General features: G+C 52.0%; 201 protein-coding genes, 4 tRNA genes, 3 pseudogenes and 2 riboswitches (2 of these 210 only partly in view). Of the genes and pseudogenes, 166 read left to right on the forward strand and 42 right to left on the reverse strand.

Annotated features, from left to right (window positions below; translation table 11 throughout):
* Positions 1-360, forward strand: partial view of a YitT family protein gene (locus tag EDM56_RS15790; RefSeq protein ID WP_122918846.1) — the final stretch only. 513 nt of this gene lie to the left of the window's left edge; the window shows 360 of its 873 coding nt (coding positions 514-873); its start codon lies off the left edge, out of view; its stop codon occupies positions 358-360.
* A gap of 107 nt (positions 361-467) precedes the next feature.
* Complete coding sequence (hemQ, locus tag EDM56_RS15795) at positions 468-1,220, forward strand: hydrogen peroxide-dependent heme synthase (protein ID WP_122918847.1); 753 nt, start codon at positions 468-470, stop codon at positions 1,218-1,220.
* Positions 1,221-1,273: 53 nt separating this feature from the next.
* Here hemQ and EDM56_RS15800 read toward each other — a convergent pair whose 3' ends face one another.
* Entirely contained in the window at positions 1,274-1,711 is a 438-nt protein-coding gene (locus EDM56_RS15800) for an Lrp/AsnC family transcriptional regulator (RefSeq protein ID WP_122918848.1), read from the reverse strand.
* A 155-nt stretch (positions 1,712-1,866) separates the two neighbouring features.
* Between EDM56_RS15800 and EDM56_RS15805 the strand changes: the two genes are divergently transcribed.
* From EDM56_RS15805 to EDM56_RS15815, 3 genes and pseudogenes are all read left to right on the forward strand, one after another.
* A complete protein-coding gene (locus EDM56_RS15805; RefSeq protein ID WP_122918849.1) occupies positions 1,867-2,916 on the forward strand; it encodes an NADH:flavin oxidoreductase/NADH oxidase in 1,050 nt (349 codons plus the stop codon).
* A gap of 213 nt (positions 2,917-3,129) precedes the next feature.
* Positions 3,130-3,666 (forward strand): annotated as a pseudogene (locus tag EDM56_RS15810) (GNAT family N-acetyltransferase).
* A gap of 115 nt (positions 3,667-3,781) precedes the next feature.
* Positions 3,782-4,702, forward strand: a complete 921-nt coding sequence (locus tag EDM56_RS15815; protein WP_122918850.1) for an aldo/keto reductase — start codon at positions 3,782-3,784, stop codon at positions 4,700-4,702.
* 58 nt (positions 4,703-4,760) lie between these two features.
* Here EDM56_RS15815 and EDM56_RS15820 read toward each other — a convergent pair whose 3' ends face one another.
* Positions 4,761-5,630, reverse strand: a complete 870-nt coding sequence (locus EDM56_RS15820; protein WP_122918851.1) for an urea transporter — start codon at positions 5,628-5,630, stop codon at positions 4,761-4,763.
* Positions 5,631-5,935: 305 nt separating this feature from the next.
* Here EDM56_RS15820 and EDM56_RS15825 point away from each other — a divergent pair, with 305 nt between their 5' ends.
* The 3 genes from EDM56_RS15825 to crcB (EDM56_RS15835) all read left to right on the forward strand — a co-directional run bounded on the left by EDM56_RS15825 (position 5,936) and on the right by crcB (EDM56_RS15835) (position 8,533).
* Positions 5,936-7,630 (forward strand): methyl-accepting chemotaxis protein, encoded by a 1,695-nt coding sequence (locus tag EDM56_RS15825; protein WP_122918852.1) that lies wholly within the window; start codon positions 5,936-5,938, stop codon positions 7,628-7,630.
* Between the two features lie 31 nt (positions 7,631-7,661).
* Positions 7,662-7,722, forward strand: a riboswitch (Fluoride riboswitch).
* A gap of 62 nt (positions 7,723-7,784) precedes the next feature.
* On the forward strand, positions 7,785-8,177 hold the full coding sequence (crcB, locus tag EDM56_RS15830) for a fluoride efflux transporter CrcB (protein WP_122919198.1): 393 nt from the start codon (positions 7,785-7,787) through the stop codon (positions 8,175-8,177).
* Positions 8,174-8,533 carry a fluoride efflux transporter CrcB gene (gene crcB, locus EDM56_RS15835; protein WP_122918853.1) on the forward strand — a complete coding sequence of 120 codons (360 nt, stop codon included), beginning with the start codon at positions 8,174-8,176 and terminating at the stop codon, positions 8,531-8,533. Before crcB (EDM56_RS15830) ends, crcB (EDM56_RS15835) begins: the two co-directional genes overlap by 4 nt.
* 165 nt (positions 8,534-8,698) lie before the next feature.
* On the opposite strand, the gene dacB is transcribed toward crcB (EDM56_RS15835), so the two are convergent.
* Positions 8,699-11,584, reverse strand: coding sequence for a D-alanyl-D-alanine carboxypeptidase/D-alanyl-D-alanine endopeptidase (dacB, locus tag EDM56_RS15840; RefSeq protein WP_122918854.1), 2,886 nt, complete (start codon positions 11,582-11,584; stop codon positions 8,699-8,701).
* A gap of 198 nt (positions 11,585-11,782) precedes the next feature.
* Between dacB and EDM56_RS15845 the strand changes: the two genes are divergently transcribed.
* The 3 genes from EDM56_RS15845 to EDM56_RS15855 all read left to right on the forward strand — a co-directional run bounded on the left by EDM56_RS15845 (position 11,783) and on the right by EDM56_RS15855 (position 16,716).
* On the forward strand, positions 11,783-13,885 hold the full coding sequence (locus EDM56_RS15845; RefSeq protein WP_183192461.1) for a methyl-accepting chemotaxis protein: 2,103 nt from the start codon (positions 11,783-11,785) through the stop codon (positions 13,883-13,885).
* Positions 13,886-13,942: 57 nt separating this feature from the next.
* Positions 13,943-15,601, forward strand: a complete 1,659-nt coding sequence (locus tag EDM56_RS15850) for a CocE/NonD family hydrolase (protein ID WP_122918856.1) — start codon at positions 13,943-13,945, stop codon at positions 15,599-15,601.
* 131 nt (positions 15,602-15,732) lie between these two features.
* On the forward strand, positions 15,733-16,716 hold the full coding sequence (locus EDM56_RS15855) for a 2-hydroxyacid dehydrogenase (RefSeq protein WP_122918857.1): 984 nt from the start codon (positions 15,733-15,735) through the stop codon (positions 16,714-16,716).
* A gap of 134 nt (positions 16,717-16,850) precedes the next feature.
* Here EDM56_RS15855 and EDM56_RS15860 read toward each other — a convergent pair whose 3' ends face one another.
* A complete protein-coding gene (locus EDM56_RS15860) occupies positions 16,851-17,363 on the reverse strand; it encodes a MarR family winged helix-turn-helix transcriptional regulator (RefSeq protein WP_122918858.1) in 513 nt (170 codons plus the stop codon).
* Between the two features lie 166 nt (positions 17,364-17,529).
* On the opposite strand from EDM56_RS15860, the gene EDM56_RS15865 reads away from it, so the two are divergent.
* The 15 genes from EDM56_RS15865 to EDM56_RS15935 all read left to right on the forward strand — a co-directional run bounded on the left by EDM56_RS15865 (position 17,530) and on the right by EDM56_RS15935 (position 34,898).
* A complete protein-coding gene (locus EDM56_RS15865; RefSeq protein WP_122918859.1) occupies positions 17,530-18,528 on the forward strand; it encodes a beta-ketoacyl-ACP synthase III in 999 nt (332 codons plus the stop codon).
* The gene (locus EDM56_RS15870; protein WP_183192462.1) at positions 18,518-19,699 is read left to right on the forward strand and encodes an ATP-grasp domain-containing protein; all 1,182 of its coding nucleotides are present in this window, start codon (positions 18,518-18,520) and stop codon (positions 19,697-19,699) included. Before EDM56_RS15865 ends, EDM56_RS15870 begins: the two co-directional genes overlap by 11 nt.
* A complete protein-coding gene (locus tag EDM56_RS15875) occupies positions 19,696-20,700 on the forward strand; it encodes an NAD-dependent epimerase/dehydratase family protein (protein ID WP_122918861.1) in 1,005 nt (334 codons plus the stop codon). The genes EDM56_RS15870 and EDM56_RS15875 overlap by 4 nt, the downstream gene beginning before the upstream one ends.
* Positions 20,657-21,526, forward strand: coding sequence for an MBL fold metallo-hydrolase (locus EDM56_RS15880; RefSeq protein ID WP_122918862.1), 870 nt, complete (start codon positions 20,657-20,659; stop codon positions 21,524-21,526). Before EDM56_RS15875 ends, EDM56_RS15880 begins: the two co-directional genes overlap by 44 nt.
* Complete coding sequence (locus EDM56_RS15885; RefSeq protein WP_122918863.1) at positions 21,517-22,854, forward strand: F390 synthetase-related protein; 1,338 nt, start codon at positions 21,517-21,519, stop codon at positions 22,852-22,854. Before EDM56_RS15880 ends, EDM56_RS15885 begins: the two co-directional genes overlap by 10 nt.
* Positions 22,847-24,037 carry a GNAT family N-acetyltransferase gene (locus EDM56_RS15890; protein ID WP_122918864.1) on the forward strand — a complete coding sequence of 397 codons (1,191 nt, stop codon included), beginning with the start codon at positions 22,847-22,849 and terminating at the stop codon, positions 24,035-24,037. The genes EDM56_RS15885 and EDM56_RS15890 overlap by 8 nt, the downstream gene beginning before the upstream one ends.
* Positions 24,038-24,160: 123 nt before the next feature.
* On the forward strand, positions 24,161-26,359 hold the full coding sequence (locus EDM56_RS15895; RefSeq protein WP_122919199.1) for a DNA topoisomerase III: 2,199 nt from the start codon (positions 24,161-24,163) through the stop codon (positions 26,357-26,359).
* 976 nt (positions 26,360-27,335) lie between these two features.
* The gene (locus tag EDM56_RS15900; RefSeq protein ID WP_246009403.1) at positions 27,336-28,079 is read left to right on the forward strand and encodes a GntR family transcriptional regulator; all 744 of its coding nucleotides are present in this window, start codon (positions 27,336-27,338) and stop codon (positions 28,077-28,079) included.
* Positions 27,988-29,118, forward strand: coding sequence for a PfkB family carbohydrate kinase (locus tag EDM56_RS15905; RefSeq protein ID WP_246009404.1), 1,131 nt, complete (start codon positions 27,988-27,990; stop codon positions 29,116-29,118). The genes EDM56_RS15900 and EDM56_RS15905 overlap by 92 nt, the downstream gene beginning before the upstream one ends.
* A gap of 64 nt (positions 29,119-29,182) precedes the next feature.
* Positions 29,183-30,499 (forward strand): ABC transporter substrate-binding protein, encoded by a 1,317-nt coding sequence (locus EDM56_RS15910; protein WP_122918865.1) that lies wholly within the window; start codon positions 29,183-29,185, stop codon positions 30,497-30,499.
* A gap of 13 nt (positions 30,500-30,512) precedes the next feature.
* Positions 30,513-31,397: a carbohydrate ABC transporter permease gene (locus EDM56_RS15915; protein WP_122918866.1), complete on the forward strand. Its 885-nt coding sequence runs from the start codon at positions 30,513-30,515 to the stop codon at positions 31,395-31,397.
* A gap of 14 nt (positions 31,398-31,411) precedes the next feature.
* Positions 31,412-32,248, forward strand: a complete 837-nt coding sequence (locus EDM56_RS15920; protein WP_246009405.1) for a carbohydrate ABC transporter permease — start codon at positions 31,412-31,414, stop codon at positions 32,246-32,248.
* 87 nt (positions 32,249-32,335) lie between these two features.
* Complete coding sequence (locus EDM56_RS15925) at positions 32,336-33,334, forward strand: SIS domain-containing protein (protein WP_122918867.1); 999 nt, start codon at positions 32,336-32,338, stop codon at positions 33,332-33,334.
* A 43-nt stretch (positions 33,335-33,377) separates the two neighbouring features.
* Positions 33,378-34,211 carry a TIM barrel protein gene (locus tag EDM56_RS15930; RefSeq protein WP_122918868.1) on the forward strand — a complete coding sequence of 278 codons (834 nt, stop codon included), beginning with the start codon at positions 33,378-33,380 and terminating at the stop codon, positions 34,209-34,211.
* Between the two features lie 18 nt (positions 34,212-34,229).
* Positions 34,230-34,898, forward strand: coding sequence for an HAD family hydrolase (locus EDM56_RS15935; RefSeq protein ID WP_122918869.1), 669 nt, complete (start codon positions 34,230-34,232; stop codon positions 34,896-34,898).
* 73 nt (positions 34,899-34,971) lie between these two features.
* Here EDM56_RS15935 and EDM56_RS15940 read toward each other — a convergent pair whose 3' ends face one another.
* Entirely contained in the window at positions 34,972-35,211 is a 240-nt protein-coding gene (locus EDM56_RS15940) for an NAD(P)-binding domain-containing protein (protein ID WP_122918870.1), read from the reverse strand.
* Positions 35,212-35,440: 229 nt separating this feature from the next.
* On the opposite strand from EDM56_RS15940, the gene EDM56_RS15945 reads away from it, so the two are divergent.
* From EDM56_RS15945 to EDM56_RS16045, 21 genes are all read left to right on the forward strand, one after another.
* Positions 35,441-36,778 (forward strand): ABC transporter substrate-binding protein, encoded by a 1,338-nt coding sequence (locus EDM56_RS15945; RefSeq protein WP_122918871.1) that lies wholly within the window; start codon positions 35,441-35,443, stop codon positions 36,776-36,778.
* A 126-nt stretch (positions 36,779-36,904) separates the two neighbouring features.
* Positions 36,905-37,759 (forward strand): carbohydrate ABC transporter permease, encoded by an 855-nt coding sequence (locus EDM56_RS15950; RefSeq protein WP_122919203.1) that lies wholly within the window; start codon positions 36,905-36,907, stop codon positions 37,757-37,759.
* Positions 37,756-38,565 carry a carbohydrate ABC transporter permease gene (locus EDM56_RS15955; RefSeq protein WP_122918872.1) on the forward strand — a complete coding sequence of 270 codons (810 nt, stop codon included), beginning with the start codon at positions 37,756-37,758 and terminating at the stop codon, positions 38,563-38,565. Before EDM56_RS15950 ends, EDM56_RS15955 begins: the two co-directional genes overlap by 4 nt.
* An 18-nt stretch (positions 38,566-38,583) precedes the next feature.
* Positions 38,584-39,345 carry a DeoR/GlpR family DNA-binding transcription regulator gene (locus tag EDM56_RS15960; protein WP_122918873.1) on the forward strand — a complete coding sequence of 254 codons (762 nt, stop codon included), beginning with the start codon at positions 38,584-38,586 and terminating at the stop codon, positions 39,343-39,345.
* Between the two features lie 37 nt (positions 39,346-39,382).
* Positions 39,383-40,240: a class II fructose-bisphosphate aldolase gene (locus tag EDM56_RS15965; protein ID WP_122918874.1), complete on the forward strand. Its 858-nt coding sequence runs from the start codon at positions 39,383-39,385 to the stop codon at positions 40,238-40,240.
* A gap of 26 nt (positions 40,241-40,266) precedes the next feature.
* Positions 40,267-41,361, forward strand: coding sequence for a bifunctional phosphoglucose/phosphomannose isomerase (locus EDM56_RS15970; protein WP_122918875.1), 1,095 nt, complete (start codon positions 40,267-40,269; stop codon positions 41,359-41,361).
* Positions 41,358-42,293, forward strand: a complete 936-nt coding sequence (locus EDM56_RS15975) for a 1-phosphofructokinase family hexose kinase (protein ID WP_122918876.1) — start codon at positions 41,358-41,360, stop codon at positions 42,291-42,293. Before EDM56_RS15970 ends, EDM56_RS15975 begins: the two co-directional genes overlap by 4 nt.
* A 25-nt stretch (positions 42,294-42,318) precedes the next feature.
* Positions 42,319-43,323 carry an ROK family protein gene (locus EDM56_RS15980; RefSeq protein WP_122918877.1) on the forward strand — a complete coding sequence of 335 codons (1,005 nt, stop codon included), beginning with the start codon at positions 42,319-42,321 and terminating at the stop codon, positions 43,321-43,323.
* Positions 43,320-46,418, forward strand: a complete 3,099-nt coding sequence (gene ebgA, locus EDM56_RS15985; RefSeq protein WP_122918878.1) for a beta-galactosidase subunit alpha — start codon at positions 43,320-43,322, stop codon at positions 46,416-46,418. Before EDM56_RS15980 ends, ebgA begins: the two co-directional genes overlap by 4 nt.
* A gap of 290 nt (positions 46,419-46,708) precedes the next feature.
* Positions 46,709-47,707, forward strand: coding sequence for a histidinol phosphate phosphatase domain-containing protein (locus EDM56_RS15990; RefSeq protein ID WP_122918879.1), 999 nt, complete (start codon positions 46,709-46,711; stop codon positions 47,705-47,707).
* Between the two features lie 157 nt (positions 47,708-47,864).
* Positions 47,865-49,859 (forward strand): transporter substrate-binding domain-containing protein, encoded by a 1,995-nt coding sequence (locus tag EDM56_RS15995; RefSeq protein ID WP_122918880.1) that lies wholly within the window; start codon positions 47,865-47,867, stop codon positions 49,857-49,859.
* 2 nt (positions 49,860-49,861) lie between these two features.
* The gene (locus EDM56_RS16000; protein ID WP_122919204.1) at positions 49,862-51,235 is read left to right on the forward strand and encodes a sigma-54-dependent transcriptional regulator; all 1,374 of its coding nucleotides are present in this window, start codon (positions 49,862-49,864) and stop codon (positions 51,233-51,235) included.
* Positions 51,236-51,402: 167 nt separating this feature from the next.
* Positions 51,403-52,254 (forward strand): transporter substrate-binding domain-containing protein, encoded by an 852-nt coding sequence (locus EDM56_RS16005; protein ID WP_122918881.1) that lies wholly within the window; start codon positions 51,403-51,405, stop codon positions 52,252-52,254.
* Between the two features lie 115 nt (positions 52,255-52,369).
* Positions 52,370-53,044 (forward strand): amino acid ABC transporter permease, encoded by a 675-nt coding sequence (locus EDM56_RS16010; protein ID WP_122918882.1) that lies wholly within the window; start codon positions 52,370-52,372, stop codon positions 53,042-53,044.
* Positions 53,041-53,802, forward strand: coding sequence for an amino acid ABC transporter ATP-binding protein (locus EDM56_RS16015; RefSeq protein WP_122918883.1), 762 nt, complete (start codon positions 53,041-53,043; stop codon positions 53,800-53,802). Before EDM56_RS16010 ends, EDM56_RS16015 begins: the two co-directional genes overlap by 4 nt.
* Before the next feature lie 19 nt (positions 53,803-53,821).
* Positions 53,822-54,790: an agmatinase family protein gene (locus EDM56_RS16020; RefSeq protein ID WP_122918884.1), complete on the forward strand. Its 969-nt coding sequence runs from the start codon at positions 53,822-53,824 to the stop codon at positions 54,788-54,790.
* Positions 54,791-54,939: 149 nt separating this feature from the next.
* Complete coding sequence (locus tag EDM56_RS16025; protein ID WP_122918885.1) at positions 54,940-56,283, forward strand: acetyl-CoA carboxylase biotin carboxylase subunit; 1,344 nt, start codon at positions 54,940-54,942, stop codon at positions 56,281-56,283.
* 425 nt (positions 56,284-56,708) lie between these two features.
* The gene (nrdI, locus tag EDM56_RS16030; RefSeq protein WP_122918886.1) at positions 56,709-57,068 is read left to right on the forward strand and encodes a class Ib ribonucleoside-diphosphate reductase assembly flavoprotein NrdI; all 360 of its coding nucleotides are present in this window, start codon (positions 56,709-56,711) and stop codon (positions 57,066-57,068) included.
* The gene (gene nrdE, locus EDM56_RS16035; RefSeq protein WP_122918887.1) at positions 57,055-59,139 is read left to right on the forward strand and encodes a class 1b ribonucleoside-diphosphate reductase subunit alpha; all 2,085 of its coding nucleotides are present in this window, start codon (positions 57,055-57,057) and stop codon (positions 59,137-59,139) included. The genes nrdI and nrdE overlap by 14 nt, the downstream gene beginning before the upstream one ends.
* A 45-nt stretch (positions 59,140-59,184) precedes the next feature.
* Entirely contained in the window at positions 59,185-60,141 is a 957-nt protein-coding gene (gene nrdF / locus EDM56_RS16040; RefSeq protein WP_122919205.1) for a class 1b ribonucleoside-diphosphate reductase subunit beta, read from the forward strand.
* A 204-nt stretch (positions 60,142-60,345) separates the two neighbouring features.
* A complete protein-coding gene (locus tag EDM56_RS16045) occupies positions 60,346-60,888 on the forward strand; it encodes a DUF1697 domain-containing protein (RefSeq protein WP_122918888.1) in 543 nt (180 codons plus the stop codon).
* 63 nt (positions 60,889-60,951) lie between these two features.
* Here EDM56_RS16045 and EDM56_RS16050 read toward each other — a convergent pair whose 3' ends face one another.
* Positions 60,952-61,413, reverse strand: a complete 462-nt coding sequence (locus tag EDM56_RS16050) for a MarR family transcriptional regulator (RefSeq protein WP_122918889.1) — start codon at positions 61,411-61,413, stop codon at positions 60,952-60,954.
* A gap of 188 nt (positions 61,414-61,601) precedes the next feature.
* On the opposite strand from EDM56_RS16050, the gene EDM56_RS16055 reads away from it, so the two are divergent.
* From EDM56_RS16055 to EDM56_RS16090, 9 genes and pseudogenes are all read left to right on the forward strand, one after another.
* On the forward strand, positions 61,602-62,708 hold the full coding sequence (locus EDM56_RS16055) for a putative 2-aminoethylphosphonate ABC transporter substrate-binding protein (protein ID WP_122918890.1): 1,107 nt from the start codon (positions 61,602-61,604) through the stop codon (positions 62,706-62,708).
* Positions 62,709-62,769: 61 nt separating this feature from the next.
* Positions 62,770-63,816 (forward strand): putative 2-aminoethylphosphonate ABC transporter ATP-binding protein, encoded by a 1,047-nt coding sequence (locus EDM56_RS16060; RefSeq protein ID WP_122918891.1) that lies wholly within the window; start codon positions 62,770-62,772, stop codon positions 63,814-63,816.
* Between the two features lie 16 nt (positions 63,817-63,832).
* On the forward strand, positions 63,833-65,506 hold the full coding sequence (locus tag EDM56_RS16065) for a putative 2-aminoethylphosphonate ABC transporter permease subunit (RefSeq protein ID WP_122918892.1): 1,674 nt from the start codon (positions 63,833-63,835) through the stop codon (positions 65,504-65,506).
* A 20-nt stretch (positions 65,507-65,526) separates the two neighbouring features.
* Positions 65,527-66,300 (forward strand): annotated as a pseudogene (phnX, locus tag EDM56_RS31690) (phosphonoacetaldehyde hydrolase); the annotation flags it as partial.
* A gap of 24 nt (positions 66,301-66,324) precedes the next feature.
* A complete protein-coding gene (gene phnW, locus EDM56_RS31695; RefSeq protein WP_221175989.1) occupies positions 66,325-67,428 on the forward strand; it encodes a 2-aminoethylphosphonate--pyruvate transaminase in 1,104 nt (367 codons plus the stop codon).
* 22 nt (positions 67,429-67,450) lie between these two features.
* On the forward strand, positions 67,451-68,611 hold the full coding sequence (locus tag EDM56_RS16075) for a saccharopine dehydrogenase family protein (protein WP_122918894.1): 1,161 nt from the start codon (positions 67,451-67,453) through the stop codon (positions 68,609-68,611).
* A 28-nt stretch (positions 68,612-68,639) separates the two neighbouring features.
* Positions 68,640-69,425 (forward strand): DeoR/GlpR family DNA-binding transcription regulator, encoded by a 786-nt coding sequence (locus EDM56_RS16080; protein ID WP_122918895.1) that lies wholly within the window; start codon positions 68,640-68,642, stop codon positions 69,423-69,425.
* A 152-nt stretch (positions 69,426-69,577) separates the two neighbouring features.
* Positions 69,578-71,932: an Ig-like domain-containing protein gene (locus EDM56_RS16085; protein ID WP_122918896.1), complete on the forward strand. Its 2,355-nt coding sequence runs from the start codon at positions 69,578-69,580 to the stop codon at positions 71,930-71,932.
* Positions 71,933-71,998: 66 nt separating this feature from the next.
* Complete coding sequence (locus EDM56_RS16090; protein ID WP_122918897.1) at positions 71,999-72,583, forward strand: YitT family protein; 585 nt, start codon at positions 71,999-72,001, stop codon at positions 72,581-72,583.
* Here EDM56_RS16090 and EDM56_RS16095 read toward each other — a convergent pair.
* Together EDM56_RS16095 and EDM56_RS16100 are read right to left on the reverse strand one after the other, a co-directional pair.
* A complete protein-coding gene (locus EDM56_RS16095; protein ID WP_425456321.1) occupies positions 72,549-73,646 on the reverse strand; it encodes a tetratricopeptide repeat-containing glycosyltransferase in 1,098 nt (365 codons plus the stop codon). The genes EDM56_RS16090 and EDM56_RS16095 overlap by 35 nt on opposite strands.
* Positions 73,639-75,195 carry a hypothetical protein gene (locus EDM56_RS16100; RefSeq protein WP_122918899.1) on the reverse strand — a complete coding sequence of 519 codons (1,557 nt, stop codon included), beginning with the start codon at positions 75,193-75,195 and terminating at the stop codon, positions 73,639-73,641. Before EDM56_RS16100 ends, EDM56_RS16095 begins: the two co-directional genes overlap by 8 nt.
* A 201-nt stretch (positions 75,196-75,396) precedes the next feature.
* On the opposite strand from EDM56_RS16100, the gene EDM56_RS16105 reads away from it, so the two are divergent.
* The 5 genes from EDM56_RS16105 (at position 75,397) to EDM56_RS16125 (ending at position 80,429) form a co-directional block, all read left to right on the forward strand.
* A complete protein-coding gene (locus EDM56_RS16105; protein ID WP_183192463.1) occupies positions 75,397-77,544 on the forward strand; it encodes an ATP-binding protein in 2,148 nt (715 codons plus the stop codon).
* A complete protein-coding gene (locus tag EDM56_RS31500) occupies positions 77,545-78,183 on the forward strand; it encodes a response regulator transcription factor (RefSeq protein ID WP_183192464.1) in 639 nt (212 codons plus the stop codon). It begins immediately after the preceding gene.
* 368 nt (positions 78,184-78,551) lie between these two features.
* A complete protein-coding gene (locus EDM56_RS16115) occupies positions 78,552-78,845 on the forward strand; it encodes an SAV0927 family protein (protein WP_183192465.1) in 294 nt (97 codons plus the stop codon).
* A gap of 69 nt (positions 78,846-78,914) precedes the next feature.
* Positions 78,915-79,172 (forward strand): biotin/lipoyl-containing protein, encoded by a 258-nt coding sequence (locus tag EDM56_RS16120; RefSeq protein WP_122918902.1) that lies wholly within the window; start codon positions 78,915-78,917, stop codon positions 79,170-79,172.
* Positions 79,173-79,349: 177 nt separating this feature from the next.
* On the forward strand, positions 79,350-80,429 hold the full coding sequence (locus EDM56_RS16125) for an HD-GYP domain-containing protein (RefSeq protein ID WP_122918903.1): 1,080 nt from the start codon (positions 79,350-79,352) through the stop codon (positions 80,427-80,429).
* A gap of 105 nt (positions 80,430-80,534) precedes the next feature.
* Here the strand turns inward: EDM56_RS16125 and EDM56_RS16130 are convergent, their stop codons facing one another.
* Entirely contained in the window at positions 80,535-81,371 is an 837-nt protein-coding gene (locus tag EDM56_RS16130) for a polysaccharide deacetylase family protein (protein ID WP_122918904.1), read from the reverse strand.
* Between the two features lie 363 nt (positions 81,372-81,734).
* Here EDM56_RS16130 and EDM56_RS16135 point away from each other — a divergent pair.
* A tRNA-Thr gene (locus EDM56_RS16135) sits at positions 81,735-81,805 on the forward strand.
* Here the strand turns inward: EDM56_RS16135 and EDM56_RS31505 are convergent.
* Positions 81,775-81,927: a hypothetical protein gene (locus EDM56_RS31505; RefSeq protein ID WP_183192466.1), complete on the reverse strand. Its 153-nt coding sequence runs from the start codon at positions 81,925-81,927 to the stop codon at positions 81,775-81,777. The two genes, EDM56_RS16135 and EDM56_RS31505, sit on opposite strands and share 31 nt — an antisense overlap.
* Positions 81,928-82,433: 506 nt before the next feature.
* Here EDM56_RS31505 and EDM56_RS32245 point away from each other — a divergent pair.
* A pseudogene (locus tag EDM56_RS32245) lies at positions 82,434-82,757 on the forward strand (tyrosine-type recombinase/integrase); the annotation flags it as partial.
* Complete coding sequence (locus EDM56_RS32250; protein WP_122918907.1) at positions 82,714-82,980, forward strand: tyrosine-type recombinase/integrase; 267 nt, start codon at positions 82,714-82,716, stop codon at positions 82,978-82,980. The pseudogene EDM56_RS32245 and the gene EDM56_RS32250, both read left to right, overlap by 44 nt.
* Positions 82,981-83,353: 373 nt before the next feature.
* Here the strand turns inward: EDM56_RS32250 and EDM56_RS16155 are convergent, their stop codons facing one another.
* Complete coding sequence (locus EDM56_RS16155) at positions 83,354-84,025, reverse strand: ATP-binding protein (protein WP_183192468.1); 672 nt, start codon at positions 84,023-84,025, stop codon at positions 83,354-83,356.
* A gap of 523 nt (positions 84,026-84,548) precedes the next feature.
* Between EDM56_RS16155 and EDM56_RS16160 the strand changes: the two genes are divergently transcribed.
* The 4 genes from EDM56_RS16160 to EDM56_RS16175 are packed head-to-tail and all read left to right on the forward strand — an operon-like array spanning position 84,549 to position 89,342.
* On the forward strand, positions 84,549-85,256 hold the full coding sequence (locus EDM56_RS16160) for a hypothetical protein (protein WP_122918909.1): 708 nt from the start codon (positions 84,549-84,551) through the stop codon (positions 85,254-85,256).
* A 15-nt stretch (positions 85,257-85,271) separates the two neighbouring features.
* Entirely contained in the window at positions 85,272-86,390 is a 1,119-nt protein-coding gene (locus tag EDM56_RS16165; RefSeq protein ID WP_122918910.1) for a hypothetical protein, read from the forward strand.
* A 14-nt stretch (positions 86,391-86,404) separates the two neighbouring features.
* Positions 86,405-88,009, forward strand: coding sequence for an Hsp70 family protein (locus EDM56_RS16170; RefSeq protein ID WP_122918911.1), 1,605 nt, complete (start codon positions 86,405-86,407; stop codon positions 88,007-88,009).
* 10 nt (positions 88,010-88,019) lie between these two features.
* Positions 88,020-89,342, forward strand: a complete 1,323-nt coding sequence (locus tag EDM56_RS16175) for a hypothetical protein (RefSeq protein ID WP_122918912.1) — start codon at positions 88,020-88,022, stop codon at positions 89,340-89,342.
* A gap of 1,538 nt (positions 89,343-90,880) precedes the next feature.
* Here the strand turns inward: EDM56_RS16175 and EDM56_RS31880 are convergent.
* Entirely contained in the window at positions 90,881-90,988 is a 108-nt protein-coding gene (locus EDM56_RS31880) for an alpha/beta hydrolase (RefSeq protein WP_246009406.1), read from the reverse strand.
* 93 nt (positions 90,989-91,081) lie between these two features.
* Here EDM56_RS31880 and EDM56_RS31885 point away from each other — a divergent pair, with 93 nt between their 5' ends.
* The 10 genes from EDM56_RS31885 (at position 91,082) to EDM56_RS16235 (ending at position 100,271) form a co-directional block, all read left to right on the forward strand.
* Positions 91,082-91,411, forward strand: a complete 330-nt coding sequence (locus tag EDM56_RS31885; protein WP_246009407.1) for an agmatine deiminase family protein — start codon at positions 91,082-91,084, stop codon at positions 91,409-91,411.
* Between the two features lie 285 nt (positions 91,412-91,696).
* The gene (gene speB / locus EDM56_RS16190) at positions 91,697-92,656 is read left to right on the forward strand and encodes an agmatinase (protein ID WP_122918914.1); all 960 of its coding nucleotides are present in this window, start codon (positions 91,697-91,699) and stop codon (positions 92,654-92,656) included.
* A gap of 23 nt (positions 92,657-92,679) precedes the next feature.
* A complete protein-coding gene (locus EDM56_RS16195; RefSeq protein ID WP_183192469.1) occupies positions 92,680-93,534 on the forward strand; it encodes a carbon-nitrogen hydrolase family protein in 855 nt (284 codons plus the stop codon).
* A gap of 29 nt (positions 93,535-93,563) precedes the next feature.
* Entirely contained in the window at positions 93,564-94,487 is a 924-nt protein-coding gene (locus tag EDM56_RS16200; protein ID WP_122918916.1) for a carbon-nitrogen hydrolase family protein, read from the forward strand.
* A gap of 54 nt (positions 94,488-94,541) precedes the next feature.
* On the forward strand, positions 94,542-95,885 hold the full coding sequence (locus tag EDM56_RS16205; protein ID WP_122918917.1) for an APC family permease: 1,344 nt from the start codon (positions 94,542-94,544) through the stop codon (positions 95,883-95,885).
* A gap of 614 nt (positions 95,886-96,499) precedes the next feature.
* Positions 96,500-96,694, forward strand: coding sequence for a hypothetical protein (locus EDM56_RS16215; RefSeq protein ID WP_122918919.1), 195 nt, complete (start codon positions 96,500-96,502; stop codon positions 96,692-96,694).
* Positions 96,695-96,924: 230 nt separating this feature from the next.
* Positions 96,925-98,229, forward strand: coding sequence for an ATP-binding protein (locus EDM56_RS16220; RefSeq protein WP_122918920.1), 1,305 nt, complete (start codon positions 96,925-96,927; stop codon positions 98,227-98,229).
* 156 nt (positions 98,230-98,385) lie between these two features.
* Entirely contained in the window at positions 98,386-99,363 is a 978-nt protein-coding gene (locus EDM56_RS16225) for a cation diffusion facilitator family transporter (protein ID WP_122918921.1), read from the forward strand.
* A 34-nt stretch (positions 99,364-99,397) separates the two neighbouring features.
* Positions 99,398-99,577, forward strand: coding sequence for a hypothetical protein (locus EDM56_RS16230; RefSeq protein ID WP_122918922.1), 180 nt, complete (start codon positions 99,398-99,400; stop codon positions 99,575-99,577).
* A gap of 166 nt (positions 99,578-99,743) precedes the next feature.
* Entirely contained in the window at positions 99,744-100,271 is a 528-nt protein-coding gene (locus EDM56_RS16235) for a GNAT family N-acetyltransferase (RefSeq protein ID WP_122918923.1), read from the forward strand.
* A gap of 66 nt (positions 100,272-100,337) precedes the next feature.
* Here EDM56_RS16235 and EDM56_RS16240 read toward each other — a convergent pair whose 3' ends face one another.
* On the reverse strand, positions 100,338-101,597 hold the full coding sequence (locus EDM56_RS16240; protein WP_122918924.1) for a MerR family transcriptional regulator: 1,260 nt from the start codon (positions 101,595-101,597) through the stop codon (positions 100,338-100,340).
* 244 nt (positions 101,598-101,841) lie between these two features.
* Between EDM56_RS16240 and EDM56_RS16245 the strand changes: the two genes are divergently transcribed.
* The 3 genes from EDM56_RS16245 to EDM56_RS16255 all read left to right on the forward strand — a co-directional run bounded on the left by EDM56_RS16245 (position 101,842) and on the right by EDM56_RS16255 (position 106,150).
* Positions 101,842-102,915, forward strand: coding sequence for an ABC transporter substrate-binding protein (locus EDM56_RS16245; RefSeq protein ID WP_122918925.1), 1,074 nt, complete (start codon positions 101,842-101,844; stop codon positions 102,913-102,915).
* A 25-nt stretch (positions 102,916-102,940) separates the two neighbouring features.
* A complete protein-coding gene (locus EDM56_RS16250; protein WP_183192470.1) occupies positions 102,941-104,575 on the forward strand; it encodes an amidohydrolase in 1,635 nt (544 codons plus the stop codon).
* 306 nt (positions 104,576-104,881) lie between these two features.
* Positions 104,882-106,150, forward strand: a complete 1,269-nt coding sequence (locus EDM56_RS16255; RefSeq protein WP_246009408.1) for a stalk domain-containing protein — start codon at positions 104,882-104,884, stop codon at positions 106,148-106,150.
* A gap of 56 nt (positions 106,151-106,206) precedes the next feature.
* Here the strand turns inward: EDM56_RS16255 and EDM56_RS16260 are convergent, their stop codons facing one another.
* Positions 106,207-106,416 carry a hypothetical protein gene (locus tag EDM56_RS16260; RefSeq protein WP_122918926.1) on the reverse strand — a complete coding sequence of 70 codons (210 nt, stop codon included), beginning with the start codon at positions 106,414-106,416 and terminating at the stop codon, positions 106,207-106,209.
* 197 nt (positions 106,417-106,613) lie between these two features.
* On the opposite strand from EDM56_RS16260, the gene EDM56_RS16265 reads away from it, so the two are divergent.
* The 6 genes from EDM56_RS16265 (at position 106,614) to EDM56_RS16290 (ending at position 114,075) form a co-directional block, all read left to right on the forward strand.
* Positions 106,614-107,996 carry an L-cystine transporter gene (locus tag EDM56_RS16265; protein ID WP_122918927.1) on the forward strand — a complete coding sequence of 461 codons (1,383 nt, stop codon included), beginning with the start codon at positions 106,614-106,616 and terminating at the stop codon, positions 107,994-107,996.
* Between the two features lie 279 nt (positions 107,997-108,275).
* Complete coding sequence (locus tag EDM56_RS16270; RefSeq protein ID WP_122918928.1) at positions 108,276-108,920, forward strand: DUF2306 domain-containing protein; 645 nt, start codon at positions 108,276-108,278, stop codon at positions 108,918-108,920.
* Between the two features lie 108 nt (positions 108,921-109,028).
* The gene (locus tag EDM56_RS16275; RefSeq protein WP_246009409.1) at positions 109,029-109,520 is read left to right on the forward strand and encodes a MarR family winged helix-turn-helix transcriptional regulator; all 492 of its coding nucleotides are present in this window, start codon (positions 109,029-109,031) and stop codon (positions 109,518-109,520) included.
* Complete coding sequence (locus tag EDM56_RS16280) at positions 109,517-111,244, forward strand: ABC transporter ATP-binding protein (RefSeq protein ID WP_122918929.1); 1,728 nt, start codon at positions 109,517-109,519, stop codon at positions 111,242-111,244. The genes EDM56_RS16275 and EDM56_RS16280 overlap by 4 nt, the downstream gene beginning before the upstream one ends.
* Positions 111,241-113,130: an ABC transporter ATP-binding protein gene (locus tag EDM56_RS16285; RefSeq protein ID WP_122918930.1), complete on the forward strand. Its 1,890-nt coding sequence runs from the start codon at positions 111,241-111,243 to the stop codon at positions 113,128-113,130. Before EDM56_RS16280 ends, EDM56_RS16285 begins: the two co-directional genes overlap by 4 nt.
* Positions 113,131-113,307: 177 nt before the next feature.
* Positions 113,308-114,075 carry an ABC transporter ATP-binding protein gene (locus EDM56_RS16290; protein WP_246009410.1) on the forward strand — a complete coding sequence of 256 codons (768 nt, stop codon included), beginning with the start codon at positions 113,308-113,310 and terminating at the stop codon, positions 114,073-114,075.
* A gap of 157 nt (positions 114,076-114,232) precedes the next feature.
* Here EDM56_RS16290 and EDM56_RS16295 read toward each other — a convergent pair whose 3' ends face one another.
* Entirely contained in the window at positions 114,233-115,135 is a 903-nt protein-coding gene (locus EDM56_RS16295) for a LysR family transcriptional regulator (RefSeq protein ID WP_183192471.1), read from the reverse strand.
* Between the two features lie 113 nt (positions 115,136-115,248).
* On the opposite strand from EDM56_RS16295, the gene EDM56_RS16300 reads away from it, so the two are divergent.
* The 3 genes from EDM56_RS16300 to EDM56_RS16310 are packed head-to-tail and all read left to right on the forward strand — an operon-like array spanning position 115,249 to position 118,108.
* Positions 115,249-116,277 carry an aliphatic sulfonate ABC transporter substrate-binding protein gene (locus EDM56_RS16300; protein WP_122918932.1) on the forward strand — a complete coding sequence of 343 codons (1,029 nt, stop codon included), beginning with the start codon at positions 115,249-115,251 and terminating at the stop codon, positions 116,275-116,277.
* A 23-nt stretch (positions 116,278-116,300) separates the two neighbouring features.
* Entirely contained in the window at positions 116,301-117,305 is a 1,005-nt protein-coding gene (locus EDM56_RS16305; RefSeq protein WP_122918933.1) for an Ldh family oxidoreductase, read from the forward strand.
* 17 nt (positions 117,306-117,322) lie between these two features.
* Positions 117,323-118,108, forward strand: coding sequence for an ABC transporter permease (locus EDM56_RS16310; RefSeq protein WP_122918934.1), 786 nt, complete (start codon positions 117,323-117,325; stop codon positions 118,106-118,108).
* Between the two features lie 170 nt (positions 118,109-118,278).
* On the opposite strand, the gene EDM56_RS16315 is transcribed toward EDM56_RS16310, so the two are convergent.
* Entirely contained in the window at positions 118,279-118,491 is a 213-nt protein-coding gene (locus EDM56_RS16315; protein WP_122918935.1) for a hypothetical protein, read from the reverse strand.
* The gene (locus EDM56_RS16320; protein ID WP_122919210.1) at positions 118,478-120,085 is read right to left on the reverse strand and encodes an FMN-binding glutamate synthase family protein; all 1,608 of its coding nucleotides are present in this window, start codon (positions 120,083-120,085) and stop codon (positions 118,478-118,480) included. The genes EDM56_RS16315 and EDM56_RS16320 overlap by 14 nt, the downstream gene beginning before the upstream one ends.
* Before the next feature lie 258 nt (positions 120,086-120,343).
* Here EDM56_RS16320 and EDM56_RS31890 point away from each other — a divergent pair, with 258 nt between their 5' ends.
* The 3 genes from EDM56_RS31890 (at position 120,344) to EDM56_RS16335 (ending at position 122,300) form a co-directional block, all read left to right on the forward strand.
* Complete coding sequence (locus EDM56_RS31890; protein ID WP_281274963.1) at positions 120,344-120,565, forward strand: zinc ribbon domain-containing protein; 222 nt, start codon at positions 120,344-120,346, stop codon at positions 120,563-120,565.
* Between the two features lie 135 nt (positions 120,566-120,700).
* A complete protein-coding gene (locus EDM56_RS16330; protein ID WP_122919211.1) occupies positions 120,701-121,393 on the forward strand; it encodes a TerC family protein in 693 nt (230 codons plus the stop codon).
* Between the two features lie 34 nt (positions 121,394-121,427).
* Positions 121,428-122,300 (forward strand): LysR family transcriptional regulator, encoded by an 873-nt coding sequence (locus EDM56_RS16335; protein ID WP_122918937.1) that lies wholly within the window; start codon positions 121,428-121,430, stop codon positions 122,298-122,300.
* A gap of 68 nt (positions 122,301-122,368) precedes the next feature.
* Here the strand turns inward: EDM56_RS16335 and sigJ are convergent, their stop codons facing one another.
* The 3 genes from sigJ to EDM56_RS16350 all read right to left on the reverse strand — a co-directional run bounded on the left by sigJ (position 122,369) and on the right by EDM56_RS16350 (position 124,848).
* Positions 122,369-123,232 carry an RNA polymerase sigma factor SigJ gene (sigJ, locus tag EDM56_RS16340; RefSeq protein ID WP_122918938.1) on the reverse strand — a complete coding sequence of 288 codons (864 nt, stop codon included), beginning with the start codon at positions 123,230-123,232 and terminating at the stop codon, positions 122,369-122,371.
* Between the two features lie 232 nt (positions 123,233-123,464).
* The gene (locus tag EDM56_RS16345; RefSeq protein WP_122918939.1) at positions 123,465-124,106 is read right to left on the reverse strand and encodes a peroxiredoxin-like family protein; all 642 of its coding nucleotides are present in this window, start codon (positions 124,104-124,106) and stop codon (positions 123,465-123,467) included.
* A 76-nt stretch (positions 124,107-124,182) separates the two neighbouring features.
* Positions 124,183-124,848, reverse strand: coding sequence for an NAD(P)H-dependent oxidoreductase (locus EDM56_RS16350; RefSeq protein ID WP_122918940.1), 666 nt, complete (start codon positions 124,846-124,848; stop codon positions 124,183-124,185).
* Between the two features lie 234 nt (positions 124,849-125,082).
* Between EDM56_RS16350 and EDM56_RS16355 the strand changes: the two genes are divergently transcribed.
* The 6 genes from EDM56_RS16355 to EDM56_RS16380 all read left to right on the forward strand — a co-directional run bounded on the left by EDM56_RS16355 (position 125,083) and on the right by EDM56_RS16380 (position 131,363).
* Complete coding sequence (locus EDM56_RS16355) at positions 125,083-126,165, forward strand: AbrB family transcriptional regulator (protein ID WP_246009411.1); 1,083 nt, start codon at positions 125,083-125,085, stop codon at positions 126,163-126,165.
* A gap of 40 nt (positions 126,166-126,205) precedes the next feature.
* Complete coding sequence (locus EDM56_RS16360) at positions 126,206-127,279, forward strand: isocitrate/isopropylmalate dehydrogenase family protein (RefSeq protein ID WP_246009412.1); 1,074 nt, start codon at positions 126,206-126,208, stop codon at positions 127,277-127,279.
* 185 nt (positions 127,280-127,464) lie between these two features.
* Positions 127,465-128,523 (forward strand): Bug family tripartite tricarboxylate transporter substrate binding protein, encoded by a 1,059-nt coding sequence (locus EDM56_RS16365; protein WP_122918942.1) that lies wholly within the window; start codon positions 127,465-127,467, stop codon positions 128,521-128,523.
* Positions 128,524-128,561: 38 nt separating this feature from the next.
* The gene (locus EDM56_RS16370) at positions 128,562-129,017 is read left to right on the forward strand and encodes a tripartite tricarboxylate transporter TctB family protein (protein ID WP_122918943.1); all 456 of its coding nucleotides are present in this window, start codon (positions 128,562-128,564) and stop codon (positions 129,015-129,017) included.
* 14 nt (positions 129,018-129,031) lie between these two features.
* Positions 129,032-130,558 carry a tripartite tricarboxylate transporter permease gene (locus tag EDM56_RS16375; protein WP_122918944.1) on the forward strand — a complete coding sequence of 509 codons (1,527 nt, stop codon included), beginning with the start codon at positions 129,032-129,034 and terminating at the stop codon, positions 130,556-130,558.
* Between the two features lie 13 nt (positions 130,559-130,571).
* Positions 130,572-131,363: a class I SAM-dependent methyltransferase gene (locus tag EDM56_RS16380; protein ID WP_122918945.1), complete on the forward strand. Its 792-nt coding sequence runs from the start codon at positions 130,572-130,574 to the stop codon at positions 131,361-131,363.
* Here the strand turns inward: EDM56_RS16380 and EDM56_RS16385 are convergent.
* The 6 genes from EDM56_RS16385 to EDM56_RS16410 form a co-directional block, all read right to left on the reverse strand.
* Positions 131,360-132,082 (reverse strand): response regulator, encoded by a 723-nt coding sequence (locus EDM56_RS16385; protein WP_122918946.1) that lies wholly within the window; start codon positions 132,080-132,082, stop codon positions 131,360-131,362. The genes EDM56_RS16380 and EDM56_RS16385 overlap by 4 nt on opposite strands.
* A 31-nt stretch (positions 132,083-132,113) precedes the next feature.
* The gene (locus tag EDM56_RS16390; RefSeq protein WP_122918947.1) at positions 132,114-133,712 is read right to left on the reverse strand and encodes an ATP-binding protein; all 1,599 of its coding nucleotides are present in this window, start codon (positions 133,710-133,712) and stop codon (positions 132,114-132,116) included.
* 227 nt (positions 133,713-133,939) lie between these two features.
* The gene (psiE, locus tag EDM56_RS16395) at positions 133,940-134,356 is read right to left on the reverse strand and encodes a phosphate-starvation-inducible protein PsiE (RefSeq protein ID WP_122918948.1); all 417 of its coding nucleotides are present in this window, start codon (positions 134,354-134,356) and stop codon (positions 133,940-133,942) included.
* A gap of 266 nt (positions 134,357-134,622) precedes the next feature.
* A complete protein-coding gene (locus EDM56_RS16400; RefSeq protein WP_122918949.1) occupies positions 134,623-135,849 on the reverse strand; it encodes an NAD(P)/FAD-dependent oxidoreductase in 1,227 nt (408 codons plus the stop codon).
* A complete protein-coding gene (locus tag EDM56_RS16405; protein ID WP_122918950.1) occupies positions 135,846-136,190 on the reverse strand; it encodes a (2Fe-2S)-binding protein in 345 nt (114 codons plus the stop codon). The genes EDM56_RS16400 and EDM56_RS16405 overlap by 4 nt, the downstream gene beginning before the upstream one ends.
* On the reverse strand, positions 136,187-136,456 hold the full coding sequence (locus tag EDM56_RS16410; protein ID WP_122918951.1) for a (2Fe-2S)-binding protein: 270 nt from the start codon (positions 136,454-136,456) through the stop codon (positions 136,187-136,189). Before EDM56_RS16410 ends, EDM56_RS16405 begins: the two co-directional genes overlap by 4 nt.
* Before the next feature lie 387 nt (positions 136,457-136,843).
* Here EDM56_RS16410 and EDM56_RS16415 point away from each other — a divergent pair, with 387 nt between their 5' ends.
* From EDM56_RS16415 to EDM56_RS16425, 3 genes are all read left to right on the forward strand, one after another.
* Positions 136,844-137,953 carry a M24 family metallopeptidase gene (locus EDM56_RS16415; RefSeq protein WP_122918952.1) on the forward strand — a complete coding sequence of 370 codons (1,110 nt, stop codon included), beginning with the start codon at positions 136,844-136,846 and terminating at the stop codon, positions 137,951-137,953.
* A 473-nt stretch (positions 137,954-138,426) separates the two neighbouring features.
* Positions 138,427-138,672, forward strand: coding sequence for a glutaredoxin family protein (locus EDM56_RS16420; RefSeq protein WP_122918953.1), 246 nt, complete (start codon positions 138,427-138,429; stop codon positions 138,670-138,672).
* Positions 138,673-138,748: 76 nt separating this feature from the next.
* Entirely contained in the window at positions 138,749-139,282 is a 534-nt protein-coding gene (locus EDM56_RS16425; RefSeq protein ID WP_122918954.1) for a peroxiredoxin, read from the forward strand.
* Positions 139,283-139,425: 143 nt separating this feature from the next.
* Here EDM56_RS16425 and EDM56_RS16430 read toward each other — a convergent pair whose 3' ends face one another.
* Both EDM56_RS16430 and EDM56_RS16435 read right to left on the reverse strand, forming a co-directional pair.
* A complete protein-coding gene (locus tag EDM56_RS16430) occupies positions 139,426-140,871 on the reverse strand; it encodes a DHA2 family efflux MFS transporter permease subunit (RefSeq protein WP_122918955.1) in 1,446 nt (481 codons plus the stop codon).
* Positions 140,868-141,932 (reverse strand): bifunctional transcriptional activator/DNA repair enzyme AdaA, encoded by a 1,065-nt coding sequence (locus tag EDM56_RS16435; protein ID WP_122918956.1) that lies wholly within the window; start codon positions 141,930-141,932, stop codon positions 140,868-140,870. The genes EDM56_RS16430 and EDM56_RS16435 overlap by 4 nt, the downstream gene beginning before the upstream one ends.
* 681 nt (positions 141,933-142,613) lie before the next feature.
* Between EDM56_RS16435 and EDM56_RS16440 the strand changes: the two genes are divergently transcribed.
* The 4 genes from EDM56_RS16440 to galE all read left to right on the forward strand — a co-directional run bounded on the left by EDM56_RS16440 (position 142,614) and on the right by galE (position 147,638).
* Positions 142,614-143,333, forward strand: a complete 720-nt coding sequence (locus EDM56_RS16440; protein WP_183192472.1) for a DUF4309 domain-containing protein — start codon at positions 142,614-142,616, stop codon at positions 143,331-143,333.
* A 148-nt stretch (positions 143,334-143,481) separates the two neighbouring features.
* Positions 143,482-145,143, forward strand: a complete 1,662-nt coding sequence (locus EDM56_RS16445) for a peptide ABC transporter substrate-binding protein (RefSeq protein WP_122918958.1) — start codon at positions 143,482-143,484, stop codon at positions 145,141-145,143.
* Positions 145,144-145,391: 248 nt separating this feature from the next.
* Positions 145,392-146,585: a glycosyltransferase gene (locus tag EDM56_RS16450; protein ID WP_122919213.1), complete on the forward strand. Its 1,194-nt coding sequence runs from the start codon at positions 145,392-145,394 to the stop codon at positions 146,583-146,585.
* A gap of 66 nt (positions 146,586-146,651) precedes the next feature.
* Positions 146,652-147,638, forward strand: coding sequence for a UDP-glucose 4-epimerase GalE (gene galE / locus EDM56_RS16455; RefSeq protein WP_122918959.1), 987 nt, complete (start codon positions 146,652-146,654; stop codon positions 147,636-147,638).
* A gap of 72 nt (positions 147,639-147,710) precedes the next feature.
* Here galE and EDM56_RS16460 read toward each other — a convergent pair whose 3' ends face one another.
* Positions 147,711-149,285: a sigma 54-interacting transcriptional regulator gene (locus EDM56_RS16460; protein ID WP_183192473.1), complete on the reverse strand. Its 1,575-nt coding sequence runs from the start codon at positions 149,283-149,285 to the stop codon at positions 147,711-147,713.
* A 254-nt stretch (positions 149,286-149,539) separates the two neighbouring features.
* Here EDM56_RS16460 and EDM56_RS16465 point away from each other — a divergent pair, with 254 nt between their 5' ends.
* From EDM56_RS16465 to EDM56_RS31510, 5 genes are all read left to right on the forward strand, one after another.
* Positions 149,540-150,718, forward strand: a complete 1,179-nt coding sequence (locus EDM56_RS16465) for an NAD(P)/FAD-dependent oxidoreductase (RefSeq protein ID WP_122918961.1) — start codon at positions 149,540-149,542, stop codon at positions 150,716-150,718.
* Positions 150,719-150,737: 19 nt separating this feature from the next.
* Entirely contained in the window at positions 150,738-151,760 is a 1,023-nt protein-coding gene (locus EDM56_RS16470) for a 4-hydroxyproline epimerase (RefSeq protein WP_122918962.1), read from the forward strand.
* 19 nt (positions 151,761-151,779) lie between these two features.
* On the forward strand, positions 151,780-152,784 hold the full coding sequence (locus EDM56_RS16475) for a proline racemase family protein (protein ID WP_122918963.1): 1,005 nt from the start codon (positions 151,780-151,782) through the stop codon (positions 152,782-152,784).
* 43 nt (positions 152,785-152,827) lie between these two features.
* A complete protein-coding gene (locus EDM56_RS16480; protein ID WP_122918964.1) occupies positions 152,828-153,814 on the forward strand; it encodes an NAD(P)-binding domain-containing protein in 987 nt (328 codons plus the stop codon).
* A gap of 63 nt (positions 153,815-153,877) precedes the next feature.
* Positions 153,878-154,021 carry a hypothetical protein gene (locus EDM56_RS31510; RefSeq protein ID WP_183192474.1) on the forward strand — a complete coding sequence of 48 codons (144 nt, stop codon included), beginning with the start codon at positions 153,878-153,880 and terminating at the stop codon, positions 154,019-154,021.
* 52 nt (positions 154,022-154,073) lie between these two features.
* Here the strand turns inward: EDM56_RS31510 and EDM56_RS16485 are convergent, their stop codons facing one another.
* Positions 154,074-155,513, reverse strand: coding sequence for an aldehyde dehydrogenase family protein (locus tag EDM56_RS16485; protein ID WP_122918965.1), 1,440 nt, complete (start codon positions 155,511-155,513; stop codon positions 154,074-154,076).
* 110 nt (positions 155,514-155,623) lie between these two features.
* Positions 155,624-156,496 (reverse strand): dihydrodipicolinate synthase family protein, encoded by an 873-nt coding sequence (locus EDM56_RS16490; RefSeq protein WP_122918966.1) that lies wholly within the window; start codon positions 156,494-156,496, stop codon positions 155,624-155,626.
* Between the two features lie 264 nt (positions 156,497-156,760).
* Here EDM56_RS16490 and EDM56_RS16495 point away from each other — a divergent pair, with 264 nt between their 5' ends.
* The 10 genes from EDM56_RS16495 to EDM56_RS16545 all read left to right on the forward strand — a co-directional run bounded on the left by EDM56_RS16495 (position 156,761) and on the right by EDM56_RS16545 (position 168,060).
* A complete protein-coding gene (locus tag EDM56_RS16495) occupies positions 156,761-158,470 on the forward strand; it encodes a methyl-accepting chemotaxis protein (protein ID WP_122918967.1) in 1,710 nt (569 codons plus the stop codon).
* A gap of 365 nt (positions 158,471-158,835) precedes the next feature.
* Entirely contained in the window at positions 158,836-160,275 is a 1,440-nt protein-coding gene (locus EDM56_RS16505) for a SpoIIE family protein phosphatase (RefSeq protein ID WP_122918969.1), read from the forward strand.
* Between the two features lie 15 nt (positions 160,276-160,290).
* On the forward strand, positions 160,291-160,743 hold the full coding sequence (locus EDM56_RS16510; RefSeq protein WP_122918970.1) for an ATP-binding protein: 453 nt from the start codon (positions 160,291-160,293) through the stop codon (positions 160,741-160,743).
* A gap of 13 nt (positions 160,744-160,756) precedes the next feature.
* The gene (locus EDM56_RS16515) at positions 160,757-162,439 is read left to right on the forward strand and encodes a methyl-accepting chemotaxis protein (RefSeq protein WP_122918971.1); all 1,683 of its coding nucleotides are present in this window, start codon (positions 160,757-160,759) and stop codon (positions 162,437-162,439) included.
* Between the two features lie 22 nt (positions 162,440-162,461).
* On the forward strand, positions 162,462-162,764 hold the full coding sequence (locus EDM56_RS16520) for an STAS domain-containing protein (protein ID WP_122918972.1): 303 nt from the start codon (positions 162,462-162,464) through the stop codon (positions 162,762-162,764).
* Between the two features lie 157 nt (positions 162,765-162,921).
* On the forward strand, positions 162,922-164,100 hold the full coding sequence (locus EDM56_RS16525; protein WP_183192497.1) for an FAD-dependent oxidoreductase: 1,179 nt from the start codon (positions 162,922-162,924) through the stop codon (positions 164,098-164,100).
* A gap of 90 nt (positions 164,101-164,190) precedes the next feature.
* Positions 164,191-164,418 carry a hypothetical protein gene (locus tag EDM56_RS16530; protein WP_122918974.1) on the forward strand — a complete coding sequence of 76 codons (228 nt, stop codon included), beginning with the start codon at positions 164,191-164,193 and terminating at the stop codon, positions 164,416-164,418.
* 214 nt (positions 164,419-164,632) lie between these two features.
* Positions 164,633-165,697: a ribosome small subunit-dependent GTPase A gene (gene rsgA, locus EDM56_RS16535; protein WP_122918975.1), complete on the forward strand. Its 1,065-nt coding sequence runs from the start codon at positions 164,633-164,635 to the stop codon at positions 165,695-165,697.
* A 56-nt stretch (positions 165,698-165,753) separates the two neighbouring features.
* A riboswitch (purine riboswitch) is annotated at positions 165,754-165,856 on the forward strand.
* A gap of 309 nt (positions 165,857-166,165) precedes the next feature.
* Positions 166,166-166,756, forward strand: coding sequence for a xanthine phosphoribosyltransferase (locus EDM56_RS16540; protein WP_122918976.1), 591 nt, complete (start codon positions 166,166-166,168; stop codon positions 166,754-166,756).
* Positions 166,750-168,060 carry a nucleobase:cation symporter-2 family protein gene (locus EDM56_RS16545; protein WP_122918977.1) on the forward strand — a complete coding sequence of 437 codons (1,311 nt, stop codon included), beginning with the start codon at positions 166,750-166,752 and terminating at the stop codon, positions 168,058-168,060. Before EDM56_RS16540 ends, EDM56_RS16545 begins: the two co-directional genes overlap by 7 nt.
* Positions 168,061-168,115: 55 nt before the next feature.
* On the opposite strand, the gene EDM56_RS16550 is transcribed toward EDM56_RS16545, so the two are convergent.
* The gene (locus EDM56_RS16550; protein ID WP_122918978.1) at positions 168,116-169,021 is read right to left on the reverse strand and encodes a DMT family transporter; all 906 of its coding nucleotides are present in this window, start codon (positions 169,019-169,021) and stop codon (positions 168,116-168,118) included.
* A gap of 136 nt (positions 169,022-169,157) precedes the next feature.
* Between EDM56_RS16550 and EDM56_RS16555 the strand changes: the two genes are divergently transcribed.
* The 14 genes from EDM56_RS16555 (at position 169,158) to EDM56_RS16615 (ending at position 181,273) form a co-directional block, all read left to right on the forward strand.
* A complete protein-coding gene (locus tag EDM56_RS16555) occupies positions 169,158-170,042 on the forward strand; it encodes a LysR family transcriptional regulator (protein WP_122918979.1) in 885 nt (294 codons plus the stop codon).
* Between the two features lie 15 nt (positions 170,043-170,057).
* Positions 170,058-170,279: an Ig-like domain-containing protein gene (locus EDM56_RS32255; RefSeq protein WP_122918980.1), complete on the forward strand. Its 222-nt coding sequence runs from the start codon at positions 170,058-170,060 to the stop codon at positions 170,277-170,279.
* Positions 170,280-170,618: 339 nt separating this feature from the next.
* Entirely contained in the window at positions 170,619-171,764 is a 1,146-nt protein-coding gene (locus EDM56_RS16565; RefSeq protein ID WP_122918981.1) for a serine hydrolase, read from the forward strand.
* A gap of 18 nt (positions 171,765-171,782) precedes the next feature.
* Positions 171,783-172,862 (forward strand): M42 family metallopeptidase, encoded by a 1,080-nt coding sequence (locus EDM56_RS16570; protein ID WP_122918982.1) that lies wholly within the window; start codon positions 171,783-171,785, stop codon positions 172,860-172,862.
* Between the two features lie 238 nt (positions 172,863-173,100).
* Positions 173,101-173,583 (forward strand): DUF2975 domain-containing protein, encoded by a 483-nt coding sequence (locus tag EDM56_RS16575; protein ID WP_122918983.1) that lies wholly within the window; start codon positions 173,101-173,103, stop codon positions 173,581-173,583.
* 10 nt (positions 173,584-173,593) lie between these two features.
* Positions 173,594-173,812, forward strand: a complete 219-nt coding sequence (locus tag EDM56_RS16580) for a helix-turn-helix domain-containing protein (RefSeq protein ID WP_122918984.1) — start codon at positions 173,594-173,596, stop codon at positions 173,810-173,812.
* Between the two features lie 271 nt (positions 173,813-174,083).
* Positions 174,084-174,275, forward strand: a complete 192-nt coding sequence (locus EDM56_RS31190; protein ID WP_148040393.1) for a hypothetical protein — start codon at positions 174,084-174,086, stop codon at positions 174,273-174,275.
* Positions 174,257-174,613: a hypothetical protein gene (locus tag EDM56_RS16585; RefSeq protein ID WP_122918985.1), complete on the forward strand. Its 357-nt coding sequence runs from the start codon at positions 174,257-174,259 to the stop codon at positions 174,611-174,613. The genes EDM56_RS31190 and EDM56_RS16585 overlap by 19 nt, the downstream gene beginning before the upstream one ends.
* A 414-nt stretch (positions 174,614-175,027) precedes the next feature.
* Positions 175,028-176,413 carry a sigma-54 interaction domain-containing protein gene (locus EDM56_RS16590; protein ID WP_122918986.1) on the forward strand — a complete coding sequence of 462 codons (1,386 nt, stop codon included), beginning with the start codon at positions 175,028-175,030 and terminating at the stop codon, positions 176,411-176,413.
* A 165-nt stretch (positions 176,414-176,578) separates the two neighbouring features.
* A complete protein-coding gene (locus tag EDM56_RS16595; protein WP_221175984.1) occupies positions 176,579-177,586 on the forward strand; it encodes an ABC transporter ATP-binding protein in 1,008 nt (335 codons plus the stop codon).
* The gene (locus tag EDM56_RS16600) at positions 177,586-178,368 is read left to right on the forward strand and encodes an ABC transporter permease (protein ID WP_122918987.1); all 783 of its coding nucleotides are present in this window, start codon (positions 177,586-177,588) and stop codon (positions 178,366-178,368) included. The genes EDM56_RS16595 and EDM56_RS16600 overlap by 1 nt, the downstream gene beginning before the upstream one ends.
* A gap of 12 nt (positions 178,369-178,380) precedes the next feature.
* The gene (locus tag EDM56_RS16605; protein WP_122918988.1) at positions 178,381-179,223 is read left to right on the forward strand and encodes an ABC transporter permease; all 843 of its coding nucleotides are present in this window, start codon (positions 178,381-178,383) and stop codon (positions 179,221-179,223) included.
* A gap of 54 nt (positions 179,224-179,277) precedes the next feature.
* Positions 179,278-180,390 carry an ABC transporter substrate-binding protein gene (locus EDM56_RS16610; RefSeq protein ID WP_122918989.1) on the forward strand — a complete coding sequence of 371 codons (1,113 nt, stop codon included), beginning with the start codon at positions 179,278-179,280 and terminating at the stop codon, positions 180,388-180,390.
* Positions 180,391-180,406: 16 nt separating this feature from the next.
* Entirely contained in the window at positions 180,407-181,273 is an 867-nt protein-coding gene (locus tag EDM56_RS16615; RefSeq protein ID WP_246009413.1) for a carbon-nitrogen hydrolase family protein, read from the forward strand.
* Between the two features lie 128 nt (positions 181,274-181,401).
* Here the strand turns inward: EDM56_RS16615 and EDM56_RS16620 are convergent, their stop codons facing one another.
* Positions 181,402-181,995, reverse strand: a complete 594-nt coding sequence (locus EDM56_RS16620) for a TetR/AcrR family transcriptional regulator (RefSeq protein ID WP_122918991.1) — start codon at positions 181,993-181,995, stop codon at positions 181,402-181,404.
* Between the two features lie 139 nt (positions 181,996-182,134).
* Between EDM56_RS16620 and EDM56_RS16625 the strand changes: the two genes are divergently transcribed.
* The 3 genes from EDM56_RS16625 to EDM56_RS16635 all read left to right on the forward strand — a co-directional run bounded on the left by EDM56_RS16625 (position 182,135) and on the right by EDM56_RS16635 (position 186,192).
* Complete coding sequence (locus EDM56_RS16625; protein WP_122918992.1) at positions 182,135-184,255, forward strand: phytoene desaturase family protein; 2,121 nt, start codon at positions 182,135-182,137, stop codon at positions 184,253-184,255.
* A gap of 148 nt (positions 184,256-184,403) precedes the next feature.
* Positions 184,404-184,787, forward strand: coding sequence for a GntR family transcriptional regulator (locus tag EDM56_RS16630; RefSeq protein ID WP_122918993.1), 384 nt, complete (start codon positions 184,404-184,406; stop codon positions 184,785-184,787).
* A 22-nt stretch (positions 184,788-184,809) separates the two neighbouring features.
* The gene (locus tag EDM56_RS16635; RefSeq protein WP_122918994.1) at positions 184,810-186,192 is read left to right on the forward strand and encodes a hypothetical protein; all 1,383 of its coding nucleotides are present in this window, start codon (positions 184,810-184,812) and stop codon (positions 186,190-186,192) included.
* Positions 186,193-186,266: 74 nt separating this feature from the next.
* Here EDM56_RS16635 and EDM56_RS16640 read toward each other — a convergent pair whose 3' ends face one another.
* From EDM56_RS16640 to EDM56_RS31895, 5 genes are all read right to left on the reverse strand, one after another.
* Entirely contained in the window at positions 186,267-187,850 is a 1,584-nt protein-coding gene (locus EDM56_RS16640; RefSeq protein WP_122918995.1) for a hypothetical protein, read from the reverse strand.
* A 134-nt stretch (positions 187,851-187,984) separates the two neighbouring features.
* Entirely contained in the window at positions 187,985-188,917 is a 933-nt protein-coding gene (locus tag EDM56_RS16645; RefSeq protein ID WP_122918996.1) for an FTR1 family iron permease, read from the reverse strand.
* A 110-nt stretch (positions 188,918-189,027) separates the two neighbouring features.
* Positions 189,028-190,038, reverse strand: coding sequence for a hypothetical protein (locus EDM56_RS16650; protein ID WP_122918997.1), 1,011 nt, complete (start codon positions 190,036-190,038; stop codon positions 189,028-189,030).
* A gap of 179 nt (positions 190,039-190,217) precedes the next feature.
* Positions 190,218-192,275: a hypothetical protein gene (locus tag EDM56_RS16660; RefSeq protein WP_246009414.1), complete on the reverse strand. Its 2,058-nt coding sequence runs from the start codon at positions 192,273-192,275 to the stop codon at positions 190,218-190,220.
* Positions 192,276-192,281: 6 nt separating this feature from the next.
* On the reverse strand, positions 192,282-193,310 hold the full coding sequence (locus tag EDM56_RS31895) for a GNAT family N-acetyltransferase (protein WP_246009415.1): 1,029 nt from the start codon (positions 193,308-193,310) through the stop codon (positions 192,282-192,284).
* Between the two features lie 177 nt (positions 193,311-193,487).
* Between EDM56_RS31895 and EDM56_RS16665 the strand changes: the two genes are divergently transcribed.
* The 8 genes from EDM56_RS16665 to EDM56_RS16700 all read left to right on the forward strand — a co-directional run bounded on the left by EDM56_RS16665 (position 193,488) and on the right by EDM56_RS16700 (position 201,275).
* A tRNA-Arg gene (locus EDM56_RS16665) sits at positions 193,488-193,564 on the forward strand.
* An 8-nt stretch (positions 193,565-193,572) separates the two neighbouring features.
* Positions 193,573-193,649 (forward strand) — tRNA-Pro (locus tag EDM56_RS16670).
* A 5-nt stretch (positions 193,650-193,654) separates the two neighbouring features.
* Positions 193,655-193,736: transfer RNA gene (locus EDM56_RS16675), tRNA-Leu, on the forward strand.
* Between the two features lie 126 nt (positions 193,737-193,862).
* Entirely contained in the window at positions 193,863-194,387 is a 525-nt protein-coding gene (locus EDM56_RS16680; RefSeq protein ID WP_122918999.1) for a type 1 glutamine amidotransferase domain-containing protein, read from the forward strand.
* A gap of 225 nt (positions 194,388-194,612) precedes the next feature.
* Entirely contained in the window at positions 194,613-196,769 is a 2,157-nt protein-coding gene (locus tag EDM56_RS16685; RefSeq protein ID WP_122919215.1) for an ATP-dependent Clp protease ATP-binding subunit, read from the forward strand.
* 258 nt (positions 196,770-197,027) lie between these two features.
* A complete protein-coding gene (locus EDM56_RS16690) occupies positions 197,028-197,483 on the forward strand; it encodes a Dps family protein (protein WP_122919000.1) in 456 nt (151 codons plus the stop codon).
* Positions 197,484-197,651: 168 nt separating this feature from the next.
* Positions 197,652-199,292, forward strand: a complete 1,641-nt coding sequence (locus EDM56_RS16695; RefSeq protein ID WP_122919001.1) for a dynamin family protein — start codon at positions 197,652-197,654, stop codon at positions 199,290-199,292.
* 3 nt (positions 199,293-199,295) lie between these two features.
* Positions 199,296-201,275: a dynamin family protein gene (locus EDM56_RS16700; RefSeq protein ID WP_122919002.1), complete on the forward strand. Its 1,980-nt coding sequence runs from the start codon at positions 199,296-199,298 to the stop codon at positions 201,273-201,275.
* Positions 201,276-201,336: 61 nt separating this feature from the next.
* Here EDM56_RS16700 and EDM56_RS16705 read toward each other — a convergent pair whose 3' ends face one another.
* On the reverse strand, positions 201,337-201,828 hold the full coding sequence (locus EDM56_RS16705; RefSeq protein WP_122919003.1) for a hypothetical protein: 492 nt from the start codon (positions 201,826-201,828) through the stop codon (positions 201,337-201,339).
* Positions 201,829-201,989: 161 nt separating this feature from the next.
* On the opposite strand from EDM56_RS16705, the gene EDM56_RS16710 reads away from it, so the two are divergent.
* The 6 genes from EDM56_RS16710 to EDM56_RS16735 all read left to right on the forward strand — a co-directional run bounded on the left by EDM56_RS16710 (position 201,990) and on the right by EDM56_RS16735 (position 207,968).
* The gene (locus EDM56_RS16710) at positions 201,990-202,190 is read left to right on the forward strand and encodes a cold shock domain-containing protein (protein WP_122919004.1); all 201 of its coding nucleotides are present in this window, start codon (positions 201,990-201,992) and stop codon (positions 202,188-202,190) included.
* Positions 202,191-202,261: 71 nt separating this feature from the next.
* Entirely contained in the window at positions 202,262-203,458 is a 1,197-nt protein-coding gene (locus EDM56_RS16715) for an amidohydrolase (protein WP_122919005.1), read from the forward strand.
* A gap of 129 nt (positions 203,459-203,587) precedes the next feature.
* Positions 203,588-204,679, forward strand: coding sequence for a YheC/YheD family endospore coat-associated protein (locus tag EDM56_RS16720; RefSeq protein ID WP_122919006.1), 1,092 nt, complete (start codon positions 203,588-203,590; stop codon positions 204,677-204,679).
* Positions 204,680-204,780: 101 nt separating this feature from the next.
* Complete coding sequence (locus EDM56_RS16725) at positions 204,781-205,620, forward strand: alpha/beta hydrolase family protein (RefSeq protein ID WP_122919007.1); 840 nt, start codon at positions 204,781-204,783, stop codon at positions 205,618-205,620.
* 95 nt (positions 205,621-205,715) lie between these two features.
* The gene (cimA, locus tag EDM56_RS16730) at positions 205,716-207,341 is read left to right on the forward strand and encodes a citramalate synthase (RefSeq protein ID WP_122919008.1); all 1,626 of its coding nucleotides are present in this window, start codon (positions 205,716-205,718) and stop codon (positions 207,339-207,341) included.
* An 87-nt stretch (positions 207,342-207,428) separates the two neighbouring features.
* A complete protein-coding gene (locus EDM56_RS16735; protein ID WP_183192475.1) occupies positions 207,429-207,968 on the forward strand; it encodes an ECF transporter S component in 540 nt (179 codons plus the stop codon).
* Between the two features lie 54 nt (positions 207,969-208,022).
* On the opposite strand, the gene EDM56_RS16740 is transcribed toward EDM56_RS16735, so the two are convergent.
* From EDM56_RS16740 to EDM56_RS16750, 3 genes are all read right to left on the reverse strand, one after another.
* The gene (locus EDM56_RS16740; protein WP_122919010.1) at positions 208,023-209,168 is read right to left on the reverse strand and encodes an MFS transporter; all 1,146 of its coding nucleotides are present in this window, start codon (positions 209,166-209,168) and stop codon (positions 208,023-208,025) included.
* 130 nt (positions 209,169-209,298) lie between these two features.
* Positions 209,299-209,529, reverse strand: a complete 231-nt coding sequence (locus EDM56_RS16745; RefSeq protein WP_122919011.1) for a DUF1128 domain-containing protein — start codon at positions 209,527-209,529, stop codon at positions 209,299-209,301.
* Between the two features lie 24 nt (positions 209,530-209,553).
* On the reverse strand, positions 209,554-212,046 hold the full coding sequence (locus EDM56_RS16750; RefSeq protein ID WP_122919012.1) for a U32 family peptidase: 2,493 nt from the start codon (positions 212,044-212,046) through the stop codon (positions 209,554-209,556).
* A gap of 295 nt (positions 212,047-212,341) precedes the next feature.
* Between EDM56_RS16750 and EDM56_RS16755 the strand changes: the two genes are divergently transcribed.
* The 14 genes from EDM56_RS16755 to EDM56_RS16820 all read left to right on the forward strand — a co-directional run.
* Positions 212,342-213,325 (forward strand): helix-turn-helix transcriptional regulator, encoded by a 984-nt coding sequence (locus tag EDM56_RS16755; protein WP_122919013.1) that lies wholly within the window; start codon positions 212,342-212,344, stop codon positions 213,323-213,325.
* Positions 213,326-213,594: 269 nt separating this feature from the next.
* Positions 213,595-214,776, forward strand: a complete 1,182-nt coding sequence (locus EDM56_RS16760; protein ID WP_122919014.1) for an ROK family transcriptional regulator — start codon at positions 213,595-213,597, stop codon at positions 214,774-214,776.
* Between the two features lie 148 nt (positions 214,777-214,924).
* Entirely contained in the window at positions 214,925-216,016 is a 1,092-nt protein-coding gene (locus EDM56_RS16765; RefSeq protein WP_122919216.1) for an extracellular solute-binding protein, read from the forward strand.
* Between the two features lie 94 nt (positions 216,017-216,110).
* Positions 216,111-217,187 carry an ABC transporter ATP-binding protein gene (locus EDM56_RS16770; protein ID WP_122919015.1) on the forward strand — a complete coding sequence of 359 codons (1,077 nt, stop codon included), beginning with the start codon at positions 216,111-216,113 and terminating at the stop codon, positions 217,185-217,187.
* A gap of 13 nt (positions 217,188-217,200) precedes the next feature.
* Positions 217,201-218,928 (forward strand): ABC transporter permease, encoded by a 1,728-nt coding sequence (locus EDM56_RS16775; protein WP_122919016.1) that lies wholly within the window; start codon positions 217,201-217,203, stop codon positions 218,926-218,928.
* Between the two features lie 21 nt (positions 218,929-218,949).
* A complete protein-coding gene (locus tag EDM56_RS16780) occupies positions 218,950-221,418 on the forward strand; it encodes a PIG-L family deacetylase (RefSeq protein ID WP_246009416.1) in 2,469 nt (822 codons plus the stop codon).
* Positions 221,419-221,455: 37 nt separating this feature from the next.
* On the forward strand, positions 221,456-222,964 hold the full coding sequence (gene argH / locus EDM56_RS16785; RefSeq protein ID WP_122919017.1) for an argininosuccinate lyase: 1,509 nt from the start codon (positions 221,456-221,458) through the stop codon (positions 222,962-222,964).
* Positions 222,964-223,953, forward strand: a complete 990-nt coding sequence (locus tag EDM56_RS16790) for an N-acetylglucosamine kinase (RefSeq protein ID WP_122919018.1) — start codon at positions 222,964-222,966, stop codon at positions 223,951-223,953. Before argH ends, EDM56_RS16790 begins: the two co-directional genes overlap by 1 nt.
* 15 nt (positions 223,954-223,968) lie before the next feature.
* Positions 223,969-224,697 (forward strand): PIG-L deacetylase family protein, encoded by a 729-nt coding sequence (locus EDM56_RS16795; protein WP_122919019.1) that lies wholly within the window; start codon positions 223,969-223,971, stop codon positions 224,695-224,697.
* 144 nt (positions 224,698-224,841) lie between these two features.
* A complete protein-coding gene (locus EDM56_RS16800) occupies positions 224,842-226,452 on the forward strand; it encodes a response regulator transcription factor (protein WP_122919020.1) in 1,611 nt (536 codons plus the stop codon).
* A complete protein-coding gene (locus EDM56_RS16805) occupies positions 226,449-228,221 on the forward strand; it encodes a cache domain-containing sensor histidine kinase (RefSeq protein ID WP_122919021.1) in 1,773 nt (590 codons plus the stop codon). Before EDM56_RS16800 ends, EDM56_RS16805 begins: the two co-directional genes overlap by 4 nt.
* A 20-nt stretch (positions 228,222-228,241) precedes the next feature.
* On the forward strand, positions 228,242-229,177 hold the full coding sequence (locus tag EDM56_RS16810; protein WP_246009417.1) for a substrate-binding domain-containing protein: 936 nt from the start codon (positions 228,242-228,244) through the stop codon (positions 229,175-229,177).
* A 161-nt stretch (positions 229,178-229,338) separates the two neighbouring features.
* The gene (locus tag EDM56_RS16815; protein WP_122919023.1) at positions 229,339-230,376 is read left to right on the forward strand and encodes a galactose ABC transporter substrate-binding protein; all 1,038 of its coding nucleotides are present in this window, start codon (positions 229,339-229,341) and stop codon (positions 230,374-230,376) included.
* Positions 230,377-230,489: 113 nt separating this feature from the next.
* Positions 230,490-230,686: the start of a sugar ABC transporter ATP-binding protein gene (locus EDM56_RS16820; RefSeq protein WP_221175985.1), read on the forward strand. 1,315 nt of this gene lie beyond the right edge of the window; the window shows 197 of its 1,512 coding nt (coding positions 1-197); the start codon lies at positions 230,490-230,492; its stop codon lies beyond the right edge, outside the window.

Here is a 230,686-nt window from a genome sequence, read left to right on the forward strand (position 1 = left end):
TTGCTCGCTGGCGTGATCTTTTCCCCGGAAAAAGCGCTGTACGCCCTGATCGGTCTGTTCGTCACCAGCAAGACGATCGATGTGGTGCAGGTCGGCTTCAATACATCCAAGGTAGCCTACATCATCTCCAATGAGATCGACAGCTTGCGAGAGGCGATCCTGTTCGATCTGGACCGCGGATTCACGCAGATCAACGGCTCCGGTGGCTTTACCGGCGACAAGCGGATGGTGTTGATGGTCGTGGTAAGCCAAAGCGAGGTAAGCAAGCTGAAGGCATTGGTAAAGGCAGTTGATCCGCAGGCGTTCATCATACTGACACAGGCAAACGAGGTGCTGGGCGAGGGCTTCAAAAATGTTTGATTCCGATTTCGCTTGTCACGCAATTGCTACTTCCGATTTGATTTGGCCGTGTCTTCCTATGGTATACTGGACGATGAACAATACATAGCAAGGAGTTGGATTGCAAGATGAGCCAAAATGAAGCATTGCTCACGCTGGAGGGCTGGTTTACCGTCCATGATTTCCGCAAGATCAACTGGGAAAAATGGAATGCAGCGTCCGCCGAGGAGCGTCAAGCAGCATTGGACGATCTTTTCACCCTGATGAAAGGGTGGGAGGGGAACGAGGCTGCGAATGAAGGCAGCAGCGCAGTTTACTCCATTCTGGGGCACAAAGCGGATTTGGTTTTCATGTACCTCCGTCCGACATTGCAAGAACTCGATGAAATCAAGACAGCGTTCAACAAAAGCCGTTTCGCGGCATTCACGACAACCGATTATTCCTATGTGTCCGTGGTTGAATTGAGCAACTATGTCAATAACCCGGGAGAAGACCCGAAAGCGAACCCGCATGTGCGTGATCGACTCTACCCAGTCCTGCCGAAATGGGAGCATATTTGCTTCTATCCGATGAACAAAAAACGCGACCTGCAAGACAACTGGTACATGCTGACGATGGACGAGCGCCGTCAAATGATGGCTTCCCACGGCATGATCGGCCGCAAATACGCGGGCAAAATCAAGCAGATCATCGGTGGTTCCGTCGGTTTCGACGATTGGGAGTGGGGCGTTACGCTGTTTGCACACGATCCGCTTGAATTCAAACACATCATTTATGAAATGCGCTTCGACGAGGTCAGCGCCCGCTTCGGCGAATTCGGCAACTTCCTGGTCGGAAACCATTTGGATCAAGAAAAACTGCAAAACCTGTTTACCGTCTAAAAAGCAGCGGCCGACGCATAAGGATAGCGTCGGCTGCTTTTTTGTACGATTTTTTATTCCTCAATGTCGGGGACGAGCGCCTTCTGCTCAAACCGTGTCGACAGGACGATCAATGTCGTCGAGTTACCGTATGCGCCAAGTCGGTTCGTGAACTCCTCCATTGCTTCCATTGATTTCGTCCGCACCTTGAGCAGGAAATTGTGCTGTCCGCTGATGCGATACAAATCGATGACGTCAGGTTCATTCTTGCAAAACTCGTTGATTTCGCTGCAAGAGTACGATTGCAGGAGGATAAATGCTGCGATTCCTTTTCCCAATTTTTCGGGAGCGAGCACCGCTCGGTACGTACTGATGACGCCCTTATCTTCCAGCTTGCGCACGCGTTCCGTTACGGCCGGCGGCGTCATGCCAATGATGCGCCCCATTTCCGACATGGTGATTCGTGAATTCGTCTGCAAAAGCTCCAGGATGCGCGAGTCGACAGCGTCCATCGTCCATCCCCCTTTTATTTGAAAGTAAATCCGTAAAACTAACTATAAATGAAAAGAAATCGATTGGGAATAACTTGAAAGCTGCATGTAAGTCATCGTCTCCTTTTTCTATAATGCTAAGTACAAACAGAGCGAGAAGAAGGAGAATGAGAAACATGACCCGTTTAACCTTATCTGCCTCTTTTCAGTTAAAAGGACTATCCGTAAAAAACCGCATCGTGATGCCACCGATGTGCCAGCTTTCCGTCGTGGCCGAGGATGGAACGCCAAACGACTGGCATTTTGTCCATTATGTTTCAAGGGCGATCGGTGGGGCTGGATTGATCATCGTGGAGATGACCAATGTCGAGCCGGATGGCCGCGTCGTGAATCAGGATCTTGGGCTGTGGTCTGACGAGCAAATCCCTGCCTATGCGCGTATCGTTTCGGAAGTGAAAAAATACGGGACAGCCATCGGCATTCAGATTGCCCACGCGGGTCGCAAGGCGGAAGACGCCGATACGCCGGTCGCTCCGTCTGCAATCCCGTATAGCGAAGCCTATAAAACGCCGCGAGCGCTTTCGACAGAGGAAGTAAAGAAGCAGGTCATCCAGTTTCGCGAAGCGGCGAGACGGGCGGTGGTCGCTGGCTTCGATACGATCGAGCTGCACGGCGCCCACGGTTACTTGCTGCACCAATTCCACTCGCCGTCCAGCAATCATCGGGACGATGAGTATGGTAAAGATTTGGCCCGATTCGGAGTGGAAGTGATCGAGGCCGTGAAAAGCGTCATACCGGCACAGATGCCCCTCATCATGCGGCTGTCTGCCGTGGAGTACCGGGATGGCGGGTACGGGCTCGACCATATCATCAAGATCGCGGAGCGGTACCGCGCGGTCGGTGTCGATCTGTTCCATATTTCAAGCGGCGGCGACGGCCCGATCGGCGCGAACAAACCAGGCAATCATGCGGGTTATCAAGTCCCGCTCGCCCGGGCCATCAAGCAGGCGCTGGATGTGCCGGTCATTGCGGTCGGCAATCTGGATGAACCGGAGGTAGCGGAGGCTACGCTTGCGAACGGCGACGCCGATTTGGTCGCCATCGGCAGGGGCATGCTGAACGATCCATACTGGTCGCTACGCGCGATTGAGAAGATTGAAGGAAAAATCGTTCCGCCGTATCAATACAAACCGGGATTCGCCCGTGTTCGTCAGGCGAATTCGTGAGAAACATGGTGAATGGAAAAGCACTGGCGAGAGTGATGGACGCCAGTGCTTTTCGCCGTTATCGGGATGGATTGGATGGAGCGGAGGGCAGTTGTTCTAACAGATTGGGGTGGTCGGGATGATTATAAGTGCAACCGCGGCTCCTCCAAAAAGCTTGGCGGAGCCAGGTTTTCTAATATAATGGTCGGTAGGAGATGGTACTGGAGGATGGATATGAATATTTCCATTAAAGAATTGGAACCCGACTATTTGCAGGAGTGGTTTCATACAGAAGGCAGCTTTGTGGTGACATCCAAGCTAGTTTTGTCGGTAAATTGTCGGCAGATTAGCTACACAGAGCAAGAAGTGCCAGCCTATCAAAAATGCTACACGGATGAACAGGTTGATTATTCGTCTTACATCAACAATCCCGACTAGATCATTTATGTCGCTTTTTGTGGCGATCAGGCAGTGGGGCATATCCTGGTGAAGCGAAACTGGAATCGCTATGCTTGTGTAGAAGAGATCAAAGTGGATCAAACGGCCAGAAGAACGGGAGTCGGCCGCATGCTGATGGATCGGGCCAAGCAGTGGGCACACGAAGGCGGGATGCCCGGAATCATGCTGGAAACGCAAAACAACAATGTTGCTGCATGTCGGTTTTATGAGCGATGCGGATTTGTGCTTGGCTGGTTTGACTTTCAAGTTTATCAAGGGATCGACAGCCAGACCGATGAGATCGCGCTCTATTGGTATTGGCGAGGGGCCTAGGTGCCACTGGCCGTTTGAGCCGAAGTGCTGTTGATGGAGGATTTTCACACGCGATTGTCAAATGATCAACTGGCTGGAGTTGAATTTACCTAACGATGGAAAAGGAGTGGTTCGCATGAAATACCGCAGACTTGGAAAAACAGGGCTGAAGGTGTCAGTCGTCGGAGTCGGCACGTGGCAGTTTGGTGGAGAGTGGGGCAGAACCTACACGCAATCTGAGGTGGACCGGGTGCTCGCCACCGCGAAGGAAGTGGGGATCAACCTGATCGACACGGCTGAATGCTATGGCGATCATCTATCCGAAGCTTTCATTGGAGAAGCGATAGCTGGCGATCGGCAGGAGTGGGTGCTTGCGACCAAGTTCGGGCATCACTTCCACGGTCATCAGGATCGAACCGGCCATTGGACGCCTGATGAGGTGCAAAAGCAGCTGGAGGATTCCTTGCGCGCGCTGCGGACGGATTACATCGACCTGTATCAGTTCCATTCCGGCGCAGACGAGTTTTTTGACCGCGATGATTTGTGGACGATGCTGGATAAGCAAGTGCAAACGGGGAAAATCCGTCATCTGGGCATCTCCATCGGCAGCAATGACAATCTGCACCAGACGGCTGCGGCAAGTCGTGTGAACGCCCAGGCAATTCAGGTTGTCTACAACCGCCTTGACCGCAAGCCGGAGGAGCGCGTCTTCCCGTCTTGTGAAGAGCAGGATCTCGGCGTATTGGCCCGTGTGCCGCTCGCAAGCGGATACTTGAGCGGCAAATACAAGCCAGGCGCCTCGTTTGCCGCCAATGACGTGCGGAATCGTCATGATCGCGACGAGCGCGATGCCAAGCTGCAGCTTGTAGATGAGATCAGACGGACGGAGGTTCCGGAAGGAGTCAGCATGTCAGAGTGGGCGCTCGCGTGGTGCCTCACCCATCCGGCTGTCACCAGCGTGATTCCGGGCTGCAAAGATGAGGAGCAGGTGCGCGTGAATGCGCGTGCGGCGGAGCTGTCGCTCGTAAGCGATGATCATCCGCAGGCGTGGAAATAAAAGGAGCATAGAAAAGAAGGGCGTCACCCGAGCTAAAAGCAAGGGGGACGTCCTTTTTTCACGAAGACACCACTTGCCCCACACCGCGCTTCCGCTTTTCAATGAATGCCATCAACGATCGTCCCACCCACATCGTGGCGATGAACGGAAACGTTAATGCAGGCAACCCGACGGTGCCGAGCAGGGCAGAAAGGAACGGATAGAGAAGCGCGGACCCGAGCGCGAAACAAATGGACAGGAGTGCAGGGTACCGCGTCTTCACCTGCAAAATTCCGAGTGCGGATAAGGCCGCGTTGGTGCTGATCAACCCAGCCGTGAGATAGGGTGCCTCGCCGAGCCACGCGAAGGGCAGACAGCCGATGGCGGCGCCAACAAAGGTGAGCACAAGCTGGCGTGGCGGGCACGCGGTGGCCAGTCCTACGAGAATCAAGAGGCCGCCAAGTGCGGAGGGCAAGAAAAAAATTTGTCCCATGCCCGTGAGCGGAATTGTCCAGTTGAAAGCGGACGCGGATGCGGCGCCGAGATCAGGACGGATGATCGCAAGTACGACCCAAGCGAGGGCTACATACGGCATCGTGTAGGGCGGGATGCCGAAGCGTTGAAACAGGTCATACAAAAAAACGCTCAGTCCCGCAGTGAACACAATACACGCCCAAAGCAGCCAATCGTGCGGCAAAAAGGTGGCGAATGCGAGTCCGAGCAAGGCCCCGTTGTATCCGTACAAACCTTCTACGATCGTCGCCTGCGGACGTTTGCTGAGTGAAGCGGTACCATTCGCAGCAATGGTGCCAACCAAGCAGGCGAACGCGAGAAGCGGGGAGTAAAGCAGGAAGGCACACAGGAAGATCCCTCCTGCGAGCGGCTTCCGGAAAAAAACGCTTTGTGCAATACCGGATAAACCATGAATGAAAACGTGTCGAATGCCCATTGAGATTGTGTCTCCATTTCGAATACAAAGAGTAGGATGAAAGGTAAAAGCCTGTCTTAGCTGCTAGCTAAAGTATAACAGAGCCGCTATCGTTTCTCATGACCGAAATCGCTGCGGGCTCAGCCTCCAGACTTGCCTACGGGGGCTGAATAAGGTGGGCAACTTTTACCAAATAGTCGTGAAATGTTCACGACACCTTTACATTTTCACTGTACGATATTATCAAAAGAAAAAACAGGATAAAAAAGGATAAACAACGAAATTAAAACAGTACAAATGTGCATTGAGTTTGTAAGGGGGATCGTATGCGCCAAAACGTGCGTTTTCAGCTGACGATTACGCGGAAAATCCTGATTAGCTTTACTGTCGCGATCCTTTGCCTCGGCGGCCTGAACCTGTATTTGACGATGGGGATGCAGAAGCAAAGTGAAAAGTACGAGGGTATCATGAGCAATTTGTTTTTACTTGGCGGTATCAAAAGCAAGTCTGCGCTCATCGAGAAGGAGCTGCGTGCAGTTTATTACGGGACCACCGATATTGAGGCGGCGGGCCACCGGACAGCAGCGGACCAGATCAAGAGCGATTTGGAGCGGGGATCGCTTTCTCTTTCCGCAAAGGAGCGGGAAGCGGCGCTGAACCTGCTGCAGCTGTTGGTGGACAAGATGGAGGGGGCGGAACAGCTGGCGAGGGCGAAGGAGCTGGGGAAAATGGAGGATGTACTCGGTGAGATCGTGAAACGGCAAGCATTTTTTCAGGCGCAAATCGATGGGCTGATCAGCCAGGAGCTGGTGAAGAGCGAATCGCTCCGGCAGACGTTGCAGGCGGAGCAGAAAAAGTCGGCTGCGATTAATCTGGTCGCCCTTGTCGCCGCGCTGGTAGGCTCCGTATTGCTAGCGCTTTTCATCGCACGCAACATTTCCCGTCCCATCCGCGAGCTGACGAAATTGGCGGAACGAATCGCGGCGGGTCAGCTTTCCGTCGGAGAGATGAAGGTGAAAACCAATGACGAGCTGAAAGGGCTGGCGCATTCTTTCAATGAGATGGCAGGCAGCCTCAAGGAAATTATCGCTACCGCCCACCAAGTGAACCACAATGTGCATCATACGTTTGTCGGGCTGAAGGAAAGCTCGGAGCAAAACGTGACGGTAGGGGAACGGGTAGCCGATGCGGTGACAGAAATGGATGAAGCGCTGCGGACGCAAGCCAGTGAGCTGCAGGGTACAGCGGAGGCGACACAATCGATGCACGTGCTGTCGCAAGAGATCGCCAAAGGATCGGAGGCCATTTTGGAACGGGCTACTCACATGGCTGCTTTAGCGGAGGAAGGCAATCGCTCCAACACGCAGTTTGTCCAGCAGTATCAGACGGTTGCACAGGTGATGAAGCAGACGGCAAGCCATACAGGGGAGCTTGTGGCGCGGACGCGCGCGATGAATGCGATTGTGCTGCGTATCGCTGAAATTTCCGAGCTGACCAACCTGCTGTCCTTGAACGCCTCCATCGAAGCGGCGCGAGCAGGAGAATCCGGCAAAGGCTTCGCGGTGGTCGCGGGGGAAATACGCAAGCTGGCTGGCTTGTCCGCTGATTCCGCAGGCGAAATCGCTCGGATCATCCATTCGGTTCAAGGCGAATCGGAGACGATGCAGGCGATGATGAACGAAAGCGTCAGCGAGATGGAGCGAGGCAGCATGCTCGCACGCGACACGACACAATCGCTGCTGCTGATTCAGGACGCCAATCAGGCGGTTCATGCGGAAATCGGACACATTTTTCATGACCTGCAAGATTTGAAAGTCCGGATCGATCGAGTGAACGAAAGCAGCGGGACGATTGACAAGACAGCTGTCCAGCTCCAGGAACGGATGGGACTGATCGCGGCAGCCGTGACCGAGCAGAGCGCACATCTGCAGGAAGGCGCCGCATCGGCTGTTGTGCTGGCCGATCTGGCTGAAAGAATGGACGCTGTGCTGGCACGCTTCCAGATCGAAACGCGTCATTGACACCTGCATCATGCTCTTTTACAATGTGGTTAACTTTACAGGCGATGGAGTTCGCCTTTACCTGCCCGACGGCTGATGACTCCTACCGATACCATTAGGTCGGTAGGAGTTTGTTTCTTTTTATAGAGCCAATCAGAAAGGAATGTACGTATTCATGAACCTACTTTTCCTCAGCGTCGGTGCCTTTCTGGGGACGATCGCACGGTATGAAGCAGGACAGCTCGTACCGCCCGCGGAATCCGGGTTTCCGCTCGGCACATGGTTGATCAACATGGCCGGCTGCCTGTTTCTCGGCTGGTTTTTCACTCGATGGAAAGCGCCGTCGGCGATCCGGCTTGGCATCGGCACCGGATTTACCGGCGCGTTCACAACCTTTTCCACGTTTTCGGTGGAGACGATGCAGTTGATTGATGCAGGGCAAGCGGGGATGGCGCTATTGTATGCGGCTGCAAGCGTAGTCGGCGGGATTTTGTTTGCCGCAGTGGGCTTTTGGATAGCTGTGCAGCAGGACAAAGGGAAGGCGCGAGAGGGGGGGCACAAGCGATGACGGTCTGGATCGGTTTATGCGGAATCGTTGGTGCGCTCATGAGGTTTTTCTTAGGAAAAATCATTGCGGACAATAGCAAAAACACGTTTCCCTTAGGCACGTTTGTGATCAATCTCACCGGCTCGCTTATTCTCGGGGTGTTGTACGCTCTTCACCAGAAGGGAAGCATCTCGGGGGATGTCTGGCTCTTAGTGGGCGTAGGATTTTGCGGCGCGTACACGACGTTTTCGACGTTCGGGTTCGAAACCGTCCAGCTCGTGGAGAAAGGCATGCGCAAGGCAGCGCTTTTCTACGTGCTGCTGTCCGCAGTTCTCGGCGTATGCTTTGCCTGGATCGGTTTTCTGCTTTGCGTTTAGACAAGCAGGAGATGGCGCTTACGCCTGACGTAACAAAAGTCCCCACCATTGCGCGGGGACTTTTGTTTGTACAGATAAGGATTTATAAAATTCTTATCCAGTATAAGAGCAACCGCAGCTTAAGCCCAAAGCATGGCGTAGCCAGGTTTTCTAACAAGACAATCGCTATTCTTCGTAATTAGCTAATGCTTCCACAATTTCGTCCTGAATCGATGTCATCACCTTGGAGCTGGTGGCGTAGCCGTTCAATAGAATTGAGAACACCAGCTTGGTGCCGCCTTTTGTGGTGACATAGCCGGATAGGCTGTTGACACCCGACATCGAGCCGGTTTTCGCGTGCACGTTGTTTTCCGCCGCCGTGCCTTTCATCCGGTTTTTCAGCGTCCCATCCACGCCTGCGATCGGCAGGGAGTCGTAGTAGATGTCAAACGACTCCGCAGCTGCCATACCTTCCAGTGCAGCGGTGATGTGACGGGCGGATATTTGGTCGTAGCGGGTAAGCCCGGAGCCATCGACCATATCGAAATTGGTTGTCCAGCCGAACGATTTCAATACCGCTTGAACCGCTTCAATACCGGCATCAGCCGTACCGGAACCATTCGCTTTGGCGCCGACCGCTTTGAGCAGCATCTCGGCATACAGATTGTCGCTCTTTTTATTCATGTATGTCAAAATATCGGCTAGCGGCTCCGATTGAAAGACCTTCAGCTTGGTGACTTTTGTAGGCAACTCGCCGCGTTTGACTTCACTGCCGTTTGTAAATTTGATGCCGGCTTCCTCCAGCTTTTCCTTCAATACGGTGCCGAAGTAGAGCGCTGGCTGCTCAACGGGCACCCGCTCGTAGTCGGCATCGCTTCCAAGCGGCAGGTTGCCTTGCAGGCGAATCGTATCTGTTGCACGGTCACGCAGGATCGTAAACGTGTTTTCTTCATCCTTTGCGACTGTTTTGGCTTCATTGATCACGGTCACGTAGCTCGTATTCGGGGTAATCGTCACTTTCACCGGTTTGTCCTTGCGTGCGCCCGGCTCGTAGGAGATCATCACGGTCCCGCGATTGAGCGATAGCGCGTCGATCAGCGCGTTGTAGTAGTAGCTTTCGTCATCCCAAGCCCAGCCAAGCCCAAGTCGCTGGTCGTCAAAATAGGTGTCATCGAGGATCAGGTCGCCATTGATACGCTTGATGCCGCGTTTTTTGATTGCATCGACGATCGACTCGATCGAGACGCCGTCCTGCGCCTTCAGCTCATCCTCCGTATGGATAGACGGGTCGCCGTAGCCTTTCACGTATAGGTTTCCTTTTAACAGGCCGTCGTCGGTTACGGGGGTGGAGGCAGAAAGCTCGGTTTTGAAGCGGTAATCGCTGCCCAGCTCGGTCAACGCGGTGGCGCCTGTCAAAAGCTTCAGATTGGAAGCGGGGGTCATCAGCTTGTCGGCGTCGTGGGCGTACCAGGTGGCCTCTTTTCCTTTTTCATCCAACGCTTTTACGATGATGCCAGCAGATACGCCCGTCGCTTCCGGTGCGTCGAGGATCGGATCGAGTAGGTCGCTGAGCTTGTAGGCTTCCGGTTCGGGCAGCCCATCATCGCCCGGCTCATCGAGTTCCGGATAGGAGGCCATCAGCACGGCGACTTGATCCTGCAGGCTGCGAGCGTACTTGCTCTTGTAAATGCCGTTGGTGATGATCGAAAAGGCCAGCTTGTCCCCGTTTTTTGCCGTCACATAGCCGGAGAGCGAATTGACGCCGCTCATCGAGCCGGTTTTCGCGATCAGATTCTTTTCAGCAGGCGTGCCTTTCAGGCGATTTGCCAGGGTGCCGTCCACACCAGCGATGGGGAGCGTCGATTCCAAAAGTTCGCTGTACGGTTTTTCCTGAACGTAGCGGAGCAGCTGGACCATCTGCTCAGTCGTGATCAGGTCATAGCGGGACAAACCGGAGCCGTCAGCTTGGCTGTAGCCGGTCGTGATCCCTGCTTCATTCAGAAAATCAGCGACAACCTCCGCACCAGCTTCCGCGCTGCCTTTCCTTTTTTCCACGGCGCCGAGTGTTTTGAGCAGCTGCTCGGCGTAAAAATTATCGCTTTCCTTGTTCAATTCAACCATGATTTCGCCAAGCGGCCTGGACTCGTGGGTTACGACAGGCTCATCGTACGCCTTGTCAGTCGTCTGAATGCGGATCGAGGAGCCGAGCTTGATGCCCGCTTCTTCGAGCTTACGCTTCCAGACGTTGCCGACATAAAGTGTCGGATTTTCGATCGAGACATCTTCCTGATAGGAGGAGGCATCCACACCGATCGTACCCGTTACCGTCACCACATTTTTCCCGCGCGCCCGCGTGACTGTCACATCGGCCGTTTTGCCATCGACCGTTTTCACCTGGTTGTCGATCGCCATGGTATCGGTTTGTGGATCGAGCGTGATTTCCGCTTTCTTGCCTGACTTGCCAGGGGTGACCGTCAGTGTGACGAAATTTTTGTGCAGAGCCAGCGCGCTGAGCTGGGCGCTGTACCCATAAGGCTCATCGTCCCACATCCAGCCCGCGCCGAGGCGCACATCGTCAAAATAGCTGTCATCGAGCAGCAAGCGGCTGCGTACGGTCGTGACACCTTTTTCTTTCAGGTCGTGGGCGAGCTCTTCAAGATCGGCCTCCGTCAGCGTCGGGTCGCCATATCCTTTCAAAATCAGCTCGGTGACTTGCCCGCGCGCATTGATGCCGCCTTTTACGAAAACCTCCGTCTTGAAAGTGTAGTCGGGCCCAAGTCGGTCCAGTGCGGTCACGCCGGTAAACAGCTTCATGTTGGAGGCGGGAACATAGTTTTTGTCCGCGTTGTGGCTGTAAAGCATTTTGTCTTTTGTCAGATCGTAGATGGAGATGCCCGACTGCATGCCGATGCTCTCGGGGTTTTGTTCGAGGGCATACAGCACAGCATCGACCTGCGCGGTCATCGGATCGGCTGTGTGAGCAGAGGCGAGAGTCGGAACTGCCGCCAATTGGAGGAGCAGGCTGAAAGCCATAAGCCATTTGAAAAACGGATTTCTGTACGTTTTTTTCATGAAAACCTCCTTTTTTATGAAACAATATTTCGAAAATTTCAAAAATATTATACGGGAAAATTTTCTGTACTGGCAATGCTTATTTTTGCTCAAATTTGTTGTGAAAAATTTCAATGAATTCCTACAAATTTCGTTATAATAGGCTTGTACCATCATTATCCATAGGAGCTAATGCCCGAGTTAGGAGATTGTCCGAACATGAAGTTGCAGACTAGATTATTCGTTTTAATTGTAAGCGTTGTATTTTTGACGGTCTCGCTGGTTGTTGCGACCCAGGCGTATCGGTCTCGCGAGGCGGCGCTGCAATCTGCCGAGGAATTGGCTCAATCATTGACGAAGCAGTACGCCCGCCAGACGGAAAACAAGCTGGGGAACGCCATGCAGGCAACAAATGCGCTTGCAAGCGTGTTAGCAGCGATGAAGGCAACGAACACGACGTCACGCAAAAGCGTCGATCAAATGCTGCGTAATGTGTTGGAGCAAAACCCGGCATTTACCGCTGTTTGGAGTTTGTGGGAGCCGAACCGGTTCGACGGATTGGATGCGCAATACGCCAACCCGTCCAAAGAAGACAAAACAGGCGCGTACATGCCAGTCTGGGCGCGCGATGCAGAGAACCGGATCTTGTATGATGAGACGTTTGTATACAGCCAGGAAATTACGGAGGATTACTACAAGCTGCCCAAGCAAACGAAGAAGAGCGCTGTGATGGAGCCGTACGCAGGGAGCGTCAACCACAAGGAAGTGCTGATGACCTCCTTTGTCGCGCCGATCGTGGTGAACGGCGTGTTTGAAGGAGTCATCGGCGTGGATATGTCGCTTGGCGACTTGCAGGTGATGAACAACAGCCTGTCCATCTATCAAACAGGAACCGGCATGATTTTGACAGAGAAGGGCACCGTCGTTTCCGCCAAAGAGGCTGACCTGCTCGGAAAAAATGTCGGCGATTCCAAACTGTCCTACGCGGGCTTGCTGAAAGTGGCAGCAGAAAAAGGAACAGACGGACGCTCGATCGATGGCGACACGTACCTGACCTATGCTCCGATCCAGCTGGGCGAGGAGGGAAAGGGATGGACATACGCGGTCAGCGTTCCGCTGCATGAAGTAACGGCGGAATCGGACAAAACGCTGATGCTCACGCTGGTGACAGGGGGAGCAGGCCTGCTGTTGATCTGCATCCTGATCATGGGCATCACCCGCAGCATCGTGCGCGTCGTCGCAAGGCTGGCGGAGCATGCGACACAGGTCGCCGAAGGAGATTTCACCCATTCGATCGAACCTGCGGTGCTGTCGCGACGCGATGAGCTGGGCGTGCTGGCACGTTCGTTCGCGCGGATCGCGGAAAACATGAATCGGATGATTGGGCAAATTTCGCACGGTGCGATGGAAGCAGCGGGCACCGCCGAGCAGCTGCGCCTTGATGCGGGTGAAACGAAGGCGGCTTCCGAGCAGATTTCCCAATCGGTCAGCCAAATCGCCCAGGGCAGCGATGAACAGGCGGCAAGCGCCGAGGAAAGCGCAAAGGCGCTGCAACAGATGGCCGAGCAGATCGGGATGGTGGCGGATACGGCAGCGTCCGTGCTCGGGGCATCCCAGGAGATGTCCAGGCGGGCAGCCGACGGTTTGACCGTTGTTGGCGACGCGATGGTCCAGGTGGAGCAAATCATGAAAACGATCGAAGCGGGAACCGAGCAGGTGGCATCGGTCGTAAACGTGCTCCATAGCGATTCGACGGAAATCCGCGACATTTTGCAGCTGATTTCCCATGTCTCGGCCCAGACGAACCTGCTGTCGCTGAATGCGGCGATCGAGGCGGCACGGTCGGGCGAGGCGGGCCGCGGCTTCGCGGTGGTTGCCGACGAAATCCGCAAGCTGGCGGGACAGAGCCAATACGCGACCGACCAGATCCAGACGATCATGGGCAATATCCAGAACAATACGAGCATGACGCTTTCCGTGATGGAGAGCGGCAAGGCGGACGTCGAATCGGTAAAAGAGCTGATTCACAATGTCAGCCAGGTGTTTTTTTCGCTGGAAGCGGCGATCGGCGAGACCGAGCGGCAGATCGAGCAGCTGTCCCTCCTTTCGGCCAACATGACGGCAAATGCCGAGGAAGTGACGGCGGGAATCGAGGAGATGGCGACAATCGCCCGCGAATCGACCGGCCAGGTGAACAACGCGGCTCACTCCGCCCAGCAGCAGCTGGTTGCGATGAACAGCGTCGTACAGTCGGTCATGAACGTGAGCGAGCTGTCGCAAGAGCTGAAGCGACTGGTCAGTTCATTCAAAGTAAAGGCGTAAGAAGAGTAAGCTTAACGGTGCGAAAAAAACGATTGCGCAAAGGGAGAGGGAAAAGCTATGGACATTCAAATTGAACGCAATGTGCGCGTTGCTATGCGCGACGGCGTGACGCTGTCGGCCGATGTGTATCGTCCCAAGGAAGAAGGGCGCTATCCGGCGATCGTCGTGCGGACCCCTTATTTGAAAACCTCGAAGGCGACGTTTGATAATGGCAGCTATTTTGCCCGACACGGGTTCGCTGTCGTCTATATGGATGTCCGCGGTCGCGGTGATTCCGAAGGTGAATTCAAGCCGTATTTCAATGAAGGCAAAGACGGCTATGACTCTATCGAGTGGGCTGCGGCGCAGCCATGGTGCACCGGTGCTGTCGGCACGATGGGCGGCTCCTATCTGGCCCGCATTCAGTGGCTGACCGCTATTACCCAGCCACCTTCGCTCAAGGCGATGATTTGCTCCGTCACGCCGTCCGATCCGTTTGTGGAATGGCCCACAGGCGTACCGACACCGCACCATCTCTGCTGGCTCCATATGGTCAGCGGCCGCGTGATGCAAAATGTCGACGTGATCGATTGGGAGAACGCCTACTGGCATTTGCCGCTTGCCACGATGGATGAGTTAACTGGCAGGCTTTCCGCCGAATGGCGGGAGGAGATCGAGCATCCCCAGCTCGACGAATACTGGGAGCGCATCTGTTACCAGACCAAGTTCGACCGTGTCGATGTGCCGGTCATGCACGTCTCCGGCTGGTACGATGACGAGCAGGTCGGGACGCCGCTTAACTTCATCGGCATGACGAAGGGTGCGAAAAGTGAGTTCGCCCGCGAGAACCAGAAGCTTTTAATGGGGCCGTGGCCGCATGGCATTAACCAGTCGACCAAGCTGGGCGAGATCGACTTTGGACCGGACTCGGTCATCGATCTCCAAGGCTACCAGCTGCGCTGGTTCAATCATTGGCTCAAAGGCGAGGACAGCGGCATCATGGCGGAGCCGTCGGTGCGGATGTTCGTGATGGGTGAAAACAAATGGCGCGATGAATCGCAATGGCCGCTTGCGAATACGGAGTGGACCAAATTTTATTTGCGCAGCAACGGAATGGCGAACAGCCGCTTTGGCGATGGCTGGCTGTCGACCGAACAGCCTCCTGTAGACGGTGAGGCGACTGCGGATCGGTTCACCTACGATCCGGCTAACCCGGTGCCTTTCATTACCGAGCCGACCTCGGCACAGATCGGCGGCCCAGACGATTATTCCGCGATCGAGCGGCGGGATGATGTACTTGTCTACTGCACGGACGTGCTGGAGCATGATGTGGAAGTGAGCGGGCCGATCCGCATGGAGTTGTTCGCTTCCTCCAGCGCGGTGGATACCGATTTCACCGTGAAGCTTTTGGACGCCTGGCCGAACGGGTTCGCGCAGCGTTTGACGGACGGGCTGGTGCGCGCCCGCTTCCGCGATGGCATGGACAAGCCGTCCCTGATCGAGCCGGACAAGGTGTATCAGTATGACGTGGATTGCTGGAACACGAGCCATGTTTTCAAAAAAGGGCACCGCATTCGTGTGGAAATCTCATCGAGCGCATTCCCGAAATATGACCGCAATCTCAATACAGGCGCTCCGCTCGGGAAAACGGCGGAAATGATCGTCGCCAAGCAGACGATCTATCATGAACCGGAGCACGCGTCCGCGATCATGTTGCCGATCATCCCACGCAAGTAGAGCGTCCGGTTGGAAAAGCGCTGGCGAATGGCTGCGCATAAGCAGTACAATAGAAGGGACAGCGGCATTGGTCGCTGTCTCTTTCGTTTTTGACTGTGCGCAATAACAGGCAACCGTGGAGGTGCAGTTTTGTGGGTAAAGACAAAATCGTCGTGACCCGAAATATTCCTGAGCCGATCGTGGCTCGGCTGAGGGATGCGGCGCATGTTTTTTTATGGGAGCAAGACGAGGTGGCGATCCCGCGCGAGGTGCTGCTGAAGGAAGCAAGCGATGCCTCCGCGATCTATACGAATTTGACAGATCGGATCGACCGGGAGCTGTTTGATGCCGCGCCGAACCTGCGGGTGGTAGCGAACCTTGCCGTCGGATTCGACAACATCGATATCGCCGAGGCTACCCGTAGGGGCATTCCGGTCGGGAATACACCGGGCGTGCTGACGGAAACAACGGCCGATTTGGCGTTTGCGCTGCTGATGGCGGCGGCGAGGCGGATACCGGAAGCGGATCGTTTTGTACGCGATGGCAACTGGAAAAGCTGGTCACCGATGCTTCTGACCGGACAAGATGTGCACGGGGCAACCATCGGTATCATCGGAATGGGGCGGATCGGCGAGGCGGTGGCACGCCGGGCGAAAGGCTTCGAGATGAACATCCTGTATCACAACCGCAGTCGGAGACCGGAAGCGGAACAAGCGCTTGGTGCCCAATACCGCGAAATGGACGACCTTTTGCGCGAATCCGACTATGTCGTGCTGATGGCGCCGGCAACGGCTGAGACCGGCAAAATGATCGGGCAGCGAGAATTGGCGCTGATGAAGCCGAATGCAATCTTTGTCAACGCCTCCCGCGGGACCAATGTGGATGAGGAAGCGCTCTATGACGCCTTGAAAGAGCGGAAAATCTGGGCCGCGGGACTCGACGTATTCGAACGCGAGCCGATCGGCGCCGATCATCCGCTGCTTGCGCTCGACAATGTGGTGGTCGCGCCGCATATCGGAAGCGCTAGCATCGCGACACGCACCCGAATGGCGATGATCACCGCGGACAACATTTTGCTCGGACTCGCAGGTGAGAGGCTGCTGCATGCGGTGAATCCCGAAGTCTATGAAAAGTAAGGGAACATTTGTAGCATAAGCGACCTCATTTTGATAGAAATGAGGTCGCTGATAGGAAAAGAAGGATGAACCCTTTTTTCGCAAAAGGTGCCATCCTTCTTTCTTTTTTTCTTACAATCGTACAAGGGCATGCGTCAAATCACATCGATGGTTTCGACGCCTTTGCGGATTTTGGCCAGCAGTCCAACAAGCTGTGTCCGCTCTTCCGGTGCAAGCTCACTCATCATCTGGGAAATGAGCATGAACTGCATCGGAAGCAGCTTCTGCATCAGGACCAGCCCGCTTTCCGTCAAGTGGATGGTGTACATCCGCCGATCAGAGGGATGATCGTGTCTCTCGACCAGTCCGTCCCGTTCCAATCCATCTAACAAGCCTGTAATGGTGCCGCGCGTTACTCCTGCCCGGGCCGCAAGCTCAGATGGCGGCAGGCCGGTTTCGGCGTTACGTATGAGGAGCATCAAGAGGGTGACTTTTCCACGCGACAAACCGAATTGGGAAAGGTGGTTATCTGAAACCGTGAATACTTCGCTGGCTGCCCGTAAAAAGAGCAGATAGGTCTCGACAGCGGTTACGTCGAGTCCCGGATAAAAGACGGAGTACTCCTTCAATGTTTGCCGTGTCGGAATGTCACGCAAGTCAAACTCCAAAGGATCTTTCACCTCCCTGGGATTCGTTCTGGCAGAAAAAAGCGGCACCGCTTTCGCTTGAGCAAAGAGAGATGTCTGGAATCGCAGCAATTATTGAATATATATACACGTAATTATACTATATGATATTTTGAAAGAAGAAGTCGGAAGAAGGAGATTTTGGTCCATGGATTGTCGACAGATAGCTATTACTGGAACAGGCATGTATGTGCCGCCGCGCCGGGTCACCTCATCGGAGCTAGATCAGCGTCTCGGGCTTGCGGACGGCTGGACGGCCAAAAAAACAGGCGTGCTGGAACGGCGCTACACAGAAGGGGAAACGTCGTCGCAAATGGGGGCGAAGGCGGCTCGAGCTGCCTTGGAGCAGGCAGGGTACGAACTGTCCGACATCGACTGCATCGTTGGCGTGAGCGGTACCGCCCAGCAGGAGATTCCTTGCACGGCGGCGTTGATCCAGCGGGAGCTGGGCGGCGGTGGAAGCGGCATACCCGCTTTTGATCTGAACTCAACCTGCCTCAGCTTTGTGGCCGGGCTAGATACGATCTCGTATTTGGTCGAAGCGGGTCGGTATCGTCGGGTGCTCTTGGTCGCATCCGAGATCGCTTCCGTCGGTCTCGATTGGGAGCAAAAGGAAAGCTGCACGCTGTTTGGCGACGGTGCCGCAGCGGCTATTATCGAACGAACACCAGCCGGGAGCGCCTCTCGCATTTTGGCCGCCCGGATGGAAACATACAGCAAAGGAGCGCACTTGTCGGAAATTCGCGGCGGCGGGACGATGCTGCACCCGCGCTTGTACAGTGAGACGACAAAGGCGGATTTTCTTTTTCAAATGGATGGACGGGGCATTTTTCGGATGACGAGCCGGCTGATCGAGCCGTTTGTGGAGAAGCTTTTGTCGGAGAGTGGACTTGGCATGGATGAGATCGATTGGGTGATTCCGCATCAGGCGAGCGGCATGTCGATGCGCATCTTGCGGGAAAAGCTGGGGGTTCGCCCTGAGCGCTTCATTATGAATATTGCTAATTACGGAAATACAATCGCGACGAGCATTCCGCTCGCCTTGCATGAGACGATTGCAACAAGAGGGATCAAGCGGGGTGATCGCGTGCTTTTACTCGGCGTCTCGGCAGGGCTTTCGCTTGGGGGAATCGTGCTTGCGTATTGAGTCGCAGAGCCGACGCATTTTGCTGACAGGGGCACGGGCACCGGTCACACTGGAACTCGCGCGGATGTTTGCCCGGGCGGGTCATACGGTTTTTGCGGCGGACAGCATCGCCTACCATGGCTGTCGCTTTTCCCGCGCAGTGGAACAGTCGTTTCTGGTGGCACCGCCCCGGCAGCAGCCTGAGCAATTCATCCGCGATCTGCTGGCCGTGATCCGCAGGGAGCGAATCGAGCTGTTGGTCCCGACCTGTGAGGAAATTTTTTATATCGCCCAGGCACGCGATGAGCTGGCGGCGCATTGCCAGGTGCTTGCAGAGCCGATCGATCGGCTGGAGCAGCTCCATGATAAATACCGCTTTATTGAGATGGTGCAGTCATTCGGTCTGCCGGTGCCGCGGACGGTGCTTTGCCGCTCGCAAGCGGAACTGTCGGATGCATTGCGTCGATGGCAGCCAGCCGATCAGGCGGTCGTTGTAAAGCCGGTTTTTTCCCGATTTGGCGCGCGGGTCGCCATCGTCACCGACGGGAAAAATCCGCTTGCTGCAAACGAGATTTCACCGGATGTACCGTGGCTTGCGCAGACGTACGCATCCGGCACTGAGCTTTCGTCCTACACGCTCGCGCAAGAGGGCAAAGTGCTCGCGCATACCACGTATGAAGGCAGCTTTCGGGCGGGCATCGGGGCGTCAATTGCATTCGCCCATCGGGATGCGCCGCATATTGAGAGCTGGGTGGAAGAGGTAGTGGGCCGCCTCGGCTTCAGCGGGCAGATCGCCTTTGATCTGATCGAGGCGGAAGACGGGACGCTGTATCCGCTGGAATGCAATCCGCGCGCGACGAGCGGCATCCATTTGCTCGCCAGTTCGCCAAATTTTGCGCCATGTTTTTTCCGGCAGCCGCCTGCGCCGGTCTATCCCGCTGATGCCAGTGCCATGCTGTCTGCGGCGATGTGGCTGTACGGCTTGCCCGCTGCTCGCAGCGAGCGCCGTTTGGGCGAATGGCTGCGGACGATGCGCACCTCGCGGGATGTGCTGTTTCGCTGGAACGATCCGTTGCCGATGCTCGCACAAGGCTTGGCACTACTTTCTTTTTGGAAAAGAAGCCGGCACCACGACGCGTCGCTTTTGGCTGCGACGACACTCGATATCGAATGGAACGGGGAAGAGCGATGAAGCTGTTGGTTACCGGGGCGACCGGTTTTTTGGGACAAAAGACTGTACAGCGACTACACGCGCTAGGTCATGACGTAACGGCGCTTGGGCGCAACGAGGCGATCGGACAGCAGCTGGAATCGCAGGGCATTCGCTTTACCAAGGCCGATCTGCGCCAGTGCAAGGACATCATGGACGCGTGCAGGGACATGGACATGGTGCTGCATTGCGGAGCGCTTTCCTCACCATGGGGACGGTACGACGATTTTTACCACACCAATGTGGAAGGGACGCGACACGTGATCGATGGCTGCCGCACGCATGGGGTGAAGCGGCTGATCCACGTGTCGACGCCTAGTATTTATTTCGCATTCCAAGACTGTTTGTCGATCACAGAGGACGACCCCTTGCCGCGCCGCTTTGCCAACGCGTATGCCCATACCAAGCATGCAGCGGAGCAAGACGTGTTTCTGGCTGCCGAGACAGGGCTTGAAACCGTCATTCTGCGCCCGCGCGCACTGTTTGGGCCGGGGGACACCACAATCATCCCAAGGCTGATCCGGGCGAACGAGAAAGGCTTCGTCCCGCTGATTAACGGCGGTATGGCGCTGCTCGATGTCACGTACATCGACAACGTGGTGGACAGTTTGCTGCTCGCCATGCACGCACCGCCACAGGCATTGGGCAAAGCCTACAACATCACGAATGGTCAGCCGATTCAGCTGAAGCGGCTTTTGGATTTGCTGTTTGCCAGGATGGGCGTGCCCTTTCGCGGGCGCAAGATTGCCTATCCTGTCGCAGCGTTATTGGCGGCAGGTATGGAAGCGATGGCGACACTTGCGTCGCGCAGCAAAGAACCGCTCCTGACCCGCTACACCGTAGGCGTTTTGGCGAAAAGCCAGACGCTTGACATTAGCGCCGCAAGAAGAGAGCTTGGCTATGAGCCGGCCATCAGCATAGAGGAAGGGATCGATCGATTTGTACAATGGTGGCAAAAGGGAGCAGACGGACATTCGCTTTGAGTTATTGTGTGCCGGATACTGTACGCATCGCGAAAAAATGACGCTGCAGACAGGCAGCTGGCAACAAATTCGCATTCCCGCGCTATTCGGCTTGATCCATCATCCGACTGCGGGGCCGATTTTGTTTGATACCGGCTATGCAGAACATTTTGAACAGGCGTGCAGCCGCTTTCCGTATTCGCTGTACAAACGGGCGACACCTGTTTATTTCCGACCGGAAGAGGGGGCGGCGGCCCAGCTGCGCGCGCGGGGCATACAGCCGGAAGACGTCCGCCACATCATTTTGTCCCATTTCCATGCGGACCACGTGGCAGGCTGCGCCGATTTCCCGAATGCCACGTTTTACTGCTTCCGCTCCGCTTATGAGTTCGTCAAGGAAAAACAAGGGCTGGCTGCTGTACGTTACGGATTTGTCCCGAGTCTGTTACCCCCTGATTTCGAAAGTCGGGCGGTCTTCATAGACACAAGCGTTCCGGTCGAGCTGCCGGATGAGTTGGAAGCGTTCGATTCGGGGTATGATGTACTGGGCGATGGCAGTCTCACCGCGATCGAAATGAGTGGACATGCCGTTGGGCAGTTCGGGCTGTATTTTCGCACGGCATTAGGCGAGCAGATGCTGCTGTGCGCCGATGCGGTTTGGTCGAGCAAGGCGTATCGCGAGGCGATTTCGCCGCATTTGTTCGCCTATTGGCTGTTTCCCGATCGGAGTGCATACAATGACACGCTGTCCCGGCTGCATTTGACATACAAATGTTACCCGCAGGTGACGATCATCCCGTCGCATTGCGGGGAATGGTGGGAGCAGGTGAAAAAAGGATGGGAGTAGGGCGCAGGTTCGCAGATTTGGTTGCGTTCATCCGCTATTATGCCAAAGCCAAACGGGGCGGACGTTTTCGGACGCGGGCCGCGCTAGAGGAGTGGCAGGATCGGCAGGTACGCACTTTTCTGGCCTTTGTGCGCAGCCGGTCGCCTTTTTACCGCGAGTATTACAGCGGCTTGGATGAGCGTGACTGGCAGCGCTATCCCATGATTGACAAAACGATTATGATGGCGGAGTTCGACCGATTGAACACGGTGGGGATCGGACGAGAGGAAGCACTTTCCCTTGCGCTGGAAGCGGAGGAGACGCGCGACTTCACCCCGGAAATCAGGGGGATCACCATCGGGCTGTCTTCCGGTACGTCCGGCAACAGAGGGCTTTTTCTCGTCAGCCCGAAGGAGCGGGTGATGTGGGCTGCCACCATGTTGGGAAAAGCGCTCCCCGGTTCGCTCTTTGCGGAGCAGCGCATCGCGTTTTTCCTGCGGGCCAACAGCAACCTGTACGGCTCCGTGCAAAAAAGGCGCATCCAGTTTCAGTTTTTTGATTTGCTAGACGACGTGTCTGTCCATATTGAACATCTAAATCGGTATCAGCCGTCGATTATCGTTTCACCGCCATCCATGCTGCGTTTGTTGGGGGAGGCGCAAATGCGCGGCGAGCTTAACGTTACGCCAGCTAAAATCATTTCGGTGGCGGAGGTGCTCGATCCGCTCGACCAGTCGTTTTTGTCAACGTGCTTCAAACAAGTTATCCATCAGGTATACCAATGCACGGAAGGGTTTTTGGCGACGACCTGTAGCCACGGTACCCTTCATTTGAATGAAGACTTGCTGGTGATCCAAAAAGAGTATTTGGACCGTGAGCAAGGGAAATTCGTTCCGATCATTACCGATTTCACCCGCACGACACAGCCGATTATCCGCTATCGGCTCAATGATATTTTGACCGAGCAGACAGTGCCATGTCCGTGCGGGTCCGTTTTTACACCGATCGTTGCCATCGAAGGGCGATGTGACGACTTGTTTTATTTTCCATCGGTGAAAAACGGCGAGCTGGTGCCGGTATTCCCGGATTTCATCCGCAGGGCCGTGATCGCCGCGACACCGGATGTCCGAGAATATCGCGTGATACAGGAAGGTCCGCAGCATGTGCAGATCATGCTGCGAGGGCCAGAAGACAAGCGGCAAGAGATGGAAGACGCGGTGGCGGCAAGCTTGTGTCACATTCTGGAAGGGATGGGGGTTCGACCGCCCGTCATCGGCTTTATGCCGTATGAGTTTGTCCCCGGCGCAACAAAGCTGCGGCGGGTGGAGAGGAGATTTACGCTTGTGTGAGAGAGAGGAGCCGGCACTGTACGGCAAAGAAACGATCGGACTGCTGCGTTGGGAGACAAAGCGCGACGGGGCGTATGCCAAAGCCTACCTCGAGCCGTTGATCAAAGACGGGGTTGAGCCGTATATCGCCAACATCCGCACGACGATGCTGGCATTGACCATCGACGATCTGGTGATGCCAATCACGGTCAATGATGCCGACTATGACAACGCCTATGTGTGCTCGCCGTATACGCACTATGTCAGCTATGCAAAGGAAGAGCTGTATTTGGTTCCGGCTGGGTGGCAGCGGGCGCTGCTAGGCGGCGTATTGACGCTGTTGGGCAAGTGGCTTCGGGCAGGGCGCGTCAACAAGGTTGTATGCGTTAACAATTGGCTGCTCTCGACCAACCTGTACCATCCGCTAACGGCAGAGCAGCTTGCGCGCATTACCGCTTTTTTGGCAGACTTGTATCCTGATCACGCGATCTTGTTCCGGTCGGTGCAGGACGGTACGGACGGAATGCTTCCTAAGCTGTTGACCGATGCGGGATACAAGGCGATCATGAGCAGGCAGATTTATGTGTACAAGCCGGAGCAGGACGGCGAGCTGCCATCCAAGCACCGTTGGATTCTCAAGCGCGACCAGAAGCTGCTTTCTGCGTGCCCATACACCGTACGGCGCAATGATGAGATCGGCGATGAGGAGGTGCGGCGGATTGCGGAGCTGTACGGGCAATTGTATTTGGCCAAGTATTCGCTGCACAACCCACAGTTTACCGAACGTTTCATCCACATGGCCTTACGCGAGCATTTGCTCTCCATCGCGGTCATGACGGGTGGGGACAAAGCGGAAGCGACGAAAGGCGGACAGCAGGCTGCAGACGCAGTACTCGGTTATTTCGTCCGCAACGGGGTCATGACTACACCGCTTTTCGGCTATGACACGAATATACCGGCGGAGGCGAGCTTGTACCGGCTGCTTTCGGCCCAGCTCGTGGCCGATGCGCGCCAGCACGGGCTCATTCTCCATCAAAGCTCGGGGGCGGCATCGTTCAAGCGCTGCCGCGGGGCAAGGCCGCATGTGGAATGGAACATGGTCTACGACCGACATTTGCCTGCCCGCCGGCGGCAGGTTTGGTCGGGCTTGCAATGGATTTCCGAAAAAATCGGGATGCCGCTGATGAGGCGGCTGAAGCTGTGAAGGAGCACTCCTGTTGTGGGAGTGCTTTTTTGTCTGGCTGATCCGTTGGGCGGCTGCCGCATTTGACAGTAAGCGCATTCCTTTGCGATGCTATACAGGAGGATTGACGAAGGGGTGTACAAATTGAGCAAAACATTGGTGTTAGCGGAAAAGCCTTCCGTTGGACGTGATATAGCGAAAGTGCTGGAATGCCATAAAAAAGGAAACGGTTTTTTTGAAGGGGACCGCTACATTGTGACATGGGCCTTGGGCCATTTGGTGACACTGGCAGACCCGGAAAACTACGGTCAGCAATACAGCGCGTGGCGGATTGAGGATTTGCCGATTTTGCCGTCTTCTTTGCGATTAGTCGTGATCAAGGAAAGCAACCGGCAGTTCCACACGGTTAAGCAGCAAATGAATCGCAATGATGTAAAAGAGATTGTCATCGCAACCGATGCCGGTCGGGAAGGGGAGCTGGTCGCACGCTGGATCCTTGAGCTCGCACATGCGAAAAAGCCCTTGAAACGACTGTGGATTTCATCGGTAACGGACAAAGCGATCAAAGACGGCTTCCGCAATCTACGCGACGGACGGGAGTTCGAAAACCTGTATGCCTCCGCAGCAGCTCGCGCCGAAGCGGACTGGATGGTTGGCATCAATGCGACGCGCGCTCTGACGTGTCGGCACAATGCACAGCTCTCCTGCGGTCGCGTCCAGACGCCGACGATTGCCATCATCGCCCAACGAGAAGAAGAGATTCGCCAGTTCGTACCCAAGCCGTTTTACGGCATGACAGCCGTGACGCAGGATCATCTCAAGCTGCAATGGCAAGATCAGCAGACGCGTGAGATGCGTACCTTTTCCAAAGAAAAGGCGGACCAGCTGCTCGCTTCCGTCAAAAACAAGCATGCCGAGGTGAACGACGTCACCAAGGCGCTGAAAAAAAGCTATGCGCCGCAGCTGTACGATTTGACTGAGCTGCAGCGGGACGCCAACAAGCTGTTCGGCTACTCGGCAAAAGAAACGCTGTCGATCATGCAAGGCTTGTATGAAAACCACAAGGTGCTGACCTATCCGCGAACCGATTCGCGTTTTCTCTCGTCCGATCTGGTCGAGACGCTTACCGATCGGGTGAAAGCGGTGCAGGTCAAACCGTACAGCCCGCTTGCGGCCAAAGTGCTGCGTGCGCCGATCCGGGCCAACAAATCGTTTGTCGACGACAGCAAAGTCTCCGATCACCATGCGATCATCCCGACCGAGCAATCGGTGTTCCCGGGTGCTTTGAGCGACAAAGAGCGGAAAATTTTTGATCTGGTGGTCAAACGCTTCCTCGCTGTACTGTTCCCGCCGTTTGAATACGAGCAGACGACGATCAAGGCTAAGATCGGTAATGAGGTTTTCCTCGCAAAAGGAAAACGGGTGATCAACCTTGGCTGGAAGGAAGTCTACGACCACGATGTCGAAGATGACGAGGCAAAAGAAGATCTTACGGATCAATTGCTTCCCGAGATCAACAAAGGCGACCAGCTGCGCATCGCCGCCGTTTCCCAAACCAAAGGCGAGACCAAGCCGCCTGAACCGTTTACGGAAGCGAGCCTGCTGTCTGCGATGGAGAATCCGGCGAAATACATGACCGCCGAAAGCAAGGACCTAATCCAAACGATTGGGGAAACCGGCGGACTGGGCACTGTGGCGACGCGCGCGGATATTATCGAAAAGCTGTTCAACAGCTTCCTGATCGAAAAACGCGGCAAAAGCATCTACATCACCTCCAAAGGAAAGCAGCTGCTGGAGCTGGTTCCAGCCGACATGCAATCGCCGACACTAACCGCCAAATGGGAGCAAAAGCTGTCCGCGATCGCCAAAGGCAAGCTGAACAAGCAAGCCTTCATCGGCGAGATGAAAGCCTATGCCCAGTCGGTCGTAGCGGAAATCAAGAACAGCGACAAGCAGTTCAAGCACGAAAACGTGACGCGCAGCAAATGCCCGGAATGTGGCAAGTTTCTGCTGGAGGTAAACGGCAAAAAAGGCAAGATGCTCGTTTGCCAGGATCGGGAGTGCGGCTATCGCAAAGGCATTGCCAAAGTGACCAACGCCCGCTGCCCGCAATGCCACAAGCGGCTGGAGCTGCGAGGCGAGGGCGAGGGCCAGACGTTTGTCTGCGTCTGCGGCCACCGGGAGAAGCTGTCAGCCTTCAACACACGGCGGGATAAGGAAAAGGGCACCAAGCTCTCCAAAAAGGAAGTTGCGCAATACATGAACAAACAAAACAAAGAGCAGGATGAGCCACTTAACTCCGATTTATGGGGCGCTCTGTCCAAGCTGAAATTTGACAAATAGGAAAGAGCCTGCACGCCTATGTAGCGTTGCAGGCTCTTTTGCTGTGACTCGACGATGCTCCTAGTGGAGGTGAGGGGATTTTTGCAAGAAAGTTACGCAGAAACTCTTACGCTGCCTGCTGGGGGGCGGGGTGGCCGGCGCCAGCGGAAAAAGGAAAACTGCGCGCCAAAGCCACTCGCTGCGCGGCGGGAGTATCTCGACGAAGCATGTGGCGCAAATTCGTTTTCCTTTTTCCTCTCGCGCTTGGGAGGGCATCGTAAAGGCTTCTGCTCCACTTTCTTGCAAAAATCCCTAGCTGCTTGTGAAAAAACATAAACACTCGTTTTTCACAATGGGTCCTTATTGCCACGGGAAATTGGTGGTTTGCCAATTTGTCGTCCGTGGTTGCGGGCAATATTCCGATAAAGGGGCCGGGTATGATTGCATTGTCATTTGCTTGCATTTCGTAAAAAGGTTGGAGGGGGAGAGATAGCTTTTTGATCCATTTTGGTGAGGGGGTGATTTCGTTTTCTTAGGCTGCGTCAGGTGGATCGTCTCATTTCATCGTGGTGAATGTCGATTCGTATGCTCATTTTTCTTTGTCTATCGATTCCCAATCGTAGTGCGCAAGCAGGATGCAACGTGAACTCGTTTTGGCTGTCCGTCATTGGAACAACCTTATATCTCATCCCCATCAAGTTTGCCTCCAATAAACCTTTTATGGTCACTTGCTCTTTCTCTATTGATACTTTCTTTTATATGAATCCGCGCCGGCAGTTGCTTGGACGAATGGGGGATATGGCGAAAAATACACTCGTGGAAGGAAAACCGTCGCGGTGCTAACTCTTTTTTCTTACCGTTAATACACGAGTGACAACGTCAAAACCCAACTATTGACAAATAAATCTGAATTGTATAATATTTCCTTACGAGGTATATACCACCACAAGTTACGGTTGAAGTGGTATATACCAGATGAAATTAGGAGCAGTAGCGTATGGAAAAGCACATGGGCAAGGAATGGGATACCGTTCCATTCTACAAGCAGTTGAAGGACAAGATTGCAGCGGACATTGCGAGCGGACAGCTAAAGCAAGGCGACAAGCTTCCGTCCGAGCGCGATCTGGCGGATCAGTTCCAGATCAGCCGTATGACGGCGCGCAATGCCATCGCAATATTAGAGCGTGAAGGCTTTGTGGAGCGACGGATCGGCGTCGGCACGTTCATTGCCCGCCAGCGCATCGAGATGGATTTCGTCACCTTCAACAGCTTCACCAAGACGATGCTGGAAAAAGGGCTTGTACCTGGAACGAAAAAGCTGCACGTCCGCAAAGACAAAGCTCAGGCAGCATTGGCCACGCAGCTGGGGATCGAGGAAGGCGAGGAGATCATCGTCATCCGGCGCCTGCGGATGGCCAACGCGCAGCCGATGTGCGTGGAAGAATCACTGATTCCGTATCGGTTCTGTCCCGGCATTGAGGCGTACATCGCCGACGATGTTTCACTCTATCGCATCCTGGAAGAGCAGTATGGCATCGTTTTGATCGGCGCAGACCAGTACATGCAGGTCGTCATGCCCGATGAAGAGGAGCGGAAGCTTTTGAAAATCAAAAAGGAGCTTCCCTGTCTGCTTCTGGAAGCGATCGCGTATGAGCAAGGGGGGCGGGCGATCGAATATTCCCGCTCGACCACGCGAAGCGATCGGGTCAAATTTTACACAAGGCTCAATCTGGATCAATAGCGATCGCTGGCTGCTCGCCTATCCGATGCGGCAGCCGGACAATCGCTCGATGATAAAAAAGGACGCCGAACAAGGGAGCGAGCAAAAAAATTTACGTTACGTGGTATATACCAATTTTCTGCAAGATACGACATACGCTGTGATCCTACGAAAAATCGGCGGCATAAAAGAGACTGGGGGAATTGGCATGGGGGGTCAATTGAAAGTGCTTGGGGCTGGCGACAACGTGGTCGATCAGTATATCCACACAGGGATGATGTATCCGGGCGGGAATGCTTTGAATTTCAGCGTCTACGCCAAGCAGCTGGGTGCGCATGCGGCGTACATGGGCGTATTCGGCGACGATCGGGCGGCACGGCACATCCAGGACGTGCTTACGCAACTTGGCATCGACATCTCTCGCTGCCGCTCCCATCCAGGAGAAAACGGGTATGCACAGGTGAACCTCGTCGATGGGGACCGCGTGTTTGTCGGCGGCAACAAAGGCGGTGTGCAGCATGATCATCCGCTGCGACTGGACGGCGACGATCTTCAGTATATGAAGCAATTCGAGCTCATTCACTCCAGCTGCTACAGCGATCTCGGCACAGCGGAGCTAGCCAAAATTCAAAGCACCGGCATCCCCCTCTCCTACGATTTCTCCAGTGACTGGGACCCGCGCGAGCTTGAAGAGCGCTGTCCGTACGTATTTTGCAGCCTGCTATCCTGCGGCCATCTCGATGATAGCGAGGTCCAGGAGACGCTGCGGCTTGCCCACCGATCCGGCAGCCCGCTCGCACTCGCAACGATGGGATCGCGCGGCGCGGTGCTCTACGATGGCGAACGCTTTTACCGGCAGGAGCCGCACAAAGTTGTACCTGTCGATACATTGGGTGCCGGAGACGCTTTTTTTACCGCCTTCATCCTCCACTATCTCAGCGGGAAAAAAGAGCAGCAGGACGATGGGACATTGCTTCCTTCGAGTCTCGCGGCAGCAGCGCAATTCGCCGCACAAGCATGTCTTTGCGATGGGGCATTCGGTCACGGGATCGCGCTTTGATCAGGCGCACTCCGTGTTTCTAATGAAAAGCGACAAGATTTCATGAAAAAGGGGAGGATTTATCATGAAGTTGAAGTTGAACAAAAGGACAGGCGCGGTTTTGACCGCGTTTGCGCTGGTGGCAAGCTCGCTTGCCGGATGCTCCCAAAGCTCGCAGCCAGCGTCGTCCGGTGATGCCGGCGGCCAAATCGAGCTGAAGTTTCTGGAAAAGTGGCCGCAGCCGCAGTATGCTCCCTATTTTGAGGAGATCGTCAAGGAGTTTGAAAACGCCAATCCAACGATCAAAATCAAAATGGAAGCGGTAGCGGATGAGCCGATCAAAGACAAGCTGCGCGTCATCATGGGCGGCGGCGATGTGCCGGACATTACCTTCTCCTGGTCGGGCGAATTCGCCCGCAAGTTCGTCCGCTCCGGCGCAGCGATGGATTTGACGTCCGCCCTCAACGAAGATCCCGACTGGAAAAATAGCTTCATCCCCGCATCGCTCACACCTTTTGTCTCCAACGGGAAAAATTACGGCATCCCGCTCCGCTTCAACGGCAAGTTTTTCATCTATAACAAAGAGATATTCGCCAAATACAATCTGCAAAAACCGAAGACGTGGGAAGAGTTCATGGTGATCTGTGACACGTTGAAGCAAAACGGCGTCGCACCGATCATCCTGGGCAACGAAAGCCCGTGGGCATCCATCCACTATTTGACCGGATTGAACCAGAAACTGGTCGACCAAAACGTCCGGATGAAAGATTACGATCCGAAAACGGGGGAATTCTTGGATCCCGGTTATGTCAAGGCGTTGGACTATTTGAAGTCGTTGCAGGACAAAGGCTATTTCGCCCCCAATGCCAATTCCACTTCGCACGATATGGCGACACAGCAGTTTTATATCGGCAAGGCCGCGATGTTTTATGTCGAGCTGGAAGAATTCCCGGAGATCGAGAAAAACATGAAAGGAAACTGGGACTTTTTCCTGATGCCCGCAATCGCCGAAGGCAAAGGAAACCAAAACTTCGTCACCGGCGCTCCCGACGGCTTCATCGTCTCCTCCAAAACCGCGCATCCGAAAGAGGCGATGCAGTTCCTCAAATTCCTCACCAGCAAAGCGAGTGCGGAAAAAATGGTCAAGATGCTGGGCTGGCCGAGTCCGATCATCGGCGCGACCAACGAGCAGACGGCGCTCAAGCAAGTGGCGGACGGTGTAAACATGATGAAAGAAGCGGAAGGAATGGCCGAATGGCTCGATACGGATGTGCATGCGAAAGTGGCTGACACGTATTTGGTGAACCTGCAGGAGCTGTTGAACGGGACGAAAACGCCGGAGCAGGTCATGAAGGAAGTCCAGGCGACCGCCAAGGAAGTGTCCACCGAGACAGGCCAGTAGGGAGGGGGAGCATGTGAATGCGTATCGCAATCAAAAGGTCGCTCTCCTCTACGTGCTGCCAGCAGCGGCGCTGGTCCTCGTGTTCATTTTCATCCCGATTTTGCTGAATTTTTATTACAGCCTGTACCGCTGGAGCGGTTTTTCCGATACGCACGTATTCGTTGGGCTGGACTACTATGTACGGCTCGCAAAAGATCCTGTTTTCTACACTGCGCTTGGCAACAACGTGCTTTATGCGATCATCTCGCTTGTCTTTCAAGTGGGTGGCGGGCTTGTGCTGGCGGCGATTCTCGAAGAAAAACTGGTGCGCCGCATGCAGCCGTTTTTCCGCACCGTGTTTTTCCTACCCTCGGTCATTTCCATCGCGGTGGTCGGGCTGATGTGGCAGTTCATCTACAACCCGGACGTCGGGCTGGTCAACGGGGCTCTGCGTGGAGTTGGGCTTGCCGATTGGGTCCATGCCTGGCTGGGGGACAGCCAGACCGCCATCTATGCGGTGATTGCAGTTTCCCAGTGGCAGTACACCGGCTACATCATGCTCTTGTTCCTGCTCGCGATGCACAAAATCCCAGTGGAGCTGTACGAGCAGGCATCGATCGATGGTGCCGGTGGCTGGCGACGGTTTTGGCACATCACTGTTCCACAGGTGAAGGAAATGCTGCTGGTGACGGCGACCATCACCGTGATCGGCGCGTTCAAGGTGTTCGATGAGGTGTACATCATGACGGCGGGCGGTCCAGGCCGCTCGACAGAGGTGCTCGGCACCATGCTCTACCGCGCCGCTTTCCGCAATGACGAGATGGGCTACGCGACGACGATCGCAACAGTTGTGTTCCTGATCACATTCATCCTGTCGTATGTGCAGATCAAATTATCCAAAACAGGCCAAGAGAGCTGAGAGGGGGGATCGCGGTGAACAAAAGCGTCATCTGGAACAAGGTGTGGGTGGGCGGCGTCCTGGTCTGGTTTTCCGTTTATGCCATCTGCATCGTCTATCCTCTCTTGTGGCTTGTCATGAACGGACTGAAGTCGAACAACGACTTTTTCCTCAATGCGTGGTCGCTGCCCGAGACATGGCTGTGGAGCAACTACAAGGCGGCATGGAATGCAGGCATCGGACGGTATTTTTTCAACAGCGTGCTGGTTACCTGCGTCTCTGTGTTTTGTATCCTGCTGATCGCTTCCATGGCTTCCTTCGCACTCAGCCGTTTTGAATTCAAGGGCAAAAACCTACTCTTCCTGCTGATTTTGAGCGGCTTGATGCTAGCGCCGCAGGTCAGCCTAATCCCGCTCTACAAGATGCTGCAGCTTTTCGGCATATACAATACGTATTTGGCGCTGATCGTGCCGTATGTGGCCTTTCAGATTCCGTTCGCGGTGTTTCTGATGCGCTCCTATTTTCTTTCGCTGCCAAAAGAGGTGGAGGAGTCAGCCTTCATGGACGGCTGCAGCACGTGGCAGGTGTTCTGGCACATCATCCTGCCGATGAGTCGTCCGATCATTGCGTCTACCGCGTTGCTGACGGCGATGGCGATCTGGAATGAGTTTATGTTCGCGATGGTGTTCGTCGAGGATAGTGCGCTGCGGACGATTCCGGTCGGGCTGATGAACTTGCGCAGCCAGCTCAACACCAATTTCGGCGTCCAACTGGCAGGCCTCGCCATCTCGGCTGCACCGATGGTCATCGCCTTCTTGCTTTTCCAGAAGCAATTCATCCGCGGGCTATCCGCGGGAAGCGTCAAAGGTTAATGGATCCGGGTTTTCCTGCTCGGCTCTCTTTTTGGGTCGAGTGGTATATACCATATAACGTGTTAAAAAGGAAAGGGGAATGTAACCATGAATGCGCAAATCCAAAATGCTTTGAACCCAGATGTAGCGAAGGTGCTTGAGGCGGTCCAAGGCCGCAGCCTCGACCGGATCTTTTTCGTCGCGTGCGGCGGTTCGTCCGCACTGATGTATCCGAGCAAATACGTGCTTGATCGCGAAGCGAAAACGATCGCTTCCGACGTATACAATGCCAATGAATTCATTCACCGCAACCCGGCAACGCTCGGCGAAGGCTCGCTCGTCATCCTGTGCTCGCACTCCGGCGGCACCAAGGAGACGGTGGCGGCCGCCCGTTTCGCCCGTGAAAAAGGCGCGCTGACCGTATCTCTTACAGCCAAACCCGAATCGCCGCTGGCCGAGGCTTCCGAATTCGTGATCAAGTATGAAAAAGCCAGCTATTTCGATGAAACGGTCGCGAAAAACTCCGATTTTTACCTGATGTATCAGCTGGTGACAGGCGTTCTGAACCACAAGGAAGGCAATGCGCTCTTTTCAGACATGGTGGAGAGCCTGGAGAATCTCGGCACCGTCTATGAAAAAACGAAAGCCCAGTTCCTCGACCGTTCCAAATCGTTCGGCGAAACGTACAAGGACGCCTCGATCATCTACACGATGGCAAGCGGCTCCAACTACTGCGCGGCTTACATGTTTGCAGTATGCATCCTGATGGAGATGCAGTGGATTCACTCCCATCCGATCCATGCGGGCGAGTATTTCCACGGACCGTTTGAAGTGTTGACGCCGGAAGTACCGTTCATCATGCTGCTCGGCCTGGATGAGACGCGACCGCTGGAAGAGCGTGCCCTTGAATTCTCCCGCCAGTACAGCGACAACCTGATCGTGATCGACGCCAAAGAGTTCGACATGGAGGGCATCGCGGACAGTGTGAAAGGCTACATCGCGCCGCTTGTCTTGAACAAAGTGCTTGGCGTTTACGCGACCGCGATCGCGACGGCCCGGAACCATCCGCTTGAAACGCGCCGCTACATGGGCAAAGTCCCGTATTGATAAGCGAAGCGATCATCCGCGTGCAGGAAAGGAGGCCGGGGGTGTGACCCGACTGTCGCGCTCGCAAATCACTGGGATGAATTTTCACTATATCCACTATCCGCTCGCGCACTTCCTCGATGCGATGTCACGTCTTCACGTGACTCGCATCGAGCTGTGGGGAGCGGAGCCTCATTGCTATGTGGAGGAGCTTGGCGCTGGCGAGATCCGGGCGATCAGGCAAATGGCTGCGTCGCGCGGCCTTTCCATCGTCTGCTTCACGCCCGAGCAATGCATGTACCCGATCAATCTCGCTGCGGCTGAAACCGAATGGCGGGAGCGCAGCATCCGTTATTTCGAAAAATCGATTGCGGCCGCAACGGAGCTGGAATCCCCGTATGTACTGGTTACGCCAGGCTGGGGCTATCGCTGCGAGCCAGCCGAAGAGGCGTGGAAGCGGTCGCGCGACTCGCTGGAACGGCTGGCGCATACCGCGAGCGGTCAAGGCGTCACCTTGGCGCTGGAGCCGCTTACGCCAGTGGAATCCAATCTGGTGAATGACGCCAAGACGCTTGGTCGGATGCTGCAAGAGATTTCCTCGCCACAGCTCAAAGGCATGCTCGACACCATCCCGATGGCCGTGAACGGGGAGTCGATACAGGAATATTTTCAGGCATTGGCGAAAGACCTTGTGCATATCCATTTTGTCGATGGGAATCCAGACGGACATTTGGCATGGGGAGACGGAAACCTTCCGCTCGCCAGCTACCTGCAGCAATTGGAGGAGAATGGGTACGCCGGATCGCTTTCGCTGGAGTTTACCTCCGCGCGCTACTGGATCAGCCCAGACGCGGCGGTGAATCAATCCCTCGACGCGTTGGCACCGTATATGGGATAAAGAGAGGGAGAGACAGTCATGGCTTGCAAGCGAGCGATTGTTTTTGATTTTGACGGGACGATTCTGGACACGGAAACGTCCCTGTTCCGTGCCTGGGTCAGCATGTACGAACGGTATGGCGCTAAGCTGGATGAGCAAATCTGGGGCTATTTCATTGGGACCACCGTGACGGACACAAGCCCGTATCAGATTCTCCGCGACCAGACAGAGGGGCTTCCGGATGAAGCGGTGATCGAGACGCAGATCAAGGACATGTACCGGGAATTGATGAAAGAAGAACAGCTTCGCCCAGGCGTCGGCGCCCTTATTGAGGAGGCCAAGCGGCGCAATCTGGAGCTGGCAGTCGCCTCCAGCTCCCCGTATGAATGGGTCAAGCGGCATCTCGACGAGTGGCACTTGACGCCGTGCTTTGGAGCAATCGCCACCGCCGACCACGTCAAACAGGTGAAGCCCGATCCTGCGCTGTATCGTCTTGCGCTTGCCCAGCTTGGCGTAGAAGCTACGGCGGCTGTCGCCATCGAAGACTCGCCAAACGGGGCTTTGGCGGCCAAACGCGCCAACATGTGCTGTGTGATCGTGCCGAATCCGGTGACGGCGCTTTTGACTTTCGGGGAGCATGATCATCGGTTGGATAGTTTGGAGCTGTTTGACTTTGATGTGCATGTGCCTAGCGTGCCAAATGAATAGCAAAGAATGGGGACGGCTGTCCGATGTGCAGGAGTTGTACGCATCGGACAGTTTTTTTTGCATGTGCTCGTTACTAGCTTGGATCGCGTCTAAGAATGCGCAAGCTGAAATTGCGTCCGAATTGAGGGGAGAGGATGCCCCAGAGAGAACCGATAGCGTTCTCGATTTTCTCCATGTTGGCCGAATCGCCCACATCGACGGGATCAAGACCGATTTCAGCCGATAATCGTCCAACGATTTCTTTTGCAGAAGCATCATCACCGCTCAAAAACGCCGTTGCATTGACCGAGCCAAACTGGGGCTCGGCCAGCACCCAAATGAGCTCGTGGCGGTTGGTATTTTGCCCATTGCGGAAAATTTTAAATTGTTTGACACTTATAAACGGCTATGCTAGGATGAAACCATTCGATAATTAAACGAAACAAAACGAAATATTAAAACGAAAGCGAAAGCAGGGGGAAACAGAAAAAGAGAAAAAAGCGAAAGCGAGAGGGAATTGTGGCAAAGGCTGTGGACAAATTCGGGGAAATGGATGTGAGCTGATGAAGAATTTCAAAGGGAAACTGATTGGAACATTGGCAGCTGTGGGATTGCTTGTAAGCGCTTGCGGAGGCGGCGGACAACAGGAAGCACAGACACAACCGGGTACAGGCACAACAACCGAGGGCACGAATGCGCAAGATAAAGGCGAAATTATCGTTTGGGCGTGGGACATCGCCGTCAAAGGGCTCAATGACGTCATCCCGCTGTTCAACAAAAAATATCCCGACATCAAAGTCAAAATCGACGAGGTGGGTTCAAGCGATGCCTATGACAAAGTGACGGCGGGGCTGAGCGCGGGCGGCGCAGGGTTGCCGGATGCCGTCCTAATGGAGTCCGAAGTATTGCCAGTATACACCTCTCAATTCCCGGACGGTTTTGCCGATCTGTCGGCGATGGGAGCGGATTCGTACAAGGAGAAAATCACGGCGACGAAATGGCCGCAATCCATTTCCAAAGGCAAGATCGTGGCTTTCCCGTGGGACCTCGGCTCCACCGGCGTTTTTTATCGCACGGACCTTTTTGAGGCTGCCGGCGTAAAAGCGGAAGAAATCGAAACGTGGGACGATTTCATTGCGGCTGGAAAGAAGATCAAGGAAAAAACGGGCAAGGCGATGCTCCCGGTGGACATTTCCAACGGAACCGCACTGATCTCGATGATGCTCAACCAGGAGGGTATCAGCTATTTCGATAACGATGGCGACATCATCCTCGGAAGCGACAAAGTTACGAAAGCGATGGCAAAGATCAAGGAGATGAACGACGCGGGACTGATCGCGAATGTGCAGGGCTGGGACGGCACGGTCACCGCAACGAAAAACGGCACGGTCGCGACGATTCCGTACGGTGTGTGGTATTCCGGCACGATCATGGACCAGGCGCCGGAAACGAAAGGGAAATGGGGCGTGTTCCTGCTCCCCGCTTTCGAGAAAGGCGGCAATCGCGCCTCAAATAACGGCGGCTCCGCCTTGGTCATCCCGGCAGCTTCTAAAAACAAGGAGATCGCCTACAAGTTCGTCGAGTTCGCGCTGACCGATGCAGAGTCGCAAATGCTGCTGATGAAAAAATATGGCCTGTTCCCTTCGCTGCTCGAAACGTACAAAGACCCGTTCTTTGATGCGCCCCAAGAGTTTTTCGGCAACAAGCCGATCTTCCGCCTGTTCGCCGACGAATCCGCCGCGATCCCGGCTGTGAATTATACGAGCGATTACCAGCGCGCAGCGAAGCATGTGGCAGACGCGCAAGCCAAGATTTTGCTGAGTCAAGGGGATGTAAAAGCGACGCTCGATGAGGCAGCCGAGCTGCTTTCGGTGGAGACACAGCGAAAGGTCAAACAGTAAGAGAAGGAGCAGAGCACCGTCGCATCTATGCATGACTCGCGCGGTGCTGCGATGGGGGCTTGTGTATGACGGCCCCCATCCGACATAGGGAGGATGGCAGTAGTGGAACCAATCAAACGCTTGCGGATGAAGTCAGGCATGACGCCGTACTTGTTCATCGCACCAGCCATTTTGCTGTTTCTCATTTTCACGGTTTATCCGGTGTTCCAGTCGCTTTTGCTCAGCTTTCAAGTGAAAAAGGAAGGGCAGATGATTTTCGGCGGCTTGGCCAATTACGCGCGCTTGCTGAACGACCCGTTATTTTGGGCGAGTGTGAAGAACACCTGCATCATCCTGGTCGTACAGGTGCCGATCATGACCTTTTTGGCGCTGATTCTCGCCGTATTGGTCAATGCGTCCTTCATTCGCTTCCGGTCGTTTTTCCGCATCTCGCTGTTCATGCCAGTCATAACGGCGCTGGTGGCGTATTCGATCGTGTTCAAAATCATCCTCGATGACAACTACGGCTTGCTCAACTATATGCTTGCAAGCATGGGCTTTTCGCGGATCGGCTGGCTGACGGACCCGTTTTGGGCAAAGGTATCGATTATTTTGGCCATTACATGGCGATGGACCGGTTACAATATGGTGATTTTCTTGGCAGGCTTGCAAAACATTCCGAAAGACATGTACGAGGCCGCCAGTTTGGACGGGGCGGGGTCTGGTCGGCAGTTTTTTGCGATCACGGTTCCGCAGATGAAGCCGGTGATCCTGTTCAGTGTCGTGCTTTCGACGATCGGCACCTTGCAGCTGTTCGACGAGCCGTACATTTTGACAAAGGGCGGACCGGCGAATGCGACGCTGACGATCACGCAGTATTTGTACCAGCAAGGCTTCAAGTTTTTCGATTTCGGCTACGCCTCGGCGATTTCCTATGTGCTGGTCATCATGATCGGGGTGCTGTCTTATGTGCAAATGAAATGGGCGGGTGATAAAGAGTGAAAAAGCTCTCGGTTTATACGCTGCTCCTCATCGCCACCGTCGTCTCACTCGTGCCGTTTTACTGGATGTTTATCAACGCCACACACCAAAGCGGCGAAATTTTCAGCGTGCCGCCGAATTTTTTGCCGGGCGATTCCTTGGTGGACAACTACACCAACCTGCAAGGGAACATCAACATTTCCGGCGTGATGATGAATTCACTGATCATTACGGTGATCTATACGGTCCTGAGTGTTTTGTTTTGCTCGATGGCAGGCTATGCGTTTGCCAAGTTCCGCTTTCGTGGGCGGGACCAGATTTTTTTCCTGCTGTTGCTCGCGATCATGATTCCGTCGCAAGTGACCTTGATTCCGTTGTTTCAAATGATGGTAAAATTGCAATGGCTCAATACATACCAAGCCGTGATTTTGCCAACGCTTGCGAATCCGTTCGGCATCTATCTCATGCGGCAAAACATGAAGGCGATCCCCGATGAGCTGCTGGAGGCGGCACGCGTGGACGGGTGCGGCGAATGGCGCATCTTTTTCACGATGATCTTGCCGGTGATGCGTCCGGCGCTGGCTGCGCTCGCCATCTTCATGTTCATGAGCCAATGGAACAATTTCGTCTGGCCGCTGTTGGTCATGAGCGATAAAAGCATGTACACCTTGCCGGTCGCGCTGTCGACACTGGTCGGGTTCACCCGGATCGATTACGGGCAGGTCATGCTGGGAACGACGATTTCGACACTGCCGATCATGGCATTTTTCCTACTTCTACAGCGACAGTTCATCTCAGGCCTGCTGGGCGGGTCGGTAAAAGGGTAACGAGAGGGAGGGTTTTCGATGCTGGCTGCGGAGAGGCATAGCAAAATATTGCAACAGCTTGAGCAAGACAAGACGGTGACCGTCGCACATTTAAGTCAAAGTCTGGACGTATCGGAGGTGACGATTCGCAAAGACTTGATCAAGCTGGAGAACGAGGGGCTCTTGACGCGCATCCACGGCGGGGCGACGACGACCAATTTTTTGCCGATGGAGCGCAGCTTTACCGAAAAGCTGGAGCAGCGCATGGAGGAGAAACGGGCGATTGCCCGCCAAGCGCTTACGCACATCCAGCCTGGCGATACGATCATTCTGGGCGTGGGGACGACGACGATGGAGCTGGCGAAGCTGCTGCATCACATAAGCGATTTGACGATCGTCACTAACGCAGTCAACATCGCGATGGAATTGAACATTCAGGGCAAGCACAACGTCATCTTGGTCGGCGGCGAAATGCGGCTGAAGTCGTATGCGCTGGTCGGTGCAGTTGCGGAGGATTGCTTGAAAAAGCTCTCCGTCTTCAAATGCTTTCTCGGAACGGACGGTATCCATCTGGACAACGGCATTACAACATTGGCTTTGGCTGAGGGCAAGATCAATCGGGTGATGATGGACCGCGCCCGCAAAGTCTACCTATTGGCGGATCACACCAAGTTCGGCGAAACGTATTTAACCCGCTTCGCGGAGCTTGGCGATGTGGATCGGATCATTACCGACCGGCTTGATGAAGCGGTCTGCCATGCGTATCAAGACCAAGGGGTCAAGATCGAGATGGCGATGTAGGCAAGCGTAAAGGAAGCAAAAGAGGGGCGGGAGTGGAATGGCACTTGTTTCTTCAACGGCGATGCTTACGCGTGCGCGCGAGGAAGGATACTGCATCGCTGCTTTCAACGTGCATACGCTGGAAATGCTGCAAGCGGTGGTAGAAGCGGCGGAGGAAGCGGAGGCGCCGCTGATTTTGCAGTCGACGGTAGGGACGGTGAAGCATTTGGGCGCAAGCTATATGGCGGCGATGGCAAAAGTGGCGGCAGCGTCGGCCAACGTCCCGATCGCGCTCCATCTCGACCATTGCCATGACGACGAATTGATTGCAGAATGCATAAAGGTTGGCTATACGTCTGTGATGATCGATGCATCCATGCATCCGTTCGCCGAAAACGTGGAGCGGACACGGCGGGTAGTGGAGCTGGCGGCGCGCCACGATGTCAATGTCGAGGCAGAGCTTGGCAAGGTCGGCGGGGTGGAGGACGATCTGGTCGTTGCCGACGCGGATGCGGTGCTGGCCGATCCGACCGAGTGCGAGGAATTCGTGCGGCTGACAGGCGTGAGTACGCTCGCCCCGGCGATCGGTACGGCGCATGGGATGTACAAAGGAGAGCCGCGAATTGATTTCACCCGGATCGGGGAGATAGCGGTACGGGTGGGCGTCCCGCTCGTGCTGCACGGCGGCTCCGGCATTCCACTCGAGCAAGTGAAGCGTGCGGTGTCGCTCGGGATGGCCAAAATGAATGTGGCGACCGAGCTGCGGATTGGCTTTTCCGATGCGATCAAGCAGGTGTTTGCCGAGAATCCGGACGAAAATGATCCGCGGACGTATATGAAGCGGGCCAAAGCAGCGGTCAAGTCGATCGCGCTCGCCAAGATGAGCATGTGCGGCTGCATTGGCAAAGCACGGTAATTTTACAGGGGAAAGGATGAATAGGCATGCGGGTCAATTTGGATGATGTGACCGTCTTGCAGCAGTTGGATACGATACGCGCAATCCGCGATACACAGGAGTACGACAAGCAGTTTCGGGAGGGGTGGCAATTGGCGCAAACGATCGACCTTCCCGCGTCGGGCAAAGCGGTGCGCAATGTGCTTGTTTTGGGCACGGGGGGCGGTTCGGCGGCGAGCGTCAATTTGCTGAAATCGTATCTGTTTGATGAGCTGCGTGTGCCGGTTCAGCTGAATCAAGGCTATACGATTCCCGCCTTCGTCAATGAAGAGACTTTAGTGATCGTCGTCTCGCATTCCGGCAATACGGAAGAGGTCGTCGCTTCTTATGAAGCTGCGATTGCGGTTGGCGCGCAGCTGTTTGCCATCACGGCTGGTGGAACGGTTTTGGCGATGGCCAAGGAGCATGGGCATCCTCATCTGTTAGTGCCCGGCGGCATGATGCCGCGCATCGCACTCGGGTACATTTTTCTGCCGATTTTGGCGGTTTTGATCAAAGTGGGGCTTTGCGCCAACAAAGAGGCGGAGGTCGACGAGCTGATCGCATTGTTTGCAAAATGGAGAGAGGCATACGGTCCCGAGGTGCCGACCGAGGAAAATGCGGCAAAGCAGATCGCGTTGGAAATGGACGGCTTGACGCCTGTCATTTACGGCACGCTGCCTTATTTCGATGCGCCTGCGTGGCGCTGGAAAAACCAGCTCGGTGAAAACAGCAAGGTCATGGCGTTCTGGAATGCCATTCCGAGTCTACACCACGACGAGGCAGTAGGCTGGGATGCCCCTGCCGCCATGCTGAAAGGGTATCATTTCACGTTGATTCAAGACGCGGAGGATAGTGAAAAGACGACGCGCCGCGTCCAAATCAGCGCGGAGATTTTGCGCGAGCGGGCAGGAGCGGTGCGTGTCGTGAGCTCAAGCGGGAGCTCACGGCTGGCCCGGTTGTTTTCCATCGTCTATTTGGCTGATTTCGTCTCGCTTTATGCGGCGCTGGTGCGCGGGGTCGACCCGACGCCGGTCGACGTGATCAATCTGTTCAAAAGTAAAATGGGCCAGCCGCTCGTGCAGGTACAGGTACGGCCATGATCGTCACGGTGACGCTGAATGCGGCGATCGATAAAACTTATGTGCTGTCGTCCTTTACAACGGGAGCCTTGCACCGTCCGCAGCAGGTGCTGAGCCTCGCAGGGGGCAAAGGGATCAATGTGGCTCGGGTGGCCCGCACGCTCGGGATTGAGGTGACGGCCACCGGCTTTATTGCTGGCTACAACGGCAAAATGATTGCGGAGGGGTGCGCTAAGCAAGCGATCACCCCCTCCTTTTGCGAAATTGCAGGTGAGTCGCGCACCTGCATGACTTTTCTTGATGCCAGCAGCGGATCGGTGACCGAAGTGCTGGAATCGGGGCCTGCGGTTGATCCGGAAGCATTCGCTTCCTTTCGCGCTCATCTCGGTAAGCTTGCGGCACAGGCACGCTATGTCGTGATGTCCGGCAGCTTGCCGCAAGGGCTTGTGGCGGATTCCTATAAGCTGCTGATCGAAGAAATCAAAGCGGCAGGTGCGATCCCTGTGCTGGACACCAGCGGAGAAGCGCTTGCCCGCGCCTTGCCAGCCGAACCTTTTCTGATCAAGCCGAACCGCGCGGAAGCGGAAGCGTTGCTTGGCTACCCGCTTGCGGATCTGGAAGCAAGGCGAAAGGCTGTAGCCGATCTGATGCGGCTCGGAGCGCGTCATGTGCTGCTCTCGCTAGGCGAAGAAGGCGCCCTGCTTGGTGGAGGGACCTTTTTATACGAATTGCCTGCGCTACCGCAAGGACCCGTCGTCAACCCGGTGGGCTGCGGCGATGCGCTTCTGGCGGGCGTCGTCACGGGGCTCGTGCGCGGCTATACCTTGGCAGAGGCCGCTACTTTGGGAATCGCCTGTGCGGCAACGAATGCGATGAGCCTGGGGGCAGGGGTCGTTCAAATTGCTGACGTGGAGCGGCTGTGGGAGCAAACAGTCTGCACAGCAGTGAAGTGACGAAGATGATAGGAGGGAGCGCCATTTGCGCTATGTAATCGGACTCGATGTAGGCGGAACGACGATGAAGGCTGCCGCTATGGATGAGACAGGGCGCATTCTCGCCCGCGGAGCGAAGGAAACAGGGCCGCTCGGCCGTCCTGAACTACTATTTGAGCGAATATTGGCACTGATCGAGGAGCTGCGCGGGGGCGCCGGCGTTCCCGTCGAGGCGGTGGGCATCGCCATTCCCGGTCCGTTCGATCCCAAGCGCGGGCTTTCGGTCCACTCGCCCAATCTCGGCTGGAAACAGGTCGATGTCCGTACGCCGTTGTCGGCGGGATGCGACCTGCCGCTTTATTTCGAGCACGATTTGCGGACGGCGACGCTGGGCGAGGCGACATTCGGCGCCGGGCGGAGTGTGGACAATATGATTTTTGCTCCGCTTGGCACCGGATTTGGCGCAGGTGTCTACAGTCAGGGACGCCTGCTCGCGGGGACGAGCGGCTTTTTTGGCGAAATCGGGCATGTCACGGTTGCTGGCAATGATGCGCGCTGCAACTGCGGCAAAATCGGCTGCGTCGAAACAATCGCGTCCGCATCAGGCATCGCCCGGCTGGCCCGTGAGGAATTGGAACGGCTGCTGCAGCAGGATGCGGAATTGGCACAAAAGAGTCCATTGTATCTGCTGGCAGGGGGCGATCTGGCAGCGATCACCGCTTCCGTCGTGGCACAAGCGGTGAAGGCGGGCGATCAGGCTGCCCACAGTGCTTGGCGTGCGGCATGCGAGGTGATCGGCTGGGCGCTCGCCATTTTGATCAACCTGTTCGGTCCACAAAAAGTGATAGTTGGCGGAGGGGTCAGCAAAGCGGGAGAGTTGCTGCTTGAGCCGGTGCGTTGCAGTGTGGAGCGGCATGCGATGGCGACGCTGTACGATTGCGTGGAAATCAGCATCGCCGAGTTAGGGGCGGATGCCGGCATTCTCGGCGCCGGCGCGCTTGCGCTGCAAAGCCATTCGGATGGGGAGAAGAGGGGAGCGATTTTACGATGAAGCGAGACTATGATTGGGAAAATCACCGGCTGCTGCAGCGCAACCGCTTGTCGGGGCGCGCGTATTTCATCCCGTATTCGGATGTTGCGTCCGCGCTCACTTTTGAACGGGGCAACTCGCCTTGGTTTCGCCTGCTCAACGGTAGCTGGCAGTTTTTCTATGCACCATCACCAGTGGCGGCTCCGGCCGATTTCCACCGGAATGACTATGACGCAAGCGAGTGGGTTACAGTGCAGGTGCCGCACATGTGGCAGCTGGATGGGTACGGCAAGCCGCATTATACCGATGTCGATTATCCGTTTCCAACGGATCCCCCGCTCGTTCCATCGGACAATCCGACTGGCTGCTACCGCCGCACCTTCCATCTGCCCGCCGATTGGACGGATCGGCGAGTGATCCTCCGTTTTGAAGGGGTGGACAGCGCCTATCATGTCTGGGTGAACGGACAGGAGGCAGGTTACAGCCAAGGCAGTCGACTGCCAGCGGAGTTCGACATCACCGCCCATTTGCAGCCGGGAGAAAATACACTAGCTGTCCGCGTGTACCAATGGTCGGACGGCACGTATTTGGAAGATCAAGATATGTGGTGGCTCTCCGGTATTTTCCGCGACGTTTCGCTGTTTGCCAGGCCACAGCTATCGCTTGCCGATTTTACGGTGCGCACGGAATTGGACGCGCGGTACGAGGATGCAGTCTTGCGGATATCGGCACGCGTCGCCGATGCCGTAGGGAGCGGATTCGTTCTCCGCTATGTGCTGCTCGATGCTGAGGGAGCTGCTGTTGATACGGGAACATGTGAGGTGACAGGCGGTGCTTCGGACGGGGAGGTTGTGTGCGAAGCGGCGGTTGCGCTCTCAGCTGTGCACAAATGGTCGGCAGAGCAGCCTTACTTATACTGCTTGCTCCTTAGTCTGGAAAATGAAGCGGGCCAAATCAGCGAGGTTGTACCTTACAAAGTCGGCTTTCGCCAAATCGAGGTCAAAGACGGCAACTTTTTCGTCAACGGGGTGGCGATTTTGCTAAAAGGGGTGAATCGCCACGACCATCATCCCGATTTCGGCCGGGCGTGTCCGTATGAAACGATGAAGCAGGACGTGCTCTTGATGAAGCAGCATAACATCAATGCGGTGCGCACGTCCCATTATCCGAACGACCCGCGCTTTTATGACCTGTGCGATGAGTACGGGCTGTACGTGATGGATGAGGCCGATCTGGAGACGCACGGCTTTGAAAAGCTCGGCTGCTACAACCGATTAAGCGACGATCCCGACTGGCAGGAAGCCTATCTCGACCGAGTGCAGCGGATGGTGGAGCGCGACAAAAACCACGCCTCGATCATCATATGGTCGATGGGCAACGAATCCGGCTTCGGCGGCAATTTCGTGGCGATGTCCGCCTGGTGCAAGGAGGCGGACCCGACGCGCCTCGCGCATTATGAAGAAGACCGGGATGGCGTCTTTTGCGATGTGTTTTCCACGATGTATTCGTCTCATGAAAAAATGGCCGAATTCGGAGCGATGGAGCATCTGGACCGGCCGCACATTTTATGCGAATATGCCCATGCGATGGGCAACGGCCCTGGGGGTCTTAAGGAATACGCCGAGCTGTTCGATGCGTACAAGCGGCTGCAAGGCGGCTTTGTCTGGGAATGGATCGACCATGGCATCAGCCACACGCTGCCGGATGGGCGCAAGCATTTCCGCTATGGTGGAGATTATGGCGACGTGCCGAACAACGGTAATTTTTGCATCGATGGGCTGGTGATGCCCGACCGTACCCCATCGCCAGGACTAATCGAGTTGAAAAAAATCATCGAGCCGGTGCGCGTCGATGCCGTCGAGCTTGCGAGCGGAACCGTGCGGATCACCAACCGCTACGATTTTATATCGCTTGATCATCTCGCCTGCACGTGGACGGTCAAGGCGGATGGCAAGCTGTTGCAAAAAGGGACGCTTGTGCTAGGCGAGCTTGCGGCAGGAGAGGGCTGTGTGGCTTCGATTCCGTATGTACGACCACACGCACCCCAGCCTCACACCGATTATTGGCTCGAGCTGCGCTTTACGCTCGCCGAGGAGAACGGCTGGGCGGCGACCGGGCATGAGGTGGCATGGGCGCAATTTTTGCTGCCCACACCGCCGCCAGCCGTAGTGCCACAAGCATCGATACAGCTGCTTGCACCGCTTACGCTGGAAGAGACGGAAGAAACGGCATGTATCAGTGGCGAAACGTTCTCGCTCGTGTTCAACAAGCGGACGGCCACCATCGATTCGTGGAGCTTCGCTGGCAAAGAGCTGCTCCACAGAGGCCCCAAGCTGAACTTTTGGCGGGCCCCGATCGACAACGACATGTATGTGGTCAAAGAGTATGAAAAGGCGTTTTTGCACATGCTTCAGGAGCGCATTAATGAGGTGCGTGTGGAGCAGCCCGCTGCGGATACGGTGCAAATCAGCTGCAGCCTGCGCATTGCGCCACCGGTGTGGGACTGGAAGCTTGCCTGCGAGTGCGTGTACACGATTCGCGGAAATGGGGAAGTGAGCATCGAGGTGACGGGCACACCTCACGGCAGCGTTCCAGCATCGCTGCCGCGGATCGGCTTTGCGATGCATCTTGCCAAAGAGCTCGATCAGGTGGCTTGGTATGGGCGAGGATCGGGCGAAAGCTATGCGGACAGCAAAGAGGCAAGTCGATTCGGCGTATACGCCCGCTCGGTCGACGAGCTGTTCACCAACTACGTATATCCGCAGGAAAACGGCAACCGCTCCGATGTGAAATGGCTATCGATCGCAGATGCGCGCGGAATCGGCCTGCTTGCGGCAGGTGCACCGAGCCTTGCGTTCAGCGCCCATCGCTACACGGCCGACGATCTACAGCAGGCGAGGCATACGACAGATCTCGTGCCGCGCGATTTCATCACGCTCAACCTCGACTATCGCCAAAACGGACTCGGTTCAAACAGCTGCGGGCCGGGACAGCTCCCCGCGTACAAGCTGACGGCTGAGCCTTTCCGCTTCCGTTTCATCCTGAAAGTCTTCGACCAAAATACGATTTCGCCTGCAGGGGCAAGCAAAGCGCTCCTGCAAAGCCTGGCTCTCTAGCGCCAGGCTTTTTTTGTTTGCAGCGAGTGTTTTCTTAACGATTTCGCCATACCAACTTAACGGAAAAAACATTTTAAACTTAGTGGCACATGCGTATATAATAGAAACATCCAAATAAAAACCACAAAAAGATAATGAAAAACAACAAAAACAACGAGTGTAACGAAGTGGGGACGCATCATAAACATGGGGCTACACATCACACGGCACGAGGCTGCAGTCCCCATGAATGGGTGCAACCGTCGTTTCATCGGATAAACAGAAAAAACCACAGAGAGGAGGCAACAAACGTGAAAGTAGACTATCATGTGCATCTGGAGGAAGGGCCGTATTCGGTCAGGTGGTGGCAGCGGACGGCGGAAGCTTTGCAGGCGTTCTCACCCATTGCGGAAGAGAAGCATACGCTCGCGTGGATGGAGCAGCTTTCGGAACGGATGGCCGCCCGCATCCGCAAAGGTGCCTACTCGCAGGAGTGGCTCGACCTGTACCGTATCCGGGCCAAGGAGCTGGGACTTACACAGGTCGGAATCGTTGACCATTTGTACCGGTTTACAGAGTTCAAGCCGTATTTCGAGCAGCATATGCATTTGGCGGACGATCAATTGGGGCGCATGCAGCGCATTTGGCTCAACCAAGTGTGCACGTCTTCTCTCGATGATTTCGTTGCTTTCATCACCGAACAAAAAGCGATCTGGGCCGAGGATGGGCTGACACTGCGGCTTGGACTGGAAGCAGATTACTTTTTGGGCGGCGAGACGGTGCTCCGTCCGATCATCGACAAGTATCCGTGGGATCACATCATCGGTTCGATTCATTTCGTCGACGGTTGGGGCTTTGACAACCCGGAGGCGGTCGAGCGGTTTGACCAGTCCGACTTGCGCGAGCTGTATGAGAAGCTGTTTGGCATGGTGGAAAGCGCGATTCGCTCCGGTCTGTTCGATATCATCGCGCATCTGGACAATTTAAAGGTGTTCGGGCACCGGATCAGCGACGAGGAGCTCGTACCGCATTACCGACGGATCGCCCAGCTTCTGCAGGAGTATGGTATTGCCACAGAAATCAACACAGGGCTGTATTATCGCTACCCGGTGAAAGAAATGTGCCCTGCTTACAGCTTTTTGCAGCTGCTGCAGGAGCAAGGGGTGCCGATCACCACGTCTTCTGATTCGCATTTTCCCGATCATTTGGGCAGCTATTTGGGAGAAGCGCGGGCATTGCTGCGGCAGGCGGGGTACCGGGAGATCGCTACGTTTGAGTCGAGGGTAAGGAAGATGGTCGAGCTGGACTAATGTCTGGATGAAAAAAGGGCAGTTGAGGATGTGTGTGACGCCTCCGCTGTCCTTTTTGATTTGCTCAAACCTCTGGCACGCTCCTTGCAACGCAATTGTCATCGTGACGCACTCTTATGTACAATACATACAACATCATACGCGAACAGGGGGACGCATGCACATTCACAAGCGCACAATATCCGCCATCTTGCTGTTTTTCCTGCTGATTGCTTTTGCTCTGCCAGGTTCCGCAGAACGGCAAAAAGTGATTCGGATTGCGGGGGATAACAATTTTCCACCGTTTGAATATTTCGCCCAGTCGGGTGTTTACTCCGGATTTAACGTCGACATGATGAACGCCATCTCGCTTGAGACCGGCATGAACATCGAATTCGTCCCGCTCCCCTGGGATGAAGCGCTAAAAGCGTTGCAAAACGGGGAGGTTGATGCCGTGCAAGGGATGAAATATAGCCCGGCGCGCGATGCCATCTATGATTTTTCCGATCCGTATTTTACCAGCTCGCAAGGGATCTTTGTTCGCAAAGACAACATGTACATTTTTCAAATTGATGATCTGGACGGACGACGGATTGCCATCCAGAAAGGAGATATCGCCAACGACCTGCTGCGCAAGCACCATAACGCACAGTTTGTAACCACCAGCAGTCAGGAGGAGGCGGTGCAGCTTTTGCTTGCGGGGAAAGTGGATGCGTTCGTCGGCAACAGAATCACGGGGCAATACTTTATTCAGAAAACGAATCAGCAGGACCAGATCAAAATTGTTGGAGAACCGATCAACCCGACTGACTACGGTGTTGCTGTAATGCCACGCAATCATGCGTTGCTTAAAGATATCAACAAGGCGATTTTGCGGCTAAAGCAAAACGGCACCTATGACAAAATTGAACGGAAATGGTTTGGCGAGTACATCATGCCAAACGCTCCTAATCTGTATGCGATTATGAAGGTGCTCCAGATTGTGCTGATCGTTGTGGGGACGATCGTGGTCATCGTGCTCTGGTGGAACCGTGTGCTGAAGCGGGAAGTGAAGCGGCGGACCGTTCAGATCGGTGCGATCAATCAACAGCTGAAGGAAAAGATGGAGCAGCTTGAGGAGAATGTCCAATTCCAGCAGCAGCTCTTGGATAGCACGTACAGCTTTTATGTAACGTTAGACAAGGGGGAGACGGTATCGCGGATGAATCGGAAAGCAGCGCGTTATCTCGGAGGAGCCAGCTCGCTTGTTGGATTGCCGATGCATGAAACGCTTCTTTCGTCAATTATCCCGCGAGAAGAGGTGGTTGCGGCGCTGACGCGAGGTGAAGCAACACTGCAAAAAGAAACAGTATGGAACAAGCCAGTAATGGATGACGGAGTGCAGCGAACGCTTCGCTACAACATTTTCCCGATTGTGAGCCCTGCGCAGGAAATTACCGGAGCGATCATCAACTTCATGGATGTCACCGAGCAAGTCGAGCTTGAGAAAAAAATGGAGCAGGAGGAAAGACTCCGCTCGCTCGGTCAGTTGATTTTGGGAATTGCCCATGAAATCCGCAATCCGCTGACTTCCATTTTGACCTATACCGAGCTGTTGCCCACCAAGTTTGACAATCCCAAATTCCGGGCATTCTTTTCAGAGCAGGTGCCAGGCGAAATCAAGCGATTGAACGGGCTGGTCAGCGATCTGCTCGATTACGCGCGGCCAAAACAGCCGCATCCGGTTTCGTTTGCGGCAGGAGAGCTGATTGAAGCGGTGCTTGGTTTGTGCCAGCAAAACATAAAGGAGCGGGGTGTCGACGTCCACGTACAGATGGAGGCGGGGCTGATGCTGTACACGGATTTCAATCAGACCAAGCAGGTGGCGATCAATATCATCTTAAACGGCGTCGAGGCAATGCAGCCGGGAGGACAGCTGACGATTCAAGGTACGAGAGACGGTACACTCGCAAAGCTATTGATCACAGATACCGGCGAGGGAATCGCCCCTGACGATCGATACCGAGTATTTGAACCGTTTTATACGACCAAGCCGCATGGAGTGGGGCTTGGTCTGCCCACCACCTATCATCTCGTAAAGGAAAACGGAGGCACGATCGACATCGAGAGCAAGCAGGGCAGCGGAACCAGTGTGATCATCCGCTTGCCCATGCCGCAGGAAGGGAGTGAATGAGCATGTACAATGTGATGATAATCGATGATGAGCCGGCGATTTGCCAGTCGCTCACGTTTGCGCTAGAGGACCGTTACCATGTCTATTCCTTTACCGAGCCGGCTGATGCTCTGGCACTGTTTGGACGAACCGAGGTGGCACTCGTGCTGTTGGATTTGAAGATCGGGCAGCACGACGGCAATGATGTGCTCAAAGAGATCAAGCGCCTTTCGCCTGAAACGGTGATCATCATGATGACCGCGTTTGGCAGCATTTCGTCGTCGGTGGAAGCGATGAAAAACGGGGCGTTTACGTATTTGACCAAGCCGCTCCTGCAAGACGAGCTTGCCGTGCAGTTGTCCAGGGCCGAAGAGTTTTATCATCTGCAATCACGTGTCCATTGGCTGTCGCAGGAATTGGACAAGCGCTCTGATCATTATGGCTTGATCGGAAACAGTCAGGCGATGCAGCGGATCTTTTCGCTGATTGAAAAGGTCAAGGACATCGATTCGAGCGTGCTGATTCATGGTGAGAGCGGGACGGGCAAGGAAGTGGTTGCACGCGCCATACACCAGCAGGGCAAGCGGCACAAAAAACGATTCCAGGCGGTCAATTGCGCCGCCATCCCTGACAATTTGCTGGAGTCGGAGCTTTTCGGCTACGAAAAAGGAGCGTTTACCGGTGCGATGCAAAGCAAGCCGGGGCAGTTTGTGCTGGCGGATGGTGGGACAATTTTTCTCGATGAAATCGGTGAGATGGACATCAGCCTGCAAAGCAAGCTGCTACGGGTCATCCAGGAACGCTGCGTGACCCCGCTTGGCGGTATTGAAGAAAAGGCGATCGATGTGCGGATCATCGCTGCGACCAACCGTGATTTGTGGCGGGAAGTGAAGGGAGGGCGGTTCCGAGAGGATTTGTATTATCGGCTGAACGTGATTCCGGTGCAGCTGCCGCCGCTGCGTGAGCGCAAGGGAGATATTCCGCAGCTGGTGCAATATTTTGTGGACAAGATAAGCGAGCGGATGGGTAAGCCGATTGACGGCATCTCACAGGAGGCGCTGCAGGTGCTGGAGGGATATGCTTTCCCCGGCAACGTCCGGGAGCTGCAAAACATCGTGGAGCGGGCGATTGCGCTGACCGGATCGTCGCTGATTCAGAAACGGGATTTGCCAGAGGAACTGCAAAATGTGATACAGGAGCAGCCGATCGTGTCGAGACAGAAGCTGATTCCCGTCTACGTCGGCGAAACGATGGAGGAAATCGAGAAGCGGGCGATTTTGCACACACTGTCCCAACAGGAGGGAAACAGGCGCAAAACGGCGCACATGCTAGGCATCGGGGAGCGCACACTGCGCGACAAGCTGAAAAAATATCACGAAGAGGAGCAGCAGAACTAGCTGTTTCAGGTGGGCGGCAATTTTCGCAGGGCGGCAGAAATTGCCGCCTCTTTTTTGCGCCTGTAAAGGCGAAAACGGCCATTTTTGCCGCCTGTACGGTTGGCACGCTTTTTGAAAGTATGTAATTTTCGAAAACAAAAATAAATTCAAAATAGGGGGCAGTGTTAATGAAAATATTCCAAAAAGGATTGCTCAGTGTATGTAGCTTGTTGATGACAGGTATTCTCGTCGCAGGCTGCGGTTCCCAACCGGCGGCACAGCCACAGCCCGAGGCAAGCGCAACAGCCAAGCAGGAAGCGCCGGCGACAGCTGCACCTACCGATGAAGTATTGAAAAAAATCAAAGATACAAAGACATTGGTCGTGGGGACGGACGCAACATTCCAGCCCTTTGAATTCAAAAATTCAAACAATGAATTCGATGGCTTCGATATCGACCTGATTCACGCTGTGGCCAAAGAGCTTGGTGCTGACAAGGTGGAATTTGTTGACACTGAATTCAAAGGGTTGATTCCCGGCCTGCAAGGCAAAAAGTTCGACATGATCGCCTCGGCGATGTATATCACCGACGAGCGCAAAAAGACGATCGATTTCTCCGATCCGTATTTCCCAGGCGGACTGTCGATTATGGTGAAGAAAGATAACAACGCGATTGCCGGTGTTGACGATTTGAAGGGCAAAAAGGTAGCGGTTCAGATCGGCACCAAGTCCGCAAAGTTCTTGAAGGAAAAATACCCGGACGTACAGCTGGTGGAAGTGGAGAAAAACGTAGAGATGTTCCTCGAGCTGGATAGCGGCCGCGTCGATGCTGTTGTGACTGGACTGCCGGCAGCCAAAGTGTACGCGAAGCAAAATGACAAGGTGAAGATATTGGACAAAACGTTGACGCAAGAAGAGTACGGCTACGGGATTCGCAAGGAGAATGCTGGTCTGATTGAAGCAGTCAACGAAGCGCTGAAAAAAGTGAACGCAAACGGTCAGTACAAAGATACCGTGCTGAAATGGTTTGGCAACGACTAAGCGTATCATCGATGAAATAGACAGGTAAATGGATTGTTCAGATCGGGGCTTGCACATGGGTCTTTGCGGGCCCCGACGGCAATCGTTTGGATGTAAGAGAAGGAGGTAATGAGAGATGGGGCTGGATTTTTCCGTCATTTTTGAAGACAACAACCTGATCGCCCTGCTGCAAGGTCTCTGGGTGACAGTCTCCATGACGTTTATGGCACTCGTGCTCAGCGCTGGTTTGGGTCTGCTGATCGGACTTGGCCGTATGTCGAATAAAAAGTGGCTGTCGATGCTGTGCTCCTGGTATTTGGCTTGGTTCCGAGGCACGCCACTGTTGGTTCAACTGATGATTCTATATTACGGGCTGGCGATTGGTATGCAGATCGATCTGAGCGCGGCGACAGCCGGGGTGCTCGGGCTTGGTATGTACAGCGCGGCCTATGTCTCGGAAATCGTACGGGGTGCGATCCAATCAATTGACAGAGGCCAGATGGAAGCAGGCCGTTCGCTTGGCATGAGTCACTGGCAGACGATGCAAAAAGTCATTTTGCCTCAAGCGGTGCGCCGCATGCTGCCGCCGCTGTGCAACGAGTTTATCGCACTGACGAAAAACTCGTCGTTGCTCTCGGTCATCACCGTGTCCGAGGTGATGCGCGCGGGCAACCTGATCGTCTCCAACAACTTCCGTTACTTTGAAATCTATATCGCGATCGCAATTCTCTACTTTGTAGTCAACTACTCCATTTCGGTCGGCATCGGACGTCTTGAAAAGAAATTGAACGTGGAGGGGGCGCGCGCATGATCCAGGTAAAACACATCCACAAGTTTTATGGCAAGCATCACGTGCTCAAGGATGTCAGCCTCCAGGTGAGCAAAGGGGAAGTGGTCGTCATCATTGGCCCCAGCGGATCGGGAAAAAGCACCTTGCTGCGATGCATGAACTATCTCGAACAAATTCAAGATGGCGCAATTGAAATCGAGGGCAAGCCGATTGGGCTGATCGAACGCAACGGCGAGAAAGTGGAAATGCCGCAGAAGCAGCTGGACCAGATTCGCTCCGAGGTGGGCATGGTTTTCCAAAACTTCAATCTGTTCCCGCATCTTTCCGTACTCGATAACATCTTGATGGCACCGATGACGGTCAAACGGACGAAGCGCTCGGACGTGGAACCGCTGGCAAAGGAGTTGCTTGTCAAAGTCGGTCTTGCTGAAAAGGCGCATATGTACCCGGATCATTTGTCAGGCGGTCAAAAGCAGCGCGTGGCGATTGCACGGGCATTGGCGATGCAGCCGAAGGTCATGCTGTTTGACGAGCCGACCTCCGCACTTGATCCAGAGCTGGTGGGCGAGGTGCTAGCGGTCATGAAGCAGCTGGCTGCAGAAGGCATGACGATGGTGGTCGTGACGCACGAGATGGGCTTTGCCAAAGAGGTAGCCGATCGCGTCGTGGTGATGGATGCAGGCTCGCTTATCGAGGAAGGAGCGCCGGCCAAAATTTTTACCGCGCCGGAGCAGCAGCGTACACAGGCGTTTTTAAGTAAAGTATTATCTCACGATTGATTAGGAAGGAGTCTGACCCATGTTCCAGCATATTACCCAACCGCCATTCCGCTTATCAACAGGAAAATCAGACCCGTATGTCACCCGCTTGTCCGAGTGGATCGAGCAAACGGTTGATCCTACCAAACACTATGATTTTGCCATTCTCGGCGTGCCGCTGTCCAAAAGCTCGATCAGCTTTTCCGGGGCGCACGCGCATCCGCAGCAATTCCGCCAGCTGTTAAGCTCGTTTACGACCTACAATATGGATGAGGACATTGAGCTTTCCACGCTTCGCGCTGTCGATCTGGGCGATGTGGCGATGCATGTGACCGATATTTTACGTTGCCATGACAACATCGAAGGTGCGCTTCGTGCAGTTACGGCAGGGGTTACCGGCATGCCGGTCATCATCGGCGGCGACCACTCCATTACGTTTCCAGCGATCAAAGGAATCCGGCGAATAAGTGGCAAGCGCATCGGTCTGATTCAGTTTGACGCCCATCTGGACGTACGTGATACAGCGTACGGCGGTCCGTCCAACGGGACTCCGATGCGGAATTTGATCGAGTCGGAGACGGTGCGCGGCAGTGACATTATTACCATCGGGCTGCGCAGCTTCGCCAACTCGCGCGAATATCGTCTGTACGCCGAAGAGCGGGGCATGACGCTAATTACCGCAAATCAGGTGCGTAAGCGCGGAATCGAGGCGGTGGTCGAGCAGGCGATCCGAACGCTCGAAGAGAAATGCGATGCCATCTATGTCACATTCGATGTCGATGTCATGGATCAATCCATTGTGCCGGGCGTGCCTGCAATCGGGCCGGCAGGGCTTTCTTCCACCGAGCTGTTCACCGCGGCGTTTGCCATCGGTCAATCGCCAAAGCTAATCGGCATGGACATGGTTTGCGTCGATCCGACCCGCGATGTGCGCGACATCACCTCACGCGCAGCACTTCATCTTTTCTTGCATGTGGCATCGGGCGTAGCGAAACGAAAACAAGGATAGAACGATCAGGAAAGGACGTGCAGACACGGGACGGCCGTGGGCGCGTCTTTTTTAACACTTTGTAACTGTTTCCCCTTACAATAGTAGAAAGCAGTCGAGAGCATACAATCATCAGAACGATTTCGTGAAGAGATGAGGAGAGATGACCGATGTTTTCCAAAATTCTGATCGCCAATCGCGGCGAAATTGCCGTTCGCATCATCCGTACATGCAAGAAGCTTGGAATCACGACGGTGGCGATTTATTCCGAAGCAGATGCGGAGGCACCGCACGTAAAGCTGGCAGATGAGTCCTATCTCGTCGGCGGCCCGCGCGTGAACGAAAGCTATCTGAACAGTGACAAGATTTTAGAGATCGCACGGGAGTCGGGGGCGCAAGCGGTCCATCCGGGCTATGGGCTATTGTCCGAAAACGCCGGCTTTGCCCGCAAGTGTGAAGAGGCAGGCATCATCTTTATCGGGCCATCCCCCGAAGTCATCGCACGTATGGGAAGCAAAATCGAGTCGCGCAAAGCGATGGAGGAAGCGGGTGTTCCGGTCGTGCCGGGCATTTCGTATCCGCTTGCCGACGTCGAAGAAGCGGTGCAGGTGGCTGCAGGGATGGACTATCCGGTCATGCTGAAAGCATCCGCGGGTGGCGGCGGTATCGGGATGCAGGTCGTTTCTAATGAAGCGGAGCTGCGCAAGGCGTACGAGGGCAACCAGAAGCGTGCCACTGACTTTTTTGGCGACGGCGCCATGTATGTGGAAAAATACATCGCCAATCCGCGACACATCGAAATCCAGCTGCTGGCTGACAAAGAAGGCAACACCGTCTATTTGTGGGAGCGCGAATGCTCGATTCAGCGGCGCCATCAAAAAGTGGTGGAAGAAGCGCCGTCTGTCTTTTTAGATGAAGCGACACGGGCAAAAATGGGTGCGTCAGCGGTGTTGGCTGCCACTTCGATCGGTTACAGCAATGCCGGGACGATCGAGTTTTTGGTGGATGAGGAGAAAAACTTTTACTTTTTGGAAATGAACACGCGGCTGCAGGTGGAGCATCCGGTGACAGAAGAGATTACCGGACTGGATCTTGTCGAGCAGCAGCTGCTGATCGCGGCAGGCGAGACGCTGCAGTTCACGCAGGCCGATGTGAAGCGCCAGGGCCATGCGATCGAAGTGCGCATTTACGCGGAAGACCCGAAAACCTTTTTCCCTTCGCCGGGAACGATCACCACATTTCACACACCCCAAGGGGAAGGAATTCGCCATGAGCTGGCGGTGAGCGAACGCTCAGTTGTGACGCCGTTTTACGATCCGATGATCGCGAAGCTTGTGGTGACGGGGGCGAACCGGGAAGAGGCGATCGTCCGATTGCAAAAAGCGCTGGACGACTACGTAGTAGAAGGGATCAAGACGAATATCCCGCTCTTGCGCGAGATCGCGGCGCACCCGGCCTATTTAGCCGCAGACACCACGACCGCGTTCGTAGCGAAGCATATTCAGAAAAAATAAAGCAAAAACGATGGACGCCAAGCTCGGTGTTAGCTCGCCGGGCTTGGCGTCTTTTTGTTTCGTGCAACTCTATCATTCTTGTAAAAATCTATGAAATAGGGCGTCTTACATATTGACCTTTTTGCTACTTTTTGCTTCGAGAGAAACAGTTGACATTCACAATATATTGATATAGATTTAGTTGAGTCAACTACATATAGTTAGATTTGTTCGAATTTCCACTTGACAAGAATCTAGCGTTCGGGGGCGTTTTCTACCCCTTGCTACTGCTGGGTTTGCGGCTTTTAGAGTGGTAGTAATACATACATAATGTGAGAGCGAGTCACTCCCAGATCTCGATCTTTTCCGATCGAAAGTAGGGGAGGCGTTTATTTTTTTGCTCGCTTTCGATGTCCACTGGTAGTAGAGAAAGGAGACCGGTATTCATGCTGGTTGCGTACGATTCCAAGACCGGGAATGTAAAGCGGTTCATCCGCAAGCTAGGGCTTCCAGCCGTCCAAATCGACGAGGAGCTAAAGCTTGAGGAGCCGTTCGTTCTCGTTACATACACGACTGGCTTTGGCCAGCCCCCAGAAAAAGTGATGTCGTTCCTCGAACACAACCATAGCAATATGGTCGGCGTGTCCGCGAGTGGCAACCGCAATTGGGGTGACTGCTTCGCGAAGAGTGCGGATTACATCTCCGAGAAGTACGGAGTACCGGTTTTGACCAAATTCGAATTGGCGGGAACGCTTTCGGATGTGGAACGATTTAAGAGAGAGGTGAGCGAAGTTGCTTCATATTGAACTCAACAACCTGCTCATGCAGCGGGATGCGGAAGGCTTTTTTCAATTGGACAAGGATCTGGAGGCGGTCGACGCGTTCATGGCGGAAGTCCGGACCAAGAGCTTGACCTTCTCAGGCCATATGGAGAAAGTCCGCTACATGATCGAGCACGATTTTTATGAAAACGTATTTGAGCACTATGCCGAGAGCGAAGTCGAGAAGGTATATGACTTGGCTCATTCTTATGATTTCCGCTTCCAATCGTATATGGCGGCGTCTAAATTTTATACAGATTATGCAGTGAAGAGCGACGACAAAACGCTCTACCTCGAGCATTATGCAGACCGCGTGTCGATTGTGGCGCTAAATCTGGGACGCGGCAATGTGGATACGGCGCTCAGACTGGCATCTGCAATGATGGAGCAGCGCGTGCAGCCTGCAACGCCAACGTTCCTGAACGCTGGGAAGAGCCGCCGCGGTGAAATGGTGTCGTGCTTCCTCTTGGAAATGGACGATGCGATGAACTCGATCAATTTCGTGCTCGGCACTTGCATGCAGCTGTCCAAAATCGGTGGCGGCGTTGCCGTTAACCTCTCCAAGCTCCGCGGTCGCGGCGAGCCGATCAAGGGCGTTGAAGGCGCGGCGAAAGGGATCATGCCGGTTTTGAAGCTGATGGAGGACGCGTTCTCCTATGCCGACCAGATGGGGCAGCGCAAAGGATCCGGTGCCGGCTACTACAACATTTTCGGCTGGGATGTCATGGAGTTTTTGGACAGCAAAAAAATCAATGCGGACGAGAAAATTCGCTTGAAGACGCTGTCGATCGGATTGATCGTTCCGGACAAGTTTTATCAGCTGGCTGAACAAAACCAGCAGCTGTACGTGTTCGGTCCGCATTCCGTCCACAAAGCGTATGGCATGCACTTAGATGACATGGATATGGATGAGATGTACGACACGCTTCTGGCAGACAGCCGCATCAAGAAGAAGGCTGTGATGAGCGCGCGCGACATGCTCACGAAAATCGCGACGACCCAGCTGGAATCAGGCTACCCGTACATCATGAACCGTTCCAATGCAAACCGCGCGCATGCGCTTAAAGAGCTGGGAACGATTAAGATGTCCAACCTGTGCACGGAGATTTTCCAGCTGCAGGAGACGTCCGAAATGGGCGACTATGGCCAAGCGGATATCATCCGTCGCGACATCAGCTGCAACCTGGCATCGCTGAACATCGCGAACGTCATGGAGCATAAGAAAATCCGCGAATCGGTTCACGATGGCATCACTGGCCTCACAGCCGTCAGTGATATGACGACGATTGCGAATGCGCCAGGCGTGGCGAAGGCGAACGCCGAGCTTCATTCCGTCGGCTTGGGTGCGATGAACCTCCACGGCTTCTTGGCGAAAAACCGCATCTCGTATGAGAGCGCAGAAGCTCGCGATTTCGCGCGTACGTTCTTCATGATGATGAACTTCTACTCTCTGGAGCGCAGCATGGAGATCGCCCGTGAAAAAGGCAAATCATTCGAAGGCTTCGATCGCTCCGAATATGGCAAAGGCACGTATTTCGATCGGTACCGTACCACTGACTACCGTCCAGTCACTGAAAAGGTTAAGGCGCTGTTCGAAGGAATCGCGGTCCCGTCGCCGAAAGACTGGGCTGAGCTAGGCGAAGCTGTGCAAAAGCACGGCCTGTACCATGCCTACCGCCTCGCGATCGCACCGACGCAAAGTATTTCCTATGTACAGAACGCAACTTCGAGCGTAATGCCGATCGTTGAGCCGATCGAGACCCGCACCTATGCGAACTCGACGACATACTATCCGATGCCGTTCATGAATCGCGAGAACTTCTTCTACTACAAGTCCGCGTATCAAATGGACCAGTTCAAGGTAATCGACCTGATCGCTGAAATTCAAGCGCATGTCGACCAAGGCATTTCGACCGTTCTGCACGTAAACAGCGACGTGTCGACCCGCGATCTGTCCCGCTACTACATTTACGCAGCCAAAAAGGGACTGAAATCGCTGTATTACACGCGGACAAACATGCTTTCCGTCGAGAACTGCATCAGCTGCGCGGTGTAATTGAAGGAACGGGGACGAAAGGGGATCAAACCATCCATGTGCGCAATGAAAGCCGTCAACTGGAACAGACCGGATGACGATTATACAAATATGTTTTGGAGCCAAAACCTTATGCAGTTTTGGACGGATGAAGAAATTCCGCTCTCGGATGACAAGATGTCCTGGATGGAGCTGTCGGATGCGGAACGCAAGCTGTACAAGCGCGTGCTGGGCGGCCTGACGCTGCTCGACACCGTACAAGGCGGCGTCGGCATGCCGAAGATTCTCGAGCATGTCGACGGTTTGCAGCGCAAGGCGGTCCTCGGCTTCATGGGGATGATGGAGCAAATCCATGCAAAATCGTACAGCAGCATCTTCACGACACTGGCAACGACGGAGGAAATCGACGCCATCTTCCAATGGGTCGAGCAAAACCGTTACCTGCAGACGAAAGCGGAGACCATCGTAAAGTACTACCAAAACATCGAGACGCCAAAAGACTTGTACTTGGCGATGGCGGCCTCCGTCTTTTTGGAAAGCTACCTGTTCTACAGCGGCTTCTTCTACCCGCTTTATCTCGCAGGCCAGGGCAAAATGACCAGTAGCGGCGAAATCATCGACCTGATTTTGCGCGATGAGAGCATTCACGGCGTCTACGTGGGCATTCTTGCGCAGGAAGTTTTCGAGGAGCTGACGCCGGAAGAGCAGAAGGAAGTCAATGAGACGCTTCACGAGATGCTGCGCTTCTTCCACGAAAATGAAGTCGCCTACACCGATGAGCTCTACACGGAGCTTGGGCTGGCTGATGAAGTGAAGACGTTCGTCCGTTACAACGCGAACAAAGCACTGATGAATTTGGGGCTGGACCCGATTTTCCCGGAAGAGGACGTCAATCCAATCGTGTTCAACGGCATCAGCACCCGGACGAAGCAGCATGACTTCTTCTCCAAGAAAGGGAACGGCTATGTCCGCACCCTGAACATCGAGACGCTGACTGATGACGATTTCAAATTTGATCTGTAAGACGTGAACGGTAACAAGCCGTCCTCTAGCTGGCATTAGGCCACGCGGGAGGTCGGCTTTTTTAATTTGGCAATGATCGTGTGAGGGAGCAAGGGAGCGGAAAGAATGACAGAATGGGCCGATGTCGCAAATTTACGATACAAGGCACAAGGAAATCCGGTATGCTATCAGTACGTATGCATGAGAGAGGGATGAGGGATCAAAATGACCACTTATATTGCGCTACTCCGCGGCATCAATGTCAGCGGGCACAACAAAATCAAAATGGCTGAACTGAAGCGCACCATGGAAGGGCTGGGGCTTTTACAGGTGCAGACATACATCCAAAGCGGCAATGTCCTGTTCCGATCACAGGAAAATCCACAGTTTTTGCGCGAGCAGATCGAGGGGAGCATCAAGGAAGCGTTCGGGTTTTCGATCACCGTCGTGTTGCGCACGACAGAGGAGCTGGAGCGGATCATCGCGGATTGCCCGTATGCCGATGTTCCGCTTGCCGAGGGAGAAACCATCCACGTCACTTCATTGACGGGACCACCCAGTCAAAAAGCGGTGGACATACTGGCAAACAGCGAGCGAGAGCAGGACGAGTATCAGATTCATGGCTCCGAGATTTACTTTTTGTTCCGGCAGCGAATCCTGGATTCCAAGCTGGCGAAAAGCATGCAAAAGCTCGGCGATCAAGTGACAACGCGCAACTGGAATACGATCAACAAGCTATCCGCTATGGCAAAGGCGATGGAGGCGTAGCGTACAACAAAAACAAAGACCATCAGTTCACCTGATGGTCTTTGTTGTGTTTCCGTGCGTTTCTCAATCGTTCGGCTCCTCTTTCAACCGCTGCTCCAGCAGCTCGGACGTTCCTTTCATGATGCGCAAAAGCTCCAAAACTTCCTCGCGGCTCATGTTTTCCAACGCTTCCGCCATTTTCAGCACACGGCACCGATACAGCTTTTCTACCAATTCGACGCCCGCTTCTGTAATGGAGATCATGACGGTGCGCCGGTCTTCCTTGAGGCGCAGCCGCTCGATTGTACCGAGCTTCTCCAAGCCGTCGCTGATCTGAGTGATGGCGCTGGAGGTAAGCCCGGTTACTTTGGCCAGGTCGGTCGCGCGCTGACTGCCGTGTGTATGCAAATAATGCAGGACGTATCCCTGCGTAGCCGTAATCCCAACTCCCTTCGCGATTCCCTCGTTGTTGACCAGACGAGGCAGATGCACGATGAGATCGAAATAGCTTTGAACCAGATCTGTTAACTTCTGCAGTGTTGTCACCTTCTACCCACGTATTTGCTTTTCATTATATCAAGAAGCGTGCTGCCCTGCATTAGCTGGCAAAAAACAAACTAATTACAAGTAAAAGAAGGAAAAAACAGAACGTTTACATGTGGTTTATATTGCCTTAACAAATCAATTCTATCATAAAACCATGAACGAACCCCCCAATAAAGGAGAATGAACTCATGAACAAGCTGTTTCGTCCGTTCCTCGCTACTGCTTTGCTTGCTACGGTTTTGACAGGGTGTGGGCAAGCGCAACAGGCTGCACCGAAAACTGATGGATCTGCGGAAGGATCTGCGCCACAAGCACAGCCGGGCACGTCTGCAAGCACTCCTTCTGAATTGACGATTTATACCGCACTGGAAGACGACCAAATCAAAGAGTATCTGGAATCTTTCAAACAAGCCAATCCGAATATCAAGCTCAACATCGTCCGTGATTCGACCGGAATCATTACGGCCAAGCTGCTCGCTGAAAAAGAAAATCCACAAGCGGACGTCGTCTGGGGCGTAGCTGCGACAAGCCTGCTGGTGCTCGACCAAAACAACATGCTGGAAGGCTATTCGCCAAAAGGCGTGGAGCGCATCTCCCCTGAATTCAAAGACAAGCAGCAGCCGGAGCACTGGGTCGGCATCGATGCGTGGGAAACTGCGATCATCGCCAACACCAAGGAGCTGGAGAAGAAGCATTTGCCGATTCCGCAATCGTACGATGATTTGATCAAGCCTGAGTATAAAGGCATGGTCGTAATGCCGGATCCATCGGCTTCCGGAACCGGATTCCTGACGATCAACGGTCTGCGCCACCTGAAAGGGGAGCAAGACTCCTGGAACTATCTCGACAAATTGAACGATAACATTGCAATGTACACCCAATCCGGCTCCAAGCCAGCGAAAATGGCGGCGGCTGGCGAATACCCAATCGGCATCTCGTTTGGCTATCGTGGCATCACCGAGAAAAAGAAAGGCGCTCCGGTAGAGGTAGTCTTCCCGAAAGAAGGCTCCGGCTGGGATGTAGAAGCGAACGCCTTGATGAAAAAACCGACGATCAAGCCGGAAGCTAAGCTGTTCCTCGACTGGGCGATCACAGATGAAGCGATGAAAGAGTACAACAAAAACTATGCGATCATCGGGGCGAAGCAAGAAGGCGCACAAATTCCAGAAGGATATACCAAAAATCCGCTGGAGCAGCTGATCAAGCTGGACTTGAACCAGGCAGCGAAAGACCGCGACCAAGTGCTGCAAGAATGGCAAAAACGATACAGCTCCAAATCTGAACCGAAGAAATAGATTTCTGACTGACCACGTTTTGCATGATGCCGCCGCTTGGCGCAAGAGAGGACGTGAACGAATGAGCAACCAAGCATATTTATCGATTCAAGGCGTTGCCAAACAGTTCGGCACTTTTCACGCTTTGAAAGAGATTTCCATCGACATCCAAAAAAACGAGTTCGTTTGTCTGCTCGGCCCTAGCGGCTGCGGCAAAACCACATTGCTGCGCATTTTGGCGGGGCTGGAGCAGCCGACTCGTGGCAAGCTGTACAGCAACGGCAGGGAGATCACCTCTCTGCCGCCTGCCAAGCGCAATTTCGGCATGATGTTCCAGTCCTATGCGCTTTTTCCCAACATGACCGCCGCTGGCAATATCGCTTACGGTCTCAAACAGAAAAAATGGAGCAAACAGCAGATCGAGCAAAAGGTGCAGGATGTGCTCGGTATGGTAGACCTGCTTCATGCCAAAGACAAATATCCCATGCAGCTCTCCGGAGGGCAGCAGCAGCGCATCGCATTGGCCCGCGCCATTGCCCTTGAGCCTGACTTTTTGCTGCTGGATGAGCCGCTGTCCGCACTTGACGCCAAGGTGCGCCTCAAGCTTCGCCGGGAAATTCGCCGGCTCCACGATGAACTGGGCATGACGACGATTATGGTGACGCATGACCAGGACGAGGCACTGACGATGGCTGACAAAATTGTCGTGATGAACCATGGAGAGATCGTGCAAGTAGGTGCGCCGCAAGAAGTTTACGCCAAGCCAAACAGCCCGTTTGTCGCCGATTTCATCGGAGCATTCAACTTTTTTGACGCTGAGCAGTTCGCAGGCTTTGCCAAGCATCAGCAGATGCTCTACGGCATTCGTCCGGAGCATGTCCGTGTGCTGGATGAGGAAAGCGAGTTCGGTCTGCAGGCTGTCGTTGCAGATATGGAATTCCGCGGTTCCTTTTATCGGGTGATGCTGCAAGTGATGAACGAACAGAGCGAATGGACCGGTGGCTTCATGACGATCGATTTGCCCGTTGATCAGTCGCATCGACTCAACCTGAGAAAACAAAGCAAGCTGTCCTTCGAACTGCCGCTGGAAAAGCTGGTTTCGTTTGACCAAACGGCAGCAGCAAACTAAAAGGGAGCTACAACAGATGGCATTTACGAGAACATTGCTTACGGGAATTGTAGCTGTACTGGCGGTTTGCGTCCTGTGCCCGCTGGTCGTGCTGTTCGGAAAGGCATTTCAAGATAATGACGGGCACTATGTCGGCCTGGTTCATTTCAGCAGCTACTTTTCCACCCCTGCTTTACTTGGTTCGATCACGAACACGCTGTATATTTCCATCGCTTCGACGGTGATCTCGGTCGTGCTCGCCTTTTTCTTTGCGTACGCCTTGAAGCGGACCAACATCAAAGGCAAAGGCTTCTTCGCTTCCGTCGCGCTTCTGCCGCTGTTTGCGCCGACGATGCTGCACGGGATCGCGCTTACGTACCTGTTCGGCAATCAAGGCATCGTCACGACCGGCTTTTTCGGCTGGCTCGCGGAAGGTTTCAAGCTGGAGCTGTACGGTCCGGTCGGAATCATCATCGCTGAAGTGATCTATACGTTTCCGCAAGCATATCTGATTTTGGCGGTGTCGCTCGCGATGGCGGACTACAATCTGTACGAAGCAGCGGAAACGCTCGGGGCCGGCAAGCTGCGCAAGTTTTTCACGGTCACCATCGCCAATATCAAGTACGGTCTGATCAGTGCGGCATTTGTCTGCTTTACGATGAGCTTTACCGATTTCGGTGCTCCGAAGGTGGTAGGCGGGCAGTTCAACGTGCTGGCCACCGATATTTACAAGCAGGTGATCGGGCAGCAAAACATGGCGATGGGAGCCGTGGTCGGCCTTATTTTGACCATCCCGGCGATCCTCGCTTTTGCCGTCGACCGCTTTATCACGAGGAAGCAAAGCGCAACCATTACGGCCAAATCAAAGCCGTACCGAATCAATGACAGCAAAGGAAGAGACGCCGTTTACTTCATTTACTGTCTGGTGATCGCGCTGATGATCCTGGTGCTGATCGGCACCGTCGTGTTTGCGGCAGTAGTGAAAGTTTGGCCATACGACCTGTCGCTGACATGGGATCATTTCGACTTCAGCAATGTGGCGGGCGAGGGCATGGAGCCGCTTGTGAACAGCGTGGAAGTATCGCTCTTGACGGCGGCGTTCGGGACGATCGCGACCTTTGTGACGGCTTACATGATCGAGAAAACGCGACAGCTGCGGGCGCTGCGCCAAATCGGTTACTTTCTGGCGATCTTGCCGCTGGCTCTGCCAGGGTTAGTCATCGGTCTTGCGTATGTATTCTTTTTCAACAAGCCAGACAATCCGCTTCACTTCTTGTATGGAACGATCTGGATTCTTGTTTTGGCGAATATCGTCCACTTCTTTTCCGTCACATTCATCACTGCCACCAGCGCGTTGAAGAAGCTGGACAAGGAGTTTGAGATGGTGTCGGAATCGATGGGCATTCCGCTTTACAAAACGTTTTTCAAAGTGACGGTGCCGATGTCGCTTCCGGCGATTTTGGAAATTGCCGTGTACTACTTCATCAATGCGATGGTCACGATCTCGGCGGTAGTTTTCCTGTATGCGCCAGATCTGAAATTGGCCTCGGTCGCCATCGTCAACATGGATGATGCAGGGGATGTAGCCCCAGCCGCCGCGATGTCGGTTTTAATCGTGGCAATTAACCTGGGCGTCCGTGGATTGTTCGAGCTCTCCACCCGCTTCTTGCGGAAACGGACGGAACAATGGCAAAAACCAACGACAATGTAGGACGAAAGGTGAGAAGCAGCATGATTAAGGCAGTGATTTTTGACTGGGCAGGCACGACCGTTGACTACGGGTGCTTTGCGCCGCTTGCCGTTTTTCTGGAAGTATTCCGCAAGCGCGGGATTGAACTGACCGCAGAGGAAGCGCGCAAGCCGATGGGGCTGTTGAAGCGCGATCATATCAAGGCTCTGCTTGAAATGGAGCGCGTAGGCAACCTGTGGCGCCAGCAATTTGGCAGCGAATGGACGGAAGCGGACATCGATGAGCTGTACGTAGATTTCGAAGCGCTTTTGTTCCAGGTTCTCCGTAATTACGCCGAGCCGATCAAAGGAGTGCCGGAGATGGTGGTACAGCTCCGCGAAGACGGGCTGAAAATTGGCTCCACCACTGGCTACACGGCTGAGATGATGGCGATCGTGACCGAGGAGGCGAGGGCTCGCGGGTATGAGCCGGATCTGCTCGTGACACCGACGGAAATGCCGGCGGGGAGACCTCATCCGTACATGATTTTTCAAAATGCGATCAAGCTCGGCGTGCCGACGATGCATGAAATCATCAAGGTGGGCGATACCGTAAGCGACATTGCGGAAGGCGTCAACGCGGGCGTCTGGAGCATCGGTGTCATCAAGGGCGGAAGCGAGCTGGGCCTGACGGAAGCGGAGGTAGCCGCGCTGCATCCGGTGGCACTACGCGAAAAGATGGTGGAAGTGCGGGACCGTTTCCGGAATGCGGGGGCGCATCTGGTGATCGATGCGATCACCGAACTACCTGCAGCGATTCAGCTGATCAATCAGCGTCTTGCCAAAGGGGAGCGGCCGACGATGGCGGCAGGCAATCCGTATCTGCTGCTCACGCCAGGCCCGCTCACCACATCGCCCACGGTCAAGCAAGCGATGCTCAAAGACTGGTGCACATGGGACAAAGACTACAACGGCTTGGTTCAGGCGATCCGTCACAAACTGGTGGCGCTCGCGACACAAGACACCGACACCTATACAGCTGTGCTGATGCAAGGCAGCGGGTCGTTCTCCGTCGAATCGGTGATCGGCTCGGTCATTCCGAAAGAAGGCAAGCTGGCAGTAATCACGAACGGTGCGTACGGCAACCGGATCGTCCAGATGGCAAGCGTGTACGGCATTTCGACCGCGGTCATCGATTGCGGCGAGGTCGGCAGCGTAGATCCGCGGCAGCTCGATGATCTGCTTGCGCGGGATACTGCGATTACCCACGTGATGGTGGTCCATTGCGAGACGACGACCGGGATGCTGAATCCGATTGCCGATATCGGACGCGTGGCGAAAGATCACGGTAAAGTGTTCATCGTCGATGCGATGAGCAGCTTTGGCGGCATTCCATTCGACATGGCTGACTGGCAAATCGACTTTTTGATCAGCAGCGCCAACAAATGCATCCAAGGGGTACCCGGCTTCGGATTCATCATCGCTCGCCGCGACGAGCTGCAGGCATGCAAAGGGCAGGCGCGCTCGCTCTCACTCGATCTGTATGACCAATGGGAGACGATGGAGCGAGACAACGGTAAATGGCGTTTCACATCCCCAACCCATGTCGTCCGTGCCTTTTACCAAGCATTACTGGAGCTGGAAGCGGAGGGCGGCGTCGCAGCACGGCACGAGCGCTATGCCACCAATCAGCGCACGCTCGTGGAAGGGATGAAGCGCATTGGCTTCAAGCCGCTGCTCGAAGAAGAGCATCAGTCGCCGATTATCACTTCGTTTTTATATCCTGAATCCAGCGCGTTTACTTTTGCGGAATTTTACAACCGCCTCAAGCAGAGTGGATTCGTGATCTATCCGGGCAAAATTACCGCAGCTGACACCTTCCGTATCGGCAATATCGGCGATGTCGAGCCGGCTGACATGGAACGTCTGGTCGAAGCAATCACACAACACCAATTTTGGCCCTAACGAACGACGGGAGGCATAGCACATGAAAATCTTTTGCTTAGGCGGAGCGGGCAACATTTGTCGGGAAGCGGTGCTTGACCTAGTAGAGTATTCCGATTTCACGACCATCACGATCGGCGATTTCAATGAGGAGGAGGGGCGGAAGCTGGTCACCGCCCTGAATGATCCGCGGGTCGATTTCGTCAAAGTGAACGTGCGCGACCATGCGGCAACGGTCGAACAGATGAGAGGCTACGATATCGTGATGGACGGTACCACGATCACACTGAACGGCTTGTCGACCGCCTGCATTGCAGAAGCAGGCTGCCATGGCATCAACCTGAACGGGTTCGGCGAAGAGGACGCTTCCGACGAGGTGTTCCGTCGAAACGGCAAAACGTGCGTCCCCGGCTTCGGGATGACGCCTGGCGTGACGCAGATGATGGCGATGCACGCGGCCAACCAGCTCGACGAAATTGACGAGATTCGCGTCAGCCACGGCGCATTCCGCCCGATCGCATTTTCCAAGTCGATCGCCGAAACGACGACGTACGAATATGATCCCGACTTGCCCGGCCGCGTCGTGTATGAGAACGGGGCATTCATCCAGGTCGCTCCGTTTGCCCGCCCTCGAGAAATCCAATTGCCTGCGCCATACGGACTGACCACGCAATACATCATTCCGCATGCGGAGACAAAAACGCTCGCACAGGCATTGGCCCACAAAAATGTGAAGCTGATTGAGGTGCGCGGCACATGGCCAACTAAAAACATGCAGCTCGTCCGCGCGATGTATGACTGGGGATTCATGCGCAACGACAAGATCATGGTAAACGGCGCAGAGGTTGGCATTCTTGATTGTATCGCCCAATATCTTTATAATTCTAAAGAAGGAAAAGAAACGGAATTATACGGGTACTCTCTCCATGTCGAGGTGACCGGCAAAAAAGAGGGCCGTTCGTTTATGCATACGTTGACGCATACGCACCCGGCTTCCGATGGCTCTGTGCCAGGCTGGGAAAAGCTACGTGCCTATACGCGCAACGTCGGAATTCCCATGGCGATTGCCGCTTGGCAGCTCGCGAATGGAGCAGTGAAGAAGTCCGGCGTCATCACGCCGGAAGAGGCGTTTGACCCAGCGGTAATTTTCCGCGAGCTAGCTCGTCGGGAGATTTACGTCCATGAGGAGGTCAAACCGCTTTAAACGAAATGAAGGCGGGAGGTTGGCTAGCGTGTCATTGGTCGGAGAAGAGCGCAAAGAGTACATTTTGGAGCAATTGCATACGGCAGGCAAAGTGCGGACGAATGACTTGGTGGAGAAGCTGCAGGTTTCTTCCGAGACGATCCGTCGCTATCTTGAAGAGCTGGAGTATGAAAACAAATGCAAGCGAGTGTATGGCGGGGCGGTCAAAATTAATCTCGACCGTGAAGAGCCTTCCATGTTCACGCGGGAGATTTTGCATGCCGATGAGAAGAAGCGGATTGGCCGCTTGGCTGCGTCCCTGGTGCAGAATGGCGACATCATCCTGATCGATGATGGGACGACCTCCCTGCAGATGATTCATTTCCTCGGCAACAAAAAGAACATCACGATCATTACCAATTCGGTCACTGGATTGACCCTGTTGGTGGACAGCATCAACAAAGGCTTGATGGATGCGGAAGTGTACTTCATCGGCGGCAAGGTTCACCCTAAGCATTTCCGGATCACCGGTTCGGTGGCACAGCAGATGCTGGACAACTTTTATGTGGACAAGGCGTTTGTTTCGATTGACGGAATCACGCTCGGAAGCGGCATCACGAGCTTTGATGCGGAGCGGGCGTTGATGGTGCGCAAATGCATCGAGCACGCCAAGCAGAGCATCGTCCTGACCGACCATTCCAAGCTGGGCTCGAGCAATCTGTACAGAAGCGCGGAGCTGCGTGAGATCGACATGATCATCTGCGACGTGCCTGCCCCGAAAGATTGGGTGGCGGAATTGGAAGCAAAAGATATCGAGTGGCTGGCAGCGGAATAATCCTCCGTTATGCCGGCGTCAAAAATCCCCATTCAGCGCTGCGATTCGCTGAGTGGGGATTTTTTTCTAACGGTATCCATGATTTTACCCGATATATAAGGGTGTGTGGTTCTCTCTAGCTTCAAGAATAACGAAAGAGGAGGAAATCAGGTTTGATTGGAAAAAAAGTCTTGGTTGCGTTTTTTCAAATGGTCCTGGTGGTTGCAGTAATCGCCTCGGCTGTTGGGGGCAACACAGGAACAGCGTTGGCCGCTAATGAAATTTCCAAGCTGGTGCTTTCGAAAAACAGCCTCTCGATGGAAACGGGCGACACATCCGCTTTGACAGCGACGGCGCTGTATACCAACGGCTCCAGTGAGGATGTCACGATTAAAACGGATTGGGTATCGAGCAAGGACAGCGTCGCAACGGTGTATGCGGGGAATGTCACCGCAAAAGGAGAAGGAACGGCGACTCTAACGGCGACGTACATGAATACGACAGTTATTGTGAATGTGACCGTTGTAAAAAAAGTCAGGGCGCTCAGCAAAGACAAGCAAAGCATCGATATTCGCAAAGGGGCGAGCGATCAGGTGACGCTCACCGCCGTATTTACGGACGGTTCGACGGATGATGTGACATCAAAAGCAGAGTGGACCGTCGACCAATATTCGGTCGCAACGGTGTTGAACGGCAAAATTGTCGGGCAGGGAGCAGGTACGGCGACGGTCACTGCCAAATACGGCAGCCAATCCGTAACGATCCCGGTCAGCGTTGAGGTAATCAGACGGCTGGACCCGGGCAAAAACAGCTTGTCCTTGCCGCTAAATGGCTCGGAGCCGATCACCTTGCTGGCGACATTTGCCGACGGCACGGTAGAGGATGTTGCGAAAATCGCAGAGTGGTCAAGTGACAACGGCAGCATTGCCGATGCGATTAAAGGGGAAATCAAATCGTACGGAACAGGTACGGCGACAATCACCGCCAAATACGGGACCAAGACGGCAACCATCAAGGTGGAATCCGGCATCTCCCGCCGCCTGGACGTGAACAAAACCAGCCTGTTCATGAAAGTCAATGACGCCACGCAGCTTACGCTGACTTCCACCAATGCGGACGAAAAGCCGGAGGATGTCACCGACAAGGCGGTCTGGACGTCAGGTAACGAAACGGTCGCCTATGTGAGCAAAGGGAAAATCACCGCGTATGCGTCAGGTGAGGCTACCATCACAGCGACATACGGTACTAAAACCGTGACGATTTTGGTTGATGTCGATGTGCCGCGCAAGCTCGGCGCTGACAAGACTACTGTCGCGGTACAGCCGGGAGATACGAACAAGCTCGTCTTGACAGCGTATTACCAAGATGGGCGAGAAGTTGACATTACCACAAGAGCCCAGTGGAGCTCCGCATCAACCGCTGTAGCCGAGGTACGCCAAGGCGTGGTTACCGGGATTGCGACAGGCAGCACGACCATTACGGCTACCTATGGCAAACGGTTCCTGACCATACCGGTAAGCGTCGGGGTGATCAAAAGCTTGACGGCTGATCAGACCAAGCTGACCATGAACAAAGGGAAAACAGCGAAGGTCTCATTGACCGTCGAATACGCAGACGGCATGAAAAAAGATGTAACGACGCTGGCGACATGGGCGAGCGCCCAGGAAGCTGTCGCGACGGTCACAGATGGTGTAGTTACCGCAGTCGCCGCCGGCAAAACGACCATCACCGCAACGTACGAAGGCAAAACCGTCTCGATCCCGGTCGAAATCGATCAGGCGCAGTCGCTTTCGGCGAGCGTGACGACCATCGTCATGGGGACGGGCGAGTCCAAGCAGGTGACGCTGACCGCTACAACGGCAGACGGCATCTCAAAAAATGTGACGGACGATGCGGAGTGGATCACAAGCAACGCGGCTGCAGCCGATGTAACAAAAGGGCTGGTGCGCGGCTTGACCAACGGAAGAGCAGTCGTAACCGCCAAATACGGCGGCCAATCGGTCACCATCACGGTTGAGGTCGGAATCGTCACCAAGATGGACACGGACAAGCATTACATCACGATCAAAACCGGCAATACGGTGCAGATCAATCTGATGGCGACGCTGTCGGACGGCAGCACGAAAAACGTGACCAAAGATGCGGAGTGGAAGACGACGTCCTACAAGATCGCGGACGTGCAGGACGGTATTGTGACAGCGGTCGGATACGGCAAAACGACCATTACGGTTCGCTATTCTGGCAAAACAATCAGCATTCCGGTCGAGGTCGACACGTTAAAATATTTGAAGACGAGCGCGGTCAAGCTGGAAATGAAGCCGGGTCAGACAACGAAGGTGACGGCGACCGCCACTTATATGGACGGTACCGACACCAACGTGACGGTTGCTGGGCTGTGGACCTCGTCCAAAATTCTGGTAGCCGATGTGAAGGACGGAATCATCACAGCGCATGGCCCAGGTCAGGCGACGATCACCGTCAACTTTGCTGGCAAGAAAACAGCGGTTGTCGTAGTCGTCAAACCGTAACATGAAACCCCCGAACAGCTCGTATACATGAGAAGAAGCGATTCGAGTTGCTCGGGGGAAACGAATATGATATTCGAAAAAGTGATTGCGATCGTAGCAGGCAGCTTTCTGATCGGGATCGGTGTGAACGGCTTTTTGGTGCCTCACCATTTGATGGATGGCGGCATGATCGGAGTAGGCTTGTTAGCCAAGTATTATTTCGGTCTTGCCCCAGGGGGTATCATGCTGCTCACCAGCCTCCCGATATACGGACTGGTGTTTTGCTACGATCGCTTTTTGTTTTACCGCAGCTTCCACGGGATGCTGCTTTCGTCATTTTTCATCGATTGGCTCAGCTTTTTGCGGGAAGCGATGCCAACATCGCTTGCGACTGCTTCCGTTGTCGGCGGCGCCCTGATCGGCATCGGCGTCGGCACCATGCTCGCCTACCATAGCAACACCGGTGGAACAGACTTGCTCGCCCAGTTTTTGTCCAGACGAAACAAGCTGCCTGTCGCGCTGTTAATTTTTTTGATCGATGGGGTCATCGTTGCTTTTTCACTAGAGGCAATCGGCCTAAAGCGCATGTTGTTTTCCTTGATCACGATCGCAAGCGTCGCGATTGCCACGCATTATTTCAGTCAGATTGGTCCTGAGCCTTATCTTGAATGAGCTTCAGGTTGTTTTGCAGCCGTTCGTCATCAGGCGCCATCTCGACTGCCTGCTTGGCGAATGCGAGCGACTTTTGCAGCATGCCGAGGTAGTAGCAGCTGAGTGCGCCCAAATCGTACAAGGTGAAATCCCAGGAGAACGGCTCATTGAGATAGGAGATGGGCCGCTCCTTGATTTGCAAGGCTGCCTCGACCATATGATAGATGCGCGGCCAATCTTGCTCCTTGTAGGCGAGTTTGGCCATTTCCACGTAAGGCTCACGAAGGTGGGGTGCTTCCGCAATGGCTTTAAACAGCCAGCTTTTCGCTTCATCCCTTTCCCCTTTGGCTTCATATGCGCGGGCGATAAAGCGCATGGAAGCGGCACGTTCGTCTTTCCAGCGTGCGCGCGGCATGGACAAATGATGTTTCAACGTATCGATGCATTTGTCCCACATGTGATAATACATGTATTCGCGGCCGAGATAATGCACGTTGCGGTCGTGCTCCGGGTTTTCCTGCACCGACTTTTCCAACAGGGGAAAATATTGGCCGCGCGATTTCGTATTATCAGGGTAATGGTTGAGCCGGATATCTTCGGAACAGACGTAATGGTCGGGATCGGTGCCATAGTACTGCAATTCCTCATGAACCGGATGTACCCAGCGGAACCCGCTGCGCCGGTGGGTCTTTTCCTGCCAAAAGGTTACGCCCCGTGAGCCATCCGGATTAAAGCTCCATGTATAGAAATATTTGAGGCGCGTCGCTTCCGGTGTCCAGACTTCTTCCAGCTTTTGACGCCAACCTGCCTCCATGCATTCGTCGAGATCGGCGGTAACGCAAACATCGACGTCGCGCGGGATGAAATTCAGCGCTGCATTGCGCGCCACATCGAAGCGCCACGGGTCCACTTTGATCGAATAGACATGGGCTCCCCGTGCTCGCAGCCGCTCGACCGTATCGTCTGTAGATCCTGTATCGGCAACGACGACCATATCCGCCTCAAGCATCGAGTCCATCCATCGATCCACGAATTGCGCCTCATTTTTGCATATAGCATAGACCGCTACCTTTAGCTTATTCACTCGCATTGCCTCCCTCGATACCCGAAAGTGACCAGAGCTTTGCTTTCCATTGTTCGAATTCTTCATCCCAGGCGGCAGGATGATCGTGATCGTCAAAGACACGCTCTGTTTTCGTCTCGGCCTCTTTTAAGGCAAGGAATGCCTCCAAATGCCGCCCGAGCTGATGCATATACATCGCTTTAATGTAATGAGGCTCGCGTCGATTCGGAAGGTGCGAGATCGCATTGTTCAAGCTGAGCAGTGCCTGATCGACCGAGCCAAGCTCCCGGAAAATCGAGAACTGCAGCTGATACAGATAGGCGGAGTCGTTGCCAGGCAGAGCAAGGGCGCGGTTTACCGCTTGAAGTGCCTCCATTTGCCGATTGTTATGCATATATTCTGCGGCGAGATAGCTCCAGGTTTTCCAGTAGTTGCCGAACTCTTTGAGCGATTGCTCGAGCATCGGGATGTCATTTTCGTGTGAACGCCGGTTATGCTCTTTCCGGTATACCCATAGGTCAGCGATCGACGTCACCTGTTCCGGGTCGTTTGGCTGCAAGACCTCATGAATCGGCAGCTTCCACGTATAGCCGCGCCGCGAATGAATCCAGTCATGCCATTTCACGGTGAAGCGCTGCTCCGGCCCAATTTTTTTCACCATATAGCGGTAGCGAGGACTTTCATACGTCCAATGGGCAGCCAAAAGGTCACGCCACCCCTCCATTAAAGTCTCGTTTGCGTGCAGTGCGACACACAGGTCGATTTCGGGGGAAACCAATGATAGGCACGTGTTGCGCGCGTCATCAAACCGGAAGGGTGTGACGCATATCGGATAAACAGACAGGTTGACGTCGGGATTGTTTGCTTGAAAACGGGCAACTACTTCATTCGAACCGTCTGTAGAGCCGGTGTCGCACAGGACGATCTGGTCGGCTGCCTTGACCGAATGCAAAAAAGCGCCCAAGTCCGCTTCGTTATCGTCGAACAAAGCATAGACGGCGATTTTCGGACCATACAGCTTAGTGACCGTATCAAGTGATTGGGTGTTCGGGTTGACGCCGACATAGGCGCCGATTTCTTGCTCCACATGCGAGAATGCGATGTGAGGGAAAGTGGCGAGCACTTCTTCATGCGTCCAGTCGTCTTTTACATGCTTTTCGTACGGGTTGCCCATGTAAGAGTCTTGCGGATATTTGATGATCGGGATGCTGATGAAGACAAAATCGCTTGCGGCAAGCAGCTTTTCATAGACTTCCAACGCTTCTCCCTTTGTCATATGTTCCAGCACGTCACCCAAAAACGTGATGCCATAGCGCTTTTCAGGCGTGAAGGTGCGGACATCGTCCGTGCGCAAAACGTCATATTTGCTCGCAAGCTGAAAAGTAGAATGATAGGGCTCCCATATTTCCAAAGCGGTGAAATGCGTGTGCGGTAGACGGGCGCGAAACAGGTCCGAATAAGTGCCGGCTCCTGCTCCCACGTCCAGTATTGAATCATGGTCGCAAATCGTGATGAAACGCATCACGAGGCGTTCGATCCATGCTTTTCCAGATTTTGAACTGTAGGGCATACAGACCTCCTCTACGGCATGGCAATCGGTCATGCCAAATCAACTGCTACAAAGATATTCAGATTCTAGGAAAGCGTGATTGTCCCTGGGTGGGTAACCAGCAACTATTTTTGCCCCCGCAGCCGCAATCTTGCAAAAAAATAAGACCTGCAGATGGTATACTTAAAGGAACGAAAGAGAGAGCGGAAAGGGAGAGCTGTAGTGGAGCGAACTCTAGCAGAACGGAGAGCTGCGGCAAAAAGGTGGGCGCAGCCGTATTTTTTCATCATGCTCGTCATCGTGTGTATATTGGTGGGACAACCGGTTATGGCCGCGGGCGGCGAAAGCGGTACGGCGGGGGTGATCGATGCAACGGGATTTGATTTCTCCCAAAATGAAATGGTTTCGCTAGACGGGGAATGGGAGTTTTTCTGGAACCGGCTGCTTGCGCCGATCGATTTCAGGCAAAGCGTCGTCACACCCCCTACCTATGAGCGGGTCCCCAGTCAATGGAATGCCTACCAAAGCGGCGGACATCCGCTATCAAACCAAGGCTATGCCACCTACCGCGTTCGGATTCAGATAAAGGATAGCGATCGGAATCGTCAGCTGGCCTTGTACATGCCGAGCGTCGCGACCTCCTACATCCTGTGGATTAATGGTAAGGAGCTTGCCCGAAACGGCGTCGTGGCGTTGCAGGCTGACGACATGAAGCCGATGAATTATCCCAAGGTCGTGACATTTCAGTCGGAGAAGACAACAGTCGAGCTTGTGATCCAAGTCGCCAATTTCGTCCAACGGAAAGGCGGTTTGTGGCAATCAATCAAGCTAGGCAGCGCGGAATCGGTTCTGTACCAGCGGGACAAGCATGTCGCCTATGAAATGGTAATCACCGGCAGCTTGTTCATCATGGCCATCTATCATTTTATGATCTTTCTCTTGCAGCGTCGGGAGTGGGCAGCATTCTATTTCGGCGTACTCTGCCTGATGATCGGTATGCGCAACCTGCTGCTCGGCGAGACGCTGGCGATCCGTTTTTTCCCCGGCTTGACGTGGGATCTGGCGGTGCGGGGCGAATACATCAGCGTGATGATCAGCCTGATCTGCCTCATCCTGTTCGTCCATGCCCAATATCCGAGAGAAACGAATCGGCACGTTCGTATCGTCGCTATCTGGATGTGTGCAGGCGTGCTGGTGGCGACGCTGTTGACCAAGCCATTGCTGTTCACCCAGCTTCACATCTTCATCCAGCTGCTGACGGTCGGATCGCTCTGTATGATTTTTTGCGCGTATGTGCTTGCAGCGATTCGCAAGCGGAGCGGCTCCGTGTTGAACGGGATCGGCCTTGCGTTTTTTATCGTGTCGATCCTCGACGATTTCTTTTACTACTTTTTGAACCAAACCTGGTTGCCTGAGAACATGATTCCACTCGGCCTACTGCTCTTTATGGTTACGCAAATGATGAACTTTTCCGTGAAATTCGCTCGTTTGTTCCGCAACGTTGCAGACTTGAGCATGGAGCTGAAAAGCGCCAATGAATTGCTGGAGCAAAAAGTGAAGCAGCGGACAGAAGCACTGGAGCTCGCGAATCTCGATCTGGAAAAGGCGAATGCCGAGCTGTCGCAGATGGAAGAATCGCGCCGCAGATTGCTGTCCAACATTTCACATGAGCTGGGAACGCCGCTCACCTCAATCCAAGGCTATGTCAAGGGGATGATCGACGGAATCGTGCCGAGCGGAGATCAGAAATATCTCAAGCTGATTCATGATAAAACACTGCTATTGGGGCGGATCATCCGCGATTTGTTCGAATTGACTAAGCTGGAAGCGCGGCAGATCCAGTTTGATTTCCGCGAGGTGGAGATTCATGCGCTGCTCGATACCCTTTGCGCCAAATATGAGCTGGATGTCGAAAAGCACGGCCTGCGCTTGATCCGCGAGCTTCCTGCGCAGCACGTAACCGCGCACCAAACCGTGGTGAACGTAGATCCGATGCGGTTTGAGCAAGTTTTCGCCAATTTGCTCGTCAACGCGCAGAAATTCACACCAGCCGATGGCATCATCCGGGTCGAGCTCCGTGTGGAGACGGAGTCTGCCAGCGCTGGCGTAGCCGTAGTCACCGTATCGGACACAGGAAGCGGCATTGCAAAGGAAGAGCTGCCGTTTTTGTTCGACCGCTTTTTCAAGGCGGCGGAATCGCGTAAAACTAAATCGGATGGCGTCGGTCTCGGACTTGCGATCGTGAAGGAGATCATTCAGTACCACCAGGGGCAAATCTCGGTGGACAGCGCGCCGGGAGAAGGGACGAGCTTCATTATCAGGCTGCCTGTCCGTTTTATTCCGGAGAGAGAAAGACAGGAGGTATCGTAGGTGGGAGAAGGAAAAATTTTAGTCGTGGAAGACGAAACGGAAATCCGCGAGCTGGTTCGCATGTATTTGGAAAACAGTCGCTTTCAGGTCGTGGAAGCGGAGCTGGGCAAGCAGGCGCTGCAGCTGTTTGCGGAAGAAGAGCCGGACCTTGTGATTTTGGATATTCTCCTGCCCGATTCTGACGGGATTTCGCTATGCCGGAGCATCAAGCGGATGGCAGATGTGCCGATCCTGTTCCTCACCTGCAAAATGGAGAGCGAGGATATCATCACGGGCTTGAATACAGGCGGGGATGATTACATGACCAAGCCGTTCGACCCCGGCATCCTGATCGCGCGGGTGCATGCACTTCTGCGGCGCCAGACGATGCTTCAGCGACTGGGGAGCAGGTTGCAGGAGGAGACGGAAGCGCAGGATGGCTCGCGGCAAAAGGCGGGGTACGAGCAAGTGGGGCTGACACAGCGAGAGCTGGAGATTTTGCAGCTGATCGACAAAGGCTTCACCAATCAGGAAATCGCGCAAACGCTCTACCTTTCTCCCGGCACGGTCAAAGGATACAACAATCAAATATTCGGCAAGCTGGACGTGAAAAATCGGACGCAAGCCATGGCCAAAGCACGAGAGCTTGGCATCCTCTGAAAACCTGGCGGCAGCCGGGTTTTTTACATGCGTGCGTGAACGCTGTTGACCCAATGTAAAGAATTTGTAATGAGAGAGGAAAAAATTACCAATATGTAGAATTGAATAATCAAAGCTGGGAAATGTGCGAGGGGGGCCCGCACCTGTTGTAAAACTGCATAGATGCGCAAAAATAGCCAAAATTCATGTAAGAATTCCATGGCATCGCAAACCGTTTTTGCAGCTGATTATTCAATTTTACGATAATTATGCATTTTTGCATTAGTTTCTGCTCTTTTCGCACTGATTTTGCTCGAAAAAAAAGAACACTTCTAGTTGGCATCAATCCTGCATATAAAAATGGAGTAAAAGCAAGGGGGTACCTACACATGAACTTTGAATACCTGTACGATGAAACGGAAAAGCCGCTTACCCGTTATGTAACTTTCGTCACCAAGAAAAACCGCTACGACTTTGGACTGTTTCATACGCAGCAATTCAACGGCAAAAGCCTGGTAGTTTCCTTGCAAAGCTTGAAAGCGGCGTTGATGGCTTCAGATGACGTGTACCGCAGCGATTACTGGATCAAAAAGCTGGAAATCGATGAGGAAGACATTGAAGTGGTGAAGGAGTTTTTCAAAAACAGCCTGAGCCCAATCGATTCCCTTCTGACGCAATATTAGGAATAGCCTTTCATCTCTGTCGGCCTGTCGCTTGATTACACGAAAACAAGTATTTATCGGGAGGAAACCATGCTGATCAACTTTGAAGTGCTCAGTTCTTGCACCGGCAAAATTGAGAAGATCTTGAAAAAAGAAGCCAGCTACATCTATGAGCAGGAACCATTCTGCTTGGTACGGACATCAGACGGCATGCTAGTGGAAATCACTAGCCAGTTCAGCGGCTATGTAAAATCAATGAAAGCGGTGCTGGGGCAAACGGTGACTCCTGAAACGGTTTTGATTCGGATCGAAGAGAAGCTGTCACATGTATGCGTAGGCAGCGATTAAACAGACAGGTTGGCTGAGAGAGAATCGAATAAAGGGCTCTGGCGCGCTAAATTGGCGGCGCTGGAGCCTTTTTACCGTTAGTGGGACAAACTGTTGCTGTTTAACTTTTTCCAATTGTCTAATAATAAAAAAAAAAGATATAATGGGAAAAAAAGTGAACAGAGGGAGGCTTGTCATATGGCGCTGCTTCCTACCGATTTTTCGTTAGCAGGGCGCACCCTTGAAGAAGATGTCTATACGGGCAACGGCACATTTTTGCTTGCCAAAGGAACGCGCCTTACACCCGACCAGCTCGATTCGCTCGTCAAACACCGTATCGATGTCGTGCGCGTTTGCGATGCGTATGAGGATGTACGGACAAGCTTCCCGCCAAAGGGTTCGGTAGCCGAGCAGATGGAGCGGTTCGCCATGGAACGGGAATCGATGGCACATTACGTGAGAGCGATGGCCCAGACAAAAGCATTATTTGACAAAGTGACAGAAGATTCAATCCCTTCATTGGAAGAATTTACGGATGCCGTGATTCCGGTGGTGAAGGAGGTTTTGCGGGAGACAAGCATCTTCCGTTTTTTGTATGCTTTGGAGGGCTCTGAAAACTATACCTATCGTCATTCGCTCAACGTCGGTATGCTTTCGGCCCTGATCGCCAAACTTCTCTGTCTGCAAGATGAAGAGATCAGTATGGTCGGACAAGCAGGGTTCCTTCATGATGTCGGCAAGGTGCTGATTCCTACGGACATTTTGCTGAAACCCGGCAGGCTGACAGAGGACGAGTATGAACAAATGAAATTCCATACGGTTTTCGGCTACGAGCTTATCAACCGGATGGAAGGCGCGACCGAGGCAATTGCCCAATGTGCGCTCCTGCATCATGAACGACTGAATGGCACTGGCTACCCGCTCGGACTTACAGAAAATAACATTCCGCTACTTTGCCAGATTATCGCGGTCGCGGACACCTTCGATGCCATCTGTTCGGATCGTGTCTATAAAGAGCGGACGTCTCCATTCGTCGCCGCCCAGCTGCTTTGGCGCGCCGCCTGTGACGGCCATCTCAATGCTGAAATAGTCACCCGATTTGCCCATTACATCGTATCGCTGTACGCAGGCAGCAAGGCGCTGCTCAATACTGGCGATGAAGTGGAAGTCATCTTTATTTTCAAAGATGAGCCGATGCGTCCGCTTGTGCGCAAGGGCGAAGATTTTTACGATCTCCGGTCCCATCGCGTTTGGGATATTGAAAAAATGATTGGATAATCGAAATAACTCCGCGCTCTTGGCGGAGTATTTTTAGTAAAGTGGATGCTGCAATAGACGGTGCAGTGGCGGCACGCATGCGAAAAGCCCGCCTTACAGGGCGGGCTACAGCTTGATGGACGCAAGGATGGAAAATGGGTCTAGAAACGGCTTCTTTTTGGGCTGGGATGCTTCCGCAATAGCGGCTGGCGGAGAATCTTGGGCAAACATCTCAAGCCGTTTCAGCCGGTACTTTCCATCTGGGTAGTGCGCAAGTCCTTTATTTGTGGAGAACGCGATCCGGTAGCCACTCTCTTGCAGGATTGCTGCTGAGCTCGGTTTGGACTCGCCGAAAGGGAATGCAAAAATGACGATCTTTTTATTCAAGTGGCTCTCCAGTTCCTGCTTGGAGTCAACCAGCTCGGTACGGAATTCCGCGTCCGTAATCTTCCGCGTGTTGTGGTGGTGCACGGTGTGCGATTCCAGATCGACGAGACCGCTTTTATTCATTTCACCAAGCTGCTGCCAGCTCATGTAATTCGGCCGGCCTACCGCACCAGTCACCACGAAAATGGTCGCTTTCGCACGGTGTTTTTTCAGGATCGGGAAGGCATTGGTGTAATTGTCTTCATAGCCGTCGTCAAGCGTGATCAGCACCGGCTTTTTGGGAAGCACAGTTCCACGCTCCCAGAAAGACAACAGCTCGCTTGCCGTAATGGTTGTGTACCCGTCCTTCTGCAGCGAAACCAGCTGATGCTCGAATTGCTCAGGCGGTACGTACAAATAGTTGTTTCCTTTGGAGATGCAATGGTACATAAGCACAGGAATGGACTCTTGCTGATTATGTTTTACCTGCATCTGCACCGGGACGGTGGACGGATGCTTACTCTCGGTTGGCGCGTGGCTGAAGCCGAGCATCATCGGAAGCAAGAATGTGAGAAGCAGAGTCGTCATTTTGCGCATAGTGGATCTTCCCTTTCAGGAGCAAGTGGGTTTGGTGGTAATTGTAGCAAAGCATTGTAGAAATCTGATGGAAGCATCGGAAAAAATGGATGGTGGCGAATGTTGCGCCAAAGCGTTCGACATGTGCCGCGATACGCCCTGTTCAGCCCGACGTCAAGGCTGATTGCGAATGGCGGTCACAGGGTTTTGCAGCTGATTGCACAAGTAAGACGGAGGAAAGGGGAATGACGTTACATGGTGTTGTGGGGATTTTTTTGCGGATGAAAAATAGGGAGGGGTTTGCAGGCTGGGAATGAAAAGTGGCCTTGAAATTTATGGGAAAATGATGTAAATTATAAATGCAAATTCAAGCAACACATACGCGCCCTCATAGTTAAATGGTATAACAGATCACTCGTAATGATCAGTTCGTGGTTCGATTCCGCGTGGGGGCATCGTAAACATCCGAAATCAGCGTCAAATCAACGTTTCTAGCCGTTCGGCTACCGTTGAATGTATCGATCACTTTTACGGAAATGAACCGTGTGATCAGGCGCGATCGTACGAAATGAACCATGCAGAATACGCCTCTTTTCGTTGTCATAGCGGACACAACGGAAAGGGGTTTTTGTTATGTCTTTGAGAGGCAAACGGAAGATGACGGCACTTATGCGGAGGACCTGGCGCGACCAACGTATTCATGGGACGAGCTTTACCGGTATACCGGTGCCAAGGAATCAGAGGGATTGGCGGGGCAAACGTTAGCTCTCCGCGATAAGTATTACGGGTATTTCCTTGAATTCCTCGAACTCAAGCATCCAGGGTTGCAACCGCATGAGTTGACGCCGGAGGTTTTGCGGGAGAGAAAAGGAACGAAGGCAGTACGAGGGAAATACGCGGATACCCGATCGGGTGAAAACGGTTGGACTATCACCAGGTGCGATCAATACGTATCTACGTCATCACAAAGTGTTTTTCAGTTTCATGGCGTCCGAAGGATATATTACGGGGAATCCGTTTAAAAAGGTCAAGCTAATGAAAGAGGAAAGGGATACGGTACAGGTGTTTTAGGAGGAACAAGTCGCTCGATTATTAAAGCAGCCGGACCGAAAAACATATTCGGGATACCGGGATTATGTAGCAATGTTAGTATTTTTGGATACCGGAATCCGACTGGTTGAACTGATGAATCTGAAAATAACCGACGTTAATCAAGCGGACTGCACACTCTATATCCGCGCGGTTAATTCCAAGAATAGCATCGGTCGATTTGTACCATTCTCTCTGCGGACTAAGAAAGAGATTCAAACTCTAATAGCGGAGGTCCGCGATCTTCAATTGGAGCCCCTATTTACGACCGTTTATGGCAAGCAACTCGATCCAAACGCGAGTACGTTCCGCGATTAAAAAATACGGGGAGATGGCGGGTATTACCGGCGTTCGGGTATCGCCTCACACATTGCGTCATAAATTCGCGAAGTTCTACGTACTAAACGGGGGCGATTCTTTCACTCTCCAAAAGCTACTCGGGCACCAGGATATGACAATGGTTCGCCGCTACATTCAGATGAATGACTTGGATTTGCAGAGACAGCACGAAAAATTCAGTCCTTTAAATTTTCTGAGATAAACAAAAAGGAAAACACCGATCGAAGACCGGTGTCATGCGTTTTGGTTGCATTATTCAAATATCATTGCAAATACGAATTCATCGTATTTCTTTTGGATGTTTTGGTAGCAATCCTCTTTTGTTTTGTAGTTACTCCGATACTCTCAATCTCCAAGAATATTTCGGCTAATGCAGTCTTTGCTTCTTTTTAGGACATGTTTTTGATCATTACAATAATGTCATCCCCTAAAGCCAACCGAAACACCTCCTCCCCGTCAACATACGTTCGACAGAGATTTGGCGAATCTTACAGTAATGTGCAAATATTTGTCATGAATGCTTATCTAACGAACTTTCTCTCCGCTGGGTGGGCTTTATTTTTGAAATTGGGTGATTAAAGTACCTCTATTCTCATGTTTGGCCCGCTTAATTCAAAACATGTTACATATGGAGTGATTAACTCCATTATCTTTCTTGCTTGCATATGACTTTTATTTGTCGGTTCTGTACCTAGAAAATGATCGTACAGTTCCTCTAAGTTATAGTTGGAAGTAAATAGTGTTGGGAAATTACGCCTAGCCCTAAAACTCAGAAGAGGCCCTAATATCTCGTCTCTACCCCAAGGAGAAACGTTTTCAGCTCCTATATCGTCAAGGATCAGAACGGGAACGGTCTTTAAGTATGTAACAAAAGCCTCAGTGGTTCCTTTGTTAAATGTATCTTTTAGTTTTCGATACATGTCAGGTACAGAAACAAGAGCAGAAGGAATATTAAGACTAGATAATTGATTTACAAGTGCCTCCATAATGAACGTCTTACCAACACCAAACGGTCCATTAATATAAATTCCAAGTGGAGGTTGAAGATCGCTAGTGGTAAATTTATCAATCCATTGGATAACGTACCTTAAAACTTCAGTGTTAAAGTCAAAAAATTTTAATTCTTGTAATGAAGTATTGAATGAAGAGTATTCATTTGTAGAATAAACCTGTTGTGTAAGTAAATAAACGCTTTTTTCTAATTGGAGTACTTTCTTTTTTAGTAACTCAATATCTGTTTGCGTCACTCTTATACAATCCCTTCAAAGTTAATAATTCATTGAATAGTGTAAATTACAAAGTTATTTACATCAATGGAGTATTGTTAAATAAACCATTGGTTTACATAGATTTTTTGTCTCAACCGCTCATGTTACGCTTTTCAAAACGTTAGGACGCGATGTCATTAACGCATTAAACCGATTCCCCCGCATGACCCGATCAGCTTTAGCTTACGTAAAAGGAAATCCCTTACACAATACAACCGGCTGGAGGAGATCGTATGCCAGGGTGGTCTAGTGGACTTAGTTCTGTCGGATATGAGCTAAGGGAATACGATAGGGTGCGTAAGCTGTTCGGATGCTAGCCGCGAATTAGGTTTACAAAAGTACCGAATATTATTAAACACTCGATCAAAGCGATTAATATTTACAGCCGAATCAATACTTTTTAATGACGGAGAAGAGTCTGACGCGTTGAATGTTTTTACGTTAAATGTATGTTATAATTTTTACCAACATTGCAATATTCTTATTTTGGAGGAACGTAAAATTGGCAAAATTACTAGTATTATCACTTGCAGAGACAACGAGTGATAGGGTGAGGGGATATGCAGTAATAGCAAGGAATTTAGATGAGGACAAGTGGACTATAATCCCAGCGTTACCAAAAGAACTATTAATTATCGATGGGAAATATGCTTGGGATATATTCGCAGTTACAGAGGCTGATTTAGTTAGGAGGTTTGATAATAGAAGTGATATATATGATGTTGATATTACTAGCTACAAACCTTATATGTTAGAAAAACCAATTACAGACAATGATGCACGCATAAATATATTAGAAAAACTTTCATCAGAATCCATCCACGAATTAGTAAATAGCCCTTCATGGGCTGGAATCTTAAAAAATCCTATTATTTCAGATTTAGAATTTTTTGAAAGGAAGCTACATGAGTCGAATTATGATCCGAATCAAACGTTTTATTGGGAATGTAGGCTAAATTTTTCTGATAAAACTGGATATAAGTGGAGATACAAAAGGGCAACAGGAGTTGCTGTTAAAGATATGAGATTTAAAGCCTATTGGAGAGATTTATTACTTATTAGAAGGCATGAATATATTGAAAAAAAACAGAAATGGCTTGAATATATGAAAAGAAACAGAACATTTTTGCTCGTAGAATTTTACCCTTCGGATTATGTTGGAACTGTTGCTGTCGTGTCGGGAATTCTTTGCTTAAATGAAAAAAGCTAAATAAGGGTGAATACTATGAAGAAAGTTATTTATTATGATGAGTTTAATAGAAGATATTTAGTAATAGACACGGTATCTGGCTCTTTAAATTGGTTAGAGGAATCAGATCAATCGTTGGCCAATCTAAATCTGAAGTCTGCGCAGGAATTATATGAAAATATTTCCATTAGGTTTATGCAATCCAAACCAAGCGACATTAAGATAGAAAAGTTTGAACCAAATAATAATGTAACGAGAAAGACATTTAACGGACGATCTCTACTGAAAATCGGGAATAAAAATATCGGTCAAATTATCAATGATATATACGCGAAAGAGATTGATAACTTCAACAAGCAAGGTGGCATCATTCTAACGAGTTATATCAATCAAATCCAAAAAGTACTATTCTTAATGCCATATCCTAAAAAATTTGAAAAGAATAGTGAAGCCTCTCGAAAAACATTAATACAGGAGCCAGATTTTGATGAAAATAGTGAAAAAAAGAGTTTTGAAATATTAACATCTGAGCAAAACAACAAGAGTAAACAAGGTGAATACATAAATAGCAACGGTAATGATTTCATTGAAACTATAGTTAAATTACCGAAAACACTATTTAATGAAAAGCAAAATGATGAACGTATTTTTGAAATGTTAACAAAAAATAACAAATATTTAATTGAAGTTCATCAAGACTTGTCAAACAAGATGTCTTATCTTAACTCAATAATTAAATCCTCAGTCGAATTTCAAAATAATAAGGATGACTATATAAAGAATTTAGAAAATCAAATCCAAAAACTTAATATCCAGATTGAATTACTTATTAGTGATAGGAAGTTACTAGAACAAGAAAAGGAAAAAGCTGAACTGATAGCTTTTAATAATTTCAAGGCAAAATTAAAAATGTCCAGAGTGGCGATAGAAAAACAAATAGATTTGGATGAAAACTTTAGCACAAAAGATAAACTATTCTCATTAATCAAAACTTTGGCATATCACACTTTACATAATGATGAAGATATAAAAAAATTATTAGAAAACGAAGATTTTTTTAGTGAATGGATCGACTTTTCAAACAATATTGATTCAAAATTACAGTCATTACTTGATATAAAGTCTGATTTTAAATCAATAAATCTTATTGATTAAGAGGAGTAAATTCTATGTTCTACGGTATTGATTTGGGAACAACAAATTCAGCTATCTCATACGGCATCCAAATAGAGTCAAAGGGTTTTTTCGAAATTCAAACACTCACAAACACAAATGGCGACTTACTTACACCTTCTGTTGTTTATTTTGAAGAAGGAAGTACCTACTCTATTGGAGAAAATGCACTACAAAATTATATTCACGAACCAAATAGAACAATTCGCTGGGTTAAACGTAAGATGGGACTAGATTATAAATATACTATAGATGACATTGAATATTCACCTCAGTCAATCTCTGCTACAATTTTAAGTGAATTAAAATCGTATGCAGAGAAAGGAAATATTGATAATGCAATTGAGAATGTTGTAATAACTGTTCCTGCTGATTTTGATAATAATGCAAAACAAGCGACAATTGATGCAGCCATTATTGCAGGATTCAAAAATGTTCATTTGATACCAGAACCTAATGCAGCGATTTTAAATTATATTTATAAAACCCATGAAGTAAATAAGTTGAATGACTACTTCTCCGGGGAAGATAAGTATATTCTTGTATTTGATTTAGGTGGGGGCACATTTGATGTATCTTTATCTGCAATAAATCTTATAGATAATGGTAAAGTTAGTGCGCGTGTGATTACTTCGTATGGAAACAAGTATTTAGGTGGTATTAATTTTGATAAAGATCTTATGATTTATGTATTAAATAAAGCTATTAAATTAAATCCTAAAGATAATGAGCCGCTAACATTACTACTAAAAGGTGCTATGCTAGAAGATTATGAGTTAATCGAAGATGAATCTATTAGGAGTGCAATTGCAAGAATAATTATGGATTGTGAAATATGTAAAAAACAACTTTGTGATAATAAGAAGCGCACACTGACCTTTTTTTCCCATGAGAGGAAAACTTATAAGGTTGATGTTAGCAGAGAAGAGTTCGAATTGTTGTTAGCACCTTATTTTTCTCAAATTAAAGCAAATATTGATAATGTACTTACTGAAGCTATAAAAAATACGAATAATAAATTTAAAGCATGGTCAGATCTTTACGGAGTACTGATGGTTGGTGGATCCACTAGAATTCCAGCAGTCCAAAGTTTTTGTGAAAATGAATTTAATCAGCCAATTATTGTGGATCAGGAAATTTATACATCAGTTTCTCGGGGGGCAGCAATTTATGCTTCAATTCTAGCTAACGAATCTCCACTTGTGAGCAGTTATGATACTGTTATTCCACATGATTTTGGAGTCAAGTTAAATGGTGAATTTATCCCAGTTTTACAAAAGGGTACAACCGTTAAAAATGTTGATTTTGAATATGAAATACCGTTTGCCTTAGATACTAAAGCGCCAATTGAAATAGTTCAAAAATATTATAGTACTAAAGGTGAAGAAACAGAAATATTGATTGAAAAAATTAACTATTCCCATCCGTTTATGTATACAGGAGATATACTAGAAATCGCTTTTGAAATTAATGATGACCTAATTTTGTCTGTATCTGCAAAAGAAAGTTGTATTGAAGATGAGGTAGAGTTAATGGTAAATGATTTTGCAAAATTAACTACAGAGCAAATTCAGATAGAGCAAGAAAAAATACGTAGGTGAGGTCGGATTTATGCCAAAGGATGAACAAATGGTGACAGTTAGTACTCCTAATAAAAAGACTGCATCTGATGAAATATTTGAAACATATTTTAGTTATACCGATTCAAAAAAATATTGTGTTTCATATTTATTAATTATTGAGACAAGCAAAGAAACTAAAAATACTCTTGATAAATTGATTCTCCAGATACATAATGCAATGTCAGATTTAGATGAGATTACCTATCAAAGAATAACAAATAAAAACAAGTTCTCAATACAAACTGAAAGTACTGAACTTACTGTAAAAATTAACTCGGAGGAATCAGAAAAAGAAAACGAATTATTATGGGAAGTAAGTTTTGAAGGAGACTTTAAATTCTTAGAATCTTTTAGAGAAAAATTTTTGACATCAATCAAAGATATTTGTGAAAAAAAATACTGCCTCCAAGATGAAATCTCTGATGAAATATGTGTCGTAGCTTATCCTAAAGTGAGGCAGTTGGAGAATATTTTAAGAGAATATCTATTAAGATTTTTCTCGAAAAAATTTGGTTCTAAGTGGTGGAAAGAAAATTCAAATAAACAGTTGGAGACCAAATTAAAAGATAGATCGGGAAGGGCCTTTAATGGAATATTGGATATGGAATTATTTAGCATTGACTTTATTGATTTAACACAGTTGCTTGATGCTAAATCACAAATGGAAGGACATGAACTAATTGAGGCCCTGGATAATATTGTTAGGTCCAGAGAAGACGTAGAAAAATTTAATCAAAAAATTGAAAGGGTTAGAAATAGGTATCTTGGTAATTGGAAGAAGTTTTTTGAGAGTCACATCAAAATAGATAACTTTTTAAAAACCTGGAAAGATTTGTATGAAATACGTTGTGAGGTTGCACATAATGCTCTTATTAATCTATCGCGATTTTCTAGACTTATAATACTTCACACTGAAATAAGAGTACAGTTAAACAAACTAATTGATGATTTAAGGGTAATAAAAACCGATGAGTATGCATTGCTTGATAGAATATTATCCTTAGAGATTAACTTTTCAAAGGAAGATATAAAAAGCATTATAGACAGGGGGATACTGCATATAACTCCTCAAAATTTTAATGAAGAAGCTTTGCCAGTAGAAATATTTAATGAACTTATATTAAAAAGTAAAGAAGATTTAAAGCTAATAGGTGAATATAACTCGTCTGAAATTCAACTGAACACAGACGAAGACACATTAATAGCTGAAGAACCAATAAGTTCTGTTTCAATTTCAATTCATTATTCTGAAGTTACAAATTTAGTAAAAGGGGCATTAATGATTGGTTTAGGCAATAATAAATTCTTATAAACCCTTTTCACAATATTAAATTATTTGGTCAATATCTGAGAAAAATGTTTAAAGATGTTATTAATGAATGGTTTTTATGGTTGCTTTTTTTTGCTTGAAGAAACATGAAATTTTGTAATAAGAGGTAGTCAGGTACGTCTTAATGGTTCCCGACCACCTCTTTCTTTTTCATAGTAACCTATTTCCCATAACTTTTTAAGAATGCTAAGCTTTTTGGGATGGTCTGAGAATGACCTTATTGGAAAATCAAATATTATAAGAGTAATTGAAAAGGAGCACATTCGAGATTTCCTCATGGAGTGATCGATGATTGTTGCTTATAACGCTTGACAGCGCCCTTCACGACCGAAAAGTAAATATCGTTCTCTGCCGGGGAAACTTTCATCCCGTACTAATGAATCACATAAGTTGCGACATCTCAATAAAGGTTTAACTGGGCACCCCAACCTCTTAGTGGTTTAATAAAACCCATAGAAGAAATGTACGTATCAGTGTGTTCATCCATGTACTCCCAAGATAAAAGAGTCTAAATATACATTTTTCTGTGCATGGTGTACAGATCATATCAATTTGATTAATCGTCTAATAAAGGATAAACGATCATTGTGATGCAGATGTGATTAGCGAGTTTCCTTTTATGAAAAAGTGTATAAAATTAAACCGAGATTAACAACTTCATGTACTGCAATTTCTCTCATGGTTACTAACTTACGAATAACAAAAAGCCGTTTTCCTAGTTTTTTTGAAAACGACTCCTTTCTTAACGATCACAAGTTTCTTTTTATATACAAGGTTTATTCCAGCTACTTCATTTTTTGTGCATTATTACTAAAGCACTCAGTTAACTTGGTTACAGCCTGAGCGACATATTCGGGAATATCGTGCATCGCGATATGAGTCGCACCCTCAACCCAGAACAATTTCTGTGCTCCATTCGATAATGTAGTAGAATTGTTCGCCATAACCGCGTGTGTCGGCCTCTGACCCTGGAATCAATAAAAGTGGTTGCGTAAGTTAGGTACTTATTTGGGTTGTCGCCGAGAATGCCATCATTTTGTCAATGCTTCGAAACAAAAAGCGATTTGTAGAATTAGGGTGCTGTGCTCGGTGAGTCCGATAGTAATCATAGGCTTCACGCATAGATCTATTAAAGCGAATCAGGTGCCCACGCCAAGGGCATCGATTCGGTTCCGTTTGCTTCTGCAGTACGCTGCTTCGCAACCGCCTCGAGGGTTTGCAATTACGTACCAACGCTCCCTTCTCCTCAGAACATCACACCAATATCCACCGCACTGACAGTCGCGACTGCTTTGATGCGGCGTTCGGTGGGGATTGCAGCTACGCATAACCACCGCCGGCACAGGTGTTCCAATTTTTTCTTGATCGACAAGCGGAAGTGTCGTTAAATAATCTACAGAGCAGGGCACGTTCTCCACTCTGGCGGCCGGGTCTTCGAGCAAACGCGGCTCACCCTCTCCATGATAGGACGAATATTAGGCTAACGCAACAAAGCCCTCATGAGAAAGATTCTGCGCATACTAGCCAGCCGTTTGTTCCTTTACCCCTTCGACAGAATGGACGATAATAATCGCAGGATATTTTTTATTTTCATCAAATCCGTCTGGCAAAAAAAGAGTTCCTGCCATATTTACGTACCACTTTTTACAGTAATTGATTTTTTCATGTTTTTTCTCCTTCTGGTTTCGTGTTTGATATCATTAACTCGGGTAAAATAATAGATGATGATTAAACAATTCGGCTTCGAAGATAGAGATACGGTTATCGAACTTCCTGCTGTAAGCTATTTGAACTTCTTGATCACGAACAAAGCTGTCATTTCCGCGAAATATTGGGTACCGGGTATACCTGATAGCGTCAGACAAAAAGATGAGCAAGCGAAACAAAATTCTTCAAGCTGCCTTCCCGGATCGGGAAATCGTTCAGATCAATCCGACTGCAGTCAATTGGAATGGCGGAGGTATTCATTGTATCACGCAGCAACAGCCGGTATTGGAACCATAAGTGAAATGCAAGATTACGGCAAAAAAAGTATTGAAAATGAAAGGTAGCTAGAATTTGCGCCTGGAGTAATGTAGAAGACATAAGGACCTCCCTTTCTCAGATCGAGAGGGAGCTTTTTTATGTATATAAAAGCCGATCACGCTTGAATAGGGTATTCAAATGTGAATATGCAGCTGGTAGGGTAGTTACGGCATCATGGTGTACATGGGTATTCAATGATGAATAGGGTAAAACCTCGTCACCATAACAAATACCGCTTAAATCGTACAAATTTTAGTTTGGCATGGGAGTTGCTATTGGTATTAGCATACGAATCTGAAGGAGGTTTCATCATGGCTAAATATCAACCGAGAGACTCATTCGAATCCCCACGCTTTTGTGGACCGCGTACGTTCATGAGATTGCCATTCATCGAAACGGTCGATCAAGATATGGACTTTATCATTACAGGTATTCCGTTTGACTCGGGTCAATCGTTCCGCACCGGCGCGCGTTTTGGTCCTGAGGGGATCCGTGACTTTTCCATCTTGCTCCGCCCATACAATCCCGAGCAGGATATCAATCTGTTCGACTATATCTCAGGCGTTGATTACGGCGATATTCCTGTTGTTCCAGGATATATCCAGGACACGTACGAAAAAATCGAAGCGGGTCTGACTCCTGTAGTCGAGCAAGGAATCGTTCCAATCGTGCTAGGAGGTGACCACTCGATCACGCTGGGGGAATTGCGCGCAATCGCCAAAAAGCACGGTCCGGTGGCACTACTGCAATTTGATGCGCACTCCGATACGTGGGACAGCTATTTTGGAAAAAAATACAATCATGGCACCGTCATGCGCCGGGCGATTGAAGAAGGCTTGATTGACGTAGAACGTTCGCTGCAGATCGGCATGCGCGGTGGCTTGTACGGGATTGAAGACTTGGAGGATGCGCGCCAGCTGGGGCTGGATGTCTATACCACGAACCAGTACAAAAAAGCTGGCGTTGAAAAGATGCTGGAACTCATTCATCAACGTATCGGCAGCGGACCGACGTTCATGTCGTTTGACATCGATTTCCTCGATCCGGCGTTCGCTCCGGGTACTGGTACGCCTGAAGTTTCCGGGGCGAGCATCGATGATGCGCTTGCGTTTGTACGAGGATTGGCTGGTATTAACTTTGTTGGTTTCGATTTGGTGGAGGTGCTGCCGGCGTATGACCACGGACAAATTACCGCTGCCGCCGCTGCCAATATCGTCTTTGAATTCATTACGCTGATTGCTTTGCAGAAGAGAGTGCAAGCAGGGAAATGAGTCACACCAGAGGGGGAGAAAAGGTGAGTAAGTATTTGAATGTGGGCGTCATCCAGATGAGCGTATCGCGGGATAAAGCGACGAACCTCAAGCGAATTGCGGAGAAAGTACAGTCATTGATGGACAGCTTCCAAAAGCCGGAGTGTATTGTCGGCGTAGAGGGCGGCATCGGTCTTTCCAGCCCGGAAACCATCCCTGGTCCGGCAACCGACTTTTTGTGCGAGCTGGCTAAATTGCATGGCGTTTATCTCGTTGCCGGTACCATGCTGGAAACAAGCGATGAGTTGCAGGAGGGGGAGTATTACCACTCTGCTCCCGTGATTAATCCAAACGGCGAAATTATTGCTGTATATCGCAAGCTGTGCCCGTTTACACCTATGGAAGCGGAGGTTGTGCCGGGTAAGGAGTACGTAGTGTTCGACATCGCGGAGAAGCAGGCTAAGGTCGGGGTCATGATTGGGTATGATATGAGTTTTCCTGAAGTGTCGCGAAATCTGACATTAAGCGGGGCGGAGATTCTTATCCGCTTGGCAAGTGATATTGATCCGCTTTACGAGCTGTATAAAGAGTTTCCCATCGCTCGGGCAAGCGAGAACCAGGTGTATTTTGTCTCCGTCAACGCAATCGGTCATGGTGCACACGGGACAGCCTATGGCCACTCCATGATTGCCAGTCCGGAAGCGTTTAAATTGTGGGAAGCAGGGAGTAGCGAGAGCTTTTGTACGCTGACGCTTGATTTGGAGCTCGTGAAAACATGCATGGAGTATGGCACGTATTACAAGGATCAGATGATTAATCACCTTGGTCATTTTAACCCGCCAATGCCCTACGCTGGTCGACTTTCGGAAGCACCTTTATACAAAAAACAACGCACATAATGGTTCAAGAATGAAAAGGGGGAGCTCGAATGGGCAGATTTCTCAATCTAGGCATTATCCAAATGGCGGTTTCGACGAATGATCAAGAAAATGTAGAAAAAATCGAATCGATGGTTGAGATGCTGATGCAATCGTTTCACAAGCCGGAAATCATCGTTGGCGTTGAATTTGGCGCCAGCGTCTTAACTCCTGATACGATTCCAGGTCCGCTTACCGATTTTTTTGGGAGTCTTGCAAAAAAGCACGGCGTTTACCTCATCCCCGGCAGCATGCCTGAAAGGGTGGAGGGACTTCCAGAAGGGAGCTTTTACAATACTGCTCCGGTGTTTAACCCGCAGGGTGAAATGATCGCCGCATACCGCAAGATGTGCCCCTGGTATCCAGCGGAAGAGAGCGTTCCTGGACACGAGTATGTCGTTTTTGATATCCCGGAAAAGGATGCCACCATCGGGGTGCAAATCTGCTACGATATCACGTTCTATGAATTGTCGAGAAATCTTGCGCTTCAAGGCGCTGAGGTAATCATTAATCTCGCGATGGATCCGGATCCGCTCTATTTGCCATATCGAACGTTGCCGATTGCCCGAGCGGTAGAAAACCAGGCGTATTTTATTCATACTAACGGGGTGAGCAGCGGATTTGGCAGTTCGTTGTACGGCCACACGATGGTAGTGAGTCCCGAGGCGAAAATTCTTTGGGAAGGCGGCTCGGCAGAAAGTGCATGCACGGTCACGCTCGACTTGGATCTGGTCCGTACGGCGCGCAGCAAAGGAACAATGCATATGCATCCGCTCTTGAAAGATTTGAAGGAGTTCTCTTTACCCATGCCGTACAGCTCACAGCTAAAGAATGCCCCCGTCTTTCAAAAACTGACACCGCCTGCCTGCAACAAAGAAGAGTATCTGGACAAAGCCGCTCGATTCGGAATTGGAGACCTTCACAAAACGAAGTAACGATCGGGCTGAAGATTGGCGACGATGAAGTGTGAAAGCGAGGAGAATGGATGGATGAACAATACAAACGAACCAACGCTTAAACGATCTCTTTCCTTAAAATATGTTGTGTTTTTTGGCTTGGCCTTTATGGCTCCAACAACGCTATTTTCAACATATGGAGTCGCAGTTCACAGCACCAACGGGATGCTTTCGACCGCTTATCTCGTTGCCTTAATCGTGATGCTCTTTACAGCAAGCAGCTATGCGCAAATGGCGAGAGCCTTTCCGAATGCGGGTGCAGCGTATACGTTTACGCAAAAATCCCTAAGCCCTCATATCGGGTTTCTCGTAGGGTGGACACTCTTATTGGATTATGTGTTCAGCCCGATGATTAGCTCGTTGTTTTTAGGCATCGCCATGAGTGCCTATTTCCCTTCTGTTCCCATGTACGTTTGGATTATTCTCTTCATTGCGATTGTAACCACTGTTAATGTACTGGGGATTACGATTGCGGCCAAGTTCAATACAGTCATCCTGCTTATGCAATTTGGAACCTATGCCCTATTCGTAGTCTATTCCGTTAAGGGGCTTCTAAACGGTCTTGGAGCGGGAACGCTTTTTGCATCATTCCCGTTTATCGATGCAAAAGTGGAAATGACGAACTTCCTGTCTGTGATTCCGATCTTATGCTTTTCGTTTTTAGGCTTCGATGCAGTGACAACGCTTTCAGAAGAAACGAAAAACCCGCAAAAAGCAATACCTCGGGCGATTTTTCTGATTACCATTACCGGTGGCGTTTTATATATGATCGGTTCTTATGTCTTGCAAATGGTGTGGCCTGATTATCAATCATTTGCAAACCCTGAATCCTCTTATATCGAAATTGCCAGTTATATCGGGGGGAATTTTTTAATCAGCTATATTTTGGCTGAAGGAACCATGTCGTGTTTTTCTTCGGCTGTCGCATCAGGGACTAGTGCATCGCGCCTTTTATATGCAATGGGACGCGAAGGTGTACTTCCCCGCAAAATATTCGGATACCTCTCACCCAAATATCGCACACCGGTCTTTAACATCTTGCTTATTGGAGTCTTTGCCTTAACCTCTCTTTTTTTAAGCTTGACTTCAGCCGTTTCGCTGATCAGCTTCGGTGCATTTTTTGCTTTTACTTTCGTGAATCTTTCGGTGATTTTTCATTTTTATATTAAAAACAGACAAAGATCCTTTATGGGGACGATTCGCTACCTGATCGTTCCGTTAATCGGTGCTTCCCTTACCGGATACTTTTGCGGGGAATTAGATGCTCATGCCCTTATACTAGGAGCCGTTTGGTTGGGGATTGGATTTTTGTACTTGCTGAAGCTTACGAGACTGTTCCGACAAGCGCCTCCTGAGCTAGCTTATGAGGAGGCGTAAATAAAATACGGTGGTGGAAAGCACCCGCTTAATGAGGAGAAAGGGCTCATACGGCGGGTGTTTTTATTGAAAATTGATAGGGATTTTTAGAGCGGTGCTCTTTATATTCCGTGACATCGATGCGGTTGTGCCGCTGGCGATGTTTACGTTTCCGACGGTGCTTTTCATTGGTATTCCATTCTCATTTGCCATCGATCTCTTTATAAGGCCGCTGAGAAAGCAGCATAAGGCCATCGTTTTTTTGGTCGAAAGCCTTCTCTATATACTAGCTGGAATGGCAGCTACCGCGATCCTATTCTGGGCAATTTCCAGATCGTTTCGGAACGTAACGGGGGAGCAGAAACGGCACCGCGTATGTGTTTAAAGCGAGTCTGCCTGTATTTGCTTGACAACCAAACAATCAAGCAATGCGCGAGCAGGCCCAGCCTGCTCTTTTACTTTTGCGACCTTTTACAGGATACAGAATATTCCTGTGGTGTTGTATGATTGGTAGCGAATTAGGCTTTTGGACTGTATAGCGAGCATCTAGCAGGTTGAACCCAGCCAAATCCTTTAGTTGAAATTGGAGGGAAACGATATGAATCGCATTTATTTCGCTGGAAATCCGTGGCCGGATGGACACCGGATCAAGGCTTGAGTTCGTCCATTCCTTCCGCGCTGGTGTTCGGGACGTAGAGTTTGAAGGATTTTTGGTATCGGACGGAATGAGCGATGAATCAGCAAAGGTGGAGCTGCAGAAATTCGTGACAGATGTGGAGCGCTACACCTTGGTGACGAAAGGGTCTGCGCGTTATTGGGTGTGGAAGTGACAGAATCAACAGAATGAACATGCAATGAGGTGAAACAATGGATTACCAACAAGTGAGCAAGGAGCCTGCCCCATTTTCCATTTTGTAGCGCTCTTGCCCGGTTTAAATTCTTTCATTCGAGTAAAAAAAATCTATTAATTAGTAGCCCCTCTATTCTACAATATTAGCAGGTGAGCAAAGAGAAAAGAGCATTGCGGCCGGTTTATTGGATATTGATAGGGGGGTCTGCTATGATTGTTTACTTCAAAGATTTTTTGCTGAACACGTTCATTATTTTTTCCCCGCTTGTCTTTTATCCATTTATTTACCAGACAAAGGAACGTCCGCGGCTCTACCGATTTTTGGTCGGATGCATGTTTTCCGTTGCCATCGTTGTGACGATGTCCTTTCCGCTTATCGTGAAGGGAGTCACGTATGATTTTCGCTCCATCCCTCTGACGGTCGGATGCTTGTACGGGGGCCCGATCACCTCTGCCATCCTGTACTTTATCGTCACTTGCTATCGCTGTGTACTGGGGCAACCGTCGAACCTGCTCTATGCGCTCGCTCTTTTGCCCAGTTTGGTCATCGTGCAGCTACTGTGGAAAAAATATCAGACCAGCAAGCCGTACCAAAAGATCGTCATCGCGGTTTTTTTGTGCACAACGATGAAGCTCATGTCTTTTAGCATTTATCTTTCGGTAACCAATCGGCTGGACCTGCTCCTAAACAGCGTGCCAGAGACAATCGTCAGCTATGCGATTCAAGGCCTTCTGGTGGGAATATTCGTCTTTTGCATGGAATTTTTAATGCGGTATTACCATATGCAAGAAGAGATGGTGCGCAGCGAAAAAGCCAAAATCGTCAGCGAAATGGCCGCGGCGGTCGCTCACGAAATCCGCAATCCGCTGACAACGGTACGCGGGTTCATCCAATTGCTGGGAGCGGAAGGAATCAGTGCTGAAAAGCGTGGATTTTATCAAAAAATATCGCTCGAAGAATTGGATCGGGCACAGATGATCATCACGGATTACCTTTCCTTAGCAAAGCCTGATCCAGAAATCGTGGAATTCATTCAGATTCAGGATGAAATCCGCTATCTATCAAATGTGCTGCTGACCTATGCCAACTATAATAATTCGCAAATCGAAACGAATATCGCTTTGGATGAGGATATGCAAATCGTGGGCGACCGCCACAAATTCAGGCAAGCGCTGATCAATATCGGCAAAAATGCGATTGAGGCTTTGCAAGATGGCGGTTCCCTCACCATATCCGCGAAGAAACGCGAGGGGATGGTGGTTATCGAGATTCGCGATACCGGTGTCGGTATGACAGAGGAGCAGATCCAGCGTCTCGGAACACCATACTACTCGACAAAAGAAAAAGGAACCGGCTTGGGCACAATGGTTTCGTTTACGATTATCAAAAAGATGAATGGCACGATCACGATCAAGAGCAAGCCGGGCAAAGGAACGCTGTTTTGCATTCAATTCCCGCATGCGTATGCCGCTGTCGGCAGCATGGAAGAAGTGGCTGCAGGGAAAGAGCAGTAGCTGGTACACAAAAACTGAAGAGGCTTTCATTTACATATAATAAAGCTCAAGATATCCGATACTATTTGTATCAGACTCTTTTCACTGGAATCATTTTCCCTTATTGTGAATGAAGTGACGAAATAAAGGAATGTGAATTTGTGCAGGGGGGCATCAATGGGATCGTTTTGGCAGTTAGTGAAAAAAGGCAATACTTCATCTGCGGCAGCAGCTATCGGCAACGCGGCGCTTGCCGTGGTCAAAGGGGGAGCGGCGTTGTACAGCGGGAGCGGAGCGATGTTTGCGTCCGCGATGCATTCGGTAGCGGATGCGGTTAACCAAAGCTTCGTGTTCGCCGGCAGCGTTCTTGCTGAACGCCAGCCGACACAGCGTTTTCCCACCGGGTTCGGACGGGTGATCAACCTGTTCTGCATGGTGGCAGTGATTGTCGTGACAGTCATGGCGTATGAGACGATCCGAGAAGGGTTCCATCTTCTGGCCCATCCGGTACAATCGAGCCACTTCCTGATTAACCTGATAGCGCTTTTGCTTGGTATCGGCGTAGATGGCTTCATTTTGATCAAAGCGATGAAGGAAGTCGTCAAAGAAACGCGTGTGGAAGCGCACGGCATCGGCGTCATCGCAGCTGCATTCAAAAACGTAGGTCGGGCAGCGCCACCGACGCGACTTGTCTTTTATGAAGATCTTGTCGCGACTTCGGGAGCCTTGCTGGCGTTGATTGCGGTCATCGTTTCAACGTTTACCCCGTTTCAACTGCTTGACGGGGTTGCCACGATTATCATCGGGCTGTTGATGGTGGGGGTCGCCTTTAAGGTCGGCTATGACAACATGGTTGGCCTGATCGGGGTGGCGGCTCCGCGTGAAATTGAAGACCGGGTCGCCGCGATCATCTTTAGCGAGCCAGCTGTCACTGATATCAACCGGCTGCGCATTTTGCAGGAAGGCCGTTTTTATCACGTTGAAGGTTATTTGGAACTGAAGCCTGGCATGACGCTTGCCGATGCAGACGACATCAAATTCGGCGTCCGTGACAGGCTGTTGGCTGATCCGGATATTAGCGATGTGATTTTGGGAATCATTGAGGACAACGGCGTCCAGGATTGGAAGCAGGCGGAGCCTGTGACGACACCATAACGAGGAACATGCCAAGACAAGGAGAGGGATCAGCATGAAAGTGACACTTGCGAAGGAATTGTTTCCTAAAGCGTTGAAAGTGGGCGATAGCGTGCCTTTTTCTGAGCACGGCATGTATGTTGGGAACGGCAAGGTAGTCGGAATGACCGACACGCATTATGAGGTAGAATTGGATAACCGTGTGACTGAAAACGTCGATCGGATCAGCAAATAAGAACAGCCCGCAACCCGTAAAGCATCTGGTGTTGCGGGTTTTTTCTTGCGTAAAACGGGAGGATATTTATTCCATACACAATGATGTTGCTAATTCATACCAATCAATTATAATGGGAATATATGTTCCTGTGTCAAATAATTCGGAAAGTGGGTGGGTGTGAAAGATGTCCAAGCAATCGGATTCCTTTCAGATACGAATTGAGCCCTGGGCGGATGATAACTTAGATCTACTGCGTGGTACCAATACACAAGAAATGACAGATCACCTAGGCGGGCCTGAGACGGAGGAGCAGCTTGTTGCTCGCCACAACCGATATTTGGAGATCAACAAAGCTGGGATTGGACGTATGTACAGCATCGTGTTGCTCCCGAATCGCGTCGAAGCTGGCAGTATCGGATATTGGGATAAAATTTGGCATGGTGAGACGGTGTATGAAATGGGGTGGAGCGTTTTGCCTCAATTCCAGGGCAAAGGCATAGCGGCTGCAGCAACCGCGACCGCCGTATCCCATGCCAAATCAGAACAAAAACACAGGTTCATCTATGCATTTCCATCTGTTGATAACCTGGCATCTAACGCCATTTGTAGAAAGAACAACTTCTCACTGCTCGGAGAGTGTGAATTCGAATACCCAAAAGGGAGCTTCATGCGGTGCAACGAATGGCGTCTGGACCTTACCACGACAACGTGAGATCAAGCGCAAAGACAAGCATAAGATAAGAAAATCCCGTCCATTAATGAGCGTGGACGGGATTTTCTATTTTCGTATCGTATCCGGAGAAGGAATTGCGATCCGCTCCGCTTGATACGAGGCCAGGTACAGCCGATCTTGGTTCAGATGGTAATCCAGATAGCGCCCCGGTTCGGTCAACGATCCCAGCTCTTCCCGCATGCAAGCGGAAAAGCCGTTGGCAAGCAGTTGATTGGCGATATAGTCCGGCTCGATATTTTGCGGATGGCTGTCCGGATAGAGCGCATGGAGGTTTTGCAGCGAGCGCGATTGATGCTGGTAGTACATATAGGTACCGAAAATCCGCGCGTCTTCCTGTAAATAAGGCAGCAAGTGCGCCAGCGGCCAGGAATTGGCGTACAGGGAAAAATCATTAAACGAGAGCGTATCGATGACAAGACTGATGCAGCCGTTTTGCAAGGGAAGCCGCAGGTCGTTGTTGACGATATAGAGCACCTGGAGCTTAGGATTGAGATGCTCAAGCTTTCCTTTCAGCTTTTTCAGCATCATCAGGCTGTTGGCAGTAAACACATAGAGCGTATCCGACGGCAGCTGGGCCAAGTATTTGGGCGGAAAAACGTAGACCTCGACATTGGTTTGCAGCATGATTTGGCGCGGTCCCATGTTTTGCTGAAGCGATGTGTAAATCCACTGGCTGCCTTTTTCCATCAGGCTGATCCAGCCAGGTGATAGCTCCGGGAAAATGTCCTGGTCATAAATGAAATAATCTTGCATCGGCGAAGCAGCCACCGAAGAGGTGAGCAGGATACCCTCCTTGATTTCTGCGAAATAGCCGCAGCGACAGTGAAGCCTCGCCTCCAGCAGATGCTGCCCGAATAAAGAAGCGTTTTCGACTGCGAGCGGCTGGTTGCACGACGGACAGGCGAGCATCGGAATGAACGACAACGGGACCCCTGTTTGCAGCGTGGGAGGAGCCAGCTTGCGTGTCGTCCGAATTTTTTCCTCCAGAAGGGCGATCGAACGATTGAGCTGGGAGCTTTCCTCCTGCAAAAGCTGTTTCTGCTCTTGCAGCAGGCCGACGAAATACTCCAAATCGTCATTGTCGGCGAACTGCGAGATGCGTTTGAACGACATGATTTTTTGGATATCCTGCATGGAGAAGCGCAGCTGCTTCAGTTCCAGAATCCAGTTCATGTCATCGACGCAGCCGTCATGGAAGCGGTATTGGGCATCCTGCTTGACTGGAATCAACAAGCCTAGCTCCATATAATAGCGGATGGTTTCGATTGTGACCGAAAATTGCTTGGCGAATGCGCCGATTCTCACTTTTTTACACGCCTCCCTTGCCTCTTAATTCTATTATACTAGAAACGTGGGGTTAACCCTATGTTTTTGTGAAAAAGCTGTCGATTAAGCGCTTGATGTGTAGATACATGCATCCGGTAAACTGGAGAAGAGAGCACATGGCGCTTATGAAATGTAAGTGCAAGAAAGCGCTTTCACATGAGGGGGACATGCTGATCGCTTGCGATCGCATGACAACATCGAAAACAGAAAGTGAGGATGTGGAATGAAAAAAATGGCAACCCGCACCAAATGGTTGGCACTTGCGCTGGCAGGGGTGCTTGCGCTTGCAGCAGGCTGCGGCAACAGCGCCGCACCAGCAGGCGAGGAAAGCAAATCGAAGGAATTGAACGTGTTTAACTGGTCTAATTATTTGCCTGAATCTGTAATCAAGCAGTTCGAGAAAGAATCGGGTATCAAGGTGAATTACAGCACCTACTCGTCCAACGAGGAGATGCTGGCCAAGCTGACTGCAAGCAATGGCGTCTATGACGTTGCGGTCGCGACCAGCTACATGGTGGATATCATGAGCAAGCAGCAACTGCTTGATCCGATAGATTTGAACAAGGTGCCGAATTTCAGCAACATCGGCCCGGATTATGTGAAGAAAGCGTTTGACCCGAAAAATGAATACTCCATCCCGTATTTGGCGGGCAACATCGTTTTGGCCGTCAACACGGATAAAGTGAAAACACCGGTTACAAGCTATGCCGACCTGTGGAAGCCTGAATTCAAAAACTCCGTTGTCGTTGTTGACGATATGCGCGGCCTGATCGGGATGACCAACCAAATGCAAGGCAAATCGATGAATGAGACGGACGATGCCGTGCTGCAAAAGTCGAAGAGCATGCTTGTCGACCTTTTGCCGAATATCAAAGCGTTTGACAGCGACAGCCCGAAAACGCTGCTGATCAATGGTGAAGCAACCGTCGGCTTAGTATATGGCGCAGAGGCTGCACTGGCACAAAAAGAAGTGCCGGCGATCAAAGCGGTTTATCCAAAGGAAGGCGTCATCCTGTGGATGGACAACTTCGTGATTCCAAAAGGTGCAAAAAACAAAGAAAATGCAGAAGCGTTCATGAACTTCCTGCTGAGACCTGAAATTAGTGCGGAAATTTCTAAAGAGATTCCGTATACGAACCCGAATATCAAAGCCCAGGAGCTGCTCGATGACTCGATCAAGAAAGATCCGATCATCTATCCGACGAAAGAAGACTTGCAGCGCGGGGAATATGCAGGCGATGTGGGAGACAAAATCTCGCAGCTCGACCGCATTTGGAATGAGCTGAAATCGCACTAGATCGATCAATAAGGAAGTGAATGGAATGGGAGATTTGCAAGGAAAGGTTGCCGATATTGTCCTGACGAGCAATGCGGTTTTCACCGGCTATGGGGATGCACCGAGAACGGGAGCGGTGGCGGTTGCGGGCAACCGGATTTTGGCGGTCGGAACAGAGGACGAGATTCGTCCATTGGTGGGACCAGAGACAAAGGTGCTGTCTTATGAAGATAAGCTGATCATGCCCGGGTTCCATGACTTCCACGTGCATGTGTTGCTGGGAAGCTTGGAACAGCAATGCATTAACCTGCTGTCGGCCAAATCGGAGGAAGAAACCGCTCAGATGGTCAAGGCGTATGCGGATGAGCATCCGGAGTATCCATGGGTAATCGGTTTCAGCTGGTACCATGTTCACTGGGATGAAAAAAAGCTGCCGCACCGCTCGACGCTGGACAAGTATATTCCAGACCGCCCGGTATTCTTGTTCAACGCGGAGTGCCACGGGGCGTGGCTCAACAGCAAAGCGCTGGAGCTGGCTGGCATTACGCGTGATACGCCAGACCCGCAGTTTGGCGAGATCGCGCGCGACGAGAACGGCGAACCGACGGGCTTCCTGTATGAAACGGCGATGGCGCTCGCCAAGCAAGCTTTCGAATTCCCGACCGAACGTAGGATCAGCCTTTTGCAAGGCTTCCTCGACCATGCGGCACAGCTCGGCGTCACCTCAGTAGGCGACATGTTCCCGCTGGTGACGATGGAGCTTGGCGATCTCGACATGTACAGACAGTTCGAGGAGATGGACCGACTGAGCGTGCGCATCCACTTTTTGACCGAGCTGGACGGCGATTTGGAAAAACCGCGGAAGCTGCGTGAAACGTACCGTTCCGAGAAGCTGCAGTTCGCCGGCTTGAAAAATTTCCTGGATGGCGTGCCGACGACGTATACGGGCTATTTGCTCGAGCCGTACGCGGATCGTCTCGATACATGTGGGGACACGCTCATTCCGAAGCATGTCATAGAAGACTGGACCGTACAAGCTGACCGCGAAGGCTTCCGCATCCGCTACCATGCATGCGGCGATGCGGCCGTTCGCCTGGGACTGGATTGCTTCGCGGAAGCGCAGCGGCAAAACGGGGCGCGCGATTCGCGCCATACGATCGAGCATATCGAAGTGCTGCATCCAGACGATCTGCCCCGCTTCAGTGAGCTGGGCGTGATTCCATCGATTCAACCGGAGCATCTGGCATCCGACACGTTTGCTGGACATACGTATTTGGCGCGTCTCGGCCCAGAGCGAAGCCGCCGTACCTGGCCGATCAACAGCCTGCAAAAATCCGGGGCAACGCTCGCTTTCGGCAGCGACTTCCCGGTTGTCGGACTCGATCCGATCACGGAGCTGTACCGCGCCGTGACCCGTCTGCATAACGACGGTCAACCGGAGGGCGGCTGGAATCCTGAAGAGCGGATCAGCATGGCCGACGCGCTGCGCGCTTACACGTCGGGTGCCGCTTACGGCAACTTCCGCGAGCACGATTTGGGCACGCTGGAAGCCGGCAAGCTCGCCGACATCGTGGTGCTCGACCAAAACCTGTTTGCTGTAGAGCATGAACGAATCCGCGACACCAAAGTCTCCCTTACCATGATGGATGGCAAGATTGTCTATCAGAAGGAAGAAGAGTAACCATTTAAAGCTAACTGCCGTCCTATTATTTGGGACGGCAGTTTTTTTAATGTTTGCAAGAAAGGAAGATGGAGATTTTTACTGCAGCAAAGGGATTTGGTCAAGAAAGTGGAGCAAAAAGCTTTTACAATGCCCGTTCACCCCGCCCCCCAGCAGGCATTGTAACCGCTTTTGCGTAACTTTCTTGACCAAATCCCCTCACCTCCACTACAGCAAAAAAAAGCCAATTCAGCCTGCTCTATCTATGATAAACTGATTTCGATTGAAAAAAGAGAGAGACAAGCGACACAAGGAGAGGGCAAGACAATGAAAAAACGTATGTGGAAAAAAGCGATGCTGGTGCTTTGCAGCCTTGTTTTTTTAGGCAGCGCACCCATTTCACCAGCAAGTGCACAGGCGAAAACAACCATCATGCTGGACGGCTATCCGCTCAGCTTCCCGATCGAGCCAACCAACATAAAAGGGTACAACATGGTGCCGTTCCGGGCAATCGCAGAGGCGATCGGCATCACGGTCCAATGGGACGGAGCGACCAGCACCATCACGGCGAGCAAGCAAACGAGCCAAAAAGCGACCACAGTCGTGCTGCAGCTGAATAATCCGGTAGCGACGGTGAACGGCGTTCCCGTCCAGCTACCGGTAAGTCCGGTGGAGCAGAAAGGCTACACTCTCGTGCCGCTCAGCTTTTTCAGTCAGCAGTTCGGGGCCAATGTGAACTGGAACGGCGCCACCAGGACCGTCACCATTGCCTCCCCGCAAGAGGAGCTCTACACCATGGGATTTTATGCGATTTCCTCCTTTGCAGAGCGAACGCTCATCCCAAGCTTTGATTCGATGGCATTCGGCTGGAGCCGAATCGACGCGGATGGCAATGTGACTGTAAGCGGTAAAGACTTTTATTGGCCGCAAGCGGCGGGCGACACGACGCCGGAAGGAATTATTGATACAGCCGCTGCCCAGGGGACAGCCCCTTTCCTGATGGTATATGCAGGGGATGCGGCAGGAGAGCTGACCAAGCTTTTGGAAACGAAAGACCTGCGTGACCGTGCGATCCACAACATCGGCAAGCTTGTGGAGGAAAAACGTTTTACCGGGGTTGTCCTCGATTTCGAGGGACTGGGGATGAATGACGACAACCCGAAGGTTAAGCAGAAATACAACGAATTCGTAAGTCAGCTTGCTGCTGAACTGCATCCACGCGGCATTCAGCTTGCCTTGGCGCTGCATCCGCAAAATGGGGCGTTTAAAGGCTATGATTACGCAACGCTTGGGAAAATCGCCGATCTTATCGTCGTGATGGCGTACGCATACGAGAATGAAAAGCAGCCTGAGCCGTTGAACCGAGTCAATGAAGCGATCAAGCTCGCCATCGGCCAAGTGCCGAAAGACAAGCTGCTGCTCGGGATTTCCATGGGCAGTGAAAATGCGCAGTCCGTCAACAGCAAGATCGGGCTGGCCAAGCGGTATGGTTTAAAAGGAATCGCGCTGTGGCGGCTCGGTTTGATCGGGCAGCCGGCCATGGCCGAGATGCAAAAAAGCGTTCAATGGAAAGGCGCTGTTCACGTGAACCAATAACTGAAGATCCATGAAGAAAGGCATGTACTCCACCAGGAATACATGCCTTTTTTTACTTATTGCATGCCACGGCGGATCGGCTGATGACGCATGTGGTGCTCCATCATTTGCCGGTGATGGTGCGCCCGCATCCGGTGAAAATGTTCCTGCTCGGCTAAGCTGTGAAAGCGATGACGATTCTGCTCGTGCATCCGCATGGTCCTGAAGTGATGGGCCATTGTCATATGATGATGCATACGCTGTCGGTGAAATTCAATAGGATCCATTAAAGAGCCTCCTCTCGTTATCGTTGCAACTTGTTTATCGTATGAAAATCGGCTGTGACATGCATAGACAAAGAACACGGAAAAAAACTTTTGTTGAAGAAATGTATTAATCCTACTTGACGGATAGGAATTATCATATTTAAATAAGGATATACAAAAGAGAGATCATTACGTTAAGGAAGTGGAGGGGAACTCCGGTGGCACCATTGCTCATACTGGTAAATATCATTTTCATGCTCGCCCTTATTGTTGGTTTGTACGCTTTGCAAAAGAAACATGTGTCGTTCTCTAAGCGTGTGTTCATCGCACTCGGGGCAGGTATCATTTTCGGGCTGGTTCTTCACAGCGCCTACGGCAAGTCCGATGCGCTGAAAACGTCCATTGACTGGTTCAACATCGTCGGCAACGGCTATGTCAAACTGTTGCAAATGGTCGTCATGCCGCTCGTCTTCGTATCTATCGTTTCGGCTTTCACCAAAATGAAGCTGACACAAAACATCGGGAAAATCAGTACGCTGGTTATCGCTCTGTTGGTTGGAACCACCGCTGTCTCGGCAGCAGTCGGGATCACAAGCGCGTATACATTCAATTTGCAGGCAGGCCAAATCACGCAAGGCGATACGGAAACCGCCCGCGCTGATGCGCTAGTCAAGAAAATGGAAGGTATTCAAGACATGACCTTCCCGCAAAAAGTCGTCGAACTGCTACCGGCAAATCCATTCCAGGATTTTACGGGTGAACGTGCGACATCGACCATCGCGGTCGTCATTTTTGCCGGATTCATCGGTTTGGCTTATTTGGGCGTAAAACGTAAAAACGCGGAGCAAGCCGCGCTGTTCGCCAGCATGATCGATTCCTTGTACGCGATCGTTATGCGTGTGGTTACGATTATCCTGCGTCTGACGCCATATGGTATTTTGGCGATCATGACGCGTGTTGCGGCAACAAGCGATTACAATGCGATCTGGAACCTCGGCAAGTTCGTCATCGCTTCTTATGTGGCATTGATCGTCGTTTTCATTATTCATCTGCTGTTGCTGACACTCGCAGGACTTAATCCTGTCACCTATGTGAAAAAGTCGCTTCCTGTTCTCACATTTGCGTTCACATCGCGTACGAGCGCAGGGGCCTTGCCGCTCAATGTCAAAACGCAAAAGTCTCTTGGTGTTCCTGAAGGGATTGCCAACTTCGCCGGATCGCTTGGTCTGTCGATTGGCCAAAATGGTTGCGCAGGTGTATATCCTGCGATGCTCGCCATCATGATCGCGCCGACTGCAGGGATTGATCCGTTTACACCGACCTTCATCTTGACCGTAATCGCGGTTGTTGCCATCAGCTCCTTCGGGGTCGCTGGTGTCGGCGGTGGAGCAACATTCGCAGCTCTCCTGGTGCTTTCCACTTTGAATCTGCCTGTAGGCTTGGCAGGTCTGTTGATCTCGGTTGAACCGCTGATCGATATGGGCCGCACTGCCTTGAACGTCAGCGGAAGCATGACGACGGGTATTCTCACCAGCAAAGCGACAAAAGAGCTGGATACGGCAGCATTCCATGAAAACAATGAGCAGGCTGTGGAAGCGTAAGCGACCATACGCCCAGCGTAATAACGAAACAGGCAAAAACAAAATCCCAGCCGTCTGTGCATGCAGGCAGGCTGGGATTTTTTTGTACAGATAAGAATATATAAAATTCTTATCCAGTATAAGCGCAACCCCGGCTCCGCCAAAAAGCATGGCATAGCCAGGTTTTCTAATGACAACATTTAAGAAATTTTTTCGATTTGCATAAGGGGTGCGTAAGATCTGGTGGCTACCATGGTGAAAGAAATTCGGTACGGCATATCGTGAGGGGGGAAATATGGGATGGAACGAAAAAAAGGGACCATCGGCAAAATTTTACTCATTGCAGTGATTGTGATCGTCGGGCTGGTTGCCGCTGCACCTTATGCGACGCTCGATCCGGCACTGAGCAGGATCAAGCTGGACCCAGGGTATCCGCTGCATTACCCGCTGCTAGTGATTCACATTTTTACTGCACTGATCGCGCTGTTGACAGGGCCGTTTCAATTTTCGGAGAGATTGCGCCAGACCCGGATGTCGCTGCACCGGCTTTTGGGCAAAGTGTATTTGGCTACTATCTTGATCAGCAGCGTAACGGGGCTTGCCGTTGCTTTTCACGATGCGAGCTTCACCAAGCAGATGGCGTTCGTCACATTGTCAGCGCTATGGTTGCTGACGGCGTGGCGCGGCTACCAGACGATCCGAAAGGGGGATGTGGCAGGGCATCGCGTCTGGATGATGCGCAGCTACGGAATCACGCTTGTGGCGGTTACTGCGCGGCTTGTTGTGCCCGTGTGCATCCTGTTCTACTTGGCGGCGAAAGGACTGCCGGGAACCGATGGGATTGCCCAGATGATCGATGCCATTCTGCAGGTCAACATCTGGCTGGGGATCATTTTGAATATGGTTATCCTGGAGTGGAGCCTGATTCGAAAAGCAAACCGATAGGATAAAAAACGATTGACACCAGCGTGATCACCTCCATATAATTAGTTTGCTTAAATAATTGTATTACAAATTAGTTGCAAACCTAATTATGTAGTTGAGGTGGAAAACATGTCTTTGGATCATCATCCAACAGCACAAAAGCTGCTGCAATCTCTCATGCAATTCCGTAAAGCATCATGGCAATTGCGCTCGATCGAAGGATGCAAGCCGAGCGAGATCAGGGTGCTTTTTTGTATTCACAAAAATATTTCCCCGGAAAATCCGGTCATGAAAGTTTCGGACATCAGCAAGCGTCTGCAGGTGACTTCACCGACGATCACCCAGCTGATCAAAAGTCTTGAAGCGGATGGGCTAGTCGAACGTAACATCGATCCAGCCGATCGGCGTGCCGTCGGTATCAAGCTGACGGAATTCGGGGAGGCGGTCACGAAAAAAGCGAAAGACGCGCTTCACACCCGAATGAACGGCCTGATCGAGTATCTGGGGGAAGAGGATAGCAACCGTTTGTCTGAGCTGTTGCAAAAAGCATCGGGCTATTTTCAACAGCGCGAGGCGGGGATTGATCACGTACGGATACAAGGAGGTGAGGAAGACGTATGATCAAACTTTTTCGTTTGCTCCAGCCATACCGATTGCAGGTGGCTGTGATCTTGCTGCTGATTTTTTTGCAATCATTCGCCGAATTGTTTTTGCCGACCTTGATGTCTGACATCGTTGACATCGGCGTGGTGAAAGGGGATATTCCATACATCCTCAAAATCGGCGCCTTCATGCTGCTGGTCGCGGCAGCGGGTGCACTCTGTTCGGTTGGCGCAAGCTTTTTGTCAGCCAAGTCTACAGCTGGGTTCGGCAAAATTTTGCGCAGCAAGGTGTTTTCGCGCGTGGAAAGCTTTTCACTGCATGAAGTGGATAAAATCGGCACGGCTTCGCTGATCACGCGTACGACCAACGACATCACACAGGTGCAGCAAGTGCTGACGATGATGCTGCGCATGATGGTCATGGCGCCGATGATGTGTATCGGCGGCATCGTCATGGCCGTCACCAAAGACGCCAAGCTGTCTCTCGTCTTTGTCGTGGTCATTCCAATATTGGTCGGAGCGATTTTTTTGGTGGTCCGTAAAGGAATTCCGCTGTTTAGGATTATGCAGGGCAAGCTGGACAAATTGAATCTAGTCGTGCGCGAAGGGCTGATCGGGATTCGGGTGATCCGCTCCTTCAACCGGCTGGACTATGAGAAAAAACGCTTCACGGAAGCTAACAGCGGCGTGACGGATACGGCAATCAAAGTCAACAAAATCATGGCTGCCCTGATGCCGACGATGATGCTGGTCATGAACGTCTCGATCATTGCGATCGTCTGGTTCGGTGCAATCCGCATCGATAACGGGCACATGCAGGTGGGCGATCTGATGGCCTTCATCCAGTACGCGATGCAAATCTTGTTTTCGCTGATCATGGTGTCGATGATGTTCGTGATGATCCCGCGCGCGCAGGCATCTGCCGTACGGATCAACGAGGTACTCGAGATGGAGCCGGACATTACGGATTCTGCAGATGTGAAGGAAGTGGGGCGCTCCCATGGCCTCATCGAGTTCAAGGATGTTGTTTTCAACTATCCGGGCGCTGAAAAGCCGGCGTTGTCCGGCATCTCCTTTACCGCGAAGCCAGGAGAAGTAACGGCGATCATCGGCGGGACCGGTTCAGGCAAAACGACGTTGATCAGCCTGATTCCGCGCTTCTATGATATCGACAGCGGCAGCTTGCTGGTGGATGGCGTCGATGTGCGCGAGATGGCACAAGACGCGCTGCGCCAAAAAATCGGCTTCGTGTCGCAAAAAGCGGTTCTGTTCACCGGAACGATCGCCGATAACATCCGCTATGGTAAAAAGGCAGCGACAGACGAAGAGGTGTGGCATGCCGCCAGCATCGCGCAGGCAAGCGGGTTCATCGCGGAGATGAAGGACGGCTACGATTCAATGATCGCGCAGGGTGGGACCAACTTGTCCGGCGGGCAAAAGCAGCGTCTGTCGATTGCGCGCGCCTTGGTCAGAAAAGCGGACGTCTATGTCTTTGACGACAGCTTCTCTGCGCTCGATTTCAAGACGGACGCCTTGTTGCGTCGGGCGCTGCGTACGGAGACGGCGGATTCGACCGTCATGATCGTGGCCCAGCGCGTTAGTACGGTAATGGATGCCGATCAAATCATTGTGCTTGATGAAGGGAAGATCGCAGGCATCGGCACGCACAAAGAGCTGATGTCCAGCTGTGAGGTTTATCAGGAAATCGTCTCTTCACAGCTTTCGGAGGAGGAGATCGCATGAGTGGACCACAACGAAATCAAGGGATGGGCTTTGGCCCGCCAGGCAGAGGTCCGGGCGGCGGTCCGATGGCGATGTCCATGCCGGTGCAAAAAGCCCGTGACTTCAAAGGTACCTTAAAGCGTCTCAGCCGCTACCTGAAGCCGCGCAAATATCAGTTGGCCGCTGTGCTCTTTACAGCGATCCTCAGCACCGTATTTAGTATCGTCAGCCCCAAAATTATGGGAACAGCGACGACCCGGTTGTTCGACGGGATCATGGACAAAGTCAACGGCGTGCCGGGTGCACATATCGATTACGACTATATCGGACAAATCATTTTGATCCTCGGCGGATTGTATGTCGCGAGCGCGCTGTTCGGCTATTTGCAGCAATATTTGATGGCGGGCGTTGCCCAGAAAACGGTATACGACTTGCGCAACGAAGTGAACGACAAGCTGTTCCGGCTGCCGCTTTCGTTTTTTGACGCACGGCCGCACGGAGAAATATTGAGCCGTGTCGTCAACGATGTGGATAACATCAGCAATACGCTGCAGCAAAGCTTGACGCAGCTGATTACCTCGATTGTCACAATCCTTGGCGTCATCATCATGATGCTGACGATCAGTCCGCTGATGACGCTGATTCTGGTGATCACTCTGCCGGCTAGCTTCATGGTGACAAAAGCGATCGCCAAACGGTCGCAAGGATATTTCGTCGGCCAACAAAAATCGCTGGGCGAGCTAAACGGCCATGTGGAGGAAATGTACACCGGCCACCGCATCGTCAAAGCGTTCGGCCATGAGAAGGAATCGATCGAGACTTTCAATAAAATCAACGACAAGCTGTATGATTCCGGCTGGCGTGCCCAGTTCATTTCCGGGATTATCATGCCGCTCATGTCGTTGATCAACAATATCGGCTATGTTCTGGTTTGCGTCGTTGGTGGCGTGCTCGTCACGCAAAACGCGATCAAGATCGGGGACATCCAGGCGTTTATCCAGTATGCGCGCCAATTTTCCATGCCGATCACGCAGACAGCCAACATCGCCAACATCATCCAGTCGACGATCGCATCCGCAGAGCGGGTGTTCGAGCTATTGGATGAACTGGAAGAAGTGGCCGAGGCGGATGTGCCTGTGACTGTTGAAGCGCCGCGTGGAGACGTGCGTTTCCACGATGTCACCTTTGGCTACAAAGCAGGCGAGCCGTTGATTGAAGGGATGAACATCGACGTCAAACAAGGGCAAACCATCGCCATCGTCGGACCAACCGGGGCGGGAAAAACCACGTTGATCAACCTGCTGATGCGTTTCTACGAGCTAAACGACGGCAAGATCACCATCGATGGTATGGATATCTCCGAGATGAAACGCGGGGAGCTGCGAAGCTTGTTCGGGATGGTGCTGCAGGAGACGTGGCTGTTTAACGGAACGATCCGGGAAAACATCGCGTACGGACGAGCGGGCGCAACCGATGAAGAGGTCGTGCAAGCCGCTAAAGCCGCACACGCGGACCACTTCATCCGCACGCTGCCGGATGGCTATGAGACGATCCTCAATGAGGAAGCCTCCAACATTTCGCAAGGCCAAAAACAGCTGCTCACCATCGCGCGCGCTATTTTGGCGGACCCCGCGATCCTCATTCTCGATGAGGCGACAAGCAGCGTCGACACCCGCACAGAAGTAGCGATCCAAAAAGCGATGAACAGCTTGATGAAAGGCAGAACCAGCTTCGTCATCGCCCACCGCCTCTCCACCATCCGCGACGCCGACCTGATCCTCGTCATGAACAAAGGCAGCGTCATCGAAAAAGGCAACCACGAAGAGCTGCTCGCCAAAGACGGCTTCTACGCCGACCTGTACAACAGCCAATTCGCAGCCGCCAACCGGGAAAAGGAAGTCGTGTAATTGCAACAAAAGTGTAGAAAAAAAGAGGTCGAGCAGCAAATGGGGTCAGTCCGCTGCTCACCTCTTTTTTTCATGTTCCTTGACTTTTGCAAAAACTTGCATTACTCTTTCAAATATTGATGACTATTCACATCGGAATTATATGGTTTTATTTCTTAAAACATGAGGTGAGCACACGTGTCGACTGTAAAAATACAAAATGTGAACAAATCATTTTCATCGAAAGAGCGCACAATCCAGGTGCTTAACGATATTAACCTGGAAATGAAGCAAGGCGAATTCGTCGCCATCATCGGTCCAAGCGGCTGCGGAAAGAGCACTTTGCTCAAAATTATCGCGGGCCTTGACACCGAGTACCAAGGTTCGGTCCTGCTTAACGAGCAACCCATCACGAGGCCAAGCATTGAAAAAGGATTCATTTTCCAGGAGCATCGTCTGTTTCCATGGTTGACCGTCGAGAAAAATATTGCCGCCGATTTGTCATTGCGAAAGCCAGAGGTACGAAAAAATGTAGATGAAGTCATTGAATTAGTCAAATTGACCGGCTTCGAAAAAGCGTATCCCAAGCAGCTATCCGGCGGTATGTCCCAGCGGGTAGCCATCGCTCGTGCACTGATGCGTCGTCCCCAGGTTCTGTTGCTAGACGAGCCGTTTGGCGCTCTGGATGCGTTCACACGCAAGCATATGCAAGAGACGCTGCTGGACATCTGGAGCAAAAACAAGATGAGCATGGTGCTTGTCACCCACGACATCGACGAGGCCATTTTCCTCGCAGATCGCGTTGTCGTCATGGGCGCAAAGCCTGGTATCGTGAAGCAGCTGATTCCGATTCATTTGTCACATCCGCGCACGCCAACCGATACCTCTTTCCATGACTATCGCAGACGCATTCTGAACGCCTTAAATGATCACGAAGAAGTAGTTGAGCTCTCCTATTCGATCTGAATACAGCTGTTGGAAAAACCGATTTACGAGGCGTAGATCGGTTTTTCTTCTCGTGTAAGAATTTATAAGAGCTCGCGCTTATAAATTCTGGAGCGCTAGAAAAGCTCACCTAAAAGAAGAACCAGCTTCTTGAACGGACTTCGATTAGAAGTTTTTCTTATGACAATAAGCTGATTTCTCTCGTTACATGCTTCAACAGGTCGCTGTGTGCTTTTGAAAAATGCTCTTTCTTGGATCGGGCGCAGCCCAGCTTGACGACGTGTTCTTCATCGCCGACCAACGGCACCAGCACAATATCACCATTTACCAGAAGCGGGTCTTTTTTGAGACTGAATTCAATAAAAAGCCCGATGGCCTCTTCCTCCGCGATCGTCCGCTTCAACACCTCCAGATTGTTGGAAGTAAAGATGACATTCACCCGCCCATATTTGTCCTTGAACTTTTTCATATAGGGATTGGAGTAGCTCCCATTCATATTGACGAAGGATTCACTGATGATTTCTTTTGGAGTAATGCTTGTCTTAGTAGCGAGCCAGGAATTTTTGCTGGCGCAGACAACCGTGCGCGATTCAATCAAGGACGTTACCGATAGACCTTTCATGGCGTCACTCTGGTCGTTATGGAAATAGATCAAGCCCATATCCGTCTTGTTTTGTTTGATATCCTCAATGATATCCTCCGAGTCTTTCTCGACGATCTCCAGGCGCACGTTCGGATATTCATGTTTAAAGGATACGATCGCTTTCGGCAGAACAGCCGTAAAATTCGGGCTAACCGACAAGCGTACAATCGTATCAACGAAATCTTGAACTTGCATTTCATCTTTGATCTCCTGGATTTTACGCAGAACCTCTGTTGCCTTTTCAATGATTGTTCGCCCACGTTCAGTTGGTATCGTCCCCATTCTCCCGCGCGTAAACAATTCAAATCCAAGCTCGCTCTCAAACTTGACGACTGCCTTGCTGATTCCAGCCTGAGAAATGTGCATATTTTCGGCGGTTGCGGAAATTGAGCCTGTCTTTGCAATATCGACGATATATTCCAACTGCTCAATGTTCATCTTGCACTCTCCATATAAACTATAAGTTATACTTCTATAATTCATAGTTATTTTACTAGTTTAGTCGGGTTTAGTAAAGTGAAACTACTACACGAGGAAGAAGGGTAATTCAGATGAAAAAATTAAGCTTGTTTGGCCTGTTATCCATCTTAAGTCTTCTGTTTGTTTTGATCGTTGGCTGCAGCAAAACGAATGAAAGCAGCGAAAACAAGACCACTTCCACATCCACACCACAGGAAGTTACCGTAAACATCGGTGTTCAGCATGCCGTTGCGCCTTTGGTGCTGGCGCAGCAGAAGAAAATGTTCGAAGAGGAATTTGCCAAGCATCAGGCAAAAGTCAATTTTGTTGAAGTCCAAGGCGGCCCTGCGCAATTCGATGCCATTCTGGCAAATCGCCTTGATTTAGCCGTTACGGGAAATACGCCGGTCATCACCGGACAGTTGGCAAACATCCCTTTTAAGGAAATTGCGATCGGTAGCACCGGTTCGAAAAACGTTGCCATCTTGTTGCCAAAAGGAAGCTCCATTCAAAACATTGAGGAATTGAAAGGGAAAAAAATTGCGGTGGCAAAAGCGACAGCTGCCTATGATATTTTGTTCCGCTTTTTGGAGAAATCCGGGTTGAAAGCATCTGACGTCGAAATCATTCAGCTTTCCCCAGATGAAGCAAAAGCCGCTTTCGTCGGTGGATCTGTGGATGCTTGGAGCATCGGCGAGCCTTACCTTTCGACCGCTGTTGTGAGTGACGGTGCAAAGGTTTTGGCAGACGGTTCCATGATCAACTATATCAGCCCAGCCTTCCATATCGCCCGCACCCAGTTTGCGCAAGAGCACCCTGAGCTTGTTACAGCTTATCTGAAAGTTCTCGTCAAAACGTTGGAATGGCAAGAGCAAAACCTGGATGAGGCCGTGAAGATTTATTCGGAAGGAACGAAGCTCGGCCCGGATGTTGTGAAATCCGTCATCAACAATGTGAAATTCGCAACGCTCCCTGTTTCCGATGAAACAGTAAAAGCTCAGGGAGAGCTTGCACAGTTTTTGTTTAACGAAAAAGCCATCAATAAACTGGTCGATCCATCGCAGGTCGTGGACAACTCGTTTATGAACAAGGCGCTGGAAGAATTAAAAAACAATAAGTAATGAGATGGGAGTGAACGTAACGAATGGGTACCGTTACAATCCGTATCGATGAAATCAGGGAGCTTGCCAAGCAAGTGCTGCTTAAAGCCGGGGCGACAGAGCGCGAAGCGCAAATCGTCGCGGAAGATTATTTGGATGCCGATTTACGGGGCCGTTTCTCCCATGGCCTGACTTATTTCAAAAATGCGGTCCAAGCGTTCGAAGGAAAAGGTACCTACGAGGCTGGAGCTTTCGACGGATCATATCTTCACATCAAGGGAAACAGCGACCTGGGACATATCGTAGCACGCGAGGCCATTGACGTAGCGCTTCCCGTTTTACCAGATCGCAAAATCGTCACCGTCGGTCTGTCTGACATCACCCGCTTCAATTGCCCGGGAATTATCGCACGATACGGAGCCCAGAGAGGCGCGATTACGCTCGTATTTGCGTATGGCGGCACGAATGTCATTGCGCCACCGGGAGCGAAGGCCGTTGCCGTTAACAATACGCCGATCGGCATCGGGATTCCTCATACGGATCCGTTGTTCGTACTGGATATGGCGACATCTGAACGAGCATGGGGCCATATTACACTGGCCAAATACAACCAAGTAAGCATTCCAGGCACGTGGGGTCTCGATCAGGATGGCCGTTCGACAACGGATCCTGCACAGGTCAAAATGCTCAGCCCGGTTGGCGGGTATAAAGGCTTTGGCTTGGCTTTGGCCCTTGAGATTTTGAGCGGTGCCCTGGTTCAGGTGCCGATCGGTTCCAAAGGGCCGGGTAAAAGCAGAGGCGCGACGATTCTGCTGATCGACCCAACGATCTTCGGACATACGGTGGAATCTTTCCGTGACCAGGTGACCGGCTTCTTGGGGGAGCTGGCCGTCGTTCCAACTGTCGATCCTGACTCTTCGATTACCTACCCTGGTCAAGCCTCAGATCAACGTTATAGGGAAGCGATGGAGGCTGGCGTCATCACGCTTCACCATTCGGTCATTGATTACCTTCAAGAACAACTGCGAGCAAGCGAGACATCAGACTGATGAATGAGGGTTGATCCATGCAAATCATGAAAGCTTATTCGAAATATATATACGGGATTGTTTTGCCCGTGCTGATTCTCGCCGTCTGGCAGTGGATTGGCGTCATGCAGCTTCTACCGCCGCAAATGCTCCCGACACCGCTTGCCATCGCCGGGACATTTGTGGACCTGTCCATCAATGGCATCTTGCTGGACAATCTGTCGATCAGCGTATATCGCGCAGCCATCGGTTTTGCCATTGGTGGAGGCCTGGGCCTCTTAACCGGCATGCTGGTCGGTTTTTATCGCAAAACCGAATATACGCTGGACCCTACCTTGCAAATGATCAGAACAGTGCCTCATTTGGCCATCATGCCCTTGTTCATTTTATGGTTTGGATTCGGCGAGTTTTCCAAGGTGCTGCTGATTGCAAAAGGGGCATTCTTTCCGCTCTATCTGAACACCTTTCTCGGCATCCGCGCAGTGGATTCCAAACTGTTCGAGGTTTCACGCGTGCTTGAGTTCAGCAAGTTCAATCAGGTTACAAAAGTCATCCTGCCTGCAGCGATGCCGAACATTTTGCTGGGCGTTCGCCTGTCGCTCGGCATGGCGTGGTTAAGCCTGATCGTCGCCGAGCTGATGGGAGCGAACGCGGGAGTAGGCTATATGATCTCCGATGCGAGACAGTTCGCACAGACCGATGTCGTTTTTGTCGGCATTGTGATCTTTGCTGTCGTTGGTAAGCTGACGGATTCTCTGGTGCGCAAGCTCGAAGATCGGCTCCTGCGCTGGCGGGATAATTATAACGGTTCGGAAATCGGTTGATTTTAATGACCTGACGCGACTAAAAAACCTTACATCGGAAAAATGATCCGAGGTAAGGTTTTTCTCTTCGGCGCTTCCTGCGACGACGATTTACCTTATTCTTATTTTCAATTCTCGAAGCGGGAGTGTTGAAGCTGCACGGGATTTGGGAAAAAAGTGGCGCGCAGCCTTTACCATGCCCGCCAGGCGGAGCCAAAAAACGAAAACGTCTTTCGCGCCACAACTACTTCCTTGAGAAGCACCCGCCGCGCAGCGTGTGGCATTTGGGGCGCGGTTTTCGTTTTTTGACGGAGCCGGTCATCCCGGCCCCCAGCAGGCATGGTAACAGCGGAGCGCCAGTTTTTTCCCAAATCCCCGAACGACCAAACGTCACTCTCCCGCACCGAGCTCTTCTCCTTTTTTTGGCAACGGAAACAAATCACTCAAACGCTGCGTCCGTCCTAGCTCATCTTTGTAGAGCACATGATCCCGCGTGAAACGCTTCGGACTGTCAATGCCGGCCGCCGCCGCAAGCGCGAAAAGGGACGCGCGCATGCTGATGACATAATTCATAACACGCCACTTCTTTTCTTCCGGTAGAAGCGCATTCTGGTATTTCGGATCGGTGGTGGTGACACCCGCCGGGCAAGCGCCGGTGTGGCATTGGAGCGCCATGATGCAGCCGTTTGCCATCATGAAGCCGCGCGCTGAATTGACTGCATCCGCGCCAATGGCAAGAGCGATCGCCACCTTGTCGGGTGAAATCAGCTTTCCGGAAGCAAATATGGCAAATTTGTCGCGCACGCCATACTTGTGCGCCGTATCGACGAGTGTGATCAAGCCGGGGATGAGCGGTAAGCCCATCGAATCGGCCATCGATTTGTAGGTAGCCCCAGAGCCGCCCTCGCCGCCATCAACGGTTATAAAGTCCGGGAAGATATCCATTCTAACCATCGTTTGGAAAAAATGCTCCAGGCTGTCTTGCTGACCTACGACAATTTTAATCCCGACGGGCTTGCCGCCCGCATCCTGCAGGCTGCGGATGAAGGTGAGCGACTCTTCCGCATTTTTGAGAAACGCGAAGCGGTTGGGCGAGTTGATCGTTTTACCTACAGGTACTTTGCGAACCGCCGCGATTTTTGCACTCACTTTTGCGCCTTCCAGATGGCCGCCGCGAATTTTCGCGCCTTGGGCGAATTTCAGTTCGAACGCTTTGATGTGCGGTTCGCCCGCCTTCACCAGAAACTCATCGTAAGAAAAGTCTCCGTGTTCATCCCGGAATCCGAACAAGCCGGGTCCGATTTGGGAGACAACGTCGACGCCTGTCGCCAAATGCTCTTGTACGACCCCGCCTTCTCCGGTATTGATCCAGGACCCTCCCGCCATCTGTGCGCCTCCGCCGGTCGAGAGGATGTAGTTCTCGCCTACGGAACCGTAAGACGTGGCGGATGCGCCGAACATCCCGTTCACTTTCCACGGCTCTCGCTGGGTACGGCCGACGACCAGTGCATCCTCATCGGGATACAGCCAGCGCGGCGTCTGATCTGCCACGACTTTTTCCTTTCGGCTGAAAATACCCTCGTGTTCGATGATGAATTTTTTGGCATCGGCGTGCTCTTCATTCAATATCGACAATTCGTTGGTGAGTAACGGAAACATGCTATTCGCTATGTAATAGCCGGGTGAATCAAAGTCCCGTTTGGAGCCGAAGCCGATCAAATCACTCCGGTATTTGGCTGAGTAAACCAGGCCGATGAACTCATAGCGGGAAAACGGCTTGCCGGCGCGATCGTCATCGAACCAATACTGCCTGAATTCCGGTCCGAGCTTTTCCAGCAAATAACGCATCCAACCGAGTATCGGATGGGAGCGAATGATCGAATGGTGGGTTTTCCTTCCATTCGCACGCAGCACGAGGGCACCGACCAGCATGACGACGACAGCCAAAGCAATGATGACCGCTACGATCGAGATGATCACAACGGCAATTTCTTGCAGCATGAATCGTACCTCCTTGGCATCCTGCCAGATGGAATGCAGAGCATTTCAGATAAAGCGAAAAATGGAAAAATATGTTGTATACTGGTAAAAATCGACGCAGATTGATAGAGCCTTGCGCGGCTGCGTAGAGCGTTTCCGAGCGTCGGGAATCAGGGGAGCAGGAGGGATTGGATGCTGGATGTTTGCCAGATTTGCAAGGAAAGACTGGATCATAATATGCAATGCAGTTGCACGAGGCGAAAGGTTGTAACGACAATCAAGAACGATCAGAACAGCAAGACGAAAGGGTGCCCCAAGTGCGGGGGAAGCTCCGTGAGCATCTCGGAAATGTCGGCTACCGGCGGCATGCTTTCGCGTATGTTTGATGTGCAGCACCAGCAATTCGATGTGGTAAGCTGCGATCGTTGTGGCTACAGTGAGTTTTATAAAAGAAACAGCTCATTCGGCAAAAGTCTACTCGACTTATTCTTCAGCTAAGGTGGCCCCAGTGAGCGATTGTTAAAATAACGGAAACTGTCACTAATGATTTTTATTCATTTTATGCAAATAACCCCAAGCGCGAATAAAAAACACGTATCATAGCGATATCTTTCCTAGAAGGGGGACGCTATGATCAGTGATGTTCTGCTAAGCTTATTGCAAATTATCATCGTGAATCTCGTGTTGAGCGGCGACAATGCCATCGTAATTGCGCTTGCCTGTCGGAGGCTACCGCCGCACCTGCAGAAAAAGGCCGTGTTTTGGGGGAGCATCGGTGCGATTGTGCTGCGCATCATCCTCACGTTCGCAGCCGTATGGATGCTAAAAATTCCGTTTGTGCAAGTGATCGGCGGCGTTCTGCTTATCTCGATTGCGGTCAAGCTGTTGGCCGGGGAAGAGGAGCATGCCTCCATCAGCGGCGGATCGAACATGAAAGAAGCGATGAAGACGATCATTTTTGCCGACCTGGTGATGAGCCTGGACAACGTGATCGCGGTCGCTGGTGCTGCAAACGGCAATTTGGTATTGGTCATGATCGGACTTGCTATCAGCATTCCGCTGATCGTCTGGGGAAGCCAGCTTTTGATGAAGCTGATGAACCGGTTTCCGTTCATCGTCTTGGCCGGGGCCGCATTGCTTGGGTATACAGCTGGCGAAATGATCGTGGGGGACGCCTTCATTGCACGCTTTCTAGATTCGGTTCTGCCGCAGGCGCACGTTGTGGTGCCGATTGCGCTTGCCGTGATTGTTGTGGTGCTGGGCAAAATCAAGAAACAGAAAGCGGCGAAGCGCGAGGAGCAGAGCGAGGCTTCCGAAGCCGTATAAAAGCGATACAAGCGACAAAAGACGGAGGGTGCGGATGGAAAACCGGGACTGGCTGATTTTGCACGAGCTTTATCAGCACAATAACATAACGAAAGCTGCGCAAAGCCTATATCTTTCCCAGCCGGCCTTGACCAAGCGAATCCGTCAAATCGAAAAGGATTTCGGCATTCAGCTTGTGCATCGGGGAAGTCGTGGCGTCCAATTCACTCCGCAGGGAGAATATTTGGCCAAGTGTGCGGAGGATATGCTGATCCGGCTGCAGGCGATCAAGGATCATGTCGCCAGCATGGAGGATCGCGTGTCCGGAACGCTGCGCTTAGGCGTTTCCAGCTATTTCACCCGCTACAAATTGCCAGGGCTGCTCAAAGCGTTCAAAACGGCTTACCCGGATGTGGAGTTTCAGGTGATGACGGGCTGGAGCAAGGATGTGTACAAATTGGTGTACAACCACGAGGTGCACATCGGATTTGTCCGGGGTAACTACAGCTGGCGGGGCGGCAAGCATCTGCTGTTTGACGAAACCATTTGCGTTGTCTCGGCGGAGGAGATTTCGCTCGCCGACCTCCCGCATTTAGCACGGATCGATTACCAGACGGACGATTTGCTTAAGGCTGTCATCGAAAATTGGTGGACGGACAATTACACCCAGCCACCGCTCGTCGGCATGGAAGTGGACAAGGCCGAAACGTGCCGGGAGATGGTGGCGAGCGGATTGGGCTATGCGATTTTGCCGCGGTTCATTTTGAATGGAAACAACAATTTGCACACGATCGATCTCACCGATAGCAGCGGCGCGCCCATTTTGCGCAAGACGTGGATGTTTTACCACGAGGAATCACTTGATTTGAACGTCGTGAAGGCATTTGTTCAGTTTATCGAGCAGATGGAGATGGAAGGTTCCGTGTGAGTGCGAGCAATAATAGTGAAAGCGATGAGCCAGGCGAGGGTTCATCGCTTTTTTGTTTTACTCTCAAACTACACGAAATGCCCCAGCTTGTCGGGGTTCCGGACGATATATAGATTGTGGATGTTCCCTGCTTCGATGTGAAAGAGCACCACTGTATGGACCGCGCTATTTTCCGAACGAAGAAGTATGGCAGGCTCTCCATTGACTTGCCCCATTTCGAAAACCAATTCTTCCCCGATCAAAGCTGCTTTACGCAAACCACTGAGAAGGAAACGAGCTACCCGTTCACGCGAAGCAACCGGATTGACCGTAGCAGGCACTTTGCCACCACCATCGGCAACGAGAACGACATCCTGATCCAGCAACGATAAAAGTTGATTCATATTCCCTTTCTTTAGCGCTCCCAGAAATCCCTGAACCCATTCCTGGCTCTCAGTATGGATAAGTATTGGTTCATCGGATATCCGTCCCATCTTTGCACTCGCACGGCTGAACAATTTGCGGCAGCTCACTTCACTTTTGTCCATGAGCTTGGCGATCTCGTTGTAATCGAAGCCTAGCGCCTCGCGGAGGACGAACACGACCCGCTCGGAGGTCGTCAGCTTCTCGAGCAGTACAAGCATTCCGTACGATAGGAGATCATCTCTCTCAAATGCTTCCATTGAATCGTCCTTCAACGTAAGAAAAGGCTCTGGAAGCCACTCTCCGAAATAGTGCTCCCTTTTCTTTCGTGCTGCTTTCATCATATCCTTACAGCGATTGGTGACCATTTTGCAAAGATAAGCCTTCGGCTCATCCAGTCGCTCTGGCGGAACGCTATGCACTTTAACGAAAACATCTTGCACTGCGTCCTCTGCATCGGAAACAGATCCTGTCAATTGATAAGCAAGTTTGAACAACAGCTTCTTGTACTGCTTGTAAAGATCCTGCATCGACTTGCTCCTTCCGTAACTGATTTTCTACCTTCACCTTAAGGGAGTTAGGACATTCAAACAAGAGTACAACGGGAGCCAGGTAAGGTAGCTTAGATTTAAAAAATGTCACAGGATTTCAGGAGTAGTCTTTCTAAACACATTAAAGAAGGGGCAGTCCCACGTCATTTTTGATGACTTTTTGGACAGTCCCTTCTCTCATAATCCGAGCCTTCACGTTGCTATGCTTCACTTAGAGCTTCTTCAATTGATCGATGATCTCCTGGGGCTCCATCCGATTCATGAAGTCCGGAGTGACGTGCGCGCAACGGATGATCCCTTCTTTATCGATAATAAACGTCGCCGTAACCGGCAAAATCCAGCGATTGGTTTTGTTGACCGCGGTGAGATCTAAACCGAAATTTGTGAAGGCGTCCTGTAGATAATCGGGTAATTCATACAGGATTCGGTAGCTTTCAGCGACATGGCCGTTCAAATCGCTAAGAACCTGGAAAGTCAGCTCCTCCTTCTCCTTATGTGATAGTGAATTATCGGGGCTTTGCAGAGAAACGGCAATCAGTTGGCCACCAAGCTTCTCAATATCCGGTAGCAATTGTTGATAAGCCCGGAGCTGGATATTGCAGAACGGGCACCAGCTGCCTCGGTAAAAGGACAGAACAACCGGCCCTTTCTCGAGTTCGTCATGTAGATTCACTTGCTCACCGAGCGGATTGGCCAGTGTAAAATTTGGAGCCATGTCTCCTTCCTTTAAACCGAAAACAATACCGGACTCCTGTAGCTCCTTTATTTGCCGAAAAACCTGCAATCGTACCTCTTCAGGTGCTTTGTTGATAAAAACTTCCTTCGCTTGATCCAATATTTCTTTCATCGCCATTTTGTAACACTCCTTTTACATAAATGAAATGAGTTGGAGTAACGAATTATGTTCTCTGATACGCTGAACGATCCGTTTATCGCCATTCAAGAATCTCTTCGAGATTTTGCCTAGCTTTTGGACGTACGGGATCCTCTTGCCGATATCCGAAAGCGACCATGCAGGCTACACCGAAATCGTTGGCGTTCATGATCCCCTCATTTTGTAAAATAGAGGTCACCTGCTTTCTATCAAAACCTTCGATTGGACAGGAATCAATGCCGATTTGAGCTGCGGCTGTCATCATGTTCCCCAATGCGATATAGGTTTGTTTGCTCGCCCATTCAAATAGGAGACGGTCGTTATCTTCCAGTTCGGTCTCGATGAAGGCTTTATAGAATCCGGAAACACGCTCCACTACTTCATCAGGCATATGATGAATGTCTTTCATCATTTTGATCACATGAGCCGAATCATGCCTCAAGTCTTGTCTGGCCAATATAACGACAAAATGGCTGGCAGTAGGCAGTTGTCCCTGGGCACCTCCCGTAACAGGAATTAATTTTTCGCGAAGCGCTGCATCCTGGATCACGACAAATTTCCAAGGCTCGAGACCAACCGAACTTGGCGACAATCTTCCTGTCTCCAAAATAAAGTGAAAATCTTCATCCGAAATCTTTTTGCTGGTGTCAAATGCCCTACAAGCATGTCTGAACTGGTACGCATGTAAAATTTCTTGTTTCTTACTCTCCGTTCTTATCATGTGGAATCAACCTTCCTTTGTTGTTTTTTACGTTTTGCACATATAACGACGCAAGGCTCCGGTTTGTGACATCGGAAACGAACGAATAAGAAAAACAGCCCTGCCATTCCTTTTCGTTATGGATTTCAATGAAGAATCGATATTTTTCAATCAGGCTAATCTGCTCTACACTTTGCATATGGCAGAAGGACTGCAAAACAATCGATTATGTCAGAAGCAACAGAGGTATTCACAATGCTTATACGTGTAGGTAAGGCACTTCTCATCGCGGTGGTCGGCGGGACAATTTGCTCGCTCGTTCACTCGCCGCTTCCCTGGCTGTTAGGGCCTTTGATTATGAGTGTGGTCTGCAAGTTTTTTGGAATGAAAGAAGTTTCGGTGCCGGCATGGTTTCGCAAAGTTGGTCTGATCGTCGTCGGCGTCACGCTTGGCATGCGCATCACTCCGGAAATTTGGCAGACGATGGCAAACCATCTGGGACTGATGCTGATCGGTACCATTATTACGATATTGTTTGGCGTGCTGAATGCATGGATTGTTTACCGGTTTGAAAAGGTTGATGTGGTGACCGCCATTTTCAGTAACATCCCGGGGGGCTTGACGGAAATGGTCACGATCGGCCAAACCATGGGAGGAAACCTGCAAATCATCTCGATGTTTCATTCGATCCGGGTGGTCATCATCGTTTGTTTTACGCCTTATTTCGTCCGTTTGCTGACCGCGTCTTCATCCGGAGTGTCAACTGGAATACAGGGAGGAGCGGTTGTGGGTGTCCTGACGACGCTCGGGCTGCTTTCCATCGGCGCCATCGGTGCGCTGTTGGTGTCAAAAGCCCGCGTTCCTGCGCCCTTTCTGCTAGGGTCCCTGCTGTTCGCAGCAGCGGCTTGCCTCGCGTTTTCTATCGGACAGGGAGGCGCAACACTTGCCAAGCCTGTCGTCAATTTCGCGCAAGCAGCCATCGGCTTGAGCATCGGGCTCGAATTCAGAAGGGATGATCTGGTGAAGCATCGCCGCTTCTTTTTTCTTGGGATGGCGCATTCGCTGTTACTATTCGTACTCAGCCTCACGCTGGCGTTTGTGCTTCCTTACGTGTCCGATATCGAGCTGATCGCGAGCGTGCTGGGGACAGCACCGGGTGGAATTGCGGAAATGAGCCTGACAGCGCTGATGACCGGCGCCGATCCGCTTTTGGTCACGGCGTTCCAGTTATTCCGCGTCTTGTTTATCGTAACGGTCTTCTCATTTTTGATCCGGGCATTCGTCAAACGAATCGAAGCCAAGTCGCCGGGGACGATTGAAAAAACGTATCCTGCGTAACACACAGTGCAATTCGAAAACAACAATCGGGGGAATATCAATGGGAATGTATCAAATAGCAGTGATGGAAGGGGACGGCATCGGACCGGAGATCGTGAAGGAAACGGTGAAGGTGCTGCAAGCGGTCCAATCGCTCGCAGGCGACTTGCAGCTGGAGCTGCGCTGGCTGCCTGTAGGCTTGCAGGCATACGAAACGCACGGCTCGACTCTCCCGGCCGAAACATTGGAAGGCTTGCGTCAATGCCATGCTGGCATACTCGGTCCAGTAACGACCCATGTGTATGACACGGAAGCGGACATGGTCAATCCGAGCGGCATGCTGCGCAAGACGTTCGATCTGTACGCCAACATCCGACCGGCGAAAAGCTTTCCCGGCGTAACGAGCCGCTATGACAACGTCGACATGGTGATCGTGCGGGAAAATACAGAGGGGATGTATGCGGATCGCAATCTTTTTGCGGGGCAAGGCGAATTCATGCCTGACCCCGATACGGTGCTCTCGCTGCGGGTCGTGACCCGAAAAGCATCCGAGCGGCTGGCAAAAGTCGGGTTTGAACTGGCAAAAACGCGCCAGCAATCACTTGCGGTCGTCCATAAAAAGAATGTGCTGCGAAAAGGCTGCGGACTTTTTTATGATAGCTGCCTCGAGGTGGGCAAAGCCTATGAGGAGGTCGCGATTCGCGATTACCATGTCGATGCGTTCGCACTCTATCTGGTTCAAAAGCCGGAAGCGTTCGATGTTGTCGTGACGACGAACATGTTCGGCGATATTCTCTCTGACCAGGCGGCAGGGTTGGTCGGAGGCTTGGGGCTCGCACCCGGCTTGAATCTGGGTGATCAGTTCATGATCGCCCAAGCCACACACGGCTCCGCACCGGAAATCGCCGGTAAAAATATCGCCAATCCGGTCGCTGAAATATTGTCCGCCGCTTTGATGCTGGAGTGGCTCGGTATCCGCAATCAGGACGCCAGCGCGGAGCGGGCAGCCGCGCTCATCCGTCGCGGAGTGGAGCGTACCCTGCGAGAAGGAAACAAAACGCAGGATATTCACGGCTCACTCACAACGTCGGAATACGGCGATGCGCTGGTGCAAGCGATCGAGCAATTACAATAGCCCCTATAGGACACAAAAGCGCCTATGCTTTTTCTGTAGGCGCTTTTCGGCGTGAAAAAAATGAAAAATATCGGAGTAATAGCGTTTATTCGAATTATTTGAATAATATTTGTCGATCAAAAATCCAATGCTATGATGTCCCTAGTTGTAATCGCTATCATTTTTCATTCCAAGGGGGCAAACAAATGAAGATGAAATCTACGAAACACAAATGGGTGACATTGGTATTGTCCGGGTTGATGGCTGTGGGCTTGACCGCCTGTGGAGGAGGCGGGAATGCTTCCGCACCGGCATCATCGTCTGAGAAACCACAGGAGCAGGCAGCTTCCGCTTATCCGGAAAAACCGATCTCGATCATCGCACCGTCGGGAGCTGGTGGTGGTCTGGATAAAACAGCACGTTCGCTGACAAAGATTCTCCAGCAGACCAATCTGGTAACCAAAACCATGACGGTCGAAAACAAGCCGGGCGGCGGGCAATCGGTAGGACTGGCCGATTTCGTGACGCAGGATACGAAAAACTCCTACAAGCTATTGCTTCCGTCCACGCCGATCGTGATCAACCATTTGAAAAAAGACGGAAACAGTCCGTTCTCGCACAACGACATGACGCCGCTCGCACAGCTGACAAAGGATTACGGGGCTATCGTCGTACGGGCTGACTCCAAATACAAAGATTTGCAGTCGCTGTTTAATGATTTGAAAGCGGATCCAAGCAAATTTACCATTGCCGGCGGTTCCGCTCCTGGCTCGCTCGACCATCTGACCATCATGATGCCAGCGGTTAAAGCGGGCATCGATCCGAAAAAAATCAAATATATTTCCTATGACGGCGGTGGTGAGGCGATCGCGGCACTGCTCGGAGGAAACGCCGATGTGCTGGCGACCGACGTATCCGGCTCGGGTGAATTCGTAAAAGCAGGGAAAATCCGCGTGCTGGCCGTATCCTCGCCTGAACGTTTGACAGGATTGTTCCAAGAAACACCAACGTATAAAGAAGCGGGGTATGATACCGAATTGGTGAACTGGAGAGGCGTGTTCGGACCAAAAGACATGTCGTCTGATGCGATTGCCTTTTGGCAGGACAAATTGAAGGCACTCAGCCAAACGGATGAATGGAAGCAGGAGCTTGCCGCAAACAGCTGGGATGACGGCTACAAAAATGCGGACGATTTCAAAAAATATTTGGATGAGCAAGAGAAGATGTTTAAAGACATTTTGACACAGCTGGGCATGCAGAAATAGCTCACGTACAAAGGAGCGGGGATAGGGAGGAAACATCTGTGAGCAAAACCTTTGATCGCTACGCGAGCTTGGCTTTTCTGGCAATCGGCATCCTGTTTGTCGTCGGCAGCCGATCCATTTCCGCAAGTGCCTATGGGAGCGAGGTCGGACCGGACATTTTTCCACTGGGGCTGGGCAGCCTGCTCGTCTTGCTAAGCTTGCGTCTCTTTTATGAAACATTTCGCTATCGTAACGTGCAAAAAGAGAAGGGCACCTTGGACTACAAACGTTTTCTCATCATCCTAGTTGCAGCCATTTTTTACGCCCTGCTGCTGGAGGAAATCGGGTACATCATCAGCACCTTCCTGTTTCTGACGATCGGTTTCCAAACGATGCAAAAAGGGAAGTGGCTGTCCACTCTCTTGATTGCCGGTGCTTTTTCCATCGGGATTTATCTCATCTATGTCAAACTTCTGGAAGGCAGCCTGCCGGGATTACCCGGCTGGCTCGGCTAAGGAGGAGGTAGGAAATGGACTCTTTTCATTATTTAATGAACGGGTTTGCCACGGCGCTGCAATGGCAAAATATCATCTTTGCCTTTGTTGGCGTGCTGATCGGAACAGTTGTCGGCGTCCTGCCAGGCATCGGGCCAATCAGCGGGGTCGCGCTGCTGATCCCTGTAACCGCTTCACTCACGAGTGGACTCCCGCCGGAAGCAGCGGCCACAAGCTCGATTATCCTGTTGGCCGGCGTGTATTACGGCGCGATGTACGGGGGCTCGACCACGTCGATTTTGCTAAACACGCCGGGGGAATCCTCGTCGGTCGTCACCGTTTTGGACGGCTATCCGATGGCCAAGCAAGGAAGGGCTGGTTCAGCGCTGGCGATCGCGGCGATTGGGTCATTCGTTGCCGGTGTCGTCTCGCTCATCGGTCTGGTTTTCCTGGCGCAGCCATTGTCCGATGTCGCCTTAAAGCTCAGTCCGGCGGACGAGTTTTCCTTGATGATTCTAGGTTTGTGCGCATTGAGCGGATTGGCAGGCAAGTCGATCACCAAGGCGCTCATTATGACCGCATTCGGTTTGCTCTTGGCCACGATCGGGATGGACAGCGTATCCGGTGTTGCGCGTTTTACGTTCGATTTTCCCCAGCTGTATTCGGGGCTGGAGTTTTTGACGATCGCCGTCGGGGTGTTTGCCCTCGGTGAAGTATGGAAAACCATTTTGGAAAAAGAGGGGAACGACGGAGAGATCGCCAAGATCACCCGCATTCTCCCGACAAAGCAAGACTTGAAGGACAGCGTCGGCCCGATTCTCCGCGGCTCACTGGTCGGCTTCTTTAAAGGGATCGTTCCAGGATCAGGCGCAACGCTGGCTTCCTTTTTGGCCTATTTGCTGGAGAAAAAAATTAGCAAAAATCCCGAGAAGTTCGGGAAAGGCGCGATCGAGGGCGTAGCCGCACCGGAATCTGCCAATAATGCTGCTTCCGGAGGCGCGATGATCCCGCTATTGACGCTCGGGATTCCGGGCACAGGGACGACCGCGGTTCTGATGGGGGCGCTGATCATGTACAACGTTCAGCCAGGTCCGCTTCTATTTGAGGAGCATCCATCGATTGCGTGGGGGTTGATCGCCAGCATGTTCATCGGAAACGTCATGCTGCTCATTCTCAACATGCCGCTCGTCCGCGTTTTTGCGAAACTGATCGAGACTCCGCCAAAGTACTTGATTCCGATGATTGTCGCCATTTCCTTTTTCGGCGTGTATGCCGTGCGCGTCTCTGTGTTTGATCTGCTTCTGTTGATCGGTTGCGGCGTAGTCGGCTATTTCCTGAACAAAAATGATTTCCCGCTTGCACCGCTCGTACTTGGCTTGGTTCTCGGGCCGATGATTGAAAACAACATGCGCAGGGCGTTGACAACCTCAAATGGCGATTTTATGATTTTCTTGCAAAAGCCAGTGTCGTTGGTTTTCCTCGTGATTGCCGTGCTGTGGATTACGATTCCGCTCTTGATGAAGCTGAGAGGGAAGAAAGTGATCGTAAACGTGGAAGGATAGCGAAAAGAGGGGGATGCAGATGAATGGCGATGTAAAAAAGACGGTAAAGGAGCAGTTTGGCCAGCATGCCGAGAAGTATGTGGTCAGTGAGACACATGCCAAAGCGGATGATTTGCAAGAGCTGGTAACGTGGCTAGATCCTAGACCGAATTGGCGATTTCTCGATATCGCCACGGGCGGAGGGCATGTCACGAAGGCGGTTTCGCCCCATGTTGCACTGGTATTTGCCACCGACCTGACCCGACCGATGCTTGCGGCGGCCAAACGGCATTTGGATGCGCATTGCGAGAACGTGCATTATCTGGTCGCTGATGCCGAAGATCTGCCTTTTTTGGATGAATCCTTCGATGCGGTGGCAAGCCGAATCGCGCCGCATCATTTCCCCAATCCGGAGGCGTTCGTACGCGAAGTGAATCGGGTGCTGAAGCCTGGCGGGAAGTTTTTGCTGATTGATAACATCGCACCTGAAGATGAAGCGCTTGATCGATTCGTCAATACGCTTGAGAAGCTGAGGGACAAAAGTCACGTGAGAAGCTACTCGATTCGCGAATGGCGCGCATGGATCGAATCGACATCACTAGAGGAGCAGCGATCTGCCACCCGGAAAAAAACGTTCACGTATGCAACGTGGGTAAGGCGCACTACCGAATCGGAAGAAGAGGTGCGGCGTGTAACGGACCATGTCACAGGGGCTGACGAAGCAGTACGGGCATACTTCGCCGTGAAGCAGGAAGGCGATGAGATCGTCTCACTGGCTGTAGATGAATGGATGGCACTATTTGAAAAGAAGGCAGCGATTCGCTAGCCTTCTTTTTTCGTTTGCAGAGATTTGTATTTACGTTCGGGGCGACCGACGGTACCGTAGACGGTCTCCACTTCTAGCTCGTCGATCGAGGCCAAAAATTCCAAATATCTGCGGACCGTGGAATGGCTCATCCCGATGAGCGTCGCCAGCTCGTCCGCGTTTACGCTATTTGTCGTCGCGCGCATTTTTTCGCGAATCAGCTTCAACGTGTGCCGATCGATTCCTTTTGGGTATTGCACAGCTGCTTCCGCCGATTTCGGCGATGCCGCATGATGGTGGGCAGAGGTGAAAAGCAAATCGATATCCGTCTGGTTCATGAACGGATTGTGCTCAAGGTGGCGCCTTGTCTGAAGGTAGTGATCAAGCGTGGAGAAAAACTTGTCCACGAGAATCGGCTTGATCATGTAGCTGAAGGCACCACCTCGAATCGCCTCCCCGACGGTGGCGACATCATTCGCCGCGGTGATCAGGATGACATCGATTCCGCGAAAGCTCTTCCGGACCTCCCGCAGCAGATCGATCCCGTTCATATCGGGCAAGAACACGTCCAGCAAAATAAGGTCCGGCGTGAACACGTTCAGCAATTGTAAGGCATGTTTTCCCGTGGCTGCCGTTGCGACCACCTCGAAGCGGTCCAGCTTGGCGGTAAACTGCTCATAGATTTTGGCAGCGATCTCGTCATCTTCTACAATCATGATGCGAATAGGTTTTTCTGACAAACGAAGCACCCCCGGTAGCAGTATCTTCTCTTTATTGTTTTGGAATGACGATGGTGAAACGTGACCCGCCGAGTTGGCTTTTCGCTAAAAAAATCTGGCCATGAAGCTGTTCGATGGCATTTTTGACGATTGCAAGGCCAAGGCCACGATTATCACCTGGCTTGGTGCTGACACCGCTTTCAAACACTTTTGCCTCCAAGTCTTTCGGAATTCCTGGCCCGTTGTCCTCGATTTCAAAGATCAGGTCGCGTCCGACATCGGTAAAGGAGACGCGCACGGCGGCGGCTGTCCCGTGTAAATCAAGGGAGGCCTCCAGCGCGTTGTCAATGACATTGCCGAGGATACTGACGAGAGCTTTGGCATTGATCATGTGCGGGATATCGGTCAGGCTGCTGTCCGGATCGATGTCGAGAGTGACCTTCAGCTCTTTGGAGCGGTTGATTTTGCCGAGCAGGCATGCCGCGATATACGGCTCACTGACGGAGGACATGAGGAACGCAATCACATCCTGGCGTTCTTTCACCTCATCCGAGATCAACTCGATGACCTTGTCATATTCCTTTAGCACCAACAAGCCGTAAATGGTATTCAAGCGGTTCAAATATTCATGATTTTGCGCCCGCATATTGTCCGAAAACGAACTGATCCGCATCAGTTCAGTATTCAGCTGCTCAATTTCCGATTCCGGGCGGAAGGTGATCACGACGCCTTTGATCTGGTTTTCTTTTAAGATCGGGGACGAATCAATGACAAAAATCTCGTGGCCGAGCAAGATTTTTTGGTGAATAACCTCTTCCTGCATATTCTGCGTAATGCCTTGAATCGTTTCGGCGACGCGAGGATTTTGAATCTTGGCACCGACTCTCACATCATCCTCAAGCAGCTCGCGCGCCCGCTTGTTCATCGAGATGACACGGCCTTCCATATCAACTGCCACGATGGCGTCGCGGATCGATTCGAGAATCGCTTCCTTCTCGGTAAAAAGGAAAGAGATCTCTTCCGGCTCCAGGCCGAAGATCAGCTTTTTGACGCGCCGTGCGATGAGATAGGCACCGACGATTCCACAGAGGAAGACCAGCAGCAAAAGCCGCAAAATATCGTCGCGATACTCGCCGATCCGTCTTTCGACCTCGTCCATCACATACCCGACGGACGAAACGCCGATCAATTCGCCTTTTTTGTTATAGATGGGCGTTTTCGCTTTGATCGCGGGGCCCGAAATGCCGGAACCCCGGTAAATGATCGATTTGTTTTCATAAAAGACGGGCGCATTGCTCGTCCCCATTTTCTGGCCGATATTGTGCGGATCGTAGTGGGAATAGCGGATTCCATCCCGGTTCCCGATGACGACATAGCTTGATCCTGTAGCGATGCGGATGCTTTCGGCGATCGGCTGAATGACCTTGGACGGATCTTCATCATCGAACGCCTCGATGATGCGCTCGTTCATGGCGGCTAATTTTGCGACCGTCATCGCCTGATTTCCGAGGTAACGGTCCAAAATGTCGTCGACGATGAGCGTGAACAAATAATTGCCGACGAACATGCTGATCAAGATCACGACAGAAATGAGCAAAACCATTTGTGTCAGCAGATTGATGCGCATGTTTTTGAAGCGGAGGAGTTTCATGAGGTCACCTCAGTATCCATCTGGCTGTATCGTGAAAAAATGAGAACCCTTTCATTATAAAGGTTTACACCGATTCTGTAATGGTTTCTGGCAGTTTTACATGCAGGTGGATGTATCCAGTAGAGATTGAAAGTGACGTAGAGGAAGAAAAAAAGGCCGCTTGCCGGAGGTGCGCCGGAAAGCAGCCGCCAATCGAAGGTGCTGCGTGGAGATGAGCATGTGCCAAGTTATGGTCGCTCGCGCGGTGTTTTGTTGATGATGTAGTAGCTGACGATCAAGGTGAGGATGACACCGGCATAGAGGAGCGTGTTGACCGGATTGTTGTGATCGACAATAATAATGCGAATCATCGCTGTTATCCCGATGTACAAAAAATAGCGCAGCGGAAAGTGGTAGTTGTCGCGAAAATATTTGACGATCATCGAGATGAACTCAAAGTAGAGGAAGAAGACCAAAATTTCCTCCAGAAAGTAGTGGATGTCCGTTTCCTTGACCAGGATGACCACGCTGAAATGTATCAGCTCTCGGACCAGCAGAACGCTCAACATGGTTCCAAGCAAAATCAGCGAACCGTTGAGCACGAATTGCAGTGTACCAGGAATCGAGAAGGTACGAGGAAGCTGTTTACTCGTTTTTGTCAGCATAAGAACACCCCATTGCACGTTGAAATTGGATTGATGGAAAGATTATGAAGATTTCGTGTTATCAACTATAGCACAGGGCGAAACATAAAGTAAAACACATTCGATCTATTGTGACATACTTTTTACGTTTTTCATTAATTTTTCACAATTTCTCCACGATTTTCATTTGTTTTCAATGCGGGAGAAACGCGAAAAACCATTCCTCGCTGCCGCGCATGTTCTTGTTGGCGGCGGGTGGAATGGTTTCGTGGGTGGAATCGGTTGGTTCAAGCCATTGCACTGATCTGCTGCAAATGCGCAGCATACAGGGAGGCGATGCAGCGGCGTCCCTCCTGAATGTGCGGATGGAACTGGATCGTGGCCTGCGCCCGCACCTGTTCTACCTGTTGGATCGCCCTTGCCAGCTCATCATTCAATGTGCCCGCTCTGTGGCCATGTACATTGGCGATGCTCAAGCCTGCGACATATCCTTGCGCTTTTGCTACTTTGGCGCTCTCGATGCCTGTGATGTTGCCTGCGGCATATAGTCCGTTGAGCGGAGTTTGCATCTGTTCATTATGCAGCGGCACATGCCCCCCGAGCTCTGGAATGTATGCGAACGGACAGCCGGCTACCGCAGCGAGCTCCGCTAACGGATAAAGCCCTCCGGCTATACAGACGAAGTCGGCTGGAATGATCCGGTCAGAACCAGGAACCGGCGTGCCGTTGGGGGTAATTCGCGCAATCCGCACGCCCTCTACTTGAGTGGAGCCGATGATTTCCAGCGCAGCTGTTCGCAGCTGGATCGGGATGCCCCACATTTTAACCCCTTGCGGCGGAAAAAAGCGGACGCCCAGTTGCTGCATGCCAGCACTCTGCATCAGCCTGCTGCCTAGGCGGATTAAAGGGGAAGGGGCGAGATGTGAGACTCGCAAAAGCGATTGCATGACATGCGCGGGATCGGCAGGGTGCTTGTTCACGTCATTTACCGGCGGGAGCACCATGCGATCCACATGGATGCCGGCCAGCTGCAGCTCGCGTGTGATCGCGACGGAGAGAATATTCACGCCGATGATGACGCCGCGCGCCCCGACGCGGACACGCTGCACATTGGTCATGACTTGAGCAGCACCGATGGACATCACGCCCGGCAGCGTCCAGCCGGGTAGCGGAACAGCGGTTTCCGCAGCGCCTGTCGCCAGCAGCACGGCGGGAGCATCGAGAATCCCGTCTGTCGTGGAGACACGCCAGCCGTTCAACGTCTTCTGCAGATCGTAAACGGATGTACCCAACGAAAGTGAAACGCCAGCTGCCTTTGCTTCTGCGACCAGCTTTTCGGCTTCCTCGATCCCGTTCCACCATTCGCCATCCGGCTCCTGATGCAGCTGTCCGAGCAATCTGCCACCCGGTTTGACGAATTCGTCGATAACCCGTACCGATACACCTTGTTTGGTGGCGGCGATGGCAGCAGCCAATCCTGCGGGGCCGGCTCCGATGATGATACATTCACTCATGCGTGGTTCCCTCCTTTTTTCAAAGGGGACGAAAATGGCTTACCCGAGATGACTTCCATCATGTCCTCAACAAGCGTCAGACAGGCGCGTGTACCTTGCTTGCCATTAACGGTTACACGGCACTCAAAGCAATGGCCGATGTTGCAGTAAAATCCCCGCGGCGTTCCTTTCTCCTCCTGCAGACGAAGGGTGCGCACGCCGTTCGCAAGCAAGGCGGCGGCGACGGTTTCCCCTTCTTTTGCTTCATATATCATTTCATCGAACCGAAAGCGGATCGTTTTTCTTGGCGGCAGCGTGCCTAAAACAGGATGATGTTCGATACGTGCGTTGTGTGGGTTCATCGGTTTCCTCCGAGCAGATCGAATGGTATGGGGCGAACGGGCGGCTGATAGCCGAGCGGTACGGAATGGGATGGCGTTTGCCCGCTACTCTGGTGGGCGATCGCATCGACAAGGGTACGGCAGGTGCGTCCGCCGCAATAGCCCATTCCTGCCCGAGTCCGCAGCTTCAGCTCGCGCGACGAGCATTGGTAGGCGTTGGCAACTGCAACCAATTCACCCAAGGTCACTTCTTCACAGCGGCACACGATTGTTTTCGATTGGTCCATGTGGTATCTCCCCCTTGTACTGTGTTTTAATGCAACTCCTATGCCGCACTCATTTTCTTGCTGGAAAGCGTTGCGATGTCTAAAAGAGCATACAGTGAAAAATCCAGGTGTATAAACGCTGAGAAAGTGTCTTGTGTTTTGGACATGAAAAAACTACGCTGCCGGTGGGGACATAATGATTCGAGCCCTTCTTCCAAGTGATAGATGCAAAGCCGATTCTGGCACGAAAGTTGCTCGTTTTTTAAAAGAGGAAGCGCGAGCGAAACGCGGCTCGTAGTTTCCGCAAAGCCTGCTGCCTGAAGCAAGGATGAGGGTGTATACTGGAAGACGGGATCAGGCAAAAGTGGCTTGATGTAGGAACGATACATAGTGAAGAGGTGGAAAAAGATGAGCGAACTGTTTCAAAACCGCGTAAGGGCACTGCGCGCTTTCATGGCTGAGCAAGGGCTTGATGTCGCGATGGTGACAAACCCGATCAATGTGTATTATTTGACCGGATTCCGCTGCGATCCGCATGAGCGCTTTCTCGCGCTGGTGCAGGACAACCGTAATGAACAGACACTGCTGTTCGTGCCGTCATTGGATAGGGAAGCTGCACAGGCAGCGGCGGCTGGCTGCACGATCGTTCCGATTACCGATACGGAAAATCCGTTCGAGGTGCTGCAGAACAAGGTAGGGGCAACGCTCGGCACAATGGGCGTCGAGAAGAAGGACGTCAGCTTCTGGCAGTATGAACGGCTGCGTGAGGCATTTCCGGATGCTGCCTACACGGACGTTCAGCCTTTCATCATGGCACAGCGTCTGAAAAAGACACCGCAGGACATCGCTTACGTCACCCGTTCCGTTCAGATCATCGAGCAAGTCGTGGAGCATGCATTCAACCACGCCAAAATCGGGATGACCGAAGCGGAGCTGACGGCAGAGCTGGAATACCAGATGCGTGTATTTGGCGCGGATGCACCCGGGTTTGACACGATCGTGCTGGCAGGCAAAAACTCTGCGCTGCCGCATGGCAAGCCAGGCGGTAAAAAGCTGGAAGAAAACGACTTTTTGCTGCTCGACATGGGCGTGGTCAAAGACGGCTACTATTCCGACATCACCCGCACGTTCATCATGGGGGAAGGCACAGAAGACCAGGTGCGCATCTATGAGACCGTCCGTGAAGCCAACCAGCGCGCGATCGATGCGGTAGCCGTCGGCAAACCGCTTGCCACCATCGACCGCGCTGCCCGTGAATACATCGAATCATGCGGCTACGGCCCCTACTTCAACCACCGCATCGGCCACGGACTCGGACTGGAAATTCACGAAGAGCCATCCATCCACGGCGAAAACGGGAACCTGATCCAACCGGGCCTCCTGTTCACCATCGAACCCGGCATCTACCTACCACAAGTAGGCGGCGTGCGCATCGAGGATGACGTATACATCACCGAACAAGGCGAAATACAGGTAATCACCACCTATACAAAAGAATTGAAACGAATCGGCTGCTAATAGAAAAACAGACCACCCGTCTAGTAAAACGGATGGTCTGTTTTTATTTTGATAGAATCTTTTTCTAGTATTTTTTTCTCTTAATATATCTTCCATGATTAATCTCTCAAACCACCGCATCGAAGGAATTTTTGCAAGAAAGTGGAGCGGATGCCTTTACGATGCCCGCCAGGCTCCGTGAAAAAAACGGCAACGCTTTGCACCACATCTACTTCTCTGAGAGACACCCGCCGCGCAGCGTGTGGCTTTGGGGCGCAGGTTCTGTTTTTTTCGCTGAGCCGTTCCCTCCGACCACCAGTAGGCATTGTAAGAGCATCCGCATAATTTTCTTGCGAAAATTCCCGTACCTCCACCAAGCTTCTGTTTAGAATCATTCCAAAAAGATATTGACTTTCATCTCCAATCAGGTACAATGATAATTGTTCCTAGTTTAAAATCATTATCGTTAAGAGAGATAAAGGAGAGAATTCAACATGACAGCGATCGTATATACCAGCAGCACATGCACTTACTGCAAACAGGTGAAAACATTCCTCGAATCCCAATGCATCGCGTTTGAAGAGCGTAACATTGATGAAAACCAAGCATATTTCGATGAATTGAGCCGCATGGGCATGATGTCTGTGCCAGTAACGGTGATCGGCAGCAAGCAAGTGCTTGGCTTCAACCCAGCGCGGATTCAAAAGCTGGTAGCAGAAGCGCAAGTGCAGCAAGCGTAAGCAAGAACAAGCAAGAGCACGTTCGAAACGACTCCTAGACAACATAGATTCGCACCACGAAGGGAGAAACACATACATGCTGCAAGTAGGACGTACGGCACCAGACTTTGACATGGTGACGACGAAAAATTTGGACACGCTCACTGAGCGGGTGACTTTACAAGATTACTCAGGAAAATGGCTGATTCTCTTTTTCTGGCCGTTTGATTTTACCTTTGTTTGCCCGACAGAAGTGACGTCTTTTAGCGACGCGATTGCCGAGTTTGCCGATTTGGATGCGGAGATTTTGGGCGTATCGTGCGACAGCATCCATACGCACCGCGCATGGATCACAACACCGCGCGAGCAAAACGGGATCGGACCGGTCAATTTTCCACTGGCGAGCGACAAGACCAAGGCGACAGCAGCAGCGTACGGCGTACTCGACGAAACGACAGGTGCTGCCCATCGCGGCTTGTTCATCATCGACCCGGAAGGCGTGCTGCGTTATCAGGTCGTCACCGACATGAATGTAGGCCGCAGCGTCGAGGAGACGCTCCGCATCCTGCAAGCACTGCAGGCAGGAGGACTGTGCGCCGCCAACTGGAAGCCAGGACAGAAAACGCTGTAAGCAAAATGAATGACGAAGGAGCCTCCCTAATTACGGGGAGGTTTTTTTGTACACGTTAAGCTCAGTGCCAACTTTATTAACTTTTGTATCCTTCGGTGTCTATAATTTGTCCAATTGTCTCAATAGAAATCGATTTCGCTTTCTTATGATCGCGACTCAAATTCGGTCCTCATCTGTGGTCGCAGCAGTAATAGTCCGAGCAAGACCGCGATTGCGAGAAAGACTGCAAAGAACCGGAAACCGATGTTCGAAGCATAGATCAGAGTGTCCTTCGATTGACTCAAATCCTCAACTCCAGCCCCGGATAACAACTTCGAAGCGACTTCGGACTTGGCGACCAACTGAACAACTGCCAGCGCGAGCGCCTGGCTTATTGCTCGGCCCATGTTGTATACGGTCCAAAACATGCCGGATGCGGAACCTGCTTGCTCTTGCGGAGCGGCCGACAGCACAGCTTTTGCAAGCGATGGCCAGGAAAGTCCCGTAGCGGCGGAAATGATCATAAGCGGGATAATGACAGCCATGTTCGACAACTGGTGTCCGAGCTGCCCGAGCATTAGGAGTGCGAATCCGATCAGAAACGACCCGAGTAGAATCATTCTTGCAGGGCCGAAACGATCGGCTAGTCTACCTCCGAATGGAGCTGTAAACAGCTGGGGAACTGATAGCGGGATCAGCATGAGTCCCGATTCCAATGGACTTAGGTTTTGAGCCCCTTGCAAATACAGCGTCAGAAGGATGGTGACGGCGAAATAACCGATACAGTAGCTCATCGTGATTCCAAGCCCTATCGAGTAGTTCCGATAAGCAAGGAGGCTCAGATGAAACAACGGATGCCGAGCCTTCATCTCAATGAATACGAACGCAATCCACAGGAATATCGCGGTTGCGAACAGCCCGAGCGTCCTTCCCGATGCCCATCCCCATGCCTGACCCTCAGACAAGGCGATAAGCAGAGCGGTTAGACCTGGACCGAAAGTCAGCATGCCGGGCCAATCAGTCTTGGCCTTCTCGTCCGCTAACGTGTCCCTTAGAAAGAAAATACCGGCGGCTAAACCTATGACACCGATCGGAACGACTGCGTAGAACATGGAGCGCCATCCGAACTCGCCGATCAGTGCACCTCCCAGAACTGGGCCGATGAGCGAGCCGGTTACCCAAGCGATGTTATTTATGCCGAGGGCGACCCCGAGCTCATTGGGCGGAAATGTCCGGATCAAGATCGGAGTGGATGCGGCCATCGCCATAGCGGCGCCGGTACCTTGCAGCAAGCGATCCCCAATCAGCGCTGCGCCAGAACCTGCTGTACCGCAAAGCGCGGTTGCAAGCGTGAACAAAGCGAACCCCCATAGAAAAACACGTTTCGTTCCAAGCATATCCGACCATCGGCCGGAGGGGAGCAGGAATACGGTACTTGTGATGTAGAACGAGGTAATCGTCCACATCCCCGTTTCGATCGATAGGCTCAAATCCTTCATTAGCGGCGGCAGACCGGTGACCACGATCGTCGCGTCTAGATTGGTAATAAACGACACAAGCGTGACCACGAATAAAACAGACCATTTGCTTGACTTCATGGTTTTCATCATCTTGTTTGTTCCTCCGTGGAACCTTTTTTCTCATGGCCTAGAAGCCATCGTTTTCGTGATATTCCTCCTCCATAACCACCCAAGTCGCCATTCGAATTAATAACGCGGTGACATGGAATCACAATCGCCAGTTGGTTGGCAGCATTCGCTTGGGCTACGGCGCGATAAGCGCCGGGCTTTCCAATCGCCACTGCAATGTCGGCATACGAAATCGTCTGACCAGGTGGAATCTTCTGCAATTGTTCCCATACCTTCTTCTGAAATGGCGATCCCAATAGTCTCAACGGCGTTCTGAATTCCGTTAACCTGCCTTCGAAATAATCCTCCAGTTCACTCTCAATCGAATGAATCGGCTGCGTATTTCCCGGAATAACCGCGGATTTTGTCTTCCTTCTTAAACGTTCAACTTCGCGCTCCAATCCCCGGCGGTCTATGAATTCGAGCAAATAAAGCACTTCTTCGTCAGCGATTGCGATCATTGGGCCAAGCCGCGTATCTAGCCACGATGCCTTCAAAATCTGTTGATTGCCCAGTTGGGTAGGCGCAGAGCCCATAATGCGAGAGAATGCGTCCCTGAAGCCACTGCCGGATTCATAACCGGCGGACAACTGGGCATCGATGACTGCGCTACCCGCCCGGATATGCTTCAGGGCGATTCCCATTCGCCTAGCCCTCGCATATTCGACAAATGTCATGCCGAACCGCTTCTTGAACTGGCGGCGGGCCGTTGAAGCATCCACGCATAAATTCCTGAAGTCTTCGTCCGTCCAACGTCGTTCCGGATTTTCTTCCACTGCATTGACTAGCTTCTGAACAAGCTCTGAGACATGGTTGGGATGAGACAACGGACGGCAGCGCTGACAGGGTCGGAATGATGCCAGAAGGGCTTCCTTGGCCGTCTCGTAAAATTCGCAGTTCTCAAATTTGGGTTTTCTTGCTGGACATGTCGGTCGGCAGAATACGCCGGTTGTCTTGACGCCGACATAGAAGATGCCTTCATATTCGGACTTTTTAGCGATAAGAGCTTGGTAATACACCAGTTTCATATCAGCAGGTATCATTCTGCTCCTCCTCTAAATAATGCAGTTTCGGATTTAATTGATGCCCTTTGCGAAACACTAATATGATTATATAGATTCCAGAAAATAGTACCGACGAAAATCGAGCATTGATTTTTTAAATGTTGGTATTTTTGAGTAGTTGTTTGCTGGTCTTATCAATAATACATATCAATCAGTTCAGGGGTTTCTGTGCATACTTAATAATTCCAGAACACGAAACATCCCGTAATTATCCGCATAATTACAAGGCATGGATTTCAGTTTTGGGATCTATGGTTGCTGTATTAGTAATCGTCACTACCGTTCTGATCTTCCGTTACCTGAACAAAAGAAGCTGCCTTCAAGGCAGCTTTTGCTTTTTTTGAACTATCGATCTATGGGGTTTTTCAGGCATTTGAAGGATTATTTTCAACTTCGTCTTCCGATTCAAAAATTAAGCGATTTGGGGGAATATGAAGAAGCTCTGAACATCCTTTCAGAAAGGGGAATCCGTAATGAAGAAGTTTTTCATAATCAGTAGCTTAACGCTTCTTCTGCTTATTTCAAGCTCCTTTTCCGTAGAAGCCGGGCGAGTCTAGAGCCCTCCGTTTAGATTGTGCTTCACTAGTTGCTGGTCAGGAAAAAATTTACAAATATGGTATAATCGAGCGTGAAATGATCACCAAAAGAGGTGAATGTGACATGAGCTTCAAGCGACAGATCATTACGCTAGCTGTATGCGGTGGACTGCTTGTAGGAGGCTGTGCTGCTCCCGCGAACAAGCAACCGGATGAGCAGGGAAATAAACCGAATACAGCTGTACCGGCAGCGCCAGCGAGCGATAAAGCGTCCCAGCCGCCATCCGGACAAAACGGGAGCGAAGGGACGGTCCCACCCGTTCCACCAACCGAAACCCAGCCGGGGGATAGCAAGCTGCCTTCTACATCAAAGTCTGACGAGGCAAAGGCAGCGGGCAAACTCATTCTGGATGGGAAGTTTTTGCCCATGCTAAAGGACGGGCGCGTCCAAGGGATTGACATCGCGATCGGGACGACGAAGGAAAGCGTGCTGAAGAAATACGGCCCGATCACCAAGCAGGATTATTACGACGGCGGCCAATATACTGCTTTTGAAAAGCTCGGTAAGGGCATCCTTTATTTCGATGGCCACGATCGCGTGTACTGCATGGATTTGGGCTCGCAATGGGCAGATAAGACTGAATTGAATGCGATCAAGCAGGCGCTCGGCGCTCCAAATGACGAAGGAGTTAGCGACGTGGACGGCGATTATTATCTCTACTATGTCGTTGGCAAAATTGAATTGTTTCTGGCCTTTGACAGCAAAGATGCGCCGCTGAAATCGATTCGGATCATTAACAAGCAGATGATTACCGATTTTCCCCAAAAGCCACTAAACGGATAAGCAGCGTTCTATGAAGTTAGACAATGTTTTTGACACTATGTAAAGTAACGTAAACACTTTTCCCCATTTCTAAGCCGATTTTCCATGGTACGGCTCTTGCACATCATGTATACAAGCAGCATATTGACAAAGAAATGGGGGACATATCGTGAAAAAACGAGTTTTTGCATGGGTAAGCTCTGCTGTCGTGCTGGGAACAGTCGTGTCAGGATGCGGCGGGCAGGGGGCGCAGGAAGCGCAAAGTCCGAATCCACAGCCAGCACAGCCGCCGCAAAATAATACGCCTGCTCCGGCGGAAAAGCCAAAAACTGAGCAGGTGCTACGGTGGAATTTGCACTCCGAGCCGCCGTCGGCAGATCCGGGCATCGCGGAGGATACGACATCGGCGGCTATCGTCCGTGCAACCTTTGACGGGCTGACTCGTTCGGGCGAGGATGGCAAACCGCAAGAAGCGGTCGCTGAGAAGATCGAGGTATCTCCCGATCTGAAAACCTACACCTTTACGATCCGCGACTCCAAATGGAGCAACGGCGATCCGGTCACGGCGCACGATTTTGAATATGCGTGGAAGCGGGCACTCGATGCCAAGACAGCATCCAACTACGCTTATCAGCTCTTTTACATAAAAAACGGTGAAAAATACAACAAAGGCGAAGCCAAAGCGGAAGACGTCGGCGTGAAGGCAATCGATGACAAGACGCTGAAGGTCGAATTGGAAAATCCGACGCCATACTTCCTCGAGTTGACCGCCTTCCAAACGTATTATCCGGTCAATCCGAAGGTCGTTTCGGCCAATGCAAACTGGGCGACGGATGCCAAGACACATGTCGGCAACGGACCGTTCAAAATGGAGAAGTGGGACCACAAGAGCAAGCTGATCATGCTTAAAAACGAAAACTATTGGGACAAAGATACCGTAAAGCTGGATAAAATCGAGTTTTCCATGGTGGAAGATGAAAATACGGAGCTGTCGATGTATGAGAACGGGGAGTTGGATTGGGCGGGGCATCCGCTAAGCTCGCTACCTATCGATGCGCTGCCGGCCCTCAAAGATTCAGGCAAGCTGAATGTCCATCCGGTTGCGGCGACGTACTGGTACAAATTCAACACCGAAAAGCCTCCTTTTAATAATGTGAAAATTCGTAAAGCTTTCACCTACGCGATTGATCGGCAAGCCTTGATCGACAATGTGCTGCAAGCCAATGAGCAGCCAGCGATGGGGCCGGTTCCACCATCCATGTGGCTGAACCCGGACGGTTACTTTAAGGACAAAGATTTTGACAACGCCAAAAAGCTGCTCGCTGAAGGGATGAAGGAACTGGGCCTCTCTAAGCTGCCGCCGATTACGTTATCTTACAATACTTCCGAAGGGCATAAAAAAATCGCCGAGGCGATCCAGGATCAATGGCGCAAAAATCTGGGCGTGGAAACGAAGCTGGAAAATGCCGAATGGAAAGTGTACTTAGAGAAAATGCATGAGGGGAACTATCAGGTCGGGCGTCTCGGCTGGTCGGCGGACTTCAACGACCCAATCAACTTCCTGGAGCTGTTCAAGGAGAAAAACGGCGGAAACAACGATACTCGCTGGGAAAATCCGAAATACAAGGACCTCTTGAACCAATCTGGCGTGGAGGCCGATCCTGCCAAACGATCGGAGCTACTGCATCAGGCCGAACAAATCATCATGGACGACATGCCGATCATGCCGATTTATTATTACACGCACACATGGGTGAAGAACGACAAGGTGAAGGGCGTAGTCACCGACGCGCTTGGCGCCATCGACTGGAAATGGGCCACGATGGAGTAAATATACGGAATGAAAAAGGAGATGTACAGGAAGCAATTGCTGTACATCTCTCTTTTTTTGCAAAGTTCACATTGCTGAGTATTTCCGCATAATGTAGTGAATGGAAAATGGAGCCAGCCTGTGTTTTTTAAGAGAAAGACACGGATGTAGGTGGTAGGAAGAATCATAGAGGGGGAATTGCACCGTTGAAAATCAAAGGAGATGCAGCAACCCAGAGCGCAGGAACCAAAAAGAAAATATGCCTTTGCATGATTGTAAAAAATGAAGCAAACATCATTGAAAGATGCCTGCAATCGGCAAAGCCTGTGATTGATTATGTGTCGATTTGTGATACCGGCTCTACAGACCGGACACCGGAAATCATTGAAAACTGGTGCATGGAAAATGAGATACCGGTGACGATCCACCATGAAGCGTTTCGAAATTTTGGCTATAATCGCAGCTTGTCGGTTTCGTTAGCGCAACAAACCTATTCGGATTCAGATTATTTGCTGTTGCTCGATGCCGATATGATTTTGGAAACAAAGCTTCATTTCGATAAAGAGAGCCTGCATAAAGATCTTTACATGCTCATGCAGTATAACAAGCAGATTCAATATTGGAACACCCGTCTCGTAAAGACGTCTCTGCCGTGGAAATGCATAGGGGTGACGCACGAATATTGGGGACTGGACCGTGAAAGGCTGGAGTGTGAGCAATCCGGATATGTTGAGTCAAGAGGAAAGCTCGATGGGCTGATCATTGATGACCAGGAAGATGGCGGCAGTAAAAGCGATAAATTTGAACGGGATAAACGATTGCTAGAAGAGGGACTCCACGATCAGACAACCCCGCCCGACTTACGATCGCGCTATATGTTTTACCTGGCGCAAACCTACTATTGTCTCAATGAGTTCGAAGAAGCGATCAAATGGTATAAGAAAAGAGCGGAGGCTGGAGGCTGGGCGGAAGAAGTGTTTTATTCGATGCTGCAGATCGGGATTTGCTATGAAGCTTTGGCAAATCGCGCTTCCTACCAACGCCAGCAGCTACAAAAATCAAACGAGCCAGATGATCAATCGGTAATGGACTCCTTCACGCATAAGGAAGAACAATGGGCTGCCCTTGCGATCGCGTCTTATCAAAACGCGTGGGAATATCGGCCGACCCGCGCGGAGCCGCTGTATTTTCTTGCCCGCATGTTTCGAAACCAATCAAAGCATTCCATCGCACTGATGTATGCGCTGCAAGGCAAGGAAATCCCGTTCCCGAAAGACGATATTTTGTTCGTCGATTTTCGCGTCTATGACTATTTCTTCGATTATGAAATTTCCATCTGCGCGTTTTATGTTGAAAACAAACGCCAGCTTGGACGTGCTGCACTGCAAAGGCTCAGAGCGAAAAGCAATCAGTTGCCTGCAGATATCGTCCAATCGGTGGAAAGCAATGCCAAATTTTATTGATCATGAAAATGAACAGGTGCAGCTGAACAGCAGCCTTGTTCATGCTCATGCAAGGAGTGGGTGAAGATGGCGGTTCTCGTGACAGGTGGAGCGGGTTATATCGGAAGCCATACCGTGGCCGAGCTGCTGCGACAAGGTGAGCAGGTCGTGGTCATCGATAACCTCAGCACAGGACATAAAAAGGCGATTGTCGGCGGGACGTTCTATCAAGGAGATATTCGTGACCGCCATGTATTGGATGCCATCTTTCGGAAAGAGGAGATCGAAGCGGTCATTCATTTCGCAGCCAGTTCCCTGGTCGGGGAGAGTGTGCTCGAACCGCTAAAGTATTATGACAACAACCTGCTCGGGGCTTATACACTCCTTCGCGCGATGATTGATCATGGTGTGAAAAAAATCGTGTGTTCCTCGACTGCAGCAACATATGGCGAACCGAAGCGTATACCGGTTCAGGAAGGTGACCCGACAGAGCCGACCAACCCTTACGGAGAGACGAAGCTTGCGATGGAACACATGTTTCGCTGGTGCGAACGGGCTTATGGGGTCCGTTCTATTTCGTTGCGCTATTTCAATGCTGCGGGCGCCCATCCGGATGGGATGATCGGCGAAGATCACAGGCCGGAGAGCCACTTGATTCCGCTTATCCTTCAAGTAGCTCTCGATCAGCGCAGTCTGATCCAAATCTTTGGCGACGATTTCCCGACTCAAGACGGGACCTGCATGCGCGATTATGTCCATGTCATGGATTTGGCTAAAGCGCATTGGCTGGCTTTGCAGCACCTGCGTAAGCATAACCGAAGCGAAGTGTATAATTTGGGCAGTGACATCGGTTTTTCTGTGAGAGAAGTGGTGGAGAAGGCACGCCTGATTACGGGACATCCGATTCCGGCAAGTGTGAGCCCACGAAGGGAAGGCGATCCTGCCATCATCATCGCATCATCGGGTAAAGCGCGGAATGAATTGTTGTGGAAGCCAGCCTACACTCGATTGGAAACAATCATCGAGAGCGCATGGAACTGGCATAAATCACATCCGAACGGCTACAGTGAGTAGCAGCGAAAAAAGGGAAAAGGTATATGGGGACGATCTGCCCTCATATACCTTTTTTGTTTTACAAAGAATCGTTCAGGTCACGGGAATGTTCAGCTTGCTCATCTTGTTGTACAAGGTCGCCCGCGAAATTCCGAGTCGTTTGGCCGCCGCCAGCTTGTTGCCTTTTTCCAGCTCAAGCGCATGCAAGATCACCTTTTTCTCATGCACATCGAGCTCCTGCTGCAAATTGATCAACTCGTCTGGGAGCAGGCTGGCGTATGTTTTTTGCTTGGCCTGCTGCGGGAATGTCAGATCCTCTTCCTTGATGATCCCATCCGTCGCGAATACGACCAGACGCTCCACAGTGTTGCGCAGCTCGCGGATATTGCCGGGCCATTGGTAGGCGAGCATCTCCTGCATGACTGTTTGCGAGATGCTGTTGATGGGTCGGTTGTAGCGCATGGAAAACTCATAGAGGAAAAAGTGGCACAGCTCGATGATGTCCTCGATCCGCTCGCGCAGAGGTGGGATTTTGATCGTCACCACATTAAGGCGGTAATACAAGTCTTCGCGGAACTGCCCTTGCTTGACCAGCTCTGCCAAGTCTTTATTGGTGGCTGCAATCACGCGAAAGTCGGCCTCAACCTGCTTCGTGCCGCCAACCGGATAATACTTCTTCTCCTGCAGCACGCGCAAAAGCTTCACCTGCATGTCGAGCGGCATTTCTCCGACCTCATCGAGGAACAGGGTGCCGCCGCGCGCCAGCTCGATCATCCCTTTTTTGCCTTTTTGGTCCGCGCCGGAAAATGCGCCTTTTTCATAGCCGAACAGCTCGCTTTCGAACAAGGTCGGCGCGATCGCTCCACAGTTGATCGCGATGAAAGGTGCATCGGGGTTCTCGCGAATGTCGTGGGTTGCGCGTGCGAACAGCTCCTTGCCGACGCCGCTTTCGCCTAAAAACAGCACGGTCGCTTTGGTGGAAGCGACTTTTTTGATCTTTTCGGTAATTTTTTTGATGACGAGGCTGCTGCCCTTGATGTTGTAGAACGGATCGGCAGAGGGGCTTAGCTTGGCTACCTCCTGCTGCAGGCTGTGCACTTTGGACGTGGCGTGATACAGCTCCTGATTCAGCCGCACCTGGCTAGTCACGTCCGTTTCAACGGCAACCGAGCCGATAATGCGGTCATGAAGCCGGATCGGGTTGGAGTTGATCAAGACGAACAAATCCTCGCGCGGCTGATGCTGCTTGCGGTAGACGGACTCTCCGGTCTGCAGCGTTTTGAGCGTCATCAGCATGTCGACGGGAAAAAAGTCGGTGATCGGCTTGCCGATGGCGTCAGCGGCCGCGACGGAAAAAATGTTTTCCGCGCCTTCCGTCCAGACGATAATGTTGGCGCTTTCATCGATGACCGAGATGGACTCCTCGACCGTGGAAATGATCGTATCGAAATAGGTTTCCAAATATTGGTAAGCGCTGGCGATGGCCGCTAGCGCGTCTGTTTTGGTCAAATAGCCGATGATGTCGTGTTGGGCATTGACAACAAGCAGCTCTTCACTCGCGCCGAACCGTTCCGCAGCGTCTGTCAGCGCAGTGTCGACGGGAACGGTGGGCAGACCTGTCCATGACGGATCGGAGGCAGGACGATCGACGGGAAAAGCAGACTTCATCACTTCAGCAAGCAAAGGCAATTTATGTTTGATGGCAAAGCCCTCCTTTTGCTAAAAATGTATGATTTTTTAGTCACTTTCCAGTTCATTATACACGGAACCGGAAGCGCGTAAAGATTTTTAGACAGAATCATCAGTGAATTGCGTCTGGAAGAGCTGGCATAGCAATTGCTAGCTAATGAAGTAGCGATGCAACCGCTTCGATTCGTTGCAAGCTGCATACCACACCATTTTTCATCAAGGGAGTTTTCGCCATGACGAATAAAACGAATGCTGAGGTCGCGATCATCGGCGGCGGAATCATCGGGAGCGCGATTGCGTACTACGCAGCGAAAGCGGGGCTGGATGTCATCGTGGTGGAGCGGGGCGAGTTGGCCTGCGGCACATCGTCGCGCTGCGATGGAAACATCCTGGCGATCGATAAAGATCCGGGCTTCGACAGCCTGATGTCGCGTAAAAGCCAGGACCTTGTCGCGCACTTGGCGGCAGAGCTGGAGCATCCCTTTGAATACCGAGCCCCCGGCAGCATCCTCGTCTGCGAAAGCGAGGAGGAGATGGAGGCCGCACAGCAGTGGGTCAATCGACAAAAAGAGATCGGACTGCCTTTTCGCATGCTTGATCGCGAAGATATCCGCAACGAATCCAAATTTTTCGCTGACGATTTGCTGGGTGGGCTGGAATGCGCCACTGATTCGACTGTGAATCCGTATTTGATGACCTTTTCTTTATTTGAGGGCGCGAAAAAGCTCGGTGCGCGCATCTTGCAAAAGACAGACGTCACAGCTGTTAGGCGTGAGGGCGGGCAGTTTCATATCGATACAAGCAGAGGGGAAATCACGGCCAAGCAGGTGGTGAATGCAGCAGGCGTTTGGGCCCCGCGTATCGGGCAAATGGTCGGAATCGACATCCCGATCCATCCTCGCAAGGGTCATCTGATCGTCGCCACCCGCCAGGAAAATGTCGGGCTGCGCAAGGTGATGGAATTCGGTTATTTGATCTCCAAGTTTGGTGGCAAGCGCAAAGTCGACCCTGAAACCGAGCAATACGGGGTGGCGCTCGTGTTCGAACCGACGGAAAGCCAAAACTTTTTGATCGGATCCAGCCGTCAATTCGTCGGGTTCGACACGCGCGTCGACTTGGATGTCGTGCGCTGCATGGCACGAAGGGCAACCCGGTTTTATCCGAAAATCGGCGATTTCAGCCTGATTCGCACCTACTGTGGGCTGAGGCCGTGGACCGAGGACCATCTGCCGATCGTTTCGCGCGTGGAGGAGGTGCCCGGCTTGATCATTGCGGCAGGCCATGAGGGCGACGGGATTAGCTTGGCTGCGATAACGGGCAAGCTTGTCTGCGAGCTTTTGACCGAACAGTCGGTGACGAGCATCCCGACCGAGCCGCTTCGACTGGAGCGCTTTATGGCCAGAAATCGATAGAAAGAAAGTAGGGTGGAAGATGAAATCACGAAAAATGTTTTCGACAGTCGACACACATACGGGCGGCAATCCCACTCGGACAGTGATCAGCGGCTTGCCCAAGCTGAAGGGGCGCACCATGTCGGAGAAGATGCTGGAAATGAAGGCCGAGCACGACTGGATTCGTAAGCTATTGATGTTCGAGCCGCGCGGTCACGATGTGATGTCGGGGGCGCTTTTGGTGGACCCTTGTCACCCAGAGGCCGATATCGGCGTGATCTATATTGAGACGGGCGGCTATTTGCCGATGTGCGGTCATGATACCATCGGCTTTTGCACCGCGCTGGTAGAGACGGGCATGATCCCGGTGGAAGAGCCGGTCACGACACTGAAGCTGGATACCCCGGCAGGGCTGGTGGAGGTGGCAATCGAGGTTGCGGATGGCAAAGCCAGACAAGTGACGTTCCAAAATGTCCCCGCTTTTCTTTATGACAGCATCGAAGTAGAGGTGGAGGGGCTGGGACAGGTTGCTTGCGACATTGCCTACGGCGGCAATTTTTATGCGATCACCGATGCGCGCAAGATCGGACTCGAGCTGGTGCCATCCAATGCTTCCCGCATTGTCGAGGAGGCGGTGCGAATTCGCAAGGCGATCAATACCGCGGTAGAAGTGGCCCATCCGGAGGCGCCGTACATCAAAGGGGTGACGCATGTGGAGTTTTATGCCGAACCCACACACCCGGAGGCAACGGTGAAAAATACCGTCATCGTGCCGCCGGGAGGAATCGATCGCTCACCATGCGGCACGGGCACATCGGCGAAGCTGGCGGTTTTGTTTGCCAAAGGGGAAATCGGGCAAGGGGACGAATTCGTTCACGAGAGCATCGTCGGCTCCTTGTTTCGCGGGCGCGTGCTCGCCACAGCTGAGGTGGGCGGATTGCCAGCGGTGGTTACGCAGATCAGCGGTTCGGCTTGGATCATGGGGATCCACAAGTTTTTTATCGATGAGCGTGACGAATTGGCAGAAGGCTTCCTGCTGATTCCGCCAGCGGACGATCACTAAACGAAAAAGGGGTGCTATTATGCAGGCAAAAAAACTGTATACCACCATCGATGCACATACAGGCGGAGAACCGCTGCGCATCATCACAGGAGGGATTCCCCCGCTCAAGGGCTCGACGATATTGGAGCAGCGGGCCTATTTCCGCGAGCATCTGGACGATATTCGCCGTGTCCTGATGCATGAGCCGCGCGGCCACCATGGCATGTACGGCTGCGTCATCACGCCGCCTGTCAGCGAGGATGCCGATTTCGGCGTATTGTTCATGCATAACGAAGGCTTTTCCACCATGTGCGGACACGGCATCATCGCCGTCGTGACCGTGGCGATTGAAACCGGCTATTTGCAAATAAAAGGGGACAATCCACGCATTGTCATCGACAGTCCAGCAGGAAAAATCATTGCGTATGCGAAATGTGATGGTACGGAAGTAAAATCCGTCTCTTTTGAGAATGTGCCGTCGTTTGTCTTTGCCCAGGATGTGCGAATTGAGCTTGACGGGCGCAGCTTCTTTGTCGACATTGCGTTTGGCGGCGCGTTTTACGCCATCGTCGACGCCAAGGAGCTGGGTGTCAGCGTGGAGATCGAGCAGCTGCCGCAGCTTCAGAAATGGGGCCGAGCCATCAAGGAGCAGATCGAATCGCGGATGGCGGTGCAGCATCCGCTGGAGGGGCAGCTGCAAGGGATTTACGGAGTCATCATTTCCGATGAGCCGAAAAAAACGAATTCCCATCTGCGCAACGTGACGATCTTTGCCGATGAGCAAATCGACCGGTCCCCTTGTGGCACAGGTACGGCTGCACGCATCGCTACCTTGTACAAACGCGGGCAGCTTACGCAAAACGAAAATTTCGTCCATGAAGGCATTGTTGGCAGCCAGTTCGTCGCTCATGTCGTCGCGGATACGAAGGTGGGCGAATTCGAGGCCATCATCCCATCCATCGAAGGCAAGGCATTTATCACAGGCCTGCATCAGTTTGTGGTCGATCCGACCGATCCGCTCGGCAGTGGGTTTTTGCTTAGCTGAGCGTACGAGCATGTGTTTTGATGAAAAGAGAGGAGGAAATTATTTGCTGATTGTAAGCGCAAAGGATCAACGAGCGATCCTATCTGTTCATGAGGCAATCGACGCCGTGAGCGTTTCGTTGCAAGAATTTTCTGCACATCGTGCCTTATCCCCGATCCGCACCTTTCTGCCTGTACAGAAAGGAAACGGCACCTCGATTTTTATGCCTTCCTTGGTAGAAGCGACCGATAGCCTCGGTCTTAAGTTCGTCTCCGTCTTTCCCGAGAACGGTGAAAAAGGAAAAAAAACGATTTACGGCGTAGTCATCCTCGCTGATGTTATGACCGGCGAGCCAGTTGCGATGCTTGAGGCCTCTTATTTGACAGTGCTGCGGACTGGCGCGGCTTCCGGACTGGCGACCCGCCATCTGGCACGCGAGAACGCCAGGTCGCTTGCCGTCATCGGCACGGGGGCACAGGCGCGCGGTGCGGTAAACGCAGTCACAGCCGTGCGCTCGATCGATCAGATTCGCCTGTACAACCGCAGCCAGCAAAAGGCAGAAAGCTTCGCAGCAGAGCTGACAGAGCAGTTCGGGACAACGGTCGAGGTAATTGTTGCTGCAACGGCTGATGATGCCGTCAGCGGGGCAGATATCGTCATCACTGCGACGAATTCTCCGACACCGGTCTTTTCCGCGCAAGCGATCGGAGCGGGCACACATATCAATGCGATCGGTTCGTTTCGGCCGACGATGCAGGAGCTGCCGACCGATGTGATCGCGCGGGCGGGTAAGGTCGTTGTGGAATCGGTGGAAGGCGCGCTGGACGAGACGGGCGATCTCCTGCTGCCAATCGAACAAGGCGTGTTCGCGCCGGAGCGCATTTATGCTGAACTGGGCGAGATCGCCGCAGGGGAAAAGCACGGTCGCGAGCGTGAGGATGAGCTCACCGTCTTCAAGTCGGTAGGATTGGCTGCGATGGACGTGGTCGTCGCCAAAGCGATGGTCGACAAGGCGAAAGCGCTGGGCTTGGGAGTCGAGGTTACCCTGTAAGCGTAAGCTTCATGCTGCGGATTCACCTTTTCGCGGCTACCAATAGGTGGAGGGGATCGATCCATGGAATGGATGCGCATCGTCAATGAAGCTACGCCTCCCCCACAAGCAAAACAAATGGCAAAACGAAAATCCGCATGGTGGCTGCCGCTGGTTTTCGTTTTGCTGTTGCTCGACTTGCTTCTGTCCACATGGGGAAGGGGATAATCGAAAAAAACAGGCGGTCCACCAAAGGGAACCGCCTGACATTCGGCACGGATCAGAGCGTATGCTTGATCGCGCACGTTTTGATTTGGCTGTAAAAATCGAGGGCAGTTTGGCCCTGCTCACGCGTGTGCGAGCTGGAGAGCCTCATCCCGCCAAACGGCGCCTGATACTCGACGCCCGCTGTCTCCTGATTGACCCGCACCATGCCTGCGTGTGCCTCATCGAGAAAACGATGCGCTTTGGACAGGTCGCTTGTGAAGACCGAAGCGCTCAAGCCAAATACCGTCTGGTTGCAAAGCGCAATCGCTTCTTCAAAGTCGCTTGCTTGCAGCAAGGTAGCCACAGGTCCGAAAATTTCCTCCTGGACCAATGCGTGGCTTGCCCCGACCCCTTGCACGATCAGCGGGCTGATGAAATAGCCGTTTTCCCCTGATGCAACAGGAGCCGTTTCGGCGACAATCTCCGCTTCCTTGCGGGCAAGCTCTACATATTCATTCACTTTCGTAAACTGGTCGCGCGAAGCCACGGGGCCGAGATAGGCAGCAGGATCCAGAGCCGGTGCGATTTTGAGTGCTGCGACAGCGGCAGCGAGCTTCTCCACGAATGGCTCGAACGCACTCCGCTCGACGATGATCCGGCTGGTAGCCGTGCACTTTTGGCCGGCAGAACGGAAGGCGCCGCTTACGATCATCGGGACTGCCTTGTCCAGATCAGCATCCGCGAGCACGATCGCCGCATTTTTACCGCCCATTTCCGTCTGATACTTGATATTGCGCCGTGCGCACGATACGGCAACCTCTTGTCCCGTCGATGTCGAGCCGGTAAAGCTGACGGCATCGAGCGCAGCTTCATTCAGCAGGGTATTGCCGATCACGCGTCCTTTGCCAATGACCAGATTCAGGACGCCTGCAGGAAGCTGCGCTTCCGCAAACAGCTCAGACATCCGGACCGCGGTCAAGGAAGCGATGTCGGCTGGCTTCCAGATGACTGTATTGCCGCAGATGAGGGCGGGGGCAATTTTCCAAATTGGGATTGCGACGGGGAAGTTCCAAGGAGTAATGATACCGACGACCCCTAATGGTACGCGCTTGGCGTATTGGAGCACATTCGTATCCGCAGATGGGATAACGCTGCCGATGGCGCGCACGCCTTCCCCTGCATAGTAGCGCAGCAGATTGATGCCGCGGACCACTTCTCCGCGCATCTCGCTGATTGGCTTGCCCATTTCGCGGCTGGCGAGCGTCGCCAATTCATCCACATTTCGTTCCAACACCGCTGCCATCTTGGACAAATGCTCGGCGCGGGCGGCACCAGTCAGACGCGACCAAGACGAAAAGGCATGCCGGGCCGCTTCCTCTGCTGCCCGCACATGACTCGCGTCGGAATACCGAATCAACCCGACCTGTTCTTCCACATTGGATGGGCTTGTGACGACCGCTTCGTTGCCGGTGGGGGTGATCCACTCGCCCCCTATCCAGTTTTTGCTCTCCATCTGTTTGCCTCCTTTAACGAAAATGTATTGGCAGTGTCTCATTTATTCGAACAAAGCCATGGCGAATGCGGGGAAAGGCTGCGCCAAAAAAGTGGCACAGCCGCATTGGTTTACCCGCGAACAGCGAAATCGTACGCTTCCTTGATCCCGGCATAATACTCGGGAGAAAGCGGGAGGCGCGGTGGACGAGTCGGACCCACTGGGAACCCTGCTAGCTCCATCATATATTTGATCGATTGCACAAGCTGTGGGCTCGCATCGTAGTGGAAGAGCGGGAGCAGGCGGCGATACAGTTCCATCGCTTCGTCCAGCTTGCCTTCACGGGATAGGCGGAACAGCTCGACTCCCTCTTTCGGCAATGCGTTTGGAACACCTGCGATCCAACCGGTCGCACCGAAGAGCGGTCCTTCCATTGCCAAATCATCCACGCCGATCAACACTTCCAAATCGGTTTTTGCCAAAATCTCGTGAACGCGGCGCACATCTCCGGAAAATTCTTTCACACCGACAATGTTTTCAATCTTGCTGAGCCTTGCCAAAAGATCCGGCGTCAGATCGACTTTGTAGTCGTGCGGGTTGTTGTAGGCGATGATTGGCAGCCCCACGCTCGCCAGCGCTTCATAGTGAGCGACGACTTCATTTTCCAGCGGACGGTAGTTGATCGGCGGTAGCGCCATGATCCCTGCTGCACCAGCCTCTTTCGCCTGACGGACCCATCCGACCGCCTGCTGGGTGGAAGGAGCACCGGAACCGACAACAACAGGGACGCGATCCTTCGCAGCCGCGACGACCGTTTCGACTACTTTTGCCCGCTCTTCCGCAGTAAGAGAAGCATATTCGCCCAAAGAACCGCATGGCACGAGGCCATGTACCCCTTGTGTAATCATCCAATCGCAAAGCTCATGTAGACGCTTGTAATCAACTTCATAACTCTCGGTAAAGGGGGTGACGATCGCGACATAAACACCTTCAAATTTGGCCATTTTGAAACTCCTCTCCCATGTTTGTTTTAGGAAATGTCCTCGCTTGCATTCTCGCAAGTCTTGTGCCAAACGGATTTAACCGTCTTTTCACGGCAACTGTCTAAATTGGCGTACACGTGAAAAAGGGGAGTGTATAAGAGATGAGAAAATGTCTGGAATGTTATACAGTGAAAATATTTTGAATTTTTATATTCATCCTTTTACAATGAGTGAATACCACGCTTTACAATAGACAAACAACGCGATGGTAAGGGGGCTTTTTGCGTGAGAAACAGAATCCGTTTTACCGTACAGGCCAAGATTACGCTCTCATTCGTCATCATCATTCTCGTCATGGTTGCGACAGGCGGCATGAGCTACTGGAAAACATCGCTGATGGAGCAGAAAAGCGATGAGATCGTGCATGACGCCATGGTCATCGGGGAGGCGGCGCGGGATCTGCACACCGATTTGGTGCAGCTTGAAACCGGGGTTCGCGGTTACATCCTGGTAGAGAAAGAAGAGTATTTGGAACCGTACTTCATCGGGACGGCAGAGCTGGTCAAAGATTTGGCCCAAATCCGAACGTATGAAGAAAACCATCCGGTCATGAAGGATTTGATCGAAAACAAGGCGTATCCGCAAATCAAGTTGCTGCAGGAGTATTTCGACAGTCAGGTCGATCTGGTCAAGCGCGGGAAGAAGCAGGAAGCGTTGGACAAGCTGGGCAACGGAAAGCGCGCGATGGATGAGTTCAACAAGATCAACCAGCAAATCTTGAAAAATGTGAGCAATATCGTGGACGGAGCGTCAGCGCAAACGGCGGAAGCGGCAGATCAGGCCAAGCTGACCATCATCGCAGGGGCAGCCAGCGCGCTTGTGATATCGGTTGTTTTTGCGCTCCTCTTGATCAAAGGGATCGTCAAGCCGATCAGGCGGATCAGCCGCCAGCTGGGCGAGATTGCCGATGGGGAAGGGGATTTAACCAAGACGATCGAGGTCGGGACGAAGGACGAGCTGGCCGATTTGGCTGCTTCTTTTAACCGGATGACCTCGAGCTTGCGCGAGCTGATTCGCCAGGTCGGACAAAACGCAGAGATGGTGATGGCGTCGGCCGAAGAGCTGACGGCAAGCATCGAGCAAAACGGTAAGGCAAGTGAGCAGATCGCGTTCGGCATCCAAGAGGCGGCTCACGATGCGGAAAAGCAGGTCGTTCATATAAAAGGAAACGCTGCGGCGCTCACGCAAATGGCCGGTGGGCTCAGTGAGATCGCTGTGGGGGCTACTGAGGTTTCGGGCTATGCCGAACGAACCTCCTCAATCGCGCTAGCGGGGAGCGAACGGATCGGTAAAGCGATTGCCCAGATGGATTCGATCAACAAGACGGTGCATGACTTGGCCGATCACATCAATGAGCTGGGAAAAGACTCCCAAGAGATCGAAAAGATTGTAGAGGCGATCACAGGAATTGCGGCGCAAACCAATTTGCTTGCGCTGAACGCAGCCATCGAAGCAGCGCGGGCGGGTGAACACGGACGAGGGTTTGCCGTCGTGGCAGGCGAGGTACGCAAGCTGGCGGAGCAGTCAGCGGAATCGTCTCGTCAGATCACCGAATTGATTGTCGATATCCAAAACGAGATCAAGCGTGCGGTTCAATCCATGAAGCAGAGCGCGGATGAGGTGCAGGAAGGCATCCGATTCGTCCATCAGGTGGGCGAATCGTTTGGGCAAATCCAGACGGCGGTGGACGAGGTGACCGGCAGAATTATGCAGGTGCGCGACACGTCTCACGAAGTGACGAGCGGGACGGACCAGCTGTCTGCGTCCTTCTCCGAGATGATTGCGGTCGTCGAGCATAGTGCAGCGGGTGCACAGGCGGCATCGAATGCTTCCGAGGTGCAGCTCGCCTCTGTAGAAGAGATTACGGCATCGGCCGCCTCGTTGGCGAAAATGTCCGAGCAACTGCAGCAGATGATTGCCCGATTTAACGTATAGTAAAAAGACCGATCGTTCTAACAAGAGCGATCGTCTTTTTGCGTTTTGGAAGCCCATATTTTTGTTCGTTATATTTCGTGTGGGTTCTGTCGAAAGTCTTACGAACAAAGAAGCGAAACAGTCGGATTTGCTCATTTTTGTGAATTCTATATCGGTGTTTGTCAAAATAACCGATTAACGTAAAAAAGAATAATGACGAATTTAGTGGTTTTTTATTGCAGATATCAGGGAATATCCTGATTGTAGTCAAAAGGGACCACCTCTATGATGAAGCTATCCATTGGACGAAAGACGATAGATTTGCGAGAAGAAGAGGGCATGGCTTAAGGATGCAGGCAGTCTGTAGAGAGGAGATGGAGTAGCTGGTGTCCAGCAATCTAGGCGATTTACTTACATATCTTCATGCGTTGCCGGAGTTCATGCTGGTGCAGGATGAGCATGGGGGCTGGATTGCTGCCAACGGGGTCGCACTGCGCCTTTTACAATTGGAAGGAGTCGTATATCAGGGCAGATGCACGCGAGAGCTGCTGCAGGAAGCTGGTTGGGAGCATGAGCTGTGGACCTGTTTTGATGAAGCTTGCGCCAGCGCATGGCAGCGCAAAGCGATCGTAGAATGTGAGCTGCCGTTTCGCTATGACGATGGGCGGGCGACGCGCGTGTTTGTGCTTAAGATGATTCCGATTATCAAACAGGCGGGTGAGCTGAATTACCTAGTGATTCAAGGCCGTGATAACACCGTGCGGACGCTGATGGAGGAAGAGATCACCCTGGCCGGTAAAGTGTTCGAAAGCGTCAGCGACGGCATTTTTGTGACGGATGTGGAAGGGACGATCTTGTTTGTGAACCCGGCCTTCACAGCAGTAACAGGCTACAGTACCGCTGACGTCATCGGCAAAAACCCGCGCGTGCTGAAATCGGGCAAACAAGGAGCGAAATTTTATCAGCATATGTGGAACTCGCTCTTGGAGGACGGCTACTTTCAAGGAGAGATTTACAATCGGCGTAAAAACGGGCAGGTGTATCCCGAATCGCTCACGATCAATGCGATCAAGGACAAAATGGGCCACACAACCCATTACGTCGCCATTTTCCGGGATATATCCGAGCGGGAGCAGGTGCGCAAAGATGTGATGCTCACAGGCAAAATCCAGCGCAAGTTCCTTCCGCCTGATTACCAGGATCAATGGGTGACGATTCGTTCCTTTTTCAAGCCTTCCCACTATGTCAGCGGGGACTTGTATGATTACAAGTGGCTAATGAACAGCGAAAAGCTGTTCGGCTATTTGATCGATGTGATGGGGCACGGCCTGTCGACCGCCTTGCAGGCGTCTGTCCTGCGGGTCCTGTTTTTGCAAGCGGCGTCGCTCGGGCTGTCTTTGCAGGAAAAGGTGAGCTGGATTAATCGGGAGTCCATGCGTTATTTCACGGAGGATACGTTCGCGGCAGCGATTTGCTTCGAGTTTGATCTTCGTGCTCGCACGTTTACCTATGTGTCCTGCGGGATCAATTACTTTCTCGCCGCCACGAAAGAGATGAGCGGGGTAATCAAAGCTCCCGGGATGTTTCTCGCCTTGAGCGAATCGGCGGTGTATGAACAGCACGTTTTGCCAATTCACCCAGGCGATAGCTTCTATTTGATGACGGATGGCGTCTATGACAAAATGCCCGCACACTACAAACAAGAGCTCCCCTGCTTCGACGAAATGACCGATAATCTGAAAAAATTGATTTTCACGCAAAAGCACAAAGACGACGCGTCTGCAATTTTGTTCAATATTCACGATTTACCCGAAGCAAGGTCATGAAAAAAGGATGGAAGCATGATGAAAGAGCTGGAGTTTACCTTTACTACACTCGATGTCTTTCAAAAGATCCGGCCGCATGTCATCCAGTATGTGCGCGAGAATTTGGAAGGGAACTCTACGTTGATGGAAGTCGCACTGATGGAAGCCATTAACAATGCGTGGGAGCATGGGGGCAAAAAAGACATCAAAAGAGGTGTGCGCGTCAGGCTCCGCGTTCAAAACGGCAGGCGCCTCATCATTCGTGTGAAAGACGATGGTCCCGGTTTTCACGCAAACGAAAAACTCAAACAAATCAACGTGGAAGAAGGAGACCCATTCGAAAAATGCCTGTATGACGAGTCAGGCCGAGGTCTACTATTAATGAATCAAGCAGCTGACAAAATTACGTACAATCGGCAAGGGAACGAGGTTTTGATGGTCAAAACATTGCCGGTCAAACACGGTAAGCCGTTTTCCCCGCCACATTAAGGAGAAATTATTCATGAAGTTGACTACGAAGCTGATCGCCTCGTACTTGAGTATCTGCCTCATCATTGCGCTGCTTGGCGCATATGCCGTGACCAAGATCGAGGAAGTGAACCAAAACGGGGAATGGATGTATCAGGATCGGCTAGTGCCTGTCGCGCAGCTGGGCGAAATCGGCAAAAAAGCGGAAAATATTCGGGTCGTGCTGTTGGCAGCCGTGCTGACGAAAAATACCAGTCTCACGGATACGGCAGAAGAGAACATGACAGAGATCGAGCAGTTGGCAGCCGACTATGGCAAAAGCTACATGGAAGCGGACGAAAAGGTGCTATATACGCAGTTCACCACAAATTGGCAAGAATTCAAGGGGCTTTCGCAGCAATCGATTCAAGGGCTCAAATCGGATCAGACCGAAAGCGTTCTCCAGTCATTAAAGGCGGGCCAGGAGCCGTTCGATAAAGTATCGGACAATATCGCGCAGCTGTTGGCGATTAACAAAAAGGCGGCTGATCAGCTGCTTTTGGACAATCACAACGCGTTTTTGCATACCCGCACGATGCTTTGGGGAGCCATCATCGCTGCAGCGGCGGTTGCGATCGGAATCGGCTTGTTCGTCGGGCGACTGATTACGCGCCCACTGAAAAACATCGCAAAGCATGCGGAAATGATCGCGCAAAGCGATTTGACAGGGAACATGGTACCGGAAAAAAGCAAGGATGAAATCGGCCAGCTGAGCAGATCCTTCCACAAGATGGAGGTGACCTTGCGCCAAATCGTCGGGGAAGTCCGCGGTGCATCCGACACGCTCGCTGCCACGTCGCAGGAAATGGCCGCTTCGGCAGAGGAAGTAGCGGGAGCAGTCGGCGAGATCTCACTGGGGACTCAGCAGGTGGCAAGCGGCGCAGAAGAGGGCAGCCACGCTGTCATGGATGCGAGCAAGGTGCTTTTGGAGCTGTCATCGCTGATCCAAATCGCCAAAAACAAGGCCACATCCGCAGCAGCCAGTTCAGGTATTACGCTTGCGACCGCAACCGAGGGAAGCGAAACCGTCAGTAAAACGATCGGATTAATGGATCACATAAAAGCGTCTACGGAGCAAATGGAACAAGCGATAGAAACGCTTCATGAATATTCGGCACAGATCGGACTGGTCACGGATACGATTACGCAAATTTCGACGCAAACCAATTTGCTAGCCTTAAACGCGGCGATTGAGGCGGCGCGAGCGGGCGAAGCAGGTAGAGGCTTTGCCGTGGTGGCCGATGAGGTGCGCAAGCTGGCGGAACAATCGACGGACGGCGCGAAGCAAGTGGCGGAATTGATTGCGAAAATCACGACCAGCACCCAACATGCCGTAGCTGCGACTGAGCAAAGCCGGATAGCGGTGGAAGAAGGCTCACAGGCGATCGTGCTCACCGGAAAAGCGCTCGACGACATTTTGGCAGCTGTCCGGCTGACGGCAAAGGATGTAAACGGGATCGCAAAAGTAACTGACGAGGAGATTGCAAGCTCTGACAGGATCGTCTCATTGATTCATACGCTCTCGAGCGTGGTGGAAAACACCGCGTCCATCTCCGAGGAAGTGTCGGCAGCTACGGAAGAGACGAGTGCGGCGATGGAAAACATTACAGCGAGCGCCGAGGAGACAAGCGCGATGGCGACGCAGCTCAGCACGAGCGTGCATGTGTTTAAACTTTAGGCAAGAAGAGGAGGGGCAGCAGATGAATTACCAAATTACCGCAACGAACGGAAATGTGGATGTTCAGTTGAAGGGCGATATCTATGTAGAGGAGTCGGCGCTGATTCGCGAGGAAATGCTTCAATATATACAAGATGGGCACAAAAATCTGCGCATCGACATGAGCAATGTCACGTTTATCGATAGCTCAGGCCTTGGCGTACTGGTCGCGATCCAGAAGCGGGCCATTCAAAACGGCGGGGCTGTCACAATCATCGGCTTGAAAGGAAGCGTGCTTGAGCTGTTTGAGCTGACGCGCTTAAACAAAGTGTTTGCAATGGAATGACAAAAAGAACAGCGCATGGGGTCTCGCAAAAGGCTCCATGCGCTGTTTTTTTTGTAAGGTCAGCCATTTTGAAAATTTCTCAATACCATTTGTCACAAACGAACCATGTCGCTCGTTTTGTTTGCAAAACCAACATGAGGAGTGGATTCGTTTGAAGATGAACACATGTGTCGTTGTCGGAGGCGGTTACGCCGGGATCAATGCTGTGCAGGCGATTTGCAAGACGATGGGAGAGCGTATAACGGATCGAACCATGCGGGTGATCTTGATTGACAAGGAGCCACACCATTTGCGCAAAGTGCTCTTGTTCAAGCCGGCTGCCCAAGAAGAAAAGATCGCCCTGCCGTTGAATCAAGTCGTACCATCGGAGGTTCAGGTGATCCAAGGCACCGTGGCCGGGTTAAATGGAACGGAACGCAATCTGATGTATTTCGATCAGGCGGGTGGGCAGCAGTATCTTAACTACGATTTTCTGGTTCTAGCGCTTGGCAGCACGGTCAGGTGTGCAGACCCGGCGCTTGGCGGGATTGCGCTGAACAGTCTGGAAGCGGCGGAATCGATTCGCGAAATGTGGCGGGCCAACCTGAAAAAAGCACAGCATGAAAAGGGAAAGGATGAGCGTCAGCGGTTGATGTCGCTGGCGGTGGCAGGAGCGGGCATAAGCGGCATCGAGACGTCCGCTGAGCTTGCCCACGCGATGCGCGAGGAGGCGTCGAGGCTGGGGCTCGATCCCGAATTTGTGAAAGTGTATTTGGTCAATGCAAAACATGCGTTGTTCCCTGAAGGACCGGCGAAGATGGGGCACAAGCTGGAACGCGCTTTGCAAGATTTAGGAGTGACGGTGATCAACGGGCAAAAGGCCCTTCGAGCACATAACAACAAAGTAGAGCTGTCCGGCGGCAGTGCCATCCATGCGGGGCTGTGCGTATGGACGCTTGGGCTCGTGCCGAATCCTCTTCTTGGATCCCTTGGGCTGCCATTGTCGGCGAAAGGCCAGTTGATTGTAGATGCGTCGTACCGGGTGGCAGGGATGAAAGGCGTATACAGCATTGGGGATTGCGCACACATCGTAGACCCGCAGAGCGGGCGTGCGGACATGATGACATGCAAGGAAGCGAAAGGCCAGGCAGCGCGTCTGGGCAAGGTGATGCTGGCGGATTTGCAGGGCAAGCCAGCCCCCGTCCATAAAAGCTACATGGACATCTTTTGCATCGGGCTAGGTCCTGGTAAAGGCATGGTCTGGACGCGGCAATGCGGCGTCAATATCATCCTGGAGGGCAAGCTCGGCTGGAAATTCAGGCAAATGACATGGAATATAGCGAGTTTGATCAAATAATGTCGATTTTATCCAGAGAAGAGGAGAATTGACAAGCGTTTTGTGATACGATAATAGTGTCAGACCATCGTTTGAGAGGAGGAACCATCAATGGATTGGATGGTATGGGGACTTTTTCTCTTTATCGCGATCGCTGTCGTGATCGGCATTGCATCCGGTAAAAATCGAAGCAGCACACGTGGTGGGCACAGCTACACATCCTCGGACAGCAGCAGCTTTGTCAGCGATGGCGGCAGTAGCTTCTGGGGCTCGAACTCGAACGACTGTGGGAGCAGCGGAAGCTGTGGTTCTGATGGTGGAGGCGGCGGTGGAGACTAACCGAAAAAGCCGTCGGCCAATTTGAAAGGAGAGATGTTAAATGATGATGATGAAACGAGTTGCCGTACAGATTGCAGGATATGAGGTCGCAGGGTCCTCCTTTTAAAACGGGCAATTGTATGTGACAGACGGGTTAAAGCGAGGAAACTCCTGTGATCTCAAACGTGAGGAACTACCATTCGTTTGAATCTAACAAGTATCAGGAGGAATCCCGTTGAACGTGAAACAATTAGGTTGGAATGAACATTTTGAGCAAGAGTTCCAAGCTTTTCAAGGAAAAGGATACACAGTGGGCAGAGTCGCCCTTGAACATAAGCGGCTGTACCGCGTTTATACGGAACAGGGTGAACTGTTGGCGGAAGTGACGGGCAAGCTGCGGCATACGGCGACTGGGCGCGAAGATTTTCCCGCTGTCGGGGATTGGGTCGTGATCTCCCCGCGCGTGGAAGAAGGAAAGGCAACGATTCACGCCGTGCTGCCGCGCACAAGCAAGTTCTCTCGCAAAGTCGCAGGGGATACGACGGATGAGCAGATCGTCGCTGCCAATGTAGACACGGTGTTTCTGGTAAATGCGTTGAACAACGATTTTAATGTAAGACGGATCGAGCGCTATTTGGTCATGGCGTGGGAGAGCGGGGCCAATCCGGTCATCCTGCTTTCCAAGGCCGATTTGTGCGATGATCCCGAGCGGTTCGTCCGTGAGGTGGAGGCGGTGGCAGTCGGCGTGCCGATCCATGTGACCAGCTCACTGCGCGATGAGGGCATCGAAAGCGTTGCCCCTTATTTGCAGCCGGGAAAAACGATTGCGCTGATGGGCTCGTCTGGCGTGGGCAAATCTTCCTTAATCAACCGGATCATCGGGGATGACCGCATGGAGGTCAATGCCGCGCGTGAAGGCGACGATCGCGGGCGCCACACGACGACGCATCGCGAGCTGATTTTGCTGGATTCCGGTGCGGCCGTGATCGATACGCCGGGCATGCGCGAGCTGCAGCTATGGGACGCTGATTCCGGCTTCAGCGAGGCGTTTGACGATATCGAGTCGCTGGGGGCGTCTTGCAGGTTTAGCAATTGCCGTCACCAAAAAGAACCGGGCTGCGCGATCCAAGAGGCGCTTGCAACCGGCGAGCTGGAGCAAAGCCGCTATGACAGCTATTTGAAGCTGCAGCGGGAGCTGGCCCATTTGGCTCGCAAGGAAGATAAAAAGCTGCAAAGCCAGGAAAAAGAGAAGTGGAAAAAGATTACCCAAAGCGTGCGCAACAAGCCTGTGAAAAGGTAAAATTTTATTGGTCGGCAGTCTTGTCGAAATGAGTCGACTTGTGATAGATTGAATAGCATACTCCATACATCGCTACTCGTATAATGGTTGGGAATATGGCCCGAGAGTTTCTACCAAACGACCGTAAATCGTTTGACTACGAGTGAAAGAGTGCCTAGGGTTCCGTTGCCGCATGTGCGGCAGGCAGGTCCGAGCGGCGCTGGCGCGAATGGCACAATGAAGCACGGCTATCATGCTTCTCTTGTGCAAGACAGCTGAGGCGTTGCCGATCATTGGCATCGTCATTGGCGATTTCGACGCTACACCTAAGGGATAAAAGCCCAGAGGGACAGTTTTCACTTGACTACACGTAATTTTCGTCAAGGAAACTGTCACTCTTGGGCTTTTTTTATTTGAGGCTCTCGCAACGCGAAGCCAGGTTTTCTAATTCCTATTTTTGCAACAAAAATGAAAAAAGGGAGCTGCCACATGAAACTGTTACAAGACCGTATTCGCAAAGACGGAGATGTTCTCTCCAGCCACGTTCTGAAGGTTGATTCTTTTCTTAACCATCAGGTAGATCCGCTGCTCACGATGGAAATCGGCAAAGCGTTCGCCGAGCGTTTCGCAGGGGAGCCGATCACCAAGGTGCTGACGATCGAGGCGAGCGGCATTCAGTTTGCCATGGCGACTGCACTGGCGCTGGGCGTGCCATTCGTTTATGCGAAAAAGAAAAAGGCGGTCACGCTGACCGAGGACGTTTATTCGGTTCCCGTCGAGTCGTTTACACGCAAGGAAACGTATCAAGTGAGCGTTTCGAAAAAATACTTGACCGCGGATGATACCGTGCTGATCGTCGATGACTTCCTGGCGACAGGCGCAGCGCTGATCGGGCTGGTGGACATCATCGGACAAGCCGGGGCCAAACTGGTTGGTGTTGGAGCAGTGATTGAAAAGAGCTTCCAGGAAGGACGCGGACTTTTGGAGCAAAAAGGCGTGCGAATTGAATCGCTGGCGCGTATCGAGTCCATGTCACCGGAAGAAATCCACTTTATCGAGGAGACGGCAACCACATGCTAAGCAAACAAAAGATTTTCACATTGGGTTTTCAGCACGTGCTCGCCATGTATGCCGGCGCAGTTGTCGTGCCGCTGATCATCGGTGGTGCCTTGAAGCTGACACAGGCGCAGATGGCGTATCTCATTGCCGCAGACTTGTTCACTTGCGGATTGGCTACGCTGATTCAAGTTTTGGGTACCCGTTATATCGGTATCAAGCTGCCGGTTGTTCTCGGCTGTACGTTTACGGCTGTCGGGCCGATCATCGCGATCGCATCGACCACCAATATTCCTACCGCTTATGGCGCCATCATCGTCGCGGGGATATTCGTCGCGTTAGCTGCACCGTTATTCGGTAAATTGCTGCGCTTCTTCCCGACTGTCGTAATCGGCTCAGTCGTTACGATCATCGGTCTGTCGCTGATTCCCGTCGCGATGAACAACGTCGCTGGCGGCCAAGGAAGCCCTGATTTCGGACAACCGCGCAATCTTTTGCTCGCTTTGCTGACTCTTGCTATCATTTTGATCGTCAATCGTTTCTTCAGCGGTTTTGTGCGTGCAATTTCCGTCCTGATTGGTCTTGCGGTCGGAACAACAGTTGCGTATTTCCTGGGCATGGTGAATTTCGGGGCGGTATCGAGCGCTTCTGCGATCAGTATTGTCCAACCTTTTTATTTCGGCGCTCCGCAATTCAACATCGCTGCTATTGTGACCATGATCATCGTTTGCATCATCGGGATGGTCGAATCCACCGGTACGTATTTTGCCTTGAGCAAAGTGACCGGCAAGGAGCTGAAAGAGCAGGACATCGTCGGTGGCCTGCGTGCTGAAGGTCTGGCGATCGTATTGGGCGGTTTGTTCAACGCGTTCCCGTATACTAGCTTTTCCCAAAACGTCGGCCTGGTTTCACTCACAGGCGTGAAAAGCCGCGACGTGATGTTTGGTGCCGGCTTCATCATGATTCTACTCGGACTTTTGCCGAAATTGGCGGCGCTGACTACGGTCATCCCGAACCCGGTATTAGGAGGCGCGATGGTCGCAATGTTTGGGATGGTCGTTGCATCCGGTATCACGATTCTTTCACACGTCGACCTGCGCCAAAATGAGAACCTTTTGATCGCGGCTTGCAGCATCGCCGTTGGCTTGGGCTCTTCGGCGGTTCCGCAAATGTTCGACCATTTGCCAGAAACAATGAAAATGCTTTGCACCAACGGCATCGTCACCGGCTCCGTAACCGCTGTGCTGCTCAACTTGCTCCTGATGCACAGCAAAGGAACGGTAAGCAGCGCTGAAATGGCTGCGCAAACGACCGGACAAGAAGTGTAATGGAAACGAAACCCCCGCGACATCCTTGAGAGGAGCGTGGGGGTTTTTTGTGGCTTCAGATCGATTTTTCCACTGCCCTGACAGGTGCCACTTGCACCTTTGCGCGCGCAGTCCCTTGCCAGTTGACGAGAAAAATCCCTGCGCAAATAAAAGCGCCACCGACGATGACATACCATTCAATCGTCTCATGCAAGAGCAGCCAGCTGGAAAGCACCCCGAACAGCGGGACCAAAAACAAATAAGCGCTCGTTTTGGCGGGGTCGCCGTTTTTCAGCAGATAGTACCAGAGGGAAAACTGCACGATGGAGCACATCACTACAAGCCAGAGCAGGATGGCGACCGACATCGTCGTGATGCGGAAGTAAGGATGCTCCGTCAATGCGCTGAGAAGCAAAAGTGCGATTCCTCCGAATATCATCTGATAGGCCGCGAGTGTTGTCATCTGGAAGGCGCTGCCCCAGCGTTTGATCAGTAATGTGGCGATGGCGAAAAAGATGGCGCCCGCCATGCTGAGCAGAGTGCCCGGCTGAAACCCGAGCTGAAAGTTGAGGCAGAAGGCGACGCCGAGGAAGCCGACGACTACGCCCAACCATTGGCGCACGCGATAGACGGCGCCGGTGAACAGCGTCCCGAGAATGATGACGAACAGCGGATTCAAGTTGAGCATGATGGACGATTCACCCGAGGTGATCCAGCGCATGCTGTAATACCCGCAGCCCATCACACCTGCCGATTGGAAAAGACCGATGACGGCTGCCTGCCACCATTGGGACGTCCCGCGGGGCCGAGGCTGCGGTTTGCTTCTGACGAGCAGGGCGAGCAAGCCGCCGGCAATCACAAAACGGATACCCATTAAAAAGAATGGCGGTGCATATTCGAAGCCGATTTTGCCGACAGGAAAGGCGATGCCCATCAATAGTGTCGTGATCAGGAGCAGACTGACGTATTTGAACTGCTTCATCGAGACAACCTCCATTTTCGTTGTTGATGATCCTATTGTAGAAGAGGTTTGGTTTTCTGTATAATGATTGCTAAAGATATTCGGTATCAGAAAATATGATTGCCAATCGGATTGAGTGAAGGGGAGGAACAGAAACATGGAAAGCGCGGATTTGCGGGTTTTTCAAATGGTGGCGCGGGAAGGCTCGATCACGAAGGCAGCGGTCCGGCTCGGCTATGTGCAATCCAACGTGACGGCACGTATCCAGCAGCTGGAAACAGAGCTGGGCACGGCCTTGTTTTTGCGGCACAACCGGGGGATGACGCTTTCAGCAAGCGGCAAAACGCTGCTCGGGTACGCGGACAAAATCGTCGGCCTGCTCGATGAGGCGACCCGGGCACTCGCCTCGACAAACGAACCGAACGGCCCTCTTGCCATCGGCTCCACTCAGACAGCCGCGGCGGTTCGCCTGCCTCCGTTGCTCGCTGCCTATCACCGCCAATATGAGCAGGTGCATCTGTCGCTCGCGACGGGCCATACACAGCTTTTGATCGAAAAAGTGCTGCAATATGAGCTCGATTGCGCCTTCATCGGGATGAAATGCGACCATCCCCAGCTCGATTCCATCACTGTTTTCAATGAAGAGCTAGTCATCGTCTCTGCCCCGTCCGTCACCGGAATCGAGGAAGCGGTGACAAAACCGATCCTCGTCTACGGCCTTGGCTGCTCCTACCGGGACGTATTGGAGCGCTGGATCGCGGCAAGCGGCTTCAAAAGACCCGTCGTCATGGAGCTCGGCACACTGGAAGCCATCATCGGCACCGTATCGGCAGGCCTCGGCATCTCACTTTTGCCACGCGCCGTCGTCGACCGCCATGCAGCAGAAGGAACGCTCCGCGCCCACCCAATTGAAGAGACATATCGCTACATGAAAACTGACCTGATTACCCGAAAAGACACCTTCATCAGCAGTGCGCTGCGCGCGTTTATTAATCTGTTGCCTACTGTTACGGTAGATGATCAGGAAAAAATAACGAACTAAAAAAGCCCATCTTACATGGAACGGGTTCGGTTTTTGGTGCAAAAACAAAAGAAGGGCGGGAGCAAAGCGGATGTGACCGAAAAAGCGGAGTGGTTGACGAGTGACAAGAGCGTTGCTACTGTAATAAACGGCATCATTACAGCTGTTGTTGCTCCTGGGAGCACGACTATCTATATCAAAAAACAAAAGAGCCCTTTCACAATTTCTGTGAATAAGGCTCCTTTTTTTTACCCCTGAGAAGGGTAGTCAAAATTGCTGAATGCAGCGACTGGTTTTGCTAGTTCAACAAGTAAACAGTTCCAAAAATCAAGTTTTTTGCATCATGCGGAACCATCAAGGATTTGAGTAACTCTCTATCATGATATTCCCGATCGAGCGCCCCAGCTTCTTGCCAAGCCTTATGTTGGAGCCGATTCTGTACAAGGTTTGCAAAGTAGTGGCTGGCATTCGCTGTAACTTATAAATGTTAGTATATGGAAAGAAAGAATCACTCTTCCTCCTCAGTACATAAGCAGAAGAAACGCAAGGAGGATGTGGAGTAGATAAACTTTCTATATTAGACAGGAGGAATGAAGAATGAGGAAGGGATTTTGGATTGCGGTGTTGGCCTTTATTTTTACGTTCCAGTATGGAAGCGCTTACGCAACAGAAGCGCTGGGCGCCTCGCCGGTTGAGGATGATCCGATTGCCAATTTCTTAAAAGAGAATCCTGACAGATCTTCCATGTATTTGATTCGCAATGGGAATAAGGTTATCGATTATCACTCCAACCGAGCTATGACCCTTGCCAGTACCTCAAAATTGATCATTGCGCTTGAGTTCGCCAAGCAGGCGGCCCAAGGAAAGATCAATTCTTCGAAAAAAGTGTCGTTGGATGATTTGGCGCTGTTCTACGTGCCAGGGACTGATGGTGGTGCCCATGAGGCGTGGTTAAAGGATATCCAAGCGCGTCAAGTCGTTCAAAATGGCAAAGTCAGCTTGCAGGAAGTAGCAAAAGGAATGATCAAGTATAGCTCCAATGCCAATTCAGAGTATTTGTTGATGCTTCTCGGTATTGATAACGTCAACGATAACCTGGACGATTTGAACTTTACCACGCATCAGAAGTTTTTCCCTGCCTTTGCATCCATTGTCGTGGTACCCTACTCCCTAATGTCATCTCTGGACCCGCAATTACCACTAGAAACGAGGATCGATCTTGTCAAAACACAGATCAGTACTATGTCGCAGAACAATTTCATTTCCGAAGCAAACAAAGTATTCAAAAGATTACAAAAGGATAAAGACGGCAGTTATAAAGCACAGGTAAAAGCAGATCTATTTCAGTGGTACGATACGGAGCTTGACGACTTGATTGTGGCACGTCTTCCCAAAGCAACAACTAAGGAGTACGCTACTTTGATGAATAAAATCAACAGTAGAAGTTACCTTCCTAACAAGGTTCAGAAGGAACTGGATGCGATCATTGAGAAACCGCAGGAGCCTGATAGTCCATTTACCCACATTGGCGCAAAAGGTGGAAGTACAGCAAAAGTAATTACAATGTCGTTTTATGCAACTGATAAAGATGGCAACAAAGTGGAGATGGCCGTTTTTACGAATCAGCTAACAAAAGATGAGTTTACGCAACTTGCACAAAATTTGAACACGTTTTTGTTAAAGCGGATTCAGGATCCTGCCTTTTTAACAGATCTAACGCAATATTTGCAGCAAAACAGCTAAACAAAGGAGGAGAACGAGTTGAACGAGTGGGTACAGATTTTAAAGGAACTGTCAGAGGCATCAGGGGTGCCTGGACAAGAACAGGAAGTACGGGAACTGATGCGCACCTATTTAGAGCCTTACACAGAAGAGTTATCCACCGATAACCTGGGAAGCATTGTCGGTCGAAAAACGGGGAAGGCCGATGGACCGAAAATCATGCTCATGGGTCATATGGATGAGGTAGGTTTTATGGTAACTCGTGTGACCAAAACTGGGTTTATTCTCTTCCAAACGCTTGGAGGCTGGTCGCCACATGTGCTTTTGGCACAGCGTGTGACAATCAAAACGCGCAAAGGTGAGATTATCGGCGTTATCGGTTCAAAGCCGCCACATGTTTCATCTGCCAGTGACAAGGCAAAAGTGGTCGAAATCATGGAAATGTATATCGATATTGGCGCGACGAGTGCAGAACATGCCAAAGAATTGGGCATTCGGCCAGGCGATCCGATCGTCCCCATTTGTCCCTTTACGGTAATGGCCAACGATAAGATGTATATGGGCAAGGCTTTTGACAATCGCGGAGGTTGTCTGACAGCGATTGAACTGGTAAAAAGCCTGCAAGCTGTCGATCATCCAAACATTGTTTTCGCAGGCGCCACCGTGCAAGAGGAAGTGGGCCTTCGCGGGTCAGGGACCAGTGTAACAATGGTTGGACCGGATGTGTTTATTGCCTTAGAGACAGGCATGGCATTAGATACCCCGGGGCTTGCTGATTCACCGTATGTACCAGAGATTAAATGCGGAGGGGGACCCGTGATTGCGCTGTATGATAAATCGTTGGTACCGAATACGAAATTGCGGGACTTGATGTTTGATACTGCGGAAGAAGAAGGAATCCCGTATCAGTACGGAGCAGCGCCTGGTGCAGGGACAGATGCTGGCGCCGCCCATCTGATCGGTAAAGGAGTTCCGTCGATTGTGATTGCGATTCCGGCGCGTTATATACACAGCCACGCTTCCATTCTTCATCATGATGATGTCGAGAATACGGTGAAATTACTTGTTGCGGTCGTTAAAAAGCTGGATCAAAAAATCGTCGATTGGATCAAAATGTAACCAACTGTATAGTGAATATCGTTCAGCTAAAGGGCAGCTTTGTTGAACAAGTTATAAATTTAAGATTTTAAAGGAAGAGCATTTCTTTGTAATGAGAAATGCTTTTTATTTTTTTGCTTAACATAAAAAGAATATTCCGTTAACAATAAAAACATAACAAAAAACAATATTAATTTATTGTAAAACAATAAATCGCGTGGTAAAGTCATTTTGTAATTAAATTAGTGAGGTGATCTTTATGAAACGGGGAACAACACTCTTTTTAAAGATGGCTGTTATTCTTATTGGAATCCCAATTCTTGCTTTGTGCATATTTTTAGTGCCTAAGATCGGGAACTTTGCTGGGGAATTGTATCCAGATATCGCTTATATGAAATCTCTCGTTTTAATCGATATGTACGCGGCAGCGATACCTTTTTACTTTGCTCTGTATCAAGCTTTTAAACTTTTAAGCTATATTCATAAGAACCAAGCGTTCTCGGAATTATCCGTAAAGGCTTTAAAGAATATAAAATACTGTGCCTTCACAATCAGTACCTTATACCTGCTAGGTATGCCACTCTACTATCTCATGGCGCAGAGAATTGACCCTCCAAGTTTCATACCAATCGGATTGGCCATTATTTTCGCCTCTATGGTAATCGCCGTTTTTGCTGCTGTTCTCCAAAGACTTTTACAAGAAGCTATTAATATAAAATCAGAAAATGATTTAACGATCTGAGGTTAATATTATGGCGATTATCATCAATGTTGATGTGATGTTGGCAAAAAGGAAAATGAGCGTAACAGAACTTTCGGAAAGGGTTGGAATTACGATGGCGAATCTTTCCATTCTGAAAAATGGGAAAGCAAAAGCGGTTCGTTTTTCAACATTAGAAGCGATATGTAAGACTTTGAATTGTCAGCCGGGTGATATTTTGGAGTACAAAAGCGACGAAGACACTCAATAAAAACAGACAGCAAATTTATTTAACTAGCGGGTTCGACAGTTGAATAAAAAGAGGTATTCAGGAATGTTTTTTTACTCCTGAATACCTTTTTTTATTTCCAATTAGATTTTTAAGCACATATGCGATAAACATGTAGTTCTTTAAAATTGTTATAAAGAACTACAGGTAGCGAGCGAGATACGAAGGGATTATGTGAAGACCAACAGGAACGCTTGTTTGTTAAGTAGAATTCATATAGTAAATGAAGTAGAAGATCAAAGGTGAGAAAATAATGAAGCTGTATGATGAGTTATATGGACAATTTGTAGTGGAAGATGTTCTAGCAGAGATTATTCATACAAAAACAATTCAAAGATTAAAAAACATTCATCAAGCATGTGCTGCTTACCTTGTCAACAATGAATGGAATGTAACCCGTTATGATCATTCACTAGGAGTTATCATTTGCTTGCTTCGATCATAAGTCTTTCTTTAAAAAAGGGAATCTTAAATCTAGATCAAATGCTGTTGGATGACCCAACTGTACTTACCATAATTAAGTCAAGTAATGATCGTGAGGTTTTACAACTACTCGAATTTTTAACATCCAAAGTCGAGCTCGAAGAAAATGAAGTAAAATATGATTTTCATATGGAAGGAAAAGCAAGAATTATAGACGTGCCAATTTCCTTCGACAATATAACCATTCATAACTCTTCAACATTATCCCAAAAGGTTAGAATAATGAATGAAGAAGCATTAGAAAAATCACATAGAGGTACATTTGTAAAAATCAAATCACATATGATTCCAATTACTTAGGACATTAAAGGAAGGGCGGAAATTCACCTTCTTTTTTTATGCCATTTTATATTGCCGGCCATTTGCTTTTTTATTTTTATTCGTCAAAGCCACTGCAGCAAAGGGATTTTAGCAAGAAAGCGGAACGGACGCCTTTACAATGCCCGCCAGGCGCAAGCGAAAAAACGGAAAAGCTATTGCGCCACATCTACTTCATCGAGATACACCCGCCGCGCAGCGTGTGGCTTTGGGGCGCAGTTTCCGTTTTTTCGCTTGCGCCGTTCACCCCGACCCCCAGCAGGCATTGTAACAGCGCCCGTGGAGCTTTCTTGCTAAAATCCCCTCCCCTCCACCAAAGTGCTTTTCAGAACATTGAATCGAAACGAAGGAAAATGGTACCTTTATTCGTAACGACACGAGAGGAGAGAAAACCATATGGTGATTTCCAAGGAATGGGACAACTTGCTCGAATTAATCTCGGACGGCATAATCATAACCGATCACCAAGGCGTAATCGTCAAAGTAAACAAAGCGTATGAACGAATGCTCAGCATAAAAGCCGTTGACTTGGTCGGACGCAACATGAGCGATCTAAAACGCGAAGGGTTTCTCGAAGAATCCAGCTCACTCAAAGTCATCGAGACCAAGCACCCCGTGACGCTAATCCAGGAGCATTTTGGCAAAGACCTGATCGTCACCGGCATGCCGATGTTCAATGAGCAAAACGAACTCATCCTGGTCATCAATTGCGTCCGCGACATTACAGAGTTGAACCAGCTAAAGCGCAGCATGCAGCAGATCGAGCAGATCAACCACAGCTATTTCGAGCAGCTTACCTATTTGCGCCAGCGCGAAATTCACCTCGACGGACTGGTGGCGCACAGCCAATCGATGCGCGAAGTGTTGACGAACGCGCTCAAGGTTGCAGCTGTCGACTCTCCGGTCATGCTGCGCGGTGAATCCGGTGTCGGCAAAGAGGTCATCGCCAAGTTCATCCACCAAAACAGCAGGCGAAACGGCGAAGCGTTCATCAAAGTGAACTGCGGCGCAATTCCGGAAAAGCTGATGGAAAGCGAATTTTTCGGCTATGAATCGGGGGCGTTCACCGGAGCAGGCAAAGGCGGGAAGCCGGGCGTATTCGAGCTTGCCAACAAGGGCACGCTCTTTCTCGACGAGGTCGGCGATATGTCGCTCGATCTGCAGGTCAAGCTGCTGCGCGTACTCGAGGAAAAAGAGTTCCGGCGGATCGGCGGCGTCAAGACGATTCAGACAGATGTGCGCATCATAGCGGCTACGCATCAGCATTTGGAGGAAATGGTCGCGCAAAAGCAGTTTCGCCAAGATTTGTACTACCGACTGCAAGTATACCCGATCTCCATTCCACCGCTGCGGGAACGAAAGGAAGACATCCCGTATCTCGTTGACTCCTTCGCGCGGAAGTATGAGGAAAAGCATCCCGTTCCACTGCATATCGACCCGATGGTCAAGCAGCTCTTGTGCCGCTGTGACTGGCCAGGAAACATTCGCGAGCTGTTCAACATGCTCGAGCGGCTGGCGATCACCTCTAACAACGGCGAAATCTTACCGGATCATCTGCCGCTAGAGATGTACCGCCCTGTCGGCAGCACACTCCCGCGCAATTTTTTGGAGGAGGTCGAAATGTTTGAATACCAAGGGCTGAAGCAAGCGCTTGTCATCCACAAAACGACGCGAAAAGCAGCTCAATCGCTGGGAATGAGCCAAACCACATACGTTCGCAAGCTGAATTTGTACCGCGACAAATTCGAAGCTGACCCAAAAATGGAGCAAGAGATCCTGTAATGAACCAAAAATGGTTCGGTGGAGGCAGATGGATGCTATAAATATTCCGTAAATTCAGTAAATGCCAAATAGGCATAATAATTGCAATTTATTCGATCACCAGCCCATTACCGAATCTGTCTGGCATTGTTCACACCATCGACTAATTGAACAGGGGGGAGCCGAATGGCTACGAAGACCATGGTTGAGCTGCGCAACATCGTCAAGCGCTACGACCAAACGACGGTGGTCCATGATCTCTCGCTTGCGATTGCGAGCGGCGAGTTCATTACGCTGCTCGGTCCAAGCGGCTGCGGAAAGACGACGACCTTGCGTATGATTGCCGGCTTTGAAAAGGAAAGCTCAGGCGAAATATGGCTGGATGGTGAATCCGTTCAAGACAAGCCTGCCTATGCCCGAAACGTCAATACGGTTTTCCAAAACTATGCGCTGTTTCCGCATCTGAGCATTTATGAGAACGTCGCATTTGGCCTACGTGTTAAAAAAGTACCGAAGGCGCAGATCGACAGCAGTGTCCGGGACGCATTGAAGCTGGTTCAGCTCGAATCGTTCGCAAGCCGCAAGCCCGATCAGCTGAGCGGCGGCCAAAAGCAGCGCATCGCCATCGCGCGCGCGATCATTAACAACCCCAAGGTGCTTTTGCTCGACGAGCCGCTTGGTGCATTGGACCAGAAGCTGCGTAAACAGATGCAGGTGGAGCTGAAGCATTTGCAGCAGCAGCTCGGCATCACGTTTATTTTCGTGACGCATGACCAGGAAGAAGCGTTGACGATGTCCAATCGTATCGCCGTTATGAATAAAGGGCGAATCGAGCAGATCGGTAGTCCCGCCGAGATTTATGATCGGCCCGCTACCAGCTTTGTAGCTGATTTCATCGGTGAGAGCAACATGCTGACGGAAAACGGGGTGACGATCGCTGTGCGCCCGGAAAAAACGAACCTTTCGCTTGCAAGGGAGGATGACCCGAATTTGACTCAGCATCGCGTGCGACTGCAGGAGCGGATTTATACCGGTATTCATGTGAAGACCGTCGTGAAGCTGCCGGATGGGCAGGAGCTGCTTTCTTTGGAGAAAACCGATCAGCTGCTCCCGGCTGTCGAAGGAGATGAACTGTACATTCGCTGGCGGACAGCTGATGCGGTTGCGCTGCAAGAGGAGGCGGTTACGTCCTGATGCGCGCGAAGACGAGGAAGATTTTGCAGGTGTACTCGATTTTGGTGTACATGTTTTTGTACATTCCGATTGCCGTTCTCATTGTCTATTCTTTCAATGATTCCGAAATCATCACGGTTTGGCAAGGGTTCACGCTCCGCTGGTATCACAAAATGTTCGGCAATGGCGCCATTTTTGACGCGGCGCAAAACAGCATCCTGATCGCATGTTTGACCACGGTTTTCTCCTCAATCGTCGGCACCATGGCGGCGCTCGTGCTGCACCGGCACAAGATACCGGGGAAAAAGATCATCGACACACTGTTTTACATTCCGATCGTGATCCCGCCGATCATCGTCGCAGTCGCGCTCTTGGCCATGTTCGCCTGGGCCAAAATCACGTTGGGCATCGGGACGATCACGGTTGGGCATGTGGTCATGACCATCTCCTTTGTCACGCTGATCGTACTTGCCCGGCTGCAAGGGTTCGACAAGACGTTGGAAGAAGCGGCGATGGACCTCGGCGCCAACAACTGGGTGACGTTTTGGCGCGTGACGCTGCCGTTGATCGCTCCGAGCATTTTCGCCGGCGCCTTGCTGACGTTTACGATTTCGCTCGACGAGTTCGTCATGACGTTTTTTACGACAGGCCCGGGTATCAATACGCTGCCGATCCTCATTTACTCCATGGTAAAAACAGGCGTCACGCCGGAGGTTAACGCCTTGTCCACCGTGCTGATCCTGCTTACGGTCCTGATTGTATTCGTGGCGGAAAAATGGCGCGGCTCCGCCAAAGCCAAGTGAGGAGGGGAACGAATGAACCGCACGAAAAAACTGGCCTTGCTCATGCTGACGCCGAGCCTCTTGTGGCTGATCCTGTTTATGGTGATCCCGATCGTCCTGATCGCCTTCATCAGCTTTACGACCAACGACGGCTATGGCGGCATCGTGTACCAATTCAGCACCGATTCGTACGCCGAGGCTCTCGATTCACTATATTTTAAAATTTTTGCCCGTTCGGTTTTTTGGGCGTTTTTGGTGACCGTTTCCTGTCTCATCGTCGGCTACCCGTTCGCCTATTATTTGGCCCATACGAAAAAGTGGAAAAATGCGCTGCTCTTTCTTGTGATCATTCCGTTTTGGACCAATTTGCTGATCCGCACGTACTCGTGGACGATCTTGCTGAAAAACGACGGCGTGATCAATTCGTTTCTCCAGATGCTCGGGGTGATTGCAGAGCCGATCAAAATGATCTACACCCCGTTTGCGGTAATCATCGGCTTGATCTATGGCTTTCTGCCATTCATGGTGCTTCCGCTGTTCACCTCGATTGAAAAACTGGAGCACACCTACCTGGAAGCGGCAGAGGATCTCGGGGCCAAGCCGGTGACAGCTTTCTTCCGTGTCACCGTGCCACTGACCATGCCGGGGATCTTGGCGGGCTGCCTGCTGACGTTTATTCCGGCGCTCGGCATCTTCGTCGTTCCCGATCTGCTCGGTGGCGCCAAAACGATGATGATCGGCAATGTCATCCGCGACGATTTCATGATCAACATGAACTGGCAGCTGGGTGCAGCCGTCTCCATCGTGTTAACGGTTTTGGTCATTTTTTTCATCCTCGTGTTTACCCGGTTCTCCGCAGGCAAACAAGCGCTCTAACGGAAGCTTGCAGGGTAGGGTTGACTCATAAAAAAACAGATAGGGGTGTTTTCATTGGGAAAAAAACAGGCGCTATGGGGACTGCTTTTATCTTCACTATTGGTGACAGCGGGCTGCGGTAATGCCGCGCAGCCGAACAATGCCGCTCCGGCAGCTACAAATACGGGGCAGAGCGCGCAACCATCTGCAGAAGCACCTAAGCAGGAGCTGGCGAAAGAGCTGAAGCTGTTCGCGTGGGGCGAATATTTTCCGCAAGAGGTGTTGGACGATTTCACGAATGAAACGGGCGTCAAAGTCGTTTATGACAAGTACACGTCCAATGGGGAGATGTTGACCAAGCTGAAAAGCGGGGCCGTCGATTATGATCTGGTCGTACCGACCGATTACATCGTCGAACGGATGGCAAAGCAAAACATGCTGCAAGAGCTGGATATGAAAAACATCCCGAATTTTGCCAACATCGCCGATGTGTTTCACGAGCGTTCCTTTGATCCAGGCAACAAATACTCAGTGCCGATGTATTACGGCAGCATCGGGCTCGCTTATGACAAAACCAAGACGGATAATCCGACAGCTTGGAAAGATTTGTGGAATCCCAAGTACAAAGGACATGTAATCATTTCGGAAGTGGGCCGCGAAGCGTTGCTCGTCGCTTTACAAAAGAACGGGAAGAGTATGAACTCGACGGAGCCCGCTGACTTGGAAGCGGCGAAAAACGACCTCATCGCCCTGGCGCCGAATGTTCTGGCCTACAACAGCACGCCGTCTGACGTGCTCGCGGTCGGGGACGCCTGGATCGCAGCCGTATACTCCGGCGAAGCGGCCAAGGCGATGAAGACCAACAAAAACATAAACTACATCATGCCGCAAGAGGGCGGGACACTGTGGATGGACAATTTGGCGATCCCGACCGGGGCCAAAAACAAATACACGGCAGAGGTCTTCATCAACTATATTTTGCGCCCTGATGTCAGCAAGCGTTTGACCGATGTGTATCCGTACAGCAATCCGAACAAGGAAGCCGTCAAGCTGATGAGCGATGCGGAGAAAAACAACCCTGCGTCGTATCCCTCGGATGATAGCTTGAAAAAAGCCGAGTGGTTCGCAGATTTGGGACCAAAATTGAAAGAGATGGACCGCGTGTGGAAAGAGGTTCGCGGCCAATAACCGTGAGGAGGAAGTAATGATGAAAGTGAAGGTAGCAGCTGTCCAATATGCATTCAAAAATATTGAAACTCCGTCGCAATTTGTGGAGCAGGTAACGCAATACGTGGAGCTGGCTGCCCTGCATCAACCGCAATTTTTACTGTTCCCTGAACTGAGCAGTGCACAGCTCTTGTCGATTGCGAAAAAGGAGCCGTACGAGGCGATCCGGGAGCTCGACAGCTATACAGAGCTGTATGTGGACCTGTTTAGCGGCTTGAGCAAAAAGCATGGTATGCATATCATCGGCGGATCGCATGTGACGAAAAACGAGCAAGGCGAGTACGTCAACCGTGCGTATTTGTTCTACCCGGATGGCACGCACGCTTTCCAGGACAAAATTCATTTGACCCCGTGCGAGAAGCACCCGTGGCAGCTTTCGGCAGGCAAAGAATTGAAAGTGTTCGAAACCGAATACACCAAAGTCGCGATCCTTACGTGCTATGACATTGAGTTCCCTGAGCTGTCGCGACAAGTCATGCAGCAGGGGGCGACGATCATCTTTTGCCCGTCGAGTACCGAGCAAAAGCAGGGGATGTACCGCGTCCGCCGCTGCGCGCAGGCGAGAGCCATCGAAAATCAGCTCTATGTAGTAGAAACGGGCACGCTTGGCGAAATGAGCAATGTGGTAAACATGGAAAACAGTACGGCATGGGCAGGTGTATTTTCACCATGTGATACCCACTTCCCGATCGGTGGGGTGGTCGCAGAAGGTATTGAGCATCAAGATATGATCATCGTGGGGGAAATTGACCTGAAGCTGATCGAGGACGTACGCGTCAGCGGGTCTGTGCCGTTGATCCAGGACAGACGGCACGATTTGTACACCGTGGAATTCAAAAGCTAGCGTCGATAGCAGGAAAAGCCTGTGGCATTGGATGCCCAGGCTTTTCTAATACAGATAAGAATTTATAAATTCTTATCCAGTATAAGTGCAACCGCAGCTCCGCCAAAAACATGGCGAAGCCAGGTTTACTACTGTTTCAGCGTGTCATAGAACATGGTGAAGAGCGCTTGCATATCCGGTTTTTCCGGGGATGCTGCGACTAGCCGATCCATCCGCAATCCGTTGATATAGATACGCAGCAGCTTTGCTGTTTTATCCGCATCAAGCTCGGGTGGGATGGCACCGTGCTGTTGTCCGATCTGTATCCAGCGGACGGACATCGCGATCGACCTTTCGTGAAGCTCGCTCAAAATTTGCTTCACCTCGGGGTTCTCCTGCTGGCTGATCAGGTAAAAAAAGATCTTGTTGTTCACTTCTTGCTCGTCAAGGAGAAAGCGGCCCATATTGTCGATCAGCACTTTGAGCGGAGAGGCGAGGTCTGGCCCCGACGCTTGTTCGACCGCTTCGTCGAACGCTGTATTCAGCTGTTCCGAACGGTGCTGCAATACAAGTCCGAATAGCTCGTTTTTGCTTTTGACGTAATGGTAAATGGCCCCTTTGGACAGGCCGGTGCGGTTGATGATTTCCTGCAGAGTCGTCTTTTTGCAGCCCAATTCCTGAACGGTTTGCTCCGTTGTCTGAAGCAGCAATTGAAAGGTTGGATTGGAACTTATCTGTTGCATCGCGTAATTCCTTTCTTGTAAGAAAAGATTGCCCTCATACTACATCCAGACCGTCGGTTTGTCAACTATTTACAAACCGACGGTCGGTATTGTATACTCGACATAGAAAACATCTTGGAAAAAAACAAGGAGAGAAGACATGCGTACGCTCTGGTCGATTTTTCGCGATTTTATCCCGCTGATCGCTGCTTTTTTCATTCCACCGCAAATCGTGGGGCTGGGAATCGCTCTCTTGATTGTCGGGTGGATGCTGTACAGCCAGGCGAAGACCCGCTCGTTAAAAACATTGACGATCATCAATGCTGCTTATTTTGTCATCGCTACCATTGTCACGCTATTTGATCCGAATACAGACATACTGACTTATGGGCAGGTCACAACGTATGTGATTTTGGCCGTCACCACGACGCTTTCCTTGTTTGTCGGCGAACTGTTCACGATTCAATATGCAAAGGAAACGACGCCGAAAGCGGTCTGGACACACCCGCTGTTTACTTCCATCAATCGACGGCTTACCGTAATCTGGAGCGTTTCCTTCACACTTTCGGCGCTATTTGCTTGCTTGACACAATTCGCGATACTCTCTAGTGTCACCGGGACGGTGCTGACACATATCTGGATGATCCCGGGACTGATCGCCAATTCCGTATTGCCGCCGCGCATGCAGCGCCAATTTGCTGAAAGGATGAAAGCGATGCAGCCACAAGAACTCAATTGGAGCCCAGCCATTTCGGATGCCCCTCCTGCTGAACCGTACCATTATGACGTGATCGTGGTCGGCTCCGGAATCGGAGGGCTGACCGCAGCAGTGGAGCTGGCTGCGCTCGGGTCAAAGGTACTGGTGCTCGAGCAGCATTATTTGTTTGGCGGAGCGTGCTCGACATACACGCGCAAAGGGGGCTTCAAGTTCGAAGCAGGCGTCGAGTCGATCAGTGGATTGGGCGAGCAAGGGCCAGTAAATCATTTGCTGAAGCGGCATGGACTGGAAAATGCGATCACCTGGCTGAAAAACACGTACGAATACCGCGACGGGAAACAGACAAAAATCATTCCGAACGACTACTGGAAGTGGCGGGACCAGCTCATCGCGGAGTTTCCGCATGAACGCGACGGAATCGAGGCGATGTTTACGGAGATCAAAGCGTGCTATGACGGCATGTACTCCGTTTTCGCTCCGGACCGTCTCTGCCCGCGCAAGCCGGAATCGATGGAAGAAATGACCCGTTTTGCGGAAATGTATCCGGAATTTTTGCGGTGGAGCGCAAGCACGTGGAAGGACTTCCTGGATGGTTTCGTCCGCGAGCCCGCGCTGCGTGCACAAATGTCCATGCTGACCGGCTATGTCGGTGATGCAGGGGAAGAGACACCGGCTGGTACCATGATCGCGCTGATGGGCTACTTTTTGATTGGCGGCTTCCGACCGCAGGGTGGCGGAGGAGAGCTGGCCATGAAGCTAGTGGAAAAACTGCGGGAGTACGGCGGCGAAGCACTTTTGTCCCAATTGGTGCAATCCATCATCGTTTCCGACAACCAAGTCCAAGGGGTTGTCACCAAAAAAGCCGTCTATTACGCGCCTGTCGTCATTTCCAACGTCGATCCACGCGTCACATATGAAAAGCTGGTGGGGCTGGACAAATTACCGCTCGCCTATCAGGAAAAAGTGCGGCGGCTCGAACCGTCCACCTCGCTGTTGATCTGGACGGCAGCGATCGACTGCGAATTTGCGACGAATCATTTGATTCACTATTCGCTGCCCAAACCGATTCACTTGGCTAGCATCGACCAACGAATCGAAGGTATTGGCATCCACTCAGCCTCCGCGCTCGATTCGACGCTGGCGCCGAATGGAAAAGCCACGCTGCACATCAATATGCAGACCAAAGCGGAAGCGAGTCGCTTCCAGGCTATGACGGATGTAGAGTACGCTGCGGTCAAGGCAGAGGTCGACCGCGTATGCCTCGAGCTGCTTCGTGAAATCGACCCGCAAGCCGCCGAATCGATCCTCTTTACAGAAATCGCCACGCCGCGGACTGTCGCACATTACATGAGAACTCATGAAGGCTCGGTCTACAACAGCAAACGGCTGGAAGGCGAAGCGAGTCCGTTCCCGACGTTTAAAGCGCCGATCGAAGGGCTTTACCTGGTTGGAGCAGGCGTAGGATACGGACCGGGCATCGAAGCGGTCGTCATCAGCGGCGGAGATGTTGCGTCGCAGCTTGGTGCCTTTTTTGCAGAACGGAAGAGGATACAGACAGCTTAGGGGACTCCCCTAGGCTGTTTTTTGTTACCGTGTAAATTCATGCCAGTGCAGCAGACTATTTTTTTGGAACTCGACTTATAGTATTATTTGTATTACAATGAATAATACTTAATGGTTCACGCGATTTGCAAGGGAGTGATTTGCACACATGATTATTTCATTGCAGTTGGAGAGCGATACACCGCTGTATGAGCAGCTCCGTAACCAGATCGTCATCGGAATTGCCACAGGGGAGCTGGCACCCAATGAGAAGCTGCCCACCGTTCGCCAATTGGCCGAAGAGCTGGGCATTAACACGATGACGGTCAACAAAACATACACCATTCTGAAGCAGCAAGGCTACATCGTCATTGACCGACGGCACGGTGCCAAGGTGAGTCCACCGAAAGAGGACAATCCGGCCCCTTCTCCTCAATTGGAGGAGCAGCTGGAGCTTCTCATCGCACAAGCGACGATTCAAGGCATCGACCAATCCAGGTTTCAAGCCCTTTGCTCCCAAATTTTCGCCAAAATGACGTATCGGCACTCCTAATCTCTGGTATGAGGTGATATTCATGTTCACGATTACTATGCTTGTGATAGCTATCATTTGCTATGCGGCACTGATTGCAACCTATAAGCCGCAGGCCACATATCGCAATGGCATGCTGTTTGCCGTCACCTTGCCTGTACATGCCATGGACCATGCAGGAATCCAAAGCATTCGCACGCAATTTCGCAAGCGGTTCAACCAGGCGAGCGTGTGGATGGTCGTCACGCTTGTGCCATTTGTGGTCCTCCATTTTTGGATGGCGTATCAGACGATTTACTTTTTTGTTTGGTTTTTTGCGTTTTTCATCGTGATGGTGATTCCGTTCCGCCGCGCCTTCCGCGAGACGCTCGCTTTAAAGCGCGAGAATGAATGGTATGTTGGCAATAAAGGTGTCGTCTATAGCGATCTGCGTGTCGCACAGCTGAAAAATCAACGAGCGGCTTCGCTGTGGCTTTTCACAATTCCGTTTGCGATTTCGACCGGCACGATGCTGTGGGCTGTACGTGAAGACATTGAGCTTGCGGGCGTCACCTCAGGCGGCTTTGTCCTGACTGCAATGCTCTTCTTCATCTGGCTCTACATGCGCAAGGCGAAGGCGAAAGTGTACAGTATGAACAGTGAAGTGAATCTGGTGCTGAATCAGGCGAGACGAAGGACGTTCTCTTATACGTTGCTTTTTATGGCGATCGTCGAGACCATTCACTTTTTGCTTATGTATCTGCTCGCAGTCAATGAAAATGCGGATGCAAACGGAGTATGGCTCACGGTGATTCTGCTGTTTACGGTGGTGCCAATCGGGATCCTGTTTTACGCGTACCGTCACGTCCAGGCGCTGGAGCAGGAAGTGCTGGCGCACGATGGGAAAGTCATCTATACGGATGACGACGAGTATTGGGCAAACGGCTTCACCTACCATAACCCACATGACAATAGCGTGTTCGTGACCAAACGGGTCGGGTTCGGCGAGACCGTTAATACGGCGACATTTACTGGTAAATTGATCGCATGGGGCTCCGTCGGCATAGCTGCCGTGGTCATCATCGGCGTTTCCTTTATGCTGATCCGCTCAGAATTGACGTCACCGGTCTTGTCCGTCACACCGGATCACAAACTCGCCATCGCGTACCCGATGTATTCCTTCGATGTCAGTCTCGCGGATGTCGAGCATGTAGCGCTGGTTGATAGTGTGCCCTCCGGCATCAAGACCAACGGAGAGGCCACGGATTCGTATGCGCGGGGCCATTTCCGCCTGCAAGGGCTGGGAAAATCGAGATTGTACATTTTCAAGAATAACCCCCCTTACATTCAAATCAAGCTAACCGACGGTTATGTTTTCTATAATGAAAAAGAACCGCAGAAGACCAAGCAGCTTTTCGAGCAGCTGCAAAAAGAGGTCGGGAAGTAAGTGCTTCGGGCGCAAGCAAGAAAGCCCTGTCCATGGATAGACAGGGCTTTTTTGCTATGCAATTTTGCCGTTTCCTATTTACCTTGCTTTATCTCCGCAATCGCTTCCGCCGGCAGTTCGTACAAAATGACCGTATGATAGGTCGGATAAAGAAAAGGGTCGGCTGCAAAACGCGCCACTTCACGCACTTTGGTACGCAGGGGGGAATACGGCCCGAACCCGTCAACTACCGCATTGGTTAGCAAAATTCGCGACACGGTAGGACTGCGAAGCAGCACCGATTGAACGAAATAAGGATAGCTCTGCAGCCGCTCTGTCGCATAATCCGGTGCGTAATAGTCGAACAGCCGTTGCTCCTCCCATGTGTAGGTGAGCGTCCCTTGTGCCGGATAGTGAGCTCTGACATAGTCCACGAGCTGCTTTGCTGGAGGTGGGTCCAGATGGGCTTGTAGAACCTCGGTCTGCCTAAGTGCAAGGGGAACGAGTAGCAGCAGGGCGATCAATGCGGGAAGCCACGCTTGCGCAGTAAGCCTGCCTTTGATCCATCCGCACATCTGGACAAAGCCGCGCGCAAGCAAAAACAGCAGCCAGGGGACAATCGGCAGCAGATGGCGCGCCTTTTCACTGTTTTGCCCAAGTAAGAGCCACAGGAGATACGGGAGCGCTGCCAGCAGCAAAAAGGCGAGCAGCAGTCGGCCGCCCTGCATTCGCCAAGCGCGCGGGAGCAGGCTTATCGTCAAGAGGAGGAGCTGAAAGGCTGCCAACAGGAGCGCAGGTACACTCTTCGCGAATGAAATCGGCAGCTGGGCAAGCCCGAGCAATCCATTGACAACCATCCGGTCCCACAGCCAAATCGCGGCGATATGCCACCAGCCCAGATGGCTGGAAAACTCGGTTCCGCCCCAATCGGTAAAATGACCGGATGTAAACGCGACGCCAAGGGAGAGAAAGGGCATGAGCCCCCCTTCTGTAGCGGCAGTCGGCAAAAGCCACGCAGCGAGCCCCACCAAAAACAGGCAGCCTGTGATAAAGAGCTGCAGGAGAAAGCCGAGCGTCGATTTCTTCTCCCGGTACATGAGGGCGAGTGGCAAAAACAGGAGAAACCCGACGGGAAAATATGAAATGCGTATGCCCAGCAAAAGCCCGAACAACAGCGCGCCGGTACTGGTGAGCCCGAGCAGATTTCGTTTCGGTTTGTCCAAGGCGGTAAGCAAATACGCTTCCAGCAACAAGACACCGGCCAAACCAAGCCCCTCCGACATCGGCTGCACAAAGGACAGAGACAAAAGCGGGCTTGCAGCGAAAAGCAGTACCGCGAGCCATGCGCCCCAGCGGGTCGGGACGAAGCGGCGGGCCAGCGCAAAAAAAGGAAACAGCGCCAGACTGCCCGCCGCAGCGGACGTCCACGAAAGCGCAAGAACCGGATCGCCTGAAAGCGGAAGGAGCATTCCCGCAAGCAAAATATAGATCGGATAGCCGGGGAAGTGGGGCTGCATTTCAAAAATATCATAGCGGTGCAACGCCAGGGTGAAATCGACGGAATCCCAGTTTTCCGCATACGGTCCGGCAACATGCAGGCGAACGAAAAACAGTGCGATGGATACGAGCAGCATTAGCACGTAATCGACGGAAATGATAGGGGAACGGATGTGCCGCATGAAGCCTCTCCTTTGCAAAAAGTTGAAAACGTAAGCCCGACGGAATACGAAAGCCGCGGTTTTCACCACGGCTTATTTTCCGAAAAACGTTAAGACGTTTTTCATTAGATTGGATGTGACCGTTTTTGTCGCACCTATTCCATTACAGGCGGATTCACGACGGGGGACAGCTTTTTCCTTGTGGTGGAGACCGCTCTGTACCGCATTAGGAAGAAGATGACGATGTAGTAGAGCCAATACGAGCAAAACTCTTCCACAGATGGGTTGTGTGTGTAACCCAGCATCGCTTTGAGGAAAATTCCGACCTCGCCGTTGATGAGAGAGTGTTTGCCGGTATCGCGGAAGTAATGTTCCTCATCGACTGGATGCTCCGGCAAGATCGCGACTATGTTGTACAATTCGCCGATATCGCCCGCAGACGTTTTGTATACGCTGCCGATGATGCCCTGGTCTTGCAGAGCGCCGACTCCTTGGGAGAACAGGCCTGCCGCAATGATCAAGATCATGGCTTTGGTGATGGTGAAAAATTTGCGCAGCGAGATGCGCTTGCTGCTGTTGAAAAATAAGTAAGACAAGATGCAGGCGAGAACCAGACCGGCGATTGCGCCCCAGCTTGTGAGCGCCCGCTGGATATCGCCGCCGCTAATTGCGGCAAAAAAGAAGACGGTCTCAACGGATTCGCGGAGTGTGACGAGAAAGGTGTGAACGATTAAGTTGGCTGCGCTGCCTGCCGTCAAAATCTTGTTCAGCTTTTGCTGCATGTCACCACGAATATCTTTTTGCTGCGAATTCATCCAGACAGCCATATGCGTCAATAAGAAGGCTGAGGCAAACAGCATGCCGATCCGCATGAAGTTTTGGCTTGCCATCGTCGCAAAGCCGGTCAGCACCACCTGGAAGAGCAAAGCGACGGCAAAGCTGGCGACAAGTGCCAAGCCCGCCCCGGTCCACACCCATTTGTTCCATTTAGAAGCGTTGACACGGTTGAGATAGCTGATGATGATGCCGATGATGAGCAAAGCTTCGAACGCTTCGCGTAGAGTAATTAAAAACGCCTGCAAATCCACGTGGAATCCCCCCAAAACAGGCAAGGAGACCTCTTGCTAGGAAGAGGTCCGCGCCCATTGTTTCTAAACAAATCAGTTCGAGACAAAAATCACATCGTACCGAAAACAGATTAGAGCAGCCCTTTGCGTTTTCCGATCCAGAACGCACCGCCGGCCAGGACCAGGATGCCGCCGATCACGCCGACGGTAACCGCTGGATTCACCTTAGATTCAGCGGGTGCCTCCGTTGGTGCGGTTGGTGCCGTTGCGGATTCTGCTGTCGCACCGGTCGCCGCGTTCGCACTGCCTGATGCAGGCTGTGAAGGTTGTTCTGGCGTCGTTTGCGTGTTCGCAGGCGCAGGCGGAGCGGTGGTTGTAGCCGCCGGATTCTGCTCACCCATAGTCCCAGGCTGTTTGGCTGCTGGTTGTGTACTTGCATCAGCAGGTTTGGTCGCTGGCTGCCCTTGCTGCGGAGTAGCCGCTGGCTGTGCCGCTTTGGCGGCAACAGGCTGCTGGGCAGGCTGTGCAGCTGTTGTTTTCGCCGGCTCTTGCTTCGCGACCGTAGTGCTTGCTTTTATTGACGCGAGTGGAGCGAGCGTGCTCATCACCACGTTTTTCTCCGTCTGGTACAACTGTTTGTCAGGCGCAACGACGCCAACGCCGAACAAGCCCGGATTGCCTAGCGCTGTCAACGCTTTGTCGAAGGCGGCGTACACTTTTTTCGACCCGGCATCTCCAACGGACGGCTCAAGAACGGCAAATGTGCCGCGGCCTTTGGCGAGCATCAGCTTTGCTTTCGCATAATCGTTGAATTCCTCGTCGACCGATTTCAAGCGGCGTTCAACGTTTTTTACCAAAACAACCCGATAATTATGTAACGCGAGGTCTTTTTGCTTGCTCTTCAAGTTTGATTCGATCGTATCCGAGAGGGATTGGCCGAATTCGAGAACGATTTCCGCTTTGCGCGCATTGTACGCAGAGAGCGCGCCAGCCCAGTCCTCGGGGCTCTTTTCCAATTTAGCAGCGATTTCTTTATACGTTTCAGCTACCTCTTCCTTGTTCGGATCGCCATAAGAATAGGCAAAAGCCGTAACAGGCTGTACGATGAGCAGCAGGAAGATGAGCAAGCAGCGGTAATACAAAGGAAGACCTCCTTACGATGCATTTGAGATTGATAATGATTATCAAAAGGGTAAGCCCTTTTATCATAAGGTGGGAAACTATGTCGCGTCAACAAAGATTTTCGGGTCAGAACAATGGGAAAAAGGGAAAGGCTGCCGGACACAAGGTGTCACTGGCAGCCTGGTTTTGGCAGGATGAGTTAAAAACGGAGCTGCCGCAGCGCATGTAGGGCATTGTCGGCAATCGCTTCTTCCGTAAATACGAAAAATACAGGGGACAGGAAAGTTTTGTCGCCGTGAGCCAGATCGAGCTCTCGGCTGATGGAAAGGTTGGTCACTTCCTTATTAAAATACACTTCCATCTCGGCCGCAGTCAGGTCGGTAACCACCTGCATTTTGCGCACGCTGTCGGTCGTACCGAATAGCAGGCTGCTCGACTCGGCAATGAACCCTTCCTCATGCCCGATGGCGGCGTGGACCGGCTCGTTGCTTGCGTTATGGGTTTGCACCCAGCTTCCGGCCGTGTTCGGCATGGCAAGGAAGATGTTTGTATTCCATTCTTCTTGATGGAAGTATACGCCAGTCTGTTGCCTGATCGCGACCGTATGGCACAGAACAGGGGCACCGGGCAGGAGAAGAAAATATTGGTCGTAGGAAAGTCCCGTGAACTCCTCTTGCTCAGCGACATCGACACTGATTTTGATCCCTTCCCAAAGGTTTCCCTTCGTATCGTGCAATGTCGCGAAAGAGCCACTTCGCTTTTCTTTCATCAACGAACGGGCATGTAGCTCAGCGGGCAAATTGAAGATCCCGCCTACGTACGGGTTCCACCATGATTTGGCAACGAGCTCGGGAAAGGAACGGTCCAGCCATTCTTTATTGCCGGCTGTAAGCGACAGGAGGGAAGGGAAGAAGTTAGGCGCCGCCTCCAGCCGAATCAAGCCGTTGTCTGCAAATAGAGTAGCGAACCCGTCGCGCGAGCCGTCACCTTTTTCGATCTGGTCGGGACCCACTGGAATTATCACATCGGTAAACTGCGCTGAAATCGTTCTTTGATTGAAGGAAGCCGTTACGAGCTGGATATCGCCGGTGCTGGCTGGTGGTGTTAGCGTGAAAGATGCGCTTGTCTCTTCATCATCACTCGATAGATCGTGTGTTTGTTCGTGAGCTGAACCATTCGTCTTTATTCCCAAAGCGACTTCGCCGTCTAGGTACTGTAGTTTGTAGTCCTTCAGGGTCGCTTCCACTTCGGCATTCGCAGATACAAACGGGTTCCGCTCATTAATGATCAGCTCCTGATGGCGGTAGAGCGGTTTGTTTTCCACTGTATTCATCTGTAGCGTATGGGCGCGGAACTCCCGCCAGTCGGTGAACGAACCCATGCTGATGAGCAGCGGCTTGGTCGTGCGTGTTTCCTGTGCAGCCAACAGCCCTACCTCACACTCGAGCTGCATGCGCCAGCCTTCAAAAATGGGGGAAAATTCCACGGGCCAGCTGATCCCGCACGGCGTAGCATCTCCCCGCACAAACAGCCAGTTTTCCGCCAGATTGCTGCTCTCCCAATATTCAAAGGAACTGCCTTGCGAGTCGTTCGTTTCAATGAAGCCATCTTCATAAGGCAGGATCACCCGATAAAGCCCAGTGGAAAGGGCCAGCGTGAATGACAGCTCCCGCGGCACATCTCCTGTGTTGGTCATTTCGTGCCACTGTTCTACCGTGCCATCTCCATAGAGCAGCGTATGGATGGCCAGCAAAATCCCGGCGAAATCACCGGAACGATAGGTGACGGTCAGCCCAATCCCGCCGTGCTTCTCAAAGTAGGTGACAGATTCCGGCTCTTTTTTGGAAAACTCGCTGGAGTACGGTTTGCCGATCCGCGGATAATAAAAGGTCGGGGGCGTATCGGAGGAAGCGTTGTGCAAGAGAATCTCATGCTCTTCCTTGTCGAAGGCGACCGCATACTTGCCGTTATAAATCATCCAGCTCGTCTCGGTTTCGCCGCGAAGCCGTGCCCCCAATCCGGTAAAGGCTGCCCCAACCTTTTTGCGAAACGCCACGGAGCGTCCTCCTTCAAGCGTAGCGGTGATCGGAATAGTCGCTTCATAGAAGCCGAAATCACCGAGACGATAGGGGATCGCAAGGGAAACGCGTTCCTTTGCTTTTGCTGTAACAGCATATGATGTTTGATCAAGCGTAAGGAAAGGAGAGTTCGGCAGCTCCAGCGAAAACGAGGCCGTTTCTGGAAAGTTGTTTTGCAAATCGAGTTAAAAAACGCCTTTTTGGTCGCGATGGTGCAGTGTGCCGGGGACCGTGACCGATAGAGACGCCGGGAACTTGGGCACGATGCCGACTTGGAAGAGAGCGGATTTTCCATTGATGAGGAGATGGGCGCGGACGCATGGATGCGTCGTCCAGACGCTTTGCTCACGGTCGATTTCGCCGACAGTGAAATGGCCGGTAATCGATAGCTCCTGCTGCACGGTCACCTCTTCCGCCAGTTCGAACACGATGTTTTTGTCATTTTCACCTGCGAGCTTGATGTGCAGCGGTTTCCCTGACTTGTTGACGATGCGGTATGTAACGGGATAGCGGCTGCCGAACACCAATTCCGCTTGCTCCACAGTCGCGCTGATCAAGTAATCATCGGTTTCGATCAGGCGCAAACCTCTCCCGCGTCTCTCGAACTCGACGCGCAGGCGCACGTCATCGCGCTGCCAGCTGTATTCATAATAATCGAAGCGATTTTCGGTTCGGCCATCGGGCTCCACCTCGATGGGTCGCGTGCTGTCGCGGTACCAGTCGATCGTGGTGAAGGTATCGGCGATGGCTTCTGTCTGCAGCACCGTCGGGATAAAATTCATTAAGTGTGTGCTGTCGTCGCGGCGCTCCCAGAAAAAACCGCATTTCTTGTAAAGCGGGATTGCCTTTGTGTTGCCAGCCCACGTATAGAGGTCGAGGCGCGGCCACCCGAGTTTGATCGTCTCCTCGACAGCGCGCAGCACCAGCAGCTTGCCGACCTTTTGGCCTTGATACTCGGGGCGGACATTGAGCAACGGAATGTAGAGCGCGCCCGTATCTTCCCGGTATTCACCGAAGCTGCAGTATCCGGCTACCTGCTCCCCGTCCATCGCCAAAAAGACGCGCAGTGCATCGGAGGTGGCTTCCTCTTGCAAAACCTGTTCTGTTGTCTTGATACTGTTTCCGCCGCCCCAGCCATCCTGGCTGTTGTTCCACATGTTGGCCACGGCAGCCGCTAGCTCAGGGCGATAGTCGACGAGATTGATCCGATCCATAATTGGTCCTCCACGATAGATTTGGAAAAAAAAGGTCCTTCCTTGTACTATACGTTGCATGTGGAACGCTCGTTTCAACTTTTTTCACCAAAAATCCGCAAAAATTTGTCGAAAGGAAAGGGATTTCCTTGCATTCTGGCTGTGAATATAGTAACATAGTCGATGTTGTTACTAGATGTGCCCTTAGCTCAGCCGGATAGAGCGTTTGACTACGAATCAAAAGGTCGGGAGTTCGAATCTCTCAGGGCACGCCATTTTTTGTCGGGAAGTAGCTCAGCTTGGTAGAGTACTTGGCTTGGGACCAAGGGGTCGCAGGTTCGAATCCTGTCTTCCCGACCAGTTTTGCCGGTGTGGCGGAATGGCAGACGCGCGCGACTCAAAATCGTGAGGGAAACCGTGGGGGTTCAAGTCCCTTCACCGGCACCATACATACGTAAAGCAAACGGCAGCTTGCATAGGCACTGTCGTTTGTTTTTTTTATATCTTTCATTTGGGACGATACGCTGCAAGCTGATACAATAGAATGGTGAATCTAGCGAAAGGGGTGGCAGAATGAGATTGGCAGACAAAAAAGTGGTTTGCTACGTGGAAGAAGAATTCGAGGATCTGGAGCTGTGGTATCCGGTCATGCGCTTGCGAGAGGAAGGGGCGACCGTCCATTTTGTTGGTCCGCAGGCGAACAAGAAATACATCGGTAAGTATGGAGTGCCGTGCGAGTCGGACAAAGCAATGGGCGACGTGTCCGCAGAAAATTATGACGGCGTGCTCGTACCAGGCGGCTGGGCGCCGGACAAACTGCGCCGCTATCCGGAAATCTTAACGTTCATCCAGGAGATGCACAAGGCGAAAAAGCCGATCGGTCACATTTGCCATGCAGGCTGGGTGTTAGTTTCGGCAAAAATTTTGCAAGGCGTGACGACGACCTCCACACCGGGCATCAAGGATGATATCGAAAATGCGGGTGCGACCTGGATCGATGAGGAAGTGGTCGTGGACGGACATATCGTCGGCGCACGCCGTCCGCCAGATTTGCCGGCTTACGCCAAAGCGTTTGCCGATTTGTTGGCGAAAGCATAGCTCTACTACTATAAAAAGCGAAAACCATTCGACAGGAACGTCACGTAAGTGCGAGCCGCCGAATGGTTTTTTTATTTTTCCATCTGCTACCTCTTGAAAGTCAAAGAAGGTCAAAGTATAATCAAATCATCGAAGGTCAAACAAGGTCAAACAATGATGGATGACGAAGCCTTTGATCCTAATCAATACAAATCGAACCTTGTCAAATACGAGGAGGTAAGAATTATGTTATGCCAACAATGCAATGAAAACCAAGCTAACGTGCTTTTTGCAATAACCGTACAAGGCAAATCGCAGAAGATGTATCTGTGCGACACTTGCCAAGCCAAATTGATGAATAAAAACGGAGCAGGCGTGAGCGGCAAAGCGTACTCGCCGTTCTCCGGACTGGATGACTTTTTCAAAGGATTCGGCATGCCGACGATGGATATGATGAATCGGGCGGAGCGGGCCAATCCGCAGTTTGATACACCTGTGCGTGGCGGCGGCTTGCTCGATGAGCTTGGCCGAAACGTAAGCGACGCTGCGAAAGCGGGCCTGATTGACCCTGTGATCGGTCGCGATCCGGAAATCGAGCGCGTCATCGAAATTCTCAATCGCCGCAACAAAAACAATCCTGTTCTGATCGGGGAGCCTGGCGTTGGGAAGACGGCGATCGCGGAAGGATTGGCCTTGCGAATCGCGGAGGGCCAGGTTCCAGCCAAGCTGCGCAACAAAATGATCTACACGCTCGATGTGGCATCGCTTGTAGCCGGTACCGGCATTCGCGGCCAGTTTGAGGAAAAGATGAAACAGATCATTGCAGAGCTCCAAAAGCGTAAAAACGTGATCCTGTTCGTCGATGAAATCCATCTGCTCGTAGGTGCAGGCTCCGCAGAAGGCTCGATGGATGCGGGCAACATCCTGAAGCCAGCACTGGCGCGCGGTGAGCTGCAGGTCATCGGGGCGACTACACTGAAGGAATACCGCCAAATCGAGAAAGATGCTGCGCTTGAGCGTCGCTTCCAGCCGGTTATGGTTAAGGAGCCGTCTGTCGAGGAAGCAATCGCGATCTTGCAAGGCTTGCGATCCAAATACGAAGCATTCCATCAAGTGACCTACTCGGATGATGTGATCCGCGCTTGCGTTGAGCTCTCTCACCGTTATATCCAAGACCGTTTCCTGCCGGATAAAGCGATTGACCTGCTCGATGAAGCGGGATCCAAGGTGAATTTGCGTTCCTCTACACAAGACGTGGAAGACTTGCGGGAGCGTCTTGAGCAGGTGAGCCAGGAAAAACGCAATGCAACGGTCCGCGAGCAGTACGAAGAGGCAGCCAAACTGCGTGACGAAGAAGAACGCATTTTGCAGCAGCTTGATCAGGCGGAAGGCAAAGAACAGCGCACCGCTGTCACACTCGAGGACATTCAAGGCGTGATTGAAACGAAAACCGGCATTCCGGTGAAAAAGCTGCAAAGTGATGAACAGGCCAAAATGAAAAACCTGGCTGAGCAGCTGGAGAGCAAAGTAATTGGTCAAACCGATGCGGTGAAACAGGTCGCAAAAGCGATCCGCCGCAGCCGTGCGGGTCTGAAGCCGAAAAACCGTCCGATCGCCACCTTCCTGTTCGTCGGCCAAACCGGGGTCGGGAAGACCGAGCTGACCAAAGCGCTGGCTGAAGAGTTGTTCGGCACGAAAGACTCGATGATTCGTCTGGACATGAGCGAGTATATGGAGAAGCATACCGTGTCCAAACTGATCGGTTCGCCACCGGGCTATGTCGGCCATGAAGAGGCCGGACAGCTGACCGAACGCGTCCGCCGTAACCCGTACAGCATTATTTTGCTCGATGAGATCGAAAAAGCCCATCCGGATGTGCAAAACATCTTCCTGCAAATTTTGGAGGACGGCCGTCTGACCGATAGTCATGGGCGAACTGTTACCTTCAAGGATACAGTCATCATCGCGACAAGCAATGCGGGACAAACCGAAAAACGCCGCATTACCGTCGGGTTCGGCGCAGAAACAGCGGAAACGCAGGCGACAACAGTGATGGAGTCGCTTGCAGGCTACTTCCGACCAGAGTTTTTGAACCGCTTTGATGCGATCATTCCGTTCAATCCGCTGACGCGCGATGACCTTGTACGCATCGTCGATCTAATGCTGAAAGATACGGTGGCGACTCTGGAAGCGCAAGGGCTCGAGGTGACCGTAAGCGAGCAGGCAAAAGCGAAGATTGCGGAGCTCGGATACAATCCTTCCTTTGGAGCACGCCCGCTGCGCAGAGCGATCCAGCAGCATGTGGAGGACGGCGTTGCCGATCTCTTGATCGAAGAAGAAAATGTGCAAGCGATTGTGATCGATGCCGATCAGGATGGAATCCGCATCGTCAAAAAAGCGTAAAGCGCTTGAGCATAAGTAGACTGTTGGGTAAGCCCGGCGGTCTATTTTTTTTGTTAAAGGCTGGAACGGATTACCTGTATGTGGGAGCGGCGAGTGTGCACAATAAAAGCGTCATGCATGCGATCTGAATAAAGATGAAATGATTATTTTATTATAGTAATTATTTATTTAAAATAATTCTTGATAAGAAGAGTTATTCGTGGTAAGATAAGTACATGAACAAGAAGCGCTTCACAAATTGGAAAGGGGAACTGACGGATGCAAAAAACAATTGAAACGTTGAACAAACAGCTTGCCAACTGGAACATTCTTTATGTAAAACTGCACAACTACCACTGGTTCGTGAACGGTCCGCAATTCTTCACGCTGCATGAGTTGTTCGAATCCCTGTACAATGAAGCGGGGACAAATATCGATGAATTGGCAGAGCGCATTTTGATGATCGGCGGCGCTCCGGCTGCTACTATGAAACAGTATTTGCAGCTCGCATCCGTGCAGGAAGCGGCAGGCCAAGAAAGCACCGATGACATGGTAAAAGCCATTATCAATGATTTCCGCCAGGTAGCTTCCGAGTCCAAGGCGGGTATGGTGACAGCAGCCCAAGAGGGTGACGAAATTTCTGCGGACATGCTGAAAGATATTCAAGCAAAACTGGAAAAACACGTATGGATGTTGAACGCTTTTGCAGCGAAAGAACGCGTAGCGGTTCGCTAATTCATCCCTTACAGAAACTGGGTCTGCAACCGTGCGGACCCAGTTTTTTTCTGCGGAAGGCGAAGTTTTTCCGATACCGATAAAAACCAAACCAAATAACATTGAATAAACATAAGAAGATATGGTACATTCGGCATGGTAGAGAAGAGAGAGATGGAGTGAGAGCAAATGAACGCCAACCAGGTGATGGAGAAAGCGCAGATCGCGATCTCCGATATGGCAGACCGACTTGAACGCATCGCAGCTCAGATGCGGGCAGCGGGCGACGAGACGATGGCTGCCAAAATCGCACAGCTGCTGGATAAGGCGCGCACGGGCGAAATGAGCATTGCCTTCTGCGGCCATTTTTCCGCAGGGAAGTCGACGATGATCAACACCCTTTTGGGTAAGGATATTTTACCGTCCAATCCGATACCGACCAGCGCCAATGTGGTCAAAATCCGCGGCGGTGAGCCAGCGGCACGTGTTTACACACGCAATTCGGGCGTGCTGACCTTTGATCCGGACACGGAAATGTCGAAGCTGAAGCAGTACGCGATCGATGGCGATACGGTTGATTGGGTGGAGATTTCCTACCCTGGCACGTTCCTCGGCGAGCAAGCGGGGCTGCTCGATACGCCCGGCATCGATTCGACCGATGCAGCGCACAAAATCGCAACCGAATCGGCGCTTCATCTAGCGGATGCGGTCGTTTACATGATGGACTACAACCACGTGCAGGCAGAAGAAAACTTTGCGTTCACAAAGATGCTCAAAGACTGGGGGAAACCGGTCTATTTGGTCATTAACATGATCGACAAGCATCTTGATTTCGAGCTGGATTTTGACAGCTATAAAGAGAGCGTCGTGGATGCGTTCGCTACGTGGAACATCCAGCCGGACGGCATTTTCTATACATCGTTGGCTGAGCCAGACCATCCGGAAAATCAATATGAAGCGTTCTATGCGAAGCTGCAAGAGTTGATCGGCGACCGTGAACAGCTGATCGAACAAAGCATTTTGATGTCTGCCTACCAGCTAATTGAAGACCATCAGCGTTTCCTAAGCGCCCAGCATGCAGACAAGCGCCGGGCACTGGAAGAGAAGACGCAGGTCGAACTGGACGATGTAGACGCTAGCGACGCCCAGTCGGTTGCTTCCGCACTTCAAGAGGTGACTGCGCGGATCGCCAAAGAAACGGAACAGGTAAGCAAAGCCTACAAAAAAATGGAAAGCGATTTGACCGTTCTGCTGGACAATGCCCGCCTCACGTATTACAGCACGAATGAGGCAGCAGAGCGTTACTTGGAGAGCCGCCGCCCCAATTTCAAGGTGGGTCTTCTGTTTGCCGGCAAAAAGACCGAAGAGGAAAAAGCAGCACGCGAGCAGGCGCTGCTTGCAGACCTGCAAGAGAAGGTTTCGGCGAATCTCGACTTCCATTTCAAGGAGCTTTTGACCAGACTGCCGCAAGAGTATGGCATTCGCGACGACGCTTACCATCAGGAGGTACATGGGCTGAAAATCGCCATTACGCCTGAACTGTTGGCATCGCAAGTGAAACAGGGTGCCGCTTCGCGCGAGTATCTGTTGAATTACTGCCAAGACATTTCCAATTCAATTAAAGCAGCGTATCGCCGTGCGGGCCTTGCGCTGATCGAACGCGTCATCAAACAGCTGGAAGATCGTTTGGCGGACGAATCGGCTGCATGGCGCGAAAGCGAGCTAAAGCTAGCGGCCGTAGCAGACGCCCACAAAGAGCTCGCGGCATTACAGGCAACCGAGGAGCAAGCAGCAGACCGCCTGCGTGCCATCCTCGTAAAGGGAGAGTAAAAGATGAATCAGTTGAAGCAAAAATTGATCGATGCTGCGGTGCAGCTGCGCAGCACAAGCGATGAAATCCGCATCGTACCGGGCATGCAGGCGCAAGCCAAGGCGATGAATGATCGTGCAGGAAGACTGGAAGATAATCGATTTACCGTAGCATTGTTCGGCGCCTTTTCCGCTGGGAAATCGTCGTTTGCCAATGCGTTGATGGGAGACATGATCCTTCCTGTCTCGCCGAACCCGACCACAGCGGCTATCAACAAAATCATGCCGCCTACCGAGCAATATCCACATGGAACCGTGCGGGTTGTCGTCAAAACGCGCGAAGCGATCGAAACGGATGTATTGCGCTCGCTGGCTGTGTTCGACATCCATGCGAAAGATTTGGAGAGCGGACTGGCGGAAGTCGCGCGCATCGATGTGGCGCAGGTTGCACCAAATGCGAAGCCGCACTACACCTTTCTGAAAGCGGTAGTCAAAGGGCATCCTGAAATGTCAGCGCATATCGGCGGTGAGCTGATCGTCGACATGCAAGCCTTCAAAGGCTTTGTCGCCAAAGAAGAAAAAGCCTGTTATACGGATTATATCGAGCTTTTCTACAGCTGCGCACTGACGGACCAGGGCATCGTCTTGGTTGATACGCCGGGCGCGGACTCGATCAATGCCCGCCATACCGGTGTCGCATTCGATTATATGAAAAACGCGGACGTCGTTTTGTTCGTGACATATTACAATCACGCGTTTGCCCAAGCGGACCGCGAATTCCTGCTGCAGATGGGCCGCGTGAAGGATACGTTTGAAATGGACAAAATGTTCTTCCTGGTGAATGCAGCTGACTTGGCCGCATCTCAAGAAGAGCTGGACGGCGTCGTGACGCACGTCGAGAAAAATCTGCTTTCTTGTGGAATTCGCAATCCACGGATTTATCCAATCTCCAGCCAAACTGCGTTGCTCGCACGTTTGCATGAAAAAGGCAAGCTCGCCGGTTCTTCGGAGAAAGTGTACCGTTCCCGCTTAGCGCTAGCAGAAACCGATGAGTTGCCGGCGCCAGAGGTGGGTCTCAACCATTCCGGTTTAACCCACTTTGAGCAAGACTTCCTGCGGTTCACGTTGGAAGAATTGACGCAGATTGCGGTAGACGCAGCCTACCATGATATCAGACGTGCACATTCGCTTTTGGGCGAATTCATCTCGATGGCGCAGGCGGACGGCGATTTGCGCGCCCAGCGCAGAGAGCAGGCTGTCGTCGCGCGCGAAGGCGCAAAAAACGCGGTTACCGGGCTCTCCACGGCAAATGAGGAGCGCGATATGGACAAGGAACAGAGCGAGCTGATCTACTACGTGAAGCAGCGCCTGTTTTTCCGCTTTACCGAGCTGTTCAACTACGCGTTCAATCCGTCCGTGCTCAAAGATGACGGGCGCAACATGAAGCAAGCGGTGCAAGGTTCTTTGACCGAGCTTTTGCGCATGATCGGCTATGATTTGGGACAAGAGCTGCGTGCGACGTCCTTGCGCGTGGAAAAATTCCTCAACAAGCTTGGAGCTCGGCTCGTGGAGCAATGGGGCAAGGAAATCGCTAGCATGACGGGTGGACTGGCGCTCGCGGCCTATGTGAATCATTCGGTAGAAACGCCTGCGGTTCCGGAGGAGCTGCCGCTTGAAGCGAGCATGGCGCAGCTCAACAAAGCGCTTGGATTGTTCAAGAGCACGAAAGACTTTTTCGAACAGGATGGCAAAACCAAATTGCGCGATGAGCTGGAAAAATTGCTGCAGGATCCGGTGGCAGGCTTTTTGGCGCAAGGAAAAGATCTATTGGTCACTCAATTCGACCATGCGTTCGCCGAGATGGTGACGACTGAGCGAAACCGTGTGCTGGAGCAGATCGACGAGTATTTCACCGGGGTATTCGCAGCGCTCGACATGACACTTGACCTCGATGATTTGCGCGCGCGCTATGAACGTATCGGCACCGTGCTGCAATCGCGCTAAACATAGGAAAGACCGACAGGAAATGGTCCTGTCGGTCTTTTTCTTAGTTGCGTGTTCATCTTTATTGAACTTGAATTTGTCCATCCTTGCCCAAGAGGACGTTGAACTCCTTCACCACGGTAGGGGCTATCTGCGTATTAGCCAGGTCATAGCGCAGCACCTGGAAAGTGCCATCTGCCGTCAGCTTGCCTTTGAACTCGAGGCCAAGCAGATCGGATTTGTAAAAGCTGAAATCAGCCAGTTCGGTCTTTTTCAATTCAGCGGCAACCAGCTTGCCGTCACCGGAAAACATGGCGGCACGCAAAGCAGCTGAGGATTCGTATTTTTGCTGGAGGAAGCTTTGCAGCTGTTTGGCGAGTTCGGAATCGGCGATCTCCTTGCCTTTTTCCACAACCTGCTTGCCCGTTTCCACCGCTTGTTTGCCCACTTCAACCGCCTGCTTGCCCGTATCGATCGCTTGCTGGACAGAGGTTGTCGCTTCCTGCACGCCCTGCGACACGTCGGAGCAGGCTGCCAATAGAAGCGTGGGGATGAGAACCAATGCATAACGCATGAGGGTGTCCACTCCTTTGACTTGTAAAGCTCTACCCATTATTGTAGCGCAAAAACACGGACGGGGGAGAATATTTTTCTGCTGTAGGCTCAACTTTCGCATTCGCCGCATAGATTGGAGCAGAAGCAAAACGCTTTACAAAGCAAGGGAGGCACAAGATTATGCAAGGCAAAGTGAAATGGTTCAACAAAGACAAAGGGTATGGTTTTATCGAGCGTGAGGGAGGCACAGACATTTTCGTTCATTACACTGCGATTGTTGGCAACGGGTTCCGCAACCTCGAAGAGGGAGAGAACGTCACCTTTGACGTCGTCAACGGGCAACGCGGTTTACAAGCCGCCAATGTTGTAAAAAATTCGTAGTTTCCAAATAAAAGGAACATTTGCTATCATGAAAGGGATGAGCTAGGATTCGGAAAGGAGTGCCATTGTAAATGAGTTCACTACTGTCACAGCTAAAAGAGCATATTCACGATATGGAAGCGCAAATGGTCGAATGGCGTCGTCACTTTCACCAATATCCGGAACTTTCCTTTCATGAAGTAAAGACACCTGCCATGATCGCCGATATTTTACGCGGCTTGGAACTAGATGAAGTGCGGACGGGTGTCGGCGGACGCGGTGTCGTCGGCGTTTTGCGCGGGGGACAGCCGGGCAAAACAGTCGCGATCCGCGCTGATTTCGACGCCCTGCCGATTCAAGATTTAAAGGATGTCCCGTACAAATCAAAAATACCTGGCGTCATGCATGCTTGCGGCCATGACGCCCATACCGCCACTCTGCTCGGGCTGGCCAGCGTGCTGGCTGGACATCGGGCAGAGATCCCCGGCACAATCGTCTTCGTGTTCCAGCATGCGGAGGAAGAGCTGCCCGGCGGTGCCAAACAGATGGTGGAAGACGGTGCGCTGGACGGCGTAGACGCGATTTTTGGCGCGCATCTCTGGTCTTCTGCTCCGGTTGGGGAGGTTTGGATAGGCTCGGGGCCGGTAATGGCCAACGCTGACGATTTCACTATCAACATCCAGGGCAAAGGCGGCCACGGCGCCATTCCGCAGCAGACGGTGGACTCCATCGTCATCGGCTCGCAGATCGTCATGAATTTGCAAACGATCGCAAGCCGCAATGTCAGCCCGCTTGACAGCGTGGTCGTGACGGTCGGTACGTTCACTGCGGGCGACAACTTCAATGTCATCGCGGACACATGCCGCATGACGGGCACGGCGCGTTCCTTCTCCGCTGAGGTGAGGGATCGGGCAGAAGCGCGTATCCAGGAAATCGTCGAAGGCACCGCACGCATGATGGGCGGAAGCGCTACTGTGGAATACACGCGCGGCTATCCGGCCGTCATCAATACGGAAGCGGAAGCCGAGATCGTTCGCCAGTCCGCAGTCGAAGCGGTTGGCGAAGCGGCGGTGAAAACGGTTGAGCCGACGATGGGCGGCGAAGATTTCTCCTATTACTTGCAAAAAGTGCCTGGCGCATTCGTCTTCATCGGCGCCGGCAATCCGGAAAAAGGTGCCGCATACCCGCACCATCATCCCCGTTTCGATATCGATGAGAGATCGATGGTGATTTCAGCAGAGGTGCTCGGAAAAAGCGCTCTGCACTATCTCTTCACGAATCAAGCGTAATACGACAAGCGCTCTGCTGTTTGTAAGCAGGGCGCTTTCCTATTTGACGCCCATTCCTGCGTTTGGCAGAAACGAACCCTCATCCGTCGACATAAGCTATCACTGGGAGGAAGGGGTGTTCTTCGGGGAATGAGCCAACCATACATCGGCATTTTAACTTGGAGGAACGGGACCCGCTTTGGCGAGCCAGCTTTTTTTCGCCGTCTGATCCGTGCGGGACAGAAGCTCGGCGCTACGGTTTTTCTTTTTTCACTTCAGGATGTGGCATTGGAGAGAAGGCGGGTGCGAGGCTTCGTACCAGACGGAGTGGGAAAATGGAAGAGCAAATGGTACCCTTGGCCCGACATCGTGCTGGATCGCTACCGCTACTATCCGCTGAAACGGCACGAGGCGTATTTGCCGTTTCGGCAGCAAAATTTGTTTCGCTATGCCAACAGCCGATTCGCGAACAAATGGAAGGTGCATCAGATGCTGTGGGACGACGGGCGCATGCGGCCCTGGCTTCCGGAAACGTTCGCTTATGAGAGGGACCAATTGGAACAGATGCTCACCCGTCATCGGTTGCTTTATGTGAAACCGAGCAATGGCACGGGGGGAAGAAGCATCCTGCGCATCGAAAGCACCCCGCACGGCTATCTGCTGTGGGGCAGAGGGAAAAAGCAAAACAAGGAGCAGCTTGGAATCAAAACGAAAGCGGAGCTGTGTACATTCATTGAATCGTGGATTCAGACAGAACGTTCTGGCAACGAAATTTTTCTCATTCAACAGGGGCTTGAACTCAACCTGATCCCGGATCGGACCGCGGACATTCGGCTCTTGATCCAAAAAAATAAGACAGGCGAGTGGAAAACGACAGGGATTGGGGCGCGTATCGGCGCAGCCCATAGCTCAACGTCCAATCTGCACGGCGGCGGAAAAGCGATGGCGGCGTTTGACTTCCTCGTCGAACATTTCGGCGAATCGGAGGCGCAGCGAATCATTAGCGAATGCCGGTCGATGGCCAAGTTGGCCGTTCATGCGATTGAGGAAAAGTATGGACAGATGGTCGAATTCGGCATGGATATCGGGGTGGACACGAGCGGGCATGTCTGGTTGATCGAGTTCAATCCGAAGCCGGGCCGCGAAATTTTTCGTGAGCTGGGCGATATGAAGCGGTACGAGGTGGCAATCAGGCGCCCGCTTGAATATGCGCTCTATTTGTTAGATCAAGAGGGCGCGTAGTATGATGGAGGAAAGAAGAGGCACTTTCGCGTAAGGGAGCGGGTGCCTTTTCCTTTAAGCAACTCTCATTCGAAATAAGCGAGAGGAAAGGGCGATCGGTCATGAGTGGACAAGCATTTTTGATTGAAGCGGGAGAAAATCGTACAATTCGCGGCAACGTGCATGACAATGGACAGGCAGCAGGAGGCGCGAAACCAATCTTGATTTTTTGCCATGGCTTCAAAGGGTTTAAAGATTGGGGCAGCTTCCCGTATGCATGCGAGCAGCTTGCCCATCGGGGAATTACGGTCATCCGGATCAATTTTTCCCATAACGGAGTGGGAGAGACGGATTTTGATGAATTGGACAAGTTTGCGATTAATACCTATGAGAAAGAACTGGAGGATTTGGCCACGGTCGTTGGGGAGTTGAACGCAGGTAGGCTGCCGGTGCCGCAAGAGGCTGACAAAAACCAGCTCTTTATCGTGGGACACAGCAAAGGCGGAGGCGACGCCATCTTGTTCGGGGCCCATCACCCGCAAGTGAAAGGAATCATTACCTGGAATGGCATCGCGGATGTCAACCTGTTTGATGCAAGACTCAGAAAAGAGATCGCAGAAAACGGCGTAGGCTATATCGCGAATGCGCGGACTCGCCAGCAAATGCCGATCACGCAAGCAGTCATCGACGATGTCGATCGCAACAAGGAAGCATATGACCTGCTGGCAAAAGTAAGAGAAATGGAGCAGCCGCTGTTGATTGTGCAAGGCGATGCCGATTTTGACCGGCTGGTGGAAGGGTCAAAACGGCTGCATGCTGCAGATGCGGACAGTCGCTTGCATGTCATTGCCGCAGGCGATCATGTCTGGAATACGCGCCATCCGTTTGCCGGAACGACTCCGCAGCTGGAGGAAGTCATCGAGGTGACATCCAACTTTATCCAAGATATTTCTCACCCTTAACATTTTGATATGTGGTATACTTGTAGGCAGCACTTAACTACTAATTAGTAGAAGATTCAAACAATTTTGCGAATAATGAGTTGGAGTGGAGAAAAATGAGAGACAACAAAATCCATCTGTACGATACCACTCTGCGCGACGGGACGCAGGGTGAGGGGATCAGTTTATCTGTAGAGGACAAAGTAAAGATTGCGATTCGCCTCGATCAGTTCGGGATGGATTTTATTGAAGGCGGATGGCCGGGCAGCAATCCGAAAGATATGGCTTTCTTTGATCGGATGAAAGAAATGAAGCTTAACCATGCGCGAATCGCAGCATTCGGCAGCACCTGTCGTCCAAACGTGGCTGCCGATGAGGATGCCAACCTGCGCGCGCTGATCGATAGCGGCGTCACGGTGGCTACGATTTTCGGGAAATCATGGGACTTGCACGTGACCGAAGCACTGAAAACGACGCTGGACGAAAACTTGCGCATGGTGGGCGATTCCGTTCGCTTCCTCAAAGCAAACGGACTGACGGTCATTTTTGACGCCGAGCATTTCTTTGACGGCTATAAAAACAATGCGGCGTACGCGGTTTCCGTATTGAAAGCGGCTGAGGAGGCGGGCGCGGATTGGGTCGTGCTGTGTGACACGAATGGCGGCAGCCTGCCTGATGAAGTGTTTACGATCGTCTCTGCGGTTGTACCGCAGCTTGCAGTTCCGCTGGGTATCCACGCACATAACGATGGCGAGCTGGCGGTAGCCAATACGCTTGCAGCGATTCGTGCCGGAGCGATGCAGGTGCAAGGGACCGTTAACGGGATCGGCGAACGCTGTGGAAACGCTAACCTCGTCTCCGTCATTCCCAACCTGCAGCTGAAGCTGGGCTACTCCTGTGTGTCCGAAGAAAATTTGGGGCAGCTCACCAAGCTATCTCGCTATGTAGCGGAAATCGCCAACATGTCCATGCCAAACAACCAGCCGTTCGTCGGCAACAGCGCGTTTGCCCATAAAGGCGGCATCCATGTGAGCGCGGTCTTGAAAAACCCGCAAACGTACGAGCACATGGAGCCTGAGCTGATCGGCAACCGCCGCCGCGTGCTTGTTTCCGAGCTGGCTGGCCAAAGCAATCTGCTAGCGAAAGCAGACGAGCTGAATGTTTCGTTTGACCAGGAGAAGGCGGAATCGCGCGAAATGATCAAGCTGATCAAGGAGCGGGAATACCAAGGCTACCAATACGAGGGCGCAGAAGCGTCGCTATCGCTTTTAATGCTTGAAGGCACAGGCAAGCTCAATGAGCTGTTCTCGCTCGAATCTTTCAAAATCTTCATGGAAAAGTCGCCGGAGCGTTCCATCTTGTCCGAGGCAATGGTCAAGCTGAACATCAACGGGCAAATCATGCATACGGCCGCGGAAGGGAATGGACCGGTCAACGCGCTTGACCACGCGCTGCGCAAGGCATTGGAAAATCATTTCCCTTGTCTGGGCGAAATGCATCTGACCGACTACAAGGTGCGCGTTCTGGACGAAGGTGAAGCGACTGCCGCCAAAGTACGCGTCTTGATCGAATCCGCGCGTAATGGCGAGAAATGGAGCACGGTCGGCGTTTCCACCAACATCATCGAAGCGAGCTGGGAAGCGCTTGTGGACAGCGTGAGATACTTGCTGTGGAAAGAAGGCTGCGAGGCGCAAGAACCTGAAATTCAAGGCGAGTTGAAGGTCGGAATCGCGAATCACTAAACATATGGAAAAAAGTGCGAAAATGTTGAGGCCGAGTCGTTTGACTTGGCCTTTTTGCGGGTAAACAAAAAGAAGGGAGGGATGGGGATGCTACGACCGTCATATAAGAAGAGAACATGGATTACGTTGGCGGTCGCGACGCTGCTCTATTCCTTGTTTTCTTACGCTACATCTGACATTGAAATTGCCAACAACAGCTTCCGGCCGGCGATCGCGCTGCTCAGCGCCTTTGCGGGTGTCTATGGGCCGGTGTACGGGTTTATCGCCGGCTTTTTGGGAAATATCGGTGTTGATTGGCTAAATAACCAGTTTTGGTGGAATTGGAGCCTGGGCAACGGAATCATCGGGCTGCTCTGCGGGCTGATGGTGTATGTGCCGGAGTATCCGCCAAAAGACGGGAAGCTGACCGCTATGCAGTGGGTCATGTTTCTAATTTTCATTATGGTCGGCAATTATGTCGGCTTGACATTCGCAGCTGTTCTGGATGTGCTGCTCGACCGCATTCCCTTTCCACAGGCTGTGTTCGGCAGTGCAATTACGCCTGCCACCATTAATTTCCTTTCATCCCTCGTGCTAGCTCCTCCCTTGCTGATGATTTTGCTGAACTGGAGAATGAAAGAAGACTAAAAAGACCACGTTCCCGTCCGAGTGGAAAATGCCTGGACGAAAACGTGGTCTTTTTTAGTTCGCTGCTTCGACGGAACGGCTGCGCAAAAACAAGCTGAACAGCAAGCTGGCGAATGAAAGTCCAGCCATCATCAGAAAGAGGGAGGAGGTGCCGAAATGATCCAGCACCCAGCCGCCCAACACCGACCCGACCATTCCGGAAATACCGAAAAACAGGATGGCGAGGACGGTTTGGCCGGTCGATTTCCATTCTTCCGGCACGACTTTGTACAAATACTGGATGGCCGCTGTGTAGAAAATGACAAACGTGATCCCTTGCATCAGCTGCAGCGCAACGATTTGTTCAGGGGTGACTGCGAGTGAACAAAGAAAATACCGAATCGTGTAACAAGCTGCGGCAAGCGAAATCAGCGTCACTTCTTTCATCCGGTTCAAAAACCAGAAGCTGATCGCAAAAAATACGACTTCGCTCACAGCATTCCAAAACCAGGCCTGGCCGACCAAGCCGGTAGACCCGCCCAAGCTTTGGATGGCGACGCCGAGAAAGTGGTCGTTCATCCGATGGGGGAGCGCGGTCAGGAACACCAGCGCAAAAAACCAGAGCGTTTTTCGGTACGTGAAAAATTGGCCCAACGCCCGCAGCGAGACAGGTGTGCGTGCTGCAGTCACATCCGGCAGAAAAAAACAGGAAAGCACAGTGGCTACACCAAAGATCGCGAACAAAACAGCGAGACTGCCCATCCCATATCCGTCAGCCACATAACCGGTGATCAAGGATGCGGTGGCGTATCCGATAGCACCGTACATGCGGATCGAACCGAAGCTGATGCCGCGTTCTTGGGAAATGCGGTAATTGAGGCTTTCGGTCAATGGATCGGTTGGCAAAAAGAAAAAGTAAAGCAGAACCGTCAACAGCAAAATGGACGTAAAGGCAGACAGCTGCAAAAGAAGGACGCCGAGGCCGATGGACAATAGCAAAATCAGCAAAATCACTTTTTTCACCGTTTTGTATCGGTCGCTGATGATACCCCATAGCGGCTGGGAGATGATCCCGGTTAACGCGCCGGCCCCGATGATAATACCGATTTGGGCGGCGGAAATGCCTTGGGACGAATAGTAAATCGGCAAAAAGGAAATGAAGATCGACAGCAGGGAAAAGTAAAAATAGTTATAAGCGCGAAGCGCGTAGATGGACGTCACACGCAATCTCTCCTAGTAGAAAACTTGGCTGCGCCATGCTTGCGATGCAGCCTTGGGAACATCTGTATCAAAAAGGCTTTCTCCCGCAATGCTGCAAGAGAAAGCCTCTGTTTTGTACCGAAAAATCTCGTTAGCCTTGTTTTCTCATGCCACCCAGCTCTTCGACGATCAGGGTCATCTCATTGATACTGAAATTGGCTTTTTTCTGCACCATGTTGTACAGATACAGCAAATCTTCATAGTTGGCGAGATCGAAATCTTCGGGCCGCATAACAGCGGTGTTGGCCATGTTCAGCTTGGCCTTGATCCCTTCGATGATGATCGCCAAATTTTCTTGTGTTGCCTGGTTCAAATCTCCCATATGATTCTCTCCCTTTCCGCTCGTTTATTTCGTCAGTTGGCCGCGGGTTACGCCGAGCTGATTGGTCGCCTTCAGCGTCCGCCAAACCTGGGTACCGGTAATTTCGCCGCGCATCGCTTGGCGGTACAGACGGATGACTTCCTGGACGCGCTCCGCTTCCTCTTCAAGGAATTCGATGCGGAAGCTGCCGACGCCAAGATCCATGAACTCGCGCAAATACTCAGCGCCCGATTGGTCAATCGCGTTGTACACGGTATTGCGGCAACCGGTATCCACACGCACAGGGTGAGAGAAGCCAACGCGGTCCTTCAGCGAGATGCGGGATTCTTCACACGGCGTTCCGCAGTTCGTATGGTCGGTCCCCTCGCTCAAGAATGTGCAGTACACGCAGTGCTCAGTGTGGAACATCGGCATGTGCTGGTGAATGACGACCTCCATGTTCGGCGAATCGGCATTCCCCAGCAGATCGACCATTTGTTGGATGTTTAAATCATACGAAGCGGTTACGCGTTCCATACCGCTCTCGAGGAAGAGGTCGACTGTTTTATGATTGGACACGTTGAGTGAGAAGTCACCGATCAGCGGGATGGAGATCTCATCTCGACGCGACAGATAGTAATAGAGCGCGCCGGTATTGCGGACGAGGATCGCATCTGGCTTCGCTTTTGCGATGAGCGCAAGCACGCCATTCTCGTCTGGCATATGGATGCGCATGGTCGCCAGGGCGATCTTTTTGCCGAAGCGATGAGCAAGCTTCACCGCATCCGGGTATTGCTTGACGAATTCGAAATCCGCATACAGGAAGTCGACATCGGTTTGTGCAGCAGCCTCGATTTGTTCGAGCGAGCGGCAAAGGGCAGTCAAAAGCGGCTGCTTCCGATTTTTCACCAAATGGCTGTCAGCGTATGCGTCCACGTTCCGTTTGGTATACACGGGCGGCACCGAGCGCAGCGTCGTCAACTGCTCGACAGCTTCCCGGCGCATCCGGTTGAGCTCGCTCATCGGAACGATCACATCTCCCGTCAGGTCGACCGTAAGCTGGCCAGGCTCAAGGTAATACAATGTTCCGCCAAGGCGGCCAAGCTGATCATGGAGCGATTCGTGCGTCAGTGGGCGCTTCAGCGCAGTTTCCAGCAGGGGCTCCGATTGGATGCTCACGGCGTGGTTGGTACCGAGGTCGACCCATGTCGTTTTCAAATGTTCGCCAGTCTTTCCGCTAACATGGACGGCGAGTGGGAACGTCTGGTACGGCTTTTCGGTTTCAAACGTTTTGCGCAGACGCTTGTTCAATTCAGGGTCATTCGTTTTCCAGACGCGGTCGCCAACGTGGATGCGCTTCAGGTTAACGTCATTGCGGCCCATCACGATTTCATACTGTCCGCGCTCGACCTCGCCTTCCACCTTGCGCCCTTTCGTCAGGATGTCATAGACACGTCCGCCTTCTTCTTTCTGAGTTGGGTCACCTGCGTCAAACACGATCCCGTCGCCCCGCTTGACCGGAGAGTCCAGCTCAACAAGGATAGCGGTTGGCAGCACTTTTTTCACTGTGCCTAAAAAGACACCGCGACTTTTCGGGAAGGTTCCGTCCAGCAAGGTTTTGTTGTTGGTACCGTCCAAAAAGCCGTGTGTAAAGCCGCGCGAAAAGCTTTGCTGCAGCTCACGGAGCTCGACCTTGCTCGGCTTGGCATCGACACCATCAAAATATTTATCGATGGCCGCGCGGTATTTGCTAACCACATTCGCGACGTATTCAGGCGATTTCAAGCGACCTTCGATTTTAAAAGAGGTAACACCCGCCTCGATCAGCTCCGGTACGATATCGATCGCGGCCAAATCTTTCGGGGAGAGCAGGTACGCTACGTTGCCCATCGGCTTTTCTACGCCATCGACCATCAGATCATATGGCAGGCGGCATGCTTGTGCGCATTCGCCGCGGTTTGCCGAGCGCCCGCCCCACATTTCTGATGTCAGGCACTGACCGGAGTATGAGACACACAGCGCGCCGTGGACGAACACTTCCATCGGCAGCTTCGCCGTGTCACCGATTTTTTTGATTTCTTTCAGCGAGTTTTCGCGTCCGAGTACGACACGCTCCAAATCGAACGGTTTGGTGAATTCCACCGCTTCCGGAGAAGTAATCGTCATCTGGGTGGAGCCGTGGATCGGGAAATCAGGCGAAATCTCGCGAATCAATTTCACCAAACCGAGGTCCTGCACGATCAGGGCATCGACCCCAGCGGCCATACAGGCTTCCACAAGCTTGCGAGCCTCATTCAATTCGTCTTCAAACACCAGAATATTAAAGGTAACAAAGCCTTTCACACCGTACAGGTGCAAAAACGCCATGATTTCCGGCAACTCATCCATTTTAAAGTTTTCAGCCCGGGCGCGGGCATTGAACTTTTCTACGCCAAAAAAGCAAGCGTTGGCGCCATTGGCAACTGCGGCCTTCAAACAATCCCAATTACCCGCAGGAGCGAGCAACTCGATATCTTCTCTTCTAATGATGTTCTGCACGTTACAAAATACCTCCATACTAGGGCAGTCTCTCACTATCATAGGGAAAGTAAGGTAGAAAAAGCAAGGGAAGAAGTTGGACAATCGAGAGTTGGGACAAAATCAGCCGCCAACTTTACTTTACGAGCATTCTTCCTTTCGCAATAACGCAGACAGGTGCTGCAAGGAATTCGCTTCGAAATTGTGGAAGTAGATGTAAGCTTGTTAAAAGACGGCTGCAAGTATAAGGACAGTCAAACCCACTCGTTTCAGCCTGTGGCTGTCGGTGCCGGTCGTGAAAGGAATGTATAAGAACATGTCAAAAGCAGATAACATGCTTTCCATCTTGTGGCTCCTGAAAGTGGGCAAACGAATGACTGCCAAGCAGCTGGCTGAAGCGCTTGAGATCAATATTCGCACCGTGTATCGCTACATCGACGCGCTTTGCGCTAGCGGCGTACCGATCGTTTCGGACCCTGGGCATTACGGGGGCTACAGCCTTCTGTCTCAATTTACGGAAGCTCCGCTGTTTTTTCATCTTGATGAGCAGAAAGCGCTGATTCACGCAGCGGTTTTTGCCCAGGAAGCGGGCTATCCGTTCGGCGAATCGTTGGAAAACGCCGTTTCCAAGCTGAAGCGGTATACGAATGAGAAGCAACTTGAAACCATCAACCGCCATATGGTCGGCTTCGATGTCATCAAACCGCCGCCCGACTCGTCATTGACCGATTACCTGAAGGAGCTGGAGCTGTCTGTGGCCGAAAGCTGTACGCTTTCGATGGATTATCAGACGAGCAGAGAGCCTTTGCCCAAAAGCCGGCTGATCGATCCATACGGGCTGGTCAATTGGAAAAACAAATGGTATGTCGTGGGCCATTGTCATTTACGCGACGAAATCAGAAGCTTTCGCGTCGATCGCATTCGCGCACTCATTCGGACGGAAGCGAGTTTTGTACGGCCGGAAGATTTTTCCGCCCGGCATTTTTTCATGAAAAGCCTGCTGCCTGATCCGACAAAGCCGGACAACCTGGTCTCGGTTCACATCGTCGGCAAATCGCAAGCGCTTGATGATCTGTGCAATCATTGGATGCTCGGTCACATCGTCATCGAGCGTTCCGAGACGCACGTTCACCTCAAGCTTGATGAACAAATGATCCAATCGCTGGCTCCCTATTTCCTGCTCTCTTATGGAAAGGCGATTCGGGTAATCGAGCCCCTTCAGCTAAAGGAGCGGATGGTGGCGATCGTCACAGACCTGCTAGATTTTTACCAACTTGATGACAGCGAGAAACCCCACTGATAGGTTTTGTCAGGAAAGTACGTTTATAGTAGAGAAGAAACGAGTATCTTTCCCAAAGGATAGTTGGGAGTTGCTCGTTTTTTGCTAGAATCGAGGTTCGATTACGCAAAAGCAGGAACGTGTGTTTGCGACGTGTGGGCGTATCGGATTTTTCTACAATTAACAATAAATGTATAAAGCAAAATAGTTTGACTATTGGAAAAAGCAGGGTGTATAATCTGGGTAACTTTGTTAGTTATAATTACTAATTTTGGTGGTGACAACATTCGGTGACGGAGCTGAAGAAAACTGGGGGCACCAAACGAGTCAAAAAGTTAAATAAGGAAGCCATCTTGGAGCAGGTGATCGCAGGTCAGCAAATATCCCGCGCCGAAATCGCCAAACAAACACAGCTGAGTCGCCCGTGCGTATCCGCACTGGTAGACGAGATGATACGAGAAGGTTTGCTGCATGAGATCGGGATCGGCGATTCCAAGGGGGGACGCAAGCCAATTTTGCTTGCTTACAACTACCAGGCATATGCGATCGCGGGCGCCGTTTTTGAGGGCTCGTATCTGCAGATGGCGATCGCCAATCTCAAAGGGGAATTCATCGCCGAGTCGCGTATGCGGCTCAAGCAGTCGACAGATGGAAAAGCGCTGATCGCGGACCTGGACGCTGCCTTGAGACATCTGTTGAAAGAATGCGGCTTGACACGCGACCGTCTGCTAGGAATAGGCGTCGGTTTGCCGGGCATCACCCAGAGAGGGACGGGGACCGTCAGCTATTCGCTGTCCACCAGCTGGATGGGGCTGTCAGTGCAGCAGGAGATGGAGCAGCAGCTCAGACTGCCTGTCATCATTGATAACGACGTTAATATGATGACAATGGGCGAGTATGCAAAAGGGGTGGGCGTCGACTCATCCAATTTGGTCTACATGTACGTGGGCACGGGAATCGGGGCAGGGATTATCCTCGACGGCCAGTTTTTTCGCGGAAGTCGCGAGGCGGCAGGGGAAATCGGTTACATGATGATCGGTCCTGTACATAATCGGCACGGCGAGGAACTGGGCGTCTTTGAACACAATTATTCCGTGCTGGGCATCAAGGAAAAGGCGAAGGGGATTCTCTCGGGCTTGGAAGAAGGCCAGAGCGTCATCGAGCGGCTCGCCTGGCATGCCGACCAAGGCAATGAGGAAGCGGAAGCGCTGCTTGCTGACATTCATCGGCACTGGGCATTCTGCATGGCCAACATCATCAGCGTCCTCAACCCGGAGCTGCTGATTTTGAGTGGAGAGATGATCCATCTCGATGAAAGAGGGGGGGAGCGGATTCGCAAATGGCTGAGCGAATGGGTTCCAGTCGTTCCCCGCATCGAAAAAGCAAGGTTGGGGGAGAAAGCAGGTCTGGTCGGCGCGGTTCACAGCGTGTTGGAAGCGTTTCCGTCCGCCAGATTGCTTGATAAAGTGTAACAAAACGGTCGTGACCGTTTTTCCCCTCTCATCGGGGGACAAAAGTGCTGACGCAAGCGGTCACATCCAATCTAATGAAAAACGTGAGACGTTTTTCAGAAAAAAAACAGAGGGGGAGTTTGGTGTGAAGAAGTGGATTTTTGGTTTGATGGCAAGCTCATTGGCGCTTGCAGTCTCTGCATGCGGCGGTGGCGGCGAAACGGCAAAACCGCAAGACAATGGCGGGGCAACGCCGGCGACACCGGCAACCACGCAGCCAGAGGCACAGCCAGCTGCGTCTGGCGATCCGCAGAAGTTGGTCATTTATACGGGTCGTGACAAAAACATTTTTGAAATCGTTTTGCCAAAATTCAAAGAAAAGTACCCGAACATTGAAGTGGAAACGTTGGAAATGGGTGCGCAGCAAATTTTGGAGCGCGTGCGCGCTGAGAAAGCAAACCCGCAAGCTGACTTCTGGTGGGGCGGTACGCAATCCGCGCTGGCGACAGCAGCGAACGAAGATTTGCTCGAGCCTTACAAGCCTACGTTCAGCGACAAGGTTCCTGACCTTTACAAAGACAAACAGGATCGCTGGTACGGGGAGATGCTGCTGCCCGAGGTCATCATGATCAATCCGCAGGCGATCAAAAAAGAAGATGCGCCAAAAGACTGGGATGAGTTGCTCGATCCGAAGTACAAGGGCAAAATCGTGATCCGCAACGTACTGCCATCCGGCACAATGAGAACCATCTACTCCGCGATGATTTTCCGTCAAGGTGCGGATACGCCGGATAAAGGCTATGACTGGTTGAAAAAGCTCGATGCCAATACGAAAGAATACACGCAAGACCCGACCAACCTGTACTTGAAGCTGGACCGTCAAGAAGGCGCGATCTCCCTGTGGAACCTGCAGGACGTCCTCTTGCAAAGCAAGAAAAATAACCATCCGTTTGATTTCGTCTATCCGGCAAGCGGGGCACCAATTTTGGTGGACGGCGTAGCCTTGGTCAAAGGCGCCAAAAACATGGATGCCGCGAAAAAGTTTTATGAAGTGCTGTTCAGCCCAGAGGTTGCGTCCGTCTTGGCTAAAGATCGCTTCCAGTTCCCATCGCGCACCGACATCAGCAAAGACGACCTGCCTGACTTCATGAAAAATCTGGAGTTGAAGCCGCTGCAGCTCGATTGGGATGTCATGGCATCCAAGGAAAAAGAGTGGATGCAGTATTGGGATGAAAACATCAAAGGCAAGGGCGGCAAATAATCGATTGTAGCAAAAGACTAGGCGGAAGGGCACTTCCGTCTAGTCACATTCATTTTTTTCTCATTTTCCACCGTGATGGCAAGGGAGGGTTCCCATGAGCAGTGTAACATTGGAGCACGTAAGCAAGCGCTTTGGCAATGCGAAAGGCGTGGCAGAAGTAGACATTCATATCGAATCCGGAGAGTTTTTCACATTTCTCGGCCCGAGCGGCTGCGGTAAGACGACGACGCTGCGGATGATCGCAGGTTTTTATTTTCCGAATGAAGGGCGAATCCGCTTCGGCGGCCAGGATGTGACGTCATTGCCGCCCCACAAGCGCAATACGGGGATGGTGTTTCAAAATTACGCACTGTTTCCCCATATGACCGTGGCGGAGAACATTGCGTTCGGGCTGCAAGTGCGCAAGATGCCCAAGCATGAAATTAAGGAACGCGTCACAAAAATTCAGCAGTTGGTACGACTTGACAGCTATGGCGACCGGCGCGTCGACCAATTGTCGGGCGGTCAGCAGCAGCGTGTCGCGCTGGCAAGGGCATTGGTCATCGAGCCGCAAATTTTGCTTCTGGATGAGCCATTGTCCAATCTGGATGCGAAATTGCGTGACGAAACGCGCCAGGAAATCAAACGACTCCAGATGGAGCTGGGCATTACAACGATTTATGTGACACATGATCAAGCGGAAGCCATGTCCATGTCAGATCGCATCATGGTCATGCAGGGAGGCGAAGTGCAGCAGATCGGAGCCCCGCACGAGATTTACCACCAACCGCTCAACCGCTTTGTCGCATCCTTCATCGGCGAAACCAATCTGCTGGAGGGAGTCGTCGAATCCGTCGAACGTGGAATCGTGCGTCTTCGCATTACTCCCGAGGTGGTTTTGTCCGGTCTGGTGCAAAACGCCTCGCCCCGATGCAAACTTGCGGCGGGTGAAAAAACGACCGTCTCGATCCGGCCGGAAACGATCCAGGAAGCAGCCGATTCCGCTGGTGAGAACATCGTCAAAGGAACGATACAGTTCGCCGAGTTTACCGGTTCCTCGACGCAGTACGTGACGAATGCGGGCGCATTTTCGCTGCGAAGCATGATGATCAGTCAAGGCAAACGGGTGAAACAGCGCGGCGAGGAGATCTTGCTACACATCCCACATGAGCATGTCTATTTCGTAGGCTAAGGAGGGGAATGCCATGAAGCTGGAACTAGAAAAGCAGCCTGTCGCATCCAGACGACTTTCCCTGACCGCCTCGCCTTATTTCGTTTACGTCCTTGTCGCGCCGCTGTTTCTCATTTTATTGGCCTATGTCATCTACCCGTTGTTTGAAACGTTTATCGCCAGTATTAAGGTGGATGAGCAAATCACCTTCAAAAACTACCTGAAGTTTTTCAGTCTGGAGCATACCGCTAATCTGGAGGCGCTCTGGACCAGCATCTACATTTCCGTTCTGAGCGTGATCACCTGCGGCATCGTCGGCGTCGGACTGGCATTCTTGCTCGAGCGCTACGAGTTTCCCGGACGCAAAATTCTTTCGGTACTCGCATTGGTGCCGATGGCATTGCCGCCGCTGATCGGTGTGCTATCGTTTACGTTTTTGTACGGAGAGAGCGGGATCGTCCCGCGCGCCCTAAAAGAGTTGTTTCATCTTCAGCAGGTCCCGTTTTCGTTAAAAGGTATTTGGGGTGTGCTAGTGGTGCACACCTTCACGATGTATACGTACTTTTTCATGACGGCGCAAGCGGCAATCCGCGGGCTCGATCCTTCTCTTGAAGAGGCGGCTGCGAGCCTGGGCGCCAATCGCTTCACCATCTGGCGCCGCGTGATCATCCCGATGCTGACGCCAGCGATCGTCGCCTCATCGCTTCTCGTGTTCATGATCGCGATGGCATCCTACACCGCACCGCTCATCTTTGGGATCGACCGGACGATGACGATGCAAATTTATTTGGCGCGGACCAATGGCGATCTCGATATGGCGGCGACGCAGTCGACGATCTTGTCTGTCGTGTCAATCGCATTTTTGCTGATCATGCGCTGGTACCAGGGAGCGCGCAATTACCAAAACATGAGTAAAGGAATCAGCGTCCATCGCACCGAGATCAAGAGCCAGGCTGGTAAGTATATCTCGATGCTATTGTCCTTCATCGCGACGCTCATCCTCATGCTGCCGATCCTGGTATTGGTGTTGATTTCGTTCTCTGTCGATGGCACATGGACCGTACAAATTTTGCCGCCGCAGTATACGGCAAGCCATTATATGGATTTGTTTACCGATAGCAAAACATGGAAGCCGATCGCCAACAGCTTGAAGCTGAGCTTGATCGCGGTAGTCGGAATCATTATTTTCGGCGTAGCTGCAGCCTATGCGATGGTGCGCCTTCGTTTCCGCGGCAAAACACTGATGGATGCGCTCATCATGCTGCCATGGGCGCTGCCAGGCACTGTGGTAGCGATCAATCTGATCGCGGCATTCAATCAGCCGACGGTGTTCAGCTTCGGGCAGGTATTGATCGGAACGTTCTGGATTTTGCCGCTCGCCTATTTTGTCCGCCATCTACCGCTAGTGTTCCGTTCTACTTCGGCAACGCTGATGCAAATGGACGGATCGGTGGAGGAGGCGGCGCGTAATCTTGGCGCATCCTGGTGGTACAGCTTCCGCCGCGTCGTTTTCCCGATGGCACTAGGAGGCGTGCTGGCCGGCGCGCTGCTTGCATACGTGCAGTGTATCGGCGAATTCGTCGCTTCCATCCTGATTTTCACCACGAGCACCACACCTTTGTCTGTCGCTGTTTTTCAGCGGATGTACAACTTTGAATTCGGTACGGCCTGCGCTTATGGCGTTCTGCAAATCATCGTGATCATCGTCGTCCTGTTCATCGCCCAAAAGCTGACGGGAGACAAGGCGGGCACTGCCGTGTAAGGAAAAAAGGAGGAGCTTCACGTGGGGAACAGTGAAGGCAGTACGAGGAGTCTGCATGGACTGATCGATCTATGGACGGCGATCAAACCGCTGTCGACGATCGCGAGCGCGATGAATACAGGGGCGCATCCCGATGATGAGCACAGCGCGATGCTCGCGTATCTTTCATTAGGAAAAGGTGTGAGCACGTCGAGTATCATAGCGACGCGCGGGGAAGGCGGTCAAAACGAGATCGGCTGCGAGCTGGGCAATGCGCTCGGGATCATTCGCACGAGAGAGCTGGAGGAAGCATCCAAAGCGTGCAACGTGACGCTTGGGGTCTTGAGCGAGTCACCGGGTGACGCGATCCATGATTTCGGCTTTTCCAAAAGCGCGGATGAGACGTTTCGGAAATGGGGGGAAACCGTCGTCTACGAACGGCTCATCCGCAAAATCAGAGAGCTTCGCCCCGATGTCGTCATCCAAACGTTTTTGAATGAACCGACCACGCACGGGCACCACCGGGCGATTGCGATCTTGACGAGCCGCGCTTTTACGGATGCCGCCGATCCGCTCGTGTTTCCCGAGCATGAGGAGAAAGGGCTCAAACCGTGGCAAATCAAAAAGCTTTATTCCCCCGCGGATGCTGACGATTACCATGTGGCCGTCCCTGTAGGGGATTACGATCAGACATATGGAGCATCTTATCTCCAGCTGGGAGAAGACGCCCGCTTCATGCACAAAAGTCAGGGGATGGGGGTTCATTACGATGAAGGGCCTACCTCCAACTACTATAAGCTGGAATCATCGATTCACCCTGTAAAAGACCGGGAGCCGGATTATTTCGACGGAATCGCTTTTACGTTTGAAGATCTGGCATTGGAGATTGCGGCACTGCATCAGCAGCCAGCCGTGATCAAATCGCTTCTGCGACTTCATGCGGATGCGGCGGAAGTGCTCGCGGCTTATCCGCGGTTCGCACAGGTTGCGTTCCGCGTTCACCAGATGAAAGCCACGCTTGCGGATGCGATCGAGGTAGTCCGGCAATCCGGTTTGACGGAGGAGGCAAAGGTCGATGTCCTGCACAGGCTGTCCGTAAAGGAAGCGCAGCTGAACAGAGCGAGCAGGGAGGCACTGTCACTCGTCGTTAAGCTGAAGCCGGAGTCGGGCGAGCTGGTCGCGGGTCAGACGACGCGCATGGCGGTCACGGTGTACAACGGTGGTTCGATCGATGTGCTCGATCTCAAGCTACGCTTGCAGCTGCCGGAAGATTGGCGGTCGGAACCGCTAACAGAGGTCCACATCCCCAAATTGGGCTACAACCAGACGGGAAGTGCGACATTTGAAGTGATGGTTCCCGCAGCTGCCAACGAATTCCGGCCGTACGAGCCGCCAGCTGCTGTCGCGGTGGTCCAGTATGCCGCATTCGGTACCGAGAGCTTCATCCGCGTTGCACCTGACATGCAGGTGGCCGTTCTGCCAGCCTACTCCTTGACGCCGAGCCCCGCTGCCACGATTCTCAACACGCTGCACGCCTCTGAGGAGATCGATGTCAAGGTAGCTGTAAAAAACTACCGTTCCGATCCGTCGCGAACGGTGATCACGCTTGACGTTCCCAACGGCTGGAGCGTAGAGCCTGCCACATGTGAGCTGTCGTTTTCCTTCCAGGATGAAACCAAATCGGCAGCGTTCACGGTAAGGCCGGGTTCAACCGTCGAAAACGGTCAGTACATGATTCGGCCGATCGCCCGTCTGACGGATGGAACGATCGTGAGCGACAAGGATGTACGGGTGATCGAGTACCCGCACATTCGCCGGACGTATCATATTCAACCGGCCCAATTGACGATCCAGGCATTCGATTTGCGCATTCCGCACAACCAGCGAGTTGGCTACGTGTCGAGCGGTTTTGACAACATCGACCGCTATTTGCGCCAGATTGGCGTCAATTGCGTCAATCTCGAAGTGAACGAAATCCAGTACGGCGATTTGAGCCAGTATGATACGATCGTGCTGGGCATACGGGCATACGGCTTTTTGCGCGAGCTCACCTGCTGCAATCAACGGCTCATGCAATATGTAGAGAACGGTGGCAACCTAGTCGTCCAGTACCACAAGCCGGAAGACAAGTGGAAAAAGGAGCTGGCGCCCTATCCGATCGTCTTGGGCGAATCGTTGATCGACTGGCGGGTGACCGATGAGAATTCGCCGATCACCGTGCTCGCACCCGATCATCCGGTGTTCCATACGCCAAATCTGATCACCGCCGACGACTGGCGAAATTGGGTGCACGAGCGTTCGATCTACAATCCGGCCCGATGGGGCAGTGAATATTGTGAGCTGATCGCCACCAGCGATCCGGGAGAGCCGGAATTCCGCGGGATTTTTCTCACCGCGCCGTATGGGAAAGGAACCTATACTTACAGCTCCTTGGCCTGGTTCCGCGAAATTCCCGCTTTGGTACCGGGGGCGATCCGCATGTTCGTCAATATGATCAGTTTAAAACGATAAAGCCGTAGGGCCAATCAGTCGGGAAGGAGTGGAAACGATGAAAGGTAAAGAGCAAATATTCCAGCAGGAGGGGGAGCGGTTTCCTGGGAAAACCTACACGGAAGCCGTGCTCGCTCCGGCGTTCAACGAGGCGAAGGTTCATCTGCTCGGGCCGATGATGGCCATTAACAAAGCGCATCTGATCATGCTTCGCGAAACGGAGCTGCTGCATGAAAACGAAGCGCAAGCGATTGCACGGGCCATTCATTCGCTTGATGTGGAGGCGCTGCGTCAGGCGGTGTATACCGGCCAATTCGAGGATCTGTTTTTTCAGGTGGAAGACGAACTGCTGAAAGCGGCCGGCGACATTGCCGGCAATCTGCATTTGGCCCGCAGCCGCAACGATATGGGTGTTACGATCTACCGCATGGTGCTGCGTGAAAAACTGCTTGTCGCGCTAAACTCCGCGCTATTGCTCAAGGAGCAGCTGCTCGCGTTTGCAGAGGAACACGCGGAGACAGTGATGATCGGCTACACGCACACCCAACAGGCGCAGCCGACTACGATGGCACACTACATCATCGCTGTTGTCGATTCGCTTAGCCGCGACATCGAGCGATTGACCAACGCTTACCGAACCTGCAATCACAGCAGCATGGGGGCGGCTGCACTGACGACATCCGGCTTTGCGATCAGCCGGGAGCGTATGGCGGAGCTGCTTGCTTTTGACGGGTTGGTGGAAAACTCTTATGATGCGATCGGCGGTGCCGATTATTTGGGCGAAGCGGCGTCAGCGACGCAATTGGCTGCGATCAATCTCGGGCGGACCGTGCAAGACTTTTTGACATGGTGCACGGCCGAGTTCGCCGTTGTAAAAGTGGCGAGCCCCTATGTGCAAATCAGCTCGATCATGCCGCAAAAACGCAATCCCGTCTCGTTCGAGCATATGCGCTCCCTGCTGTCCAGCGCGGTGGGAAATGCGGGAACTGTACTTACTATGATGCACAATACGCCATTTGGTGATATCGTGGATACAGAAGATGACATGCAGCCATACGTATGGCGGAGCCTTTCCGTTCTGGAGCAGATGTACCGCTTGCTGGCATGCGTGATCGGCACACTGGAGGTCAACCGCGAAGGCTTGCTGGAGCGGGCAAAAGGCAGCTTTGCCACCGTGACGGAGCTGGCAGATACCCTGGTGCGGACGGATGGGCTTTCGTTCCGCAATGCCCATCACATCGTCAGCCATGTCGTGAAGGCATCGGTCGCCCAAGGAATCAGCGCGAACCAGATCAGCCTTGCCATGGTCAACGACGCTGCACAGGCTGTGCTCGGCCACGATCTCAAGCTGACGGAAGCACAGCTGTCCCAGGCACTCGATCCCGTTCATTTCGTCGCAATCCGCTCGCTACCGGGCGGCCCCAGTGCGAAAGAGATGAACCGTATGATCGCCGTGAGAAAACAAAAGCTCGCCAGCGAGCGCACCGATTGGGAAGAGCGGGTAAGTACCAACGCGGCTGCACTCCGTTTACTGGACGACACTATGGCCGAATGGAGTGGCGCGTAATGGCCCGCATCCAGATTCCGCTTTTGGCAGTGGACGGCGGTGGAACCAAATGTCTAGCCGTCTTTGCGGAAGCGGACCGCTCGTTGCTCGGGACAGGACGGGCAGGTTCCTGCAACTACCAAGGAATCGGTGAGGCGGCTGCCAAACAGGAAGTCATCAAAGCTATTCGGGCTGCGATGCAAGAGGTGTGTCAGCGAAAGGGAATCGTAGCCGGACAGGCGGAATGGGAAGTCGCGTGTGCCGTCTTCGGTCTGGCTGGCCTTGATACCGGACGCGACCGCGAGATTATCCAGCAGATGGTGGCAGCGGCACTGAGCGAGCTTTCCATTCAGGTGAACGATCTGATCGTGGAGAACGATGGGTTCGCTGCCCTGCTGGGAGCAACAAAAGGAGGAGCTGGTATCTTAGTGATCGCGGGCACGGGCTCCATCGCCTACGGCATTAATGGGGCTGGCACCACAGCGAGAGCCGGCGGGTGGGGACACCGTGTCGGCGACGAAGGGAGCGGCTACTGGATCGGCAAACAGGCCGTTCAGGAAGTACTGCGCGCCGCAGACGGCCGATCGGGCGTGACGCAGTTGACTGGTCTGCTCCTGACACACCTTGGTCTCGATCATGTCGAGGCGCTTTTCAACTGGGCGTACAGCCCTGATTTTTCCGTAGAAAAAACGGCTGATCTCTCCCCGCTCGTCTCGCTCGCGGCAGAAGCGGGCGACATCGCAGCCGTGCGGATTTTGCAAAAAGCGAGCGAGGAGCTGGCGTTGGCTGCCCAGTCGGTCATCACAAAGCTTGCGCTCGGCGAGGTGCCATTCACCATGATTTTGCAGGGCGGCGTGCTGCAAAAGCACGACTTGCTGCGGGGAATGGTCGTGGAACAAATCAAAAGCATCGCGCCAAAAGTCCAGATCGATATGGAGAATCATGAGCCGATTGACGGTGTCATTGCAAAAGGCTTGGCCTATCTCGAAAAGCGCGCACAGGCGCAATAGCTTGAGGTGTATGAAATGAAACGGTTGCTGTTTATTTTTCCCCATCCTGACGACGAATCGTTTGCCTGCGCCGGAACAATGGCCAAGTACCATGAAGCCGGGCATGAGATTTTATTGATTTGCGCTACGTTCGGCTGCAAAGGAAAGCCGGGCGGCTTCACCTTTACGTGTAGGGAAGAGCTGGCAAACCACCGCAAGCAGGAGCTGCTACAGGCGGCACGTGTGCTCGGCGTGAACGAAACAATCTTTTTCGGCTATCCAGACGGAGGGCTTGCCGAGGTGGACGTAGCGGAGCTCACCGCGCGTATCCGCGCTTATCTACTCGAGCTCAAGCCGGACATCATCGTGACGTTTCCACCGGATGGCGTCACGGGTCACCCGGATCATATCGCTCTCTCCCGCGCGACGGAACAAGCCGTTTTGCAGGTGGAGCAGACGAAACCATGCGATTTTTACTACGTCTCCATCCCGAAATATTACGACCATTGCGCAGATCAAGGTCCCAAACCGGCCGTTCCGATCACCGGCAAGGTTGACGTTTCCCGTTATCGGGAGCAAAAAGCGGAGGCGCTGCGCGCACACGAAAGCCAGATCTACTCGGTCAATCGCGCCTATCCGGGCGTGATGCAGGGGGATATCGGCGTCATCTGCCACTATGAATACTATACGCTCATACGCTCCCACGGTGAGCCGATCGAACCGAAACCGTGCGGCGGGGAGATTCCGGTCATCGAACTGGTCTAAACCGATTTGAAGGTTACTGCCACCTGCAGCCCTTTTTCACAAAGGGAAGCAGGTGGTATTTTATTTGCTTGCATGCGAACCCGTCGCTGGAGAAGGTGGATTGATTTCCGATGGAGAAAAATGGATAGTGGGGAGGTGTGGGCCATGTACAGACTCATACTCGTGGACGATGAAGAAGACGTCCGTCAAGGCGTCTGCGCAGAAATCGATTGGGAGGCCTGCGGATTTCAGATCGTCGGCACGGCGGAGAACGGCAAAGAGGCGACGGAATTGATCGAACGGCTGCTTCCGGATTTGGTGGTCACCGACATCAAGATGCCTTTCATGGACGGGCTTCAGCTGGCCGAATGGGTTAAAGCGCACGATCCGACCACCAGAGTCATCATATTAACCGGATTCGACGAATTCGAGTATGCGCAAAAAGCGATCAAGCTGCAGATCGATGAATATGTGCTCAAGCCCTTTTCCACGAGTGAGCTGATCGACGTGCTGGAAAAGGTAAAGGAGCAGATGGACGCGGAAGCGAACCAAAAGAAAAACGTCGAGCTGCTTTTGGAAAATTACCGCCGCAGCTTGCCGATTTTGCGTGAGGCGTTTCTGTCATCCTTGGTCACGCGCAAGCTGATGTGGGACGAAGTGTACGAAAAGGCAGCGCGCTACGATATCCAGCTGCATACGGGCCCTTATACCGCGGCCGTCATCTCGCTTGATCACAGCGAAAAGCGGGACGACGAGATGCCGTTGTTTGCGGTGAAAAACATCGCGGAAGAAGAAATGAACGAGAAAGCAGCGGGAATCGTCTTTTTGCATGATGACGCGGTGGTTCTCCTATTTTCCTTTGCGCAGCAAAGCAATGGTGAAAACAGCGGGATGCAGCGAATCGTGTCGTTTCTTGAACAAATACGTCAGAATATTTCGAAATATACAGGGTATTCCGTTTCGGTTGGGGTCGGTTCGCTCGCACACGACCTGGCTGCAATCAGTGATTCTTACGAAGGCGCTCGGTATGCGCTCGATTACCGCACGCTGCTCGGCATGAATCGTGTGATCTGCATCGATGATCTCGAACGCCGCGCGCTTGATCGACTTCACTTTGATGAGCGGATGGAAGTCGAGATTGTACGCTGCATCAAGCTGGGGACGATCGACGAGATGCACACATGCGTAGAGCGAATGTTTGCCGATATTGCGGATCAGCAAGCATCGATCCGTGATTTTCAGCTGTTTTTGCTGGAATGCATGACCACGATCGTGAAGGCAGCGCGAAGCGCGGGGGTGGAAGCGGATTTGGTATGGGAAGAGAAAACTCCGTTATTCGCCCCGATCCAGCAATTTCGCCAGCTGCAGGAAGCAAAAGACTGGATCATCGGCATCTGCACCCATATCATGGGCGCGATTGCGGCTGGCCGGCAAACCGGCTACAAACAGCTGGTGGAGCAGGCGCGACTGTACACGCGGGCGCATTTTCACGATCCGGAGCTGTCGATCCAGAAAGTTTGCCAGGAGCTGCACATTAGCACCGGGTATTTCAGCAGCATTTTTAAAAGAGAGACCAAGCAGACGTACGGCGGTTATCTGCTGCAGCTGCGAATGGAAATGGCCCAGGAATATTTGCGCACGACCGATTGGAAAACGTTTGAGATCGCCGAAAAAGTCGGGTATCCCGATTCCAACTACTTCAGCTTTTGCTTTCGCAAACATGTCGGGATGACGCCGAAAGACTACCGCAACGGCGCTAGAGGCGTGCAGCCATGAGTAAGGGGTGGGACCGCGCGCTTGACCTCTTGCGGATGCGAAGCATCCAGTTCATCATCACGGCCTCGTTCACGTTCGTCACGGTTCTGGTCATGCTGTTTGTCGGGGTGATGCTGTACAGCAAGTTTTCCCAGACGGCAGAGCAGAATGCGTACTTGTACACCCAGCAGACGATCGAGCAGGTCAGCTACAATCTCGACCGCTATTTGAACGACATGACTGGCATTTTCAATCTGGTCGAGGAAAAGGTGGTCCGCAGCCAAAATATACCGGACAACAAGCTGACCGAGCAGCTGGAAACGATCGTGGAGACGCGGGATGACATCGTCTCGCTGGCCGTATTCACCCAGCAAGGCGAGCTGATCAGCGGTGTTCCGTCGCAAGCGATGCGCAAAAACACCAAGCTTGTCGAGCAGAGCTGGTTCGCACTTGCACAGGAAAATCCGAAAAATCTCTCATTCTCACTCCCGCACGTCCAAAATCTGTTCAAAGGGCAGTACCCCTGGGTCGTTTCGATTAGCAAAAGCGTGACGATCCACAAAGACAACCAGCAAATTCCGGGCGTACTCCTGATGGACGTGAACTTCAAAACGATCGACGATCTGAGCCGGAAGGTCAGCCTCGGCAAGAAAGGCTACGTTTACATCATCGATCTGGTCGGCAATATCGTCTATCATCCGCAGCAGCAGCTCATCTATGTCGGCTTGAAAAACGAAAACCGACTGCTCCCCTTACGTTACTCTTACGGCAGCTATCCCGACGATTCCGCAGAAGACAAACGATTGATCACGATCAAAACAATTGACAACATCGGCTGGAAAATTATCGGCGTCTCCTATATGGACGAGATTGTCACGACCAAGAAAGAGATCAGCGGTTTCATTTTTTGGCTGTTGATTGTGGTCGTCATCATCGTATTGTTCTTGCTCAGCTATTTGTCGGCGCGCATTTCAAGGCCGATCAAAATGCTCGAGCGATCGATGAAGCAGGTCGAATCCGGCGATTTGACCGTTGCGGCGAGCGTGAAAGGAAGCCATGAGGTGGAGCAGCTATCCCATCGTTTTAACCTGATGGTCGCGCGCATCCGCCAGCTGATGGATCAGATCATCGAGGAGCAGGAGGCCAAGCGAAAGAGTGAGCTTGAAGTTCTGCAAGCCCAGATCAATCCGCATTTTCTATACAACACGCTCAACTCGGCCGTACGGATGGCAGGCGTCGGCAAAAAGGAGGAAGTGATCACGACGATCACTTCGCTGTCCAAATTGTTCCGCTTGTCGCTCGGCAGAGGCAAGCCGATCATCACCGTCGCGGAAGAACTTGAGCATATCCGGCATTACCTGATCATACAGAAGATGAGGTACAAGCAAAAATTCGAGTATGAGATCGAAGCCGAAGAAGCGGCGCTTGGCTGCCTCACGCTCAAGCTCTTACTGCAGCCAATTGTGGAAAATTCGATCTACCACGGGATCGAGCAGATGGCAGATCCGGGCTTCATCCACATTCGCGCAGCAATAATAGGGGAGCGCATTTTGTTCCAGGTGAGCGACAACGGCTTGGGCATGCGCCCTGACGTTTGCGCGCAAATTTTGCAGGGGGAGCATCAGAGCAAAGGGGGATCAGGGGTTGGCGTCAAGAACATTCATGAGCGTATCCGCCTTTACTACGGGGAGGCATATGGCGTTTCGATTGAAAGCGAAGAAGAGATGGGAACGGTTGTGAGCATATGGATACCATTCATCGAACCAAAAGGCGAAGAAGAATCAGCATAAGCGTTTTCGGGGTGCTCCTCGTGTTGATAGCTCAGTTGTCCGCCTGCACGGCGACGGACGAGGAAAACCGTCACGACCGGATCGAGACGATCGCGTTGATCGTCAAGATGAAGCACGGCGATTTTTGGCGTACCGTCAAGATGGGCGCGGAATCAGCCGCGAAAGAGCTGGATGTGAACCTGAATTTTTACGCACCGGACTATGAAGAGGATGTTGAGGGGCAGATCAGGCTGATTAACCAAGCGTTCCTCGATGGGGCGGACGCGGTGGTGATCGCCGCCAATGACGCAACCTCGCTTACTGAGGTCGTCAAAGGGGCAAATCGAACTCGCATTCCACTCATCTCGATCGATTCCGAGTTTTCCACCGACCAGGTGAAAAGCTTCATCGGCACCGACAATCTCGATGCGGGCAAAAAAGCGGCTGACAAACTGATGCAGCTTGTGGGCAACCATGGAAAAATCGCGATGATGGGCTCGATCACAGGCGCCGACAATACGGAGCAGCGGGAGCTCGGGCTGCGGCAGGTGCTCTCCCATTACCCGCAGGTGCAGCTGGTCGCAGAGGCGTACAGCAGAGCCGATCCCAAGCTTGCGGCCGAGCTCGTGCGCAAGCTGCTCACAGGAAATGAGAAGATCGACGGCATCCTCGCCTTAAACGCCACCGTGGCCATCGCGATCGCCGAGGAAATCAACAAGCTGGGGCTCACAGGCAAAATCAAGCTCGTGACCATCGATAGCCCGCCAGAAGTGCTGGATTTTTTGCAGGACGGCGTGATCCAAGCAACGATCATCCAAAAGCCGTTCAGCATTGGGTATTTGAGCATCAAGCATGCCGTGGAAGCGATCGATGGTATCCCTGTCCCGGGGCGGGTCGATACCGGCACAAAGGTGATCGATCTGGAAAACATGTTTTGGTCGGAGAATCAGAAGCTGCTGTTCCCGTTTGTGAAGTAACCAGCAAGTGATGAGGATTTTGCTAGGAATGATGAGAATTTTCTATTATCTTTTCCGGTGGAATCGCTTACATTTTGATACAGATAGGAAAATATTGAAATGCACCCAGATTTTATCACTTGAGAGTAAATACGATATCGATCTGTAAGGGGGATGTTGTAGTGAAAAAACTGGTTCTCTCATCGCTTGCTGCTGTCGTTACGTTATCCATCGCGGGATGCTCTAGCCAAAGCGGCTCCCAACCGACGTCAGGAAGCGGAGACGGCGGTAAGCCCAAAATCGGGGTCGCCATCTACAAGTTCGACGATACGTTCATGACGGGCGTGCGCAACGCCATCTCGCAAGCGGCGGAAGGCAAAGACGAGGTGGACATCGTTGACAGCCAAAATTCACAGCCGACGCAAAATGACAAGGTCGACTTGTTCATCACCAAGAAAGTCAGCTCGCTCGCCATTAACCCGGTTGACCGTACGGCAGCGGGCGTCATTATCGATAAAGCGAAGCAGGCGAACATTCCGGTCGTCTTCTTCAACCGCGAGCCGATGCCCGAGGATATGCAGAAGTGGGATAAGGTGTATTACGTTGGAGCGAAAGCGGAGGAATCCGGAACGATTTCCGGTCAACTGCTGGTCGATTACTGGAAGGCGCATCCCGAGGCCGACAAGAACAAGGACGGTGTGCTGCAATATGTCATGCTGAAAGGCGAGCCAGGCCACCAGGATGCGGAGCTGCGGACAAAATTCTCGATCAAGGCGATTGAAGACGCGGGTATCAAGGTGGAGAAGGTCGCCGAAGATACCGCGATGTGGGATCGCGTGAAAGGGCAGGAGAAAATGGCAGCATTCCTTGCGGCCAATGGAGACAAGATCGAAGCGGTGCTTGCGAACAACGACGACATGGCGCTCGGCGCGATCGAAGCGTTGAAGGCGGCAGGCTATTTCAAAGATAACAAATACATGCCAGTGGTAGGCGTGGACGCAACGGCACCGGCACTCAAAGAGCTGGAAGCCGGCACATTGCTCGGTACCGTGCTCAACGACGCAAAAAACCAGGGCAAAGCGACGCTTAACATCGCCGACGCGCTCGCTAAAGGGCAGACGCCAGGCAAGGATAACACGGGCTATGACATCACCGACGGCAAATACGTCTGGGTTCCGTACAAAAAAATCACCAAGGAAAACATGAGCGACGCCCAGTAAGCCTCGCGAAAACCCACTCGGTGCAGCGTGAACGTGTCGCCGGGTGGGTTTTTCTCCAGTATGCGCAAGCGAATTGACGACCCTGATGCGAGGGTGGGAGGCAATCGATAGCCATGACCGAATACGTGCTTGAAATGAAAGGAATATGCAAAGAGTTCCCCGGTGTAAAAGCGCTCGATGATGTCACGCTGCAAGTCCGCAAAGGAACCGTACATGCGCTGATGGGGGAAAATGGAGCAGGGAAATCGACCTTGATGAAATGCCTGTTCGGCATGTACAAACCCGATGCGGGTGAAATCATCCTGCACGG

Source organism: Brevibacillus fluminis, assembly GCF_003710825.1.
GTDB classification, from domain to species: Bacteria; Bacillota; Bacilli; order Brevibacillales; family Brevibacillaceae; genus Brevibacillus_D; species Brevibacillus_D fluminis.

What these genes read in the sequence shown, in the direction of transcription:
- hemQ (WP_122918847.1), top strand. Translation starts at nt 468, where the DNA reads ATGAGCCAAAATGAAGCATTGCTCACGCTGGAGGGCTGGTTTACCGTC.
- EDM56_RS15800 (WP_122918848.1), bottom strand. Translation starts at nt 1,711, where the DNA reads ATGGACGCTGTCGACTCGCGCATCCTGGAGCTTTTGCAGACGAATTCA.
- EDM56_RS15805 (WP_122918849.1), top strand. Translation starts at nt 1,867, where the DNA reads ATGACCCGTTTAACCTTATCTGCCTCTTTTCAGTTAAAAGGACTATCC.
- EDM56_RS15815 (WP_122918850.1), top strand. Translation starts at nt 3,782, where the DNA reads ATGAAATACCGCAGACTTGGAAAAACAGGGCTGAAGGTGTCAGTCGTC.
- EDM56_RS15820 (WP_122918851.1), bottom strand. Translation starts at nt 5,630, where the DNA reads ATGGGCATTCGACACGTTTTCATTCATGGTTTATCCGGTATTGCACAA.
- EDM56_RS15825 (WP_122918852.1), top strand. Translation starts at nt 5,936, where the DNA reads ATGCGCCAAAACGTGCGTTTTCAGCTGACGATTACGCGGAAAATCCTG.
- crcB (WP_122919198.1), top strand. Translation starts at nt 7,785, where the DNA reads ATGAACCTACTTTTCCTCAGCGTCGGTGCCTTTCTGGGGACGATCGCA.
- crcB (WP_122918853.1), top strand. Translation starts at nt 8,174, where the DNA reads ATGACGGTCTGGATCGGTTTATGCGGAATCGTTGGTGCGCTCATGAGG.
- dacB (WP_122918854.1), bottom strand. Translation starts at nt 11,584, where the DNA reads ATGAAAAAAACGTACAGAAATCCGTTTTTCAAATGGCTTATGGCTTTC.
- EDM56_RS15845 (WP_183192461.1), top strand. Translation starts at nt 11,783, where the DNA reads ATGAAGTTGCAGACTAGATTATTCGTTTTAATTGTAAGCGTTGTATTT.
- EDM56_RS15850 (WP_122918856.1), top strand. Translation starts at nt 13,943, where the DNA reads ATGGACATTCAAATTGAACGCAATGTGCGCGTTGCTATGCGCGACGGC.
- EDM56_RS15865 (WP_122918859.1), top strand. Translation starts at nt 17,530, where the DNA reads ATGGATTGTCGACAGATAGCTATTACTGGAACAGGCATGTATGTGCCG.
- EDM56_RS15875 (WP_122918861.1), top strand. Translation starts at nt 19,696, where the DNA reads ATGAAGCTGTTGGTTACCGGGGCGACCGGTTTTTTGGGACAAAAGACT.
- EDM56_RS15885 (WP_122918863.1), top strand. Translation starts at nt 21,517, where the DNA reads ATGGGAGTAGGGCGCAGGTTCGCAGATTTGGTTGCGTTCATCCGCTAT.
- EDM56_RS15900 (WP_246009403.1), top strand. Translation starts at nt 27,336, where the DNA reads ATGGAAAAGCACATGGGCAAGGAATGGGATACCGTTCCATTCTACAAG.
- EDM56_RS15905 (WP_246009404.1), top strand. Translation starts at nt 27,988, where the DNA reads ATGAGCAAGGGGGGCGGGCGATCGAATATTCCCGCTCGACCACGCGAA.
- EDM56_RS15910 (WP_122918865.1), top strand. Translation starts at nt 29,183, where the DNA reads ATGAAGTTGAAGTTGAACAAAAGGACAGGCGCGGTTTTGACCGCGTTT.
- EDM56_RS15925 (WP_122918867.1), top strand. Translation starts at nt 32,336, where the DNA reads ATGAATGCGCAAATCCAAAATGCTTTGAACCCAGATGTAGCGAAGGTG.
- EDM56_RS15935 (WP_122918869.1), top strand. Translation starts at nt 34,230, where the DNA reads ATGGCTTGCAAGCGAGCGATTGTTTTTGATTTTGACGGGACGATTCTG.
- EDM56_RS15945 (WP_122918871.1), top strand. Translation starts at nt 35,441, where the DNA reads ATGAAGAATTTCAAAGGGAAACTGATTGGAACATTGGCAGCTGTGGGA.
- EDM56_RS15950 (WP_122919203.1), top strand. Translation starts at nt 36,905, where the DNA reads ATGAAGTCAGGCATGACGCCGTACTTGTTCATCGCACCAGCCATTTTG.
- EDM56_RS15960 (WP_122918873.1), top strand. Translation starts at nt 38,584, where the DNA reads ATGCTGGCTGCGGAGAGGCATAGCAAAATATTGCAACAGCTTGAGCAA.
- EDM56_RS15965 (WP_122918874.1), top strand. Translation starts at nt 39,383, where the DNA reads ATGGCACTTGTTTCTTCAACGGCGATGCTTACGCGTGCGCGCGAGGAA.
- EDM56_RS15970 (WP_122918875.1), top strand. Translation starts at nt 40,267, where the DNA reads ATGCGGGTCAATTTGGATGATGTGACCGTCTTGCAGCAGTTGGATACG.
- EDM56_RS15975 (WP_122918876.1), top strand. Translation starts at nt 41,358, where the DNA reads ATGATCGTCACGGTGACGCTGAATGCGGCGATCGATAAAACTTATGTG.
- ebgA (WP_122918878.1), top strand. Translation starts at nt 43,320, where the DNA reads ATGAAGCGAGACTATGATTGGGAAAATCACCGGCTGCTGCAGCGCAAC.
- EDM56_RS15995 (WP_122918880.1), top strand. Translation starts at nt 47,865, where the DNA reads ATGCACATTCACAAGCGCACAATATCCGCCATCTTGCTGTTTTTCCTG.
- EDM56_RS16000 (WP_122919204.1), top strand. Translation starts at nt 49,862, where the DNA reads ATGTACAATGTGATGATAATCGATGATGAGCCGGCGATTTGCCAGTCG.
- EDM56_RS16005 (WP_122918881.1), top strand. Translation starts at nt 51,403, where the DNA reads ATGAAAATATTCCAAAAAGGATTGCTCAGTGTATGTAGCTTGTTGATG.
- EDM56_RS16010 (WP_122918882.1), top strand. Translation starts at nt 52,370, where the DNA reads ATGGGGCTGGATTTTTCCGTCATTTTTGAAGACAACAACCTGATCGCC.
- EDM56_RS16015 (WP_122918883.1), top strand. Translation starts at nt 53,041, where the DNA reads ATGATCCAGGTAAAACACATCCACAAGTTTTATGGCAAGCATCACGTG.
- EDM56_RS16020 (WP_122918884.1), top strand. Translation starts at nt 53,822, where the DNA reads ATGTTCCAGCATATTACCCAACCGCCATTCCGCTTATCAACAGGAAAA.
- EDM56_RS16025 (WP_122918885.1), top strand. Translation starts at nt 54,940, where the DNA reads ATGTTTTCCAAAATTCTGATCGCCAATCGCGGCGAAATTGCCGTTCGC.
- nrdI (WP_122918886.1), top strand. Translation starts at nt 56,709, where the DNA reads ATGCTGGTTGCGTACGATTCCAAGACCGGGAATGTAAAGCGGTTCATC.
- nrdF (WP_122919205.1), top strand. Translation starts at nt 59,185, where the DNA reads ATGAAAGCCGTCAACTGGAACAGACCGGATGACGATTATACAAATATG.
- EDM56_RS16045 (WP_122918888.1), top strand. Translation starts at nt 60,346, where the DNA reads ATGACCACTTATATTGCGCTACTCCGCGGCATCAATGTCAGCGGGCAC.
- EDM56_RS16055 (WP_122918890.1), top strand. Translation starts at nt 61,602, where the DNA reads ATGAACAAGCTGTTTCGTCCGTTCCTCGCTACTGCTTTGCTTGCTACG.
- EDM56_RS16060 (WP_122918891.1), top strand. Translation starts at nt 62,770, where the DNA reads ATGAGCAACCAAGCATATTTATCGATTCAAGGCGTTGCCAAACAGTTC.
- EDM56_RS16065 (WP_122918892.1), top strand. Translation starts at nt 63,833, where the DNA reads ATGGCATTTACGAGAACATTGCTTACGGGAATTGTAGCTGTACTGGCG.
- phnW (WP_221175989.1), top strand. Translation starts at nt 66,325, where the DNA reads ATGGCGGCAGGCAATCCGTATCTGCTGCTCACGCCAGGCCCGCTCACC.
- EDM56_RS16075 (WP_122918894.1), top strand. Translation starts at nt 67,451, where the DNA reads ATGAAAATCTTTTGCTTAGGCGGAGCGGGCAACATTTGTCGGGAAGCG.
- EDM56_RS16090 (WP_122918897.1), top strand. Translation starts at nt 71,999, where the DNA reads ATGATATTCGAAAAAGTGATTGCGATCGTAGCAGGCAGCTTTCTGATC.
- EDM56_RS16100 (WP_122918899.1), bottom strand. Translation starts at nt 75,195, where the DNA reads ATGCCCTACAGTTCAAAATCTGGAAAAGCATGGATCGAACGCCTCGTG.
- EDM56_RS16115 (WP_183192465.1), top strand. Translation starts at nt 78,552, where the DNA reads ATGAACTTTGAATACCTGTACGATGAAACGGAAAAGCCGCTTACCCGT.
- EDM56_RS16120 (WP_122918902.1), top strand. Translation starts at nt 78,915, where the DNA reads ATGCTGATCAACTTTGAAGTGCTCAGTTCTTGCACCGGCAAAATTGAG.
- EDM56_RS16125 (WP_122918903.1), top strand. Translation starts at nt 79,350, where the DNA reads ATGGCGCTGCTTCCTACCGATTTTTCGTTAGCAGGGCGCACCCTTGAA.
- EDM56_RS16130 (WP_122918904.1), bottom strand. Translation starts at nt 81,371, where the DNA reads ATGCGCAAAATGACGACTCTGCTTCTCACATTCTTGCTTCCGATGATG.
- EDM56_RS31505 (WP_183192466.1), bottom strand. Translation starts at nt 81,927, where the DNA reads ATGGTTCATTTCGTACGATCGCGCCTGATCACACGGTTCATTTCCGTA.
- EDM56_RS32250 (WP_122918907.1), top strand. Translation starts at nt 82,714, where the DNA reads ATGGCAAGCAACTCGATCCAAACGCGAGTACGTTCCGCGATTAAAAAA.
- EDM56_RS16165 (WP_122918910.1), top strand. Translation starts at nt 85,272, where the DNA reads ATGAAGAAAGTTATTTATTATGATGAGTTTAATAGAAGATATTTAGTA.
- EDM56_RS16170 (WP_122918911.1), top strand. Translation starts at nt 86,405, where the DNA reads ATGTTCTACGGTATTGATTTGGGAACAACAAATTCAGCTATCTCATAC.
- EDM56_RS16175 (WP_122918912.1), top strand. Translation starts at nt 88,020, where the DNA reads ATGCCAAAGGATGAACAAATGGTGACAGTTAGTACTCCTAATAAAAAG.
- EDM56_RS31880 (WP_246009406.1), bottom strand. Translation starts at nt 90,988, where the DNA reads ATGGCAGGAACTCTTTTTTTGCCAGACGGATTTGATGAAAATAAAAAA.
- EDM56_RS31885 (WP_246009407.1), top strand. Translation starts at nt 91,082, where the DNA reads ATGATGATTAAACAATTCGGCTTCGAAGATAGAGATACGGTTATCGAA.
- speB (WP_122918914.1), top strand. Translation starts at nt 91,697, where the DNA reads ATGGCTAAATATCAACCGAGAGACTCATTCGAATCCCCACGCTTTTGT.
- EDM56_RS16200 (WP_122918916.1), top strand. Translation starts at nt 93,564, where the DNA reads ATGGGCAGATTTCTCAATCTAGGCATTATCCAAATGGCGGTTTCGACG.
- EDM56_RS16205 (WP_122918917.1), top strand. Translation starts at nt 94,542, where the DNA reads ATGAACAATACAAACGAACCAACGCTTAAACGATCTCTTTCCTTAAAA.
- EDM56_RS16215 (WP_122918919.1), top strand. Translation starts at nt 96,500, where the DNA reads ATGGACACCGGATCAAGGCTTGAGTTCGTCCATTCCTTCCGCGCTGGT.
- EDM56_RS16220 (WP_122918920.1), top strand. Translation starts at nt 96,925, where the DNA reads ATGATTGTTTACTTCAAAGATTTTTTGCTGAACACGTTCATTATTTTT.
- EDM56_RS16225 (WP_122918921.1), top strand. Translation starts at nt 98,386, where the DNA reads ATGGGATCGTTTTGGCAGTTAGTGAAAAAAGGCAATACTTCATCTGCG.
- EDM56_RS16230 (WP_122918922.1), top strand. Translation starts at nt 99,398, where the DNA reads ATGAAAGTGACACTTGCGAAGGAATTGTTTCCTAAAGCGTTGAAAGTG.
- EDM56_RS16235 (WP_122918923.1), top strand. Translation starts at nt 99,744, where the DNA reads ATGTCCAAGCAATCGGATTCCTTTCAGATACGAATTGAGCCCTGGGCG.
- EDM56_RS16245 (WP_122918925.1), top strand. Translation starts at nt 101,842, where the DNA reads ATGAAAAAAATGGCAACCCGCACCAAATGGTTGGCACTTGCGCTGGCA.
- EDM56_RS16250 (WP_183192470.1), top strand. Translation starts at nt 102,941, where the DNA reads ATGGGAGATTTGCAAGGAAAGGTTGCCGATATTGTCCTGACGAGCAAT.
- EDM56_RS16255 (WP_246009408.1), top strand. Translation starts at nt 104,882, where the DNA reads ATGAAAAAACGTATGTGGAAAAAAGCGATGCTGGTGCTTTGCAGCCTT.
- EDM56_RS16260 (WP_122918926.1), bottom strand. Translation starts at nt 106,416, where the DNA reads ATGGATCCTATTGAATTTCACCGACAGCGTATGCATCATCATATGACA.
- EDM56_RS16270 (WP_122918928.1), top strand. Translation starts at nt 108,276, where the DNA reads ATGGAACGAAAAAAAGGGACCATCGGCAAAATTTTACTCATTGCAGTG.
- EDM56_RS16275 (WP_246009409.1), top strand. Translation starts at nt 109,029, where the DNA reads ATGTCTTTGGATCATCATCCAACAGCACAAAAGCTGCTGCAATCTCTC.
- EDM56_RS16280 (WP_122918929.1), top strand. Translation starts at nt 109,517, where the DNA reads ATGATCAAACTTTTTCGTTTGCTCCAGCCATACCGATTGCAGGTGGCT.
- EDM56_RS16285 (WP_122918930.1), top strand. Translation starts at nt 111,241, where the DNA reads ATGAGTGGACCACAACGAAATCAAGGGATGGGCTTTGGCCCGCCAGGC.
- EDM56_RS16295 (WP_183192471.1), bottom strand. Translation starts at nt 115,135, where the DNA reads ATGAACATTGAGCAGTTGGAATATATCGTCGATATTGCAAAGACAGGC.
- EDM56_RS16300 (WP_122918932.1), top strand. Translation starts at nt 115,249, where the DNA reads ATGAAAAAATTAAGCTTGTTTGGCCTGTTATCCATCTTAAGTCTTCTG.
- EDM56_RS16305 (WP_122918933.1), top strand. Translation starts at nt 116,301, where the DNA reads ATGGGTACCGTTACAATCCGTATCGATGAAATCAGGGAGCTTGCCAAG.
- EDM56_RS16310 (WP_122918934.1), top strand. Translation starts at nt 117,323, where the DNA reads ATGCAAATCATGAAAGCTTATTCGAAATATATATACGGGATTGTTTTG.
- EDM56_RS16335 (WP_122918937.1), top strand. Translation starts at nt 121,428, where the DNA reads ATGGAAAACCGGGACTGGCTGATTTTGCACGAGCTTTATCAGCACAAT.
- sigJ (WP_122918938.1), bottom strand. Translation starts at nt 123,232, where the DNA reads ATGCAGGATCTTTACAAGCAGTACAAGAAGCTGTTGTTCAAACTTGCT.
- EDM56_RS16345 (WP_122918939.1), bottom strand. Translation starts at nt 124,106, where the DNA reads ATGGCGATGAAAGAAATATTGGATCAAGCGAAGGAAGTTTTTATCAAC.
- EDM56_RS16350 (WP_122918940.1), bottom strand. Translation starts at nt 124,848, where the DNA reads ATGATAAGAACGGAGAGTAAGAAACAAGAAATTTTACATGCGTACCAG.
- EDM56_RS16355 (WP_246009411.1), top strand. Translation starts at nt 125,083, where the DNA reads ATGCTTATACGTGTAGGTAAGGCACTTCTCATCGCGGTGGTCGGCGGG.
- EDM56_RS16360 (WP_246009412.1), top strand. Translation starts at nt 126,206, where the DNA reads ATGGGAATGTATCAAATAGCAGTGATGGAAGGGGACGGCATCGGACCG.
- EDM56_RS16365 (WP_122918942.1), top strand. Translation starts at nt 127,465, where the DNA reads ATGAAGATGAAATCTACGAAACACAAATGGGTGACATTGGTATTGTCC.
- EDM56_RS16375 (WP_122918944.1), top strand. Translation starts at nt 129,032, where the DNA reads ATGGACTCTTTTCATTATTTAATGAACGGGTTTGCCACGGCGCTGCAA.
- EDM56_RS16380 (WP_122918945.1), top strand. Translation starts at nt 130,572, where the DNA reads ATGCAGATGAATGGCGATGTAAAAAAGACGGTAAAGGAGCAGTTTGGC.
- EDM56_RS16390 (WP_122918947.1), bottom strand. Translation starts at nt 133,712, where the DNA reads ATGAAACTCCTCCGCTTCAAAAACATGCGCATCAATCTGCTGACACAA.
- psiE (WP_122918948.1), bottom strand. Translation starts at nt 134,356, where the DNA reads ATGCTGACAAAAACGAGTAAACAGCTTCCTCGTACCTTCTCGATTCCT.
- EDM56_RS16400 (WP_122918949.1), bottom strand. Translation starts at nt 135,849, where the DNA reads ATGAGTGAATGTATCATCATCGGAGCCGGCCCCGCAGGATTGGCTGCT.
- EDM56_RS16405 (WP_122918950.1), bottom strand. Translation starts at nt 136,190, where the DNA reads ATGAACCCACACAACGCACGTATCGAACATCATCCTGTTTTAGGCACG.
- EDM56_RS16410 (WP_122918951.1), bottom strand. Translation starts at nt 136,456, where the DNA reads ATGGACCAATCGAAAACAATCGTGTGCCGCTGTGAAGAAGTGACCTTG.
- EDM56_RS16415 (WP_122918952.1), top strand. Translation starts at nt 136,844, where the DNA reads ATGAGCGAACTGTTTCAAAACCGCGTAAGGGCACTGCGCGCTTTCATG.
- EDM56_RS16420 (WP_122918953.1), top strand. Translation starts at nt 138,427, where the DNA reads ATGACAGCGATCGTATATACCAGCAGCACATGCACTTACTGCAAACAG.
- EDM56_RS16425 (WP_122918954.1), top strand. Translation starts at nt 138,749, where the DNA reads ATGCTGCAAGTAGGACGTACGGCACCAGACTTTGACATGGTGACGACG.
- EDM56_RS16430 (WP_122918955.1), bottom strand. Translation starts at nt 140,871, where the DNA reads ATGATGAAAACCATGAAGTCAAGCAAATGGTCTGTTTTATTCGTGGTC.
- EDM56_RS16435 (WP_122918956.1), bottom strand. Translation starts at nt 141,932, where the DNA reads ATGATACCTGCTGATATGAAACTGGTGTATTACCAAGCTCTTATCGCT.
- EDM56_RS16440 (WP_183192472.1), top strand. Translation starts at nt 142,614, where the DNA reads ATGAGCTTCAAGCGACAGATCATTACGCTAGCTGTATGCGGTGGACTG.
- EDM56_RS16450 (WP_122919213.1), top strand. Translation starts at nt 145,392, where the DNA reads ATGATTGTAAAAAATGAAGCAAACATCATTGAAAGATGCCTGCAATCG.
- galE (WP_122918959.1), top strand. Translation starts at nt 146,652, where the DNA reads ATGGCGGTTCTCGTGACAGGTGGAGCGGGTTATATCGGAAGCCATACC.
- EDM56_RS16460 (WP_183192473.1), bottom strand. Translation starts at nt 149,285, where the DNA reads ATGAAGTCTGCTTTTCCCGTCGATCGTCCTGCCTCCGATCCGTCATGG.
- EDM56_RS16465 (WP_122918961.1), top strand. Translation starts at nt 149,540, where the DNA reads ATGACGAATAAAACGAATGCTGAGGTCGCGATCATCGGCGGCGGAATC.
- EDM56_RS16470 (WP_122918962.1), top strand. Translation starts at nt 150,738, where the DNA reads ATGAAATCACGAAAAATGTTTTCGACAGTCGACACACATACGGGCGGC.
- EDM56_RS16475 (WP_122918963.1), top strand. Translation starts at nt 151,780, where the DNA reads ATGCAGGCAAAAAAACTGTATACCACCATCGATGCACATACAGGCGGA.
- EDM56_RS31510 (WP_183192474.1), top strand. Translation starts at nt 153,878, where the DNA reads ATGGAATGGATGCGCATCGTCAATGAAGCTACGCCTCCCCCACAAGCA.
- EDM56_RS16485 (WP_122918965.1), bottom strand. Translation starts at nt 155,513, where the DNA reads ATGGAGAGCAAAAACTGGATAGGGGGCGAGTGGATCACCCCCACCGGC.
- EDM56_RS16490 (WP_122918966.1), bottom strand. Translation starts at nt 156,496, where the DNA reads ATGGCCAAATTTGAAGGTGTTTATGTCGCGATCGTCACCCCCTTTACC.
- EDM56_RS16510 (WP_122918970.1), top strand. Translation starts at nt 160,291, where the DNA reads ATGATGAAAGAGCTGGAGTTTACCTTTACTACACTCGATGTCTTTCAA.
- EDM56_RS16515 (WP_122918971.1), top strand. Translation starts at nt 160,757, where the DNA reads ATGAAGTTGACTACGAAGCTGATCGCCTCGTACTTGAGTATCTGCCTC.
- EDM56_RS16520 (WP_122918972.1), top strand. Translation starts at nt 162,462, where the DNA reads ATGAATTACCAAATTACCGCAACGAACGGAAATGTGGATGTTCAGTTG.
- EDM56_RS16525 (WP_183192497.1), top strand. Translation starts at nt 162,922, where the DNA reads ATGAACACATGTGTCGTTGTCGGAGGCGGTTACGCCGGGATCAATGCT.
- EDM56_RS16530 (WP_122918974.1), top strand. Translation starts at nt 164,191, where the DNA reads ATGGATTGGATGGTATGGGGACTTTTTCTCTTTATCGCGATCGCTGTC.
- EDM56_RS16540 (WP_122918976.1), top strand. Translation starts at nt 166,166, where the DNA reads ATGAAACTGTTACAAGACCGTATTCGCAAAGACGGAGATGTTCTCTCC.
- EDM56_RS16545 (WP_122918977.1), top strand. Translation starts at nt 166,750, where the DNA reads ATGCTAAGCAAACAAAAGATTTTCACATTGGGTTTTCAGCACGTGCTC.
- EDM56_RS16550 (WP_122918978.1), bottom strand. Translation starts at nt 169,021, where the DNA reads ATGAAGCAGTTCAAATACGTCAGTCTGCTCCTGATCACGACACTATTG.
- EDM56_RS16555 (WP_122918979.1), top strand. Translation starts at nt 169,158, where the DNA reads ATGGAAAGCGCGGATTTGCGGGTTTTTCAAATGGTGGCGCGGGAAGGC.
- EDM56_RS32255 (WP_122918980.1), top strand. Translation starts at nt 170,058, where the DNA reads ATGGAACGGGTTCGGTTTTTGGTGCAAAAACAAAAGAAGGGCGGGAGC.
- EDM56_RS16565 (WP_122918981.1), top strand. Translation starts at nt 170,619, where the DNA reads ATGAGGAAGGGATTTTGGATTGCGGTGTTGGCCTTTATTTTTACGTTC.
- EDM56_RS16575 (WP_122918983.1), top strand. Translation starts at nt 173,101, where the DNA reads ATGAAACGGGGAACAACACTCTTTTTAAAGATGGCTGTTATTCTTATT.
- EDM56_RS16580 (WP_122918984.1), top strand. Translation starts at nt 173,594, where the DNA reads ATGGCGATTATCATCAATGTTGATGTGATGTTGGCAAAAAGGAAAATG.
- EDM56_RS31190 (WP_148040393.1), top strand. Translation starts at nt 174,084, where the DNA reads ATGAAGCTGTATGATGAGTTATATGGACAATTTGTAGTGGAAGATGTT.
- EDM56_RS16590 (WP_122918986.1), top strand. Translation starts at nt 175,028, where the DNA reads ATGGTGATTTCCAAGGAATGGGACAACTTGCTCGAATTAATCTCGGAC.
- EDM56_RS16595 (WP_221175984.1), top strand. Translation starts at nt 176,579, where the DNA reads ATGGCTACGAAGACCATGGTTGAGCTGCGCAACATCGTCAAGCGCTAC.
- EDM56_RS16600 (WP_122918987.1), top strand. Translation starts at nt 177,586, where the DNA reads ATGCGCGCGAAGACGAGGAAGATTTTGCAGGTGTACTCGATTTTGGTG.
- EDM56_RS16605 (WP_122918988.1), top strand. Translation starts at nt 178,381, where the DNA reads ATGAACCGCACGAAAAAACTGGCCTTGCTCATGCTGACGCCGAGCCTC.
- EDM56_RS16615 (WP_246009413.1), top strand. Translation starts at nt 180,407, where the DNA reads ATGATGAAAGTGAAGGTAGCAGCTGTCCAATATGCATTCAAAAATATT.
- EDM56_RS16620 (WP_122918991.1), bottom strand. Translation starts at nt 181,995, where the DNA reads ATGCAACAGATAAGTTCCAATCCAACCTTTCAATTGCTGCTTCAGACA.
- EDM56_RS16625 (WP_122918992.1), top strand. Translation starts at nt 182,135, where the DNA reads ATGCGTACGCTCTGGTCGATTTTTCGCGATTTTATCCCGCTGATCGCT.
- EDM56_RS16630 (WP_122918993.1), top strand. Translation starts at nt 184,404, where the DNA reads ATGATTATTTCATTGCAGTTGGAGAGCGATACACCGCTGTATGAGCAG.
- EDM56_RS16635 (WP_122918994.1), top strand. Translation starts at nt 184,810, where the DNA reads ATGTTCACGATTACTATGCTTGTGATAGCTATCATTTGCTATGCGGCA.
- EDM56_RS16640 (WP_122918995.1), bottom strand. Translation starts at nt 187,850, where the DNA reads ATGCGGCACATCCGTTCCCCTATCATTTCCGTCGATTACGTGCTAATG.
- EDM56_RS31895 (WP_246009415.1), bottom strand. Translation starts at nt 193,310, where the DNA reads ATGGATCGGATCAATCTCGTCGACTATCGCCCTGAGCTAGCGGCTGCC.
- EDM56_RS16680 (WP_122918999.1), top strand. Translation starts at nt 193,863, where the DNA reads ATGAGATTGGCAGACAAAAAAGTGGTTTGCTACGTGGAAGAAGAATTC.
- EDM56_RS16685 (WP_122919215.1), top strand. Translation starts at nt 194,613, where the DNA reads ATGTTATGCCAACAATGCAATGAAAACCAAGCTAACGTGCTTTTTGCA.
- EDM56_RS16690 (WP_122919000.1), top strand. Translation starts at nt 197,028, where the DNA reads ATGCAAAAAACAATTGAAACGTTGAACAAACAGCTTGCCAACTGGAAC.
- EDM56_RS16695 (WP_122919001.1), top strand. Translation starts at nt 197,652, where the DNA reads ATGAACGCCAACCAGGTGATGGAGAAAGCGCAGATCGCGATCTCCGAT.
- EDM56_RS16700 (WP_122919002.1), top strand. Translation starts at nt 199,296, where the DNA reads ATGAATCAGTTGAAGCAAAAATTGATCGATGCTGCGGTGCAGCTGCGC.
- EDM56_RS16705 (WP_122919003.1), bottom strand. Translation starts at nt 201,828, where the DNA reads ATGCGTTATGCATTGGTTCTCATCCCCACGCTTCTATTGGCAGCCTGC.
- EDM56_RS16710 (WP_122919004.1), top strand. Translation starts at nt 201,990, where the DNA reads ATGCAAGGCAAAGTGAAATGGTTCAACAAAGACAAAGGGTATGGTTTT.
- EDM56_RS16715 (WP_122919005.1), top strand. Translation starts at nt 202,262, where the DNA reads ATGAGTTCACTACTGTCACAGCTAAAAGAGCATATTCACGATATGGAA.
- EDM56_RS16720 (WP_122919006.1), top strand. Translation starts at nt 203,588, where the DNA reads ATGAGCCAACCATACATCGGCATTTTAACTTGGAGGAACGGGACCCGC.
- EDM56_RS16725 (WP_122919007.1), top strand. Translation starts at nt 204,781, where the DNA reads ATGAGTGGACAAGCATTTTTGATTGAAGCGGGAGAAAATCGTACAATT.
- cimA (WP_122919008.1), top strand. Translation starts at nt 205,716, where the DNA reads ATGAGAGACAACAAAATCCATCTGTACGATACCACTCTGCGCGACGGG.
- EDM56_RS16735 (WP_183192475.1), top strand. Translation starts at nt 207,429, where the DNA reads ATGCTACGACCGTCATATAAGAAGAGAACATGGATTACGTTGGCGGTC.
- EDM56_RS16745 (WP_122919011.1), bottom strand. Translation starts at nt 209,529, where the DNA reads ATGGGAGATTTGAACCAGGCAACACAAGAAAATTTGGCGATCATCATC.
- EDM56_RS16755 (WP_122919013.1), top strand. Translation starts at nt 212,342, where the DNA reads ATGTCAAAAGCAGATAACATGCTTTCCATCTTGTGGCTCCTGAAAGTG.
- EDM56_RS16765 (WP_122919216.1), top strand. Translation starts at nt 214,925, where the DNA reads ATGGCAAGCTCATTGGCGCTTGCAGTCTCTGCATGCGGCGGTGGCGGC.
- EDM56_RS16770 (WP_122919015.1), top strand. Translation starts at nt 216,111, where the DNA reads ATGAGCAGTGTAACATTGGAGCACGTAAGCAAGCGCTTTGGCAATGCG.
- EDM56_RS16775 (WP_122919016.1), top strand. Translation starts at nt 217,201, where the DNA reads ATGAAGCTGGAACTAGAAAAGCAGCCTGTCGCATCCAGACGACTTTCC.
- argH (WP_122919017.1), top strand. Translation starts at nt 221,456, where the DNA reads ATGAAAGGTAAAGAGCAAATATTCCAGCAGGAGGGGGAGCGGTTTCCT.
- EDM56_RS16790 (WP_122919018.1), top strand. Translation starts at nt 222,964, where the DNA reads ATGGCCCGCATCCAGATTCCGCTTTTGGCAGTGGACGGCGGTGGAACC.
- EDM56_RS16795 (WP_122919019.1), top strand. Translation starts at nt 223,969, where the DNA reads ATGAAACGGTTGCTGTTTATTTTTCCCCATCCTGACGACGAATCGTTT.
- EDM56_RS16800 (WP_122919020.1), top strand. Translation starts at nt 224,842, where the DNA reads ATGTACAGACTCATACTCGTGGACGATGAAGAAGACGTCCGTCAAGGC.
- EDM56_RS16805 (WP_122919021.1), top strand. Translation starts at nt 226,449, where the DNA reads ATGAGTAAGGGGTGGGACCGCGCGCTTGACCTCTTGCGGATGCGAAGC.